This is a genomic window from Pseudomonas sp. GW821-FHT03C07 (genome assembly GCF_059420925.1).
Window position 1 is genome coordinate 259,552 of the sequence record NZ_JBWKUQ010000004.1, and the last position, 221,519, is coordinate 481,070.

The following is a 221,519-nucleotide window of genomic DNA, read 5'->3' on the forward strand; positions in this document are numbered from 1 at the left end:
GATCGATCAGACGATCCGATCCACCTTCAGCAACGCGGCGATCGATCAGACGATCAGAACCACCTTCAGCTACGCGGCGGTCGATCAGACGATCCGATCCACCTTCAGCAACGCGGCGGTCGATCAAACGATCAGAACCACCTTCAGCTACGCGGCGATCGATCAGACGATCAGAGCCACCTTCGGCTACGCGGTGATCGATCAGACGATCAGAGCCACCTTCGGCTACGCGGCGGTCGATCAAACGATCAGAACCACCTTCGGCAACGCGACGGTCGATCAGACGATCAGAGCCGCCTTCAGCCACTGCTTGTTGAGTGTGGGCGACCACGGGTTGAGCCGAGGAGGCGGCGAAAGCGTTGACTGCCAGTACCGAGAAAGCGAGGCCGAGAAAGAGTTGGCGTTTCATGGTGGTGTGCTCCGGGTGTTATGCGTTGGGTATGGAGCAAAGGTTACGCGCTTGGATTTTTAAGAGAACTTCATTGGGTCGATGGTGACCATCGACGGCAATGATGGAGTCCTGGCAGGGGAGGATGCCGCAATGCCTGTAGGAGCGAGCTTGCTCGCGATGGACTCAAGAGCACCGCGGTTACCTGCTAAACGCGTGTCATCGTTAACGACCATCGCGAGCAAGCTCGCTCCTACAGTGGCCAATGTTCGCTTTACTGAGCGGAATTGGACCATGCCGGGTGGATCGGGAGGTGGACGGCGAGGAGCATTGGCCTACAAGGCTGCAACTTCTGCATGGGCGATCAGCATCATCGCCGCCGACAAGGTATGCCCGTCGGTAATCTTGCCCGCGGCAATCATCGCCTTGAGCTGTGCCAGGCTGACGAACAGCACCTTGTCGACCTCGCCGTCGGTGCCTTCCACCGCTTCGCCGTCAATGTCCACCCGGCAGACAGCAACCGCGCTGGCGATCAGTGAGGTATTGCTGTGCAGCAGGCCCAGTTCCGTGATCTTCAGGGCCGGCCAGCCGGTCTCTTCCAGGAGCTCGCGAGCGGCGGCATCGCTGGCGGTCTCACCGCTGTCGATGGCACCACGGGGGAACTCGATCGATTGGGCACCGATGGCCCGGCGTTGCAGCACCGCCAGCATCAGGCGTCCATCCGGCAGGACGGGCACCGCGACCACGCCATTGATTACCTGGGCTTCCTTGATGATGAAATAACCCCGCTCCTTGACCACATCGAAGTAGGGCGTGTGCAGCAGGCATTGGGATTCAGTGTCGGGCTTCATGCGTGGCGTTACTCCAGAAAGCAGCGGTCGAACAGATAAAGTGCGTCAGGTTTGAGATTTTCCAGGGTGGCTTGCGGTCGGCCGCCGTCGCCTTGCTTCTTGCGCCCGGTTTCCCGCAGGTAGCCGGCTTCGGTCATCTTCATCAGGCGTTGCCGGGTGCTGGTCTTGAGCACCGGGCGCGCCAACACCCGGGAGAAGATCGCGGTGGCTTCCGGCGCACTGAACTCGGCGCCGAGAAACATCAGCGGCAGGCTGCTGTACAGCGATTTGGACAACAGTCGCTCCTGTGCCGCCGCCACCAGCGCGTTGTGATCGAAGGGCAGGCGCACCGAGGCGTCGGCGACGCTATCGAGGGCGAACCAGGCCTGTTGCTCATTCAGGGTTGGCTCTTCACTGACAATGGCCAGGTAGAAGGTCGAGGATGACCAGCAGCGTGGGTCGCGAAAGGCATCGCCCACGGTGCCCACCTGTTCGATCCAGGCCAGCGGCAGGTTGACCTTGTTGCTGGCACGCAGGCGTTCCACCGCGTCGTCCAGCGTCAGGTCGGCCACCGCGCCATTGACCACCACACCCGGCAAGGCCCAATGGCCCTGGAAGGGATCGGCTTCACGTTTGTGCAGCAGGATCTGCAGGGCCTGGCTGTCACGGCAGTAGAAAAGCACGCACAAGTCGACGGTGTGCAGGTAGTCGCTTTTCCTCGGCGCGCTGGGGGTACGGTCCGGCATATCAATTCCTGTGTGCGGCATAGACGCCGTAGTCTACCGGATCCATCCCGGGTGCCATCCAGTGGGCGGGCAATGTTTCGCCCTGCGCCAATCGCTCGCGCAGCAATGTACTGCGTACGCCGGCCTGTTCTTCCACGCAAAGTACCGAGAAACGCTCAAGCAATTGCGTGCCCAGATGAAAGTCCGGCAGCTGCGCGGCGACGTCATGCCCGACCACCAGGGCGATCTGCCGGGTGGGCAGACCAGTCATTTCGGCCAGGGCACAGAGCAGCTCATAACTGTAGACCGGGGTCTCGTTGTCCCGGGCCAGCTGCTGCTCGATCCGGCACACCGAAATCGTCGACGAGCAGGTCGGACGCACCTGTTCGACGATCGCTTGCAACCAGCCCAGGCGCTGTTCGTACTCGGCCATGCGCTTGCCATGGGGATGCCTGAAGGACGGCACCACCCACACCGAGCGTGCGTGACGGGACGCTTCGATCATCACCTGGGCATGACCGGCGTGAGGGGGATTGAAGGCGCCGCCGTAGATTGCGAGCTCGTACATGGATGGGTCTCCTTTGCTTTTAAAGTACTCGTCATGTACTTATGTATCAAGTGGATTTCTCATGATGTGTCTATATTTTATATGATTTGATTGCAGTGAATGAAATCATGCTTGCTTTGAAAGTACATGACGTGTACCTTTGTTTCATCGCAAAGGGAGAACCCGCCATGAACGCTCAAATGATCAAGACCGCCGCTTTCGATGTCGACGCCCAGAAGGGCTTTACGCCACTCTGTCCGGATGAGCTGCCGGTGGTGGGCGGCCATCTGATCGGTGCCGAGCTGAACTTCATGGCTTCGCTGGCCGATATCCGCGTCGGCAGCAAGGATGCCCACAGCCCCCAGGCTCCCTGGGTGGTGGAATCCCACGAGCAGATGCTCAAGCCCACGGGTCTTGAGCACGCCGACCTGACCTGGGTCAGCCACTGCGTACCCGGCACCGAAGGTTTCACGCTGCTCGATGAGCTGCCGGCGCCCCAGGACTACGACTATTTCGTCTGGAAGGGCGTGGAGCCGGCACTGCACCCTTACGGCGCCTGCTTCCACGACCTCCAGCACAAACTCTCCACGGGGGTGATCGAGTACCTGAATGCCCAGCACGTCCGGCAGGTGATCGTCGGTGGCCTGGCCCTGGATTTCTGCGTCAAGACCACCGCGCTGCAACTGGCGGGGGCGGGGTTCAAGGTCATCGTCTACCTGCCGGCTTGCCGCACCATCAGCGCCGCCGGCGCGCAGCAGGCGGTCCACGACCTGCAACAGGCGCGTATCGAAGTCGTCAACAGTCGCGAACAGCTGGCCCGCGCGGCGAGCCACAAGGAGTAAGTCATGGAAAGTGCATTCAACCGCGAAGGCGGCATCATCCAGGGACTGCTGGATACCGACTACTACACCTTCACCATGATGCAGGCGGTGCTGCACCAGTACCCCAACGTTGAGGTGGAGTATCAGTTCATCGTGCGGTCCCAGGAAAAACTCACGCACCTGATCCCCGAACTGCGCCTCGAGCTGGAAAAACTCGCCGGCCTGCAAATGCGCGAAGGCGAGCTGCGCTTCTTGTTCAACCGGCGTTTTCGCGAATACCTGACAGCGGATTTCGAGCAGTTCCTCGGACTGTTCCGGTTCAACCTGCGCTACCTCCAGGTCGGTGAAATCGACGGCCAGCTGAGCATCCGCGTTCGCGGGCCGATGTTGCACTGCATCATGTTCGAACAGCCGGTATTGGCCCTGGTCAGCGAGTTGCGCAACCGCGACAAATATCCCGACGTGGCGCTGGAAGACGTCAGCCGCAAGCTCTACCAGAAGTTCGAGTGGCTGGAGAAGCACCTCAGCCGCGATGAACTGGCCGACCTGCGGGTCTCGGACTTCTCAACCCGCCGGCGCCTGTCGTTCCGCGCCCAGCGTGAGGTGGTGGATATCATGCGGCGTGATTTTCCCGGGGTGTTCGTCGGCACCAGCAATGCGCACCTGGCCTACGAGTTCGATCTGCCGCTGATCGGCACCATGGCCCACCAATGGCTGATGGTCCACCAGCAACTTGGCCGCCTGCGCGAAAGCCAGAATGCGGCGCTGGAGAACTGGGTGCGCGAATACCGCGGGCGTCTCGGGATCGCCCTGACCGATTGCATCAGCACCGACTTTTTCCTCAAGGACTTCGACCTGTATTTCGCCAAGCTCTACGACGGCCTGCGCCAGGACTCGGGCGATCCGATTGTCTGGGCCGACAAGGTGCTGGCGCGTTATGCGCAGCTGGGAATCGATCCGATGACCAAGGACCTGATGTTTTCCGATGGCCTGAACTTCGAGACGTGCCTGCCGATCCTGCGGCATATCCGTGGCAAGGCGCGGTTCGGTTTCGGCATGGGCACCAGCCTGGCCTGCGATGTCGACGGGGTCGAACCGCTGAGTATCGTCATGAAGCTGGTGCGAGTCCATGGCGAACCGGTGGTGAAGTTTTCCGATGACCCGGTGAAGAACGTTTGTGAAGACCCGTCGTTCCTGCGCTATGCGGCGCAGGTGTTCAACGTGACTGAGTTCAACCAGAAGCTGGAGGTGTGAGATGGGAACCGAAAATCAGGATCGTATTGCCACAGCGCTTGGGGTGAACCGGCAACTGGCACCGGGCGATGAGACGGCGGAATTGGCTCGCCGCATCGATTTCATCAAGACGCTGTTGCAGCGCTCCGGTTGCCGGGCGTTGGTGCTCGGGATCAGCGGCGGCGTCGACTCATTGACGGCCGGTCGGCTGTGTCAGTTGGCGGTGCAGCAGTTGCGCGAGGAGGGGGGCACGGCGCGCTTTATCGCCATGCGCTTGCCGTACCGGACCCAGGCTGACGAAAGCGACGCTCAGGCGTCCCTGGCGTTTATCCGGCCGGACCAGATCAGCAGCGCGAATATCTCGGCTTGCGTGGACGGCTTGATGGGCAGCCTCGACGTCGAAGGTCTGGAGGCAACCCCGGCACAAGTGGATTTCGTCAAAGGCAATGTCAAGGCCCGGGCGCGGATGATGACCCAGTACGCGCTTGCCAACTTCGTCAACGGGCTGGTGGTCGGCACCGATCACGCGGCGGAGGCGCTGATGGGTTTTTTCACCAAGTTCGGCGACGGGGCCTGCGACCTGGCGCCCTTGTCCGGCTTGACCAAGGGCCAGGTACGGCGGCTGGCCTTGGCCCTGGGCGCGCCGGAGCCACTGGTGCACAAGGCGCCGACGGCGGATCTGGAAGAGCTGCTGCCGGGCAAGCCGGACGAGGTCGCCTATGGCTGCACCTATGCCGAGATCGACGCCTACCTGTTGGGGCAGCCGGTGTCGGCGCAGGTCAGCGCGATCGTCGAAGCCGCCTATGCCAGGACCGCGCACAAGCGGGCTTTGCCGTACTCGCCGGTGTGAAGCGGGATCAGCGCGGGGCGTCGAGGGTGTTGTTCAAGGCCACATACTGCAACAGCATGATGGTCTTGGCATCGACGATTTCCCCGCGGCGGACGGCTTGCAGGGCATCGTCCAGGGACAGCTCCAGTACTTCCAGATCCTCGCCCTCGGCTTCCAGGCCGCCACCGTGGCCGACCTTGCTGTCGCCGTCGTATTCGCCGAGGAAGAAATGCAGTTTCTCGGTCACCGAGCCGGGGCTCATGAAGGCTTCGAAGATCTTTTGCACGTTCTGCACGCGGTAGCCGGTTTCCTCCTCGGCTTCGGCGCGGATGCGGTCCTCGGGCGAGGCGTTTTCCAGCAAGCCGGCGGCGGCTTCCACCAGCATGCCGTCGTGGCCGTTGATGAACACCGGAAAGCGGAATTGGCGGGTCAGCACCACGCTGCGTTTTTCCCGATTGAACAGCAGGATGGTCGCGCCATTGCCGCGGTCGTAGGTCTCGCGGCTTTGCCGTTGCCAGGTACCGTCGCTGCGCAGGAAGTCGAAGGTGGTTTTCTTCAGCAGGTACCAGTCGTCCGAGAGGACGGTGCTGTCGATGATGCGAACCCGGTCTTTCGTTGCGGTCATGATCCACGCCCTGTGGTATGCAAAGCGCAGATCATACAAGGGCGCGTTGTCTTTGTCGGGATTCTGCGCTGCCTGTCAGGTCCTCTTCGCGGGCAAGCTCCGCTCCCACAGGTTTTGCAGTGCACACAGAACTTGTGGTTGCCGCGGATCTAATCACAGGTTTTTTGCAGTGCACACAGAACTTGTGGTTGCCGCGGATCTAATCACAGGTTTTGCAGCGCACACAGAACTTGTGGTTGCCGCGGATCTAATCACAGGTTTTGCAGTGCACACAGAACTTGTGGTTGCCGCGGATCTAATCACAGGTTTTGCAGCGCACACAGAACTTGTGGTTGCCCTGGATCTAATGTGGGAGCGGAGCTTGCCCGCGAAGAGGCCGTTGAGGTCGCTAGAGAGACTTGCAGACCTCAATCACCCGTTATGCCAGCGCCATCGGCCGCTTCTGGCGATTAGCGACCCTCAGGAAACTCAACAGTGCCACCAACGGCAAGGCACTGCCCAGCGCCATGATCGCCAGCCAGCCACCTTGCTCATACAGCACGCTGGCCAGGGCCGAGCCGCTGGCGCCGCCGATAAAGATGCTGGTCATGTACAAGGCATTCAGGCGACCGCGGCTGGCGGCGTCGAGGGCATAGACCGAGCGCTGCCCGAGGACCATGTTCATCTGCACCGCGAAGTCCAGCAACACACCGGTCACGGCCAGGCCGATCACGCTATAGGCCGGATGAATCAGCGCCGGGGCAAAGCTCAGCGTCGCCAGCAACATCGCCAGCCAGGACGCCCGGTGCGTATGCCCGGCATCCGCCAGTCGACCGGCCAGCGGAGCGGCGAGGGCACCCATCGCCCCGACCAGGGCGAACAAGGCGATCTCCGACTGCGACAGACCGTGGACCCGCGACAGCTCCAGCGGCACGGCGGTCCAGAACAGGCTGAAGGTGGCAAACATCAGGCCCTGGTACCAGGCGCGCTGGCGCAGTACCGGCTGGTCACGAAACAACTTCCCCAACGACCCGAGCAGTTGCCCGTAGGTAGCGCTGTGATTGGGCTGGCGCTTGGGCATGGTGGTAAGGATCACCAGCATGATGAACAGCATCAGCACGGCGGCGGCGATAAACACCGTGCGCCAGCCGAAGTGGTCGGCGACCACGCTGGACAGCGGCCGCGCCAGCAGGATGCCCAGCAGCAGGCCTCCCATGATCCCGCCGACCACGCGCCCACGTGATTCTTCAGGGGCCAGGTGCGCGGCCAGGGGGATGAGGATTTGCACCGATACCGAACTGAAACCGATCAGCAGCGACACCACCAGGAACACCCCGGGCTGCCGGGCCAGGCCGGCCGCCACCAGGCTGAGCACCGCGATCAGCGCGGTGCCGATCATCAGCTTGCGGTTTTCCAGCAGGTCACCCAGCGGCACCAGGAAGAACAGGCCCAGGGCGTAGCCGATCTGGGTCAGGGACACGATCAGGCTGGCGCTGTGGGCGGAAATACCGAGGTCCGGAGCGATCAGCTCGATGATTGGCTGAGCGTAGTAGATATTGGCCACGATGGCGCCGCAGCAGAAGGCGAACAACATCACCAGGGCGCGGGTCATCACGGGGGCAGCATGAGGGTGGGTTGGCATGGCTTCAAGGCTCTGGAACAGGTGAGGTAAGCGAGTCTAGACATTGAGCCGCGGCGGTGTAAGACGGCCGCGGGCATAGTCGATATCAGCCTGGTTGATTGTCCAAAGGCTCCTGTGGTGGCTGTTCGGCCGCCCCGAGAGTCGGCCGCTCGTGGCACGACGATCAGCCAGGTAATGAAGGTGATGCCGCGCGTGCTGATCGTCGAGGATGATCGACCGCGCCGGAACGGGTCATGACCGTCCATGGCGCGGGCTATCTGTTCACCGCCCTGACCTCAAGGGCGGCTTGAAGCAAAAGTGGGTGGATCAGAGATTGGTGGATTCGACCAGGCGCACCAGCCCGACCTCTTTGACCACCGCCTGGCTCAGCTCGTCGAAGCTGGCGAACAGCCGCGCTTGGTTGAATCCCCAACGCTCATGAACGATATAGAACTTGCCGGTATTCCTGTCGGTTCGAATGATCGTCGTGACCAGGGATCGATCCCGGGAGCGATTGATCAGCACGGGCCCTTGCGGGGCATTTTCTATAGTGAACATGCCCGCGCGACTGAGTTTCGGATGGGTGTCAAGCCTGGGCTGGCGCAGGTAGGTGACATTGCTGAGTTCGACCACTTGCCTCATGTTGGCTTGCTTGAGTACCCAGATCAGGTCGTCGATGCTTCTGTATTTGATTCCAGCGATATTGAGGTTCATGGGGCCCTCGATATGAAACACATCGTAGGAACGCCCTGCACCGTCGACAAGCTGGCTCCGTGTCACCGGCTGCTGCGCCGTGACCAACGAAAGGCCAGGGTTCTGGGGATCGACCGGCCGGTAGACGATGGTGTACTGCTCGCCGCTTTGTTCGATCAGGAAATCCCCTGGCCGGATCAGCAGCCCCCTGTGCGGCTTCGGTACATGTGGCAGGGCCTGGGGCGCCACGTTCACTTCCACTTTCGCATCGGCCCGCACGAGTTGAATATCCTGTGCATATTTGCCTTGGGTGAACTCTCCCGGGTCCCGCAGGACGCGCAGCGGCGAGGGGTGCCCACCGACATCGACGGTCCGCAGGTTGACGGCCTCCAACAGGTCGGCGAGGCCCGGCTCGCCAAGCACGGCGCTGGCATGTGAATCCTGGGTCAGGGCAATCCAGCGATGCGGGCCTTGTTGCAGTTGGTCTGCCTTGATGACTTGCCGGGCGTAGTATTTCAGGGCTCTGATCCGACTCGGGTTGTAGTGGCGCACGCCCTGGCGGTAGCTCGTGGCACAGTCGAGCGCCTGGACGCGAATGCCATTGCGTTGTGCGCTGCCAATCACCTCATACAATGAATGGGGGCCGTGCGGGTCGATGCCCTGAGCGATATCTTGCTCTGTCAGTACGTTCCTCAGACGCTGGGGCATGACACCGGTACGATGGAAGTCATTGAGGTGAACCTGATCGAAGTCCGTCAGGAGGTTTTCCATGTACAGGGTCTTGGCCTGGTGTTCCACGGCGAGCGAACGCATGTTGTCGATCAGGAACTTGCGACCGCCCTTGGCGTGGTAGGGCGCACCGAGGACGATACCGTTTCCGGTCTGGTAGCCACGTTCGATCAGTTGTGTCGCCAGCCCGGCGTCCAGCAGGTCGGGCGCCAGTGTTCTGGCCACGGGGGCCGGGTTTTCGGCGAAGAAATTTTGGCTGTCTTCAAGCAACCGTTGTGAGTGTGAGAACACTTTAGAGGCGGCCTGGCGCTCCAGTGCTGTAGCATTCGGGGTATACCAGTGGGGGTCAAGCCTTCTGCTGGTCGTGCGAATCAGCTCTTCGATCGCGCCCCGTTGGGCGGCGGGGATCTCATAGCGCGCGGTGCCGACCGGTTCGGGCGCGCCGCCCAGCCCGCGAATCCTGGGCAGGGGCCGCCAACCTTTGCCCTCGCGCACGAGCTCAATGTCTTCCGCCCAGTTGTTCTCCCTGAGTATGTAGCGCTTGCCGGCCCGGGAGCCGGTGCGGTACCACTTGCCTTCCAGTTTCACGTACTGCTCCATGCGCGGCGTGCGGTCGATGAACAGGCCGTCGCGCAGATAGTTCAGTTCCGGCGGTGTTTTGATTTCAAACTCACGCAGATCCGCGGCCATGGACCTGAGTGATGTCGCCGACGAAGGCTCGGCGCTCAGCAGCGGTTGCCGGCTGCCGTCGTGGCGCAGCCGGTAGGTTTTGATCAGGCGGGAAGTCTTCCCGCTGGGCAAGGGGCGGATCTGGCGCAACAGAGGCTTGAACGCCTGCAACGGCAAGATGCCCGCGGCGTCGAGGAGCGTCTGGAGCAGCGCGTCCGTGGCCTCTTGATAATGGCCATGGATAAGGGCCTGGTTGAAGTTGGCCAGGCCGTACAGACCACGCAACAGGTAGGCCGGCAGGCTGAGCGGCAAGGGGGCGATGCCGAGGATGAGCTCGATGGCGATGCGCAAACTCACGTTGATCCAGTACCAGACCGTTTCACTGTCCACCCGTTGGTTGCTGGCCCCGAAGTATTCCACGCTGGCGATCAGGTGCTTGACCCTGGCCTCGTACAGTGTGCTGAACAGGTCGCCTTCGATAGGAAAGTAACGTACCAGCGGGGCTTGGCGCGCGAACAACTGGGCCGGGTCCCACTGTTCGTTCCGGGCCGCTCGTGTGATGCAGTAGCTCTTCCAGTCTGGTTCGAGCAGCAACGCTTCGATGGCCGCTTTGTTCGCCAGCTCGCGCCAGGTTTTACCATCGGGGCCCTGCGGCGTGTAGAACAGCAGCGTGCCGGATGGATCGTCGGTGCTGATGACCAGCACCTCGTCGATACTCACACCGTTGCGTGCCTGCCCCGTGCCGCCGAGCATCAGGTAGTTGGCGTTTACCTTGTAACCGTCCAGCAGCGGACGACCGTGTACCGCCGAGTGCTTGAGCAGATGTTCGATGCGCCTGTAGCCTCGTTCCGGGGCGCTGTCCCTGGCGTCGAGAAAGTCCCCGCTCAGGCGTGCGACATAGGCATGCAGCTTCATCCGCGCCCGTTCGCCTTCGATCCAGGCCGTGCGCAGCGCCGCCTGGTCCGGGCCCAGCAATTTTTGCTTGAGCAGCGTCTGGTACTGGCCTGGTGCGTCCACGTCCTTGACGATAGCCCGCACGTCGGCGTCCGACAGGTGCAGCGCGGTCCCTGTCGGCGTGCTGATTTCGGCCTTGAAGTTGACTGTTTCGCCGAGGCGCACGCCCTTGATGTTCTCCAGCGCCAGGGCCGTCAACGACAGGCTGCGGCGGTGTTCCTTGGTGGTCGGCGGTTGGCTTTGCCAGGCCGGGCTCGGGTAGATGTTGGTTTGGGTGACATGCACCTCGATGCTGTCAGGGTCGAGCGGGACCTGGGGATAGCGCTGTTGCAGATGGGACTTGAGCAGACTGGTTGCGTAAGCCTTGAGGGCTGGCAGCTCACTGAGCGACGCGGGGATCGGATCGGTTTTCAGGGTGGGTCGCCACAAGGTGACGAGTCGGGTCTGTTCGTCCAGGCTGATATTCCTGATTCGGTTCAACAGGTCACTGAACATCAGGTCGCGATTGCGCCGACTGAGGACGGGGAGGATATCCAGCAGCCTGGCCAGGCTGACGGCACCGTCCAGTTGTCGGGCGAATTCGCCGACGTCGTTGTACAGGCCCGGAGCGCCTCTGGCGAAGCGCCAGGCATCGGCGAAGTCCTCTTTTTGCTTGGCGAACAAGCCGTCCACCAGCCGTTGGAAGGGATCGCCCGGTTCGAGCCGGTAGCTGAACGGTGCCGTGCGGTCGGGGGCGTTCGCGGGGTTCCAGGTGCGCTGCCGCTGCGGCAGCAGGTCGAGCAGCGATCCGCGCTCGACCTCGTCATCGAGGCGCTCGGTCAGATTCCTCTTCAGAGCCTGCAATGAAGCGAACGGCTCCAGGCCACGGCCGATCTGATAGAACAACACCGGTAGTTTGTAGGTGTCTTCATCGGGACTGCGGGTGATGACCAGGCAGCCTTCGAGGAACAGGTCGGACGGTTGCAGGGCGATCCGGTAGACGTGGATCGGTCCTTGCGCGGGGAATTTTTCCTGGCGCCGGGCATGAGTGGGGTGTTCCAGAACTCGCTCCAGATCCTCCCGATGGCTTTTATCCAGGCTCAGGTCCAGCTCGCGCAATTGCGCTTCCAGGCGGATCTGCGTGCGCAGGTTTTCCCGCAGCAGTGGTGCGGCGCTGGCCCAGAAACTCTCCAGTTGTTCGGTAAAGCGCGTGTCGAAGCCAAGGCCGGCATCCTCCAGGGTTTTGCTGAAGCGCCCGAGGTCCAGGCCGCTCAGTTGCTGTTCGTTATAGGCGGCGGTGGCGCTGGCGTAGAAGCCGCTGGTGGCCGGGTCGAACGTTTGGGTATTGCCGGCCAGATGCTTGGCAAAGACCTCCGTCAGCGTCTGCGACTGCCTGACACCGCGATAGCGCACCTGCTCTGCGCGTTCACCGCTGTCCGACAGGGGCCAGTAGCGGGTCTCCTCGTAAGTATTGAGGAAGATCGCATCGGGATTTTTCGAGGCGGCCTGGGGAAAGTCACGGGCCAGTTGCCGGCTCAAGAGCAGGCCGGCGAACCAATGGAAGTTGGGCTGCTGGCGCACCAGCAACAGCGTGCGTTCATTGGTGGCAGCCAGATCATCGAAGGCGTCCCGCTGGCTCTGGGCGAGTGGGTCGGGGGCGGCGAAGCTGGTGGGTGGATTCTGTTGGTAGCCGTTGCCATCGGAAAGACGTTGTGAGGGTTCCAAGGGTGAGAGTCCTAGCAAGGCGCCCAGGTGGGCGCGTGAAAGAGGAGGGTGTTGGCGTAGCAGGTGCTGGATGGCCTGGCGGTCCGTCAGGCCGAGGCGGTTGCGCAGGGTGCCGGGCAGGGTTGCGAGGACCGCGGGTAGATCGGCTTCTGGCTTCTGCTCCGGCCCTGCGGCGGCATGCAGGGTGAAGCTGCCGTTGCGGCGCAGGATGAGGTGGGTCTGTTCTGCGTGCTGCTCGCCGGCGCCAGCCAGCAACGGGCCGTCCGGCGCGTGGTCGCGCAGTTCCAGGCGCACGCCGCTCGATGGCCAGCCCGGCAAGGTGGCAAGGCTGTGCAGCAGCAGCCGGCAGGTATCGTCGTTGCGCTGCCGGCTCTCCAGGAACAGGCCCTCATAGGCCAGGCTGAGACGCTCCTCCTGCAGATACCAGTGGGCATCGCGCTCCTGGCCCTCGCTCGGTTCGCCCTCGGACAATGCCAGTGACTGCCGGTCATGCTCGCTCGAGTTGGCGAGCAGTTCTTCGGCCGCCGCCCGGGACAGCCGGGGGATTCGGCTACGCAGCAGATTCACCAGCGGATCGTGGGATTGCTGCCGGAAGGCATGGAGGTTATCGAACAGGTCCTCGCGGTGAGAGGACAGTACAAGAGCGGCCTTGTGCTTGAGCGCCGATAACTGGCTATCGAGGGTGGGGTACCGCCCGCCCAGCAGTGACGCGCTCTGTGTCGGATTCAGGTGTTGCAGGACGCTGTGCCACAGGTTGCCATCGAGCACCCGGGCCCGGTTGACACGCACCCTTGGCAGGCTGGGCGAGAGGTCAGGACCGTACTCGGCCGCCGCCGAATTATCGGGCGGATCGTACACGTGCAACACACTCGTCGCCGGCCAGAGCAGTTCCAGGCCGAGCAGTTGCAACTGCCAGGACAGGGTTGTCACCTCGGATACGGAAGGGGACTCAAGGCGCAGCGCGTCGATGAAGTCCTGTATCTCCTGCTCCAGGTCGAAGCGCAGGCGGGTGTCCAGCAGCAGCGCTGGCACCTGCCGGGATTCGCTGTAGAGGGCGCGCAAGGCGGGAGTGTCGATACCGCTGGCCAGACGAATGCGTCGGGCGGTCTCGGCGGGCAGGTCGCCGAGAAAATGCTCGATGGCGTGTTCCAGTGACACCGACGTGGCGGCGCTGGCGGGGGGATCGCTCGAGAAGATCGGGGGGCTCATGCTGGAGGTCCTTGTCGTGGCGTGAGGACCGTCATTCAACGCGCCAGCCGAAGACCGAGTGCGGTAATTAATGCTGTGGCAGCCGGGTATCGCACAACTGGGCGGGCGGCTCGATCCCAACCAGGCCACCCGCCAACGCCGGCTTCTACACGGACATGCCCATGGCTGGCGTACTGTCCGCCGGCGCAATCGGCCGGCTCAGCAGGCCGGTATGGCGATTGTGCAGGGCATGCACCTCTTGGGCGAGATTGTCCATGAAGGTCCGGCCACGGGGAGTGAACGCGTCGCAGGCTTCAAGCTCCGGCAGGGCCTTGAACAGACCGCGCAGGATACTCAGCATCCGCTCTTCGGCCCGTTGCATTTCCACGGCCGGGCGCTGACGCACGCGCTCAAGGTATTTGACCTGGGCGAGCGCGGCGAAGAACGCATGGACATAACCATGGAGATCGCGCGGCAGGCCGGACCCGGGCAGGTTGAACAGGCGTTCCTCGGCGCGTTGTTCATCGATGAGCGGGCAGACTTCGACCAGGCTGTACAGCAGTTGATGAGTGGTCTCATGGACCAGTGACTCTTCGATATCGAGGATCGAGTGGTCCTTGGCCGAGAGCAGGATGGCACCGGTGTAGCGCGCCGCCGAGCAGCTGCGGAAGGTGCCGTCGGGCAGGTAGCAGATCAGCTTGACCAGGTGCCGGAACTGCTCGTAGCAGGCCGGCCAGGTATTGGCGATACGCGACAAGGCGACGCTGACCACGTCGCGGAAGAAGTGGATGGAGTAACCGTTGCGCTCCAGGTGCTTGCGGGTGCTTTCGTCTTCAGGGAACTCATAGCTGGGCGGTGTCGCGGCGGCGATCAGCGGATCGACATTGAAGCGCCGGATCGGCGGATGGTTCGAGTACTGGTGATCGACCGCTGTCTGGGTGATGCGTTGCAGTACCGCCGGCAACCCCAGGAGCATGTCCTGCAGGGCGGTGCTGTCGTCCACCGGTTTGCTCAGTACCGCGTTGGCATGCTGAAACGCCAGGCTCATCCAGATCTGGAACACCGGGTCGTTGATGATCAGGCGCCGCTGGGCGACCGGCAGCAGGATCAGGTGCGTCGCACTGGAGAAAAACGGATTGAGCCTGGCGCTGCCCTCGAAACGCTGGAAGCATTCGGCATAGAGCGCGGCGAAGGTGCTGTAGCGCTGTTGGCTGAGCCGATCGAGTAAACGGTGAAAGCGGTCCGGAGTGGCATCGGGTAAAAATGTGTTGCACTGGAAAAGTTCGTCGAGCGGGGATTGCAGTCGGGTGGTCATGTCGGTGTCCTTGGGATATAACTTGATGAATAACGAGCGCGCAATAACCCGCCTTCAAGAAAAAGCGATGTTGGAATTTAAAGTGTTGGCAACATTCGGGCAGCGACAAGCGTCAGTGGCCGCTCGTTTGAAGTTTTATTCAATGGGGTGTAACAAACACTTCATGATCGTCATCCTGGCGATATATCTCGGAGGTTCCCGCCGGCTTAATCGGTTCGAACCTGTTGTGGGTCGAAGTTGGCGCGAGCCGTCAGAGGGCTATGCAGGGCTTTCGCGGCCAGCACCAACTGGGCCAGGTCCAGACTCTTGAGCGCCACCACCTCGTCGATCCGCAGGGTCATGTCCAGGTTCTTGCCAGCGTGGCTTGGATTCATCTGCAACTGTGCGGCAAATGATGGGTCCCTTATTGCTCGGTTCAGAATAGCGGCGAGACGTTGCTGATGGCAGGTATGGAAAGGGGGCATGGCGATCTCCAGATAACGGTTGAAGATTTTAATAACGCAGGGCGAAGCAGGCCAAGGGGCTGTTTTCAATGGGGTGGGTGCCCGAGTGAATATAGCAAGATGATTGCATTTTTCAATATGCAGTTATTGATTTTCTGAAGGTTTAAATAAGGCGGGTCGAGAGTGATATTAGTGATCGCTGTAGGAAAGGTTTGCAATAATTTATGAGTGAGATAGTTCTGTGGTTTTGTTCGTACATATAAGCAGTGTGTCTATTCTGCTGTTTGGGCCTGTTCATGCGTTTTCACAGGACTGTGTTGTGCAAGCCGTGTCTCGACTGGCGGCTCTTGTCAGGAAAATCCGACAGGAGTACAAATGTACTCCATGACGACTTTAACCCCCCGCCGTTCCGCCATCCTGACCTTTATCCGCGAGCGTATCGTGCGTAACGGCCAGCCCCCGAGCCTTGCCGAGATCGCCGAGGCCTTTGGTTTCGCCTCACGCAGCGTGGCGCGCAAGCACGTGGTGGCCTTGGCCGAGGGCGGTTTTATCGAGGTCAACGCCCATCAGGCGCGGGGCATTCGCCTGCTCGATCAAGCCCCGCGGGCCGAGTTGCTGGATATCCCGCTGTTGGGTCGGGTGGCGGCGGGCCGGCCGATCGATGTCGATGCCCAGGAGCATCGCCGCTTGTTGCTCGACCCGGCGCTGTTTTCCCGCGCCCCGGATTACCTGCTGCAGGTGCAGGGCGACTCGATGATCGGCGATGGCATTCTCGACGGTGACCTGGTGGCGGTACGCCGCACGGGCGAGGTGCGCAACGGTCAGATCGTCGTGGCCCGGCTGGAGGGTGAGGTCACCATCAAGCGCTTCGAACGTACGACCACGGGCATCCGCCTATTGCCGCGCAACCCGGCCTATGAGCCTATCGTTGTCGATCCCGAGCATCAGGAGTTGACCATCGAAGGTGTGTTCTGCGGCCTGGTGCGGCCGGCATGAGGGGCGCCGTCGTCGCCTTGGACTCGCTGCTTGACGAGCGCCGGGTGTGGAAAGGTCGCGCGGTCGCGCCGCTGGCCGAGTCGCAGTCCGATCGCCAGCCCAGCGGCCATGCGAGCCTCGACGCCGCCTTGCCCGGTGGTGGCTGGCCGCCGGCAGCGCTGACGGAAATCCTCATCGCCGGGGAGGGGGTCGGCGAGTTGCAACTGGTCTGGCCGACCCTGGCGCGGTTGTCGGCCCGGGGTGAGCGGATCGTCCTGGTGGCGCCGCCCCATGTGCCTTATCCCCAGGCGTGGTTGCGCGCGGGGGTGGACCTGCGGCAGTTGGCGGTGATCCAGGCGCCGCCGCGTGATGCCTTGTGGGCGGCCGAACAATGCCTGCGCTCCGGCAGTTGCGGCGCGGTCCTGTGCTGGCCGCAGCAGGCCGATGACCGGGCCTTGCGGCGCTTGCAGGTGGCGGCGGAAAGCGGCCAGACCCTGGCCTTCGCCTACCGCTCGTTGGCGGAGGCGATCAATCCGTCGCCGGCGGCCCTGCGGATTGCCGTCGAGGGTCGGCCCGCGCAGCTGCGAGTGCTCAAGTGCCGCGGCGGGTTGGCCCATTCGGCACCGATTGCCTTCAGCAGCGGGCATTGAGGCGGGTATGCGTTGGGTCTGTATTGTTTTTCCGCAATTGGCACTGGATGGGGTGCTGCGTCGAACCCCTGAACCTGAAGCACCGCTGGCGCTGCTGACGGGCTCGCCGCAACGTCGGATGGTGCAGGCGGTGAACGCTGCGGCCCGGGCCTTGGGCCTGCGTCCCGGGCAATCGCTGACCGCCGCCCATGCCTTGACCAAGGCCTTTGCCAGCGCCGAATACGATCCCGCCGAAATCGAGCAGTGGCAACAGTTTCTCGCCGCTTGGGCCTATCGCTTCAGCTCCCAGGTCAGCCTGCGTTATCCGCGGGCCTTGCTGTTCGAGATCGAATCCAGCCTGGGCCTGTTCGGACCCTGGGCGCAATTGGAAGCGCGCTTGCGCGAAGAACTGACCGGTCTGGGCTTTCGTCACCGGATCGTTGTCGCGCCCAATCCGGCGGCGGCGCGGGTCCTGGCCAATGCCTATGATGGCCTGGCCCTGGCGGACAACGGGGCCTTGCGCCAGGCCCTGGGGCAGATGCCGATCGACCGGGTCGGGTTGGAAAAAGACGCGGCCACGGCCTTGTCGCGCATGGGCCTGCGGACCCTGGAGCCAGTGCTGGCCTTGCCTCGGCATAGCCTGGCGCGGCGCTTCGAGGCGTCGTTGCTCAAGCACCTCGACAGCCTGCTCGGCGAGCGGCCGTTGGCCCTGGCGTTCTATCTGCCGCCGGATCGCTTCGCGGCGCGGATCGAGCTGAATTTCGACGTGACCTCGAATCAGGCCTTGCTGTTTCCCTTGCGGCGTCTGACCGGGGACTTGTCGGCGTTTCTCTGTGGGCGTGACAGCGGTGTGCAGCGTTTCGAGCTGATTCTGGAACATGCCGGGGTCGCGGAGACGCGGATCCAGGTCGGCCTGCTGAGTGCCGAGCGTGATCCGGCGATGCTTTTCGAACTGGCCCGTGGGCGACTGGAGCAGGTCCAGGTCGAGGCGGCGGTGCGCGGCTTTCGCCTGGAAGCCGAGGACCTGCCAGCCTTTGTCCCGCAGCACCGCGAATTGTTCGACGAACGTCCGCAACAGTCCTTGCCCTGGGAGCAATTGCGCGAACGCTTGCGTGCCCGGTTGGGGGATGACGCGGTGCAGGGCTTGCGCTTCCAGGCCGATCACCGCCCCGAATGCGCCTGGCAGCCGCTTCCGGCGAGCACACCCGAGCCGCTGGCCGCCGCCGGCCCGTTGCGTCCCGGTTGGCTGCTCAAGGCGCCGTTGCCACTGCCCGAACAGGCGGTGCGGGTCCTGCTGGGGCCGGAGCGGATCGAGTCGGGTTGGTGGGACGGCGCGGACGTGCGTCGCGACTATTACCTGGTCGAGATCCGCGCCGGCCGACAGGCCTGGGCTTATCGCACGGTGGGGGAAAGCGGTCCGTTGCTGCTGCAGGGCTGGTTCGCATGAGTGGCGAATACGCCGAGCTGCATTGCCTGTCGAACTTCAGTTTCCAGCGCGGGGCTTCCAGCGCCCAGGAATTGTTCGAGCGGGCCAGGGAACAGGGCTATCAAGCCCTGGCGATTACCGACGAGTGCACCCTGGCAGGGATTGTCCGGGCCTGGCAGGCCGCGCAGGAGAGTGGCCTGGCGCTGATCATCGGCAGTGAAATGCAGATCGAGAGTGGGCCCAGGTTGGTACTGCTGGTGGAAAACCTGGCGGGCTACCAGGCCCTTTGCCGATTGATCACCCAGGCCCGGCGTCGTGCGGAAAAAGGCTGTTATCAAGTGCTGCGGGCGGACTTCGAGCAGGCGCTGCCAGGGTTGCTGGCGTTGTGGCTACCTGAGCAGAACATTGCCGATGCCGATGGCCTCTGGTTGCGCGAGCGTTTTCCCGAGCGCCTGTGGCTGGCGGTGGAGCTGCATTGTGGCCAGGATGATGAGCGGCGTTTGGCGCGTTTGCTGGCCCTGGCCGCCGAACTGGCGATTCCCGCCGTGGCCTGCGGCGATGTGCATATGCATGTGCGGGCCCGGCGTGCCTTGCAAGACACCATGACCGCCATTCGCCTGCACACCCGGGTGGCCGATGCCGGGCAGCAGCTGCATGCCAATGGCGAGCGGCATCTGCGCAGCCTCGAGGCCTTGCGCGGGATTTATCCGGAGGCCTTGCTGGCCGAGACCCTGGTCATTGCCCGGCGCTGTACCTTCGACCTCGGCCAGTTGCGTTACCAGTATCCCCGTGAGCTGGTGCCGCAAGGGCAGACCCCGACGTCCTGGCTACGCCACCTGACGGAAGAGGGGATTCGTCGACGTTGGCCGGAAGGGATCAACATCCGGGTTCGGGACCTTATCGAAAAAGAACTGAAACTGATCGCCGAGCTGGACTACGACAGTTATTTCCTGACAGTGCAGGATATCGTTCGCTTCGCCCGCGAGCAGGGTATTCTCTGTCAGGGTCGCGGTTCGGCGGCGAATTCGGTGGTGTGTTATGCCCTGGGCGTCACCGAGCTGAACCCGGATCGCACCAACATGCTGTTCGAGCGCTTCCTCTCCCGCGAGCGCAACGAACCGCCCGATATCGATGTCGACTTCGAACACGATCGTCGCGAAGAGGTGCTGCAATACGTATTCCAGCGGTACGGCCGGAACCGGGCGGCGTTGACGGCGGTGGTCAGCACCTATCATGGCGCGGGGGCGGTGCGGGATGTGGCCAAGGCGTTGGGCCTGCCGCCGGATCAGATCAATGCCCTGGCCGACGCCTGTGGCCACTGGAGCGATGAGCCGCCGGCGCCGGAGCGCCTGCGCGAAAGCGGCTTCGATCCCGACAGCCCGGTGCTGCGCCGGGTGCTCGGCCTGACCCGGCAACTGATCGGTTTTCCCCGGCACCTGTCCCAGCATCCGGGCGGTTTCGTGATTTCCGAGCAGCCGCTGGACAGCCTGGTCCCGGTGGAGAACGCCGCCATGGCCGAGCGCACCATCATCCAGTGGGACAAGGACGACCTGGACAAGGTCGGCTTGCTCAAGGTCGATGTCCTGGCCCTGGGCATGCTCAGCGCGCTGCGCCGTTGTTTCGACCTGGTGCAGCACTATCGCGGCGGGCCGCGCTGGACCCTGGCGAGCCTGCCGCCGGACGATCAAGCGACTTACGCGATGATCGGCCGGGCCGACACCATTGGTGTGTTCCAGATTGAATCGCGGGCGCAGATGTCGATGCTGCCACGGCTCAAACCGAAGAATTTCTATGACCTGGTGATCGAAGTGGCGATTGTCCGGCCGGGGCCGATCCAGGGTGGCATGGTGCATCCGTATCTGCGCCGGAGGAACAAGGAGGAGCCCGAGACCTATCCGTCGGCGGAACTGGAAGCGGTCCTGAAACGCACCCTCGGAGTGCCGCTGTTTCAGGAGCAGGTCATGCAGATTGCGGTGGTGGCGGCGGACTACACCCCGGGCGAAGCCGATCAGTTGCGCCGCTCCATGGCTGCCTGGAAGCGCCATGGCGGGCTTGAGCCGCACCGCCTGCGGCTGGCCGAGGGCATGGCGAAAAACGGCTATGCGCCAGAGTTCGCCGCGCAGATCTTCGAGCAGATCAAGGGCTTCGGCAGTTATGGTTTTCCCGAATCCCATGCCGCCAGCTTTGCCTTGCTGACCTACGCCAGTTGCTGGTTGAAGTGCCATGAGCCGGCGGCGTTCGCCTGTGCGCTGATCAACAGCTGGCCGATGGGCTTCTACAGCCCGGACCAGATCCTCCAGGATGCTCGGCGTCATCACTTGCAGATCCGCCCGGTGGATGTGCGGGCCAGTGCTTGGGATTGCAGCCTGGAGCCGACCGATGAGCCGCAGCCGGCGCTGCGCCTGGGTTTGCGGATGATTCGTGGGTTGCATGAGGAGGATGCGCGGCGGATCGAAGCGGCACGCCGGGCCGGGGCCTTCGAGGATATCGCCGACCTCGGCGAGCGGGCCCGGCTGGATACCCGGGCCCAGGAGCTGCTGGCCGATGCCGGTGCCTTGCAGGGCCTGGCGGGTGACCGTTATCAGGCGCGTTGGGAAGTGGCCGGGGTCGAGGCACAGCTTGGGCTGTTCGCCGGGTTATCGAGGGCAGCCGAAGCTCCGGTGACCTTGCCACGCCCGAGTGTCGGCGAGGACCTGCAAGCGGACTACGCCAGCCTCGGCACGACCTTGGGGCCGCACCCGTTGGCGTTGTTGCGCGAGCAATTGAAGGCTTTACGCTGTCGCAGTTCGCGGGAGCTGCTGGAGGTCGAACACGGGCGGCCGGTGAGTATTGTCGGCTTGGTCACCGGGCGCCAGAGGCCGGGCACGGCCAGCGGGGTGACCTTTGTCACCCTTGAGGACGAGTTCGGCAACGTCAATGTGGTGGTCTGGCGCGACCTGGCCGAGCGGCAACGGCAGGTACTGGTGGGCGCGCAGTTGCTGAAAGTGGACGGACGCCTGGAAACCGAAGGCGACGTACGGCATGTGATTGCCGGACGCCTGAGCGACCTGGGCTCGATGTTGGCGGAGATCACCGTACGCAGTCGGGATTTTCGCTGAGGTCTGGATAATGGGGTGCCTGGGCCGGCCTCTTCGCGGGCAAGCTCCGCTCCCACAATGTCCGCGTCGGACCTGAATCTTGTGCCCGGCGCAAATCTAATGTGGGAGCGGAGCTTGTCGGGGCGCCGCATCGCCGCGAGGAGCCCCTCAAGGCCACCCGATATCTACGAACAAACCCAGTGCTCGAGGTCAATCCTTCGGCTTCACCGTCGCCACATCGGACGCCTTGACCCGCACCTCTTTGCCGGAAATATCCTGGCTACAGGCACGACCGCCGGCTGTGCCTATAATCAGCGCCCGGACGGGTGGAAGGTCGTGACCCGTTGCCGCATTCCCTACCGCTTGTTGGAAGCTTTCCATGACTGATCTTTCCGAGTTCACCATCACGCATAAATGGCCTGCACAACATCCAGACCGTCTCCAGCTCTATTCGTTGCCTACGCCCAACGGCGTCAAGGTCTCGATCCTGCTTGAAGAGCTGGGCCTGCCGTATGAAGCGCACCTGGTCAGTTTCTCTACCAACGATCAACTGACGCCGGAATTCATGGCGTTGAACCCCAACAACAAGATTCCAGCCATCATTGATCCCAATGGTCCCGACGGCCAGCCGCTGCCGTTGTTCGAGTCCGGGGCGATCCTGATCTACCTCGCCGAGAAGACCGGGCGCTTCATGTCCAAGGACCTGGCGCGGCGTTATGAAACCATCCAGTGGGTGATGTTCCAGATGGGCGGTATCGGGCCGATGTTCGGCCAGCTCGGCTTCTTCAATAAATTCGCCGGCAAGGACTACGAGGACAAGCGCCCGCGTGACCGTTACGTCGCCGAGAGCAAGCGTCTGCTGGGGGTATTGGACCAACGTCTGGAAAGCCGCCGCTGGATCATGGGCGACGACTACAGCATCGCCGATATCGCCACCTTCCCGTGGATCCGCAATCTGATCGGTTTCTACGAAGCTGGCGACCTGGTGGGGATCAAGGACTTCCCCCATGTGCTCCGCGCTCTGGAGCAGTTCGTGGCGCGCCCGGCGGTGATCAAGGGCCTGACCATTCCGGGTTGAACCCGAGTAGGTCGGGGGGCTGAGGGACACGGCGATGATGGGCGTTTGCCCCAGTACGAATCGCCGTGATCGAAGCCAAGGATAGTCGCAGGCGTGCTCAATCGTCCCGCGTCAGTACTTCCAGTAGTTCGATTTCAAAACTCAGGTCGGCGCCAGCGGCCACGCGCGAGCCCATGCCGCGCTCACCGTAGGCCAGGTGCGCAGGCACGAACAGCCGACGTTTGCCGCCGACCTTCATGCCCATCAGGCCGATATCCCAGCCCTTGATTACCCGTCCCGTGCCAATCACGCACTGGAACGGCTTGCCACGGCTGTAAGACGAGTCGAACTCGCTGCCATCCTCAAGGGTGCCACGGTAGTGCGTGGTGATCAGGGCGCCCTTGACCACGGTCTTGCCGTCGCCTTCCAGCAGGTCTGTCATCTGTAATTCAGTGTTGCTCATGACTTCTCCAGGGTTGGTACCCCATCTGACTATTCAGGCGGCAGGTATAGCAAAACCGACTCTCCGTAACCAGAGGCCGGGGTCATGGCCGGCCTCGCGGTTCATCAGTCGTTGATGAGCGAAGCCACAGCCCACTAAAAAACCATGGGCGCACGTTCCGTGTGGACTAAGATAGCCACTGGCCATTTATTCGTCGTGTGTCCATGTTCAAATCCCTTGGTTTTCAATGCTGACCTCATGGCTTGAGGCCGCTGTCGCAGTACCCGTGATCGCTTTGATCGGGGTGCTGCTTTGTCGTGAGCGCAGGGCTCGCCGGGAACTGGCCGAGTGCCGGGCGCTTTTGCACCAATTGAGCGAACGCCACCGGCGGGTCGAAGCCGCCGACGATGTCGAACGCTTCAAGCGCAGCCAGTACTTTGCCCGCATCGGCACCTGGGACTGGGATGTCGATACCGAGAAGCTCTACTGGTCGGAGGCCATCTACGGCATGTTCGGCTACAAGGTGGGCGAGGTGATCCCGTCCTACGAACTGTTCTGCGCCAGCGTGCACCCCGAAGACCGGGACCGGGTGCGGGCCGGGGAGGCGCGTTGCATTGCGACTGGCGAGAACCACGACGAGGAATACCGGGTGATCTGGCCGGACGGCAGCGTCCACTGGCTGCGCGAGACCGGCAATGTGGTGAAGAACGTTCATGACTCGGCGATCAAGATGATGGGAGTGGTGCGTGATATCACCGAGGAAAAGGCCTGGGCCAGCCAGTTGCATACCCTGGCCCACCACGACGCGCTGACCGGGCTGCCCAATCGACTGGTGCTGGAGGAACGTCTGTCCCGGGCGCTGGAGCGTGCCCGCCTGGAAACCACACGGGTGATCCTGGTGTTTCTCGACCTCAACGGCTTCAAGGACATCAATGATGCCCACGGGCATGCGGCCGGCGACCGGATCCTGGTCGCCACGGCAACCCGTCTGAAAAACCTGATGCGCAGCTCGGACACGGTGGCGCGCATCGGTGGTGATGAGTTCGTGTTGGTCCTCGAAGGGCTGACCCAGCAGAGCAATGGCTTGTTGGAGGAGGTGCATCTGCTGTGCAAGAAAATGCTCGTCGAGTTGTCGATGCCGATCAGTCTCGGTGATCAACTGGCGCAGATCGGTTGCAGCCTGGGTGTGGCGGTATTCCCGGACCATGCGCCGAGCATGGATACGCTGATCCATACCGCCGACCTGGCGATGTACGAAGCCAAGCGCAGCGGGAACAACCAATATCGCTTTGGCCGCCAGGCCGCCTTACAAGCCCATGCAGACTGAGATTCGCCCGCTGGCATCGGGGGCTACGGACCCTGTATGGCATAAACGCATGTAGGACATGCACGTCGTCCAGGCTGCGATTTCCTGTCTGAATAGAGTATTGTGGTTGCCTGCTAAAAAAATGTCATAAGCCTGAGCGATTCAGGCGGTTATCAGATGATTGAGGGTGCCATGGGTCAGGAAAGCATTAACTGGGACAAGCTGGGTTTCGATTACGTCAAGACCGACAAGCGCTACCTGTCGTACTACCGTAACGGTGAGTGGGACAACGGTGCGCTGACCGAAGACAACGTCCTGCATATCAGTGAAGGTTCGACCGCGCTGCACTACGGTCAACAGTGCTTCGAAGGCATGAAGGCCTACCGTTGCAAGGACGGTTCGATCAACCTGTTCCGTCCTGACCAGAACGCCGCGCGCATGCAGCGCAGTTGCTCGCGTCTGCTGATGCCGCACGTACCGACCGATGTGTTTATCGAAGCCTGCAAGCAGGTGGTCCGCGCCAACGAACGTTTCATTCCGCCTTACGGCACCGGCGGCGCGCTGTACCTGCGGCCGTTCGTGATCGGCGTGGGTGACAACATCGGCGTGCGTACCGCTCCCGAGTTTATCTTCTCGATCTTCTGCATCCCGGTCGGCGCTTACTTCAAGGGCGGCATGAAGCCGCACAACTTCGTGATCTCCAGCTATGACCGTGCGGCCCCGCAAGGCACCGGTGCGGCCAAGGTCGGTGGCAACTACGCCGCCAGCCTGATGCCGGGTGCCGAAGCCAAGAAGCGTGGCTTTGCCGATGCCATCTACCTGGACCCGCTGACCCACTCGAAGATCGAGGAAGTCGGTTCGGCCAACTTCTTCGGCATCACTCACAACAACGAATTCGTGACGCCGCAGTCGCCTTCGGTCTTGCCGGGTATCACCCGTCTGTCGCTGATCGAACTGGCCAAATCACGCCTGGGCCTGAAGGTCATCGAAGGCGATGTGCTGATCGACAAGATCGCCGACTTCAAGGAAGCCGGTGCCTGTGGAACTGCCGCGGTGATCACGCCGATTGGCGGCATCGAGTACAATGGCAAGCTGCACGTGTTCCACAGCGAGACCGAAGTCGGTCCGGTGACCCAGCGTCTGTACAACGAACTGACCGGCGTCCAGACCGGCGACGTTGAAGCACCAGCGGGTTGGATCGTCAAGGTCTGATCCGGGTGGTCTGAAGAGCCCGGCCTGAGCAATCAGGTCGGGCTTTTTTTATTGTCGGATGAATGACGCGCATTCAAGTCGGCTCATGCATCGAGTCGACTGATTCATGCGTTAAACTGATCAATCAGTTTCCGACGAGTAAGCCCGGTGGCCATCAACTTCGATTTGAACGACTTGCAGGCCTTCCGCGCGGTGGTCGAGCAGGGCAGTTTCCGCAAGGCGGCGCAGGCTATCAACCTCTCCCAACCGGCCTTGAGCCGGCGCGTGGAAAAGCTTGAGGACGCCCTGGGGGTCCGGTTGTTCGAGCGTACCACCCGGCGGGTCAGCCTGACCCAGGTGGGTCGGGCGTTCGCGCCGACCGTGGAGCGGCTGCTGGACGACCTCGACCTCGCGTTGCTGGGCATCACCGACGTGGCCTCGACCCGGCTGGGGCATGTCACGGTGGCGTGTGTGCCGTCGGCGGCCTATTACTTCATGCCGAAGGTGGTGGCCCACTATCACCGGCAATACCCGAAGATCAAGGTCAAGGTGCTCGACTCCAGCGCCAACGACGTACATGCCGCCGTGCTCAGTGGCGAAGCGGATTTCGGCCTGAGTTTCACCGGCAACCTGCAGGCGGAAATCGAATTCGAGTTGTTGGTCGAGGAGCGCTACGTTGTCGCCTGTCGCCGTGATCATCCGCTGGCCGGTCGGGCCAGCGTGACCTGGACCGAGTTGTACCAGCAGGACTACATCAGCCTCGACAAGACCTCGGGCAATCGCTTCCTGCTCGACCAGGCGCTGGTGGGCATCGAGGCGCAGAACCCCGGGGTCTGTGAAACCCGGCATGTCACCACCATGATCGGTCTGGTGGAGGCTGGATTGGGGATTGCGGCGGTGCCGACCATGGCGATGCCGGTGGCCGGCGAGCATCCGATTCTCACCAGTGTGCCGCTGATCGAACCGGAGGTAATGCGCAAGGTCGGCTTGCTCAAGCGCCGGGGGCGGGTGTTGACCCCGGCGGCGCGGGAGCTGGAGCGGCTGATTGTTGAAATGAAACTGCCGCACACCAGCGGATCCTGAGGGGGGCACGAAACCTGTAGGAGCCGGCTTGCTGGCAATAGCGGCCGTTCAGGCGCTGCAAGGTCTACTGGCCATCGCCAGCAAGCCGGCGCCTACAAGGGAACGTGTAATCAATGAGGAATGGAATCCAGTCCGGTGGCTTTCACGGTGGCCTGGGCTGCCGGGGAGGCGAGGTAATCCAGCAAGGCCTTGGCCTGTGCGGGATGTTCGGCCCCCACTGGAATCCCGGCGGCAAACCGCGTCACCGACTGCACCGATTCCGGGATCTTGCCGACATAGGTCACCCCTGGCACCGGCAGCAGTTCGCTGACCTGCTGGAAGCCCAGTTGATAGTCACCGGTCGCCACCACCGAGGCCACCGGGATCTTCGGCACCATGGTTGCCTTGGGCTTGAGTTGCGCTTCAATGCCCAGGCGCTTGAACAGTTGGTCCTGGATATACACGCCACTGGCACTGTCGGAGTAGGCCACGGACTTGGCCTTGAGCAAGGTGTCTTTCAACTCTTGCTCGGTACCGATGGGCGGTTGGGCGCTGCCGGCGCGAACCACCAGGCCGATCCGCGAATCCGCCAGCTCGACCCGTGAGCCGGGCAGGACCTTGCCCTGCTTGATCAACTCGTCGAGGGCGTAACCGACCATGATCAGTACATCGGCCTTTTCACCGCGCTCCAGCCGGTTGGGAATAGCCTCCGGCGCCTTGCCCATGGATGGACCGAGAATGGTGTCGAGGGTGTTGCCGCTATCAGCGGCGAATTTCGGGCCGAGCAGCTTGTAGGCGGCGGTGAAGCCGCCGGAGGTCATCACGCGGATTTCTTCGGCCTGGGTCGCCAGACTCGCCAAGGTCAGGCTGCCGAGCAGGGCGAGCTTGAAAAACAATGCTTTCATCGGGGTTCTCTCAAGGATCATCGGTTTGTGGTGCCTGATCCGCCGTCTTCGCGGGCAAGCTCCGCTCCCACAGTGTCCAAGTCGTACGCATGATCTGTGTATAACCGAGCACTAATGTGGGAGCAGAGCTTGTCGGGTCGCTGTATCGCCGCGAAGAGGCCTTTCAGGTCACCCTGAAAACACCGGGCTTACACCGCCGGCTGGAGCTGCATCCTGGCCTTGCGATAGAGAAACAGCGTCGCGCACAGGGCGCAGAACGCGGCGAAGCTCATCCAGTAACCCGGTGCGGCCTTGTCCCCGCTGTACTGGATCAGGAAGGTCGAGATCGCCGGAGTGAAACCGCCGAACACCGCCGTCGCCAGGCTGTAGGCCAGGGAGAAACCGGCCACCCGGACTTCCGCCGGCATGATCTCGGTGAGGGCCGCGACCATCGCGCCGTTGTACATCCCGTAGAGAAACGACAACCACAGCAGCACCAGCAGCATGCTGGTGAACGTCGGCGCCTGGACCAGCAGCGACAAGGCCGGATAAGCCGTGGCCAGGGTCAGACCGGACATGGTCAGCAGCACCGGACGGCGGCCGATACGGTCGGAGAGGGCGCCGCCCAGGGGCAGCCAGAAAAAGTTCGACACACCCACCAACAGGGTCACCAACAGGCTGTCAGCGGTGCTCAGGTGCAGCACGGTCTTGCCGAAGGTCGGCGCATACACAGTGATCAGGTAGAAGGCAGTAGTGGTCATCGCCACCATCAACATGCCGGCGACCACAATCACCCAGTTCTGCGCCAGGGTGTTGAACACCTCGCGCATGCCCGGACGGTGACGGCGCTTGGCGAATTCCTCGGTTTCCGCCAGGTTGCGGCGCAGCAGGAAGATAAACGGCACGATCATGCAGCCGACCAGAAACGGAATGCGCCAGCCCCAATCAGCGACAGTGCTGGCCGACATCCACTGGTTCAGTGCGTAGCCCAGGGCGGCGGCGATCACCACGGCCACTTGCTGGCTGCAGGACTGCCAGGCGGTGAAGAAGCCCTTGCGACCCGGCGTGGCGATTTCCGACAGATAGACTGAAACGCCGCCCAGTTCGGCACCGGCGGAGAAGCCCTGCAGCAGGCGGCCGATCAAGACCAGGGCCGGGGCCAGCAGGCCAATGCTTTCGTAACCAGGTACCAGCACGATCAGGATGGTGCCGCTGGCCATGATCGACAGGGTGACGATCAGGCCTTTGCGTCGACCGACGTCATCGATATAGGCACCGAGGATCACCGCACCCAGCGGACGCATCAGGAAGCCGGCGCCGAACACGGCAAAGGTCATCATCAGCGAGGCGAACTCACTGCTGGCGGGGAAGAAGGCGGCGGCGATGTAGGTGGCGTAGAAGCCGAACAGGAAGAAGTCGAACTGTTCGAGGAAGTTGCCCGAGGTAACGCGAAATACCGCGCCCGCCTTGGCACGGGCGGAACTGGCGGTCGGTGTTGTGGCGTGCATCGTGAAGGTCTCCGGCGTTTTTATGGCCTGCATCGCAGTGCAGATTTTATTGGCCGGGATACTGGCGCAGCGCTATAGATTTGATAAGTGCATTTTTAGAATGGATTGATGCGTCAAGCGGATCAATGTCTGGCGCGGAACTTGTGGGAGCCGGCTTGCTGGCGATGAGCTCCGTGAGCCTTGCATCGCCTGATCGACCGCCATCGCCGGCAAGCCAGCTACACAGATGGTGGCGTTTTCAAGATAACTGACTGACGCTCACAGCGTTACGGCATCCTGCTACGCAAAGCGCTTGACCATGAACTCGATAAAGCTGCTCAGCTTGGGCGTCATCTGTTTGTCCGGCAGGTAGACCAGGTGCAGCGGCCGATCCAGGGTCTCATGATCGGGCAGCAAGTGGACCAGGCGCCCGTCCTTCAGGGCGTCTTCCACCAACGTCTGCGGTAACAGGACGATACCGATTCCCTCCAGCGCCGCGTTCATCAACGCCGTGCCGTTGTTGGCCGACAGTTGCCCGTTTACCCGGATGCTTTCGCTGCTCACACCGTGGAACAACCAGTCGCGCTGCGGCGTGGCCCGCAGGAATACCAGGCAGTTATGTTGCAGCAGATCCTCTGGCACCCGCGGCGTGCCGTGGGCTTCCAGATAGGCCGGTGACGCGCAGGCGATGCGCCGGTTCTTGCTCAGCAGGCGTCCCACCAGTCCGCTGCTGGGCAACTCGCCGTAGCGAAACACCAGGTCGAAACCATCCTCCACCAGGTCCACCACCCGATCGTTGAACTTCAGTTCGATATCCACTTCCGGGTAGGTCTTGAGGTAAGCGGCGATCGCCGGGATCAGCCGGTCCGAGGCCAGGGTCGGCGAGGCACTGACCCGCAACCGGCCCCGCGGATGGGCGCGCTGTTCCCGGGCAATCAATTCGGCGTGTTCGATCTGCCCGAGGATCGCCAGGCACTGGGTGTGATAACCCTGGCCGATCTCGGTCAGGCTCTGGCGCCGGGTGGTGCGATGCAGCAGGCGCGTGCCCAGGTGTTTCTCCAGGCCCTGGACATGGTTGCCGACCATGGTCGAGGAAATCCCGATGGACTGCGCCGCGGCGCTGAAGCTGCCGTGTTCAACCACCTTGACGAAGACCTTCATGCTTGCCAGAACGTCCATTGCCAACCTTTTATTGGGAGTGATCCAAGAAGGCGCTAGTTTATCAAGTGAGGGTAGGGGATCACCATGCGCGTAGATACTGGCTGAGCCCGCGCTCGATGTCGTACAGCCGCGGTTCAGCAAGACGTCGTCAGCGATATTGGGCAAAACGCTATGATCCGCTCTGTACAGCGGGTTTCGGGGGGTGTGCAATCAGCGGGTCATCGGGAATTTTCAGGCCGGGTTTATCGCGTCAGGCCAGTGGCATGTTGGCGATTCTGATCTCCATCGCGCTGGCCTCACTGGACACCGCCATCGCCAACACCGCGTTGCCGGCGATCGCCACCAGCCTGCACACCACGCCGGCGGCCTCGGTGTGGATCATCAACGCCTACCAACTGTCGGCGGTGGCGACCATCCTGGCCTTCGCTTCCTTTGGTGGGACAGTCGGGCACCGCAAGGTCTACCTGTTCGGGTTGGTGCTGTTCACCGTGTCGTCGGCCCTGTGTGCGATGTCGACCACCCTGACCCAGCTGACCCTCGCCCGGGTCCTGCAAGGGGTTGGCGCCAGTGCGATCATGAGCGTCAACGGCGCGCTGATCTTCAGCCTGTTTCCGCCGGAGAAACTCGGCAAAGGGATGGGCCTCAATGCATTGGTGGTCGGCATGTCATTTGCCGCCGGACCGACGGTGGCCTCCTTGATCCTGTCGGTGGCCAACTGGCCCTGGCTGTTCGGCGTCAATATCCCCATCGGCCTGGTCGCCCTGGCCATGGCGGTGCCCTCGCTGCCCCATACGCCGCCCAACGGCCAGCGCTTTGCCTGGGGCACGGCGCTGCTGAGCATGGTGACGTTCGGCGCTCTCATCTATGCCCTGGGCGAGGGCGCGCAGTTTGCCGGCGCCTTGCCGATCTGTCTGGCGCTGCTGCTGTGCGTGATAGCGGGTACGCTGATGATCCGCCGCGAAACCGGTCATCCGGCCCCACTGTTCCCCACTGACTTGCTCAAGCGGCCGATGTTCGCGCTGTCCGTGCTGACCGCCATCTGCTCCTTCGCCACCCAGGGCCTGGCCTTCGTCTCGCTGCCGTTTTTCTTCGAGACGGTCCTGGGCCGCGACCCGGTGCAGACCGGCTACCTGATGACCCCCTGGTCGGTGGTGGTGGCCCTGATCGCGCCCTTTGCCGGACGCCTGTCGGATCGTTACCCACCGGGCTTGCTCGGCGGCATCGGCCTGGGGGTGTTGTCGCTGGGTATGTTGTCCCTGGCGATGCTGCCGGCGGACCCGAGCGCCCTGGCGATCTGTGTGCGCATGGTGATCTGTGGCCTGGGTTTCGGTTTCTTCCAGTCGCCGAACCAGAAGGCCCTGATGACCAGCGCCCCGCGTGAGCGCAGCAGCGGCGCCAGCGGGATGATCGCCACCGCGCGCTTGCTTGGCCAGTCCACGGGGGCCGCGCTGGTGGCCTTGAGTTTCGGCTTGTCGAGCCATTCCGGACCGATCCTGGCACTGTATATCGGTGCCGGTTTTGCCGCCGTGGCTTGCCTGGCGAGCTTTTCCCGGCTGGCGGCGCGCAACCCGGCTTGAGTCCTGAGTCCGGCGCGACCGCCCCGGTCGCGCCGGGTGTGGCTGCTGGTCGGGCGCCGGCCTTGCCCTCCTTCTATCCTCGAACACGCTTGCGATGAGTGCCATGATCGCCGCGAGTGTTGTACTGTGCGCGCGACAACGTGTGAGGGATTGTGGATGGCTGGCCGCTTGATCTATCTCATCGGGCCTTCGGGCTCGGGCAAAGACAGTTTGCTCGATGCCGCCCGCGAACCCCTGGCCGAGCGTGGCTGCCGGATTGCCCGGCGGGTCATCACCCGCTCGGCCGAGGCGGCCGGCGAGGCGGCGCAGTCGGTCAGTGCCGAGCAATTCGCGACGCTGCAGGCTCAGGGGGCCTTCGCCATGAGCTGGCAGGCCAACGGCCTGTGTTATGGCATTCCCCGTCGGATCGACGACTGGTTGGCTGCCGGAGAGGATGTGCTGGTCAACGGCTCACGGGCCTATCTGCCCCAGGCCCGCGCACGTTATCCGGATTTGCAAGTGATCCTGCTCTCCGTCGACCAGGCGGTCTTGCGTGAGCGGCTGCTGGCGCGGGGACGGGAGAGTGTCCCGCAGATCGAGGCGCGCCTGGCGCGCAATGCCGAGTTCACCGCCTCGTTGTTGGCGGCGGAGGATCCATCGCTAAGCCTGTTGGATAACTCCGGGGCCCTTCGGCAAAGCCTGGAAGCATTGTTCAAACTGATCGGAAAATAGCGATTTCTATAAGTAAGCCCCTGCTGTTTGGGCGCTTTATTGTTGCACTTTGCATTTTTGAATAAATGGCAAATTGAAGTAATAAATTGGCTTTTTTTTACCTCGTTTAGTTGAGCTCGGGACTGATACTTTAATGAAAAATTCCCCAGCTTTATAAACGCGAGAGGTAGGCCAATATGGGTGTGGAGCAGGAAGATTTTGCCGCCAGATTGAAAGAAATGTCGAAATACAGTTTCAATATAAACAGCCTGGTCCTCGACACGGCCCTGGCGGTGTCCGGGTTGATCCCGCACGGCCTGGGGACGGCCCTGACACCGCTGGTGGGCGTCTACAAGGTGGGCCAGGCGGCTTCGACCCTGGTGGATAATCCTTATTTCACGGTGCAGGGTGTTGAGCGGCCGTCGCCGAAGACCAAGCACCTGTTGCAGCATCGTAAAGTGCGCAATTACGTGCAGACCTGTGTCGGCACGGCGGCGTCGATCGGCAGCATGGCTTTGCCGGTCAATCCTTATGCGTTGCTGCGCGAGGGGAGTTCCGCCGGCGTTTCAGCCGTGCACTTGCATCGCTTTGCTGAAATGGCCAGGCACTGTCAGCAGAGTAAAACCTTATGCCAGTGGCTTGATGTGTTGAAACTGATGAAAACCCATAAGTTGTTCAACAAGGGCGTTGGCTTTGGTTTGGCCGCTGTTCCCGGCGGGGTATCGCTGGCTGTCAGCGTACCGGTCAAACTCTGCTTGCTGGTCAAGAATACCGGCGTGGCGGCCCAGGAGTCGGCACTGTGCAAGATCATCGCGATGGAATTGCACTGGCGCGCCTATCAGGAGCAGAGCCTGTTGAAAGGCAGTGGCAGCGGCCCGGCGACCGCCATCGTTCGTGAACTCATGACCCGACGTGGTGTGATGTACGGCTTTTCGCACAACTACCCGGCATTGATCCAGGAGCCGGCCGGCTGGAATGCCTTTGCCGCCAAGATTATGGACATCTAGGGGCCCACCGGCAGGTCGATCCGGAGCGCGTCCTGCACCAGCACTTCCCTGAAGGTCGCCACCAGCGGTCGCAAGTTGATCCGATGCCAGGCCGCCCACAAGGGAGTGGTATAGATCAGCCAGGGTAATTCCCGCAGCACCACGCCCTGGGGCGTGTTGTGCCGCAGGCTCTGCTGGATCATGGTCAGACCCAGTCCTGCCGCCACCAGCCCCAGTGCGGTCAGCGGTTCATTGGCCTGCAGTCGGACATTGGGGTTGAACCCGGCCCTGATACAGGCCTGGACGAAATCATCCTGTTTGCCGCTGCGCTGGGGGTGCTGCACGGCAATCCATTCCTGCTCCAGAAAGTCCGCTGGACTCAACTCGCCCAGTTGCGCCAATGGATGCCGCTCGGGCAGGGCCAGCAGCATGGGGTCGTTGAGCACGCGGGCGCTGTTCAGGTCCGGGTCATCCGCCGTGGGTGGTTCGCTGACCAGGGCGATGTCGAGGCTGCGCTGGCGCAAGCCTTCCAGCTGTTGCGCCGAATTCAGGCTGTAGAGCGCGATATGCACATCCGGCCGCTCCACGCGCAAGCTGCGCAGGGCCTGGGGCAACACCCCCGAGTGCATGGCGTTCTCGATATAGCCGATGCACAGGCCGCCTTCTTCACCACGCCCCAGCCGCCGGCCGAGGGACTCCAGCCGATTGGCATGGGTCAGGAACGCCCGGGTCTCGGCGAGAAAGGTCTGGCCGTCGGCGGTCAGGCGGATGCGTTGCAGGCTGCGTTCGAACAGGCTCAGGCCCAGGCGCTCCTCCAGCTGGGCGATCTGCCGGCTCAGGGGCGACTGGGAAATGTGCAGTCGCTCGGCGGCCCGCCCGACGTGCTCTTCTTCGGCGACCGCCACGAAATAGCGCAGTTGGCGTAAATCAATCATGTCAGACCTTCCGGGACTCAAGTCGTGCAAATTATGTCTTGGACGGTCAAAAGTCCGCAACCTAGTATTGATCCCGACAGCGAGATCCGCGTCACCCCGGAGCGGGTGGGCCGGACTCATCACGTGTATTCAAAGGATCATCACTATGAGCATCAGAGACAAACTGCCGGGCACCCTGGGTTTCGGCACCGCCCCCTTGGGCAACATGTTCCGCGCCATTCCCGAGGAGGAGGCCATGGCCACTGTCGATGCGGTCTGGGACCAGGGCGTGCGCTACTTCGACACGGCGCCGTTCTACGGTTCGGGGCTTGCGGAAATTCGCCTGGGTGCGGCCCTGGCCAAGCATCCACGGGACCAGTACGTGCTCAGCAGCAAGGTCGGCCGGTTGGTCCTGGATGAAGTGGAAGACGTCGCCGCCCGCGACCTGGGCGAAAAGGCCGGGGTCTTCGCGCATGGCCGTCCCAACAAGATGGTCAACGACTACTCCGCCGACGCCACCCTGCGTTCCATCGAGGGCAGCCTCGAGCGTTTGCAGACCGACCGCCTGGACATCGTCTGGGTGCACGACATTGCCCAGGATTTCTACGGTGATGAATGGCTGGAGTATTTCAACCAGGCGCGCACCGGGGCATTCCGCGTGCTCACCCGCCTGCGCGAGGAGGGCGTGATCAAGGCCTGGGGCCTTGGGGTGAACAAGGTCGAGCCGTGCGAACTGACCCTGCAACTGGACGCAGCGCAGCCCGACGGGTTCCTGCTGGCCGGGCGTTATACCCTGCTCGATCACGAGCGGGCCCTGCAACGGCTGATGCCGGAGGCGCTGGCCCGGCAAGTCGATATCGTTGTCGGTGGCCCCTACAGTTCCGGTGTGCTGGCTGGCGGGACCCATTTCGAATATCAACCGGCATCGTCACAAATCATGGCTAAAGTTGAACGGATAAAGACCCTCGCGCAACGCTTCGGGGTGAGCATCAAGGCGGCGGCCTTGCAGTTCTCCCTGGCCAACCCGGCCGTGGCGGCGGTGATCCCCGGCGCCAGCCGGCCAGGGCGGATCGCCGAGGACGTGGCGGCCTTGCAGGAGACGATTCCGCTGGCGTTCTGGCAGGCGTTGCGGGAAGAGGGGCTGGTGGCGGCTCATGCGCCGTTGCCGCTGGTCTGAAACCTCACGGGTGTCTATGCCGAGCCTGCCGGCCGCTGACGTTGCCGTCGTCAGTGGTCCAGCCGGCGGGATCGGTCGGGCTTTCCAACTTGTTCCTGGAGATTATTCATGGCTGCAACATCGGTAACCGTTGAAATCGCGGCGTCCCCCGAAGAGGTCTGGCAACTGATGGGCGGGTTCGATTCCCTGCCTGACTGGCTGCCGCTCGTGCCCCGCAGCAGTCTCAGCGAAGGTGGCCGTGTGCGCACCTTGCACACGGCGGACAATGTGCTCATCGTCGAACGCCTGGAAGCCTTCGACAACCGGGCTCGGCGCTACAGTTATTCGTTTATCCAGCAGCCATTCCCGGTGGCCGACTACCTGGCCACCCTGCAGGTTCGCGAAGGCAATGATCCGCACACCTCGATTGTCGAGTGGGCGGGGATCTTCACCCCGACGGGGGTCAGTGAAGAGGAAGCGGTGGATTTGTTCCATGGCATCTATGCCGAAGGCCTTGCGGCCTTGAAGGCCAATTTCCGCGGCTGAATCCAAGGCCCGGGCCCTGGATTCAGTCCACGGTCATCAGGTTGTTCCGGCAACTGAGGATCAAGCGCGCCCCGGCCTGCTCGCTGCTACCGATGTCGAGGCTGAAACCGTGCAGGTTGACGATGGCGGCGACAATCGACAGGCCGAGGCCGAAGCCACCGTGCTGGGCGCCTTCGTCGCAGCGATAGAAGCGCTGGAACACCGCTTCGCGCTCGGACGGCGGGATGCCGGGGCCGGAGTCGTGGACCTCGATGCGGGTACTGCCGGCATCAAAGGCCGCCCTCAAGACCACCTCACCGCCTGGCGGGGTGAACTTGATGGAATTGCTCAGCAGGTTGGCCAGGGCTTCGAACAGCAAGGCCCGGTCGCCAGTGATCGTCGGCAATGTCTCGGGCGTCTCCAGGCGCAGGCTGATCTCGGCCTCTTCAGCCAGTGGCAGGTAGAAATCATACAGCTCGTGCAGCAGCGGCAACGGGTCCAGTACCAGGAAGCCAGAGCGCCGCTGATGGTCTTCCAGTTCGGAGATACGCAATAAACCGCGAAAGCGCGCCATCAACGTATCGGTCTCGGCGATCACCCCATCCAGTTGCAAGGACTCGGGCGAGCCGTCGACGGTCTGTTGCTGGATCCGGTACAACTGGGCCCGCAAGCGGGTCAGCGGCGTGCGCAGGTCATGGGCGATGTTGTCGCAGACCCCCTTGACCTCGTGCATCAGCTTCTCGATCCGGTCGAGCATGGCGTTGACGATCGCCGCCAGCATGTCCAACTCGTCGCGACGGTTCGACAGCGGCAGGCGATGGCCCAGGTCGCCGGCGATGATCGACTCGGCGCTGGCCTGGATCGCCCGTATCCGCCGGATCGGCCGGCGCCGCAACAGGTGCCAGCCGGCCACGCCGGGCAGGATGGTCAGGGATACCGCCCAGAACAGGGCGTGGAGAATGATCCGGGTGACGCCGAACAGCGAGCCGTTGTCGCGCACCAGCAGCAGCCAGCGCCCGTCGTGGGTCTGGGTGGCCACCGCGTCGCAGCTGTCCTGGGGCAGGATCGGGTCGTCGGAGTCGATGCAGTTGGCCAACTCATGGATCCTGCCGTCCATCGGCAGGTCAGCCGGGATTTCCTGGATCGGCCCGCTCAGGTGCAGTTTCTGCTCGTTGAACAGGCCATAGGCATCCACGCCGCGCATGTCGAAGGTCATGCTGGTGGTCAGCGCTTCCATCAGCGGTTGGCCCTGGAAGCGCGAAAACAGGTGCTGGCGTTGCATCAACGAATGCCGGGCGAGGGTGCTCAGGTACCCGGAAACCTCGTAATACAGCACCCCCATCAGGCTGCAGCTCCAGGCCACGAACAGGAAACTGTAGAGTGCCAGCAGCCGGCTGGTGGAGGAGCGCCAGCCTTTAGAGGGGTTCGGCAATGACATAACCCGAGCCTCGCACGGTGCGGATCAGCGGCGCCAGGCCCGGGCCGTCGATCTTCTTGCGCAGGCGACCGATATGCACGTCGATCAGGTTGGTGCCGGGGTCGAAGTGATAACCCCAGACTTCTTCAAAAATCATCATCCGCGAGAGGATCTGCCCGGTGTTGCGCATCAGGAATTCCAGCAGCTTGTATTCAGTGGGCAGCAAGCTGAGCAACTGATCGGCCCGGGAGGCTTCGCGGGTCATCAGATTGAGCTCCAGGTCGGCCACCCGTAGCGAGGTTTCGAATTCCCGTGCCGGGCTCTTGCGCCGCAACAGCACTTCGACCCGCGCGGCCATTTCGTCGGAGGCGAAGGGCTTGGTCAGGTAATCGTCGCCGCCAGCGCGCAGACCACGTACGCGTTCGTCGACATCGGAGAGGGCGCTGATCATCAGGATCGGCGTGGCCACCCCGATGGTTCGCAGCGTGGTGACGATGGCCAGGCCATCGAGTTCCGGCAGCATGCGGTCCAGGGTAATCAGGTCGTAATCGCCACTCACGGCACGGACCAGGCCTTCACGGCCGTTGTCGACCCAGTCAACTTCAAGCCCGTGGCTGCTCAGTTCAGCCACGATTTCCTTGGCGGTTACAGCATCGTCTTCGATGGTCAGGATGCGGGTCATGGGTTGCCTCGACGGACCTTCAAAACAAGTGGGCAAGTGTGCCAAGAACCGCGTGAAAACATTCTGAAAAAATCTTCACGGGGCCTGGGCCGCTGTTCACAGGGCGCCTCGAGTCTCTAGAGAGGCTGGAAACATATAGCCACACCTTGGCTGAATAAAGGCTGTCAGTAAGTTTTCTGTAGGATATTGCGAACCGTCATGGGGATTTGTTATCTGTTACCTGTAGCCGCATTCGTTTGTCGTCTTGAACGAGCGCTTCTTTTGATCCGGAACCCAAGGGTTCCGGATGTCCGGTAGTTCCTGTACAGGTCTTTTTATGCACCGCCGCAATCTTCTGAAAGCTTCCATGGCCCTGGCGGCCTATACCGGCCTGTCGGCCAGCGGTCTGTTCGCGGCGCGGGCGCTTGCCGCCACCGCGGATGGCGATATCGAACACTTCGACTTCGAGACATTGCAGACCCACGCGAAAAAACTCGCCGCGAAGGACTATGCCAGCACCCGCCAGGTGTTGCCGCGGTCCCTGGCGGACATGACCCCACAGCAATTCAACGCCATTCAATACGATGCCCGGCACTCGCTGTGGAATGAGCTCAAGGGCCAGTTGGACATGCAGTTCTTCCATGTTGGCATGGGTTTCAAGCAACCGGTGCGCATGTACAGCGTCGACGCGCAGACGCGCCAGGCGCGCGAGGTGCATTTCCGTCCGGCGTTGTTCAACTACGCCCGCAGCGGCATCGACCCATCGCGGCTCAAGGGTGACCTGGGGTTCTCCGGCTTCAAGCTGTTCAAGGCCCCGGAAATCGACCAGCACGACATTGTCTCGTTCCTCGGCGCCAGTTACTTCCGCGCGGTGGACAAGACCGGGCAATACGGTCTGTCGGCGCGCGGGCTGGCGATCGATACTTATGCGAAAAAGCGCGAGGAGTTTCCCGACTTCACCCATTTCTGGTTTGAAACCCCGGACAAGGACAGCACCCGCTTCGTGGTCTATGCCTTGCTCGATTCGCCGAGTGCCACCGGGGCCTATCGTTTCGACATCGATTGCCAGGCCGAGCAGGTGGTGATGGCGGTCGATGCCCATATCAATGCGCGCACCGCCATCGAGCAGTTGGGCATCGCACCGATGACCAGCATGTTCAGTTGTGGCACCCATGAACGGCGGATGTGCGACACCCTTCACCCGCAGATCCACGACTCCGATCGCCTGGCCATGTGGCGCGGCAATGGCGAGTGGATCTGTCGGCCGCTGAACAACCCGGCGACCTTGCAGTTCAATGCCTTCGCCGACAAGGACCCCAAGGGGTTTGGCCTGGTACAGACCGACCATGAGTTCGCCAGCTACCAGGACACCGTGGACTGGTACAGCCGCCGTCCGAGCCTGTGGGTCGAGCCGACCACGGCCTGGGGCGAGGGCTCCGTCGATTTGCTGGAGATTCCCACCACGGGCGAGACCCTGGACAATATCGTCGCGTTCTGGACGCCCAAGGAGCCGGTGGCGGCGGGGGCCTCGCTGAACTACGGCTACAAGCTCTACTGGAGCGCCATGCCGCCGGTGGGTACGCCGTTGGCACGGGTGCACGCGACCCGTTCGGGCATGGGTGGGTTTGTCGAAGGCTGGGCGCCTGGCGAGCATTACCCCGAGGTCTGGGCCCGGCGCTTTACCGTGGATTTTACCGGCGGAGGATTGGCGCGTCTGTCCCTGGGCGCCGAGATCGAGCCGGTGGTGACGACGTCCCGTGGTCAGGTAAAGGATATCGATGTCCTCAAACTGGACGAAATCAACGGCTATCGGGTGACGTTCGACTGGTACCCGAGCGACGACCGGGTCGATCCGCTGGAGCTGCGCCTGTTTATTCGCACCCATGACCGGACCTTGAGCGAAACCTGGTTGTACCAGTACTTCCCGCCGGCTGCGGACAAGCGGCGCTATACCTGAGTCGCGTTCCCACTGCCAATACTGTCTCGCGCCTTCACGCGCAACCTGTAGGAGCCAGCTTGCTGGCGATGAGGCCAGCAAGTCATGCATCGCTCTTGCGGAAGCCATCGCCAGCAAGCTGGCTCCTACAGGTGCCGTGGTGTTTTCAATATCCCATTATTGAGATCCTGCGCAGCTGTCAGTTGGCGTCCGGCACCAGTACCGGGTCGGCCCGGTACAGCTCTGGCTCCATACGCTTGAGGTTTTCCACCTTCGGTAAATCATTGATGACGATATACGGCGCGTACGGGTGCAACGTCAGGTAGTTCTGGTGATAACCCTCGGCCGGATAGAAGACCTTGCCGTCCTCGATCCGGGTAACGATTGCCGAGGGAAACGCCTTGGCGGCATTCAACTGGGCGATATAGGCCTTGGCGATGGTTGCCTGTTCGGCGGTCACCGGGAAAATCGCCGAACGGTACTGCGTGCCGCTGTCCGGCCCCTGACGGTTAAGCTCCGTCGGGTTGTGGGCCACCGAGAAGAACACCTGCAACAGTTGCCCATAGCTGACCTTGTTCGGGTCATAAGTCACCTGCACCGACTCGGCGTGTCCGGTCGAACCTCCGCCCACCGATTCGTATTGGGCGGTATTCGCCGCGCCGCCGGTATAACCCGACACCGCGTTCTCGACCCCACGGACATGCTGGAACACCCCCTGGACGCCCCAGAAGCAGCCGCCGGCAAACACCGCCGTGGCCTTGCCGCTGGCGCCAGCCGCTTGATCCAGCGCGGGTGGGGCGATCTGCACTGCATCCTCGGCCGACCAGGCCAGGCGCTGGAACATCAACACCGACAGGCACAGGCTGGCGATCCCGGCGACGATCAGCCGCGGCGACTTGGTTTTTCGTTGCATCACAGGCGTGTTCATGGTGTTCATCCTCGTGGCGATCAACCGAAGGTAAAGGCGTAGGCTTGTACGCCGGGATCGAGAAATTCGATGGAGAAGGTGTGCTCGCTGACGTCCCCAGCCTGGCGGACCAGCTGGTACAGACGCTGCTCGGTCACCGTGCCTTCGCCGTTGGCGTCGGTATCGGTGCCATGGTTGGCGCCGGGCAGCGCACCGTCGATACGCACCTTGAAGCGCACCGGCTTGCCGTCCGCGCCCGGGCCGAGCACCAGGTGCAGGTCACGGGCGTGGAAGCGGTAGACCACCTGGCCCGGGGCCTGGTTGAGCGTCACCTGCTCGGCATGGGCGGTCCATTGGCCGTCCAGGCCCCACTGGTTCAAGGCCGGCTGTTTTGGCGCCGCATAGTTTTTCGATTGGTCCGCCACCTGGTCGCCCGGCGAGGCGAAGTTCTCGGCGCGGTCATAACCCAGGTAGGTTTCCGGCGATTTCACTTCGGCTTCGTCGGCGGCCTGCATCACGCCCTGGGCCTGGGTGCTGACCATGCCGCCGGAGACGTTCTGCTGCCCGGCCTCTTTCAGCAGTTGCTGGATCACCTGCTCGGAACCTTCATAGTCGCCTTCACCGAAGTGGTGGTAGCGCACGCGGCCCTGGGCATCGATAAAGTAATGCGCCGGCCAGTACTGGTTATTGAAGCCGCGCCAGATTGCATAGTTGTTGTCGATGGCCACCGGGTACTGGATGCCCAGTTTGCTCACGGCCTGACGGACGTTGTCGATATCACGTTCGAAGGCGAATTCCGGCGCATGCACGCCGATCACCACCAGCCCCTGGTCATGGTACTTCTGCGCCCAGGCGTTGACGTAGGGCAGGCTGCGCAGGCAGTTGATGCAGGAGTAGGTCCAGAAGTCGATCAGTACCACCTTGCCCTTGAGTTCGGCGGCGCTCAGCGGTGCCGAATTGAGCCACTGCACGGCGCCCGACAGATCCGGCAGGCTACCTTCCACCGGCAACGCCCGTTCCGCGCCACCGGTCTTGGCCGCCATCGCCATCATGCTGCCGCTCGCTTGGCCGGCCTCGCTGTTGACCGTCGCCATCATGGCGCCGCCCTGATCCGCGGCTTTCTTCGGCGTCAGGTTGTCGAGCAGCTTCTGTTCGAGGCCCGAGGTGGCGACCGTGGACACCCGGGTCAGGATACCGGTGTCCAGGCCCAGGGCGATGGCGACCACGCCGACCAGCATCGCCGCACCCAAACCGCGGCGCAGCCATTGGCCGGTGCCGAGGTTGCGCTTCATCGCGCTGAACAGCTTGCCACCGATCAGCAGCGCGCCGGCCAGGGAGGTCGCGGCACCGGCGGCGTAGGCCAGCAGCAACAGAGTGGTGCCAATGTTCGCGCCTTGCAGGGCGGCGCCGGTGAGGATCAGGCCGAGGATCGGTCCGGCGCAGGGCGCCCACAACAGGCCGGTGGCGATTCCGAGCACAAAGGATGAGCGCGCGCTGGGCGAGCCATCGTGGCTTTGCGCCGAGCGCGACAGCCGGTCACCGGCCGCTACCAGCGGCTGGGTCAGGCGCTCGGCGAGGTGCGGGAACAGCAGGGTAATGGCAAAAAACGCCATCAGCGCCATGGCCAGCCAACGGCCGTACTGGTTGGCCTGCACCACCCAGCCACCACCGACCGCCGCCAGGGTGGCGACCAGGGCGAAGGTCAGGGCCATGCCGCAGAGCAACGGCAGGCCGCTGCGCCGAAACGGCTCGCCCGAGCGGGCAAAGACGAACGGCAGTACCGGCAGAATGCAGGGGCTGAGGATGGTCAGAAGACCGCCGAGGTAGGCCAGGATAAGCAGGAACATGATGGAATCCTTGTTGAAACGCGGGGATCAGGCCGCGCCGGGGGTGAAGGTCATGGCGACACCGTTCATACAGTAGCGCAGGCCGGTGGGCGGCGGTCCGTCGGGGAACACATGGCCCAGGTGGCCGCCGCAACGGTGGCAATGCACTTCGGTTCGGGAGACTCCGAAGGAGGTGTCGCGGCGGGTCGCCACGGCGCTTTCCAGCGGTGCGGTGAAACTTGGCCAGCCGGTACGGCTGTCGTACTTGGCGGCCGATGAAAACAGCGCCAGGCTGCAGCCGGCACAGGCGAACACGCCGGCGCGGTGCTCTTCGTTGAGAGGGCTGGTGTAGGGGCGCTCGGTGCCTTCATGGCGCAGCACTTCGTATTGCTCGTCGCTGAGCATGGCTTTCCACTCGGCGTCGGTATGGCTGACTTCGAACGTTTCGCCGGTATCGGCCGAGCGGCTGCCGCTGCCGAAGGTGGCACCCACGGCGCGCCAGTCGAACAAACCGGCGGCGAGCAGGGTGGCGGCACTGGAAACAAGAAAGCGTCTTCTGGAGGACATGGCGTCGCGTCCACGGTGATTGAACAGGCTTTCATTGTTGAGCGGCGGGGGTCGCCAAATCCTCCCGTAAAGTTAACTTATTTGTGAACATTGCCCAGCAACGATCCGGCACAATGAACCAGGCGTCGTTTGCGCCGCTTACCCGCACGAAGGCCGACCATGGATTCACCCAAACGTATTCTGATCGTCGAAGATGACTTGCACCTGGCGGGCCTGTTGAGCCTGCACCTGCGGGACGAGGGGTATGACGTCACCCACTGCGCCGATGGCAACCTGGGCCTGGCGCAATTGAGCAAGGGCTCCTGGGATGCGCTGATCCTCGACCTGATGCTGCCGGGCGTCGATGGCCTGGAGATCTGCCGGCAGGCGCGGGCGATGGCGCGCTACACGCCGATCATCATCACCAGTGCCCGCTCCAGCGAGATGCACCGGGTGCTCGGGCTGGAACTGGGCGCTGACGATTACCTGGCCAAGCCGTTCTCGATGCTGGAACTGGCCGCGCGGGTCAAGGCCCTGCTGCGGCGGGTCGATGCTCTGGCCAAGAGCCTGAAAATCGAGGCGGGGACTCTGGAGCAGGGCGGCCTCAGCCTTGATCCGCTGACCCGTGAGGCCCAGGTCGACGGCAAGTCCCTGGACCTGACGCCACGGGAATTCGACCTGCTGCATTTCTTTATGAAAAACCCCGGCACCGTGTATTCGCGCATGGACCTGTTGAACCAGGTCTGGGGTTACCAGCACGACGGTTATGAACATACGGTCAACACCCATATCAATCGCCTGCGGGCCAAGATCGAAGTCGACCCGGCGCAACCCGAGCGGATTCTCACGGTCTGGGGGCGCGGCTATCGCTTCTCGCCGGTGAGTCGCCCGTCATGAACCTGACCCTTTCCCAGCGCCTGTCCCTGGCCTTTTCCATCCTGCTGCTGGCCTGTTGCGGGGCCTCGGTGTGGTTGCAGGTGCGGGCCAGCGACATGCATGAAAAGGAAGTGGTCCAGGGCCTGTCCCGGGACCTGGCCCAGAGCATTGCCCTGGATAACCGGCTGGTGGGCACCGAAGGCTTGACCATGGAGGGCGTGCGTGCGCTGTTCGGCCAGTTGATGAACGTCAACCCGAGCGTGGAAGTCTATCTGCTCTCACCCAGCGGCAAGATCACCGGCGATGCCGCGCCGCAAGGCCACCTGCACCGCGATCACGTCGATCTGGCGCCGATCCGTCGCCTGCTCGACGGCCAGCCGCTGCCGATCCTCGGTGACGACCCGCGCAGCGATGACGGGCGCAAGGTGTTCAGCGCCGCGGCCTTGCGCGGTGGCGGCAAGGAGCTGGGCTATCTGTACGTGGTCCTCCAGGGCGAAGAGCATGATCGCCTGGCGGCCCAGGTGTCGGCCAGTTCGGTGCTGCGCACCACCTTGTGGGCCATGAGCCTGGTGGCTCTGTTGGGGCTGATCGCCGGCCTGATCGCCTTCCGCCTGATCACCCGTCCGTTGCGTCGCTTGACCGAGACCATGCGCGATTTTGATACCGATGCTCCGCCAGCACAGTTGCCGGTGTTATCCCGGGCCGGGGCCGGGCGTCGCGATGAAATCGAGGTGCTGGAAGCCAGCTTTGCCCAGATGGCCACGCGCATCGGCGAACAGTGGCGCAGCCTGACCCAGCTCGACCAGGATCGTCGCGAGCTGGTGGCGAATATTTCCCATGACTTGCGCACGCCCCTGGCGTCGTTGCACGGTTACCTGGAAACCCTCTCCCTCAAGGACGCGGTGCTGGCGCCGGATGAGCGTCGACGTTACCTGGGGATCGCCCTGGCCCAGAGCAGCAAGGTCGGGCAACTGGCCCAGGCACTGTTCGAGCTGGCGCGCCTGGAGCATGGCGCAGTGCGCTTGCAGGTCGAGGATTTCTCCCTTAGCGACCTGATCCAGGACGTGTTCCAGAAGTTCGAACTGATGGCCGAGACCCGCCAATCGAAATTGCTCGCGGTGTTGCCGCGTGGGGCTTCGATGGTCAGTGCGGACCTGGGGATGATCGAGCGGGTCCTGACCAACCTGATCGACAATGCCCTGCGTCATACCCCCGAAGGCGGCACCATCGAGGTGGCGCTGGCCCATGGGCGTGGCAAAGTCCAGGTCACGGTCAGTGACACCGGCCCGGGGATTGCCCCGAGCTTGCTGGAAAACCTGTTTCGCCGGCCATTCAATCAGGACGGCGACCGGCGTTCCGGCGGCCTGGGATTGCTGATTGTGCGACGCATCCTGCAATTGCATGACAGTCAGATTCGCCTGTTGTCGATTCCCGGCAAAGGCGCGGTGTTCTCTTTCGAACTGACGGCGGTTGGCTGATCTCAGGCGCGCTGATCCGCGCTGAGCGCACGTGGCAGGATGATATTCAACTCTTCCCCGAGAAAGCTTTGCAGCGCCTGGACCGCGGCGGCCTGGACCGCCGGTACTCGGCGGACATAGAGGGCGAAATCGACGATCGGCGGTGGCGGCAGGCCATCGGCCGGACCCAGCATGCGCATGCTTTCGCTGCGGATATTGCCTTCCAGCAACACCGTGATGCCCAGGCCGGCCTCGACCGCCGACTGCACCGCCGGCAGGCTGGTGCTGCTGCAGACCACGCGCCAGGGGATGTTCGCCCGTTGAAGAATTTTCACCACCTGGCCATGCCACAGGCAGCCACCGCCAAAGGTCACCAGCGGCAGGCTGTGCTGGGTCAGGTCGGCGGGCAGGCTCAGGCCGCGGGCGCCGACCCAGAACAGCGACTGGGTCCAGCAGGCCTGGGGCTGGGCGCTGATGGCCGAGGCGTCGCCGATGATCACATCCAGGGTGCCGTCGGCCAACCGGGCGGACATGGCCGCGCTGCTATCGACGGCGATTTCCAGGGAAATATGCGGATAGGCCGCGGAAAAGCGGCGCAGCGCCCGGGGCAGGCTGCCCACGGCAATGTCCTCGAGCAAGCCCAGGCGTACCGTGCCGGCGATCTGGCTGGCGGACAAGGCGCGCCGGGCATCGGTCCCGGCACCGAGAATGCTGTGGGCGTAAGGCAGTAGCAGGTGACCGGCTTCGGTCAGGCGCAGACCCCGGGGCGAGCGATCGAACAGGCGACGTTCGAGGTCGTCTTCCAGTCGTCGCAACTGCATGCTCACCGCAGCCTGGGTGCGTGCCAGGCGCAGGGCGGCAGTGCCCACGGCACCGGTTTCGGCGACGGTGACGAAGGTTCGCAACAGACTGCTGTCGAGATCGCGCATTATCAATATTCGTGAAGTCGGGATAAGAAATATCAGCTTATTTGAAGTCCGCCTGGCTGGCTAGGATGGCCCGACATTCACAGGAGATTTCAGCATGCAGGAAAATGCCCCCGGCCTACCGCTCTCCGCCACCCACGGGGCGCCGCGTAGCGCGCTGTTGTGGGCGGCGCTGTTGTGCATGCTGTCGATGGTCAGCGTGCAGTTCGGCGCGGCGCTGTCGTCGCCGACCATGGACACTTATGGTTCGCTCAGTACCACTTGGCTGCGCTTGTGCTGGGCGGCGGCGGTACTCGCGCTGCTGGTGCGGCCGCGCCTGCATACGTTTTCGCTGTCACGTTGGCTGGCGGCCGGAAGTCTTGGCCTGGCAATGGCCGTGATGACCACCTGCTTTTTCGCGGCGATCCAGCGCATTCCATTGGGGCTGGCGATTGCCATCGAGTTTCTCGGCCCGTTGCTGGTGGCCAGCCTCGGCGTGCGTAGCGGGCGGGGGTTGATCTGGCCGCTGCTGGCGGTGACCGGGGTGTTGCTGTTGGCCCGCAACGAGGGCGGCTGGGTCGGTGAACCGCTGGGTTTGCTGCTGGCGTTCGGTTCGGCGGCGGGTTGGGCGGCTTATATTCTGATGATGAAAAAGGTCGGCCGGCTGTTCCAGGGTTTTGAGGGCCTGTCGGTGTCGCTGTTGGCCGCCGCGCTGATTGCCACGCCCCTGGGACTTTGGCAAAGCGGCGGCCATCCGCCGTTGTTGCAGATATTCAGTTGCGCGGGACTGGCCTTGTTCGTGCCGTTGCTGCCCTATGGCCTGGAAATGGTCGCCTTGCGGCGGATGCCGGCGTCTTCGTTCGGCATCCTGATGAGCGCCGAACCGGCGGTAGGCGCCCTGGCCGGTTACCTGGTGCTGGCCCAGCCGATGATCCCGATGCAGTTTGCCGGCACCGCGCTGGTGGTCAGTGCCAGCCTGGGCGTGCTGGCACTGCCCTGAGGAGCGCGGGCCTCGCCGGTTTACGAGAGCCCAAGGGGCTCGGGCGTTTCCGCGGCCACGGGCAGCAGCGGATAGTGCCGGTCGGTCGCTTGGGCCACTGCATAGCCATGTCGGGCGATCCGCTCGAAGACCTCGGGCTCGAGGCGATTCAGGGTGGTGGGAAAGTGCGCGGCAAAGGCCGCGTCGCTGCCTTTGACCGGGTCGATCAGAGTGCTGGCGATACTCAGGTAACCGCCACGTCCCGGGGCTCTCTTCAGGTATTCGACAAAGGTCCGGCCGCGTAGCGCCCGGGTCTGGTCGGACATGATGTCGGCCAGGCGCTTGAGCCGCCAGGGACTCAGCACCCCGGCTTGAAACCCCGGCTGCAACGGCGCGCCGGCGTCCGAGACGATGATCGGGTACTCGTAGCGTTTGGTCTGTCCGGTCGCCGCGTCGAAAAAGGGTTCCAGGCCGAGGTTGTCGTAGACGCCACCGTCATAGAGTCGCAGCTTCTTGAACGGCAGGCGTACCTCGACGGCACTGTTCAACGGGGCGTCCCACTCGCGCTGCAGCCACTTGAAGCGGCGGGTCTTGAGCGACAGCGGCCCGATACCGCCGGGGAACGCCGCGGAAACCGCCAGGGCCTGGGCCAGGGGGAAGCCGTCGGTGCTGGCATAGCCGATGGAGTAGTCGCCCATATTGCTGCGTTTGAAGCGAAAGCGTTTGCCATTTTCCGCCGTGGTGCCGTTGATCGACCAATCGGGTCTGGCGGCAATCTCCGGTAGCAGGGCGGTTACCCCCCAGTCCTTTTGCAGGGCCAGGGCCAGCAGGTTGGCCCGGGACAGCAGGAAGCGCCAATTCAACGGGTTGCGCAGTTGACGCAAGGCACTCCAGAGCAGGCTGCGTGAGCACAGCTTGGTTTGCAGGGCCGGGTAGATGCGCTGCAGGAAAGTCGCGGAGTCGGGCCATTGCCCATGATTTTCGTTGAGCATCAGGCCCACCAGCAGGCTGCCGCCAGACACCGTGGAAATCTGCGAGAGCCGTTCCAGGGCCTGTTGTTCGGCGAGGTATTTAAGCACGCCGAGGTGAAACGCCATGGCTCGAACGCCGCCGCCGGAGAGGGCAAGGGCATAGTCCGAACGCGGGCCAATCGAGACGGCAGGAGACTCCATGTTTCCTCTCTGGTGAGAATTGTCGTGCACAGGGGCATTTCGATGCGGGTGCTGTGTGCAGGCGCGGCATAGCCCTTATGCGCTTCTCTGGAGACGCGCATAAGGGCTCAGGTTTGCCACGTTAGCGTTGACGTCCATCGCGAGCAAGCTCGCTTTGGGAAGAGAGCGATTTAGGTTTTATCTGGGTGGGATTCGCAGCAACTGTGTGTCGCTGGCGTAGCATAACGATCGTGGTGCCGGACCCAATCCATGGTCCCGCTTTCATTGCGACCCTTGGGCATCAGGTCGAGGAAGTGATAGGTGCCCAGCAGCATGTCCAGGCCCCGGGCATAGGTGGAGTAAGTGTGGAAGATCTCTCCCTCGGCGTTGCGATAGAACACGCTGAGCCCCGGCAGTTCTTCTTCGGCACTCTCGAGCGGTTGGTAGTTGTACTCGGCCTTGCCGGCGAGTCGCTCTTCGGGCGAGGCACTGACATGAAAGTCCGCGTTGAAATCGCTACCGGCCGATGAGAACCAGGGGAAATGCCAGCCCATGCGCTGCTTGAACGCCTGGAACTGTGCCCACGGCGCGTGGGAAACCGCGACGAACGACACATCGTGGTGCGCCAGATGCAGGTTCGCGCCGTCGAAGTGGTCGGCGAGGAAGGAGCAGCCGGGACAGCCTTCCTGCCAGCCGTCGCCGAACATGAAGTGATAGACGATCAACTGACTGTTGTCGCCGAACAGGTCGGCCAGCTGCTTGTGCCCATGGGGTCCCTCGAAGCGGTAGTTCTTGTCGACCTTGACCCAGGGCAGGGCACGCCGCTCGGCGCTGAGCTGGTCGCGTTGATGGGTAAAGGCCTTTTCATGGACCAGGTGTTGTCGGCGCGCGGCCAGCCACTCTTCGCGCGAGACCACGGGATGCTGTTCAATCGCGTGTTCGTTCATGTCGATGACTCCTCCGGTTCAGGGCCGCCGGGCGGGTTTTCCGGGGCGCGAAAGATCTACTTCTATGCTTAGGCTTAGTCGAATGTGGGGCGGCGATATCGACCGCCGATCTTCTGCGTGTCGGCAAACGGACCAACGGCGATCAGGAAAAAAAGATTTCGTGGGTTGTCGATTCCGCGGGCGCCCGTTCGATTAGTCGACAGAGCCGCCAGCCGGCTTGTCGAATTTATCCACCACCATCAGGAGATACGACCATGCGATTTATGGTGATCGTCAAAGCCAGCCCGGAATCGGAAGCCGGCGAAATGCCCAGTCAGGAATTGCTGGCCGCCATGGGCGCCTACAATGAGGAACTGGCCAAGGCCGGGGTGATCCTCGCCGCCGAGGGGCTGCATCCGAGTGCCAAGGGTGCCCGCGTGCAGTTCAGTGGCAAACAGCGGACCGTGGTCGACGGGCCCTTTATGGAGACCAAGGAACTGATCGCCGGTTTCTGGATCTTCAAGGTGCAATCGCTGCAAGAAGCCATCGATTGGGTCAAACGTTGCCCGAACCCGATGGTCAGTGACTCTGAAATCGAAATCCGCCAGGTCTTCGAGGCCGAGGACTTTGGCGAATGTTTTACCCCCGAGTTGCGCGAACAGGAGGAACACCTGCGCGCGAAGATGTCCGGTCAATCCTGAAACCCTGCCAGAACGGAGTTTGATCATGAGCCTGAAAATCATTCCTTACCTGACCTTCAACGGCAACTGCAAGGAGGCCTTTGCCCTGTACAAACAGGTGCTCGGTGGCGAACTGTTTTCCCTGTCGTTCGCCGATGCGCCGCCAGAGGCCGGCGTGCCCAAGGATGCTCCCAATAAAGACAAGATCCTGCACACCTGCCTGACGGTGGGCAACTTCAGCCTGATGGCGTCCGATTGCCCGCCGAATCAGCCGTTCAGCAAGGCCCAGGGTATTTCGGTGTCGCTCAATGTCGACAGCGTGGACGAGGCCAAGCGACTGTTCGATGGTCTGAGCGGCGGCGGCAGCGTCTATATGAAGCCGGCCAAGACCTTCTGGGCCGAGTATTTCGCAATGTTCGAAGACCGCTTTGGCGTCGCCTGGATGGTCAATTGCGAGCGCGCGAAGTAAGCGTCTGGCGTGAGATCGATCGCGAGCAAGCTCGCTCCTGCAAGATGCGATACGGCCTGACCCATGCACTGTAGGAGCGAGCTTGCTCGCGATCAAATGGCATGAGCGACACCGCCCGTCCCGGAGTGAGACACTAGGTCCATTCGGTTCATGGGCGTGAAACAGTAATGACGATTTCAAACAGCGCCGCGCGGGAGCTTGGAACCTGCGTGGCTTTCGACTTCGACGGGACCATTACCACCACCGACAGCCTGCGGGATTTCGTGCGCTATTTGGTCGGCCACCGGCGCTTCCTGATCGGCGGCCTGCTGGTCTTGCCCTGGCTGGTGGGCATGTATACGGGCCTTTGCAAGCGGGCCGAGGCCAAGGCGCGGTTCCTGGCGCTCACCCTGCGCGGCAGGAGCCAGGTCGAGCTTGAAGAGGCAGCGGCGCGTTATGTCGCCGAGCGCCTGCCGACGCTGATCCGTCCGGAAATGCTCGAACGGATCGAGGAGCACAAGCGCCTGGGGCACCGTCTGGTGCTGGTCAGTGCATCGCCCACGCTCTATCTCGAGCACTGGGCCCCGGCCGCCGGTTTTGATGCGGTACTGGCCACCCAACTGGAGTTTCGCGACGGGCGTTTTACCGGGCGCCTGGCGTCGCCCAACTGCTGGGGGCCGGAAAAGGTCCGGCAGTTGCAGCAATGGTTGGGCGATACGGGTGGCAGGGTGTTGTTTGCCTATGGCGACAGTCGCGGCGACCAGGAGATGCTGGCATTTGCCGAGCACGGCTGGTTACGCGGACTGGGCGCCTTGCCGTCACTCGATGCCTGGCCTGATGGGTTGCACCACGGCTGATGGTCTGTCGCTGTCGAGCAGGCGGCGTTCTTGCAACACATTGATGAGGGCTACTCGAGAGGACGGATCCAACTGGTGTTCCCGTTCCTTGAGTTCCAGCAGGATGGGGTTGGACCAACTGCGATAGGCGCGCTCTGCAAGACGAACTGCGGTCATTTCTCTCTCCTTGTACAAAAGCCCGCTGAAATAGGCGGGCGACTCCATGAGCAGAAAATCCTAGTCGAGAAGTCACGGGGCCGCTACTGCTCCCGCCGTACGGTTGTCTGTTGACCTCGGTCAAGGTGTCGGTGGTGAACGGCTAGCGGGCGACCTGCCGGCCCAGCACATGGGCGTGGCCGAGGGCCGAGACCAGCACCTCGCTGCCGACCCTCGGCGCGTGCATGCCAGTGCTGCGCACCAGCAACGAACGCTTCTGGCCGTCGGCGGCCCGGGCCTTCAACTCCACCGTCAAGGTGCAGGTATTGCCACCGAAATCGCATTCGGTGACTACGGCCGGGCAGCCGTTGTCGTCCGCTTGTCCCGACACCCGGGTTGCAAGTTGCAACTGTTCGGGGCGCAACATGATTTGTGCCTGGCCGTGGCGGCCCTCGTCGTTGACCGCCAACCGGCCCAGCTCACACTGGGCCCAGCCGTTTTCGATCAGGGCGGGGAGGATCACCGCATCGCCGAGGAACAGCGCGGTGTCTTCATCGTCCGGACGCAGGTACAGGTCCATCGGCGGCCCGGCCTGCACCAGCCGACCCTTGCGCATCACCGCCAACTGATCGGCGAAGGACAGGGCTTCGGCCTGGTCATGGGTGACCAGGATGGTGGTTACCCCGGCCTCGGACAGCAACCGCGCGACCATCTTGCGCATCGACGCTCGCAGCCCGGTGTCGAGGGCGGAAAACGGTTCGTCCAGCAGCATCAACCGTGGGCGTTGCGCCAGAGCGCGGGCCAGTGCCACCCGCTGTTGCTGACCGCCGGAGAGTTCATGGGGCCAGCGTTTGCCCATCTGTGCTTCCAGGGCCACGCTGTCCATCAACTCGGCGACCCGCTGTGGCCGGGAGGCCTTGTCGACAATGCCGAAGGCGATGTTATCGGCCACCGTCATATGCGGAAACAGCGCGCCGTCCTGTGGCACATAGCCGATCAGGCGCTGGTGGGCCGGGACCTGGGTCTGGGCGTCCACCAGCGGTTGGCCGTCGAGGGTGATACGACCGGCATCGGGAAACTCGAAGCCGGCGATCATCCGCAGCAGGGTGGTCTTGCCCGAGCCGGAAGGACCGACGATGGCGGTGCGGCTACCCGTGGAGATCGACAGGTTGATGTCTTCCAGGGCCGCTTGCGAACCGAAGGACTTGTACAGCGCGTTGAGTTCAAGAGCGTTCATCGGCCAGCCGTGCGTTTGGATTGATGATAGAGAAGCCCGGTCAGCGGCAGTGACAGCAGGATCATGAGCAGCGCGTAGGGCGCCGCGCCGGCATAGTCGATTTCACTGGTCATGGCCCAGAAACCGGTGGCCAGGGTGCGCGTGCCGTTAGGCGCGAGCAGCAGAGTGGCGGTCAGTTCGTTGGTAATGGCCAGGAACACCAGCGCGGCCCCGGCGGCGGCCCCGGGCGCGGCGAGGCGCAGGGTGATCGACCAGAGGGCGCGGACCGGTGAGCGACCGAGGCTGCGGGCGATGTTTTCCAGCTCCACCGGCGCCTGGGCGATACCGGCGCGCAAGCTGACCAGGGCGCGAGGCATGAACATCAACAGGTAGGCCAGCAGCACGGTGATCGAGGTTTGGTAGATCGGCCGGGCGAAGTTGATGGTGACCGTGACCAGGGCCAGGGCGACGACAATGCCGGGCAGGGAACTGGTGATGTAGTTGCAGCTTTCCAACAGGCGATGCAGGCGTCCGGGCGAGCGGATCGACAACCAGGCCACGGGCACCGCCGCGCAGGTGGTCAGCAGGGCACCGGCGGCGCCCAGCAGCAACGTCTGTTCCAGGGCCGGGAGCAAGTCGTCCAGTTGCCAGACCTCGCGGCCACCGGCGATCAGCCAGTTGCCCAGGGTAACCAATGGCACGCCGAGGGCGAGCACGCTGCTGATGATCGGAATGCTCAGTGCCAGCAGCGTGGTGCTGCGGTTGAGGCGTACCGTGCGTTGCTGCCGCGCGCTGCCGGAACCGACCCGGGCATAACGGGCCTTGCCCCGGGCGGCCGACTCGACGGTCAACAGGGCCAGGCAGCACAGTGCCAGGATCCCGGCCAGGGTATGCGCCGCCGGGCCGCTGAAGGTCGACTTGAACTGGTCGAAGATCGCCGTGGTGAAGGTGTCGAAGCGGATCATCGCGTAGAGGCCGTATTCGGCCAGCAGGTGCAGGCCCACCAGCAGGGCGCCGCCACAGATCGCCAGGCGTAGTTGCGGCAGGACAATCCGGAAAAACACGGCCCAGGGCTTGAGGCCCAGGGACTCGCCGACATCCTCGATGGCCGGGTCAAGGCGGCGCAGGGTCGCGGCAATCGGCAGGTAGAGAAACGGGAAATAGGCGATCACCGACACCAGCACCCCGGCGAACAGCCCGTGGATCGGCGGTACCAGACTGACCCAGGCGTAGCTGTGGACGAACGCCGGCACCGCCAGCGGCGCGGTGGCCAGCAATGACCAGGCGCGGCGGCCGGGCAGGTCGGTGCGCTCGGTCAGCCAGGCCAGGGCCAATCCCAGCGCCACGCACAGGGGAATGGTGATGACCATCAGCAACAGGGTGTTGGCCAGCAGTTCGGCCACCCGTGGGCGCCAGACCAGCGCTTCAAGGCTGGCCCAGCCGGTTTGCCAGGCAGACAGGACCACGAAGGCGATTGGCAACAAGGCCAGCAGGGACACCAGCACGGACAGCCCGATGATCCAGGCATTGCCCTGGCGCCCGAAGAAGTTTCTGGATCGCTTGCGCGAAAGCGCCGCAGGCGCGTGAGCGACTGCGGCGGGGTCCAGGGGAGAAATGGACTCTGGGATCAATTACAGGATTCCGGCTTGGGTCATCAACTCCACCGCTTTCTTGCTGTCGAGTTTCGAGGCATCAACCTTGGGCGCGTCGAGGTCCTTGAGCGGCACCAGCTTGGCATTGGACTCGGCGCCCACGCCGACGGCGTATTCAAACGAGTTGCCGTTCTTGAGCACGGCCTGGCCGCCTTTGCCGGTGACCCATTTGAGGAAGGCCTGGGCTTCTTCCTGGTGTTTGCTGGACTTGAGCACGCCGCCGCCGGAGGTGCTGACAAAGGCGCCCGGGTCCTGGTGCTTGAAGTAGTGCAAGGAGGTGTTCTTGCTGTTTTCGCCAGTCTTGGCCTGGTCGCCGAAGCTGTAGTAGTGGTAGATCACGCCGCTTTCGACTTGCCCGGCATTGACCGCCTTGAGCACCGCGCTGTTGCCGCGATAGATCGAGGCATTGGTTTTCATAGCCTTGAGCCAGTCCAGGGTCGCGGCTTCGCCCTTGAGTTCCAGCACGGCGGCGACGATGGCCTGGAAATCGGCACCGGCCGGCGACACGGCCCAACGGCCTTTCCACTCAGGCGACGCGAGGTCGAGCAGGGACTTGGGCAGTTGCGCTTCGGTCAGTTTGCTCTTGTTGTAGACGAACACGGTGGAGCGGGCGGCGATGCCGACCCAGTTGCCGTGGGCCGGACGGTAGGCCGCACCGACCTGTTCCAGGGTGGTCGGTGCCACCGGGGCGAACAGCTTGGCATTGTCCACCAGGACCATGGCCGGGGAGTTCTCGGTCAGGAACACGTCCGCTGGCGACTTGTCGCCTTCCTGGACAATCTGGTTGCCCATCTCGGTGTCGTCGCCATTGCGCAGGGTCACCTTGATCCCGGTTTCCTTGGTGAAGCCATCGACCCAGGCCTTGGTCAGGCTTTCATGCTGGGCGTTGTAGACCACGATACCGTCGGCGCTCGGGGCGGCGTAGGCGTGGCCGGCGCTGAGCATGGCGGTGGCCAGCAAGGCGGTTTTCAGAAACGAAGGCAGACGGGAAATCATTGTGTGGGAAGCTCCTGCGGTCTTTTGGTAGTCAAGATGGCTGGCGATTTTCGGCGCATTTTCACCCGGTTCGCCGGTCCAGTTAAACAATGGGAATCATTCGCATGTTTGTCTGGGCGGCAATTTAGAGGGTGAAATGAGAAAAAAACGTCAAAACCAGCATGACTCTCAAACAAATCTTAATCAATGTCGTTCGTATTTTGACTAAGGTAACGCCGGAGATTGTGTCACGAATGCTTCGTCATCGGTGAGTCTTGTCGAGCCTGGTGTTTTGTTTGATGGGCACGGAGAAGCGAATCACCAGGCGGACAAAGAACGCCCCGCTAAAGATCACCGCCAGCAGGCGCAAGGTCTGCATCGCCAGGACCAGGCCGACATCCGAGTGGGTATCGACCGCAATGATCGCCATGGTGTCGAGCCCGCCGGGGCTGGTGGCCAGGTAGACCGAGAGGAAGTCCAGGCCCAGCAGCCGCGCCATGACCCAGGCCGAGGCCGCGCACAGGGCGATCAGGCTGACGGCGCCAAGGATCATCGCCGGCAGGCGCTTCCAGACGTACAACACGGTCGGGCGGTCGAAACGCAGGCCGACGTAGCAGCCGATGGCGCCGTAGGCGATCGCCAGCAGCCAGGCGGGCAGGGTGATATGCAGCAGTCCTGAGAGTTGCAAGCTGCCACCGAGCAGCAACGGTACCAGCAAAGCGCCGGCCGGTATCCGCATGCCGAGCACCACGCCAACCACCGCGGTGGCCAGGGTCAGCCCCAGGTTGAACAGGCTGAAGCCGTGCTGTGCCACGTCAGTGGCGTGCAGATCGCTGCCGTTGGCCGGGGCTTCGAGCAGATGGCTGACCAGTGCGCCGATCAGTACCACGCACACCACCCGTACATACTGCATGGTCGCCACGACCCGGGCGTCGGCGCCGAAATCATCGGCCATCGAGACCATGGCCGACGCCGCGCCCGGCGAGGTGCCCCAGGCCGCCGTGCTCGGATGGATGCCGCCGAAGCGCACCATCGCCAGGCCCACCAGGGTACTCAGGCACACGGTCAGGACCGTGGCGACCAGCATCAGGTGCCAGGACTCGCTCATCGCGGTCAGCACCGCCAGGGTCATCGAGTGCGCGGCCAGCAGACCGATGCAGCCCTGGCTCAGGCGGAAGGCTTCCTTGTGCAGGCGGATATGCGCGCCGCTGACCCCGAAGGCGATCGCCACCAGCATCGGGCCGATAAATTGTCCGGCGGGCAGTTCGAGGTACTTGAGCAACTGTCCGCTGCCTCCAGCCAGTAACAGCAGCGCCAGCCATTGGCGCAAGCGCGACCAGGTGGACAGGGAAAACCATGATGATGCCGACAAGAACACTCTCCAAAGCGCTGGGCGCTCCTGTTGCAGGGCGTTGAAAGCGGCGCAGTGGGCAAATTATTGATAGCCTGATTGATCAAGTCTAGTTTCTAATTGTGATGAAACGATAACTTTGGTTGATCAATATGGACCTGCGCGATCTCACCTATTTCGAAACCATCGCCGAGTTGGGCCATCTGGGCCGCGCGGCGCAGAAGCTCAACCGTAGCCAGCCGGCGTTGACCAAGAGTATTCAGCGCTTGGAGGAGTCGTTCGGCACCAAGCTGTTCGAACGCGAGGGCCGGCGGATCAAGCTGACCCCGGTCGGCGAGTTGTTGCAGCAGCGTGGTCGGCAGTTGCAGCAGAGCATTGCCGAGACCCACCGTGAAATCCGCGACTTCGCCAGCGGCGTGTTGGGCAATATCCGCCTGGGCTGTGCGGCGAGCATGGCCGAGTACCTGCTGCCGCAATTGACCACCGCCTTGCTGGAACGGGCGCCGGAGATCACCTTGAGCCTGGCGATCGGCCAGGACGATATGTTGCGCGAGTCCCTGCGTTCCGGGCGGTTGGACATGGTGATCTGCCCGCTGTTCGACGATGATCCGCAGCTGTTGTCGCATCCGTTGTTCGATGATGAGGCGGTGGTGGTTGCCAGCCGCAATCACCCGATCTTCGACGCGCCGATTCGCCTGAGCGAGCTGGGGCGCTTTCGCTGGGTGCTACCGGCCCCTGGGGTGTCGTCGCGGCGCTGGATCGACAATGTGTTTCTCGCCCATGACCTGCCGCTGCCCTCGGTGCAGATCGAGACCAATACGATTTCCCTGCTGCCACGTCTGATCGGCCAGACTCGCTTGCTGAGCTTCCTGGCGCGGGAAACCCTGGAGGATGTGAAGGGCGCGACGCATCTGCGGGAAGTGCGGCTCAAGGAAACCACCATGAAGCGTACCCTGGTGGTTTCCGTGCGGGCCGGCAGTTACTTGTCGCCGGCGGCCCAGACCATGCTTGACCTGCTCAAGCGTGATGGTCGGGTATTTTTCACTGCACGTTGAACCTGTAGGAGCCTGCTTGCTGGCGATGGCGATGTCACATTCACCGCCGCTATCGCCAGCAAGCAGGCTCCTACAGGTTTCGTGGGCGTTCTTGAGACCCCATTTCCTTAACTGATTGGCGTTGGCGACTAGTCCGATTGTCCCTTGTCCAGTCTGGTCCGAGGGGGTGTTCAGCCTCGACTGACAGAATCTGAAAATAACTTTATCGATATAAGCGGGAAATTTTAAATAAAGCAGGTGATATCCGCACTGTAGGCGGTCTGAAGTAGGACCAATCTGTAAACACTGAAGGGCATTTTGTAAACACTCTTCAGGGGCTTTATCGCCGTGAAAACCTCCTGCATGTTCCTTCGTACTGCAAACCAGTACGAAGGAACATGGGTTTGAAATGGAGCAATGATTTTTTCGAGAAAGGCGAAAAAAAAGACTGCCTCTTCTGTCGGCCCGGCCAGCCATGCTCCTGGTGCAAGGAGCCTGGCTGGCGGACAGAAAGCTGGGGCTGCTTTGGTGGTGTCGAACAGAGAGCCCCCGCCCCGGCACCTCCAGAGATCCCCCTTCAAAAGGAGTCCTGGCCCCAGTCAAAACCACCACAAGGCGTGATCTTTGCCAAGTCCTGTGACCCCGCAAACTGGCGTTGCACGGAGGCGGGCACAGTCACCGAGCCTGCCTTCCATTTTGGCAAGGTTATGGTGTCGAAAACCAAGGCGATTCCGGCGGGGGCCGCCGTGCTTGGCGCCACGCTGGGAGCCGATGCGGCGCTGGGTCGAATCGCCGGAGGCGGCATCGTCCAGCAGGGCTTCCGCTGGATGTTGCGCAGCGCCATGGTGGCCGGTGGCGGTGCCACGGTCTTTATCGCCGGCATGCTCCCCGCTCGCATGGGGGACGGCACCCTGTACAGCGACGACGAACTGCGGCAGATGGCGGCTGCGGCTTCCCGTGTGCGTTTCCAGTTTCGTCACGACACCGAAGGGGCGTTGCAGCTCTACGGTATTCACACCGGGGCTTCCGGGGATGACAGCGTCCGTATTGTCAAAGCCCAATGGCGGGCCGACGGCCGCACGCTGGAAGCCCATCTGGGCGACGGCATCACCCTGCTCTGGACGCCCAACGGTGGCCCGCTGCTCACCCCCGAACTGACTTTCCCGGAACACACGGATGAGCCGATGGGCAGCATCCTTGTGCATCCCATTGAGGAAGGGGTGGATTCGCAGATCGACGGTTATCCCGTTGCCGACGACGTTACCCTCGGCGACCGGATCATCACCTTCCCGCTCGATTCCGGGTTGAAGTCGATTTATGTGGTGTATTCGAAGCCGTTTGGAGGGGATCATTCTTATCACCTAGCGCCTGGGAGGCTGACGGCTTTTCCAGATGCAGTTAAAGTTAATTCGAAAAGTCGGGTCCAGGGTGGTGGAGCCAAACGAGCTCGTTGGAAGGACCGAAAAGGTCGGATTTATGAGTGGGACAGTCAGCATGGCGCCGTCGAAATGTATGACAAACAAGGTAAGCATTTAGGGGAGTTTGACCCTATTACTGGTGAGCAAACTAAACTAGCGAATCCTGGCCGAAAAGTAGAGAAATAGAGGTTTTTATGTATTTATGTATCACAGGTTTTTTGCCAAACAATGACGAAGATGACTCGCTCAAATTTGAGCTTTGCCTGGATCCGTCGTATAACGAGAAAATCGTGAGTCTGCTAGGCTATAAAAACCTCAATGCAATGGCTGAGGGGCTGTGGGATTTGAGTGATAACCAAGTGAGAGAAATATCAGCGCTGATTGGACAGGAACTTCCGACTGATTTGGAAATGCTCATTGGTGTGGAGGCTTAAGCGCGCACCGGGGGCCGGATAGGACGGATTTAACTATGAATTTTTGTATTGTCGGTTTTTTACCTGAAGACAATGATGATGAATTCATAAAATATGACCTTGATGTCGCACCCGAGTTTGAAAGTGAACTTCTTGAGTTGTTTGGGTGCGCTAGTCTCAATGAGATGGCCGTGGGGGAATGGTCACTGACTTCGGATCAGGTACAACAGATCGCCGCCGTTATAAAGCAAACGAGAACGCTAGAAAACTTGCAAATCGCTCAGCCCTTGCCCTCGGTACGCCCGCTACTGACTTCCGCGGGCACATCGGCGCCGGCCATGCGCTTGCGGAACAACCCGGTGCGGGCCAGCAGCAGGGTGGTCACCGGTACGGTGATCGACAGCAGGATCGGGATCAGCCAGGCATGGATCACCGGCTCCGATTTGAGCGCCGAAAAGTACAGGATCGAGGCCAGTGCCACGCACCAGGCACCAAGGGTCGAAGCCAGCGCCGGCGGGTGCATGCGCTGGAAGAAGTCCTTCATGCGCAACAAACCGATGGCGCCGCACAGGGCGAGCAGGCTGGCGGCCAGCAGCAGCAGGGCCACCGGAATTTCGATCCAGAGCGATACCGCGTTCATTCGATCACCTCGCCGCGCAGAAGGAATTTGGCCAGGGCAAACGAACCGACAAAGCCGAACAGGGCAATCAGCAGCGCCGCTTCGAAGTAGGTGTCACTGGCGTAGCGAATGCCCAGCACCAACATCATCAGCATGGCAATCAGGTAAAGGTAATCCAGGGCCAGGACCCGGTCCTGGGCCGACGGGCCCTTGAACAGCCGGACCACGGTCAGGACCAGGGCCACGCTGAAGATAAACAGGCTCAGCAGGATCGCATTGGCGAGCAGTGCGCTCATTCGAAGATCTCCATCAGAGGACGTTCGTAAGTTGCCTTGAAGTGCTGGATAAAAGCGCTTTCGTCATCCAGGTCGAAGACGTGCAGCAGCAGGACGCTGCGGTCCAGGGCCAGCTCCGACCAGACGGTGCCGGGAACCACCGTGCAGATCATCGACAGCACCGCCAGGCCGTTGGCATCGCGCAGGTCCAGGGGCACCTTGACGAAGGCCGAACGCGGTGCGCGGCGTCCAGCATTGAGCACGCCCCAGGCGACGGCGAGGTTGGACAGCACCACGTCCGCCCCGACCCGCAGCAACAGGCGCAGCATGACCCCGGGGCGACGGATACGGATCGGCCGCGGGCGCAACGGCGCCATCATCACCGGGGCGAAAACCGCGAGGGCCGCACCCAGCAGCAGGTTGCCCGGGCTGATCGACAGGTTCAGCACCAGCCACAGCAACCACAGCGCCAGGGACAGCCAGGGCGCGGGGAACAGGCGCTTCATGGCTGCACCTCCACGGCGGCACTCGGGTTCGGCACCGGACGGGTGGCCTGCACGGCGCTGATGTATTGCCCTGGATTGTCGAGGGACTCAGCCGCAGCCCGGGTGTAGCGCAGCAGCGGCTCGGCCTTGACCGTCAGCAGGATGCACAGGCCCAGCAAGGCGACGATGGGCAGGCACTCGAAACGCCGCAGTGCCGGTGACGGACGCTCCTGGGGTGTCCAGAAACGCGCGATACCCATCCGCGAGAAAGCCAGCAGCGAAGCGAGTCCGGACAGCACCAGCAAGGCCAGCAGGGCCCAGGCCGCCGGGGAGATCGGCGCATCGATGCCCAGCCCTAGCGGATTGAGCAGGGCGCTGAGCAAGCTCAGCTTGCCGATAAAGCCGGACAGCGGCGGCATGCCGATAATCAGCAGGGCGCAGGCGATAAAACTCAAACCGAGGAAGGCCATGGTCCAGGGGATGACCTGGCCGACCACGGCTTTCTGTTCATCGTCCAGGTTGGTGCCGGGCCGTGGGTGCAAAGACTCCAGCGAGCGTGGCAGCGGGTCGATGTCCTCGTCCAGCGGCAGTTCGTTGGCCGAGCGCGAGCGTTCGATCAGTTCGGCCAGGAGGAACAGCGCACTCAAGGCCAGGGTCGAGCTGACCAGGTAGAACAGCGCGCCGGCCGTGAGGTTCGGCTGGGCGAAACCGATGGCCGAAAGCAGGATGCCCGCCGACACCAGGATGCTCAGGCTGGCCATGCGCTCCAGGCGTTGGGCGGCGAGGATGGCCACGGCGGCGCAGGCGATGGTCGCCATGCCGCCGTAGATCAGCCAGTCGCCACCGAAATGCGCCGAGGCGCCGGCCTCGCCGGAGAACAGCAGGGTCCACAAGCGCAGCAGGGTATAGACCCCGACCTTGGTCATGATCGCGAACATCGCCGCCACCGGGGCGCTGGCCGAGGAGTAGGCGGGCACCAGCCAGAAGTTCAGCGGCCACATCCCGGCCTTGGCCAGGAAGGCCACGGCGAGAATCGCCGCGCCGGCATGCAGCAGGCCGCGATCGGCTTCCGGTACCAGCGGGATCTTCAGGGCCAGGTCGGCCATGTTCAGGGTCCCGGCAACGCCATAGATCAGCGCCGCGCCGATCAGGAACAGCGACGAGGCCAACAGGTTGATCGCGATGTAATGCAAGCCCGCCGACACCCGAGAGCGCCCCGAGCCGTGCAGGACCAGGCCGTAGGACGCCGCCAGCAACACCTCGAAGAACACGAACAGGTTGAACAGGTCGGCGGTCAGGAAGGCACCGTACAGGCCCATCAACTGGATCTGGAACAAGGCGTGGAAGCTGGCGCCGGCACGGTCCCAGCGGGCCATGGCGAACAGCAGCGCGCTGACGCCGATGATCCCGGTCAGGACCAGCATCAACGCCGAGAGACGGTCGACCACCAGCACGATGCCGAACGGCACCTGCCAGTTGCTTGGCAGGTAGACGCCGATGGAGCCGGTTTCGCCGGCCTGGGTGCCGATCAGCAAGAGCACCGAGATACCCAGGCCGATCAGGCTCGAGACCAGATTGAGTCGGGCCTTGAGCGGTCGGTGTTTCTCGCCGAGCATCAGCATCAGCGCTGCCGTGAGCAGCGGCAACAGGATCGGGGCGATGATCAGGTGTGACATCGGGTTCATTCCTTGGGCTCCCGACCATCGACATGGTCGGTGCCGGTCAGGCCGCGCGAGGCCAGCAGCACCACCAGGAACAGCGCGGTCATGGCGAAGCTGATGACAATGGCGGTGAGCACCAGGGCCTGGGGCAGCGGATCGGTGTAGTGGAGCAAGTCCTGGGGCACGCCGTCCTTGACCATCGGCTCCTTGCCGATAAACAGGCTGCCCATGCTGAAGATAAACAGGTTGACCCCGTAGGACAGCAGGCACAGGCCCATTACCACCTGAAAGGTCCGCGGGCGCAGCACCAACCAGACCCCGGAAGCAACGAGCACGCCGATGGCAATTGCAATGACTTCTTCCATCAGGCGGCTCCAGGCTTGGCTTGGGCGCCGAGTTGCTGGCTCGGCCGATGGGCGCGGACCGATTGGTGCGCCAGGGCGGTGAGGATTAGCAGGGTCGAACCGACCACCACCGCGTACACGCCGATATCGAAGAACAACGCGCTGGCGATATGGACGTCGCCCAGCAGCGGCAGATGCAGGTGCGCGGTGTGGGTGGTCAGGAATGGATAGCCGAAGGCCATCGCCGCAAGGCCGGTGACCGTGGCGAACAGCAGGCCGGTGCCCATCCAGCGTAACGGCCGCAGGCTCATCTGCGCCTCGACCCATTGGGTGCCGGCAACCATGTATTGCAGGATAAACGCCACCGACATCACCAGCCCGGCGACAAAACCACCGCCTGGTTGGTTGTGCCCGCGCATGAACAGGTACATCGAGACCACGAAGGCGATCGGCAGCAGCAGGCGCACCAGCACCGCCGGCACCATCATGAAACCGAGGGCGGTGTCGCTGGCGCTGCGCGGGTTGACCAGGTCGGTGACCACGTCCGGGGCCAGTTGGCGCTGCTGGTTAGGCAGCTCCAGGCTTTCCTTCGGTGGACGGAAACGCCGCAGCAGAGCGAACACCGTCAGGGCGGTGGCCACCAGCACGGTGATTTCACCGAGGGTATCGAAGCCGCGGAAGTCCACCAGCATCACGTTCACCACGTTGCTGCCACCGCCTTCGGGCAGGGCGCGGCTGAGGTAGAACGAGGAGATATCGTTGGGCGTCTGGCGGGTCAGCATGGCGTAGGACAACAGCGCCATGCCGCCGCCGACGGCGACCGACAGCAGCAGGTCGCGCAGGCGGCGAATCCGCGCCTTGCGCAGGCTGCTCGGCAAGGGCGAGACCTCTTCGATACGCCGCGGCAGCCAGCGCAGGCCCAGCAGGATCAGTACCGTGGTCACCACTTCCACCACCAACTGGGTCAGGGCCAGGTCCGGCGCGGAGAACCAGACAAAGGTGATGCAGGTCATCAGGCCGCAGACGCTGACCATGATCATGGCCGCCAGCCGGTGGTACTTGGCTTGCCAGGCGGCGCCCAGGGCGCAGGCGATGGCCAGCAGCCAGAGGATGACGAAGACGATGGAACCGGCGATCTTCGGCCGTTCGCCCCAGGACAGGCTGCTGTGCCACATCGGAATCAGGCCGCCGACCACCGCCGCCAGCACCAGCAGGAACAACTGGGTTTGCAGGCGCTGGGTGCTGACCCGGCGTTCGACGCGCCGGGCATAGCGCATGATCAGCACCAGGCTGCGTTCGAACAGGCGCTTGCCGTTGAGGCGACCGATCAGTGGCGGACGACTGAAACGGCCACGCTTGAGTTGTTTGCGTAACAACAGGTAGAGCAGCACGCCGCCGGACATGGCGATCAGGCTCATGATCATCGGCGCGTTGAGGCCGTGCCAGATCGCCAGGCTGTACTCGGGCAGGGTCCCGCCGACCACCGGCAGGGCCGCGGTGGCGAGGATCGAGCCGACCACCTGGGCCGGGAAGATCCCCACCAGCAGGCAGGTGAACACCAGCAGCTCCACCGGCGCGCGCATCCAGCGCGGTGGTTCATGGGGTGTGTGGGGCAGGTCGGTGGCCTTGGGGCCGAAGAACACATCGACGGTAAAGCGCAGCGAATAGGCGACGCTGAAGGTGCCGGCAAGGGTGGCGATGACCGGCAGGGCCATTTCGACCCAGGCGCTGGAATTGATGAACACCGTTTCGGCGAAGAACATTTCCTTGGACAGGAAGCCGTTGAGCAGCGGCACCCCGGCCATGGAGGCGCTGGCGACCATCGCCAGGGTCGCGGTGAACGGGATCAGCTTGATCAGGCCGCTGAGCTTGCGGATATCGCGGGTGCCGCTTTCGTGGTCGATGATGCCAGCGGCCATGAACAGCGAGGCCTTGAAGGTGGCGTGGTTGAGGATGTGGAACACCGCGGCCACGGCGGCCAGCGGGCTGTTCAGGCCCAGCAGCAGGGTGATCAGGCCCAGGTGGCTGATGGTGGAGTAGGCCAGCAGGCCCTTGAGGTCGTTCTGGAACATGGCGCAGTAGGCGCCGAGCAGCAGGGTCGCGGCGCCGGCGCCGCCGACGATCCAGAACCACTCATCGCTGCCGGAGAGCGACGGCCACAGTCGCGCCAGGAGAAACACCCCGGCCTTGACCATGGTCGCCGAGTGCAGGTAGGCCGAGACCGGGGTCGGCGCGGCCATGGCGTGGGGCAGCCAGAAGTGGAAGGGGAACTGTGCGCTCTTGCTCAGGGCGCCGATCAGGATCAGCGGCAGCAGGATCGGATACAGGGCGTGGGCGCGGATTTTATCGCCAGCCGCCAGCACGGTGTCCAGGTCATAGCCGCCGACCACATGGCCGAGAATCAAGACCCCCGCCAGCAGGCACAGGCCGCCGGCGCCGGTCACCGTCAGCGCCATATAGGCGCCACGGCGGGCGTCGCTGCGGTGATGCCAGTAGCCGATCAGCAGGAAGGAGAACAGGCTGGTCAGTTCCCAGAAGAACACGATCTGGATCAGGTTGCCGGACAGCACCAGGCCGAGCATGGCGCCCATAAAGGCCAGGAAAAACGCGAAGAAGCGCGGCACCGGGTCTTCCGGCGACATGTAGTAGCGGGCGTACAACGACACCAGGGTGCCGATGCCCAGCACCAGCATCGAGAACAGCCAGGCAAAGCCGTCCAGGCGCAGGACGAAGTTCAGGCCGAGGCTGGGCAACCACTCGATGGTCTGGTGAATCACGCCGCCATGGGCGATCTGCGGGTAGAGCAGTGCCATCTGCAGGGTGCCAACCAGGGCGATAACACCGGCGAGGATGGATTCGCTGTTGCGTGCGTTATGCGGCAGCACGGCCGCCAGGCAACTGCCGATAAAAGGCAAAAGCAGTAGAACTATCAAGGACATAGGCTTCTAATCTGCAGGAGTTTGCCAAAGATCATACGTGGCGCACCGGGGATCACCAACCCAGAACCTGTGGCAGAATCCTACAAGGTAGGTGGTAAATGGCTGATATGCCTGTTTGTAGGGGGCAGTGAGGGGATGTGTTGTTTGAGCGGACGCTTTCGCGGGCAAGCTCCGCTCCCACAGGTTTTGTGTCGTTCACAAAAATCGAGCGCACCCCCATCCTTTGTGGGCGCGGAGCTTGTCGGGACGCCGCATCGCCGCGAAGAACGATAGCGCGGTCTAAGGGTTGTTCGGATCCAGGCCTTCGGCTTCTGTGGTTTCTTCGATCGCCTCGGCCCGCTGCTTGCCCTTGGTCTTCAACTCGCTGACGATCACCGCCGCCACGATCAACGCCGCCCCCAACAACGCAATCCCCGGCAGGCGCTCACCCGCCACACGCCCGGCAATTCCCGCCCAGACCGGCTCTCCGGCATAGATCAAGGTGGCGCGGGTCGGCGACACACTCTTCTGCGCCCAGTTCATCGCCACCTGGATCGCCGCGCTGGCGGCGCCGAGGCCGACCGCGCTGGCCAGCAGCAGCCAGGAAAACTCCGGCAGTGCTTCCTGGGTCGGCACGATCATCAGAAATGCCAGGATCGACGCCGTGCCCAACTGCACCACGGTCACCCGCCGCACATCGACCTTGCCGGCATAGTTGCTGATCAGAATGATCTCGGCGGCAATCGCGATGGCGCTGATCACCGTGGCGATTTCCCCGGAGCTGAAATTCAGTTTCGCGCCGTTGGGCCCGGATAACAGCATCAAACCGGTAAAGGCCAGCATGATCCCGATACTCGGCATCAGCCCCGGACGCTTGCCCAGCACCAACCATTGCAGCAGCGGCACGAAGGGCACGTACAACGCGGTGATAAACGCCGACTGGCTGCTGGGAATACTTTGCAGACCCACGGTTTGCAGGCCGTAGCCGAGCATGATCGCGGTGCCGATAAAGAACCCCGCCTTCAGTTCGAAAGCGGTGATGCCGCGCAGGCTGCGGGCCGAGAACAGTGCGACGATGCTCGCCGCCGCGGCAAAGCGCAGGCCGACGAAGAACATCGGGCCGCTGACGGTCATGGCGTTCTGCACCAGCAGGAAGGTGCCGCCCCAGACCATGGTGATCAGGATCAGCACGCACTCGGCCTTGCTGAACCGCAGGGTCGAGGCAAACGAGGTGTTGGAGTTCGCCGCAGTCATGGCCTTGCACACTCTCCGGGTGAGACGCACAATGCGCCGAAGCTGGGCAGTATACTGCGCAAACCAACCAAGTGAGCAATATAGTGCACAAAGAAACTTCGCAACGGGCTTCGGTGCTGCAGCATGTCAGTTTGAACGTGCGTCGCCTGCGCCATGAGGCTCAGTTGAGTCAGACCGCGTTGTCGGAAAAGTCCGGGGTCAGCCGCCGTATGCTGGTGGCGATCGAGGCGGGGGAAAAGAATGTCAGCCTGACCACGTTGGACCGAGTGGCCGAGGCGTTGGGTGTGGCTTTCAGCGACCTGATTCAGGCACCGGATGTCCGCGACCCGAGTCGGATCAACGAGGTGGCCTGGGCCGGGGTGATTCCGGGGAGCAAGGCGGTGTTGCTGGCCAAGGCCATGGCGAACCGCGAAGTGGAGCTCTGGGAGTGGCGCCTGGAACCGGGCGAGCGGTACGACTCGGAGCCGGACTACGACGGCTGGAGCGAGCAGATCTACGTCTTCGAAGGTTGCCTGACGGTGATGCTTGGGGAACAGCCCCGACTGGTAGCCGCAGGGGAGTTCTTCATGTTTCCCAGCAACCAGCCCCATGGTTATCGCAACGATGGCGAAGTGGCGACGCGCTTTATCCGTAATGTGGTGTTGTAGGGGGAAGCTTGCTTGTGATGAGATCCGGAAGTCTTGCTTCGACTGGTCGGGCGCTATCGCCAGCAAGCCGGTTCCCACAGAAAATCGGTGTTCCAACACATGGGTATCGTCGTGCCCAGATCCCTTGTAGGAACCTGGCTTGCCAGCGAATAGGTCCTTGAGACCGCCAAAAGCTTCGCGGGTAAGCCCTGCTCCTACAGGTTCGCGGTGTTACCAGGTTTCCATTTCCATCTCTGGCGGGCATGGGAAAAGCCCCTTCCGAGTGTTGCCAGGGCAACAGTGTCTGGACAATTTGCTGTTTTATAGCTGTGATCTACTCTAGGTTTTTTAATTAACTATCTGAAAAATATAGTTTTTATTTTTAGGCACGACTCCTGCTATGTCCTTGTCATGCGTTTTGTATTTTCAAGGACTCGGGAGTCGGTCTATGACAACTGTCGCCAAACCTGCCTACACCGCCCATATCATTCGCTCGGATGAAGAGGCCATTGCCGCCGCCAGAACCCTCGCCGCGCATTTTGCCGTCGAAGCCGGTGTACGTGACCGCGAGCGGCGCCTGCCCGCCGCCGAACTCGACGAATTCGCCGCCAGTGGCCTGTGGGGTATCACCGTTCCCAAAGCCTACGGCGGTGCCGGGGTTTCCTATGTGACGGTGGCGCAAGTCATCAAGATCATTTCCGCCGCCGACTCGTCCCTCGGCCAGATCCCGCAGAACCATCTGGGTGTGCTGGATATCCTCTTGCAAACCGCCGGCGAGGAACAAAAGCAGCACTATTTCGCCAAGGTGCTGCAAGGCTATCGCTTCGGCAATGCGTTTTCCGAAGCCAAGAGCAAGAACGCCGGCACCTTCGACACCCGCATCCGTTTCGACGGCGACACGGCCCATATCGACGGTGAAAAGTTCTACTGCACCGGCGCCTTGTTCGCCCATCTCATCCCGGTGGTCGGCCTTGATGAGACCGGTAATGCGCAGATCGCTTTTGTCGAGCAGGGCGCCCCGGGCCTGACCATCGTCGACAACTGGGATGGCTTCGGCCAGCGCACCACCGCCAGCGGCAATGCCTTGTTCAACGATGTGAAGGTGCCGCGCAGCAGCGTGATTCCGGCCCACAAGGCCTTCGACCTGGCCACCGCCAACGGCCCGATCTCCCAGATTATCCAGGCAGCCGTCGACACCGGCATTGCCGTCGGCGCCCTTGAAGACGCCAAGCGTCATGCCCGTCAAGCGCGGCCGTGGATCGACAGTCAGCAGGAATATGGCTGGCAGGATCCCTTCACCCAGGCGGCTATCGGCGATCTGGAATGGCGGGTGCATGGCACCGAAGCGATCCTGGAAAAAGCCGGTCTGGCGGTTGACCACGCTCTGGCGCAACCCAGCGAAGACAGCGTCGCCCTGGCCTCCGTGGTGGTGGCCGAGGCCAAGGTGCTGTCCGCCGAAATCGCGCTGCTGGTCAGCAGCAAGCTCTTCGAACTGGCCGGTACCCGTTCGGTGCTGGCCAGGCACAACCTCGATCGCCATTGGCGCAACGCCCGCACCCACACCCTGCATGACCCGGCGCGCTGGAAATATCACCTGATCGGCAACTACCTGCTCAACGGCATCAAGCCGGCCCGGCATGCCTGGAACTAGGAGCCCACGATGAACGCATTGACTCATCCCGCCAGCCACCAGCCCGCCCTGGCACGAGTGGCAAGCGACCTGCACAAGGCCCACCAATCCCTGCAACGGACCCTTGGCGTCGTACGCGCCCATGCCCAACTGGTCGCCGATCACCAGGTCATCGGCAAGTTCGGCGACCTGCAGATTCGCATCGACGTGGCGGCGGCGCTGCTGGAGCGTGCTGAACGTATTGCCGTCGGCACCCAGGACGAGGTCGAAAAGACCATCGCGGTCGCCGAAGCCAGTATCGCCATTGCTGAAGCCCTGGCCCAGGTCGGCCAGGTCGAACTGGAGCTGACCGGCCAACGCCCCAAGTGGCCGCCCAGCCATGATCCGCTTGAGGATCCGCTGCATCTCAAATACCGATTGATCGGTGACTTGCGCCTCAACGGCGTGGTTCCGCCGAGTGCCAGGAGTGCTGTCGATGTCCCGTGAAATCCGCCTCAATGCCTTCGACATGAACTGCGTCGGCCACCAGTCGCCCGGGCTGTGGGCCCATCCACGGGACCGTTCCTGGCAGTACAAGGACCTGGAGTACTGGACCGACCTGGCGAAGACTCTTGAGCGGGGCAAGTTCGACGGCCTGTTTATCGCCGATGTGTTGGGGATCTATGACGTCTACAACGGCAATGGCGACGCGGCCATTCGCCAGGCGGCCCAGGTGCCGGTGAACGATCCGTTGCAGTTGATCCCGCCCATGGCGCTGGTGACCGAGCACCTGGGCTTCGGCCTCACGGCTTCGCTGTCCTTCGAGCACCCGTATCCCTTTGCCCGGCGTCTTTCGACCCTGGACCACCTGACCAAGGGCCGCGCCGGTTGGAACATCGTCACTTCGTACCTGGAAAGCGGTGCGAAGAATCTTGGCCAACGCGCCCAAACCGAACATGACGCCCGTTACGACTATGCCGAGGAGTATCTGGAGGTCTGCTACAAACTCTGGGAAGGCAGCTGGGAAGACGGCGCGATCCTGCGTGACCGGGCGCGCAAGGTGTTCAGCGACCCGAGCAAGATTCACCAGATCCAGCATGTTGGCAAGCACTTCCAGGTGCCGGGCATCCACCTGTGTGAACCGTCGCCGCAACGCACGCCGGTTCTGTATCAGGCCGGTGCGTCCAGCCGTGGCAAGCAGTTCGCCGCCGAGCATGCCGAGTGCGTGTTTGTTGCCGTGCCGTCCAAGGTGTTGCTGAAAAAGGTCGTGGCCGATATCCGCCGGCGCGCGGCGGAGGCAGGTCGGGACCCGCGAAGCATCCTGATCTTCAACCTCCAGACCGTGATCCTCGGCGAGACCGACGCCAAGGCCAAGGCCAAGTTCGAGGAATACAAATCCTACGTCAGCTACGAGGGCGCCATGGCGCTGATCTCGGGCTGGACCGGGATCGACTTCAGCCAGTTCAAACCCGATGAGCCGTTGCAGCATGTGCACACCAACGCCATCCAGTCGGCGGTGGAGACCTTTTCCACGGCGGATCCGAACCGGATCTGGACACCCAATGAGCTGGCTGACTGGGTCGGGATCGGTGGGTTTGGACCGTTGTTTGTCGGCAGCCCGGAAACCGTGGCGGATCTGTTGCAGGAGTGGGTCGAGGAGACTGATGTCGACGGTTTCAACCTGGCCTATGCGCTGACCCACGAGACCTTTGTCGACGCGGTGGAGCTGTTGGTGCCGGAGCTGCAGAAGCGCGGCGTGTACAAGACCGAATACGCCCCGGGGACCTTGCGCGAGAAGCTGTTCGGCGCGGGGCCGAAGCTGGCGGATATCCATCCGGGGGCGGGGTATCGGGATCTGGTGGGGTTGCGGGAGAAGAGCCTGCGTTCGGCCTGATACCGAGTGGGGCAGGGGCTCATGTGGCGATCTTCGGGCCCCTTCGCGGGCAAGCTCCGCTCCCACAAGGTTCGAGTTGCCCCGGCCAGTGCGCACGACACAAAACCTGTGGGAAAGGTTTGAGTTGCCCTGGCCAAAGCGCACGACACAAAACCTGTGGGAAAGGTTTGAGTTGCCCCGGCCAGTGTGCACGACACAAAACCTGTGGGAAATGTTTGAGTTGCCCTGGCCAGTGCGCACGACACAAAACCTGTGGGAAAGGTTTGAGTTGCCCAGGCCAAAGCGCACAACACAAAACCTGTGGGAGCGGAGCTTGCCCGCGAAGAGGCCCTCCAGAGCGCCAGTGCTGCCACAGACAAACCTGTATTTCAAAGCCGCCAGCGGACCACCGCACGCCAAACGACTGAACGAGGTTCCGCCATGAGCGTGCATGAACTGAAACGACCGCCCGTCATCCATCCACCGCATCCTGAAACGGTTTCGATCTTTACCGGTGCCCTTGAGCAACTGCGCCACTGGGCCCAGGTCAGCCCGTTGCAGGGTGCCTTGCGCCACAAACGCCACGGGCAATGGCACCGCTGGCGCTGGATCGATGCCTTGCGCGAGGTCGAGCGCCTGGCCGACAGCCTGCGCCAACAGGGTTTCACGGCCGACTCGCGGCTGGTCGTCAGCGGCGCCCTGGAACCGAACCTGCTACTGCTGGCGCTGGCTGCCCACTCCATTGGCGGTCAGGTGCTGAGCCTGGCCCCGGAGCTGAGCGCCGAAGCCCTCGGCCAAGCCTTCTGGCGCCTGCAACCGAGCCACGGGTTTATCGACAGTCGCCAGCAACTGCTCGACTGGCTCGGCGCAGCTGATTCAGGTGTCGCCCCGGCAGTGTTGATCGCCAATCAGTTGCCGGGCCGCCTGCCAGGTTCGCCCAGGCAGACCGTGCTGGCTTTCGCCGCCCTCAGTGGCGACCGCCAGGAGCCACGCCCGCTGGTGCTGTGGCGCGCAGCGAACACCCAGGCGCAGTTGTGGAGCGAAGAGGACAGCCATTGGCAGGGCGGCTTGGGCGTGGTGCTGGAGCAATGGCTGAACACCGGCCACGGCCTGGCCTTCCCGGAGAGTCGCGACAGCGCCAGTCGTGATCGACGCGAAGTCGCGCCGTCCGGCCTGCTGCTGTCAGCGGAGCGCCTGCACGTGCTGGCGGACGAAATCGAACAACGCCTGGCCCCTCCGAGCAGCTGGCGGCGGCGCTTGTGCGAGTGGGCGTTGGCCCATCCCGATCGACTCGTGGCCCGCCTGCTCAAGCAGCGTGTGCGGCGCCTGTTGGGTTTCCAGCGCCTGCAATACATCTGGCAACCGGCAACCCCATCGAAAGTGCCGGCAGCCTTCAATCAATGGCGGGTCGATGGCCCAGGACGGAAAAGCGCATGAGTATGTCCGAACCGATTCTGCAAGTGCGTGACGTGTCGCTGTCGTTCAAGGGCGTGAAGGCCATCAATGAACTGTCGTTCGAAGTGCGGCGTGGTGAGATCTGCGCCCTGATCGGGCCCAACGGCGCGGGCAAGAGTTCCTTGCTCAACCTGTTGAACGGGGTCTACCGCTTCGACAGCGGCGAGATCGTCTTCGAACAGCAGCGCTTTCGTCGCATCGATCCTCTGGACGCGGCCCGCCGGGGCATTGGCCGGACCTTCCAGAACAATGCGCTGTTCAAGAAGATGAGCGTGATCGACAACCTCCTCACCGGGCTGTCACGGCATATGCGCAGCCATTTTCTCGAACAGGCCCTGGGCCTGCCCCGGGCGCGTCGGGAAACCGAGGCCTTTCGCCTCAAGGCCCAACATATTCTCCAGTTGCTTGAATTGCAGGCCCTGCGCGATGTGCCGGTGGGCACCTTGTCCTATGGTCGGCAAAAACGTGTGGAACTGGGCCGGGCCCTGATCGCCGGCCCCACGTTGTTGCTGCTGGACGAGCCCATGGCCGGCATGAACGCCGAAGAAAAGCAGGAGATGGCGCGGTTTATCGCCGACGTCAATCGCGACCTTGGCACCACCGTGGTGCTGATCGAGCATGACATGGGGGTGGTGATGGGCTTGTCCGATCATGTGGTAGTGCTCGATTACGGGCGCAAGGTCGGCGATGGCACGCCGGTCGAAGTGCAGGGCAATCCCGAAGTGATCGCGGCCTACCTGGGAGCGCTGCACTGATGGCGTTTTTTCTCGAAACCCTGATCGGCGGGTTGCTCGCCGGTACCCTGTATTCGCTGGTCGCCATCGGCTTTGTGCTGATCTACAAGGCCAGCGGTGTGTTCAATTTTGCCCAGGGCTCGATGCTGCTGTTCGCTGCGCTGACCTTTGTCAGCTTGCACGATCAGGGCGTGCCGTTTGCCCTGGCGCTGCTGCTGGCGGTGGGGGTGATGGTAATCGGTGCGCTGCTGATCGAGCGCCTGGTGCTGCGGCCGCTGGTCAACCGCTCGCAGATCACCCTGTTCATGGCGACCCTGGGCCTGTCGTTCATTATCGAAGGTCTGGCGCAAGGGCTGATGGGCTCCCAGGTCCGTGCCCTGGACCTGGGCATCGACGACGTGCCGCTGTTTGTCCACGGGGTGATGCTCAGCCAGTTCGACCTGATTGCCGCCGCTGCCGCGGTGGTCCTGGTGGTGGTCCTGGCGTTGCTGTTCAACAAGACCCGGATCGGCGTGTCGCTGCGGGCGGTGGCCGACGACACCACGGCGGCCTTGTCCATTGGCATCAACCTCAATCGCATCTGGCAGATCGTCTGGGCGGTGGCCGGCTGTGTCGGCCTGGTGGCGGGCCTGCTCTGGGGGGCGCGCCAGGGGGTGCAGTTTTCCCTGTCGCTGGTGGTGCTCAAGGCCTTGCCGGTGCTGATCATCGGCGGGTTCACCTCGATTGGCGGGGCGATTGTCGGCGGGCTGATCGTCGGCGCTTGCGAGAACCTCGCCGAAGTCTATATCGGGCCGCTGATCGGCGGCGGCATCACGCCCTGGTTCGCCTATGTCCTGGCGCTGGCCTTCCTGTATATCCGCCCGGCTGGCCTGTTCGGCGAGCGGGCCATCGAGCGAGTCTGAAGCATGTCTGTTCCCGTGATGAGTGAAACGGCGCCCTGGGTGCTGGTTGAACGGCGCTTGCCGTGGTCGTTGCTCGGCTTGTTGGTGCTGGCGTTCGGTGTCGTGCCGCTGGTGGGCAACGATTATTGGCTGAGTGCGATCCTGATTCCTTTTCTGGTGCTGTCCCTGGCGGGACTGGGGCTTAACCTGCTGACCGGCTATACCGGGCAGACCTCGGTCGGCGCGGCGGGCTTCATGGCGGTGGGGGCCTTTGCCACCTACGGCTTTCTACTGCGCCTGCCGGAACTGGGTTTGCCCCTGGCGCTGCTCGGCGGCGGCATCATCAGTGGCCTGGTGGGCTGGCTGTTCGGCCTGCCCAGTTCGCGGATCAAGGGCTTCTACCTGATGGTCACCACCCTGGCCGCGCAGTTTTTCCTTGAGTGGTTGTTCGTCAAGTTTCCCTGGTTCTACAACTACGGCTCCTCCGGGACCATTTCCGCCCCGAGCCTGTCGCTGCTCGGGCATGACCTGAACACTCCGCTGGGCCGCTACCTGCTGACCCTGGTCACGGTGCTGCTGCTGACCTGGGTGGCGCGCAACCTGGTGAACAGCCAGACCGGGCGCAACTGGATGGCGATCCGCGACATGGACACCGCCGCGGCGGTGATCGGCATTCCGGTGGCGCGCTACAAGCGCCTGGCGTTTGCCATCAGCTCGTTCTACCTGGGCATCGCCGGGGCGCTGTGGGCATTTGCCTATCTGGGCACGGCGAGCGCCGGTAGCTTCGATATCAATCGTTCGTTCCAGATCCTCTTCATCATCATTATTGGCGGCATGGGCAGCATCGCCGGCAACTTCGTCGGCGCGGCCTTTATCTGCCTGCTGCCAATCCTGCTCAGTCACCTCGGCCAGGCCTTGCTCGGCGGGGCGGTGGATGCCGGGCAGTTGCAGAACCTGCAGAAAATCATCTTTGGCGTGCTGATCATCCTGTTCCTGATCAAGGAGCCGGAAGGGCTGATCCGCCTGCTGAGCAATACCCGCGAACGGCTCCGGCATTGGCCGTTGCGCTTCTGACTTCCCGACTTCCCATCCCTGGAGAATCTTTCCACCATGCGTGCACTTTTCAAACGTTCACTGACCGCTGCCGCCCTGGCCCTGACAGTTCTCGGCGCGACGGCACCGATGGTCCAGGCGTCGCCCGACCAGCAGTTCTTTCCCCTGGCCACCTACCGGGTCGGCGCCTATGCCTCCAGCGGCGTGCAGGTCTGGGCCGGGATGATCGACTACCTCAACTACATCAACGACGTGGAGGGTGGGATCAACGGCGTCAAGCTGGTCTGGCAAGAGTGTGAAACCGAATGGACGGCCGAGAAGGGCATCGAGTGCTATGAGCGCTTCAAGAACGGCCTGGATGGCGCGCCGGTGGCGGTCTATCAGCCTAACGGCGCACCAGCGGCCTACGCCCTGAGCGAGCGCGCGGAAGTCGACAAGATCCCGTTGATCACCCTCGGTTACGGGCGCACCGAAGCCACCGACGGCAAGATCTTTCCGTATAACTTCCCGGTGATGCTGACCTTCTACAGCGAAGCTTCGACCCTGGTGAACTACATCGCCCAGCGCGAAGGCGGGTTCGACAAACTCAAGGGCAAGAAGATCGCCACCGTTTACCACGACTCAGCCTATGGTCGTGAAACCCTCGGGCCGCTGAAACTGCTGGCGGAAAAATACGGCTTCGAGAATATCCAGATCCCTGTGGCCGATCCGGGCAACGAACAGTCGGCGCAATGGCGGCAGATTCGCCAGCTCAACCCGGACTGGGTGTTCCTGCGTACCTGGGGTGTGTCGACGCCGGTGGCGGTCAAGACCGCCGCGCGTTTTGGCTTCCCGGTGGAGCATATCGTCGGCGATATCTGGGCCAGTTCCAGCGAGGACGTGTTGCCGGCTGGCGCGGCGGCCAAGGGGTATCTGGCACTCACGCCGTACCCGGCGGGTGCTGACTTCGAGATCCACAAGCGCCTCAAGCAGTACGTCCTCGACAAGGGCAAGAGCGACCTCAAGGACTTGAGCAACTTCGGCAGCGTCTACTACAACTCCGGGCTGGTGAATGCGGCGATTGCGGTGGAAGCGATTCGCACCGGGCAGGCCAAGTTCGGCAAGCGCCCGCTGCATGGCGAAGAAGGTCGCTGGGGCCTGGAGCACCTGGATATCGACGACGCGCGGCTCAAGGCCATGGGCTTCTACGGCCTGATGCAGAACCTGAAACTGTCCTGCAGCGATCATGAGGGCGGTGGTTCGGCGCGGGTCCAGCAATGGGACGGCAGTCACTGGAGTTTGGTCAGCGACTGGATCGCGGCGGATCGTGTGTTGTTGCGGCCGTTGATCGACGAAAAGTCGGCAGCCTTCGCCGCAGAAAAACATCTGACCCCGCGCACCTGCGCGGCAGGCGAGTAAGCCATGAGCCAGCCCGTGCTTGAAGCCAGTGGTGCGCCGCTGTTGCAGGTCTCGGATATCGAGGTGATCTATGACCGGACGATCCTGGCGGTGTCCGGGGTTTCCCTGAGCGTGCCCAAGGGCGGTATCGTCGCCTTGCTCGGGGCCAACGGTGCCGGCAAAAGCACCACCCTCAAGGCGATCTCCGGGCTGGTGCGGGCCGAACGGGCGCAGGTCACTCGGGGCCGCATCCACTTCCAGGGGCGTGACAGCCTGGCGGTCGAGCCGAGCCAGCGCGTGCGCGACGGCCTGGTGCATGTGCTGGAGGGGCGGCATGTATTCGGACAACTGACGGTGGAGGACAACCTGCGCAGCGGCGGGTTTGTCCGTGGCCTGAGCCGGCGGCAGATGCGGGACGATCTGGAGCGGTTGTATGCCTGGTTCCCGCGCCTGAAAACCAAGCGCAAGACCCAGGCCGGGCTGACTTCCGGGGGCGAGCAGCAGATGGTCGCCATTGGCCGGGCCTTGATGACACGACCGACTTTAGTCTTGCTTGACGAGCCCTCCATGGGCCTGGCGCCTATTATCGTCCAGGAAATCTACGAGATCGTCGCTCAGCTCAATCGTGAGCAGCAGGTCAGCTTCCTGATTGCCGAGCAAAACATTAATGTAGCGTTGAAATACGCGACCCAGGCCCATGTGCTCGACACCGGCCGGGTGGTGCTCAGCGGTACGGCGGATGAATTGCTGGCCCGGGGTGACCTGCACGACTTCTACCTGGGCAAGCACTGACAAGAGCGTGAAAAATGAGTGAAACCCTGAGCGGACAGGCGACAGACGCCATCCCGGCGGCCGATGTGTTGATCGTCGGCGGGGGGCTGAGCGGTGCGATGCTGGCGGTGCAGTTGCTACGCCTGCCAGGCCAGCGGCGGATCCTGATTGTCGAACCGCGTGCCGAGTTGGGACGGGGTGAGGCCTACAGCGCCACGGAGCTGGGGCATACGTTGAATGGCAACGCGGCGCGGATGAGTGTCGACCCGGACAATGCTGATGACCTGACGCAGTGGTTGCAGGCTTATATTGCTGAGGGTGGTTGGCCTGAGTCGGACCAGCAGCATGTGCCGGTCAGCGAGCTGTTCATGCCCCGGGGGATCTTTGGTCTTTATGTCCAGCAGCGTCTGGCCGAAGCCCGCGATCAGGGCGCGAGCTGGGGATCGACGGCCGAGCACGTGCGGGGCGAAGTGGTCGATCTGCAAAGCGACAGTGACGGTGTGCAGCTGACGTTGGCTGATGGCCGGCAATTGCAAGGTGCCCGCGCGGTGTTGGCGACCGGCATGTTCCCGGCGGCGCGTACCCGGCAGAAACAATCCAGCGGCTTGAATGCGGCGGCGGTGGATCCTTGGGATGTAGCGGCCATGTCGCGGCTTGATCCGCAAGGGACGGTGCTGATCATCGGTTCCGGGCTGACCATGGTTGATGCCGTGGTTTCACTGGAACAGGCGGGGCATCGTGGGCCGATCCGGGTTATTTCCCGGCATGGGCTGTTGCCTCATGTGCGGCGCCAGCCGCCGACCTGGGTGGATTTCCTGGCGGCGGATCACAGTCTTCGTAGCCCTCGGCAGTTGCTGCGTGAGGTGCGTCGCCAATGTACTTTCGCGTTGGAGACCGGGATCGACTGGCAGGCGCCGCTGGATACGGTGCGGGCGCATATCGGTCGGCTCTGGAACCAGGCCAGCGATGTGCAGCGTCGGCAGTTTGTCAGGCATGTGCGGCCGTGGTGGGAGAGCCATCATCACCGTTCGCCGCCCTTGAGTGCCGAGTTGGTGGAGCGTTTGTACAAGGAAGGGCGGCTGACCATCGAGGCGGCGTCGCTCAAGGGGCTGGATGAGCCACGGGATGGGCAGGTGAGTATTTCCATCCGTCCACGGGGCGAGTCGGTGTTGCGTACGATCACGGGCGTGGCCTTGATCAACTCCACGGGCATTGAGTATGACTGGCGCCGGGTGGATCGCCCCTTGCCCCAGCAGTTGCTGGCGCGACGACTGATCCGGCCGGGGCCGCTGGCGCTGGGGATTGCAGCTGATACTGGCGGTGCGGTGGTGGATGCCGAGGGTGATATCTCCATGCGCTTGTTCGCCATGGGCCCGCCGTTGCGCGGCATGTGGTGGGAGAGCACGGCGGTGACCGATGTGGCCAGCCAGGCGAAGGCATTGGCGGCGCGTCTGGCACAGCCGACGGTGACGCAGAAAGACCGAGACTGACCTAAAAATTATTAGAATTCAGGGGGTTGCCAGTGTCATTCAACTAGGACATAATGCGCGCCATCAGCTCGGACGGCAACGTCGCGAACGCTGAAGAATCAAGGAGTTGCGGCAAGCCAGTCTTGCAAGGGCGCTCGATTCGACCTGAGGCCGAGTAGCAAAATGGTTATGCAGTGGATTGCAAATCCATCTACGCCGGTTCGATTCCGACCTCGGCCTCCACTTTTCAAAAGCCCCGTAGATTCGTCTACGGGGCTTTTTTTTGCATGGAAAGTAGCGTTTCAGTCGCTTTCCAGCCATTTCCGTCTTTTCTCTCATAGGCTGAATTAAAGGATGACGTATAGGGGGGTATTCACAATAGTTGGTAAAGCCGTTCACGCTAGCGTTTGATTGAAAGTCAGAGCAGACTTATTTTCAGAACCTGAATGGCGGCCTTAGCCGTTTGCCAGCGTCGACAATCAGCTTGAAATCAGCATAAGTATTTATCCGCTCAACGCCTTACAACGTTGTATCGCCTTATTGAGCAATCTATGTCATATCTCCCTATGGAAGAGGGCTTATGCAGGCCGACAAGACTGAATCACTTCTTCATATAGCCCGCAGTATCGTTGCCAAAGTGCCGTATTGCATGGCAATTACCGCTACCGAAGCGGGCGATGCGAATGCTCGTATCGTTGAACCCTATTCATTGAGCGAACACTGGTCTGTGCGTTTCCTGACGGGGCGGCAGTGCCGCAAGGTGCAGGAAATACAACGCGCTGGGCGAATAACCCTGTCTTACCAATGTGATGAAGATCATGCATACGTGACACTGCTTGGATCCGCAAAAGTGCTGGATCACGATCCGGCACTCAAGAGCACGTTGTGGCGGAAGAATTCAGACTTGTGGTTCCCTGGCGGACCCTTTGACCCAGACGTGGTGGTGATCGAATTGCGGGTCGAACAGATTGAATTGTGGTGTCTGAAACTCGGCGTGGCACCACCTCCGCTCGGCCTGCAAGCTGCAATCCTGAAGCGCGATGGCGCCGAATGGATTACGTGGGTGGGCTGAGCACAAATACCGTTCCCCAAGGTGTACGCAATCCCTCGTAAATCCGCCTCCTGCTCGATCTAAAAAACTGTTCTAAAGAATGCCCGCCAGGCGGGAAAAAGCATCAAACGCCGAACCCGCGCCAGTCCGGCCCAGGCCTCACACCAGAATCAAGCCGCGCGGCAGGGCGCGGATGCCACCGCCAGCCAATGCGTAAAAATAAACTTTTTGGAACCTGAGGGATCAACAGTACAAGGGGAGACTTAAATCGGGATGCCACCGTTATATGGCATAGCTCTCAGTGGTGGCATCCCTGCATGGGTTCTGTACGAGCCCAGGAGTCGTCATCATGAAAACCTTGCGCTTACTGGCGGTATCGGCAACCGTCATGGCTGCGTTGACCGGCCTGTCTGCCACGGCAAGTCAGGCGGTCAGTAACGAGCCGATAGACCCCTCCGCAGTGCAGTTGGAACAACAACAGCAAAACGGAATCCCCTACCTGTCAGGCGGCATCGGTCTCGATGAAACGAGGGCCATTCAGCAGACCAAGGGATACAACCTGCATATGACCTTCTCCACCGGTCCGGGCAATGAATATGTGCCGGATATCAACGTGACAATCCAGAACATGCAAGGGCATGCGCTGCTGAGGCTGAATGAGGTTGGCCCTATCGTTTACGCTAACTTGTCACCCGGAAAGTATGTCATCGTCGCTACTCGTAATGGGCAGGAACAACGAAGCACCGTTGAGCTTAGAGGCGGAGCTGTTCGTGATCTGAATCTCCACTGGAGCGATGCGACATAATCGCTGATGCCCAGGAGGTCATTGGTACTTCTTCAAGCGCTATAGCTCCCAAAAAGCCCAGCCCGAGGCAGCAATGCTGCCCCGGGCTGGGCTTTGTTGGTTTTGGGATTCGACTGGCTTAGCGAATACTCGTTTTCGGCCCAAAGACTCCGGACAGGAGCGCGCACGTCCGCCCAGATATGCCTGCTCAGGAAGTCCTGCTACTGACTTGCGCCCACGCCCTAGGTGTGCGGTCCCGGAATGAGGTGGTGCGGCTGAATCCAGATGCTTCAGCAGGTGCTCGACGCGAATCCCGGCGGTGTCGCCGATGTCGTGGATCACCTGGCGCCAGGCCTCTGGGCTTTCGTCGTTGCGCCGGGAGACGACAACGGCCTGGACTTTCTGTACTCCGGGTGGGTCGCATCAGCTAGGGAAGGTCTTTTTTGTGGACGTGCTCTGAAATATCTTTGAATGTATCGCTATCGGTTGCGGCAAGGAGCGTCTGACCACCCTTTAGTGTGGCCATGAATGTCACCTCGGTGCTGTGACCCGCTAGTAGATAGCCGGCGATGGCTCCCACCGGACCAAGCAGCATGGCGCCAGCTATTCCAAGGCCTATGGCGCTCTTTATGTTTTTAGTGGGGCCAGTGTCTTCGACTGACAGATCTATAAATTCGGAGACGAGGAACCTTTTCCCCATGCGTGGCTCAAGGGGCGTTTTCAGTGTGATGGTGCCGAGGCAATACTCCCCATCGCACTGAGGGAAGTCACCTGCAAGCACTATGATCTTTGCCATGTGGAATTGTCCTTGGGCGATCATCTTCTTGGGTAGTCATTGCGCGCGCTCAGGATTAGAACGTCAACGATTTGATGATGAGTGGTGGCGCTGTCGAGCATTGATCCGAAAGCTGGCTTGATGTGCACCGCGGCCCTCCAGTCGCGATTAAGTCGCTTTCATCCTGGCCAGCCCCTGCTTGATGTGCCCTGCGTTTTCTCCAGTTACCGCCAGAGCGCTTCGGACGTTGGCACCAGGCTCTCCCGCACCCAGGGTTTCGACCACCGGCGTCAGTTCCATGATTGCGGCCTCCAGGCCGAGTTGGTTTTCGTACATACGCTCAAGGACATCGGGTAGAGAGTGTTCGAGCTGGGGCATGGCTTCGATTCCATTGGGGGGAATGAAAAAGCGTAGCCGGAGGGAAGGGCAGAAACGAAAAGCCCGGCGCTGGGCCGGGCTGAACCATGAAGACGTCCTTCCATAACGCATCCTCTTGCTCGGTTGTTAAGGATGCACCATGGCTCTCCGAGACTGAACACCTAGTGATCAGCAGGTATCTCATATTGAACGAGGATTGAATTGGCCAGCTCGTCGTCACTGGCCTTGAGGCCAGGGTGATCATGCCGAATCTGATCCAGTACTGACTCTAGATAGGCACCGCGAATCGCTCCGCCACTGGCGACGAAGGTGGAGGCGTCATCGCGGACGGGCGTCATGATTTTGTGGTCCTTGAACGTAGAGTAAAGCGACGCGGAAATCCCTGCTGAGGTAGCAACATCGCGCACATCTATATCGGGTCTGTGAGCCATGGCTGAACCAAAGGGCAGACAAAGCATCAGCAACGGAATGAGGAATATGCGGCGCATGGCGTGTCCTCCAAAAGCAAGAAGCCGAAATGGCCTACCATATATTTTTTGACGTTTGGTGCTCGCTAGGAGTTCCCTGTCGAGTGGCGTCTTTCAGTCGCTGCGGATAACTTCGATGCTGCCAGGCGCATCGCGGAGGGCTCGGGGTCAGTCCCTATGGATCCGGCAGCCAGTTCGGATCAGTTCCTATTTCTTCCTGGCATTAGCCTCTGCGGCAAGGCATTCAAGGGCGAACTGCTCTGGGTACGTCATCTGAATGGGGGTGGTTTCTCCCTTGACGGTCCTTTCGCCATCAAGGATGTATCGAATGCGCTTGTCAGTCACGCCGATGCGTTTTGCGATCCAGGAGGGTGTTTGTCCGATGCGCGAAATCAGCTTGTCGGCATATTCGGTGGAAGGGTTGTAGAGCTCTGCGTTAGGTGTCATGTGACGTCCGGATAGAAATGGGTCTGCGATGCGTTGGTGAGTGTAGGACACGGTGCACCAATTATTGGATGGTGTCGCGGCCTCAATAGGGAAGTGAAAGTAAGTCGGCCCCCATTTTCCGCATTTTTTGGGCCATGGTAAGGTGATGGCCATTTTCAACACCGTCCCCCTGTGAGCACCTGGTTTCGATGATCTTCGGTCCTGATCCGTCCGTCATTCTGTTGATTTTCCTGTTGGTATTGCTCGCGGCGATGAGCGGTATCGGGTTGCTGTGGGTCCTGGTTGCCTTGCTGTTCGCGCCGACACGCCGTCATCTGCGGCGCAATCCTCGGCGCTATGCGTGCTTGATCGCGGTGGCCCTGGTGTTTGTCGGGCTGGGTGGCGTGATGTGGCAGGACTTCCAGCGTATCGATGATGAGGAGCAGGCCCGGCAACAGGCGCTGAACCCTCGACTGCAGGCTGATCTGCACCTGGGCGAGCTGCATTTTCCAGCGGGCAGCCAGGCCCATCTCGGTACCTTGGAACCCCAGAATTGGGACGGAAAGCCCCAGGCATACGGTCTTGAAAGCTTGAAGTCCATTGAGCTGCCCGCATCCCTCGAGGTCCTGGGGTTGCCGGTGGTGGCGTTTGATTTTGCGCCGGACTATGACAGCTCCCGTGTTCACCTGGAGCATGACCACTTCGTGCAAGGCTGGCACTGTGTCGCTGGCAGTTGGGCGACCTTCAAGCGAGAAACGGCGGACACGTACCGGCCAAGTCGCTGGCATTTCTCCGGGTGTGACCTGGTCCCTGGCGTGAGTATTGCCGGTGTGAGCTGGCCGGTGGGCACGGTGCTGCATGGCGCCGGTTCGGGCTGGATGCTGAGGGCCGAGGACGCGGACAACCTGGATATTGCCCTCGATGGACTTCAATTGGCCGCGTTGCGCATGACCCTGGATCCACAGCTTCGGCCTGAGCGTTGGGAGGGGCAGTTGGCGCAGTCAGCCACGCTGGGGGACTGGCGTTACCCGACGGGTACGCGAGTACGGGGAGATGCGCGTGGCGCCCGGCTGTTCAGTCCTTCCGGTGAGCAGGACGCGGTCAATCTGCGCACGGGTGAAAAGGTCGCCCAAGGCCGCTCCATCTTCCAGCGGCGCGGCACTGAGGCCTCGGTGACCATCAAGGCCAACAGTGAGGTCGGGGTGATCGACTGGTTGCTGATTACCCCGCAATGACCCTGCCGGGCAGTGGGATCAGCTGGATGGTTTTGAAAAGACGTTTACCAGGCTTCCATCCGGATCACGGAGCAGCAGGGAGGTATTGCCCCATGGCATTATCGTTATTGGCATCACAATTTCCGCGCCACTTACCCGAAGTAACACAGCCTCGACATCATCCACTTGGAACTCAAGGATTGCCGAGCGATTGCTGGCTGCAACAGCCATTCCATTATTATGAAGGCGGATCAGACGTTCATCGCTTATCGCCAAGACTACTCCGTCGAAGTGAATTTCGGCGAACCCATCAGCCAGATGCCTGGGCTCAAGGCTCGACAGACCTTGATAGAACTGGACGAGTTGTTCAAATTGATGGGTTACGAGGCGAACAGACGAGAATTTCATTGTTTAACCTGCCAGAAATGAGAGGCCTCACTCTACGTCGGGCTTCTGTCAGTTTCTGACAGTAGCGTTTTGCCAAAATCCAGAAAAAGGAGCAAGCCACCTCACGTGTTTCTTCGCTGAACTCATAGTAACGAGAGGTACCCACTATGTTGTTGCCGTCACGGTCGATAACGATAACGATAACTGCGCTCTGCGAGGTGATGGCTTCGTTAAACCATTCGCGAAAGACCGGTTCCTGGTAGCGCTTGCATCATTTTCTCCTGAGGTTCGGATGGCTTGATCCTCACGTTTCTTTCTACCCCGGCGCAGATCAATGTTCAATTGGCACGGGAAATAACCTTCCAAAAAAACTCATATTTCCCACACGCTTCCGGCATGGGAGAATATTGCGTGCGCCAAGCGTCAGGGCTACTGTTCAAGTGTCGCTGCAAATTCAGCGATACGGGTTTTGCAGCCCGGAACTACAGAGGCGTACAGCGCCGCGAAAGCGGTATTTTTTTGCGCTCGCGTTATGGCGAGCTGTGCGCAGGAGGCTTCGGCCTGCCGGTCCTCTGTTCCGGTCTGCAAACCTGTGTACAGCTTGCCACCTTTCGTTTTGCAGCGTGGGGTGACGAGTTCCTTTTCTTAACAGAGGAGCTTTACCGTGACCAAGAAAATCACCCCCGATCCGCCGACAGTTCGCAAATCCCTCAGTACCGCTGACAGGGCGATATACCTGCGTAAACTCTCTGATACCCCATCCAACGAACCCGAGTCGGTTCCGGCCAACACCCCTCGTTTGCTCGATACCCTCGCCTTCACCTGCTCCAAACCCGTCACTCCCGAAGCCCCCTACAAACCAGCGCTGTTTGCCATCCAACCTGGCATCAATGCCCAGGACGCCCTGACCTACGTTTCCAATCTGCTCGAAACGGCGGAACTCAATGGCGACGAAATCAGCCTGCACACCAATCCCGTCGAACGGGCGTTGTTCTGGGGCATGCTGCATTCCGTGGAAGTGGCGCGGGCGGTGGTGGATGCCCTGCTTGAGGGAGCGTCCGCGTCTGATCCGCTATCGTCAGCCGTGGACAGTCATATAGGCTGTAGCTGAGTTCTGATCAGTAGGCGGGACGGCTAGGAAAGAGGGGCGGGCTCAAAGAACACGACCGAAAATATCCGCCCCTTTGCCACACATGCCGTGTTGTGGCCCAGTTGCAGTCTGCTAAATACAACGGAAGTTACCCATTTCTTTTTTTAGGAGCATGCCATGAGCAGCACGCAAGCCAATGGTTCTTTTGACGTTAAGCTGAACCCTGAACCCCTCAGCGATATTGCCGCGGGGACAGGTCTAGGACGCATGTCCATCAACAAGGAATTTCACGGCGATCTGGTGGCTACCAGCCAAGGTGAAATGCTTTCTTTCCGTAGCAGTGTGCAGGGCTCTGCAGGCTACGTGGCGATGGAAACAGTCATTGGCACGCTTCATGGTCGTCAGGGCAGCTTTGTATTGCAGCACAGCTCCACCATGACCCGCGGCGTACCTGAGCAGTCCATTCATGTTGTGCCTGATTCCGGTACTGGGGATCTTGCAGGGCTGGTCGGTCGCCTGGTGATCAGCATCGTTGACGGTCAGCATTCGTACCAGTTTGACTACTCACTGTCCTGAGATCAGCAGGGAGAGGCGAGGGTGGTCGTGCCTCTCCCTCATTCTTCACGGATAGCTGACCGCCTGCACCCAGTTTGCCCCCTTGCCAGAAGGCGCGCTGGCATTGCGCGTGAGCGTGCCGTGCAGCGGATCGATGGCGTACACACCCACTTCAGCGCTTTTCTCTCCGGTAACCAGCAACCATTTCCCCGATGGGTCGACGGTGATTCCCCGTGGCTGCTGTTCGACCTTGATGTTCTGCAGGAAGCTCAGCTTGCCGCTTTTGCCGTCTACCGAAAAGGCACTGACCGTGCTGCCGGTGCGTTCCGAGGTGTAGAGGAAGCGCCCGTTAGGGGTGAGCTTGATGTCGGCGGCCCAGATCAGGTTGCTGGCCAGCGGCGGCGGGGTCGGTTGGCCAGGCTTGATCATCGGCCGCGCGACGCCGCGGACCAGCCCTGAGTCGGCGGGAATTGCATTGACTTCAGAGATCGCGCTCAGGCGTCCGCCCTTCGGGTCGATGGCAAAGGTGGTCACGGTGCCCGCCATTTCGCTGAGCAGGTAGAGGAAGCGGTTGTCAGAAGAAATCACCGGGTGGCGCGGGCCACTGCCCTTGGGCATATCGATATGGCCCAGTGGCGTGAGCTTGCCGCTGGCGGCGTCGAATTTGAACTCCAGGTACTGATCGGAACCCAGGTTGGCGGCGTACACGAAGCGGTTGGTCTTATCGACAATGATCGAGTGAGCGTTCGGGCCGGTCTTGATGACTTGTCGTACATCATCGGTCACGACACCCTTGGCATCGATCGCATTGACACTGATCAGATCCTCGCCGTAAGACGCACCGAACAGGTAGTGACCGGCCTTGTCCGTGGAGATGTAGGCCAGGCTGTCGGCAACGTTGGCGTTCTTCAGGTGATTGAGGGCACCGTTGGCGGGGTTGATGCTGTAGGTCGCCACCGAATAGGGTTTGGCCCGGATGGAGGCGTATAGCTTGCTGTGGTCGGGGCTCAGCGCCAGGGGCATGACGCCCGCTCCGGCCTCGGTGGTGGTCAGAGGCTGCAATTGCCCCTTTGCCGACAGCTCATAACTGCTGAGCGTGCCGTCGTTGGCATTGGAAACGTAGACATAGGTGTTGGCCCAGGTCAGTGGCGCGCTCGCCAACAGTGCGGCGCTGAGGAAGCCTTGCAGGGTTTTGGCTCGGTTCATTGAGGCGACTCTTTATTGTTGTTTTCATTGTCTGTTGTCGTACAACGAGGCTCGATTGTCAGGCGACGGTTCTTGCCTTGTCAATCCCGAAGTTGACAGGGGCAAGCAACATGCTTTCTGGGCAGACAGCAAAAAGCCCGCATGTGCGGGCTTCTTGGGATGGGGCCGGATCCTTCGGCTGGGATCTATTATGTCGACCGTTTATGATGGAATAATTACACGCTGATATCAATTTGATGCATATCTCCCGGAAATCCAATGACTTGGCCAGGCGGGAGGGTTCTTGAGGGGGGGGGGGCTTGGTTCGAGGTATGCCAGGTCAGAGGTGCTACCTGGCAATGCTTTGAAAATCAGATGGTTGCGAAATGTGTGTGGCGTGGGGAATTGGCGTCAGCAAACTTGCTTCGCCGGATGGGGATGTATATATTCGTCCCCTTGTCGCGCAGGCGCCAGGTTGGCTGGCAGGTTTTGAAGCCCTCTGGCTCGCAAAATAAGCCACTGCGTAGACCGCTTCACCGCGCTACCGCCCGAATGGCGAAACTGGTAGACGCATGGGACTTAAAATCCCCCGTTCGTAAGGACGTGCCGGTTCGATTCCGGCTTCGGGCACCATTTTCGATTCTCAAGGATTCTCAATCCTTCTCAGAAAGCCCCGCAGGCATTGGTCTGACGGGGCTTTCTTGTTCTTGTCTCTTCTCATCTATTCTCACCCCTTCTCAAAATTTTTAGTACATTGGCCAGCACATCTGAATTCGACTGCCCAAGGTGATGTACTAAATGCCACTAACTGACACGGCCGTCAGGCAAGCAAAGCCCAAAGACAAGGACTACAGCCTCAGCGATAGCGCCGGGCTGGCATTGTTCGTAGCCGCCAAAGGCTCGAAAGCGTGGCACTTCCGTTTCTCATGGCACGGACAGCAGCCTCGCATATCCCTGGGCACCTACCCCGAAATCACCCTGAAAGAAGCACGCGAGCGCCGCGACCAGGCGAGAGCTCTCATCGCCAAAGGTATCGATCCACGATCCCAGCGCCGCGAGGAAAAGCGCGAAGCCGTTACCGGCGCGGTGAAGACCTTTGAAGTTGTGGCCAACGAATGGTTCGCCTTCCGCGCACCTCGCATGACCGCAGCCAAAAAAGGCGGCGTCTCCCAATCGCGTCTCTACCTGGACAAGGACTTGATCCCGGCCTTGGGAAAAATCCCTGTGGCTGACGTGAAGCGCTCCGATGCGCTGTCGGCGATGCGTCGGATCGAGGCCCGCGGCGCCTTGAACGTGGCCCGCAAATGCCGATCCTGGCTCAACGAGATATTCCGTTTCGCCATTGCCTCCGGGTACATGGATACAAACCCGGCGTCTGACCTGGATATCGTTGCGGTCAAAGAACCTCCAGAAAAGCACAACCCGATGCTGCGCCAGGACGAACTCAAGGAGTTTTTGGTCGCCTTGCGGGATTTCAATGGCGCCGCCTACACGAAGAGCGCGATCCGCATCCTGTTGTTGACCGGTGTCCGCACTGGCGAGCTGCGCAACGCGAGCTGGAGTCAGTTCGATCTGGATAATGCCCTCTGGACCATTCCGGCCGAGGGCGTCAAGCAGTTGCAGAAGGTTATCAGGGCAAAGGGAGGGGATAAGGTGCCGCCGTATCTGGTGCCACTGTCGCGGCAGGCGGTCGAAGAGGTTCGCCACGTCCATGATTTGACCGGCCGTTACAAGCTACTGATCCCGGGCCGGATAGACCCAAGCAAGCCGATCAGCGACGGCACGGTCAACATGGCGTTAAAGCGCATGGGGTATGAAGGCCGGCTGACCGGGCACGGTATCCGCGCAACGATCTCAACGGCCTTGAACGAGATGGATTACAACGAGGACTGGATCGAAGCTCAGCTTTCGCATGCCAGTTCTGGGAAGGTGCGGAAAACGTACAACCATGCGGAGTACGTCGAGCAGCGGAGGAAGATGATGCAGGAGTGGGCTGACTATCTGGATAAGCTTGAGGCTGGACAGGCCTAAGGCGTGCGGGCGGCAGCTCGGCCGGCGGCCCATTGCTCGACTTCGGCGCGGACCCAGGCCACCGCCTGGGCGCCCAGCTTCACCTGTTTAGGGAAATCACCGCTGACGGCCATGCGGTAAATGGTGCTGGTACTGAGCCCGGTCAACCGTTTGACCTCTGCGATCCGGATGTATTCGATGGTGGTTTTGTGTTCGTCATCGCGTGCTGCGTTCATGGGAGTACCTCGCCAGGCCCTCGCAGGCCAGTGTGTTGGATTGGGGTTGTGTGTGCTGGTGATGCGATCAGTCGACGCCATTGTCTAGGCCGTCGTATTCGCCGATGCCGCGGGGAATGGTGATACTCGGCGCGGCCGGAGCATGGTCTGGGCGCACTGTCTTATCCATGCGCGAATCCCAGTGAAATTCATCAAGGATCGCCAAATCGGCGTGCATGCCGGTGATGCCCGAGTTGACTCCGACCGCTGCCGGCTTGAGTGCTTGCTGCGTCTCATCGGCCAGCTCTGGAGCAGTGGTGCCGAGCAATGATGACCACCGAAGTAACAATCCCTCCAGCAGTTCCATACGCTGCCCGGCCTCAAGGCTCAGCAGGGCGAAGTCATCGTCGGCCTTGTCCAGGCGCTCGTCCCGCTGGGTTAAATCCTGCTGCAATTGGTCACGCTCTTTGATTGCCAGGGCATGCTTGCCGCGCCAGTGCAGCACGGCGTTCAGTTCTTCGGCGGCTGTTTCGGCGGCTGTCACTGGTGGAATGCCGGTCATGCGAGCCTCGATCGCTGCCCAGGTCGGTTCGTACTCGGGCCAATCGCTTTCGATGACCAGGCATTCACGGTTTGGCAAATGGGCTTGAAGAGCGAAAACAGGGTCAACCAGATAGCTCCGATAGCTCACAGGAACTTTCGCCAAATCCTTGAGTTTGATAACGATGTAGCGGTTTTCACGCCTGAATGGAACCTGAGCGTTACAGGTGCAGGGGAGGCGCACCTGGTTGCAGTTGCACATGTTCATGATTTCTCCTGTGCGCGCCGCTCGGCCGCCTGGGCCTGGCGCTGCTTGCTGCATTTGTCGTGGTTGCCATGGGCGCGGGACTTGTTGCACTGGTCGCACATGACGTTGAGGTCGAGCGGCTTCATCGGGCGCCCGCGAACGGTGGTCTTGCGGCGGAGGGCGGTCATAGGGGAGCACCTGCCGAGTCGTGAAACACGTCCATTTGTGAGGCACCGTCGAGCCAGGCGGCTGATATCCGGCGTTCAGCCATGGCGGCATATTTCGGATTCAGCTCACACAGGACTGACTGGCGCCCCTCCTGCATCGCCACCACCGCCGTGGTACCGGCACCCCCGAACGGATCGAGCACTAGACCGCCGCGGGGGCTGCCGGCCAGGATGCAGGGGCGGATCAGGTCGGGCGGGAATGTGGCGAAGTGGGCGCCCTTGAAGCTGTGTGTCGGTACCGTCCAGACGCTGCGCTTGTTGCGCTCGGTCGGCATGATCGCCAGGGCCGAGTTCGTCGACTCGTTATCCTTGAGCCGGCCGCGAGCCGCGCCGTCCCTGTGGTAGCTGCCGTGACCCCCTTCCCCCTTGCTGGTGTCCCATCCCTTTGGTACAGACACCCGGCCCCTTGCCCGTTCTTCGCTGTCGGTACCGTGACCCCAGCCGACGCCGTTCGACTTCCTGGCCACCGCTTTCATGTTTCCGTTACTTTTGGCGCCGCCATTGGCGCGATCACTGCCGATCTGAGCAAGAACATCTTGCGAGAGCCGGTTGTGGGTGTTCGGCGAGCATGGTTCGAGGATCGCCGTCTGATCGAAGTAGTATTTCGGCGATTTACTCAGCAGGAAGATGTACTCGTGGGCCTTGGTGCAACGGTCGCGGACGCTTTCGGGCATGGGGTTGGGCTTGTGCCAGATGATGTCCTGCCTGAGGTACCAACCGTCATCCTGCAGGGCGAACGCCAGACGCCAGGGCATACCCATCATGTCCTTTACCTTTATCCCATCCGAAAGTGGCGCGCGATCTGGCGACACGGAAGCTCTGTCACGCCGAAACGACAGATTCCCAGTTGAGCGAGCTGCGTAGCTGTCGCCCATGTTCACCCAGGCGGTACCATCGTCACGCAACACGCGGCGGACCTCTCGGAACACCTCAACCAGGCGCCCGATGAACTCCGCCGGCGTTTCCTCCAGGCCGATCTGGCCGTCGACGCCGTAATCCCGCAGGCCGTAATAGGGGGGCTGGTAACGCAGGTATGCGCAGATTGGTCGGGCAGTGTGCGCATCATGGCAATGCTGTCGCCGACCAGTATCCGGTGCGGTCTGTTCATCCCGTCGGCCCTCTATAGATGTGCTGGAGCATGAACAGCACGGCGAATATCGGGATCATGATCGACCCGCCTGTGCCAGCTCGAACTGTTCCAGGTTCAGTGCCACCGCGTTGTCGGGCATGCCAGGCAGGAAGTTGGCGGGGATATCGCCGGCGCTGAACAGATTGTTTGTGGTCCAAAGCTTGCCGGTGGTGATCTGGTACAGGTACCAGCGCGAACCGCCAAACCCCAGCCATGAACTGTTGCCGCCCGGCTGGTCCCCGCTGTCGCCGAAGACCCGACCTTTCATTACCAGCATTCGGCCGGCGCGGGCCTGGGCGTTGTAGGTGGTGCGCTTCTCGTGCCAGAAGTCGCAGTGATGGCACAGACCGTTGGCCTTGAGCCTTGACGCGGTGGGCTCCAGGTAGTGGGCGCGCTCAGGTTTGCCGCAGTGCGTGCAGAAGTGGACATAGCCGCCAGCAGCGACCTCTCGAACCATGTTGTGTAGGTTCAACAGGTAGTTCGCCATGTCATTGAAAGCACTCACCCGTGCATTGCGGTTATCCATGCAGACGATTTTCGCAAACTGATCTTTCCCCCAGGCCGTGACCTTGCTGCAATTGCTATTGATGCGGGACTGCTCTTCGTATTCTGGCGTTCCATATGCAGGCACCTTCATGGCCGTTCCTCCAGCAGTTCGATCACGTCCTTGATGCCCTTGGCGTGGCTGGTCGGCCTGCTGATCGCCGCCCGGATGAGGGCCTGGATCAGCTTCGAGATGTGGGCCGGTTCGGTGAGCGTGTCACCGGCGTGCTCGACCATATCGGTGGCGAACTTCCGGCCCTCCAGGTACATGACCCGGTTGATCGGGCCGCTGGTGTCGATCTCGTTGATATCGAGCTGCACCAGGACATCGGCGAAGGTCTGAACGACCCGGGGTTTCGGTTGGGGAGCGGGCAAAGCGCTGCCCAGGGCGCCGGCAAGCGCCCGTTGTGCGATTGAGTTCATGGGGATCCCTCTGATTTATCGTTTCAGGTAGGTCTTGGTCAGCGTCGCATTGACGCTGTTGCCGCGCAGCAGGACGACGCGGGCCAACTTCTCCCGGTCCTTTTCACTGTGACTGGCCTGACCGAGCAGGCCGAAATAGCTGTTGGCCGTCTGGCGCAGATCTTCGGCCGGCGCCGCGGCGGTTCGCTTCAACGCCTGCGCCAGCGATCTCTTGCGAGTGGTTCGCCGCCAGGGCTTGATGACGTGCCCGACGAAGTCGATGCCGCGGTCAACGGGTTGCAAGATCGTTTTCGACGGGTTCAGCCGGGCGCCCAGGCCGGGCAGGAACGCTTCGACCTTGGCTAGCCACTCGTTCAGTTGCTGCGGCGACTCGTGCAGAAAAATGAAGTCGTCGACGTAGCGGATATAGTGCGTGGCCTTCAGCGTGTGCTTGGCGAACTGGTCCAGGGCATCCAGGTAGATGTTCGCGAAGAACTGCGACGACAGGTTGCCGATGGGCAGCCCGAGGTGGACCGGCTGTGCGGTCAACCTCTTGTGCTGCGGCACCCGGGCGAACAGATGCGCCGGGCTCCGGATCTCGAAGTTCTCCCGCGGATCGTGCATCAGCACCTGATTGGCAAGGGCCAGCCACCAGGGCTCGCTGATCCGCGCGGCCAGCTGCTGGCGAAGCACGCGCTTGTCGATCGACACGAAGAAGTTGGCCAGGTCCAGCTTCAGATAGAAGACCGGCTTCGACCAGTTCTCGGTCGCGCTACGGATCTTTGCCTCAAGCCTGGTAGCGGCGTACAGAGTGCCGCGCCCGGGGATGCAGGCGCAGGTGTCCGCTATGAAGCTGCGCTCGATCCGTGGCCCGATGTGGTTGTAGAGCAAGTGGTGCACGATGCGGTCGCGGAAATCGGCGGCCCAGACCTCTCTGGCCTTGGGCCTCGTGACCACGAAGCAAATAGAACGGCCTGGGCGGTATTGGCCGATGACCAGGTCGTTGTACAGCTCGAGGAGGTTTATCTCCATGTCCATTTCGAACTTCCTGGCGCTTGCGGTGTTCCGCTTGCGCCGTCGGCAGTCGTAATAGGCCTGGACCAGGTCCTCGAACTGGAAGGGTGCAACACTCGAATCTGCGGACAGGGCGCACGCTGCGCTCGTTGTTCTTGTTGTCGTTGTTCTGGTTGCCATCGCTGAAATCCATGTAGTAGGCGTTGTGGGCTGAGAACTGCGACCTGCCGTGCTATCTACATCACCCCGCCGAAGGAAGACAGATCAGCGGGGAAACTGCGCCGGACCTGCGCGGACGCTTTAGACCGTAGGTATCCGTTGGTGCGCATGGCGGTGGCCAGAAGGCCAGCGGCACGACCAGATTCAGCGCACAGAAATGAGAGCCTTGACCCTCAAGTAACGGGCGCGGTTGCGGTGCTTCTTTTCCAGGCATTGGCCTGTTTGCCGACTGAAGCGGTGAGCTTCATCACCTTGGCATGCTGCGGAACGCTGATGAACTGCATGCTCACCATCGTCCGCAATAGCTGGTTGATGATATGAATGCTTTCCAGCAGCGCATTCAAGGGTGGGCGCTTGTCGCGGGCCATGTTCGCTCGACTGATCATCACCAGAACTTCCAGGCACTCGTCCCGAATTTTTGCGCCTACCAATTGCTTCATGTCGCGCGGAATGTTCCGTACCAGGTGAAGCGCTACGCCGAGAAGTTCTTCTGCTGATTTGTGGATATCCAAATCCGTGTGCATGGCCATGCGAAGTCCCTTAAAGCGAGTCGCTGCCGCGACTTAAATGAATGATTGGATTACTGAATGAGCTCTCTGCGGACAGGGCGCACGCTGCGCTCGACGTCCTTGTAGCCGTAGTACTGGCTGCCATCGCTGAAACCCATGCAGTAGGCGTTGTGGGCTGAGAACTGCGTGCTTGAGACGTACCAGCCATCGGTGTCAAAGGCCTCATCACCGCCTTCCTGGAAGGCTGCAAGATGCGTTTGCGCAGGGAAGTCCGGGGTGTATGGGTAGCCCACCGGAACGCTCGATGGATTGTCACCGTCCCGCCAGGAGCAGTAGTTCTCTTCAGCCGTCGGCTTGAAGTTGCGATACTGCAGCTCTTCCACATCGCGCGCCGGGATGCCCCAGTCGGCATGGTCGCCGATCACGAGGGCCAGCGCTTTCTGTGCCAATTCGCTGCCTTGCGCAGCATAGGCTTCGGTGTTCGCGCGGCTGTCGGTGTAGCTCTTCGCGCCAGCTACGTCTTTGCCGTAGCAGCCAATGGCACCTTTCAGTTCGAAGGCCTTCGGCGCTTGAATGTTGCGGTACAGCTTTCCATCTTCCTGGGTGATGCCGATGAAGAAGCCGCCGCCGTAGGGCTGGCCGATCTGGAGAGCATTTTGGGAGGTGACTGCTGGTGCGTTCATGGGTGATTCCTGTTTTGAGGGCAACAAAAAAGGCGCCGTAGCACCCTGAGTTATTGCTGGCCTGCGGCCAGATGATTGAAGGAATGAGGATTAAATAAATTTCCTGCGGACAGGGCGCACGCTGCGCTCGTAGCTCTTGCTGCCGAGGTTCTGGCCGCCATCGCTGAAAACCATGTAGTAGGCGCTGTGGGCTGAGAACTGCGCGCTCGACGCATACCAGACGTCCTGATTGAACTTCTCGGGAATGTTCAGCCACGCCACGTACAGTTCGGCCGGCGCGGGCCAGTGGAAGTCGGCATGTCCGTCGGCGGTGTACGCGGCGCAGGCTACAGCTGCAGGGTGATCACCCTCAGACAGCAGAATTGCTGTGTTCGCTGCCCCGTCACGCTTATCGGTGGCCTTGGACTGCTCACCATGGCGACCCCACACAAAACGCCCGATGTCCTTTTCAGGAACGATCAGGTAGTGCGCAGCGACGAAGCCATGGGCAGCGACGAAGCCACCGTTGAGGCCGCCTTCACCTGGCCAGTATTGGCCGAAGGCTGGCACGCCGACCGGATCGACCGGCTGAACATTCGCCGCTGGCGGGAGGACCTGGGCGAACACGCTGGCCATGGCCAGCTTTGCCAGGGAGGACGACGGCATCTTGATGGTTGCGTCGCCGTGTTTCAGGGTGATCATTTCGGGTTTCATGGAATACCTCGGTTATTGGTTGGGTATGCGCCTGATTAGGGATGGATGGTCAGCTGGCTTTCTGCAATTGTGCTGCGCCAGCGGCCACACCACCTTCGATCCAGACCACCTGGAACTCCTTGTGGGGGATGGCGGTCGGCGCGACCTTGAGCGATCCGCAGGTGATGACCTGCATCCCGGCCCGGGCCTGGTTGAGGATCAGCCCGAAGAACTGTTCGCGGGTGACGGCTAGCAGCACGTCGAATCGATCGAGCAGCACCAGGTTGAGTCCGGACTTTTCGGCGATGACCAGGGCAATCAGCGCATCACAGCGCCACTGCTCCGACTCCGACAGCAGCGTGTACAAGCGGCCGTCGGCGGTGATCGTCATGTCGGTGCCGATCTGGACTGCTGGCCAACCGGCCACGGCCGACAGCTTTTTCAGGCTGCTGTTGATCGGTGCCAGCGCGCCGGCCAGGATCTCGCCAGGGATGCCGTCGGGGGCCAGGGCTTTCTCGATCAGCGTCCACTCCTTGACGTCCTGGTGATGACCGGCGGCCTTGGCGTTGGTCTTCTCGGCGCCGGCGACCAGGTCCTGCCGATCTTTCAGGGCATTGACCTTGGCGCGCAGTTGGTCGGACTTCAGACGCTGGCCGGTCAGCGCATCCTCGACCTGCTTGATTTTCGCGTCACTGACTACCTCGGGCGCGGTCTTCTGCAGTTCGGCCAGTTCGGTCGCGGCGTTCTGTGCGGTTGTGAGGGCGGCCTGGTCGTTGGCCTGGGTGCGCTTGTACAGGTTCACTGCCTCGCGCGCCTTCGTCACTTCAAGTGCCAGATCGGTGACGTTCTTGGTATCGGCCACCAGGCCCTGGTGCAGCTCCAGCGTGTTGCCAACGATCTTCAGCTTGGTCCCGCAGCTCGGGCAGTCGCAGCCGGCGGCATTGCTCTGGGCGGCGTCCAGCTCACTTTTCAGAGCCTGGAACTTCTCTTCCCACTCGCCAAGGTCCTTGGTGGTGGCCTCCAGCTTGTTCTGGGCGCGCTCCAGCAGGCCAGCAGCCTCGGTCAGCTTCTCCAGTTTCCCGGCATGGCCGGCGGCCGCGCGGCGTTTTTCTTCAAGGGTGCCCAGGAACTTGACGCCCTTTTCGATCTCGGCGGCAACCGATCCATGTTCGGCGATGGCGGCATCGATCTCGGCGGTGGTGACGGCCGGTCCCTCGGGGATCTGGACGGCCCATTCCTCTGCCAGGTTGCTCCCGTAGACGTCGCCGGTGACGGCCTTCCAGGCACCCCGGCTTTCGGCGGTGTAGGTCTTGGCCTGCTCCTGGGCAGCCGCGAAACCGCTCAAAAGCAGCGGCTTGATCTTGTTGACCTTGGCCATGTTCAGGCCGCGCTTTTCCAGCAGCGGCATGATTGCGTCGGGTTTGGCGCTGGAGCCGGTGAGGGCGAAGAGCAGCTTGCGCCGCTCCTTGCCGTCGAGCCTGGCGAAGGCCTCGGCGTTGAGCACGAACGGCAGGTATTCGCTGCCGGCGACGTCGGTACGTTCGCCCTTGCCGGCGGGCAGGGAGAAGCTGCTGGCCGCACCGTCGTGGCCGATGATGATCTGAGCTTTCTTCTCGCCCTCGGTGATCAGCAGCTTGTAATCGCCTTTTTTATCGACGCGGGCCGCGCCGCCCAGGGCCAGGTTGATGGCCTCTTTCAGGCTGGACTTGCCGGCGCCGTTGAGGCCGCAAACCATGGTGATGGGCGTGGCCAGGGCCAGGTCGGCGTGCCGCAGGCCCTGGAAGTTTTCAACGTAGATGCTGGTGATTTGCATGCGGGCTACTCCACATTTACAACGTCATCCAGCTTGCCGGTGACGGTGTAGGTGTTGTCGATGGACTGATCAGCCTCGGTTTCGACGGTGATCACGTTGTTTTCGACCAGACGCAGCAGGAGGCTGGTGGCGCTGTCGCTGTCGATGGCCAGGCGGCGTTGCAGCCATGCAACATCCACGGTGGTTGCGTGCAGCACCACGATCTGGGCGGCGTCCTCGTAGCTGAAGTCGCCGAACTCCTTGCTTTCTGGGTTGAACTCGGCGTCGACGATATCGTCGGGCAGCCCTGCATTGACCAGAGCATCGAGGTCTTCCTGCGTGCCGAGGGTGGAGCGTTCAACAGCCAGTCCGTTCTTGTCGAACAGGCTTCCGGTGATGTCGCTGACGTGGAGCGGCAGGCCGGCCTGGTCGCGGTCGGGCCGGATGCTGTCCAGGGCTTCCGCGTAGTCATTTGGTGCCAGCACCAGCAAGCACAGCTTGCCAGCGACATCGATAAGGCCGTGACGGTTCGGATCTTGAGCATCAATGGTCGCGGTGACCGTGATGCTCTTGGCCTTGAACTTGGCGTCCGCAACAGTCAGGGGAATGGTGTCGACGCTACGAGACGAGATAATCGACACTGCACCAAATACCGACTCGGTGACCTTTTCAGTAACGCGGTCGATGCACTCCTGCTGCTGACCCTCGTTCATTTTCTTCCAGGGGGCTGAGCAGTTCTGCCACTCGAACATGGCCGCTTCCACCAGATCGCGCACCAGCAGCTCGTGAGCCATCATTGATGGCGAGTAACCATGCATCTTGGCGCGGTCGATAATGTCTTTGTGTTCCATTTTCATGGGGGTTCCTCATGCTTTCGCGATGCGTTCGAGCTTCGACTGCTGGGCCGGGCTCAGGTTGGTGTGCGCGCCGAAGCGCTTGAAGTTGGCCCGCAGGCTCTCGGTGAATTCCAGCTCCCAGGCACCATCGGCGTGCAGCTCGGCCGACACCAGCAACGCCTGGAACTCTTCAACCGAGTCGTAAACCTCAAGGATTGACTGGGCTGTCATGGCGGTTACTCGAAGTTGAGGCCGCCGGTTTCGGCTGGGGCTGCATCATCTGCGGGGGTTTCCGTAGCGTTTTCAGCCTGATCCGTTGCGGATTCGGCGGCTTTTGATGCGGTTTCGGCCTGGTTTGTAACGATTTCGCCGGTTTGAACGTCGACCGTCTCGTCGTCATCAACAACCGATGGCGGCTCGGGCTCCCTGCTGCGCAGGTCGTTGACGTCGACCGTGTAGTTGCCGGCGCCGTCCGGGGTTGCATCAATGAAGTCCTCGACCTCTTCGCGGGATTGCAAGCCCATCAGTAGCTCGGGGGCATATAGCCGACCCAACAGGCTTGCAGCCCGGTAACGCAGCATGATTTCCGGCATGGTCAGCCACTTGCTGCCGTTCTTGGTCAGCCAGCCTTCATCAATGGCCATCTGAATCGATACCGTTGGACCGTCGAGGCGGTCGCCGGTGGCCTTCTCTACAACCCAGGCCCGGCAGTTCTGGTGCTGAACTTTGGCGGTTTTCTTAACCTGTACCGGTTTGTTGTTGATCCAGGTCTTGACCTCGTACTCGACGGTTTCGACGTCTCCGGGCTCGCTCATTTCGAAGCGCAGCGGACTGAAGCGGCCGCAGCTGTTGATTGCGGCAATGATGAACTGACTGGACCAGCTCGGGCGCCCCTCGATGACGTAAAGGTTCTGCATCACCATGAGCGGGTCGGCGCCCATGCGCTGCGCCATGTTCAGGGCCACGATGCAGTTCGGCAGGCCGGCCCCGTTTGGCGTGTAGCCGGTTACCTTTCCGCCTTGTTTCACCTCGGTGAATGCGCGGTACTGGACCGGCACCAGGGTCGAGCCGGCCAGGGCCTTTGCCACGCGCTGGATCTGATCGAAACCGGCGCCCGTCAGCAGCGACATGGGCGCATCGTTCTTCGGCGAGGCGACGGCGTTGGTCTTCATTTCCGCTAGGGTGGTTGGCTGGCTCATTTCCTCACCTTCCGCGATTCGTTGTATTCAGCTTCAGTGGCGATCGATACCAGGCGGCGGTCTTCGATCTGTTTTTTGGGGTCTTCGTGGAGCTTCACCTGAGCTTCGTAGAAGCGCTCCCGGTCCCACACGCGGTGGTGATTGATGACGGTGTCGTGTTTGCCGGTGGGGTCCACCAGGCGGACATGCAGGTCTTGCGCTTTCATGGGCAATTACTCGTGATAGGGGCAGGATGACCAGCGCGGGCAGTAGCGGGCGCTGCACAGAAAGCTCTGCGGGTTAGGGGGGAATAGGCCGGTGCGGAACATTTCGGCGCCGATCTGGATCAGGCCGGGGAACTCGTCGGTGCCGACCATCATCTGGCGAGCGTTGCGGATCTCGCCGATTCCGGTTTCGGGCTTGCCGCCCGTTTTCAAGCCGATGATGTGGGCCGGTGCGGTGCAGGGCTCGCCGGTGGTGTGCTCTTCCAGGATCTCGTAGGTGCCGATCTGCGCTGCGTGCCCCTTGGTCTTCGCGACACCGTCGACGACAGCGGCCCGGCCGGACTTCACGTCGGCGATGCCCTTGCCGCTGCCGGTCTTGCAGATCCTGGCGCGGTCGAGCTGGCCCGTGAGCCGAACGATCACACCACCACCGCAGTCGATTTCCAGCGGCGTGGCCGTGCGCTCGACGGCGACGAACTCATATCGCGGGCTGATCTCGTTGCAATAGGCGGTGTGCAGCTTCAGCCCGGTGGCCTCGGCCTGGGCCAGGGTGATGTCCGACCCGCGCCAGTCCACGTCGTATTCTGGGTGGCGCAGCGTGTGCACGAACATTTCGGCGGTGTCGTAGGCCGACAGGTTGCTGCCGTTGATGCGGGCCGAGTCGAACGCCGCGGTACCGGCGTGAATGGCAGTGCCCAGGTGGGAGCGTGGGCTGCTGGGAGAGCGGTGCCCCAGCAACTGAACCCACTCCCACTTGAACGCGCAGTCGAAGAGCGAGCCCCAGGACGAGGCACGGACCGTGATCGTGCTCATGGTGCGCCCCCAGCTTTCGCAATGGCCTCGTAGAGCTCTTTCCAGCATCGGCGCTGTTCGGCGTTCTGCGGGGTTGAGCTAGCGATGAGCCGATAAATTGCCTTGTAAAGGTCCGGCGCGGCGGCGATCAGGTGGGCATTGGCGATGCAGGAGTCCGAAGGTTTATCGTCGTGCTTATCGTCTTCCATCTGCCAAACAACGGTGGCCAGCGCGAAACACCGAACGCCTATCGCGTCGATATCCACCGAGAGTCCGCAGCCGTGGATTTGGGGCGCTGACACCGTCCAGGGCCCTGGCGTGTGCTGGATCATAATGATTTACCTATTGAGTGATCAGGCCGCCGATTGCGGGGCCCAGCAGGATGATGAGGATGAAGACCAGGCCGGTGATGGCGGATGCAATGCGGATGGCGCGGCGCCGGGAGCGCTGGCGGGTGGTCATGGGCCTGCCTTAAGCAACTGGCGACCGACCATGACGATGCTGCGCTTGATCTTGCCTGCAGCGACTCGCAGTGCAGCCTTCTGATCCAGTAACGAAGCCAGTTCCAACTGTTCAGCCGTCGCCGGTTCGTCGTCTTCATCGCGGTTGCCGCGCACGTGATCGATGGCATACATCCAACCGCGCCAGCGATCCCCGTCCTCCAGGAACTCCGTGCGAATTTCGTCCAGGCTTACGCCTTTGTCGGGTCGCTGCCAGTCCGTCAGCACGTTGATTGCCTTGGTCAACACCGAAATGTCGATCCGGTTTTGGGCATACTCGGCCGCAAGGCGCGCAGCGCGGATCTCGTAAGCGTTTGTCATGACACCCTCGCAATCAGCATGCCGCGACGGACTTCGATGCGAAGCTGGCGGGGCAGGTCGGTGACCAGAAAAAAGCCCTGACGCTGCAGGGCTTCGACGAGTTGTTTTTGCGTGCGGCAGAGAATGGTCATGACGCGCTCCTGTACTGGCGTTCGAAGTTCGCCATGCGGCTGGCCGCGCTCTTCTGGCGCAGCACGCGGCGCCGATCCGACACCGCATCAACCAGGCGCTGCATCAGCTCGATCGATTCCTCGGTGCTGATGTGGCCCTGGCCGACGTTGGCCTGGATCATGCCCTCGCAAAAGTCGCTGTCAGGCAGCACCGAATGGGCAACCAGACCGATCTGGTGCTCGATCATTTCGATGGCACGCTCGTGGCACCGGCTCATGCTGCCCACCGTGCCCGACGCGTTGCCGCGTCGATCTCGACCCAGAGCGCGACCTCTATCTGTCTTCCGTACTTCATCGACACCAGGGGGAGAGCCAAGTGATCGACGCCTATGCGCACGCCGTCTTTGTCGTAGGTGACGCCGGACAGCACCTTGAACTCCAGTTCGCGGGTGCCCATGGCACCCCAGTCGCTGTTCCAACTGCCAGGGCAGGGCGGATCGTTTTCAAGCCGGGTCACCTCGACCTCGAGGACAAACCCTTCAACAATCACTTCGTGGTACATGGTCGCCTCCAAGGTGACGGGGTGGGTCAACAAAACTCGGCTGCGACCTCACGGCACGGCCAGCTGCCGGAGGGCGCCGTGGGAAGTCGCATGCGGGTTGTGTCGTGAGGAAAGGGAGCAGGCGCCGAGCGCTACCTCGGGTGCATCTGGCTTGGCCGCGATATCTCGCGGCCCCGGGAATCGCCTGCAAAAGCAATAAATGAATCAGCAAATTAATCTGCGGACAGGGCGCACGCTGCGCACGTTGTTCTTGTTGCCGTAGCTCTGGAGGCCATCGCTGAAATCCATGAAGTAGGCGTAGCGGGCTGAGAACTGCGTTGACGACCAGAGCCAGCCCCACGACTGATCACCCAGGTTCATCCAGGCCTCGTTCAGCTCGGCGATGGCCGGCAGGTAGAAGTCTGCGTGGCCTTCGGCCTGATGCATCGCGGCGGCCTTCGCGGCTGGATAATCGCCACCGCTTTCCAGCAGTGCTTTGGTATTGGCCTGCCCATCGATCAGGCTCTTGGCCGGAGATTCTTCGTCGTACGGGCCCCATTCGAAACGCCCAACCTCGGCGCCGATGATCAGGTGGTAGGCCTCCTTGCTGTTGCGTGCCGGAATGACGCCTGCGTAGATGCCGCCTTGGCCCGGCCAGATCGCGCCGATTTCAGGGATCGTGATTTGTGTTGCTGTGCTTGCTTGCATGGATTATTCCTCGTCGAGGTGTTCGGTTGTTTTCCCGCTGCCACCGATGCGGTGGCAGAAGTGAAAATGTCCGTGTTGCAAGCCTCCGTTACCGGCCACGGTGGGCTGGGCTGCCTTTCGGCTATCTCCACCACGCGCATCGCCCGATTCATATCTCTGGCCAGGTCACACATTTCGTGTCCGGTGCTGTTCCTGGCTGGCTTGCGTGGTTTCGCGTACTCGCATGTGGGAGCGCGGCCAGTTCCAGAGCTGGCATGGGCGGCGGTTTAGCTTCTTCCGACCAGGTGAGGGCCTGGTACGTCGCGGTGGTCACGTCAGGTTGTGTAAAGAGCGGTGGCTTTCGCCGTGGCCCGCGTATGCAAGCGGACTTGCATTTATAAAAGCATGCTTGTATTTGATATGCAAGTGTCCTTGTGTTTTTTTCTTTGGGCGAAAAAAATCCCGCTCGGTGGCGGGATATAGAAATGGGGGAGAAGTGGGCTTGATCAGAGCTTTCTTGCGTTCCAGGCAAGTAGCACGCGAGCGTGGATTATAAGAGTCTCCAGTTCGGCGCCCTTGATGTCATAGGGCGGGAATGCCTCGTTGTCCGAAATCATGCGGATCATCTTCGGCAGGCGCTGTAGCCGCTTGATGTACAGCATTCCATCAAGTGTAAAGACGTACACGCCGTCAACCACCACCGCATTGATGCCCTGGTCGACTATCAGCGGGTCACCACTCGAAAACGTCGCCCCCATGCTCTCGCCGAATCCGGTGATAACAGAAAGGTTGTCTGCGTGGGTGTAGGTAATGCCCTGCTCCCGGAGATACTCGGTGCGCACAGTGATGTTGCGGACCGTCTCGATATATTCCTTCGGCAAGACCTGACCAGGCCCCATTGATCCAACCACATCGTATTGGGGGATATCGATCTCGTCTTCCTTTCGATGGCGTCCGAAGTCACCCGTCACAACGTTTTCCATGCCGCGCCGCCTTGGTGGTTCGCCGTTACCCTCCAGCAGCCAATCGACAGTTGTGTCGAGACCGTGGGCCAGAGCCAGCAGGTTGTCGTTCTTGATATTTCCGGTATCACCAGCAAACCACTGGCGCACAGCCTCATAGCTGACTCCGCTGGTGTTGGATATCAGCCGTTTTACGCCTCGAACGCCGGTTTCAGGCTTCCGCGTAAGGACGAGCTTTGTCATTCGGTCGGTGATGTTCATGTGCCAAATCTACAAGTTGGCTTGGCAAGCATGCTTGCTTATTAAATACAAGCATGCTTGAATTTGACGTACGAGCATTGGAGGTGCCCATGAAACGTCAAAAAGCCATTGATCATTTCGGCTCCATCCCCGCCCTCGCCAAAGCCCTCAAGATCACTTATGAGGCTGTCCGGCAGTGGGGGGAGGAGGTCCCAGAGTTGCGTCAGTACCAGTTGGAGAAGATCACCAACGGGGAACTGAAAGCCGGCGACGACAAATCGCAGTCGGCGGCCTGACCATGTCCACATCCCCATTAAGTCAAGAAGGTGATGAAAGCTCACGGGAGACGGAAACCCTGATCTTGCAGCGGGTTTTGTCCGTGGGTCAGAAAGAGATTGCTCGTGCAACCGGGTTGAGCGAGTCAACCGTTTCGCGCTGGAACGAGGGAGAGTACGCAAGATGGGCCAAGGTGCTTTCGTTCCTGGGCCTGCGCGTAGTTCCCCAGTCCGCCATGCTCGTGACACCTGCCTACCTGCACTCGCTGGAAACTCTGGCCGAGATCGGGCTGAAGGCCGAGAAGAAGCGGCCAGGACCGCTGGGGTGGGACTGATCATGGATTGGTTCCGGATGTATGGCGAGTTCGCCACCGACCCCAAAGTGCAGATGCTCAGTGAGGCCATGCAGCGCCGCCTGGTGATGCTCTTCTGCCTCGAATGTAGTAACGGTATTGAAACGTTTCATGTAACGGAACGCGAAACATCCATAGCGTTTGCACTACGTGTTTCAGAAGAAATTCTTGCCGAAACCAAGGCCGTTTTTTTGGCCAAGGGATTCATAAATGACGACTGGACTCTGGCGAATTGGGAGAAGCGCCAATACGTCTCTGACTCAAGCACAGCAAGGGTTAGAGCCCATCGCGAGAAGAAGAAAAAAGAGGCCGAGGAACGTGAAACACGCATGAAACGTTCCAGTAACGCCCCAGAACAGAACAGAACAGATACAGAACAGAATAAGAACCCCCTTAATCCCCCTGCTGCTGAAAACGGCAAGCCGGATGCTGACCCGCAGTCGCCAGTCGATCCAAAACCCAAGCGCAAATCCCGCTTGCCGGAACCCTTCAACGTCACCGGCGATATGCGCAAGTGGGCGCTTGACCGCGCCCCAGCTGTGCACCTGATCAACGAAACCGAGAAGTTCGTGAACTACTGGCGTGGCAACGGCAGCACCAAGGCCGACTGGATCGCCACTTGGCGTAACTGGCTGCTCAAGGCCCAGGAAGACGCCAACCGCCGTGTTACTTCACCGCAACGCAACAGCAACCCCCCATTGGACATGGCCAGCACTGACTGGGCACTGGAGCCGATCCTATGAAAAGAGTTTCGGAAATCACCAAGGGCCTCAACCCGCAGCACGCATTGGGTCAAATACCAATGCCCGCGCCGATCAAGGTTGACCAGCAAACTGCCGAATACGTGAACACCGTGTTCGACAAGCTCCAGGGTATTTACCCGGCATGGCGGCAGGCGTGGACCGACGACGCAGCCCTGAAAAACGCCAAGCGCGAGTGGATCGCCGGATTCATCCAGGGGGGAATCAACTCTGAAGCGCAACTGGCCTACGGATTCCAGCACGCCCGCCAGGACAAGAGCCCATTCCTGCCGAAAGTCGGCCAGTTCGTTGCCTGGTGCAAGCCAACCCCAGAAAGCATGGGTTTGCCCTGTGAGGCCCAAGCCTGGGATGAAGCACGCGCAGGCAAGTACACCCACCCAGCCGTGCGCATTGCAGCCGAAGCCACCAGCACGTTCGACCTGCACTCGGGATCGAGCAACGACAAGGCCCTGCGCCAGCGCTTCGAGCGCAACTACGCCATCGTCATGCGCCGCGCCCAGACCGGCCAGCCGCTGGAAGGGCGCATTGCCAAGGGCATCGGCAACGACAGCATGCGCCCCCGTGAGCAGGTCCAGCTCGAGCACTCACGCCAGGAGGCCGAAGCCCTCGTGCTCGCCCAGGGCATCCCAAGCAACCCCACGGCAGCCCGGTACCAGCTGCTCGACATGCTGAAAATCCGGAGAGGTAACCATGTCTAAGCCAACTGTATCTGTGCGCACATACCTCATCAGCTACGTGATTACGCCCCCCTATGGGGTGGGTCGGTTCTTCCACGATCGTGATACGGATACGGCCCCTAGCCGCGAAAACATCGAAAGCATGGAGGAAAAGCTTTCTGAAGATCACTGCGCCAAGGTTCTGATAACTGGCGTTTCGCGTATCGAAGCGGGCGAGGCAAGACCATGACTGACCTCAAGCCAGTTTCGTTCATCGTGCCAGGCGAAGCCGTGGGGAAGGGCAGGCCACGGGTCACCACCATCGGCGGCCACGCCCGCATGTTCACGCCGAAGAAGACCGCGAACTACGAGACCCTGATCTCCATGGCAGCCCACGAAGCCATGGCCGGGCGCGAACTGATCGCCGGCCCAGTGCTGATCGAGCTGCGCATCATCGTCAGCATCGCGCAGTCCTGGTCGAAGAAGAAAACCGCCGCCGCGCTCGCCGGCCTGGTCATGCCGACCAAGAAACCGGACATCGACAACGTGCTCAAGGCCATCTGCGACGGCATCAACGGCGTCGTGTTCCGCGATGACGTGCAAGTCGTGGATGTATTCACCCGCAAGCGCTTCGGCGAAACCCCGGGTGTTTCCGTTCGCGTGGTGCCGCTGATGGGGGAGAGCTCATGAACCATCAATTCAAGCCGGGCGACCTGGCGCTGACGCTGGTCGATGACGAGGAAATTCCCGCGTACAGCGTTGTCACGATCGATTCGCGGGTTCTCAAGGGGGGACCAGTGTTTTAGGGATGACCAGCCATCTAGAGCTGATACGAATGGTTGGTTTGTAGCTCATCCCGGAGCCCCCGAATTCGCTCTGTACGCAGACGGTGAGCTGATGCCACTGCGCGGCGACTTCGCACCATAACGCCAGAAGACCATGGAGCTGACCTCATGAACCGCTACCTGATCATCACCGCAGCCGCTGTCGGCACCATCCTGCTGATCGCGGCGAACCTGTTCCTGCGCTGCGGGCCAGCGCTCTGCAACTGAAACACCGTGCTACGCAAAACTACGCAATACCGATTTTGATTTTGGGAGGGGATATGAAACTTATCAGCGCGAGACAGGCCTGGCGGGACTCGCTGCACGAGGGGCGCGACTCGGTCCTGGCAGCGGCAGCGGCCCGGGCGGAACTCGGCAAGACCGGCCGCGTGGTCGGCGAGACGATACCCTCAATGCTCGACAGCAACGGCCGGTGCGCGCACATGCTCGCCGCGGGCCTGGTGCAGTCCGCGATTGCCACGCTGCCCAAGCCCTTGCAGCACTTCGGGCACGCCCTGTACTCGCCCGTGGCCACCGGCCAGGACATAAACATCGCCCACGGCCTGGTCTGGTTCACCACTGAGCTGCCCGAGTGCAGTCCGCGGCGCCGTGAAATCGCCTACTGGCTGGCCCTGGCCGCGATCAAGTCCCACCAGGCGTTCGTGTTCGGGCGCGAGGGCTGGGGCAGCACCAGGGTCTGCGAGTTCGTGCTTGACTGGTACGGCGCCAAGATGGACGCCAGCCACTGGGCCCGTGACTGGGCCAACCTCTGGGACGCGATCTGCAAGGCCATCGACAAGCTCGATGCGAAGGCGCTGAAGCCCGTGGCTGCCGTCATCGTTCGCATGAACGAGCGCAAAGAGCCCGGCTGGTGCCGCTGGGACCGCCACGACCGAGAGGCAGCGGCCGACGCCCGGGCAACCAACTACGTCGAGCGGCGCGATCCGGCCCGTGCCGCACTGCGCAAGCGTCTCGATGCCATGGGTGTGACGCAGCTTCGGCGGTGGTTCAAGCGCATGAGCGTCTACGCCCAGGCATACCGCGATGAGTGGGGTGCAGACATGGTCGAAAGCCCGGTGCGCCACCTGCTGTACAGCGATCGAGTGGCGGAGTACTGGAACCAGCGACAGCGCGTCGGGGACGTGAACAGGCGCGTGGCGTAACATCCGAAGGCATGAACGGGAGGGTTTGGCATGAGTGATCGTGAATTGCTGGAGCTGGCGGCCAAAGCAACCGGAATGCCTCCTCCAGTAGACCAGCATGGTGTGTGGTCTGCATGGATAGGAACTCCTGAAAACGGCCATTGGTGGGATCCGATTACTGATGACGGCGATGCGCATAGGCTTGCCGTAAAGCTTGGGCTGTACATCTGCAATGAGCAGGCGCTCGCAGGCTGCGTCACCGTTTCCTGGGGATGCGATGCCGGCGGCAATCATCTTGGCTCTGTCGAAGAACTGGCGCCAGCTGGCGGCGATGACTACGCGGCTTCTCGCCGCGCCATCGTCCGCGCCGCCGCCGAGATCGGCAAAAACATGACCGCTTGACCATTTGGCGAGTGTTCTGATACCTTTTTCGCAAGTTGCAAAGTTACGTCCGCCTCCCAGAAACCCGCCAAGTGCGGGTTTTTTGTTGCCAAAAATTTGCGTGGTAGAGCAGTGGTCAGCTCGCCGGGCCCATAACCCGGAGGTCGGTGGTTCGAATCCATCTCGCGCAACCAATTCAAAACCACTCCTCACGGTGGTGACCCTTGGCCGCTCTCACTGGCGGTCTTTTTTATTCTCGACTCCCGCCCGGGAGGACGTCCGGATGATGAAGAAAATGCCCGAAAAAGATCCGTCGTTCTGGGTGTTGGTGTTTGCCGCATTCAGGGATAACGCCCTGGCGATGAGCCTGACGGCCGCATTGGTGTGGTTGCGCATCCAGTACGACGGAAAGGAAACGCGGCGCGGGCGACAGCTCATCGAGGCAGTGCTCGGCGCGTTCCTGGTCATGGTCGTCGGCTTGACGGTCAAGGAATTCGGTTTGTCCCCGGGCTGGTCGTTCTTCGCGTCCGGCTTCGTCGGGATCCTCGGTGTTGACCAAGTGCGCACGCTCGGCCGGCGCTGGTCCGAACGAAAGGCGGAGACGCTATGAAACTGATCGACGATGTTGGCACCTGCCATCGCCTGTGGTCTGTACGCCTTGCGCTGGTCACCGCGACCCTCAACGCCGGCGCCGTGGGCTGGACCCTGTTTCAAGGAACGATCAACCCGATCCTGTACGCGGCAATCAACATGGGCCTCGGCATCGGCGTTGCCGTCGCGCGAGTCCTTGCGCAGTCCTCGCCACCTGGCGGTGATCAGCAATGAACCCCTTCAAATCCATCCTCGCATGGATTGCGAAACCCTTCCGAAACGAGGAACCCCAGATGAATATCACCGCTCTTGCGTCCGTACTGATCGTCGGCGCCACCATGCAGCTGGTTGCAAGCGAAGCCGCCATTTTCGAATCCAGCGACACCGCCATTGCCACCGTCGACGCGGCCGGCGTGGTAACTGCTGTCGCCACGGGTTCCGTCGCGATCACCGCGACCTCGCCGAACGACGCCAACAACACCAGCCAGGTCAGCCTCTCGATCACTGCGGCGCCTGAAGCTGCCACGCTTGCTCCGGTAGCAGTTGTTCAGCCTGCTGCTGCCCCAGCGCCCGCCCGCGATGTCATCCAGGTGCTGGAAGGCATCCTCACTGCCCTGGGCCATGAACTGCCGGTGTTCTGGGCTGAGGCGGCCGCGCTGGCCAAGAAGGTCGTCTGAACGTGAGGTAACCCCATGGCGCTGACAGCCAAGCAGCAGCGCTTCGTTGTCGAGTACCTGCTCGATCTGAACGCCTCACAGGCGGCCATCCGGGCCGGATACAGCGCCAAGGGCGTCAACTCTCTGGCCTGGCAGCTCATGCAGCGGCCGGAAATCGAGCAGGCCATCCAGGCCGCCAAGGCTGATCGCAATCAACGCACCCAGGTGAACGCGGACTATGTCCTGCAGCGCCTGACCGAAATCGATCAAATGGACTTTGTCGACATCCTCGAAGACGACATGTCGTTCAAACCGGTCAGCAAGTGGCCCAAGGTCTGGCGCCAGTACCTGTCGGGCATCGACATGGCCGAACTCTTCGAGGGCTCCGGCAAAGACCGGGAAATGGTCGGCATCCTCAAGAAAATCAAGTGGCCGGACAAGGTGAAAAACCTTGAGCTGCTGGGCAAGCACGTCAGCGTGAATGCCTTCCGCGACCAGATCGGCATCAGTGACCCACACGGCGGCCCGATTAAAACCGCCACTGTCGACTTTGGGAATCTGACCGATGAGCAGCTTGAGCAGCTTGAGCATATCGCCGCAGCTGCTCGACCTGGAGTCGATCCGGAATGAGCGTGCCCGACGTGGGCTAATGCACTTCACGTTGCGCACCAAGCCTGATTTCGTTGAGGGCTGGTTCAACAGGGTGATGGCCCAGGCCCTTCAGCAGTTCTACTTCGACGTTGAGCAGGGCCTGCAGCCGCGGCTGATGATCTTCGCGCCGCCTCGCAGCGGGAAGTCGGAGTTGTTCAGCCGTCGGTTTCCATCGTGGGCCCTGGGCAAGAACCCCGACCTGCAAATGATCGCCTGTTCGTACGCTTCGGACCTGGCGAACCGCATGAACCGGGATGTTCAGCGGATCATCGATGAAGATGTCTACCACGGGATTTTCCCCGGGACCTGTCTGAACGGCCGGCGCGTCGTGAACGCCACCGGCACCGCCCTGCGCAACAGCGAGATATTCGAGGTCGTCGGGCGTCGTGGCGCTTATCGCAGCGCTGGTGTCGGCGCGGGCATTACTGGCATGGGCGCCGACATCGGGATCATCGATGACCCGGTAAAGGACGCCAAGGAAGCCAACAGCGAAACGGTGCGCCAGGCCATATGGGACTGGTACACCACCACCTTCTACACCCGGTTGTCGCCGAACAGCGGCATCTTGCTGGGCATGACCCGCTGGCACGAGGACGACCTCGCAGGCCGGCTCCTCCAGCAGATGGCGAATGGCGAGGGCGACAACTGGAAGATCGTCAGCTTTGCGGCAATCGCCGAAGAGGACGAAGAGTTCAGAAAGGCCGGCGAGGCTCTACACCCTGAGCGCTACCCGCTGGAGCGCCTGGCCAAGATCAAGAAGGCCATCGGCTCGCACGCCTGGGATGCGCTCTACCAGCAGCGCCCGAACACCAAAGGCGGCGGCCTGATCCATTCGGCCTGGTTCCTGCGCTACCGCATGTTGCCCCGTATCCAGTATCGGGTGATCTACGCGGATACTGCGCAGAAGACCAAGGAGCGGAACGACTACACGGTATTCCAGTGCTGGGGACTCGGCGAGGACCGCCGTATCTACCTGATTGATCAATTGCGCGGCAAGTGGGAAGCCCCAGACCTGCGCAAGCGTGCCACCGAGTTCTGGAACAAGCACGCGGACCAGCAAGACATCGGCTACCTGCGCTCTTTCATGGTCGAAGACAAGGCCAGCGGCACCGGCCTTATCCAGGACCTGCGCAGCCTGGGCGGCATCCCCATTTCTGGCATCGAGCGCAACAAAGACAAATTGACCCGCGTCATGGACGTGCTGGCCTACATCGAGTCCGGCAACGTCTGCATCCCTGAAAACGCCCCGTTCACATCCGATTTCATCACTGAGTGCGAGTCGTTCACCGCGGACGACAGCCACCTGCACGACGACCAGATAGACCCTATGTGTGACGCAATCAACGACATGCTTGGCAGCCAAAGCAGCCTTGCCGTGTGGGGAAGACTATGAGCAAGCGGCACCAACTCAACGCCAGGGCCGCGAAGGTCAACCAGCAAACCGACGCCGCACGCAAATCGTTCATGACCGGCGACAGCTTCCAGAACTTCACCGCCCGGGTCGGCCTTGGCACCCAGAACCAGCACAGCGACAGCGGCTATGGTTTCAGCTTCGTCAGCCGTAACCGAATCCAGATGGAAGCGGTATATCGGTCTAGCTGGTTGGCAGGCCGTGCGGTGGACTGCCGGGCCAAGGACATGACACGGGAAGGTATCGAGTTCAACTCGGTCATGCCGCCCGAGGAAAAGGACAAACTCGCGCGCGCCTTCGAGCGCCTGCAGATCTGGAAGGGCCTGGGAGACAACGAGAAATGGTCGCGCCTCTATGGCGGCTCCATCGCCGTGATGCTGATCGATGGCCAGAAGCCTGAAACGCAGCTGCGCCTCGATACGATCGGTCCCGGCCAGTTCAAGGGCCTGCTGGTGCTCGACCGCTGGCTCGTACAGCCATCGCTGGAGAACCTGGTCACCGAATACGGTCCGGACATGGGCAAGCCCAAGTTCTATACCGTGGTGGCCGACGCCCAGGCGCTGGTCAACCAGAAAATCCATTACTCCCGCGTGATCCGCCGCGAGGGCGTTGAGTTGCCGTACTGGCAGCGGATCGCCGAAAACGGCTGGGGCCAGTCGGTTCTCGAGCGCCTATGGGATCGTCTGGTTGCGTTCGACAGTGTTACGTCGGGTACCGCGCAGCTGGTCTACAAGGCTCATTTGAGAACCTACTCGGTCACAGGGCTGCGCGACTTGATTGCGTTGGGTGGGCGATCGCTTGAGGCACTACTCAAGAACATCGACATGATCCGCCAGTTCCAGAGCAACGAGGGCTTGACCCTCATGGACGCCCAGGACAAGTTCGAAACGCATCAATACAGCTTCTCGGGGCTGTCTGACGTGATCGATAAGTTCGGCGAACAGGTCTGTGGCGCTGTGGAGACTCCGGACATCATTCTGTTCGGGCAGTCGCCTGGGGGCATGGGCGATGGCGACGAGTCCGTGCGTATCTACTACGACAGCGTCAAGAGCGACCAGGACACGTACTTGCGCCCTGGCGTAACGACCTTGTGCGACGTCATGAGCCGTTCGGAGCTGGGCAAGCCTCTCCCCGAGGGGTTCGCCTTCGATTTCGTGCCGCTTTGGCAGCTTAGCGACACCGAGAAGGCAGAGATTGCCGCGAAAGACACAACCTCGATCGCGACAGCATTCGAAGCGGAAATTATCGACCGTCCGACCGCGCTGAAAGAGCTTCGCCAGTCCAGCAACACCACCGGGCTCTGGAGCAACATCACTGACGATGAAATCAAGGCGGCTGAAGATGAACCGCCACCGGTCCCCGGTGAAAAGGATCTGATCGATGCGCCTGAAAACCCGGGACAAGAAGCGAAACCGGAATCCGGTAAGGACGAGTAGAGCCGAACGGCAATACCAGTCCTCTCTGTCGCAGGTAGCGCGCCAGGTCGGAAGCATCATCAATGGCTTTCCGCCTGGCGATCCAGCGGCCGAACCAACGATCAACCAGATGCTGCAACGCTATTCCGATCTGCTTGGCGATTGGGCCGTATCGACGGCAAGCAAGATGCTCGTCGAGGTCAACCAGCAGGACCGCAAGGCCTGGGCGGTGATGACCGAGAACATGTCGAAGGCTTTGCGCGACGAGATCCGCAATGCGCCCACCGGCCAGGTCATGCAGGGATTGCTCGCCGAACAGGTGACGCTGATCAAGAGCATCCCGCTTGACGCAGCCAAGCGCGTGCACGAGCTGACGCTGCAAGGCATCGAGGATGGCACCCGGGCCAGCGAGATCGCCAAGGAGATACAGCGCTCGGGCGAAGTGTCCGAGAGTAAGGCCAAGGTGATTGCCCGAACCGAGGTTTCTCGCACGTCCTCGGCGTTGACCGAGTCTCGCGCCAGGTCGGTTGGCAGCGAAGGCTACATCTGGCGGACATCGGGCGATTCCGACGTTCGCCACTCCCACGCTGAAATGAACGGCAAGTTCGTCCGCTGGGACTCGCCGCCCACCCTCGACAAGATGACCGGCCATGCCGGGTGCTTCCCGAACTGCCGCTGCTGGGCAGATCCCGTTATCCCCGAGTAACCCAACCATGAAAGTGAGAACCCAGGATGAAGCCGGGCGATGGTTCGCGCCTGAGCGCCTGAGCGCCCGGCAGAGCATGACCCCCGAGGGCTTCCTGCTGTGCGAGGCGGTGCCCATCGCACGCACCGGCACGCTCGTTTACGACGAGAGCGAACTGGTCAACGAGGACGGACCAATTATCGAAGGTGGCCAGGATGGCCTGGTGACCATCGAGCGCAACCCCGATCAGGTGTTCCGCCCAGAAACCATCGCCAGCTTCGAAGGCAAGCCGGTAACAATGAGTCACCCCGATGACTTTGTGACGCCCGCCAACTGGCGCGAACTGTCGATGGGTATCACCCAGAACGTTCGCCAGGGCGACGGTGTTGAAAGCGATTTGATGCTGGCCGACCTGCTGATCACCGATTCCGTTGCCATCGAAGAGGTGCGCAGCGGTCTGCGGCAAGTGTCCTGCGGATACGACGCCGAATACGAACAACTGGCGGTCGGTCGCGGCCGCCAGACAAACATCGTGGGTAACCACGTTGCCCTGGTAGAACGCGGCCGCTGTGGCCCGCGGTGCGCAATTGGAGATTCCGAAGTGGCCAAGACGACTGATGCAAAACCGCAACGCACCTGGCGCGATCGGGTGATGACCGCCTTTCGTGCGAAGGACGAGGCCGCCCTTGAGGAGGCCTTGGAAGGGGCCAAGACCGGTGATGAACTGGAAGAAGAGGAAAACGGCAGGCTGGCGAAAACCGGTGATTCCAAGACCCTCGACGCCATCCTAAAAACCATGAAAGCCCTGGACAAGCGCATGGGCGACATGGAGGGCGAGGTGAAGAAACTCACCGAGGACGAAGACGAGGACCTGGACAGAGTGCCAACCGACGATGACGTCCTCAGCGCTGAGCAAGCAGCCCATGTTCCTGATGCTTCCGGGAAGGTCTACACCGGTGACGCGGCCGTCCTGACTGATCTTCGTTCTCGCGCCGAGATCCTGGCGCCAGGCATGTCCGTTCCTACCCGTGATTCGAAGGTGAAAACCTCCGACCACGTCTGCGCCTGCCAGCGCGCGGCATTGGCCAGGGCCATGCAGACCGAGGACGGCAAGGCCGCCGTCAGCACCTTCCTTTTCGGCCGCCAGATCAGCGCATTGACTGCTGACCAGGTGGCTTCCGCGTTCATGGGCGCCTCCGAACTGATCCGTGCGCGCAACAACGCCGGCGGCTCGCGCACCAAGGTCGCCACGAGCGATTTCGGCCGCCCCGGTGACGTCGCGGCCATCAACGCGGCCAACAAAGCATTTTGGAACGGCACCCGCCGCTAACTGAGGATTTACCCATGGGTAACGCAATTTTGTATCGCATGCCTTCGGGCATCCCGGGCGACGTGAGCCGCCCATCCCAGTCGACCATCGAGGGGGTTTTCCTCGACCCTTCGAACCCGTTTAGTGCCTATGGCCTGTTCGGCAAGGTCGTTGCGGGCAAGTTCATCCCTGTCGGCGCCGGCGACACTGCCGCCGTCGTCACTGGCCTGTATGTGCGTCCGTACCCAACCACTGGTGGCGCTGCATCCGATCCGCTTGGCACCTCGACGCCGCCTCAGGGTTCTGGCGTTGGTAACCGCATGCGCCGTGGCTACATGACCGTGAAGCTCAATGCCGGCACCGCCGCCCTGGACAGCCAGGTTTACGTCCGCGTGGCAACCCCGGGTAGCGGAAAGCCGGTTGGTGGCATTGAAGCCGCTGCCGATTCGACCAACACCATCGCCATTACCGGCGCGACGTTCATGTCTGCGGCTGACGCCTCCGGCAACGTCGAAATCGCCTACAACATCTGACGGAGATAGCTCGATGAGCCAATTGATCTTGCCGCGCGCTATCAAACGCGTCTACACCCGTGACGGTCTGATGACCTTCGACGCCCAGACCATCGACTCCTCCGGTGTGTTCCTGATTGGCGAGCTCGAACGTCTGGACCAAAACCTCCATATGCCGCTGGCGTCCGTGACCTGGTCGCGCGACATCGAGCTGCGCGAAGACGTCAGCATTGCTGATGAACTGTCGTCCTTCACCAACTCCACCTTCGCTGCCGCCGGCGGTGCCAGCCCGAACGGTAAGAGCTGGATCGGCAAGGACACCAACGCCATCGCAGGTATCGCGCTGGATATCGGCAAGACCGCAACGCCTCTGAATCTGTGGGGCATGCAATTGGGCTGGACCATCCCCGAGCTGGAATCTGCGCAAAAGCTTGGCCGCCCCGTCGATCAGCAGAAGTTCAAGGGCATGCAGCTCAAGTACCAGATGGACGTGGACGAGCAGGTCTATATCGGTGATACCGCCCTGGGACTGACTGGCCTGGTCAACGGCTCCACTGTCACGAACGTCAGCAACGCTGTGACTGGCGGGTGGGCAACTGCGACCCCGGCCCAGATCCTGGCCGACGTCAACGAGATCCTGAACAGCGCGTGGGCTGCCACCGGCTATGCGATCTGCCCTCGTGAACTGCGCCTCGATCCCGTCCGCTTCAGCCTTCTGGTAAGCCAGATTGTTTCTAGCGCCGGTAATATCTCGCTGCTCGAGTTCCTGAAGGTCAACAGCCTGTCCAACTCGATCAATGGCGTTCCGCTGAACATCCAGCCGCTGAAATGGCTCGTTGGTCGCGGCGCTTCCGGCACCAACCGCATGATGGCGTACACCAACGACGTCGACCGCGTTCGCTTCCCGCTGGTGCCGTTGCAGCGCACCCCGCTGGAATACCGCGACATCCGCCAACTGACCACCTACTTCGGTCGTTTGGGCGGTGTGGAATTCGTCTACCCCGAAACCATCGCCTACCGCGACGGCCTCTGACAGGAGAGCACTATGAAATTTCTCAATGTGCTCCAGGGCTTCAGGCTCAACCTGGCCGAGGGTATTCGCGAGTTCGAGGCCGGACTGCAAGAGGTCGAGGACGATATCGCGGACCATTGGTACGTGAAGGCCAACACCGAGACGGTGACGGCCAAGCAGGCCAAGGCCATTCAGGCCGCGTCCGGGGCCCAGGCCTCGGATGCTCCGGCAGATACTTCAGCTCCGACGGACGCAACTCCCCCCGCCAACACCGAGACGGTGACGGATGCCGCCGGGGTGTGATCATGGACGCCACCCAGTTTCGTCAGGACTTCCCGGAGTTCGCTGACACAACCAAATACCCGGATTCAGCCGTGAACCTATGGCTGAACCTGGGTGCGAAGCTGTTGCCGGAGGATCGCTGGTGCGATCTTCTGAACCTTGGACTTGAACTGTTCGCAGCCCACAACCTGGCCATCGCCGCGGGCAACCAGCTAGCAGCCTCGGTCGGCGGTGCGCCCGGTCAGGTCAAGGGGCCGACCACCTCCAAGTCAGTCGACAAGGTCAGCGTCGGCTATGACTCTGGCGCCGTTGCGCTCACTGATGGCGGTTTTTACAACCTAACCACCTACGGCATCCAGTTGCTGCAACTGGCCCGCATGGTCGGCATGGGGGGGATTCAGCTGTGAGCATGAAGATCACCACGGACAACGTCGCGCGGGTCCTGGCGTCCATTCAGGAGCTGGCGGGCAAGCAAGTGCTGGTAGGCATCCCCGCATCGAAAGCCGAGCGCAAGGAAGGCGACGAGGAACCCATCAACAACGCGCAACTGGGCTACATCCACGAATATGGCTCGCCAAAAGCCAATATCCCGGCTAGGCCATTCCTGAATCCCGGGATCGCAAAAGCCCAGGAAAGCATCAACAACCACCTGCAGAAGGCAGCCAAAGCGGCAATGGATGGCGATTCGGAGAAGGTTGAAGTTGAGCTGAATGCAACCGGGCTGATTGCCCAAGCCGGAGCCAGGAATGAGATCACCAATGGTGACCTTGCTCCGTTGGCGGAAAGCACCCTGGCGGCCAGGCGCAGGCGCGGCAGGACCGGCACCAAGCCACTGATCGATACTGGTCAGCTGCGCAACTCGATCACCTACGTCATCCGCGAGAAGGACTGAAGCCATGGCACTACTCGACGTGTCGGAAGTCCTGCTTGATCCCGATTTCATGGATACGGGGCTCGCATGCCAGCGCCAGGTCCTAGTGGTCGGCGACAACGGCAGGACGACCTCGACCCAAACGAACATCGCCTTTGCCGGCGTTGTCACCAGTGACAAGGGTGACATCCTGGAGCGCTTGGCGGGTGCCGAGCGCAAAAAGGGCTCGATCACCATCCACACCATTTTCCAGTTGACAACCGGCGATGGGGATACCGCCGCCGATATCGTCACCTGGCGCGGCAAGACCTACACCGTCTCCAACGTCAATGACTACGCCCACTTCGGGCGCGGTTTCATCTGCGCGACCTGCGACCTTCTACCTCTGGCGGGATAAACCATGGGCAACACCTCGGCAACCGGTGGCTACCTCGCACCGGCGGGGTCGCCTGCGCCGGCAGAAGACACAGATCTCGAAGATATCCTGCAGGCCATGGTGGTCGGCATCACCGGACTACCTGGGCCGATGGTGCGGCCGCGCTGGCAACCAAAGCCACCAAGGCAACCAGAGCCCACCGTCAACTGGTGTGCTGTGGGCGCTGGCGAAATAAAGACAATCTCCAATCCGGCCATTGATCACGACGGATCTGACGATGGTCACGACCAGTACCAGATGCACGAAGAGTTTGAGGTGCTGTGCGCGTTCTATGGCCCGCAGGCCCAGGCCTACGCCGCGATTCTGCGCGACGGCATCTTCATCCCCCAGAACAGGGAGGTGGTGAAGGCCCAGGGCATGGGCCTCATCAGCGCATCCGAGATTCGCCCAGTGCCCGAGCTGGTCAACCAGCAGTGGGTCCGCCGCTACGACTTCTTCATTCGGATGCGGCGCCAAGTGGTCCGCGTCTACCCAGTTCTCAACATCCTGTCCGCCGATCCTCAGATCGTCGGCTGATTCCACCCGGAGAAAGTAATGCAGACTCTTGCCATTTCGGACGTCGTAACCGTCCAGATCGTCATGTCTCCGAAAGCGGCAGCCACGCGCAATTTCGGCGCTCTGCTGGTCCTCGGTTCGTCGCCAGTGATCGATATCGCTGAACGGATTCGCCAGTATTCTGGAACTGACGGCCTGCTGAGCGACTTCGGCAGCACCGCCCAGGAATACATTGCGGCCAACCTGTTCTTTGACCAGTTGCCGCAACCATCGATCATTTATGCAGGCCGCTGGGCAAAGACCGCAACCTCCGGGCTGCTGGAAGGCGGCGTCCTTTCGCTGGCCCAGCAGGCCATGTCGAATTTCACCTCAGTCACCACCGGCGGGATGAAAATCACCATCGACGGCACGCTCAAGACCTTGAGCGCCATCGACCTGTCGGGCACCACCAACCTGAACGGCGTGGCATCGGTTATTTCAACCGCGCTGGGTGCCGCTGGGAACTGCGTCTGGGATGCGACCAATAGCCAGTTCGTCATCACTAGCTCGACCACCGGTTCAAGCTCGACGGTCAGCTATGCCAGTGCCCCGACCTCGGGCGTCGATCTGAGCGTGCTGCTGAGCCTGCAAACTGGTGTTGCGTCTGCGCCAGTCGGCGGCGTGCCAGCCGAGTCCCTGCTCAACGCAGTGACGACTCTGGCTGGCATGTCGAACGACTGGTATGGCCTGCTGGTGGCTGATCCTTCGGTGTCCACCTCTGACGCGCAGGCGGTATCCGCCTATATCGAAGCGGCCAGCCAAAGCCGGATCGTCGGTTACACCACGCAGAGCCCGCTAGCCCTCGATCCAACCAGCACCACGGACCTTGCCTACCTGCTGAAAGCCGCCAACTTTAAGCGCACTTTCACACAGTTCTCCAGCTCAACCCCGTATGCCGCAGCCTCTGTATTCGGGCGGGCGTTCACGGTCAATTTCCAGGGGAACAACACAACCATCACCCTGAAATTCAAGCAAGAGCCTGGTATCACTGCCGAAAGTCTGACGGAGACGCAGGCTAACGCTCTGAAAGCGAAGAACTGCAACGTATTCGTCAACTACAACAACGACACGGCGATCATCCAGGAAGGGGTGATGTGCAACGGGTACTTCTTCGATGAGGTGCACGGTCTGGACTGGCTGCAAAACGACCTGCAAACCGCAGTCTGGAACCTGATGTACACCAGTCCAACCAAGATCCCGCAGACCAACGCAGGCATCAATCAGTTCGTCACTAAGCTTGAATCGCGCCTGGACCAGGCGGTTTCGAATGGTCTTCTCGCACCAGGCCAGTGGGGTGGCCCGGCGTTCGGCGCCATTGCCACGGGTCAGTTCCTGACCAAGGGTTATTACGTGTATGCCGCACCGGTCGAGAGCCAGTCACAGGCTGACCGAGAAGCCCGTAAAGCTCCCGTAATTCAGATCGCCGTCAAGTTGGCCGGCGCCGTCCACTTCGTCGACGTCATTGTCAACGTCAACCGCTGATCGGAGCTGATCACCTATGGCTACTTATAGCTTTCTCGACGTCAACGCCACCCTGGTCGGCGCCGGCGCAGTAATCGATCTGGGCGCTGGGGCCGGAAACGCGAAGGAAGGCATCACGATTTCCCGGGCCGATGATAAAAACATCATGATCACGGGGGCCGATGGCGAGGGCATGCACTCGCTGCGTGCCGCAAAATCCGGCACCTTCACCTTCCGCTACCTCCAGACATCCCCCGTAAATGCCAAGCTGATGGCGCTGTATGACGCTCAGTCGCTCAGTTCCTCGCTCTGGGGGCAGAACCTCATCACCATCACCAACAGCGCGAGCGGTGACTCGACCGGTGGCCGCTTCTGCGCCTTCAAGAAGGTTCCGGACCTGACCTACAAGGAAGAGGGTGGCACCTACGATTGGGTCTTTGACGTCATCAAGATCGATACTCTGCTGGGGACTTATTGAAAATGAGCGAATTCCAACTGGGTGAAGACACCTACCGGATCGGCAAGCTGGATGCATTCAAGCAGTTCCACTTGTCCCGCAAGATCGCTCCGATCATCCCTACGCTGATCCCGGTGTTCCTGAAACTCCAGGCTTCGGCCAAGGCGGAGAAGGCTATGGCGAAATCTGCTGGCGAGGCCGTGGCGTCCGGCGAAAATCAATCCAAGCTACTGACCCCGCTCAGCGATGACCTGGGCTCAATGGCCGAGGTTATGCAGCCGTTCGCGGATGGTATCGCCAACATGCCCGACGAGGCGGCCGAGTTCATCCTGGCCACCTGCCTGGGGGCCGTAAGCCGCAAACAGGGCAACTCCTGGTCCCCGGTCTGGAGCACCAGCCACAACGTCTGCATGTTCGACGACCTGGACCTGGGCGTCATGATGAAGTTGTCCATCCGCGTCATCACCGAGTCGCTGGGCCCTTTCTTACAAGGGATGCTTACCGGCCGGAGCACTCCCACCACGGCTTGACGGTCGACTTGGTGTCAATGCCGAACGGGGAGGACTGGATGCTGATCCCCGTGCATGAGGGCATGTGTCGTTATGAGTCCCTGATTGACGGGACCCTCGACCTTTCCGACGTCGCCAAAATGAATGATTCGCTGCTGGTCCGCGCCGAGAACAAGGCCAGGATCCGCAGAGCTCAGGAGGAATAAATGGCAGATCAAGACGTCATCAAGGAGTTCTTGGTCGCCCTGGGCTTCAAGGTCGATAAGAAGGGAACCAAGGAGTTTACCGACGGCATCGACAACGCCACGAAGAGCGTCGTTAACCTTGTGAAGGTGATCGCCGGTGCTTCGCTGACAGTCGCCGCCGGCGTTTCGGCGTTCGCGTCGAACCTGGAGGGCCTGTACTTCGCGTCCCAGCGCGTGGGAGCGTCTGCGGAAAGCCTAAAGTCCGCCGAGTATGCTGCTCGAGATCTGGGCGCCTCGGCCGATGAGGCCCGCGGCTCGATCGAGGGCATGGCCAGGTTCTTGCGCGACAACCCTGGCGGTGAGGACTTCCTGAAGGGGATAGGGGTTCAAACCCGGGACGCCAACGGCCACCTCCTCGACACTGCCGATTTGTTGGTCAAGGTCGGCCAGAAGCTCAAGGCCATGCCGTGGTACCAGGCAACCCAGTACGCTGGCGTGCTCGGCATCGATGAGAAGACCCTGCGCGCGATCCAGGATGATAAGTTCGGGCAGAAGCTCGAGCAGAACCGCAAAAAGCTCAAGGACAGCGGCCTGGACCAGGCTACCAAGGACGCCCACGCGTTCATGGAGGTGCTGCGTGGGATCGGCCTGCAGTTCGAGACGTTCTCGATTCAGGTTGAAGCTGCACTGATGCACAAGTTGGGGCCGGATTTCCAACGGTTCTCCACCTGGTTCGAGCAGAACGGCCCGATGATTGCGACTCGGATCGCTGATATCACCCTAAAGCTGCTCGACCTGGCCGAGAAATCAGGCCCGTACCTCCAGAAGATTTGGGACTTCTTCGTCAAGCTGGACGAGGCCACCGATGGCTGGAGCACAAAGATCATCGCGTTGTTGTGGGTGCTGAACGCCCTGGGCGCGCTGTCGTTGATCAGCGGAATAACAAGGCTTGCCGGCGCTTTCATCAGCCTTAGCAGCGCCATTGCTGGAACGAGTGCCGCCGCCGCTGGCGCTGGGGCTATCGGAACGCTTGCAACAGGTCTGGGGGCCGCACTGTATTCACCGTCCTTGAACGATGGTGAGGATGAGATCGTTCAGCGCAGAAGGGATGCAGAGGACGCGGCTGCGGGAGAGGTTCGCGGCGGAAACAATATGGCCAAGGGGGTCATGGGGTTTTTCCAGGGCCTTGGCTGGACAAAAGAGCAGTCGGCCGGGATTGCCGCAAACCTCTCCCAGGAAAGCGGCTTTAACCCCAGCGCAGTCGGTGACGGCGGGGATGCTTACGGCGTCGCGCAATGGCACAAGGACCGGCAAAAGCAGTTTGAGCAATGGGCCGGGTTCGATATTCACAAGGCAAAGCTGGAGGACCAGCTCCGGTTTGTTCACTACGAGTTGACCGAGGGGGCGGAGCAGAAGGCCGGTAACCTGCTGAAAGCAACGCAGAACGCCCAGGATGCCGGTGCCGTTGTGTCGCGCTATTACGAGCGCCCCGGAACGACGGACGAGGCCAGGAACAGGGAGGCTCAATCCCGCGGAGAAATGGCCGCCCAGCTCAACCAGACCACCACCATCAACGTTTACGGGGCAACCGATCCGGCCGCCACGGCAAAAGCTGTTGGCGGTGCCCAGGGCCAGGTCAACCGCGAAGCAACCCGCAACCTGAACACGGCGGTGCAATGACATGCCCAACTTTGCAGGCTTTATCACCATCGACCCGAAACGATCGATCGGCAGCATCGTGGCGCATGTCACCCTTGAGGAGGTCGGCACCGACGAGCTGCAGATTACCGAACACCCGGTACAGTTGGGCGCCAATATCACCGACCACGCCTTCAAGAAACAGCCGGACCTGGTCATCAGGTGCGGCTGGAGTAACGCCAGCCTGGGCGGCGTACTCAGCGGCGTGCAAGGATTAGTGTCGGCCCTGACCGGTGGGGATGCCTTCGGCTCAGACTATGTGTCGGGGATCTACAACCAACTGCTGGCGCTCCAGGCCTCACGGATTCCTTTCGACGTCTCCACTGGCAAGCGCCTCTACACCAATATGCTGATGCGCAGCCTGAGCCAGACCACGGACGAGAAAAGCGAATACACACTGATGGTGACGGCCACCTTCAAGCAGATCCTCATCGTCCAGACCCAGGCCACCACGCTGCCACCCAAGGAAAACCAGGCCCAGCCCCAGGACACGGCTGAAACTGTCGATGCTGGCAGCAAACAGGTGACGGTCGGGGTTCGGGCCCCTGGCGGCTGGCAGCCACCCAACGGATAAGCCCATGGCCAACTTCGAAATCCCGCTCACGCCAGTCCCGCAGACCTTCACCGTTTCACTATCAGGCACCGACTACCGGATGACCGTGCAATGGCGCAATGCCGACGGCGCTGGCTGGATCCTTGATATCGCCGACGCCAGCAATAACCAGATCATCCAAGGCATTCCACTAGTGACCGGCGTCAACCTGCTGGAGCAATACGCCTACCTGGGCTTCACCGGTGTGCTGTGGGTGCAGACCACCGCAGATCCGGATGCGGTGCCGACCTTCGATAACCTCGGGATCGGCTCCCACCTGTATTGGTACACGGCCTAATTCGGAATGACCGGTTCGGCGTAGCAACGGCAATGGCCGTCATGGGCGCGGCAGCCGTAGCCAGGATGTCCATGATGATGCGGATGATCCCAGCGAAATTTTCTGCCGTGGTTCGTCGAGCACACGATGCAGACGCTTCCATCGTCACAAGAGCGCCAAATGTAATGGGTGCTCCCAATCGATAGGGCTCTCTCCTTTGTCTCTAGGAATGATGCAATGGCGTTTTCCTTGAGCTTTTCCAGATAGTCAGGATCGCTTAAACGAGCTCTTTTCCTGGCCACCACCACCAAACTTGGCTGCTTAGGAGCCTTCACCGCTTCGATTCGCGGCTTTTTCAGTTTCGCAATCAATGAGGTGCAGGCAACAAATAGCAAAATCAGCACGCCGATTATGACGATTTGGGTTCTATCCATTTTCGAAAACATCCATAGGCCAGAGGTCAAGTGAATGAGCGTACCCCAGTACCTGCGCCAAATCAGCCTCAAGGTCGGCGATGCTGACGATGCTATCGATCTTTCCGAGATGCGCATTCGTTTCGCTGTGCGCCGTGGAGACTTCAGGACGCCAAACTCTGCCGATATCCGGGTGTACAACCTGAATGACGACACGGTCCAGCGAATCCAGAAAGAGTTCGAACGCGTCGTGCTCCAGGCTGGATATGCCGGGAGCTATGGCACGATCTTCGACGGCACGATCAAGCAGGTTCGGCGTGGGCGCGAAAGCCAGACCGATACCTACATCGATATCACTGCCGCTGATGGCGACAGCGCCTATAACTTCGCCGTGATGAATGTGACGCTGGCTGCCGGATCAACCGCTCAGGATCATCTGGAGCAGGCGCTGGGGTCGATGGCCTCTCGCGGGGTAACCCTGGGGTATGCACCACAGTTGTCGGCCAGCAAGCTGGCTCGTGGGAAGGTCTTCTATGGGATGGCGCGAGACTTTCTCGATACCCTGGGTAAAACGCAGGACGTGAGCTGGAGTATTCAGGACAGTAAGCTGACGCTTATTCCTAACAACGCCTATTTGCCTGGTGAAGCGGTTGTTATTTCTGCCGCAACCGGAATGATCGGGCTACCCGAGCAGACGCAAAACGGTATTACCGTTCGCACGCTATTGAACCCGGGAATTCGAATAGGAAAACAGCTGAAGATTGATAATGCGAGTATCCAGCTATATCGCTATGGGCTTAGCGTTAATTCTGGGACAAGCAATGCATTTGTCTCTCAGCAAGCAAATGTAGCGGATGACGGTTTTTATAAGGCGATTGTTGTCGATTTCTACGGCGACACTCGCGGGAGCGAGTGGTATACCGACACGATATGCCTGGCGATCGACTCAACTATTCCACTCGGTCTTCTACCTCAGACTGGGGGCGTCGGCCCTGTTGGCCCCGTCAAGCCATATGGCTAGGGGCACATCTCCATAGCCTGAGCAAAGGCAGTTCCCTGGTTTGGGGATTTGGTTACGGTAGCCGTTCCGTCTCCGGACAATGAGGCCGTCACATAGGCGTTCGGCGGCATAGTTGCCTGACTCCCGTCTTCCCGGACTACCACATAGAAATTTCCGGCAAGCCTGCCCCAGCAGCCATCCATAGCAACTGCAGGATGCTTTCTGCTGGGCTCATTCGATGCCCGGATATTCACTTGATAAGCCCTCATGTCCCTGGCGTGCGCCAGTGGCAACTTGCACGCGCGATCAGCGTAAAGAACTTCCATCGGTGCCGAGATTGGGAACTTGTCCCCGACGCACTGATGCCCTTTTGCCTGCTGAACAAAAACTGTCTCTGCATTCGCCAGGGTCGGGATCAGCAGCGCCCCAATCAACATCAATCTTTTCATGGTGGTTCCTCATGGATGTTCGCGAGCGGATGACCGACCCCCTTGTTGGGTTGACGGTAGCCCTTGGTGCCTGGCAGTCGAAGATTCACACCGCCATCCCGGGGATAATTCAGTCCTTCAATACCGACAACCCCGATTCTATGACCTGCACAGTGCAGCCGGCAATCAACGGCCAGGTGCGGGACGAGACGGGCGCTGTGACGATAGTTGAATTGCCGCTGTTGGTGGACTGCCCGGTGCAGTTTCCGCGCGGTGGTGGGGTCACGCTGACCTTTCCGGTAGGCCATGGCGATGAGTGCCTGGTTGTGTTCTCTTCCCGCTGCATCGACGCCTGGTGGCAATCGGGTGGCGTGCAAGTCCAGCCAGAGCTGCGCATGCACGACATGTCGGACGGGTTTGCCCTGCTGGGCTTCAGCTCGCTGCCACGGGTGATCCATGGCATCAGCACCACGTCGGCCCAGCTGCGCACCGACGATGGCCTGGCGTTCGTTGAGGTCAATGCGGCCACGCATGCGATCAACATCACCACCACCGCACCCGTCAGCGTGACATCCACCGCCTCGGCAAATGTGACCGCGCCAATCATCAATCTTGGCGCGGCCGGCCAGACGCTGCTCAGGTTCGTAACGTCGGCCTTCCAGGCGCTGTTCAACAGCCACACGCACGCATCCGGCGGGGCCGGGGTCCCGAATCAGCAGATGGCGGACAGCCACATGACCACTACGGTAAAGGGCGGCTGACATGCGCTATCGAAAACTCGACGCCAACGGCGACTACTCCTTCGGCCACCAGCAGGCCGACTTCCTGATCGACATCCCCGAGGCAGTGGCCCAGGCCGTGGACACGCGCCTGGCGCTGGATGCCGGCGAGTGGTTCCTCGACAAGACCGAGGGCATGCCCTGGCTGCCTGATGTGCTGGGGGAACGCACCGTAGCGACCCGCGACTCTGCCGTGCAAAAGCGAATCCTCGGCACCCAGGGGATGGTGCAGATCGACAGCTACGACAGCAGCGTCGACCCCGACACACGAAAGTTCACCGCGATAGCCGAGGTCACCACCGCCTACGGGACGACGACCATTACCGGGACGCCATAAATGACCTCACCAACCGCCGCGACTATCACGCCGACCGGGATCACCGCGCCGACGTATGCCCAGGTCCTTGCTTACCTGCAGTCCCAGTATCGATCAATCTACGGCGCCGATATCTACCTTGAGCCGGACTCTCAGGACGGCCAAGCCCTGGCCGTGTGGGCCCTGGCGATCAGTGACGCGAACGCGGCAACGATTGGCGCTTATCTGTCCTTCTCGCCCAGCACGGCCCAGAAAGCAGCACTGTCGAGCAACGTTAAGATCAACGGGATCGCCCGGGCCGTACCAAGCAACTCTCAGTCCGATGTGATCTGCATCGGGCAGGCCGGCACAGTCATCACCAACGGAATTGTGCAGGACCAGGCCGGTAACAACTGGACGCTGCCCGCCACGGTCACTATCCCGCCGGCAGGGACGATCACCGTTACAGCGACGTGCGCAACGGCAGGAGCAATTTCGGCTACGGCTGGGCAAATCAATAAGATCATCACGGCCACCCGGGGATGGCAGAGCGTCAGCAACCCAAGCGATGCTACGCCAGGCGCTCCGGTTGAGACTGACCCAGCGTTGCGGGCCCGCCAGGCGACGTCGACGGCACTCCCATCGCGAACGGTTCTTGAGGGAACCATCGGAGCGGTAGCTGTGGTGACCGGGGTGACCCGTTACGTCGCATATGACAACGACACCAAAGTCACGGACGCGAATGGTATTCCCGGAAACCATCTGGCGATGGTGGTCGAGGGCGGTGACGCTACGGCCATCGCTACGGCCATCGCCTCGAAGAAGGGGCCCGGTGGCGGGACATACGGCACGACCTCTATCACCGTACTGAACGTCTATGGCATGCCGATTACGATCAGCTATTTCCGGCCGACGTATGACGCAATAACCGTCGCGATTTCGCTGAAGGCCCTCACCGGGTACACATCGACCATCGGCGCTGCAGTTCAGCAGGCCGTTTCCGACTATGTGAACCAGGTGGCCATCGGCGGGGGAGGAGGCGGAGCAGTTGAATGGGACGACGCCATTGCGGCAGCCAAGGGCGTGTCGGGTAGTGCGACATTTAAGATCATGGCCTTTACGCTTACGGGCCCCGGTGGCGCTGGAGCCCCCGACGTTCCGCTGGCCTTCAACCATGCTGCCTCCTGCACGCCTGCGAGCGTCGTCCTGACGGTGACCTAACCATGGCAGACATCACGGATTACACCGGGAAGATCACCAGCCGGCACGCCGACAAACCCAAGTTCATGGCCATGGTCCAGGTCGTGGCGCAATGCTTCCTTGATGCCAACCTGGCCACGGCAGCGCTGCCGGCCGTCTTTGACTTGGACAATGCGGTAGACGCCCAGCTCGACAACGTCGGGGCGTGGGTCGGGATCTCACGGAACGTCGATACGCCGCTGACGAATGTCTATTTCGCCTTGGACACGGCGGGGCTCGGGTTTGATCAGGGGGCGTGGCAGGGGCCGTTTGACCCGTCAACCGGTATCACGACGCTCGACAATGACACTTACCGGACGCTGATCCGCGCAAAGATCGGCGCGAACCAGTGGGACGGCACCCTTGGGCAGTCAAAGGCGATCCTCGATCTGGTGTTCAGCAGCGACACACTGGTGTTCATCCAAGACAACCAGGACATGACGATCACCATCGGCTTAGTCGGCAAGCAGCCCACGGCGTTAGAGCTGGCGCTGCTCACCGGCGGCCACATTCCGATCAAGCCGCAAAGCGTCGGTATCAACTACTACATCGTCCCTTCGGCAGACGCTCCGCTCTTCGGGTTCGACGTAACCAATCAATATGTCGCCGGCTTCGATCAGGGAGCCTGGGGCACCGTTTATTCATAAATCGGGGTTTATATGCCAACGAATGACTTTTTGCCGTTCGGCACCGCCGTGGGCGCCAATGTGATGACCCAGACGGATTACCTGGCTCTAACGGCACGTCAGAATGGGTTTTCATCGGGTACCGCTGCATCACCACAGCTCAACAAGGCATGGCGCCAGGCCTCAATCATTGCGTCGACTCTGGCTCAGTTCATCGTCGATCAGTCTGGGCAGAACGCCACCGATGACGGGACGACCGCCACACTCGAAGCGAATCTGCTGATCGCCATTCGTGCCGCCGGCCGGCAAACCACGGTGCTGACCGACACGGGCACCGCCAACACCTACGCAGCGGCTAATACCCCGCCGCTTGCCGCGCTGCCGACGACGTCTGGCTACTCGCAGCGAGTCAACATCGCGAACGCGAACACAGGGGCATCTACTTACGCACCTGACGGCCTGGCGGCGAAACCGGTTTACGGTCTTGCGCTCCAGCCACTTCAAGGTGGAGAAATGCCGGCTGGTATTGCTGTGCTGATGTACCTGGTGCAGTCAGGGGTGAATGGTGGCAACGGCGCGTGGGTTCTCATCGAATCCCTGGGCGGTGCCTCTCAGATATTGGGGGCTACCAAAAGCCTGCACGCCACCAACGCCGGCCAGATCCAGACCCAGGCCCTGACCGCGTTCACGACCGCCGGAACCGCACCCGCGTTCACGCTGACCCCGGTGCCGGCCATCACCGCCTATGCCGTGAATCAACGCTTTCAGGTGACGTTTAATGCCGCGGGCACTACTCCGACGCTGAACATATCCGGTCTGGGTGTGAAGAACCTCAAGCAATACACATCATCGGGCAGTAAGATTGCGGCGATTATCGCAAGCGGCCAAACCTCAGACGTTGTATATGACGGCACCGATCTCGTCATACTTGATCAGCTACCTAACTCTACCGGTACAACGCAGGCACAGTTCGATAACTCAACAAATCTTGCAACTACAGCTTTCGTTGAGGGTGTCGGGTTTCAGTTCAGTGGCCTTATCTCACTGACCGGGAATACAACACTTACCGCAGCGGCCCATGCGGGAGCTATGATTCTCGGGAATAGCGCCAGCTCATTTAACGCTACTCTGCCGCTCAGTAGCACGATGCCAGCAAAAACTGTGATTAAGCTCTGGAATTTCGGGGCCGGCACCATGACTGTAGTGTGTGCAGGGTCCGACGCAATTGTCGCCCCAGTTACTGCGACTACTTTTGCACTGCCGTTTGGCTCCTGGGTCACTCTTGCCTCAACCGGAGCTGGGAACTGGTATGCGGTAGATCAGTCAGGAATCGGTATCGGGCAGACCTGGACCAACGTAACAGCTAGTCGCGCAGTATCCACAACATACACCAACACTACCAGTCGTCCTATATGCATAGCAATCACTGCGGCCAACACTGGCAGTTCTGGTGGTTTTGGTATTACAGCTACAGTTGCCGGGACTACGCACATCTCAATTCCTGCTCAAACTACAGGCGCTAGCAACATGAATGCCTATATGAACGTAATCATTCCTCCTGGGGCGACGTACAGTGTTGCGATTAACAACGCGACAATTTCTTTCTGGAACGAACTCCGATAATGGGAGCGATAATGAAATACTATATTGATCGACAAACAAACGAAGTGTTTGCCTATGAGGCAGATGGCTCGCAAGATTATTACATTAGGGCCGATCTAGTGTTGCTAAGCGATGATGAGTTAGTTGCCATCCGCTCCGCACAAGAGGCAGCCTCCGCTCCGACACCTGAGCAAATACTGTCCTCCGCCAATGCGCAGCGTGATTCGCTGTTGGCCGATGCCGGTTTACGTATTGCCCCCTTGCAGGATGCTGTTGATCTTGGTACCGCGACTGCTGACGACACGGCAAGCCTGAAACTCTGGAAACAGTACAGAGTTTCAGTTAGCCGAGTTTCGGCGCAGCCTGGATTCCCCACAACAATCGAATGGCCAGTAACTCCAACCCAAGGTGGTGCGTGATGATCTGCTATGGAAATGTTGACACAGTACAAGTTTGCACGGTACCGGACGACCAGCCGTTAACCGACCTGGCGCCAGGCTGGATTTTAATGCTTGAGCAGTGGCCCACAACTCGGCCCGATCGATTCGGGGACTGGTTTGCTCGATCAACTGGGACATGGGAGTGGGTGAAGCAACCAGACCCACCGTTCAACGTCGTGTATCACGAAGGTGTCTTGAAAAATGCGGACACCATGGTCGAGATCGCGATCGAGACGCTGCCCGGCAACGTCGCTGCGCGCCTCACTGCCCTGGAAAACCCGCCACCTCCCACCCCAGCCCCATGACCATTGCCAATACGCCGCCTTCGGGCGGCTTTTTTGTGCGCGGAGAAAACATGAAGACATCACCCAACGGCATCGCAGTACTGAAATATTTCGAGAGTTGCTCGCTGACAGCCTATCCAGATCCGGCCACTGGCGGCGCGCCGTGGACGATCGGCTGGGGTCATACCGGCCCCGAGGTCGTCCAGGGGCTCGTATGGACACAGGACCAGGCTGACGCGCAACTCGTCATTGACCTGGTGTCGCGCGAGCAGACTATCTCCGACGCGGTAAACGCGCAGATCACTCAGGGTCAGTTCGATGCCTTGGTATCGTTTTTGTACAACGTCGGCCCAGGCAGGGCTGGCGTTAAGGACGGCTTGCTGGTGCTGAAGAACGGCAACCCATCCAGCCTGCTGCGCCTGACCAACGCCGGGGATGTTGCCGGCGCCGATGCGCAGTTCAAGTACTGGAACAAGGGCAATGGGATCCCCATGCGCGGCCTGACCCGGCGCCGCGCCGCCGAGGCCGCTCTGTATACCGGTAGCTGCGGCGCTGACGCAATCGCGGCGGGAGTGGTGGCAGCATGAACGAACAAGTCGCGAAATTACTGGGTTTCCTGGCGCTCGCCCTGGTGCTGATCGGCGTGGGAGCAGCGGCGGCATGGGAGTGGCAGGCCAACAGCTACGGCAAGCAGCTCGCAGACAAGGATTCAGCCTACCAGGCCGATCTCACCAGGATCTCCGCCGCCGGCGCTGCTCAGGCGCGCCAGGCTGTGGAAAAACAACAGGCCGCCGAGCAAGCCGCGGCCGCCAACGACGCCAAAGCTACGCAGGAAAAATCCGATGACCTCTCTGAAAATGATTTGCTACGCAGGCTCTACAGCAGTTCGCAGGCCAGCAATGACCAGCTTCGTGCTGATGTCGCTACTGCTCAGCACAGGCTGCGCATCGCAGGCACCTGCTCAAGTGGTTCCAGTGGTGGCGACGTGTCCAAAACCACCATCACCGCCGGCGTGGGCGATGCAGGCACCGTCGAACTCGCTCCAACTGCTGGACGGACTGTTTTCGATATCCGCGCCGGAATCATCGCCGACCAAGCAGCCTTGAAGTCGCTGCAGCTGTACGTGAAGAACGTGTGTCAGTAGGGAAGGGTTGTAAAATTCTTCGTGCTGGCCGATAGCCCAGCAGCGCCGGAATAGTACAGCAGGTAGTACACTGAATTTTCTTATTGCTGGTTTTCGTCAATAAACACTGGCAATTTTGGCCTGAATTAGATTCCGGCTTCGGGCACCATCTTGCATTCCATAGAGCGCTTACAGGTTCTCTGGAACTCCCAAAAAACCTGCCTTCTGGCGGGTTTTTTCGTTTTGGCGTTCCGTTGGGCTCTAGTCAGTTCTGCTGGAACCCAGTCGTTTTAAGAGGGAAATTAGGGGTACAGTAATCCGTTCGATGTACCCCTATGTCGCACGCCACTGCTCCGCTAGAGAGCTCTGTCGAAGCGGAACGAAGCACCATAAGCCGAATCAGGCAAGTGACTGCCGCCATCCTCCCTGAGCCTGGACCTGAAGGTCCCACTGGGTGGCTGGGTTCTGTAAAGGCCACGCTTGTGCAATTCGGGAATGATCAACTCCACGAAATCCTCGAGTGAGCCGGGACTGATCAGCGGATTGATCATGTAGCCGCTGGTACCGCAGAGGCGTGCATGCTCCTCGATCCGCTCAGCAACTTGTCGCGGGGTGCCGACCAGGATCAGGTCGCTGCCGCGGGTGACCTTGGCAAAACGCTGTTTTACGTCGCCTGCGGTCAAGGGTTTGCCACTGCCATCGGGGTGCATGACGTAGGACGTCAACCCTTCGGTATGCGTCGACAACGCATCACTGTCGGCATAGCGGCTGATATCGATGCCGGTGTCGCCCGCGTAACTGACCAGTTGCGCCTGAAGATGGTAGTTGCTTTGCAAAACGTCATACTTGCGCTTGGCTTCAATCTCGGTTTTGGCGGTGACAATCCGCAGCACGGTCAGGGACTTCACATCCTCGCGCTGACGGCCGCGCGCCTGAGCCTTGGCCCAAATGTCCTCCAGGCCCTGACGAATCTCATGGGGGTTGGATTTGGCGATGAAAATCAGCTCGGCATGTTTGGCCGCGAATTCACGACCACGACCCGACCAGCCGGCCTGGATCAACAGCGGTGTGCGTTGTGGCGACGGTGAGGTCAGATGCGGGCCGGCCACGCGATAGTGCTCGCCAGCGTGATTGATCGGCCGTACCCGGTCACCCCGGGCATACACCTGACGAACCTTGTCAGCCACCACGGCGTCGTTGGCCCAACTGCCTTCCCAGAGTTTGTACGCCACATCGAGAAACTCTTCGGCGCGTTCATAGCGGTCATCGTGTTTGATCATCTGTTCCAGGCCGAAATTACGGGCGGCGCTGGACAGGTAGGAGGTCACGATGTTCCAGCCCACGCGGCCATTGGTCAGGTGATCCAAGGTGCTGAAGCGCCGGGCATGGGTGAAGGGGTGTTCGTAGCTGGTGGTGACCGTCACACCGAAGGCCAGATGCTCGGTGACCGCCGCCAGGGCGGGAATGATCATCAGCGGATCGTTGGCCGGCGCTTCCACAGCCCACTTCATCGCGGCGTCGGCATTGCCGCCAAAGACATCGTAGAAACCCAGCACATCGCCGAAGAACAGCATGTCGAGGTTGGCCTGGTCGGCAATGCGCGCCAGGTTGGTCCAGTAGCCCAGGGAGTTGATGGCCAGGCGCTCGTCGGCCGGGTGGGTCCAGAGGCTTGGCGCACCGCCGCAGCCGACACTGGCTTGTTCGTAGAGGGCAAACAATAGAGGTTTTTGATCGGACATCTTCGTTCCTGAAAAAGTCGTTGAAGGGGCGGGCTCAGCGCTGGTTCTTGAACCCTTTGCCGTAATACCGCTCAAGGCGTACCTGTATCAGCTCCAGGCCGATGGAGAGCAGCCAATAGATGACGGCGGCGGTGGTGAGCATTTCGATATAGCGATAGGAAGAGCGGCCATACGACTGCGCCAGGAACATCACTTCCCAGACACCCATGACCGAAATCAGTGAGGAGTCCTTGAGCATGGAAATGAACTGGCTGGTGGTCGGCGGAATGATTGTGCGCATCGCTTGCGGTAGGACGACGTGCACAAAGGTCGCAGTGGGGCGCAAGCCCAGGGCGGCTGCGGCCTCTCGCTGACCGGGTGCCACGGCCATGATGCCCGCGCGAAAGATCTCGCTGAGGTAGGCGCCGTAGTTCAGCGAGAGGGCAATGATGCCCGCGCTGATTGCCCCGGGCACCAGACCCAGTTGTGGCAGGCCCAGGTAGATCAGCAGTATCTGGATCAGCAGGGGTGTCCCGCGGAAAAACGAGGCGTAGAAACTGGCCACACCGAAGGCTACCGCGCTGGATGACAAGCGTGCCAACGCCGTCACGAAGCCCAGCAGTAGCGATAGCCAGATCGAACAGAAGCACAGGAACAACGTCAGTGCGGCCCCCTGCAGAAAGCCGTTCGGTCCCAGGCGCAGGCCGACCAGGTTCGGCCATTTATCCAGAATGATCGAGAACTTCAGATCGAAACTCATGAAAAACAGCACGCACAACCCAAGCATGATCGCCCAGGTCAGATACAGCCGGGCCCGGAAACTCAATAGAGGGTGCCAGCGACGCGGCTTGCTGTCGGTTGCCGAAGTCACGGCTGTCGGGTTTGGCTCAAAGGCTGTCATTGGCTGATATCGGCGCCGATCCACTTCTGCGAGATCTTGCTGAGTGTCCCGTCGGCTTTAAGCTGGGCAACAATCTGCGTGACCTTGGCATTCCATTGCGCATCGCCTTTTTCCACGGCCACGACGTTGGGCTCCGCATACAAGGTGTCGCCGGCAATTTTAAAGCGAGGGTCCTGGGCAATCCGTTCGCGGGCAGTGATGAGGTTGGTGACCATGGCGTCAAGGCGCACGCCGGTCCCCAGTGCAAGGTCCTGGAAGGCCACTGTTTCATTGTCGTAGGGCGCCACCTGGACCTGATCGAATGGATACTTCAGGGGTTTGTCCTCGGCCCCCTCGATCACCAGATCCTTGTTCAAATAGGCCTCGTAGGTGGAGGCGCTGATGACGCCGACTTTCTTGCCTGAGAGGTCCTTGCCTGAGGCGATGCCATTGTTCTTGGCGTTCACCACAATGACCGCTGGCGACTGGTAATACTCCACCGGGAAATCAAACACTTCGGCGCGGGCCTTGCTCGGGGTCATCGAGCAGACGCAGATGTCATAGCGTCCGCTCCAGTGGCCTGCCGCGATCACATCCCAGGAGGGTGTTTCCAGATGCAGCTTCACCCCAAGGCGCTGTGCCACGGCCTTGGCGACATCGACGTCAAAACCATCCAGTTGGTTTTGATCGTTCAGGAAGGAGAAGGGCGGGTAGCTTTCCATCAACACACCGACGAGTTCGCCTTTTTTTGTCACTCGATCGAGGGTGGAACCGGCGAGTGCTACGGAGCAGGTCGCAAGCAGAGCGAGACCCAGTGGTAGAAGGACTGTTTTTTTCAAAGGCGAGTACTCCGGCAGTTATTTAAAAAGACGTTTATAGATTTAAACGTACTATTAAATAAATTAAAACTGCACAAATGGAATAACAGGCTTGTGTCGGGCTATATCGTGAAATCGAATGGTGGCTGCGTCACGTTTCGGTCAGAAGTGTGAGGCCGGACAAGTTGAATCAGCTGCGCCATGCCCGTTACCTGAAAGACCTTGAAGGGCTGAAGGTGTGAATGGACGGGCATCGCAAACTCCTCGCGCCGCAGTTCATCGCCGTGCTCATGCAATAGCCAGCAGATTAGGGACGAGGCGAACTGGGGGTCAATCCTATCGGGTTATGCGCCGGGATCGCAGATTGATCAGGCCCGGGCGGCGCAGACGATAATTTCCACCAACAGCCGCGGATCCGCCAGTTTCGCCTCGCCACAGGCGCGCGCTGGGGCGTGGCCTGCCGGTACCCAGGCATCCCACACGGCGTTCATCGCTTCGAAGTCGGCCATGTCGGCCAGCCAAATGGTTGTCTGCAGTAGCTGTTCCCTGCTCGAGCCGGCTTCCTCCAGCAGGGCATCTACCCGCGCCAGCGCCACGCGGGTCTGCTCGGCGACAGTGTGCAGGGGGTCGCCGACTTGTCCGGCCAGGTACAGGGTGTTGCCGTGGATAACGATCTGGCTCATGCGTGGGTTGGTGTGTTTGCGTTCGATTGTTCGCATCAATTGATCTCCTGTGAAAGGGTGTGGCTCAGAAACGTTGCACGGAAAAACTGTCCAGCCATTGGGGCGTCTTGCCGGCGATGCAGTCGGCGACCAATTGACCGGTCGCACCGGCCAGGGTCAGACCCAGGTGCTGATGGCCGAAGGCGTAAATCAGCCGGGGTTCGTTCGGTGATGGGCCAATGACCGGTAACGAATCGGGCAAGGACGGCCGGAAGCCGAGCCATTTGCGCGCGACCGGTTGGCTCAGGCCCAGGACTTGGCGCACGTGGCGTTCCAGATAGTCAAAACGCCTTGGGTTGGCCGGGTCTTCGATCGAGCCGAGCTCCACCGTGCCCGCTACCCTCAGCCGTCCGGCCATTGGGGTCATATAGAACGCACTTTCCACCGGGCAGCAGGGACGGTTGAGCAAGGTGTCTTGCAGGTCAAATTCGATGTGATAACCGCGCTCGGTATCCAGCGGAATGTGATCGCCGACCTGGCGTGCCAGCGCCGCGGACCAGGCGCCGCCACACAGCACCACCCGGTCGGCGCGATAAGACTGGCCTTCGGCGCTGAGCAGATGCAGGCCATCGCTGTGCCTTTGCAGGCCAGTAATCGTTGCCTGGTGCAACGCTCCTTCCGCCACCAGCGGTGCCGCCAGCGCTTCGATGAAGGCGCGCGGGTCATCCATATGGGACGACTCGGGAAACAGAATGCCGGCCACCGATTTACCCGCCAGCGCCGGTTCCAGTTGTTCGACCTCTGTGGCGTTCAGTACCTGCTGTGCGATACCCAGGGAGCGACGTAACTCGATGGCGGCCTGAGCGCCGGCAAAACCTTGCGCGGTGCCGTAGGCATAGAGGCAGCCGTTGTGACGCAGGTGCTGATCGGCCTCGGGGCAGTCAGCCAGCAACGGCGCATAACCACTGTAGGTGTGTTGCAGTATTTTGCTCAGGGCCAGGGTGTTGGCTTCACAGCGCGAGGCCCGACATTCATTGAGAAACCGCAACAGCCAGGGCATCAACCGGGGCAGGCGGGCCCAGTTGATGACGAAGGGTGAGTCCGGCGAAAACAGCAGCGACGGAATGGCCTTCAGCAACGCTGGCTGGGCAATGGGCATCACGCCGTAGGGCGCAAGGGTGCCGGCATTGCCGTAAGACGCCCCGCAGGCAACCGCGTCGCGTTCCAGCAACAATACCTGGTAACCCTGGCGGCGTAGCCAGAGTGCGGTCGCAACCCCGACAACCCCCGCACCGATAACGGCAATTTCGCAACGAACTGGCTGTGTCATATCCTCAGATCCGGTTGTGCATGTAGAGATGACCCTGGCGCGCCAGTTGGCTGATAACCCCCAGGGCTTTGACCAGATGCTCGCGCGACAGGGCGGCGGAGATATTGATGCGCACGGCTTGCGGCGACAGTTCCGGACGCAGGGTGAAGGCCCCGCCGGCCAGCAGCACCACGCCGCGGTCCTGGCACAGGCGGGCGAAACGCGAGCCGGTCCAGGGTTCCGGCAGCACCAGCCAGGCATGGGTACCGGTGGCGCTGTGCTGGAATTCCAGGCCTTCAAGATGAGTGGCCAGCAGTGCTTGGCGGATCCGCAATTCTTCGCGTTGTTCCGAGACCAGGTGTTCGGCGTGGCCATCCTCGATCAACTGAGTCGCGATCAGTGCCGTCAGTGGCGAGGTGCTCCAGCAATCGATGCGTTGCATGGCGGCAATGTCTTGCACCAGCGGTTGGGGTGCCATGACAAACCCCATGCGTAACCCGGGGGCGATGCATTTGGACAGGGCTGAAATATAAATCGTCCGCTCCGGCATCAGTGAGGCGAATGAGGGCGGCGATTGATCCAGCAGAGGCCGATAGACATCGTCCTCGATCACCAGCAGGTTGGTTTCGCGAATCACTGCGGCCAGTGCCTCGCGGCGCTCGGCATCAAGGGTAATGGCGGTCGGGTTATGGATCGACGGCACCAGAAACAGCAGCCGTGGTTGATGTTCGGCGCAGGCCAGGCGCAAGGCTTCGGGTGACATGCCGCGGGCGTCGGCGTCGACCCCGACCAGAATCAGGCCCAAGGAACGGCACAGGGCGTTGATGCCTTGATAGGTCACGCTGTCAGCCAGCACGGTGTCACCGCTGTTGGTCAGGCTGCGCAAGGTATTGGCGATGCCATGTTGGGCCCCCTCGACGATCAGCATCTGCCCGGCTTCGGCGTGTACGCCGGTGTGGCGCAACCACTGCGCCGCGGCTTCACGGGCCCAGAGCGGGCCTTCGGACGGGTGATAGTCCTTCATGTCGGTAAAGCGCGGGTCGCTGGAGAGACGCGGCAGTAACTGCGCCAGCACCCGGTTGAAACCATCGGTGGCCGGCCGGTTGACGCTGAGGTCCACGGTGCCCGGGTCGTTGCTCGGTGCCGACTGGAACTGCGCGGCCGGATGCCGTGGCAGGGCAACTTGTGTGCCGCGCCCCGGTCGGCTTTCGACCAGGCCTTTCTGCTGCAGCACGGCCATGGCCTTGGTCACCGTGGTGATGTTCACCCCCAGTGCGCTGGCGAACTCGCGATGCGGCGGCAGGCGCTCGCCCGGCTTGAGCTTGCCGTTGCCGATCGCTTCAGCCAGTGAGTCGGCCAGTTGGGCGTAAAGGGTTTCCGCTTTGTCACGCTGCAAGGCAGCGCTTGCCTTGAGTTCGTCCAGCAGTTGTTCGAATTGACTCATGGTGCTTTATCCCTGCTTGTCATGCTTGCTGCAAGACAATAAGCAAATTTGTATTGCTTTTTATCTGATACAAGTCCTGTTGACAAGCGAAAAAACCGTGATTAGTGTGTGAGTTGTAATGCTTGTCATGCATCACAATAAAAAAGATGGCTGTCATCCCAGCTCTGCGGGGTATGCACATGGCAATCGACACGTTCTAACCGGACTCGTCCCGGCAGCCACCGGCTGTTCAGCTCGTTCGTGGGCGGCACAGAGTATGCCGGAGGCCGGGGCGCGGCGCGACTGAGTCGCGAAATGTGGCGGTTGGCACGGCTGCCCTATGCTGTGGTGAGAGTGATCGCGGGTGTTTTGGGTGATGAGACCCAGGATGATCGAGCCATGGACGGCGCCTGAGTTGTACGGCTTGTAATGGTCCAGAACAATCATTAACCAATAGGTGATCTATGTCCGACTTCAAATTCGACACCCAGGGGCTCTCTCGGCGTGGGCTGCTCAAAGCCACTGGCTATGGTTCGCTGGCGGCGTTGGTGGGCACTGCGATGGGCCCGATGTCCTTCGCCTTCGCCGCCGGCAAACCGATCAAGACCGTGCGCCCTGGCTACCTGACGGCGGCCTGCCTCGGTGATATGCCCTTGGGCGCGTTGCGCGAAGGTGTTCCGGTCGGCACCGACCTGGAGTTGCTGAAGATCATTGCCGATCGCCTGGAACTCAAGCTCGACGTACTGACCATGGGCTTCCCGGCGGTGGTCGAAGCCGTCAGGTCGGGACGTGCCGACTGGTTCGGCGGCAACTTCGCCTGGAACCCGATGCGCTCGAAGATCCTGCTATTGACCGACCCGGTGTTCTACACCGGTGCCTACGTGATCATGCGTGACAGCGAGCCGTTCGAGACGTCCATCACGGTGAACGATGTCAAAGGTCGCACCATCGGTGCCATTACTGGCTATTTCACCATCCCGGACATGAAGAAAATCGACGGTGTGAAAGAGGTCAAGCTCTACGACAACACCGACTCCTGCCTGCGTGACGTGCGGGCCGGGCGCCTGGATTTTGCCGTGCTGGATGCTCCGACCATCGACTATATGATCCTTCAGGACCCCAGCCTCAAGCTCAAACAGATCCCCATGTCCTACGATGAAAAATTCCCCAGCCTGACCGCCAAGTTCGAGGCGATCTGGGGCGTTCATCCGCAGAACCAGGATTTGTTCGATGGCGTGAACCAGGGCCTGCGCTGGCTCAAGAGTACCGATCAGATCCAGCCGATCCTCGCCAAGTACGGGATCAAGAACCCGGACTACCTCGCGCCTCCGGCCAAGGATCCGCGCATCGGTGTGGATCGGGACGAAAAGGGCAACCTCATCGGGCCGTTCGAACACCCGCCGCGGGATTTCAGCCAGTCCTTCGCCTGAATCGACGTCGCGATCACGCTTGGCCTCATCCACTCACGGACATTGCACATGGCTGAATCAACCCCACTGGTGCGGATCGAGGGACTCTACAAGTCCTTCGGTAGCCTGGACGTTCTCAAAGGTATCGACCTCGATGTACAGCAGGGTCAGAAGATCTCGCTGATCGGACCCAGCGGGTCGGGCAAGACCACCTTGCTGCGCTGCGTCAACTACCTCGAAGAGCCGACCAAAGGTGATATTTACATCGATAACGAACTGATCGGCCAGCGGCTGGTGGGCACACGGAAAGTGCCCATGAGTGATAAGGAGCTGGCGCGGATGCGCACCGAGATCGGTATGGTGTTCCAGCGCTTCAACCTGTTTCCGCACCTCTCGGTACTGGAAAACATCATCCTCGGCCCGCTCAAGGTGCAACAGCGCAGTCGCGCGGAAGCGGTGGAACTGGCCGAAGACCTGCTGAACAAGGTGGGCATGTTCGCCAAGCGTGACGTCTACCCGGAACAGCTCTCGGGTGGGCAACAGCAGCGCATCGCTATCGCCCGGGCGCTGGCGATGCGCCCCAAGCTGATGCTGTTCGACGAGGCGACTTCGGCGCTGGACCCGGAACTGGTGGGTGAAGTGCTGACCGTCATGCGCAAGCTGGCGGAGGAGGGCATGACGATGATTATCGTGACTCACGAAATGCATTTCGCCGAAAGTGTCTCCGATCAGGTGATCTTCATGGCCGACGGTAACATTGTCGAGCAGGGGCCGCCCCGACAGATCTTTCGTGAGAGCCAGGTCGAACGCACCCGTTCCTTTATCCGTGCCGTGCAGGAGCACTGATCGATGTTCGATTCGACTGCACTGCACAAAGCCATCGAGATGCTGCCGTACTTTTTGAATGTGCTGGGCATCGGCGCGCTGACCACTGTTGGCTTGACTACCGCTGCGTTCGTCGTGGCGACGTTGCTGGGGTTTTGCCTGGCGTTGATGCGGCTCTCGCGCAGCCGTGTGTTGAGTTTGATTGCGAGCGTGTATCTGGAGGTGTTTCGCAACATACCGATCCTGACCCAGCTGTTCATCCTCTACTTCGGGCTGACGTATATCGGCATCACGCTGCCGGCGATCGGTGCGGCAATCATCGGCTTTGGTCTGAACGGTGCGGCGATCCTGTCGGAAGTGTTCCGTTCAAGCATCCGCACGATCGACCGCGGGCAAAGCGAGGCGGCGTTTTCCATCGGTATGACCCGCTCCCTGGCGATGCGCATCATCGTGTTGCCCCAGGCGTTCAAGGTGGCCATTCCGGGGATGGCCAACTTCGCCATCGGCCTGCTCAAGGACACGTCCCTGGCATCGGCGGCGGCGGTGCCGGAGCTGACGTTCAAGGCACGGATGCTGGTCAGTGAAACCTACCAGACCAATCAGATCTACTTTCTGCTGGCGATCATCTACCTGGTGTTGAGCCTGGTGCTTTCCCACTGGGCGGCGCGGACCGAACGGCGACTCAAAGTCGTGAAGGAGAATTGATATGGGTTATGGCGAGTTGTGGGAAGCAACCCATGTCGAGTTATTGGCTGCGGCCTGGGCCACGCTGCAGTTGGCGTTCGGCGCGCTGGTCATTGGTTTGATCGTCGGGCTGCTGGTGGCGCTGGCGCGACTCTCGGGCAATCGGCCATTGCGCCGTGCGGCGCTGATCTACATCGAGGTGTTTCGCGGCACCCCGGCGCTGGTGCAACTGTTCATCGTCTACTTCAGCCTGACCGAAGTCGGCGTTCAATTCAGCTCTTTCCAGGCGGCCATGATCGGCCTGGGGCTGAATGCGGCGGCTTATCTGTCGGAGATTTACCGTTCGGGTCTGGAGGCGGTGCCCAAGGGGCAGGTGGAAGCGGCGAAGGCGATTGGTATGCCTCATCTCAAGGTGTTGCGCTGGGTCGTGTTGCCCCAGGCCATTCGTATCGTGCTGGCGCCCATCGGCAACGTGGCGATCTCGTTGTTGAAGGACACGTCCGTGGCATCGCTGATCGCGGCGCCGGATTTGATGCTGCGGGCTCAGGACTTGAGTAGCGTGTACTTCATGCCGCTGGAGATCTACATCCTCGTGGGGGCGATTTATTTTGCGCTGTGTTATCCGCTCTCGCTGGGGGTGCGCTTACTGGAGCGCAAGACCCGGCATTGAACCCATGGCTCGTCCGGGTTTTACCCGCACGAGCAGCGCTGGATGCGCCCCGCGCAATCGTCAATTTGACGCAAACGGTAGTCGTTCCGCGAACCAGGCCAGCGCTTGCATCTTGAACGCCTCGGCAGGTGGCGTTAAAGGGTAGCGCTGATCATAGGCCAGGACGATGCGCTGGGCCGGTAGCTCTTCGCGTATGGGGCGACAGACCAGGGGCTGACCATCGTAGCTACGGTCGCCATAGGGGCGGGTATAGGTCAGCGCCACACCGAACCCGTTGGCCACCAGGCTGCGTTGAAATTCGAAGCTGTGGGTCCGTTGTACGCTTGCGGGGGCGAGACCGTGGAAGCTGAATAGATCCAGCACGTGCTGCCAGCTATGGATCTGATCCGTCACCACCAGGTTGCATTCGCTCAGTGCCGCCAGACTGACACGAGGCTCGTTCGCCAGCGGGTGATCGGCCGGCAGCAGGGCATGGGCGGTCAACTGGCACAGCTCCACGCATTCCATGTTGGCCGGCAACCCGAGGTCGTACGTCAGCGCCAACTCCAGGGCGCCTTCGGCAAGGCGCTTGCCCAGATATTCGAAGCCGCCTTCGCGCATATCGACGGTGACCCGGGGATAGTCGCGCTGGAGGTGTCTCAGGATCTGCGGCAGGCAGTACGGAGCCAGGTCCGCGTAACAACCCAGCACCAGTTCCCCGGCAAAGTCACTGCTATCGCTCCCGATATCCGAAAAGCTCCGCGCTTCGGCCAGGACGCGTTTTGCCTGGGTCATCACCGTGCGCCCAAACGGGGTAAGGGACACGCCGAGACCGCGCTGGCGAACAAACAGGGGCTGGCCGAAAAGGACCTCCAGTTCGGTAATGGCCGTGGAGATCGAGGGCTGGGAAACGTGCAACTCTTCGGCAGCCTGAGTGAGATTGTTGTGCTTGGCCGCGGCGAGCGCGTAACGGAGTTGCCGTAGGGTGAACTTCATAAGTTTTTCTTTGGTGATACATCAATACTTATTATTTTATCATTGTTGTGTGTCGTGAAATATTTGTCCAGCGCCCACATTTATTTCCTCCTTCAAGGAGTTTCAGGTCATGGCACACAGCGCATTCACCCTTGGCGAAACAGATATCGAGGCGTTCCAGCGCGATGGAGCGATTTGTCTACGCGGTATTTTCACTGATTGGATCGAGACGATTGCCGCCGGTATTGAGCGCAACCTGACGGAGCCAGGCGTTTATGCCAGCCGCTACGTGGAGAAGGATGACAAGCCGGGCGGTTTTTTTGATGACTATTGCAACTGGCAGCGGATTCCAGAGTTTCGTGCAACGGTGGAACAGTCACCTGCCGCCGCCGTTGCCGCGGCCGTCATGCGTTCGCGTTCGGCGCAGTTCTTCCATGATCATGTGCTGGTCAAGGAACCGGGGGCGCAGAAAGCCACGCCCTGGCATCAAGACATCCCCTATTACTTTGTCGAAGGACAGCAGAGCGTCAGTTTCTGGATCCCCGTGGACCCGGTACGCGAGTCGACACTGCGTCTGCTTGCCGGCTCACACCGTTGGGAGAAAGGGATAAAACCCGTCCACTGGGCCGATCAAAGCGATTTTTACCGGGATGCGGACGGATACCGCGATGCGCCCGATCCAGATAAGGAAGAGGGCCTGCAGGTCCTCGAGTGGGAGATGCAGCCCGGCGATGCGGTGTTGTTCGATTTTCGCACCGTGCATGGCGCCAGGGGCAATGCCTCGGCGCAGCGCCGACGGGTGCTGTCGCTGCGCTGGTTGGGCGACGATATACGTTACTTCGAGCGTCCAGGACGGACCTCTCCACCGTATCCAGGGCATGCGATGCAGACCGGTCAGAGACTGCGCGAAGATTGGTTCCCGACGATACATCAAGGAGTTTGAGCTTCACCTTGATGACAGCCGTTCGCCACTGAGGTGGCGAACACTTGCACTGCCATAACCTTGTTCACTGTGTTGGAGCGTGCGCTTGTGAAAATCAAAAAAAACCTTACCGCCACACTGATTTCCCTCGGCCTGTTGGCCGGTAGTGCTGCGAGCCAGGCCGCCAGTTGGTGCGAGTCGGGTAAACCGGTGAAATTCGCCGGGCTCAATTGGGAGAGCGGCATGTTGCTCACCGAGGTGCTGCAGATCGTGCTCAAGGACGGTTATGGCTGTGCAATCGACACCTTGCCGGGTAACTCCATCACCATGGAAAACGCCCTGAGCAGCAACGATATTCAAGTCCTGGCCGAAGAATGGGTCGGTCGCAGCGACGTCTGGAACAAAGCGGCGAAAAGCGGCAAGGTCCTGGGTGTCGGCGCCCCGATCGTTGGCGCCACCGAAGGTTGGTACGTGCCGCGTTATGTGGTCGAAGGCGATGCCAAGCGCAACCTCAAGTCCAAGGCCCCCGAGCTGAAGAACATCGCCGATCTGAGCCGCTACGCCGGACTGTTCAAGGATCCGGAGGAGCCGAGCAAGGGCCGTTTCTATAACTGCCCGGCCGGCTGGACCTGCGAGCTGGAAAATAGCGAGATGCTGAAAAGTTACGGGCTCGAAGCGAGCTACACGAATTTCCGTCCGGGTACCGGCCCGGCACTGGATGCCGCCGTACTGTCGAGCTACAAGCGTGGCGAGCCGATCCTCTTCTACTACTGGTCGCCGACGCCGTTGATGGGGCAAGTCGATCTGGTCAAGCTGGAAGAGAAGCCGGGTATCGACAAAAAGATCAGTATCCAGGTGGGGCTTTCCAAGGCTTTCCATGAGCAGGCGCCAGAACTGGTCGCGGTGCTGGAGAAGGTCAATCTGCCGATCGACCTGCTGAACCAGAACCTGGCCCGGATGACCAAGGAGCATATCGACTCTCCCAAACTGGCGAGGATCTTCTTCAAGGAGCACCCTGAGGTCTGGCAGGCCTGGGTCAGCGCTGACGCTGCGAAGAAAATCAACGCGGCTCTGTAGGTCGACGACCTCCCGGCTATCCGAGAGGCTGGCCGGGAAGTTCGCTGGCGCCGGCGTAAACGGCCTGCGCGACGATCATGCAGCGTTAAAAACTGGCTGATCGCCGCTCGGCTCGTTTTCGCTCGGACCCTACAACCACTTGATCGAGGGTTCCAATGTTTCCCGAGCGTTTCACATTTTCCATCGCCGACTGGGTCAACAGTTGGGTCGATGCACTGGTGACCCATTACGGTGATGTGTTCCGCCAGATCTCCGACACCCTGCTATGGGCCATCGTCAATCTGGAAGGCCTGCTGCGTCTGGCGCCCTGGTGGCTGATGCTGGCTATTGTCGGCGGTATCGCCTGGCACGCCACTCGCAAGTGGGTGACCACCCTGGTGATCGTCGGCCTGTTGTTCCTGGTCGGCGCGGTCGGCCTGTGGGACAAGCTGATGCAGACCCTGGCGCTGATGCTGGTGGCGACCCTGATCTCGGTGCTGATCGGGATTCCGCTGGGCATTCTTTCGGCGCGCAGCAATCGCCTGCGTTCGGTGCTGATGCCGCTGCTGGACATCATGCAGACCATGCCCAGCTTCGTGTACCTGATTCCGGTGCTGATGCTGTTCGGCCTGGGCAAGGTCCCGGCGATCTTCGCCACGGTGATCTACGCGGCGCCGCCGTTGATCCGTCTGACCGACCTGGGCATTCGCCAGGTCGACGGCGAGGTGATGGAAGCGATCAACGCCTTTGGCGCCAACCGCTGGCAGCAACTGTTCGGCGTGCAACTGCCGCTGGCCCTGCCGAGCATCATGGCCGGGATCAACCAGACCACCATGATGGCGCTGTCGATGGTGGTGGTTGCCTCGATGATCGGTGCCCGTGGCTTGGGCGAAGACGTGCTGGTTGGGATTCAAACCCTCAACGTCGGACGCGGCCTGGAAGCCGGCCTGGCGATCGTGATTCTCGCGGTGGTGATCGACCGCATCACCCAGGCCTATGGTCGGTCACGGCATGAGGTGAGCAAATGAGCATGACACCGATGAACAAGATCGAAGTCAAGAACGTCTTCAAGATCTATGGTGCCCGCACTGAAGATGCACTGAACCTGATTCGCCAGGGCAAGACCAAGGATCAGGTCCTGGCCGAAACCAGCTGCGTGATCGGGGTCAACGACCTGTCACTGAGCGTTGGTACCGGCGAGATCTTCGTGATCATGGGGCTGTCGGGGTCCGGCAAGTCGACCCTGGTGCGGCATTTCAACCGCCTGATCGACCCGACCAGCGGCGCGATCCTGGTGGATGGCGTGGACATCCTCCAGTACGACATGGAGGCGTTGCGCGAGTTTCGTCGGCACAAGATCAGCATGGTGTTCCAGAGCTTTGGCCTGTTGCCCCACAAGAGCGTGCAGGAAAACGTCGCCTACGCTCTCAAGGTCCGTGGCGAAAGCAAGGAAGTCTGCGCCGAGCGCGCCTTGCACTGGATCAATACCGTGGGCCTGAAGGGTTACGAGGACAAGTACCCACACCAGCTGTCGGGCGGTATGCGCCAGCGTGTGGGGTTGGCCCGGGCCTTGGCGGCGGACACCGACATCATCCTGATGGATGAAGCCTTCAGCGCCCTTGATCCGCTGATCCGCGCCGAGATGCAGGATCAGTTGCTGGAGCTGCAGAAGACGCTGCACAAGACCATCGTGTTTATCACCCATGACCTGGATGAAGCGGTACGGATCGGCAATCGCATCGCGATTCTCAAGGATGGCAAGTTGATCCAGGTCGGCACGCCGAAGGAGATTTTGCATGCGCCGGCGGATGAGTATGTGGATCGGTTTGTCCAGCGGCGCGTGGTCACTTTGTAAGGGGCTGGCCAGGCGCAGCGGAATCGGCGTTGCGCCACGGGTTTATTTCACCGCGTAGAACTTGCGCACGTAGCCGGTGCTTTTCCAGGCGCATGACGCGCCTTGTGGTACGAGCACCGTGTCACCGGTGTTGACCGTCAGGCGTGTACCTTCGGGTCCCAGCAGGATGACGCTGCCTTCAATCAGGTGCATCAGCTCATTGAGTTTGTGCGCTCGACCCTGGCGTTCGTAAGGTGTCGAGTCCCAGACGCCGACGCGCAGGTCGCTGCTGGCGTCTTCGAAGGCATTAGCTGACCGACACTGCGGGGTGGGCCCGATCAGTATGTGCGGTTCCGGGGCGGCCGAGGGGGAGAGCAGCGCTTGCGGGTCCAGCGCTGTCAGTCCTGGTGTCGGTTCGGCCGTGGGGTCGATGACGGCACAGAATGCCCAGCGAGTATCGGGCTGTGCCAGGAGCCGGAGTGTTGTACCGCGTCCGATCACGGCGCTCGCGCCGATACCCAGTTTCAGCGTCTGGCCTTGGGATTGCAGCACGACGTTGCCGGCGTGGACCACGATCATTTCAGTGTGCGGGAACACATCGATATCGAGTGCCTGGCCAGTGCTCACAATCCCCGCGCAGATACCGTCGGTCCCGGTATAGGCAACCTGACGATGTTCCCCGAATGGATCGGCGGCGCTCAAGCGGGTCGCATTGAAAGACGTGGTGACACGGCTGCCGTCGGCGCGAGCCAAGAGCAGAACAGTAGCTTGAGACATGTGGGTGACGCTCCCTGGGAATGGGCCTTTGAGGGGATTGGATGGCACTTCTTCTTCGTGCGCGGTGCTCAACCAATGGCTTGGGTGACCAGTGCGAACTGTCGGAAGCCATCGGCTGCTTGCGGCGGTGTGCCCCGCGCCATTTGTGCCACGGTGTCGACCTGCTTGAGACCGGCCGATACCAGCCACTCGCTCAAGCCACTGTCCGCTGGAATGTCGATGCGTACGAATGCGTCCGGCACTTGGGCCAGTAACGCGGCGATCAGGTGTTTGGCTTGTTCGGGATTTTCTGCGACTACCGGGCCGATGCAACGACCACGACCAAATGGGCGTAGCAGGGCGAAAGCGTGCAACTGGCCGTCGCGCTCGATACCCACTGAATGCTCGACCACATCCTGTAGGTCCATGAGTACGGTTTTGCGCTCCAGCCCGCTGGCTGCGTTGGCCAGAGCCAGTTGACGAGTCCGGTCGGCCTCGTGCAGCGGGCGACACACTTCACCATCGGCCAACGGCTCGGGGGCGGGCGCATGGGCTTGACCTTGATGCTGCTGAATCCGGCCGAACTCGATAAAGCCCTGACTTGTGTAAAGCGGCGCGCCGGCCAAGGTGGCGTTCAGCATCGGGGTGCGTGACTGACAGGCGTTGAGCATCCGCTCCATCAACTGACGACCGATACCCTGGCCCTGGTAGTCGTCGCTGACGATCACCAGGCCGATGGTGGCGAACTCGCCTTGCGGACAGGCGAATGCCGTGCCGATCAGACGCTCGCCATCCAGGACCACGAAGCCGTCGCTGACGCGTTGCAACATGGCCCAGTCATCCAGGCGATGGGGCCACTTCAGTTGCACGGACAAGGCATGGGCCGAGGGCAGATCGGCAGCCGTCATCGGCCGATAGACATAAGCAGTTGGTTGCGGGGCGGACATGGCGAGTCTCCGTTAAGCCGTGTGCACGAGCGCCCGGAATCACGGCGCGAGGGTGCCTGTATCCCATCTGCGTGAAGGCCTGACAAGGGGGGCTGGAACATTCGGCAGATTGCGAACGCCCAAGGCTCACAGACCACACTTACTACTTAATTGCCGCGCAAGGTCGGCAGCAAATGCTTGCGCTTTTTTTCTACGATGCAGGCCTGGGTTTACAACTCGCCGTCCATTTTGTGGAGTGCTCCGTGGATTGCCGGCTAATCGGCTCGCCTCAAAAACGCTCAAATGCACCCTTGAACGGGCGCTTCCCCAGGGAGGCGCCCGTTTTCGTTCGGCTCGGCGCAGGTTCTGCGGTGGTTCAGTGCGCATTGAAGCTTCATAGGGCTATAAAGGTCCATAAGCGCGCATAAATACGGGGTTTGCCCAAGGCTGGAGCGGCCCGCAAAGTCTGCTGAGGGGAGGCGCTAAAACGGTGGTTTGTATCGAGCAGAGGTCACTTTTAACGCCATCTGCTGATTTCACGGTGTTGTAATGACGGTGTGCTGCAGCGTTGCACCACGGCTCCTGAAACGGAGCGAATGCTTGTCACGCCATGACCTCAACGAACTTCAGGACCGCACTCAATGAGCTTTCTTCGTCCCAAATTCATTACGTTCGACTGCTACGGTACGCTGACCAATTTCCACATGGGAACGATGACTCGCGAGCTGTTCGCCGATCGTGTCGTGCCCGAGCAGATGGATCAGTTCGTCAAGGACTTCTCCGCCTATCGTCTGGACCAGGTCATGGGTGACTGGATGCCGTATGACGAAATCCTCAAGACCGCCCTGGCGCGGACCTGCAAGCGTTGGGGCATCGAATACCGGGACGAAGGTCAGCTGTATTACGACGCGGTGCCGACCTGGGGTCCGCACCCGGATGTACCGGCCGGCCTGTCGAAAATCGCCGATAAAATCCCCCTGGTGATTTTCTCCAACGCCAGCGACAGCCAGATCATGTCCAACGTCGACAAGCTCGGCGCACCGTTTCATAAAGTCTTTACCGCCGAACAGGCACAGGCCTACAAGCCGCGTCTGGCGGCGTTCGAGTACATGCTCGACCACCTCAACTGCGGCCCGGAGGACATCTTGCATGTGTCGTCGAGCTTCCGCTACGACCTGATGCCGGCCCACGACATGAAGATCAGGAACAAGGCCTTCGTCGCCCGTGGCCACGAAGTGCCGGCCAATGCCTTCTACGGCTACCAGCAGATCAGCGACATCGGTGGGCTGGCCGCGCTGGTCGGTCTCTGAGTCGTAACGGCATTCTTTTTGGCACAGGCGGTTTTGGCATAGGCGGATCAGACATGGGCAGTGAATCCTACTGGCTCGACACCGCACCGGCGTTTACCGGTGCACAGCTCGGCGCGTTGCCCGGGCAGGTCGACGTGGCCATTATCGGTGGCGGTTTCACCGGCCTGGCGGCGGCTCGGGCGCTGGCCTTGCAGGGCGCCAGTGTGGTGGTGCTGGAAGCCGCTCGGGTGATCGGTGAAGCCTCGGGTCGCAACGGTGGTCAGTGCAATACCGGCGTGGCCCAGGATTACGCGAGCCTGAGCGCCAGTCTCGGGGCCGACCGGGCGCGGGCCTATTACAAAGCCTACGAGAGTGCCGTGCAAAGCGTGGTTGCGCTGGTGGAGCAGGAGCAGATTGCCTGCGACCTCAAGCGTAACGGCAAGCTCAAGTTGGCCGCCAAGCCGATGCATTACGAGGGCCTGGCACGGACCTGTGAGCTGATTCGTCGGGAAGTCGATGCCGATGTCGAGCTGCTGTCTGCCGAGCAGATTCGCGCTGAAGTCGACTCGGCCCAGTTCCACGGTGGCTTGCTGCAGCGCAACGGCGTGCAGATGCATGTCGGGCGCTTTGGTGTCGGTCTGGCCGAGGCCGCCGTACGCCATGGTGCGTTGGTCTATCAGGACACGCCGGTGACGGATTGGAACGCCCGGGCCGGCGGCTATCAGGTCAACACCGCCAAGGGCTCGCTGCACGCCGGGCAAGTGCTGCTGGCGACTGGCGCCTGTCAGCACGGCGGGTTGGGCTGGTATCGGCGGCGGATCGTGCCGGTGGGCAGTTTCGTGATCGCCACCGAGGTCCTGCCCCAGGCCCTGATCGAGCAGTTGCTGCCCGGTCGGCGAGCGTATGTGACCAGTCGCATGATCGGTAACTACTTCCGCCTGACCCCGGACAACCGCCTGCTGTTTGGCGGCCGTGCGCGGTTTGCGATGTCCGACAGTGTCTCCGATGCCAAGAGCGGCAAGGTGTTGCGAGCCGCGATGGTGCAGATGTTCCCGTCGTTGGCCAACGTCAAGATCGACTACTGCTGGGGCGGGTTGGTCGATATGACGTCCGACCGGCTGCCGCGTGCCGGCCAGCATGGCGGGGTTTATCACTCCATGGGCTACAGCGGCCATGGGGTGCAGATGTCGGTGCACATGGGCCAGGTCATGGCCGAGGTGATGGCCGGCAAGGTCGAGGCCAATCCCTGGCGCGAACTCGACTGGCCGGCGATTCCCGGGCATTTCGGCAAACCCTGGTTCCTGCCGCTGGTAGGTGCTTATTACCGGCTCCAGGACTATTTGCATTGAGTTGAAGTTGTGGCGTCACCGTCGTTTGCGTTTCAAGACGCTCCGGACAACCGCGAGCATGAGCCTTCTCATTATCGACAGGTACAGCTTAAATGACTGACAAAAAGATCGACTCCAACCTCATCTCCGGCCAGGAAAGCCTGAGGGTATTCGAAGGCCTCAATCGCGGCATGTCGCGCCGCAGTGCCTTGCAGATGCTCGGTGTGGCCGGGGTGGCCGCCGTCGGCACCGGCAGCCTGTTCAGCGCCGCCGGCAAGCTGTTTGCCGATGACGCCGCGAGCCCCGGCAAAGGTAAGCCGGGCGGTCGGATTCGCGTCGCCGGTATGTCCAGTTCCACCGCCGATACCCTGGACCCGGCCAAGGGGGCGCTGTCCACCGACTACGCGCGCCACTATATGTTCTACAACGGCCTGACCCGTTTCGACAGCCATCTGGTGCCGCAACTGGAGCTGGCAGAACGCATCGACAACGTCGATGCCACGCTGTGGACCATCACCCTGCGCAAGGACGTGACCTTCCATAACGGCAAAACCCTGAGTGCCGCCGACGTGGTGTTCTCGCTGTCGCGGCACAAGGATCCGTTGACCGGCTCCAAGGTCATGCCGCTGATGGAACAGTTCGCCGAGATCAAGGCCACCGGGGCCAATGAAGTACAGATCCGTCTGAGCGCGCCCAACGCCGAGCTGCCGTCGATCCTGGCGGTGTCGCACCTGCTGATCGTTCCGGAGGGCACCACCGACTTCAATCAAGGCATTGGTACCGGGCCGTTCAAGGTCAAGGAGTTCAAACCGGGCGTACGTTCGGTGGCGGCGCGCAATACCGGCTACTGGAAACCGGGCCTGCCTTACCTGGACGAGATCGAGTTCATCGCCATTGCCGACGAGCCGTCGCGGGTCAACGCGCTGCTGTCGGGTGACGTGCACATGATCAACGAGGTCAACCCGCGATCCACCACGCGAATCAAGGCCAGCGCCACCCACCGTGTCGTGGATGCGCCGTCGGGCAACTACACTGACTTGATCATCCGCCAGGACCAGATGCCCGGCAAAAGCGCGGAATTCACCCAGGCGATGAAGTACCTGATGGACCGCGAGCAGATCAAATCCGCCGTGTTCCGTGGCTTTGCAGTGGTCGGTAACGACCATCCGATTGCCCCCGGTTCGCGCTACTACAACGCTGACCTGCCGCAGACCGTCTACGACCCGGAAAAAGCCAAGTTTCTGTTGAAGAAGGCCGGCATGGACAGCATCAGCATGCCGCTGGTGGCCTCGCCGGCGGCGACCGGTTCGGTGGACATCGCCGTACTGTTGCAGCAATCGGCGAAACAGGCCGGACTCAAGCTCGACGTCAACCGTCTGCCGAGTGATGGCTACTGGTCCAACCACTGGATGAAACACCCGTTGAGCTTCGGCAACATCAACCCGCGGCCGAACGCTGACGTGATGTTTTCGCAGTTCTTCCAGTCGAGCGCGCCGTGGAACGAATCCGCCTGGAAGAACGAGCAGTTCGACCAGTTGCTGATGCTCGCCCGCGCTGAAACCGACGATGCCAAGCGCAGCAAGATGTACGCCGACATGCAGACCCTGGCGCACGACCACTGCGGTATCGGCATTCCGGTGTTCATCAGCAACATCGATGCCGTCGACCAGCGTGTCAAAGGCTATGGCAGTAACCCGTTGGGCGGTTTCATGGGCTACATGTTCGCCGAGCAGGTTTGGCTGGACGCTTGATGGGCTGCCCCGGGGTTTTGCCCGCGTTGCATTGCAGGAGGAGAGGGCGATGAATAGCAACACACTGTGGCTGATCGGCCGGCGTCTGGGCGCCGCGATCGTGACCTTGTTGATCGTCTCCATGGTGGTGTTCGCCATCACGGCGGTACTGCCGGGAGACGCGGCGCAACAGGCGCTGGGGCAGTTTGCCACGCCGGAACAGGTGGCGGCCTTGCGCCTGAAACTGGGGCTGGATCAGCCGGGTGTGTTGCGTTACCTGCACTGGTTGATAAGCCTGCTCAGCGGCGACATGGGGCAGTCCGTTTCCAACGCCATGCCGGTCAGCGACTTGATGGCCGGGCGGGTTCCCAACACCTTGATGCTGGCGGCCGCCACGGCGCTGGTGTCCGTGCCGGTGGCCCTGGTTCTGGGCATCGGTTCGGCCATGGGCCGGGGCGGCCGCATCGACAGCGCCCTCAGCTTTGTCACCCTGGCGATGGTGGCCGTGCCGGAGTTTCTGGTGGCGACCCTGGCGGTGCTGATTTTCGCGGTGAACCTGGGCTGGCTGTCGGCACTGTCCTATGCCAGTGACATCACCTCACCCCTGCAATTCCTGCGCACTTACGCCTTGCCGGTGATGACGCTGTGCTGCGTGATCGTCGCGCAAATGGCACGCATGACCCGAGCCGCGGTGATCGATCAACTGGATAGTCCTTATGTGGAAATGGCCCGGCTCAAAGGCGTGAGTCCGATGCGCATTGTGCTGTGGCATGCCTTGCCCAATGCCATCGGGCCGATTGCCAATGCCATCGCCCTGAGCCTGTCCTATCTGTTGGGCGGGGTGGTGATTGTCGAGACGATTTTCAACTACCCCGGCATCGCCAGCCTGATGGTCGATGCCGTGACCAACCGTGACATGGCGCTGGTCCAGGCCTGCACCATGCTGTTTTGTACGGCGTACCTGGGGTTGGTGCTGATTGCCGATCTGTGCGCGATTCTGTCCAATCCGAGGCTGAGAAACCAATGAACAATTTCATTGTTAAATCGACGCCGGGTACCCCCGACCTGTCGGCTGGCAAGGTGTCTCATGGTCCGGCCTGGCTGGGTTTGATTGGCGCCGCGATGTGCGTTATCTGGTTGCTGGTGGCGATTTTCGGCCCGTGGCTGGCGCCGCACCCGGTGGGTGAAGTGGTCTCCGATAATGTCTTTGACAGCATCAGCGCTGTTTACCCGTTCGGCACCGACTACCTGGGCCGCGACATGCTCAGCCGTGTTCTGGTCGGCGCGCGTTTCACTGTCGGCCTGGCGTTGATTGCCGCGGTATTGGCCAGTGGCCTGGGCACCGGTTGCGCGTTGCTGTCGGTGGTGTCGCCCAAGTGGCTGGACGAAGTGATCAGTCGCTTGATGGACGCCTTTATCTCGATCCCGAGCAAGATGCTGGCGCTGATCATGGTGTCGGCGTTCGGCTCCTCGGTCACGTTGCTGATCTGCACCGCGGTGCTGAGTTTCTGTCCCGGCGCCTTCCGCATCGCCCGCAGCATGGCGGTGAACATTGAAGCGTTGGAGTACGTGCAGGTCGCCCGTACCCGTGGCGAGCGTCGACTGTACATCGCTTGCGTGGAAATCCTGCCGAACATGCTCAACCCGGTGCTGACCGACCTGGGGCTGCGTTTCGGTTACATCGTGTTGTTGCTCAGTGGCATGAGCTTCCTGGGGCTGGGTGTGCAACCGCCGGATGCAGACCTCGGATCCCTGGTGCGGGAAAACATCGGCGGCCTCAACCAGGGCGCGCCGGCCATCGTGATTCCGGCCCTGGCCATCGGCACCCTGACCATTGGCGTGAATCTGTTTATCGACAGACTGTCGTCCCGACGTAGTCGCCGTACGGGAGGTCATTGAAATGAGTGAATTGATTCGAGTCGAAGACCTGCGCGTAGTCGCCTGTGGCGAGCGCGGCGAGGTGGAAATCGTCAAGGGCGTGAGCTTCTCCCTGGAAAAAGGCGAAGTGTTGGCGTTGATCGGTGAGTCCGGCTCCGGCAAGACCACCATCGCCCTGGCGCTGCTCGGGTATGCCCGGCGCGGCTGCCGGTTGTCGGGCGGTGTGGTGCAGGTCGGCGAGCACGACATGCTGGCGTTGAGCGAGCGCGAACTGCAAGGTCTGCGTGGCAATCGAGTGTCGTATATCGCGCAAAGCGCGGCAGCGGCGTTCAACCCGGCGAAGAAGCTGATCGAGCAAGTGGTGGAGGGCGCCTTGATTCATGGCCTTGGCGGCCGGGCCGTGCTGGAGGCCAAGGCTATCGAGTTGTTTCGCGACCTGGCGCTGCCGGACCCGGAGCACATCGGCCAGCGCTACCCGCACCAGGTGTCAGGCGGGCAATTGCAACGGGTGATGGCGGCCATGGCGTTGATCAGCGATCCGTTGCTGGTGGTGCTCGACGAGCCGACCACCGCCCTCGACGTGACCACCCAGATCGACGTGCTGCGCGCCTTCAAACGCGTGGTCCGCGAGCGTGGGGCAACAGCGGTCTACGTCTCCCACGACCTCGCCGTGGTGGCGCAGATGGCCGACCAGATTGTGGTGCTCAACGGCGGCCAGGTCTTCGAGCAGAGCGCTACCGCGCCGCTGCTCAAGGGCCCGGCCCATGAGTACACCCGCAGCCTGCTGGCGGCGGCGCGGCCGGATGCGACAATCCGTCCGCCCAGCGGTATCGCCGAAGACCAGCCGCTGTTGACCATCAAAGGCTTGACGGCCGGCTACGGCAACAACAACACGCAAGGCATGCCATTGATCCGTGTGCTGGAAGACATCGACCTGACGGTGCGCAGAGGGCAGGCCATCGGTGTGATCGGCGAGTCGGGTTCCGGCAAGTCGACCCTGGCGCGGGTGGTGGCCGGGTTGCTGACTCCCGCGTTGGGGAGGCTGACGTTTGATGGTCAGCCTCTGGGCGGGAGTCTGTGCGAACGCAGCCCAGAGCAGTTCCGGCGCATTCAAATGGTCTTCCAGAACGCCGACACGGCACTCAACCCGATGCACAGCGTCAGCACCATTCTGAGTCGTCCGCTGAAAATGTATTTCGGTCTCAAGGGGGCCGCATTGCGCGAGCGTATCGGCGAACTGCTGGACCTGGTACGCCTGCCGCGAACCATGGCCGAACGGCGTCCCGATGAACTGTCCGGCGGGCAAAAGCAACGGATCAACCTGGCCCGGGCGCTGGCGGCCAAGCCGGACCTGATTTTGTGCGACGAGGTGACCTCGGCACTCGACACGGTGGTCGGCGCGGCGATTCTCGAACTGCTGCGCGACCTGCGTCAGGAGCTGGGGGTTTCGTATCTGTTCATCAGCCACGATATTTCCACCGTGCGGGCGCTGTGCGACGACATCGTGGTGATGTACAGCGGTCACAAGGTCCAGGCTGGCAGCCGACAGTCATTTGCCCAGGCACCGTTCCATCCGTACACCGATCTGTTGATCCATTCGGTGCCGGAACTGCGACAGGGCTGGCTGGAGAACTGCGGCACCACCTGCGGCAAACTGCCGCCCATTGGCGCGAAGGCCAACGTGCCGGAACTGTGCACGTTCCTCAATCGCTGCCCGGTACGGGTCGACGGCCTGTGCAATCACACAGCGCCGAATCGTCGGATCATCGACGGCGGTAGTGAAATCCTTTGCCATCACGACAGCGCCGAGTTGCTCAAGACTCAGCTGGATTTGAACATCATGACTCAGGGAGCCTATGCATGAAGGGGCGTTTTGTAAGGTTGGCCGAGCAGGGCCGGGCGACCGTCAAACTGAAGGTGGACGGCACACCCATCGAGGCTATGCGCGGCGACACGCTGATGGTCGCATTGCTGACCCAGGGCACTGCGCTGCGTCAGTCGGAGTTCGATCCGGGGTGTCGCGCCGGATTCTGCCTGATGGGCGCTTGTCAGGATTGTTGGGTCTGGACCCGCAGTGGCGAACGCCTGCGTGCTTGTTCCAACGAAGTCCGCGAAGGGCTGGATATTGTCACCACCCAACCGGAGGCAATATGGCCACTGCACGGATAGTCATCGTCGGCGCCGGGCCGGCCGGTATTCGCTGTGCCGAAACGCTGTTGGCCGCCGGTTTCAAGCCGACCCTGATCGATGAAAATCGCCGCGATGGTGGGCAGATCTACCGGCGTCAGCCGGAAGGCTTTACCCGCGATTACGCCACGCTGTATGGCAGCGAAGCCAGCAAGGCCCGGGACCTGCACCAAAGCTTCGAGCGCTTGCGCGAGCGCATCGACTACCGTCCGGAGACCTTGGTGTGGAACCTCACGCCGGGGCAACTGCACTGCGTCAGCCAGGGCCACCACTCGATGGTGGAGTACGACGCGCTGATCCTGTGCACCGGAGCCACTGACCGTTTGATGCCGATTGAAGGCTGGCAGTTGGCGGGTACTTACAGCCTTGGCGGGGCGCAGATCGCGCTCAAGGCCCAGGCCGTTTCCATCGGCCACCGCGTCGTGTTCTTGGGCAGCGGTCCGTTGCTCTATCTGGTCGCCAGCCAATACCTTAAAGCCGGTGCGAATGTGGCGGCGGTGCTCGACACCTCACCGCTGCGCCAACGTCTGCTGGCCTTGCCGAAGCTTCTGGCGCGCCCGGGTTTGTTGTTCAGCGGCATGAAACTGTTGGCTCAGTTGTATCGGGCGAAGATTGCGCTGCACCTGGGGGTTCAACCGTTGCAAGTGCTGGGTGACGCCGCCAGCGGTGTCAGTGGTGTGCGGGTGCGTACGGGCAAAGGCGAGACCTTGTCAGTAGATTGCGATGCGCTGGCCCTGGGTTATCACCTGCGACCGGAGACCCAACTGGCGGATCTGGCCGGGTGCCAACTGCGGTTCGACGAGGCATCCAGCCAATGGTGGCTGGCCGTCGATGAAGCGGGCCGAACCTCGGTTGGCGGGATCTATGCGGCCGGTGATGGTTCGAAAATTCGTGGCGCGGATGCCGCCGAACATGCCGGCCGCCTGGTGGCCATGGCGCTGCTGGAGGATCTGCAGCAGCCGGTGGATGCCGGGTTGCGCGACGAACAACGTCAGGCCCTGGCGCTGATGGATCGGTTTCGTTTGGGCTTGGCCCAGGCGTTTCCCTGGCCGGCGGCGCAAGCCGAGGCCTTGCCGGACACCGCGATTGTCTGCCGTTGTGAAATGATCAGCGCCGGCCAGTTGCGGGCCGTGGTCCGCGACAAAGGTGCTTGTGAGGTCAACCGGGCCAAGGCGTTCAGCCGGGTTGGCATGGGCCGTTGCCAAGGGCGTTACTGCTCCCAGGCTGGGGCCGAAGTGATTGCCGCGGCCGCTGGCGTCAGTGTGCAACAGGTCGGTCGGCAACGCAGTCAAGCCCCGGTCAAGCCCTTGCCGATGATGATTATCGAGGAACGTTCATGAAACCGCAAAAAAGCGATGTCCTGATTATCGGCGGCGGCATCATGGGCTCGACGTCGGCGTTTTTCCTGCGCCAGCGTGGGCACTCGGTCACCCTGTTGGAGCGTGACCAGATCGGTCAGTATGCCAGCGGCGTGAACTTCGGCAACGTGCGGCGCCAGGGGCGTTACCTTGGGCAACTGGCATTGGCCAACCGTTCCTGGGCGTTGTGGAAACGCCTGCCGGAGCTGATCGACGACGATCTGGAATTCATCGCCAGCGGCCACCTGCGCGTGTGTTACCGCGAGGATGAGATCGCCGAGCTTGAGGCCTATGCCGCGGCCCCGGAGGCCGCGCAACTGGACTTGAAGATCTACCGCGGCGCCGACCTGCGCCAGCGTTTCCCGTTCCTTGGGCCGGATGTGAAGGGCGGCTCCTACGCCCCCCACGACGGACATGCCAACCCGCGCCTGGCGGCGCCGGCCTTTGCCCGGGCGGCCCGGCGCCTCGGCGCGCGGATCGAAGAGCGCACCGAGGTCGCCGAGGTGCAGAAAGTCCAGGATGAATTCCATGTCACAACCGCCGATGGCCAACGGTTCGTCGCCCAGCAACTGCTGATCACCGCAGGCGCCTGGGCCGCCAAGCTGTCCGAACAGTTCGGCGAAGCGGTGCCGCTGGAAGCCAATGGTCCGCAGATGTCGGTGACCGAGCCGGTGCCCTACGCCCTGCCGACGGTGATCGGTGTGTACACCAAGATTCCCGAAGAAGTGATTTACTTCCGGCAGATCCCCCGCGGCAACATCATCATCGGCGGCGGCAGTCGTTGCAAACCGGACATGCTCAACCGGCGGGCCTACTTCAAGCCGGAAAGCCTGCTTATCCAGATGCGGCAGATGCGCCGCCTGCTGCCGGGGGCCGAGAAGCTGAACATCATCCGGGTCTGGAGCGGCATCGAGAGCTATACGCCGGACTCTCTGCCGGTCATCGGTCCGAGCGGCGCCGTCGACGGGTTGTTCTATGCCTTCGGCTTCTGTGGTCACGGTTTCCAGCTCGGGCCGGGCGTCGGCGATGTGATGGCCGAACTGATCAGCACCGGCAGCACCAGCACTTCGATTGAGCCGTTCTCCATCCGCCGGTTCGCCCTTTCAGCCGAGCAACGGAGCAAGGCCTCATGAAACCCCGTGTATTGGATATTCTCAAACGCCTGATGGCCTTCGACACCGTGTCTTCGGAGTCGAACATGGTCTTGATCGAGTATGTCCGCGACTTGTTGCTGAGCAAGGGCATCGAGTCGCTGATCGTCAAGGATGCAAGCGGCCGCAAGGCCAACCTGTTCGCCAGCACCGGCCCTCGGGAGCTACCGGGGATTCTGCTGTCCGGGCACACCGACGTGGTGCCTGCGGTGGGGCAGGCCTGGACCTTCCCGGCGTTTCAGGCGACGCTGCGGGACGGGCGGATTTATGGTCGTGGCAGTTGCGACATGAAGGGCTTTGTCGCCCTGGCCATCGACGCGATGCTCGACGCGGCCGATCATGAGTTGAATCGACCCTTGCAACTGGCACTGTCCCATGATGAAGAGATCGGTTGCGTCGGCGTGCGACGCTTGCTGGACGTGTTGCACCTGGCGCCGGTGCGGCCTTTCCTGTGTCTGATCGGTGAGCCGACCAATATGCAGTTCGTGCTCGGACACAAGGGCAAGGGCTCGTATCGTGCCTACTGTCGGGGCCAGGAGGCGCATTCGTCGCTGGCGCCGCGTTCGGTTAATGCCATTCACGTGGCGTGCGATTTCATCGCGGCGCTGCGCCAGAGCCAGCAGTTGCTGCAAGAGCAGGGAGCCCGGGATACGGACTACGATGTACCTTACAGCACCGTGCATGTCGGGCAGATCGTCGGCGGCAAGGCGCTGAATATCGTGCCGAACCTCTGTACCCTCGATTTCGAAGTGCGCAACCTGCCCGCCGACGATCTGGATCAGTTCCTGGAGCAGATGCGCGAGCGGGCGCAAGTGATCGTGCGTGAAGCCAAACGCCTGTCGAGCGTTGCCGACATTGAAATCGAAACCCTTAACGCCTATCCCGGTCTTGACACTCACCCGAGCGTCGAAGCGGTGCGTTTTTTGAAGAATTTTGCCGCGCCGGACACCGGTACCACCAAGGTTTCCTTTGGCACCGAAGGCGGGTTGTTCAAGCAACGTCTGGATGTCCCGGTGGTGGTGTGCGGGCCGGGCTCGATCGAACAGGCGCACAAGCCGGACGAATTTATCGAGATCAGCCAGATGGAGGCCGGGGAGCGGTTTCTGGAGGGGCTGCTGGGCTCTTTGAAAAGTGGTCTGCCAGGTAAACACCAAACCCTGTAGGAGCGAGCTTGCTCGCGATAGCGTACTGCCGGTCGATATTGATGTTGCCTGACACACCGCCATCGCGAGCAAGCTTGCTCCTACAGGGGGTAGATCACAAATCTGCCGTTCTGCTACCAATTTCAGCATCCGACACTGCCCTCAAGACGCTTTCAGCATCCTCGTCCGTGGCACCTCCCTAGACTGGAGTGTGTCTCGGATCAGGACCTCGACCATGCTCAAGAATCGTTTGAAAGACCCCAGCCTTTTGGCAGAACTGGCCTACGTTGATGGGCAGTGGATCGGCGCCGACAACGCCGCGACCCTGGACGTCAGCGACCCGGCCAGTGGCCAGTTGCTCGCCCGCGTACCGGCGATGCAAGGCCCGGAAACCCGTCGCGCCATCGAAGCGGCCGAACGCGCCTGGCCGGCGTGGCGCGCCCGCCCGGCGGCCGAGCGAGCGGCGCTGCTGGAGCGCTGGTATCAGGCCATGCTCGACAACCTCGACGACCTGGCGCTGATCATGACCTGCGAGCAGGGCAAACCGTTGAACGAAGCCAAGGGCGAAATTCGCTACGGCGCCGGTTTCGTCAAATGGTTCGCCGAGGAAGCCCGGCGGGTTTATGGTGAAACCATGCCGGCTCCCAGCGGCGATCGTCGGCTGCTGACCCTCAAGCAACCCGTGGGCGTGTGCGCCGCGATCACCCCATGGAACTTTCCCAACGCGATGATCACCCGCAAATGCGCCCCCGCGCTGGCAGCGGGTTGCCCGATCATCGTCAAACCCTCGGACCTGACACCCCTGTCAGCCCTGGCCCTGGCGGTGCTGGCCGAGCGGGTCGGGATTCCGCCCGGGGTGTTCAATGTGCTGACCGGGATGCCCGCGGGGATCGGCGAAGAGCTGACCGCCAACCCGAGCGTACGGAAGATCTCCTTCACCGGCTCCACCGCCGTCGGCCGGCTGCTGATGCGCCAGAGTGCCGAACACATCAAGCGCTTGAGCCTGGAACTGGGCGGCAACGCGCCGTTCATTGTGTTCGACGACGCCGACCTGGAGCAGGCGGTGAGCGGCATCATGCTCAGCAAGTTTCGCAACGCCGGCCAGACCTGCGTCTGCGCCAATCGCATTCTGGTGCAGGACGGCATTTACGAGCGTTTTGCCCAGCGGCTGGTGGAGGAGGTGGGCAAGCTCAAGGTTGGTAACGGCCTGGATGCCGATGTCACGATCGGCCCGCTGATCAATGCCGCCGCCGTCAGCAAAGTCGCTCGACATATCGATGATGCCTTGAGCCAGGGCGCGCGTTTGCTCTGCGGCGAGATTCCCGCGGGTGACAGTCAGTTTGTCCAGCCGACGGTGCTCGGCGAAGCCCACGCGGGCATGCTGCTGGCCAACGAAGAAACCTTCGGTCCGGTGGCGCCGCTGATGCGTTTTACCTTTGAGGCCGAAGCGCTCGCGCTGGCCAATGCCACGCCTTACGGTCTGGGCGCCTATTATTTTACCCAGGACCTGCGTCGCTCCTGGCGTTTCGGCGAGGCGCTGGAGTTCGGCATGGTCGGTCTCAACACCGGGATCATTTCCATGGAAGTCGCCCCGTTTGGCGGCATCAAACAGTCGGGCCTGGGCCGTGAAGGCAGCAAGTACGGCCTGGACGAATACCTGGAAGTCAAAGCCTTCCACATCGGTGGGCTGTAACCCGCCCGACAATGGCACAGACATTTTGCGAGGCAGGATTGATGAGCAAGGCATTCAGAATCGCCGCGATTGCCGGCGATGGCATCGGCAAGGAAGTCCTGCCGGAAGGGCTGCGGGTACTGGAGCAGGCCGCGAAGAAATGGCAGCTGGACTTGAGCATCGAAGTGCTCGACTGGGCCCACTGCGATTACTACCTGGAACACGGGCAGATGATGCCCGACGACTGGTTCGAACAACTCAAGGGCTTTGACGCGATCTATTTCGGTGCCGTGGGTTGGCCGGACAAGGTGCCGGACCATATTTCCCTGTGGGGGTCGCTGCTCAAGTTCCGTCGGGACTTCGACCAGTACGTGAACATCCGCCCGGTGCGCCTGTTTCCAGGTGTGCCGTGCCCCCTGGCCGGGCGCAAGCCGGGGGACATCGACTTCGTGGTGATCCGCGAGAACACCGAGGGCGAGTACTCCTCGATCGGCGGCAAGATGTTCGAGGGCACCGAGCATGAGTTCGTGTTGCAGGAGTCGGTGTTCACCCGGCGTGGTGTGGACCGGATTCTCAAGTTCGCCTTCGACCTGGCCCAGAGCCGGCCGCGCAAACGCCTGACGGCGGCGACCAAGTCCAACGGCATTTCCATCAGCATGCCCTATTGGGACGAGAGGACCGCCTTGATGGCCAAGCAGTACCCGGACGTCAGCTGGGACAAACAGCACATCGACATTCTGTGCGCACGCTTCGTGCTGCAACCGGACCGTTTTGATGTGGTAGTGGCGTCGAACCTGTTCGGCGACATTCTTTCCGATCTCGGCCCGGCCTGCGCCGGTACCATCGGCATCGCGCCGTCGGCCAACCTTGATCCCGAGCGACGCTTTCCGTCGCTGTTCGAACCGGTGCATGGCTCGGCGCCGGACATCTACGGGCAGAACATCGCCAACCCGATTGCGATGATCTGGTCCGGGGCGTTGATGCTGGATTTCCTGGGTAACGGCGATGAGCATTATCGCGCGGCACATGACGGTATTCTCAAGGCCATCGAGCGGGTTATCGCCGAGGGTCCGATGACCCCCGACCTGGGAGGGCAGGGCTCGACCCAGGATGTCGGTATGGCCATCGTCGCCGCGCTTTGAGCCGAGGTCACCAGAGGGCGGCTGCGAGGAGCCGCCCGATTGGCTCGATCAAGCGTTCTATGTCCGCGAAGGGCGATCTGGTGCTGTGCCAAAGCCGATGATGGCTTTGGTTTCCAGGTACTCTTCAAAGCCGTAGACACCGTATTCACGACCATTACCCGATCGCTTATACCCGCCGAACGGAGCCAATGGATTCCAGGCGGGGTAGTTCAGATGCACTTGTCCCGCGCGAATACGAGAGGCCACCGCACGTGCAAGATCAAGGTCCTGGGCCTGAACATGGGCGCCCAGCCCATATACCGTGTCGTTTGCGATAGCGACCGCCTCATCGACCGTCTCATAGGCAATGATGCACAACACGGGACCAAAAATTTCCTCTTGGGCGATTCGCATTGCACTGTCCACCTCGGAGAAAACAGTCGGTCGGGTGTAAAAACCCTTTGCAAAGCCCGGCACACGCCCTGGGCCACCGCAAACGAGTTTCGCACCTTCATCAAGGCCCACCTTGATCATGCTTTGCACGCGATTGAACTGGGCCTCGTTGGCAATGGGCCCCAATACCGTTTCTTCCGATTGTGGGTCACCGACGATGATTGCATTGGCGGTTGCCGCAGCCAGGGCTTCGACCTCGGCCAGCCGGTCCCTTGGAACGATCATTCTTGTCGGCGCGCTACAGGATTGTCCGACGTTGCGAAACGCGGACATCACGCCCAGCGGCACGGCTTTACCGAAGTCGGCGTCGGGAAGCAGAAGATTCGGGGACTTGCCTCCCAGCTCCTGTGTGACACGTTTCACCGTGTCGGCCGCCGCCTGTGCAACCAGGGCGCCGGCGCGATTTGAACCGGTAATTGAAATCATATCGATATCGGGATGCGCCGCCATGGCTGCGCCGACCTCCGGACCACTGCCGTTGACCAGGTTGAAGACACCCGGTGGCAGGCCCGCGTCATGGACCAGTTGTGCAAAAAGAAGGGCGCTCAGCGGCGAAAGCTCACTGGGTTTCAAAACCACGGTGCACCCGGCGGCAATAGCCGGGGCGACTTTCGCGGTGATTTGATAAAGCGGCCAGTTCCACGGAGTGATCAGCGCGCAGACGCCGATGGGTTCGCGTTCAATCGCGGTGCCGCCCTCAACCGTCTGGAAACGATAGCTGGACAGCAGATCGCGCGCGACCCGAACGTGTTCGGCCGCGAGCGGCACTTGCATTGCCCGAGCGAAACCAATCGCTGCACCCATTTCGAGAGACAGTGCCTGCGCGAACAGCTCTTTTCGCTCAAGGATGAGATCGTAGATCTTTCCAAGGACAAGCCCGCGCGACTCTGCCGAGGACCTGGACCAACCGGCAAATGCCGCGCGCGCTGCGGCTACTGCCCGATCAACATCCTCGGCCGAGCCGCGCGCGACCTCGGCGACAATCTCTTCACTTGCCGGATTGACCACCGGCAAACTGGCCGGGCTTGCGGGGGAAGACCAACAGCCGTTGATATAAAACTTGTGAGTTGTTTGCGGATCAACGCTGAAGCTATTCGAAGATTGTGTTGTCATCCAACGGGCTCCCTGGGGCGGTAATAGGCGCTGCGAATAGCAGGGCGGGGAGGTACTGTCATCTGATTAAGTTAACAAAACGTCCCAGACGGAATATGCCGTTATTCAAGTCGGCAAGGGATAATCTGCCGTATCTACCATTCGCGGTGAGGTCATTTCAGATGTACGCAGAGGGCGTTGTGGTACACCATTCAATAACCCTGGCTGCGATCGATCTCACCGACCATCGGTTCTCCACGCTGGTGTCGCCGAATATTCTCCAGCAATACCCCGAACGCACTTTCCGGCTGGGTCATGGCCGCGATGTGCGGGGTCAGCAGAATCTTTGGATGGTGCCAGAACGGATGATCCACGGGGGCCGGCTCTTGCTGCAGCACGTCGATGACCGCGCCGCTGAGTTGTCCGCTGTCCAGGGCCGCCAGCAGATCGCTTTCCACCAGATGCCCGCCGCGGCCCATGTTGATCAGCGCCGCGCCCTGAGGCAGTTGCCGGAATAGGTTGCCGTCGAGAATGCCCCGGGTCTGTTCGGTCAGCGGTAGCACGCACAATAAAATATCGCACTGGCTCAGGAACGCTGGCAGTTGCTCGTTGCCGGCGTAGCACTCCACGCCAGGCACCTGATGGACATTGCGGGCCCACCCCGACAACGCAAACCCCAGGGGCTGCAAGGTCGCCAGAATCTGCCGGGCCTGAGTCCCGAGCCCCATGATACCGATCCGACGCTTGCTCGCCGGTTGCAGCAAGTGCGCCTGCCAGCGGCGAGCCGTTTGCTGCTGGCGATAATGGAGCATGTCTCGATGCAGGCTCAGCACGGCAAAACTGGCGTACTCGCACATGCCACGGGTGATGCCCGGATCCAGCAGGCGCACCAGCGGCAAACTGATCGGCAAGCGACCGAGGTCCAGTTGATCGACCCCGGCGGACAGGGCGAACAGCACTTTAAGATTGGGCAGCAAAGCCTCGAGATCGTCGGGCGCCTGCCAGGCGGCCAGGTACTCGATGTCCGCGGGGTCGCCGATGTCCGGCCAGGCGCGCCATTCGATATCCGGGGCGTGTTCGGCAAACAGCGCTTTCCACTGTTCGCCGCGTACGGGGTCAGCTTTATACAGCAGGGCCATGGGCATTTCCTGAACGGCTGAAGGGGCTCTCCATCATCGCGTAGTGCCAGCGCAGGATCTGTCGAAAGCACCGGGTTAAACAGCTTGCACGATGTTCTATTGGCGATGCTCCGGCAGATTCGACGTGCTGAAGGAATCTGCCGTTTGGCAGGGTGAAAACAGTTGATCCGAATTTCTCAGGGCGCAAGTTCGGCGTAGATCGTTTCGCGCAAGGCTTAACCTGAACACCATCGCAACCACCCCCCGGTTGCCGGACTCACGATGGGAACTGCCATGAATAGCCAAGTCGACCCAACCCCTCATTTGCTCCGTCAGCGCGATCAATTCGTGCCACGTGGCCTGGTTACCGCTCACCCGTTGGTGATCGATCGCGCCCAGGGTGCCGAACTGTGGGACGTGGACGGCAAGCGCTACCTGGACTTCGTCGGCGGTATTGGCGTGCTCAATATCGGTCACAATCACCCCAAGGTGGTCGCTGCCGTGCAGGCCCAATTGCAAAAAGTCTCCCACGCCTGTTTCCAGGTGGTTGCCTACAAGCCCTATCTCGACTTGGCCCAACGCCTGTGCGAAATGATTGGTGGCCAGGAAGCGTATAAAGCGGCGTTCTTCACCTCGGGCGCCGAAGCCGTGGAAAACGCGATCAAGATCGCCCGTGCCCACACCAACCGTTCGGCCGTTATCGCCTTTCGCGGCGGCTTCCACGGTCGCACCTTGCTCGGTACTACCCTGACCGGCATGAGCCAGCCTTACAAGCAGAACTTCGGACCGTTCGCGCCGGAGGTGTTCCATACCCCGTACCCGAATGCCTATCGCGGCATCAGTAGCGATATGGCGCTCAAGGCGCTCGACGAGTTGTTGGCCACTCAGGTGGCAGCGGAGCGGGTCGCCGCCATCATCATCGAGCCCGTACAGGGTGACGGCGGGTTCCTTTCGGCACCGGTGGAGTTTCTTCAGGCACTGCGTGCCCTGACTGAAAAGCACGGCATCGTGTTGATCCTCGATGAAATCCAGACCGGTTTCGGCCGTACCGGCAAGTGGTTCGGTTTCCAGCATGCCGGGATCCAGCCGGATCTGGTGACGGTCGCCAAGAGCCTGGCGGGTGGCTTGCCGCTATCGGGTGTGGTCGGTAAGGCGGCGATCATGGACGCGCCGTTGCCAGGCGGCCTGGGTGGCACCTACGGCGGTAATGCGTTGTCCTGCGCTGCGGCACTGGCGGTGATCGACGCCTATGAGCAGGAGCACTTGCTGGCCCGCGGCGAAGCACTGGGCGAGCGTTTGCGCCAGGGACTGCTAAGTTTGCAGGCGCGTCACGCGCAAATCGGCGACGTGCGCGGCAGCGGCTTCATGTTGGCGCTCGAGCTGATCAAGGATGACGAGGCTCGTACTCCGGACGCCGAGTTGAACCAGCGGTTGATCGATGAGGCCCGCAATGGCGGTTTGCTGGTGATCAAATGTGGTGTCTACCGTAACGTTCTACGTTTCCTCGCGCCGTTGGTGACCACTGAAGCACAGGTCGACGAAGCGTTGCGGATTCTCGACGGCGCATTGGCACGCGTCTTGAACTGAGCTGGTGCCCGCTCGGGGCGGTGCCGCCAGGCATCGGCCGTGAGCGTTTATGGAGCATGGATAGATGAAATGCATCATCGGAGGCTTTGCACACCATGGGACTGACTGAATATCGGGCGCTGCTCATTGATTGCGACGAGGTCCTGGTCGATCGCGATTCGGGAGTCTGGGCGGCATTGCAACCGTTGCTCGACAGCCGGGGCGGTCACTCCGACAAGGAACAGGTGTTGGCTGAGTACGCCGAGGTCGTGCGTGCGCTTTATCCTCGGTTCGGTGAACTGGGCTTTAGTGGCTTGCTGTGTTTCGCCCATCGCCAGCTGGCCGAACGCTGGGGGCTGAAAGCCAGTTGGGAGGAGGGTATGAGTTTTGCCCGTTCGGCTGCCAGCTGGTCGCTGTTCGAGGACGCGCCGGGGGCGATGTTGTACCTGCGCAAATTCTATCGCTTGCTGGTGCGGGGCGACCGCGATACAGAAGACCGAGGGCTGCTCTGTGAGCGGCTGGGGATCACGCCCGATGATTTCATTTCATTGGCCTGCGATCCTTTGCTCGATCCAGAATGGTTGAAGACCCACGAGCTTGAGGTCCGGCACATCCTGCAAGTGACCCGGCCGGCGGCCGGCCGTCCGGCGACCCGCGACGTGTGCCTGATCTGTCGCGGCCAGGTAAAACACCCCTCGCCCTGCGCCGCGGATTACTGCATCAACAGCATGGCGGATCTGGTAGCGCAGCATCAGCTGTCTTTACGGCGCTGATTTTGCTAGAAGATTGTCTTACAAATGGCAGTCAAGAGGTAGGCAATGGAAGGTTTAGTGAAACTGGACCGGATCGACATCAGCATTTTGGTTGAACTGCAAAAAGATGGGCGCATGACCAACGTGAGCCTGGCCGATGCCGTGGGGTTGTCGGCCAGCCCCTGCCTGCAACGGGTCAAACGGCTGGAGTCGGCCGGGTACATTTCCAGCTACAAGGCACACCTGAACCTGGCGAAGATCACCGATTCGGTCACGGTCTTCACCGAAGTCACCCTGAGCGACCACAAGCGCGAGGATTTCGCCAAGTTCGAGTCCAATATCCGCTTGGTGGACGAAGTGCTCGAGTGCCATTTGATCAGCGGTGGTTATGATTACCTGGTGCGCTTCATGACCCGCAGTATCCAGCATTACCAGGAGGTGATAGAGAGCCTGTTGGACAAGAACATCGGGATCTCCAAATACTTCAGTTACATCGTCATCAAGTCTCCCGTGCTCAAGGACGGTGTGCCGCTGCGCAAATTGCTGCGTCATTGAGCTGAATTTGCGCACACCTTCACGGCCCATGGCGGCTGTTTCAGTGGAACTTCCTTGTCCAATGCCGTCTACATTGCAGTGGGGGATGTTCCCCTTTCTGGGAAAACAGATATGTTCAAATCTCGCTCGTTCATGGCGGTACTGACTTGTTTCGCCCTGGTAGCCGGCTCTGCTACCGCTTTGGCTGATCCGGGTAACGGCAACGGCCAGGGAAACGGCAAGGGTTTTTCGCAAGACTTCCAGGACCAGGACAATCAAGACGGTCATGGTCATGGTCATGGCCATGGCAAAGGCAAAAAATCCGCTGGCGGTGAGTGGGCTCACGGTCCGAGCGTTGATCGCGGCGGTGTCCTCGGCGTTATTGGCGGATACCGCGATTACTGGCGTCCTGGGCCAGCACTGCCGCCGGGTATCCAGAAAAAACTGGCTCGCGGAAAACCTCTGCCGCCTGGCATCGCGAAAAAACTGGACGGTCGACTGTTAGGGCAGCTTCCTTACTATGAAGGCTATGAGTGGCAGCAGGCGGGGACAGACTTGATTCTGGTGTCGATCGCCAGCGGGATCATCTACGAAGTGCTTAGTGGCGCTTTGAATTAGTCTGCTTTTGCATGGGGCCATGCTGGCACTGCGCTGCCTTGCAGGATTGGCTAAAGAGAGGGCTTCTCATCCACGTTATAAGAACGCATAGGGGCTTCCGTTTGTCGCTGGGTTTTGAACGACGTGTAACCAAGTGTGTCTGAATTAACGCAAAGACCCACTTTTATGGAAGCCATTATGCGTATTAAAAAGAAAACCCTGTTTGCCGCCCTGTCTTGCGCCATGATGCTGGCGGCCGCGCCGTTGTTGCCAGCCGAGCTGTCCATCATGGCGTCTGCCTATGCCAAGGAGGGTGGTGGTGGTGGTGCCGGCGGTAATGGTAATGGCAACGGCGGGCATGGCGGAGAGAGCGGTGGTCACTCGGCCGGTGCCAAGAGCGATGGCCGCGGGCAAGGCCTGGCTGAAGGCCAGGAAACCGATCATGACGGCAAGGCTGTTCGTGATCATGGTGTGAGTGGCACGCATCTTGGCCGCGCCCACAAAACCGATCATGACGGCAAGGCTGTTCGTGATCATGGTGTGAGTGGCACGCACCTTGGCCGCGCCCACAAAACCGATCGTGGTCACGGAGTCGCAACGTCGAGTGTCGCCCACTCCAAGACAACGCGGGGGCTGTCGAAGGCCACGGCGATCTCGGACACTACGCCGGGAGATCACAACGACAAAGGCTTGAGCCAGGCCGCTAGCTCAACCAGCAAATAAAGGTGCTTGGATTACAGCAGGGGCTCGTCAGGAATGAGCACCACCAGATCCGTGGCGCCCACGTCGATACCCGCTTGTGAAAGCAGGGTGGTGACTTGGCCGCGGTGATGGGTCTGGTGGTTGAAGAAATGCATGATCAGGCTGTAAAAGTTCCTGTCAGCCGCTACCCCCTGCATGCTGGTGTAATGCAGGGGATGATCCAGGTCCGACTCGGTCACTGACTGCGCCCATTCAATAATGATTTGGTCGAGCCAGATTCGATGCGCCGCAAGCGCCTGAAAGCTGGAGAACAGCAACGAGTCAAGGCGCTCGGGCGTGGGCAATTGTCGAATCGGCTCCAGGACCAGGTACTGCGCCGGGTGTTGGGCGAATCGCTGCAGCCAAACCGTGTCCCCGGCCGTCAGGTGGTTCAACGTCCCGAGAATCGAGCCGAAAAAGGCTTTTCTGTCGGCGCCGAGTTCCTCTTCGGGCAAGCCCCTGGCCGACTCATAGACCTTGGCGTTCATCCACTGGTTATAGCTCGCCATCAGGCAGATAGGGTTGGTACGACTCACCGTGCGCATCCTTTGATCATTTGACAAGCGGCCCACACTTATCAGCAGGGCCAGTCTAATACGATCCCCTTCTTGAAGCCCACCCAGAATGGCATATGCTGTCAGCATCCAGCCGTGCTGACCGTGGCCAACGGCTCCGATACACGCCCAGAGCGAATCACTGCACTATGCTCGACATGGAAGAGAGAAGGCAGGCGAATCAGCTGAGAGAGGTCGTCCATTTTGCACCACACCGAAGCTGGACGTTTAAAGCTGTTGCATGCCCTGGAGGTGCTCGACACCGCGGCGGAGCCGGTTTTTGATCGCCTCACGCGGTTGCTGGCCACTACGCTTGAGGTGCCGATTGCGCTGATCTCGCTGGTCGACAGCGACCGTCAGTGGTTCAAGTCCCGGGTCGGTATGGACGTCAGGCAGACCCCCCGGGATATCTCCTTCTGCACCATTGCCATAGAGCAAGAGCGGACGATGGTGGTCCTCGACGCGCTGAGTGATCCACGCTTTTCGTCCAGTTCGCTGGTGACCAGCCATCCGCGTATCCGTTTCTACGCGGGAACGCCGATCCGCTCCATCGAGGGTTATGCGCTGGGTACGCTCTGTGCGATGGATTGCAAGGCCCGGACGTTCAACGATGAGTCGCGTCAGATCCTCGAGGATTTTGCCGGTTTGGTCAGCCGGGAATTCCAGATGCGCGAGGCCGCGCTGCTGTCCCGCTCGCATATCACCCGCTCCGCGGCGGCCTTCGCGGCCAGCGAGGCACGCCTGAAAACCGCCTTTGCCCTGGCGCCCACGGGCATCGCGGCGGTCGCGGGCAATGGGCGTTTTCTCAGTCTCAACAGTGCGTTCTGCTCCATCGTCGGCTACGAAGCCGACGAACTCATGAACCTGAGTTTCCAGGACATCACTCACCCTGACGACCTGGACAGTGACTTGAAGCTGTTGCGCCAGCTGACCTGCGGCGAAATCGATCGTTACCAGTTGGAGAAAAGGTACCGGCACAAGGACGGCACCTCTGTCTGGGTCGACCTGCATGTGGCCAAGCTGTTGTCGGTGAACGGTGACCTGGAGTACTACATCGCGACGGTCCAGAACATCCAGCGACGCAAGGAAACCGAGGCGTCCCTGCAGGCGTTGCGGCACAGCCTGGAACAGCGCGTCGAGGAACGTACCGCGGAACTGCTGCGGGCCAATGAAATGCTCTCTCATACGATGCTCCAGCGGCTGCACGCCGATCGTGAGCTCAGGCAGCGCGAGGCGGAGCTGTCGGCGGTGTTGGAGCACGCCAGCGATGCCTACGTGAGTATCGATGAGTCGGGGGCGATACGGGCCTGGAACCGCATGGCCGAAACGACCTTCGGTTGGTCCCGTGACGAAGCACTGGGCCAGTCATTGGAGAAGCTGGTTATCCCCACGGCCATGCACGAGGCTCGTCTGACCGCGTGGCGGCAGTATCTCCTCACCGGCGATGATGAGGCGCTGCGCCAGCGCCTGGAGATATCGGCGCTACGGCGTGACGGTATGGTGTTTCCCGTCGAGGTGCGGATCAGCCCTGTCGAAATCGATGGGCAGCGCTTTTTCAGTGTTTTCCTGCATGACATCAGTGAACGCAAGGCCATGGCCGAACGCCGTGAGAAAGAGGCCTTGACCGATACCCTGACCGGCTTGCCAAACCGCCGCTCCTTGCTCGAATACCTGCCCAATGCGATGGCCAGGGCACGCAGAACCGCCGTGCCCCTGGGGGTGCTGTTTCTTGACCTGGATGGCTTCAAGGCGGTGAACGATACCTTCGGCCATGAAATCGGCGACCGGTTGCTGCAGGTCGTGGCCGAGAAACTGAAGACCTGCCTGCGCGAGACGGATGCGGTGTTTCGGTTGGCGGGCGATGAATTTACCGCCGTGGTCGAGGGCCAGTTCGGTGGCACCCAGGACGCGGAGCAATTGGCCTGCAAACTGATTCAATTGATCAATGAGCCGGTGCTGATCGGTGCGGCCAGCGTGCAGGTGGGGGTGAGCATCGGGATTGCGGTGTTCCGGCGCGATGATCCGAGAACCGCGACGCAGTTGTTGCGCGAGGCCGATAGCCGAATGTACGAAGCGAAGCAGGCGGGCAAGGGCCGCTTTGCCTCGCAGCAGCGCTGAAACGCGCTGCCGTGAGGCGTGTCGCGGGGAAGGGCCGTCCCCCCAGTTGAAGCGAGGCCCTTGCCTAGCCCTGTACCCCGAATTCCGCCAGGGCATCGAGCAGCGCATCCCGGAAATAGTCGAGTGACGCCCGGTCGAAGAGGATATGGAAGGTCGCCAACTCGGCCGCCGGAGGATTGATCACGATCACGTTGATCCGCGCCGCCGAGGTCTGCGCCACGGCCCCCGGTCCGAAGGCCTGTGGGCGCAGGTCGACCCCGCAGATTTTTGCCATCACCTCGGGTATCCGCTCGCCACTGAGTTGCAGCCAGGCATGGCTGTCCTGGCGTGGCAGCAGGTAGTTGGCGTGATGGTCGAGTTCCCAGCGGGCTTCCTCATCGGCAATACGCTGGCCTTGGTCCCCGGGACTGCCCAACAGCAGGTACTCGCTGGCCGAGAGGCTGACAACCTGGCTGCCATCCTCCTGGGTGACGCAGCGGTTGGGCCGGTCCGGCAGGCTGAAGCCGCGCGCCTGTAGAAACTGGGCACTGTCGCGACCGCGAAAGCCGACCCGCGGCAAGTCGGTCAGGTCGCTCAGCGTATGGCTGGGCAAGGTGGTCACGATGCGCTCGTGTGCGGCGAAAATGGACATGAGTCAAAGCCCCTGGCGCAGGTTTTCGGGATCGAAGAAAGGCAGTTTCACCACCGTGGCCATGACCACGATCGCGCCTTCGACGCGGATCGGAAGCTGTTGCCCCGGCTCGCTCTGGTGGACCCCGGCATAGGCCAGGCCGATGATCCGGCCAAGGCTTGCGGAGTACTCGCAGGAGGTGACGTTGCCGCTGATGTCCGCGCCGTCGAGGACCAGGTGGCCTTCCAACGGTTGCGGGCTGCCCTTGGGCAGGGTGAAACCCACCAGCTTGCGCTTGAGCGGCTGGGCTTCGAGGATATCCAGCGAGCGCCGACCGACGAAGAACGGCTTGCTGCGGCTGACTGCCCAGCCCATGTCGATCTCCGCCGGGTGGGTCATGCCGTCGGTGTCCTGGCTGATGATCACGTGGCCTTTTTCCAGGCGCAGCAAACGCTGGGTCTCGACGCCGAAGGGGCGAATGTCGTGGGCCTGGCCGGCGCTGACCAGGGCATCCCATAGCGCGAGGCCATGGCGCGCCGGCACGTGGATTTCATAGCCCAGTTCGCCGACGAAACCGACCCGCAGCAACCGTGCCTTGATCCCCGCGACCGTGCCCTGGCGCACCGCCAGGTAGGGGAAACCGTCGGCGCTCAGGTCAAGGTCCGGGCAGAGCTGCTCCAGGACCTTGCGTGAGTCGGGCCCGGCCACGTTGACCGCACAGAGGGCCGCGGTGACATTGGCGATATCCACGTCCAGGCGCCACTGGGCATTCCACTTGAGCATCTGTTGGTAGATCCGGTCGACGCCGCTGGTGGTGGCGGTGACGTAGAAGTGCTGTTCGGCGAAACGCGCGCAGACGCCGTCGTCGATCACCGCACCCTGTTCGTTGGTCATCAGCGCATAACGCGAGCGGCCCACCGGTTGCTTGAGAAAAGTGAAGGTGTACATCCGGTTCAGCAACTCGGCGGCATCCGGTCCACGGATATCCAGGCCACCGAGGGTCGAGACGTCGATCAGGCCGACCTTGCTGCGCACGTGCCGGGCTTCCTCCTGCATGCAGCGCTCGCGGTCTTCGGCCTTGCCGTAGAACGCGGGGCGTTGCCAGATGCCGGCCGGCATCATTTTCGCGCCGGCCTCCAGGTGACGGCGGTGCATTGGCGTCTGCCGGTAAGGATCGAAGGCGCGGCCGGCGACATGGGCCAGCTTCTCCGCAACGAACGGCGGGCGGGCGGTGGTTACCCCGGTTTCGCTGATATTGCGTTGGGTCGAGGCGGCGACCAGGCGGGCGGTCGGCAAGGCCGAATGGCGGCCCTGGGACGGCCCCATGCCCACGGTCGAATAACGTTTGACCAGTTGCACATCGCGGTAGCCGATTTTGGTCGCGTTGAGGATATCGCGCACCTGCAGGTCCTCGTCGAAGTCGACGAAGTCCTTGCCATTGGGGTGCGGGAAAATCGGCCAGTCGAAATTCACCGGGGTTTCCCGCTGATAGGTGGCCCGCTCGGCGCCGACGCCCAACCCCAGGGCCCTGGCCGCTTCGAGCCCGGCGTTGGCACCGTCGGCCAGGACGTTGTCGAGGCCATGGCGACCATTGGCGGAACCGGCGACACCGAGGTTGGCCGGTAGGCCGCTGAGGTTGAATTCGGCCTTCTGGTCGTCGTAGGCCAGTTTGCCACCGGCCTGGCAGAGCAGCTGGTAAACCGGCATATAGCCGGCGGACATGCACAGCAGGTCGCAGTCCAGGCGCAGGCCGCTGTCGCTGACCAGGCCCTGGCCGGTGATGCTGCGCACCTCGACGCCGTTGATGTGGCGCAGGCCCTTTTCATGCAGCGCTTCATAGACCGTGCTGCCGGTCAGGTGGGGGATTTTGCGTTGTTCCAGGGCGCGGCACAGGGCTGGGTCGGCGTCGTTGCGCAGGTCTACCAGAGCCGCCAACTCGACGCCCTGGTCGTGCAGGTCAAGGGCGGTGTAGTAGCCGTCATCGTTGCCGGTCAACACCACCGCGCGCTGGCCCGGTTTCACCGCGTACAGCTTCATCAGACGTTGCGCGGCGCTGCACAGCATCACGCCGGGCAGGTCGTTGTTACGGAAAATCACCGGCTGGTCGAAGGCACCGCTGCACACCAGGCACTGGCGGGCGCGGACCTTGTACATGCGCTTGCCCTGGATCACCGGCAGGTAGTTGTCGGTGAACCAGGCGTTGCAGGTGGCTTCGCTCAGCACGCGGATATTGGCGTGGCCAAGCACTGCGGCCAGCAGTTCCCGGCGCAGGTGTTCGGCACGCTTGCCGGCGATATCGAAACGCGCATAGGCGAGGGCGCCGCCCAGCACCGGCTGTTGTTCGATCAACAGCACCTGGGCTCCGCAGTTGGCGGCGCTCAGTGCCGCTTGCAGCCCGGCGGGACCGGCGCCAATCACCGCCAGGTCGGTGAACAGGTAGGCCTTGTCGTAGTACTCGGGCTGGAACGTCAGGTCGAGCACGCCGAGGCCGGCCTTCTTGCGAATGATCGGCTCCCAGACTTTCCACATACCCTTGGGCTTGTAGAAAGAGCGGTAATAGAAGCCCACCGGCATGAACCTGGAGAACTTGCCGAGGTAGGCATCGCGGTCGTTGTCCAGGGAGCCATTGAAGTTCTGGCCCTGGACTTCAAGGCCGGCTTCCAGGGGATGGGCGTCGGCCAGTACATTGGGTTCGCGGGGCAATTGCACCAGGCTGTTGGCGTCCTGGCCGGCCATGGTCAACGGGCCACGGGGGCGGTGGTACTTGAAGGAGCGCGAGAGCAGGAAGCGGCCATTGGCGAGCAGGGCGCTGGCGATGCTGTCGCCCTTCAAACCCTGGTAGGCCTTGCCGTCAAAGCTGAAGTCCAGCGGCTGGTCGCGGTCGATCAGCAGCCCCATGGGGGCGGGCAAGCGGTTGGAACTATTCATCCGGCGATCTCCCGGGACTGAGGGGGGCAGAAGTCGAGCCGTGAACTGAACAGTTCCCTGGCGTCGAAGGTGCGGATGATCTCGTCGCTGACGGTGTGGCGCTCGGCCAGGAACCAGTAGCTGGAAGGTGTGTGCATCCACCACTCGCGGACCACTCCGGCGCGGTTGTCGCTGTTGAAGACATAGTCCGCCCACTCGGCATCGCTGCAGCTGCCCGGGTCCGGCATCGGCTTGAACTCGCCGCCGTAGGTGAACTCACTGATATTGCGCGGCCCGTTGAGCGGGCAATCGAGGATTTTCATTGTCAGCGCTCCGTTAGTGGCTGGCCGCCGTGGCGCCCATTTCGTTGACTTGCTGGAAGGTACTGAAGCGCTCGAGGCCGAACGGCTTGATCAACTCGGGCACCCGGCCGCCGCTGGCCACCAGCTCGGCCATGGTCTTGCCGCAGATCGGCGTGGCCTTGAAGCCCCAGGTGCCCCAGCCGGCATCCAGGTAATAATTCTCCACCGGCGACAGGCCCATGATCGGGCTGTAGTCCGGGGTCATGTCGGTAATCCCGGCCCATTGGCGCATCAGCTTGGCGTTGGCCAGGAACGGGAACATCTCGATGGCATGGGCCAGCAGGCTTTCCTTCAGGTCCAGGGTCGAGCGGCTGTTGAACAGCGGGTAGGGGTCGGAACCGCCACCGAACACCACTTCGCCGCGACTGGTCTGCTGCACGTAGCAATGCAGCGCCGAGGAACTCACCAGTGGGTCGAGGAATGGCTTGAACGGCTGGGTCACCATGGCCTGCAAGGGAAAGGTCTGGATCGGCGAACGGATCCCGGCCTTGGCCATCAGCAGCGAGCTGTGCCCGGCGATGGCCTGGACCACGCAGCCGCACTGCACGGTGCCGCGATTGGTTTTTACCGCGCGGATCCGACCGTTCTCGATCACCAGGTCCTGGACCTCGGTGAGCTGATGGATTTCCACCCCGCGCTTGGCCGCCTGCTTGGCGTAGCCCCAGGCCACGGCGTCATGGCGCGCGGTGGCGCCGTCGATATGCCAGAGCCCGGCGATCACCGGCAGGTGGCCGGGGTCGAGATTGAGACTGGGCACCAGTTCGCGAATCTGCTGGCGGTCGATCATTTCCGTGCGGCCGCCGAAGTGCTTGTTGACCTCGGCGCGTTGGCGGAACGAGCGCACCGTCGCATCGGTGTGGGCCAGGGTCAGTTGGCCGCGCTCCGAATACATGATGTTGAAGTCGAATTCGTTGGAGAGGCTCTGGAACAGCTTTACCGACTCGGCATAGAAGCGCACGCCCTCGCTGGTCAGGTAGTTGGAGCGGATCACCGCGGTATTGCGCGCGGTATTGCCGCCGCCCAGGTAGGCCTTCTCCAGCACGGCGATATTGCTGATGCCGTGGTAGCGCGACAGGTAGTAGGCGGTGGCCAGGCCATGGCCGCCGGCACCGATGATTACCACGTCATAGGACGGTTTGAGATCCCGCGGTGGCGGCAGATCGACGTCCACCGGGTATTCGGCGCTCAGTCCGTATTTCAATAGATTGAATGGCATACGGCCTCCGATTGGCTGCGTTGCGCCTGCTGTTGCTGGCGGGCGGCGATCACGGTGTTTTTCATCAGGAAGGCGATGGTCATCGGGCCGACGCCCCCAGGGACTGGGGTAATCGCCGAGACCAGGGGCAGGGCGCTGGCGAAATCGACATCGCCGACCAGGCGGCTGCCGTTCTCGGTTTCAATCCGATTGATCCCCACATCAATCACCACCGCCCCCGATTTCAGCCAGCTGGCGTCGATCAATCCGGCGCGGCCGACGGCGGCAATCACGATATCGGCCTGGCGACACAGCGCCTGGGCATCGCGACTGCGCGAGTGGAGCATGGTGACCGAGCAGTCGGCCTTGAGCAGCAGGGCCGCCATGGGTTTGCCGACGATATTCGAGCGGCCGACCACCACCGCATGCTTGCCGCGCAGCTCGCCGCAGGTTTCTTCCAGCAGGTGCAGGCAACCGCTGGGGGTACACGGGGCGAGTACATCGCGGCCCTGGCTCAGGCCGCCGACGTTTTCACTGTGAAAACCATCCACGTCCTTGCGCGGGTCGATGGCTTCCAGGGCGCGCAGTTCATCGATCGGCGCCGGCAGCGGGAGTTGCAGGAGGATGCCGTTGATCGAGGGATCGTCGTTCAGGCTCTTGATCAGGTTCAGCAGTTGTTCGGTGCTGGTGTCGCTGGGCAGGCGATGCTCCTGGGAGCGAATGCCGACCTCGTCGGCGCGCAGGATCTTGTTGCGCACATAGACCTGGCTGGCCGGGTCGCTGCCCACCAGGATCACCGCCAACGCCGGTCGGACCGCCTGTTCCAGCAACTCGCCGACCTCGCGGCGTACCTGTTCCAGGACCCGCGCCGAAGCGGCCTTGCCATCTATCAGTCTGGGGCTGTTCACCGGAAGATCACCGTTCTGTCCTGGTTGAGGAAAACCCGGTGTTCCAGGTGGTACTTGACCGCCTTGGACAGGGCCACGGTTTCGGTATCGCGACCGGTCGCCACCAGGTCATCGGGGCGATACACGTGGTCGACCCGTTGCACTTCCTGCTCGATGATCGGCCCTTCGTCCAGGTCGCTGGTAACGTAGTGGGCGGTGGCACCGATCAGTTTCACCCCGCGCTGGTAGGCCTGGTGATAGGGCTTGGCACCCTTGAAGCCGGGCAGGAACGAATGGTGGATATTGATCGCCCGGCCCGAGAGCTGCCGGCACAGGTCGTCGGAGAGGATCTGCATGTAGCGCGCCAGGACCACCAGCTCGGTCTGGGTGTCGTCGATGATCGTCATCAGTTCGGCTTCCTGGCGGGCCTTGCTGTCCTGGGTTACCGGCAGGTAGATGAAGCGGATGCCTTCGCGTTCGGCCATCGGCCGCAGGTCCAGGTGATTGGAGACGATGGCGGTGATGGTCATGTCCATCTCGCCCTTGTGGTAGCGGTAGAGCAGGTCGGTGAGGCAATGGTCGAACTTGCTGACCATCAGCAGCACGCGCATCGGCTGGCGCGTATCGTGCAGCTCCCAGGCCATGTCGAAGGCCTTGGCCACGTCGGCGAAGCCGGCCTTGAGCGGCTCGATGGCGGCGGCCAGGCCGTCGTTGAAGCGGAACACCGCGCGCATGAAAAACTGGCCGCTGAACTCGTCGTCGAATTGCGCCATCTCCCCGATGTAGCAACCGTTGTCCGCCAGGTAAGTGGTGACGGCGGCGACGATCCCGGACACCGCCGGACAGCTTATCTTGATGATGAAATGGTTTTTGTCGTGTTGCATGACGCGTCCTCGGGAGGGTGGCGGCAGCTCATCGCAGGGCGATAAAAAACAACGTTGAAGCGAGCTTCATTTTTGAAGCGTTTTTTCTTATGGGGAATAAAATATTCCCAATAGCGGCTTTATAGGGGAAATGCGCAGGGGACGTCCAGAGGTTTCTGAAAGTTTTTTAACTGGCAGGAAATAGCGCAGGATACGACGCCGTTTCAGGCGATCGTGCGCGGGGGAAGTCAAGAGAGGGCGGTTTTGGAGCCGCAACGGGCCCTTGTAGGAGCTGGCTTGCCAGCGATGGCGGCCGATCAGACGATGCAAGGCTTACTGGCCCCATCGCCGGCAAGCCAGCTCCTACAGGTTTTGCGCAGGACGATATTGATGTGGCGCAACCCGGCTTTGTGGAAGGCTTACTGGCCTCATCGCCGGCAAGCCAGCTCCTACAGGTTTTGCGCAGGACGATATTGATGTGGCGCAACCCGGCTTTGTGGGAGCCGGCTTGCCGGCGATAGCACCCGCACAGGCACCCGCAAGGCTCAAGGACCTCAGGGGTTTATTCGTTGCCGTTGCCGTAGTTCATGATCGACAGCAGGCGGATCGGCACCTGCACCAATTGCTCGGGACCGTGGGGCACTTCGCCTTCGAAGGTCAGGCTGTCGCCGGCTTCCATGCGGTACAGCTGATTACCGTGGCGGTAGATCAGCTCGCCTTCGAGCAGGTGGAGGAATTCGGTGCCGGGATGGGAGAAGGTCGGAAACTCCTCGCTGGCGTCATCCATGCTGACCATATACGCCTCGAAGCTCTTCTTCGGCCCACGGGTATGGTTGAGCAGATGATAGGTGTGGCCTTTCTCCGTGCCCCGGCGCACCACCTCCATGCCCTGGTCGGCCTTGACCAGCAGGGCACTGCCACCTTGCTGGTCGTACTGGCTGAACAGCTTGGACATCGGCAGCCCGAGCACGTCGCACAGGCGGCTCAGGGTATCGAGGCTGGTGGACACCTGGGCGTTTTCGATCTTGCTCAACATACCCTGGCTGATGCCGGCGATCTTCGCCACATCGGACAGTTTCAGGTCCTGCGCCAGGCGCTGGCGCTTGATCTGCATGCCCAGGTACTGCTCCAGCTTGAGACGCGGTTCGAGCTCGTTCGGCATATTCATCGGGACCTGCACGCTTTCTGTTCAATAATATTAGTTTCGCACTAGGAAAGTGCAAGGCAGCCACCTGCGTGGCTCGCCAATGGGGTGTATTCCCACAAGGAAAACAATTTTCCCATATATACAGCGCAAATGCGCGGTTACTGATGCCGCACCTCGGCATGACTGAACTTGGCAAGGGCTTTGCATTCCTGAAGGGAAATTAACTTTCTTCTGCGGAATAAAGAAGGTTGAGAGCGTCAACTCCATCCCTAGCACTTTGCCTTTTCACGAGGAGTGAAGACCCCATGTTGCCAGCAGAAACCCAGCGCCTCATCGACAAGCACGGGATCAAGTACGTGCTTGCGCAGTTTGTCGATATCCATGGCGCGGCGAAAACCAAATCGGTGCCCGTGTGCGGGCTCAAGACGGTGGCGGAAGAAGGGGCCGGATTTGCCGGTTTCGCCATCTGCGGCATGGGCATGGAGCCCCACGGCCCGGACTTCATGGCCCGCGGCGATCTGTCGACGCTGACGCCGGTGCCCTGGCAACCGGGGTACGGTCGCGTGGTCTGTGTCGGGCATGTCGACGGCCAACCGCATCCCTATGACAGCCGCTACGTCCTGCAACAACAAGTCCAGCGCCTGCAGGACAAGGGCTGGACCCTCAACACCGGCCTGGAACCGGAGTTCAGCCTGTTTCGCCGTGATGCAGGGGGCAAGCTGCAAGCGGTCGACGCCAGCGATAACCTCGACAAACCCTGCTACGACTACAAGGGCCTGTCACGTTCGCGGGTGTTTCTCGAGCAGCTGACCGAAGCGCTGCAGGCAGTGGACTTCGAGGTCTATCAGATCGACCACGAAGACGCCAACGGCCAGTTCGAGATCAACTACACCTACAGCGATGCCCTGACCTCGGCCGACCGCTTCACCTTTTTTCGCATGGCCGCCGGGGAGATCGCCAACGACCTGGGCATGATCTGCTCGTTTATGCCCAAGCCCGATCCGAAGCGCGCCGGCAACGGCATGCACTTTCACCTGTCGATCGCCAGCGCCGAAAACAAGAACCTGTTCCATGACGCCAGCGACCCGAGCGGCATGGGCCTGTCGAAACTGGCCTATCACTTCGCCGCCGGCCTGCTCGCCCATGGCCCGGCGCTGTGCGCCTTCGCCGCGCCAACGGTCAACTCCTACAAGCGTCTGGTGGTGGGCAACTCGCTGTCCGGCGCGACCTGGGCCCCAGCCTTTATCGCCTTCGGCGCCAACAACCGCTCGGCGATGGTCCGCGTGCCCTACGGGCGCCTCGAATTCCGCCTGCCGGATGCCGGCTGCAACCCCTATCTGGTCAGCGCCGCGATCATCGCCGCGGGCCTGGACGGCATCGACCGGCAACTGGAGGTCGAGCATGTCTGCAACGAAAACCTCTACAGCCTGAGCCTGGAGCAGATTGCCGCGCGGGGCATCAAGACCTTGCCGCAATCGCTCAAGGAGGCCACCGACGCCCTGGAAGCCGACCCGTTGTTCGCCGAGGTCATGGGCCCGCAAATCGTTGGCGAGTTCATCAAGCTCAAGCGCATGGAGTGGGTGGAATACAGCCGCCATGTCTCCGACTGGGAAATCCAGCGCTACACCGAATTTTTCTGACTGTGTGTTTTGACAACCATTCGGGCACCCGCTACGGCGCCGGGTGTTCACTGCCTCCGAAGGAGACTTGATATGTGTGGGATCGTAGGGCTTTACCTGAAAAATCCGCAGCTGGAAGCCCGGCTCGGCGAGTTGTTCGAGCCGATGTTGCTGGCCATGACCGACCGTGGCCCGGATAGCGCCGGCTTTGCCATCTACGGCGATGAAGTGGCCGACGGCTGGCTCAAGCTGACCTTGCAGGCGACCGGCGAGGGCTTCGACTGGCAGCCGCTGATGGCCGCGCTGGAAGGGCGCCTGGGTTGTTCCCTGGACTGGTTTCAGAATGCCAGTGCCGTGGTGCTGAAAATCCACGCCGGCGAAGCCCCGGTGCGCGCCCTGCTCAATGAACTGGCGCCGTCGGTGCGGATCATGAGTGCCGGGCAGAGCATCGAAATCCTCAAGGGCATGGGCCTGCCGCTGGAGATTTCCCAGCGCTTCGGCCTGGCCAGCATGAAAGGCAGCCATATCATCGGCCACACCCGGATGGCCACCGAAAGCGCGGTGACCATGGAGGGCAGCCACCCGTTCTCCACGGGCGCCGACCTGTGCCTGGTGCACAACGGCTCGCTGTCCAATCACTTCCGCCTGCGCCAGGAACTCAAGCGCGAAGGCATTCACTTCGAGACCGACAACGACACTGAAGTGGCCGCCGGTTACCTGACCTGGCGCCTGCAACAGGGCGATTCGCTGAAACAGGCGCTGGACCATTCGCTGCGCGACCTGGACGGCTTCTTCACCTTCGCCATCGGCACCCGCAACGGCTTCGCGGTGATCCGTGACCCGGTGGCCTGCAAGCCGGCGATCATCGCCGAAACCGCCGACTACGTGGCCATGGCCTCGGAATACCAGGCGCTGTCGAGCCTGCCGGGTATCGAACAGGCCAAGGTCTGGGAGCCGGCGCCGGCCACCCTGTACCTCTGGGAACGCGAATCAGCTTAAGGAGTACCGTCATGAAAACCATCGATCTTTCCACGGCCTCGGTGCGCGACCTCAACCAGGCGCTGCATGACCAGGTCCATCAGGTAGAAGACCGCGAATGGGTAGTAACCCATTCCAACGGCAAGCACAACCTCGCGGTGGGTGTGAACCAGGCCGTGTCCATCGATATCCAGGGCCATGCCGGTTACTACTGCGCCGGCATGAACCAGAAGGCGAGCATCACCGTGCATGGCAATGCCGGCGTCGGGGTTGCCGAGAACATGATGTCCGGCATGGTCCGGATCAAGGGCAGCGCCTCCCAGGCGGCGGGTGCCACCGCCCATGGCGGCTTGCTGGTGATCGAGGGCGATGCCGGGGCCCGCTGCGGGATCTCGATGAAGGGCATCGACATTGTGGTCGGCGGCAGTATCGGCCATATGAGCTGCTTCATGGGCCAAGCCGGGCGCCTGGTGGTGTGCGGCGATGCCGGTGATGCCCTGGGCGATTCGCTCTACGAAACCCGCATCTACGTCAAAGGTAGCGTGCAGTCGCTGGGTTCGGACTGCGTCGAGAAAGAGATGCGCGCCGAGCACCTGGAGGAGCTGCAGGAACTGCTCAATCGCGCCGGTTTCGATGAGTCGCCCGCAAGCTTCAAACGCTATGGCTCGGCCCGTCAGCTGTACAACTTCAAAGTCGATAACGCGTCCGCGTACTGATCCACGCGAGGAGAACTGCCATGAGCGACCCTGTTAACCCAAAAGCCCCTCCGGTGCTGCGTGAGTCCGCCACCTTCGACCGCCTGACCATCCAGGAAATCCAGCGTGCCGCCGAAACCGGCATCTATGACATCCGGGGTGGCGGCACCAAGCGCAAGCTGCCGCACTTCGATGACTTGCTGCTGCTCGGTGCCAGCGTGTCGCGCTACCCGCTGGAAGGCTATCGGGAGAAATGCGGGACCGACGTGATTCTCGGCAACCGCTTCGCCAAGAAGCCGATCCACCTGAAGATTCCGGTGACCATCGCCGGCATGAGCTTCGGCGCGCTGTCGGCCAATGCCAAGGAGGCCCTTGGCCGTGGCGCGACCATTGCCGGTACCAGCACCACCACCGGCGACGGCGGCATGACCCCGGAAGAACGCGGGCAATCGCAGCACCTGGTCTATCAATACCTGCCGTCGCGTTATGGCATGAACCCGGACGACCTGCGCAAGGCTGACGCCATCGAGATCGTCCTTGGCCAGGGCGCCAAGCCGGGTGGTGGTGGCATGCTGCTGGGGATGAAAGTCACCGAGCGTGTGGCCGGCATGCGCACGCTGCCGATCGGCGTCGACCAGCGCAGTGCCTGCCGGCACCCGGACTGGACCGGCCCGGACGACCTGGCGATCAAGATTGCCGAGCTGCGCGAAATCACCGATTGGGAAAAACCGATTTACGTGAAGATCGGCGCCAGCCGGCCGTATTACGACGTCAAGCTGGCGGTCAAGGCCGGCGCCGATGTGATCGTCCTCGACGGTATGCAGGGCGGCACGGCGGCGACCCAGGAAGTGTTTATCGAACACGTGGGGATTCCCATCCTGCCGGCGATTCCCCAGGCGGTCCAGGCGTTGCAGGAGATGGGCATGCATCGCAAGGTGCAGTTGATCGTCTCGGGCGGGATTCGCAACGGTGCCGATGTGGCCAAGGCCATGGCGCTGGGCGCCGATGCGGTGGCGATCGGCACGGCGGCGTTGATTGCCCTGGGCGACAACCACCCGCGGCTGGATGAGGAGTTGAAGAAGATCGGCTCGGCGGCCGGCTTCTACGACGACTGGCAGAACGGCCGCGACCCGGCGGGGATCACCACCCAGGACCCGGAGCTGTCCAAACGCCTTGATCCGGTGGAGGGCGGGCGGCGCCTGGCCAACTACCTGCGGGTGTTGGTGCTGGAGGCCCAGACCATGGCGCGGGCCTGTGGCAAGTCGCACCTGCATAACCTCGATCCGGAGGACCTGGTGGCCTTGACCGTGGAATCGGCGGCCATGGCCCGGGTGCCGTTGGCCGGTACCTCGTGGATTCCGGGTTCGGGGTACTGAGTTGTTCCGACAGGGCGACTCGAACACGCCGGGATTGTCCTGTTGGGATCTTGAACACGCCGCAAAAACCTGTAGGAACCCGCTTGCTGGCGATGAGGCCAGTCAGCCTTGCATCGCCTGAAAGGCCGCTATCGCCAGCAAGCTGGCGCCTACAAGGACCACGTTCGGCCAGACGCCCGCGGATAGGGCGGTGTGTGTTCGTTCAACATTCGAAGAGGCCTCAAGGCCCGCCCACTCTCACATTGCTCGCTGCCAGACACTTTCCATTCCCTTTGCAGGAGCTTCAACAATGGTCAATCGTCTACCTGGCAAGTCCCTGTTACTGCTGCTCGCCCTCGGTGTCTTGGCACCCGTGGCGCAAGCAGCCGACGCCCCGACCCTCAATACCGGCAGCACTGCCTGGATGATCACCGCGGCGGTGCTGGTGCTGTTCATGTGCCTGCCGGGCCTGGCGCTGTTCTACGGCGGCCTGGTCCGGGCGAAAAACATGCTCTCGCTGTTCACCCAATGCTTCGGCGTGGCCGGTCTGGTCGGCGTGTTGTGGGTGATCTATGGCTACAGCATGGTGGTCGACACCAGCGGCATGGTCGACGGCCAGGTGACCTTCAACAGTTTCGTCGGCGGCCTGAGCCGGGCCTTTCTGGCCGGGATGAAGCCCGACAGTCTGGTGGGCGATATTCCGGAAGGGGTGTTCGTGACCTTCCAGATGACCTTCGCCATCATCACTCCGGCGCTGATTGCCGGGGCCTTCGCCGAACGCATGAAGTTCTCGGCGGCGCTGTTGTTCATGGCGGTTTGGTTCACCCTGGTCTACGCGCCGGTCGCGCATATGGTCTGGGGCGGTTCCGGAGCCTTGATGCACAACTGGGGCGTGCTCGACTTTGCCGGCGGCACCGCGGTGCATATCAACGCCGGCGTCGCCGCCCTGGCCGCGTGCCTGATCCTCGGCAAGCGCAAGGGTTACCAGAACGAGCCGATGCCGGCACACAACCTGAGCTTGACCATGGCCGGCGCGGCGATGCTCTGGGTTGGCTGGTTCGGTTTCAATATCGGCTCCGGCGGCGGTCTCAACGGGCTCTCGGGGATCGTTATGCTCAATACCCAGCTGGGCGCCTGCGCCGGCATTCTCGGCTGGATGTTCACCGAGTGGTTCAAGGTTGGTAAACCCAGTGCGCTGGGTCTGGCCAGCGGTGCCTTGGCCGGGTTGGTTGGGATCACCCCGGCCTGTGCTTATGTCGGCGTCGGTGGTGCCCTGGCCATTGGTCTGCTGTGCGGGGTGTTCTGCTATTTGAGCGTGACCGTGTTGAAAAGGCGCTTCGGTTATGACGACAGCCTCGATGTGTTCGGCCTGCATGGTATCGGCGGGATGATTGGCGCGGTGTTGACCGGGGTGTTCTGCGTACCGTCGATGGGCGGCCTGGTGGAAGGCGTGACCCTCGGCGGGCAGGTCCTGGCGCAGATCAAGGGCGTGGCGCTGACCACGGTCTACTGCTTTGTCGTCAGCTGGGTGATTCTCAAGGTGATCAAGGCGTTGATCGGCTTGCGTGCCGATGAGTCGGTGGAGGAGATGGGGCTGGACCTGGCCGAGCACAATGAGCGGGCTTACAACCATTGAGCCTGGATCCGCTGTGCCGGTCGATGGCTGGCTGCCCGTGAAACGGTGTAACGGCTGACATCGCATCGCCAGCAAGCCGGCTCCTACAGGGGATCAGTGTCGACTACCGATTTGCGTACGACACAAATCCTGTGGGAGCCGGCTTGCCAGCGATGGCGTCTGCGAGGACAGCACAACAGCAAGCGCTTACCGGGATCGCTGCAACTGCGTGGCGATCACGGTGTTTTTCAAAAGATAGGCAATGGTCATCGGCCCGACTCCGCCCGGCACCGGGGTGATGGCGCTGGCCACCATCCGGGCGCTGGCATAGTCGACATCCCCCACCAGGCGGGTGCCGGTCTCGGTTTCAATCCGATTGATCCCCACGTCGATCACCACCGCCCCCGGCTTGAGCCAACTGGCATCGATCAACTGCGGGCGCCCCACGGCGGCGACCACGATATCCGCCAACCGGCACAAGGCCGGCGCATCGACGCTGCGCGAGTGCACCACGCTGACCGAGCAATCGGCCTGCAGCAGCAGGGTCGCCATGGGTTTGCCGACGATATTCGAACGGCCGATAACCACCGCGTGCTTGCCGCGCAGATCGCCGCAGGTTTCCTGCAACAGGCGCATGCAGCCACTGGGTGTGCAGGGCGTCAGCACCTCGGCGCCGTGGACCAGGCCGCCGACGTTTTCCCGATGAAAACCGTCGACATCCTTGAGCGGGTCGATGGCCTGGATCACCGCATGCTCCTCGATATGCGCCGGCAACGGCAGTTGCACCAGGATGCCGTTCACCGTCGGATCGGCGTTCAGCCCGGCAATCAGTTGCAGCAGCTCGGCCTGGCCGGTGCTTGCCGGCAGGCGATGTTCCAGCGAACGGATGCCGACTTCTTCGGCGCGCAGCAATTTATTGCGCACATAGACCTGGCTGGCCGGGTCTTCGCCCACCAGGACCACGGCCAGCGCGGGGTAAATGGCTTGCCGGGCCAGGTCGGCGATCTCGTCGCGGACTTCATTGAGCACCTGGGCGGCGATGGCCTTGCCGTCGATGTCGCGGGCCGGTGCAAGGGAAGAATTCATCGAATGCGTCACCATGGTCTGGGTAGAGAAAAAAATGGAGCCAGGCGCCTTTGCCCCAATGGGGCGCTTGAAGACACCGCCAAACCTGTAGGAGCCAGCTTGCTGGCGATGAGGCCAGTGAGCCTTGCATCGACTGATCGGCCGCTATCGCCAGCAAGCTGGCTCCTACAGGGATCGAGATCATCCTGTCCTGGCCGGTAGCGCCGGCCAGGACAGGTTTGTCCTTCAGGCCGCTCAGGCCGCCAGGCGGTGGCAGAAATATACCACCAGCACGCCGGCGACCAGTGTGACATAAGGCAGCACACCCGCGCGCTTGAGTCCGGCGTCGGCCTGGATATGCAGGTCGGTCAGCATCGCTTCCGGGAAACGGCCCTTGTCCTGCCAGTAATGGCGCACGACAAACACCGGAATGATCAGCAGCGCCAGCAACAGGCCGGTGAACAGCGTACCGGCACCCCAGATATCCGCGCCCATCCCCATGCACGCCAGGTTGACGAAGCTCAACACCGCGCCGGCCGCCAGCAGCAGGGTCGGCGCCTTGTACGGACGGGCCCAGTCCGGGCGGTCCAGGCGGTGAATCCAACCGGCGTTGAGGTTGAGGAAGTTGAAGATGATGTAACTGACATTGGACGCCGCGAGGACGAACACATAGTCGGACATCAGCAACAGCAGCATATTGAACGTCAAGTCGGTCCACATCGCCGCCGTCGGCGCGCCGTGTTCGTTGGTCCGCCCCAGGTACTTGGGCAGCCAGCCGTCCACCGAGGCCTGGTACAAGGTGCGCGAGGAGCCGGACATCGACGTCATGATCGCCAGCAGGGTGGCGAGTATCAGCATGATCAGCACGACATTGGCCACCAGCTTGCCGCCGCCGATGCTGTCGGCCATGACCTGGCCGACGCCCATGCCGCTGTAGATCGCTGGCGACAACAGGCCGCTGTAGACGGCCGGGGTGACCACCGCGCCGCTGGCATCGAGCACCGCCGGGGTCACCAGTTGGCCGAGCCCAAGGCTGCCCTGGAAGGCCAGCGGCACCAGGGTGAAGACCAGGATGCAGAGCAGCCCGGCGTAGAAGATCGCCTTGAAGGTGTCGCGTTTGGGATCCTTGAATTCCCGGGTGTAGCACACGGCGGTCTCGAAGCCGTAGGTCGACCAGGCGGCCATGAACAGCCCGCCGGCCATCAACGACCAGCCGGACATGTCCCAGGGCCCGTCGATCACTTGCCCGGCGGCGTCATGAGCCAGCGGGAACAGTGGCAGGAAGTTGATCCGCGCCGCGTCACCGGTCAGCAGCGGCACCAGGCCCACCAGCAACAGCGGAATCAGCGAGGTCGCGCCCAGCACCAGGGTCAGCCGTGCCGAACGCAGGATGCCGCCGTGCTGCACGGCGAACACCCCCAGCAGGATCAGCAGGCCGATGCCGAAGGTGGCGTTGATACGCAGTGACAGGCCGCTTTTGACCCAGCCCAGGTCGAGCAGGGTGAACTGCCAGGTATTGATCAGCGCATCCGCCGGAAACAGCGCGGTGAGGATATAGCCGGCCGCCAGTCCCGAACCGATCGCCAGCACCGGCGACCAGGCCAGCCAGTTGCACCACACCGACACCGGAGCGATCAGCTTGCTGTAGCGAACCCAGGCGATGGCCCCGTAGACCGAGGCACCACCGGATTTGTGCGGGAACAGCCCGGCGATTTCGGCATAGGTGAAGGCCTGGATAAAGCCGAACAGGATCGACACGATCCAGACGATCCAGGCCGGTTTGCCCACGGTGGCGGCAATTGCGCCAATGGAGAACAGCACCAGCGCGGGCACGCCGCTGGCGACCCAGAAGGCCCCGCGCCAATCGATCTTGCGGTGCAGGCTGCCGACCGCGGCGGGGGCTGGCGGTACGGTCTCGAACGTCGTCGCTTCCATCTTGGTATTCCCATGTCTGAGTGGAGGGGCGTTGGGCAGTCAAAGTCAGTTGGCGTACTTGCTCGTTATGCCGATCAACTGCGCACCCGGCTTTTGTCCGGGTCATAGAAGATCGCCGGTGTGACCGTGGCGCTGATGCGCTTCTGCAGGCCATCGACCTTGCCGACCTCAAGCTCCGTGCCGATCTCGGCACAGGCCACATCCATGCGACAGAGGGCGATATTGCTGCCCAGCAGGGGCGAGCGGCAGGCGCTGGTGATCACGCCGACCTGGGCCCGGCCGCGATAGACCGCATCGCCGTGGTGGGCGCCTTCGTTGCCGCTCAGTTGCAGGCCCACCAATTTGTGGCGGGGCTGGGCACTGCGCCGCAACAGCGCATCGCGACCGATGAAATCGTCGGTCTTGCTCTTGAGCGGCACGCTGAAACCGATCCCGGCTTCGAAGGGATCGGTCTGGTCGCTGAATTCGTAGCCGGCGAAGATCAGCCCGGCTTCGATGCGCAGCATGTCCAGGGCTTCCAGGCCCAGGGGGACGATGCCCAGCGGTTGGCCCAGTTGCCAGATCCGGTCCCAGACCTGTTCGGCGTCCTGCGGCTGGCACCAGACTTCATAGCCCAGCTCGCCGGTGTAGCCGGTGCGGGAAATCATCAGCGGGCAACCGTCGTAGCCGTCCAGGCGGCCGACCAGGAAGCGGAACCAGCCGAGGCTTTCCAGGCTTGGCTGGGTCGCTGGAGTCCAGATTATCTGTTTAAGCAGTTCACGGCTCAGCGGGCCCTGGACCGAGAGGTTGTGGATCTGCTCGCTGGCCGACTTGACCCAGACTTTCATGCCCAGCTTCGCCGCTTGTTCCCGCAGCCAGACGCCGGCATAGTCCTCCCCGCAGATCCAGCGGAAATTGTCCGGGCCCAGGCGCAGCAGGGTGCCGTCGTCGAGCATGCCGCCGTGTTCATGGCACATCGCTGAATACACCACCTGGCCGACCGCCAGACGCCGCACGTCGCGGGTCAGGCAGTACTGCAGGAGGGCTTCGGCGTCCGGGCCGAGGATCTCGAACTTGCGCAGGGCCGTCAGGTCCATCAGCGCCACGCGCTCGCGGCAGCCGAGGTATTCGTCGATGGCACCGAAACCGTCGTAGCGCAGCGCCAGCCACCAGTTGCGGTAGTCGGTGAAGCTGCCGGTGAGGGCGCGGGTGCGGCTGTGAAAGCCCGATTCGCGGGTGAGGATCGGGTCGGCGTCGGCCGTGCTTCGAGTGCTCATGGCGATGGAAAAACGCTCCTGTTCGCGGTAGACGCGGATATGGATATCGGTCGGATTCCAGCCATTGGCCGGGTCGATGTCGTCGGGGCACGAGGAGCTGCCGCAAACCAGGTCGGTCATGGCCTTGAGCAGCACATAGTCGCCGGGACGCGACCAGGGTTCGTCGAGGGTCATCTGCTGGTGGGCGTCGATCGCGGTGTTGAAGAAGAAGTTGATCGCCGGCCAGCCACTGCGCGCCTGTACGCCATGGGGGGCGAGGGCGCGGCTGAGGTTGTCGCTGCAGTTGTCGTGCCCGAAATAGCCCTGGCTCTCGTAATAGCGGGCGGCGCAGGCCAGGGCGAAGGCGTCGTGGCGACCGACGGTGTCGCGCACCACTTCGAGCATGGGCTGCATCTGCCGGTCGAAGAACTTCGAGAACAGCCCTGGCGCCGGGTAGGCGCTGCCGTTCAGGGTGCGGGTGACGGTCTGGTCGAGGTCCAGTTCCAGACCGCGATCCAGCGCCCGTCGGTCGAAGGCGACAAAGTCCGAGCACTGCCGGCCGGCGACATCCAGCACCTGGATGTATTGGCCTTTGCTGACGCTGTAGCCCTGGGCGCTGCCGGCGCGCACGGTGAACTCGTCCACCAGTTCGCCCAATGGCTCGGGCAGTTCGGGCAGCCACAGCGGCGATGGGTTGGCCCGCTCGACCATCAGCCGCAGCTCGCTGGGCCGGTATTGCCGGTCGACGGCGTGGGGACCGGCGGGGGCGGCGACCAGCACCAGCAGCGGGTCACTGGCGACAAAGCGGCGGCTGTGGCCGGCGGCGCTGTCGTCGCCCCAGAGCGAGGCGGCGCGCGGCAGTGAGCGTGGATCGATGCCGCGCTTGTGCAGGGCCTGGAGAATACGCCGGCTGTGCAGGGTCGCTTCGGCCAGTCGCGCGGCAATAAACTCGCCGCCTGGCGTCGCGGCCAGCGCCCATTGCGCCAGGGCGCTGTGGCCGCTGGCGGTCAGGGCCAGCAACTCGCAGGGTTGCAGGCCTTCGACGTCGATCACTTGCAGGGTGTCGCCGGGCGCCAGGGCCACCAGGCTGACGCCGCCGCCGGCCACCCGGTAACGCTCTTGCGTCGCGGTCCGGGCAAACAGCCCGGGCTCCCGGGGCTGCGAAACACGTGGTGCGTGCATGCTGCGACTCCCGTGTCAGCCAACCGACTGGATCGAGGTGGACGGTTCGCCGAGGTAGGCGGCCATGGAATCGTCCAGCGCGTGCAGCCAGGGCGTGTGATGGGGCGGCGACTGGGTGCCGGTCATCAGCGAACGGTAGGACTTGTCGCGATAACCCATGATGTTTTCGGCCTTGTCGTGCTTCCAGTGCAGGAAGGTGTCGTTGACCGCGGCAATGTCGAAATCGGGGTAGTCGGTGGCGTCCACCAGTTGCTGGATATAGGCGCCCTGGTATTCGAACATCTGCTGGTTGGTTTCCAGGGTCTGCTCGCGTTCGTGCCATTGGCGGCTGTCGGCGACCATCTCGGCCCGGGACGGCAGGGCGATGCGTCCGAGGATGACGTCGCGGGCGTACCAGGCCTGGGCGTCGAACATGTTGAAGGAGTACCACTGGTCCTGCATGCCGAGGTAGATCATCCGGGGGTTGGGTTCCCAGAACACGCCCTTGTACAGGTTCATCGGCCACAGGCGATTGTCGGTCTTGAGGCAGAGTTCGTCCTGCAGGAACGGGAAGTGATGCTGGTAACCGGTGCAGAGGATCACCGCGTCGATGTGTTTGCTGCTGCCGTCGGCAAAATAGGCGCGGTTGTGTTCCAGGCGTTGCAGCAGTGGTTTTTCCTCCCAGTTGGCCGGCCATTGGTAGCCCATCGGCGCGCTGCGGTAGCAACTGGTGATGCTGCGGGCGCCGTATTTGTAGCACTGCGAGCCGATGTCCTCGGCCGAGTAGCTGCTGCCGACGATCAGCAGGTCCTTGCCCTTGAATTCCAGCGCCTCGCGAAAGTCATGGGCGTGCAGGATGCGTCCGGCGAACTGCTCGAAGCCCTCGAAGTGCGGCACCTTGGGCGTGGAAAAATGACCGCAGGCGTTGATCACGTAGTCGAAGGTCTCGCTGGTCTGCACGTCCAGGTTGTAGTCATGGGCCTGGACCGTGAAGCGACCACTGGCGGCGTCGAAGTTGACCTGGCGCACCACGTTGTTGAAGCGGATATACGGGCGCACTCCAGCTTTTTCCACGCGGCCCTTGATGTAGTCCCAGAGCACTTCCCGTGGCGGGTAGGAGCCGATGGGACGGCCGAAATGTTCTTCGAAGGTGTAGTCGGCGAACTCCAGGCATTCCTTCGGGCCGTTCGACCACAGGTAGCGGTACATGCTGCCGTGCACCGGCTCGCCGTGCTCGTCGAGGCCGGTGCGCCAGGTGTAGTTCCACATGCCGCCCCAGTCGCTCTGCTTCTCGTAGCAGACCAGTTCGGGGATCTCGGCGCCCTGGTCGCGGGCCGACTGGAAGGCTCGAAGTTGCGCCATGCCGCAAGGGCCGGCGCCGATGATTGCCACGCGTAAAGTCATGATCGTGCCTCGTAATGATGGAGTCGGCGCTCAGCGAAAAATCACTGTCTTGTCCTGGTTGATGAAGACCCGGTGTTCCAGGTGGTATTTCAGCGCCTTGGACAGCGCGACGGTTTCGGTGTCGCGGCCGATGGCGACCAGCGAGTCGGGCCGGTGGGTGTGGTCGACGCGCTGGATTTCCTGTTCGATGATCGGCCCCTCGTCGAGGTCGCTGGTGACGTAGTGGGCGGTGGCGCCGATCAGCTTCACGCCACGCTCGTAGGCCTGGTGATAGGGCTTGGCGCCCTTGAACCCCGGCAGGAACGAGTGGTGGATATTGATCGCGCGGCCCGACAGCTTGCGGCACAGGTCGTCGGAGAGGATCTGCATGTAGCGGGCGAGCACCACCAGGTCGGTACGGGTTTCCTCGACGATGCGCAGCAGTTCGGCTTCCTGCCCGGCCTTGCTGTCCTGGGTCACCGGCAGGTAGATGAAGCGGATACCCTCGCGCTCGGCCATCGGCCGCAGCTCCAGGTGGTTGGAGACGATGGCGGTGATGGTCATGTCCATCTCGCCCTTGCGGTGGCGATAGAGCAGGTCGGTCAGGCAATGGTCGAACTTGCTGACCATCAGCAGCACCCGCGTCGGCTCGGCGCCGCTGAACAACTCCCACTGCATGTCGAAGCCGCCGGCCAGACCGCCGAGGCCTTCGCGTAGTGCGCCGATGTCGGCGCTCGAACCTTTGTTGAAGCGGAACACCGCACGCATGAAGAAACGCCCGGTGAACTCGTCGTCGAACTGCGCCAGCTCGCTGATGTAACAGTTTTGCCCGGCCAGGCAGGAGGTGACCGCCGCGACGATGCCGGAGGTGGCCGGGCAGGTGATCTTGAGAATGTAGTGTGGCTCTGGATGGTCCATGGAAACTCCTGGGGTGGCTCAGCCCTTGGCGGTGCGTTTGGTTTTCTGCGGATCGTCGAAGGGCAGGGCGTGGCTGACGGCGCCGGTTTCCAGGCTGCCGCGCACCCGCAGGGCGATACCTGGCACGGCGCAGGCGAGGTTCATGCGGGCGATTGCCATGGAGCGTTTGCTCAAGCGTGAATACATGCCGCAGGTGACCACGCCGACTTGCTTATCGCCTTGCCAGAGGGTGTCGCCGGCCTCGGCGGCGCGTACGCCGTCGAGCAGCAGGCCAGTGATTTTGAAGCGCTCGTGGCCCTGCAAGCGGCGGTGTTCCTCGGCGCCGCGAAAGTCGCGTTTTTCCGGCGAGACGGTGAACTCCAGGCCCATTTCCCAGAGCGTGTCGCCGGGCTTCTCATTGGCGAAGGGGTACATCTGCGAATTGTCGTAGGGGAAGAACATCAGCGAGCTCTCTACCCGCAACCAGTCCAGGGCGGTAAAGGCGCAGGGGATGATGCCCAGGCCGGCGCCCTGTTCGAGGATCTGGTCCCAGAGCAAGGGCGCATCGGCGGCCTTGCAGAAGATCTCGTAGCCGCGCTCGCCGGTGTAGCCGGTGCGCGAGATCATCACCGGGCGCTCGAACAGCCGGGTCTGCAGGTGGTGGAAGTAGGGCAACTGGCGAATGCCGGGCACGTGCTCGGCAAGAAAGTCCACCGCCAGCGGGCCTTGCAGCGACAGGTCGTGCAGGTCATCGTCGAACAGCACCGCGACCTGCCGGCCCTGGGCCGAACGCACCAGCATTTCATGGCCGCTGCCGGCGCCATGCACCACCATGAAGGCGTTGGGCCCGGTGCGGTAGACGATGCAGTCGTCGACGAACTTGCCGTCCTCGTCGAGCATCGAGGCGTACACCGATTTGCCCGGATACAGCTTGCTGATATCGCGGGTGGTCGCCCATTGCAGCAGGCTCTCGGCGTGGGGGCCGACGTAGTGGACTTTTTTCAGCCCGGAGACGTCCATCAGGCCGGCCCGGGTGCGGATCGCCTCGTGGTGATCGGCCAGGTCGCTGGCGTAGGTCCAGGCGGTGCCCATGCCGTTCCAGTCTTCCAGGTTCGAGCCGAGTGCGCGGTGACGCTCGGCGAGTGCGGAAATGCGCCATGAATGAGCCATATGCGGGTCCTTGTCGGTCAAAGGTGGGTAAGGGATCAAAGCGATCAGGCGTCGGGGTCGAAGCGGCTCAGCCACTTGACCAAGGTCTCTCGGTAGCGGGTCATGCCCTTGTAGTCGGCGATCGGCTCGGGCAGGTCGCGCAGCACGCGGTGCAGGCGGCAGCCCCAGCCGGGCTGGCTGACCAGTTCGTCAAGGCTGATCAGGTAGGTGCGGATGCTGAACATCAGGCCGTTGCTGCGTGGCAGGCGCGCCATCAGTTGCAGTTCGACCCGCAGGTGCACCAGGCGACCGGCGTTTTCGGCCGTCACGCTGCCACGGTCGGCGCCCCATTCGTGGAAGGTTTCCGGCGAGGAGTCCAGGCGCGGGTTGATCGTCAGTGTCCAGTTCAGACGCCGCACCGGTTGGCCTACCGGGACATTGAGCAGGTACTTCAGGGCCCGCTCGAAGATGCCCATCTGGTGGGCCATGGGCACCGGCGAATGCCATTGCTTGAAGCTCATCCCGGCATCGAAGGCCAGCGACCAGTCCGCCGGGCTGGTGACCATGCCGGCATCCATGAACAGGTCGCCGTCGCGCTGGTCGAGCAAGGCGAAGTCGCCCTGGACCTGACGGGTGATGTACTCCAGCGGCTCGCACGGCAGGGTCGTGGCATCGCCGAAGGTGAAGCGCTGGTCGATCGCCAGGGCCTTGTTGCGCCAGTGCCAGTGTGGGCCGTCGCGGTCGAGCTCGAAGCCCTGCGGATAAGCGGCGGCGAGCTTCTCCATCAGCATTTCCAAGGCGTCCCAGGCGGCTTCCTGCATGTGCGGCAGTACCAGGTAACGGCGTGGGTCCTGGTCGAGGACCCGGGCGCGTTCGGCTATCTCCGAGCGGTAGTGCTCGTCGATATCGAACCAGTGTTCGTAGATCGAGCCGGGGTCCTTCGAATTTGCCGGTTCGATGTTCACCGAATACAGGTAGCTGTCCTCGCTGAAGGGGAACGGAAAGCGCCGGATGGCCTCGGGGCTGTTGCGAAAGCTGAAGGGCTCTCGATAGGTCTGCAGTGGGCTGAATTGAACGGACATGGTCGACTCCTAGAGGTCTAGCAAAACCCGCGGGCCACAGCCGCGCGAGACACAGGGCATGAGGAACTCAGCCTGCTCGGCGTGGCTCAGGAAGTTGTCGCGGTGTTCGATCTCGCCGTGCAGATGGCGGGTCATGCACTGGCCGCAGACCCCGCCGCGACACAGGCTGGGCGGCGCGATGCCGGCGCTCTCCAGGGCTTCGAGCAGGCTTTGCTCGGCGCTGACCTGAAGCTTGAGTCCGCTGCGGGCCAGTTCCAGCTCGAAGGGCTGCCCGGGCTGTGCGGCGTTGAAGGCTTCCCAATGCACGCGGCTGGCGGGCCAGCCCAGGTGGCTCGCGGTTTCCCGTACGGCATCGAGCAGGCGCTGCGGGCCGCAGGTGTAGACATGGCTGCCCAGGGGCCGGTCGCGCAGGATCGTCGCCAGGTCGCAAGGCGTACCCGCCGGATAACGCTGCAGGCGCGGGCCCAGGCGTTCGCGCAACTCGTCGAGATAGGCATCGGTCAGGCCCGGTCGGTAGAGGTAGTGCAGTTCGACCTTTGCCTGGCGCCGTTGCAGGGCATCGAGATAGGCCATGAACGGAGTGATGCCGATACCGCCGGCAATCAGAATGTGCAACTGCGCGCTGGAGTGCGGGGCAAACAGATTGGCCGGTGGTGAGAGGGTCAGGCGGTCACCGACTTCGACCTGCTGGTGCAGGTAGCGTGAGCCCCCCCGCGATGCTTCTTGCAGACGCACGGCGATACGGTACTGGCGGTTGTCGGCCGGGTCGCTGGTCAGCGAGTAGGCATTGCGCAGGGTTCGCTCGCCCAACGGCAGATGAACCTGTACGTGACTGCCCGAAGAGAAGCCCGGCAAGCGGCCGCTGCAAGGCACCAGGGTGAACTCACGGACCAGCGGCGTGAGTAGGCGCGCCGCGCTGACCCGGACTTGCAACGGTGCGCTCATGAGCCGGCTCCGGCGTAGGGGCGGTCGGCGTCGTCGCAGACCCCGAGGTAGGCACCCAGGCGTTTGGAAAAGTGCGCGCGGACTCCCAGTTGCACCTGGCAACCGATGCAGTTGAAGCGGTCCGCCGCGCTGGCGGTCTGGGTCAGCCCGCAGTGCACGCAATAGACCCGGCGGCTGCCAGGGGCCGAGAGGGTCATATCGATTTCGTCATCGTGCAGCCCGGCGCCGCGGGCCTGGTCATGGACCTGCCAGATGAAGGCTTCGTCGCCGAGGATGTACAGGTGGTAACCGACGGTGGCATCGGCCAGCAGGCCGGTGAGGCGCGAGGGAAAGTCCCGGCTCTGGGCATTCAACAGCAACGGCTGGTCGAGCCCTTCGACAAAGGCTGTGCCGAACGTCGCCGATTGCCTGACGACGAGGTGTCGGCGAGCCGCCTCGCGGGGCCGGGGTTCCCGGTAGACGGGGAGGCTGTGAAGCCGGTCGGGGGCGGCGCTGGGTCTATCCATCATGGTGGCGTTCCTGGCTGACTTGTTTCTTGCTGGGGAAGATAGTTTCCCAGAAGGAAATTCCACTCAATCCGAAAGAAGCAGTACCTCTTTGGAGATAGCTCGTCGTTATTGGCCTGCGGGGCATGGAAGTTGCTCGCTTGCAACCAGGGTTGAGCCAGCGGACGGGGAGTCATCGACAGTGCGAACACGACCACAGTGGTGGGCCCGCTGGTTTCAGCGCGTGAGCCCCGGGCAAGTCCGCCAGGTGCGCGGGCTGCTGGCCGAGTTGCCGCTGTGCCTGATGCACGCTGACGGTGCCTGGCCACGTCTGCTGGACCGTTTCGAAGCACTGTTGCCCGGTCACCGGTTGAATCTGATGCTCGGTGACGAGGACCTGGGCCCGTCCCGCAAGCAATTGACTCGCCTGTGCCAGGGCGAGGCGAACTGTCCCTGGCGCGGTGGTGCCGTCAGCGAGTTGCCGCAACCGTGCATGGCGTGTCGCCGGCATGGCACGTATCGCCTGCTCTGTGCCTTGCCGGAGGCGGGCACGGCGCAGCGCGGCCTGTTGTTGCTCGATGCCCCGGGCCCGCTCGGCCGGACCTTGCGCCAACTGCTGGAGGAGACGGCGCGGGCGGTCGGGGTCACGGTGCAGCTGCTACGGCACAAGCGCGAGCAGCAGCGCAAGCACGCCACCTCTCAGTACGGCGCGCTGGCCCGGGAGCTCCATGACTCGGTGGCCCAGCAACTGGGCTACCTGTCGTTCCAGGCGCGCCTGCTGCAATCGCGCCTGGGCGAGCCGGTGCAGGTGGACGCCGCGCTGGGTGAGCTGCGCAGCGGCCTCAGCCAGTTGCAGCGCCAGGTCCGCGAATTGATCACCAGCGCCCGGCTGACCATGGACGGGCGTTCGCTGCGCCAGGCCCTGGCGGACTCGGTGGCGGAGTTTTCCCGGCGTTGCATCATTGTTTTCGAACTGGACAACCGCCTGGCCGACGATGCCTTGAACCCGGAAACCGAATTGCAGATCTTGCAGATCATCCGCGAGGCCCTGGCCAACGCGGTGCGCCATTCCCATGCGCGGCACGTGCGCATCGAACTGCGCCAGAGCCAGGAGGGCGAAGTCTCGGTCGCGGTGGAAGATGACGGCATCGGACTGAGCCAGGCCTGTGGCGCAGACAATCATTTCGGCCTGGAGATCATTCGTGAACGGGCCAGCAGCATCGGCGCGCGACTGTCCATCGAACCGATCCGGCCCCATGGTGTGCGCGTGCACCTGGGCCTTTCCCGCCACCCAGACCACCCCGAGGGGAGTTTCAATGGACTGCACGACCTTGTTACTGATCGATGACCATCCGCTGTTCCGCAAGGGGCTGGCGCAGTTGTTCGCCGCCAGTGACGATTTCGAGGTGGTGGGCCAGGCGGCCAGCGGTCGTGAAGGTATCAACCTGGCGCTGAGCCTGGCACCGCAGCAGGTCCTGCTGGATTTGCACATGCCCGGCCTCAGCGGTTTGCAGGTGCTCGACGAGTTGCGCCAGCTGCGCCTCGGCTGTCAGATCGTGGTGCTGACGGCATCGATGGACCGTGGCGAACTGTTGGCCGCACTGCGCCTGGGCGCCAATGGTTATGTGCTCAAGGAGACCGAGCCCGATGCGCTGCTGGCCTATATGCGCAACTGCAACAAGGGCGCGATTGTCCTCGACGACAGCCTGGTTTCGCTGTTGGCTGGGCAGGGCGAATCCGCCCCGGCACCCCCGCGGGTGGAGCCCGGCGGCCTGACTGAGCGCGAAGGCCAGACACTGGCGTTGATCGCCGCCGGCATGAGCAACAAGCAGATCGCCCGCGAGCTGGGGATCAGCGACGGTACGGTGAAAATCTACGTGAAGAATCTCCTGCAGAAGTTGAACCAGCACTCGCGCCTGGAACTCGCGGCCTGGGTGCACAACGCCGGTAGCCGGCGACCAGAGGAGCGTCATTAGCCATGGATAAGCGCGGATCATTGCTCGAATCGCTGTTGAACGAGCCGGCGGAGGCGGCGCTGGACCGCTTCCCGGTGGCACTGCTGGAACTTGGCGACGATGCGCGGATCGCCCGCTGCAATAGCGCCTGGGTTGCCTTGATGAACACCCCGGACGCCCAGCAGCCGCTGGTCGACTACGTGCATCAGGAGGACCGGCCGTTATGGCGCCAGGCGCTCCAGGCATTGCGCCGACGCCCCGAGACGGCCTTTAACCAGCGCCTGCGTTTCGTCCACCCTTCGGGTGAGCTGCGCTGGTTCGAGGTCAATCTCAAGCGCGGCGCCGACGGTTTTTACCTGGCGGTCGGCGATGTCACCGCGCACAAACGCCGGGAAATTGCCCTGCAGGCCAGCCAGCGCAGCACCCTGAGCCTGCTGGACAGCATGCCCGGGCTGATTTATCGCGGGCGTAATAATCGCGACTGGACCATGGAGTTCGTCAGCGCCGGCTGCCTGCAACTGACCGGTTATCCGGCGCAGCGCCTGGTGGACAACCATGACTTCACCTACAACAGCCTGATTCATCCGCAGGATGCCGATTACGTCTGGCGCGAGGTGCAATACGCCTTGTCGCGGCAGGAGGCGTTCGAGCTCAACTATCGGATCCGCTGCGCCGACCATTCGATCAAGGCGGTGTGGGAGAAGGGCGTCGGGATCTACTCGGACAATCGCGAGGTGCTGGGGATCGAGGGGGCGATTTTCGAACGCAAGGCGCCATGATCCCGAGCCTGCAACGAAACCTGTAGGCGCGAGCGTGCTGGCGATGGTCGTCAACGCTAACGCGGGCTACCTGACACCCATTGCAGCGTCACCTTCACCGCGCGCAATCGAGCCTCGACCGCCTGTTCCTACCGTTGCGGTCGAGACCAGGACTCAGCGAAACGCCGGCACAACCTGTTGGATAAACAGCTCCAGAGACTTTTTCTTCTCGCTGTGGGGCAGACTGTTGTCGCACCAGAAGCTGAACTCGTCGACCCCCAGTTCCTGGTAATAACGGATCCGCGCAATGACTTCCTGCGGTGTGCCGATCATGGTGTTCTTGCGGATATTCTCCAGGGCGAACTCAGGCCGCTCGGCGAACTTCTCTTCCGGACTCGGCGCCAGGAAGCCATTGACCGGCACCTGCTTGTTGCCGAACCAGGCGTCGAAGGTCCGATAGAATTTCGAGATCGCGCTGGCCCCGACCTTCCAACCGTCAGGGTCGTCAACCGCATGCACGTGGGTGTGGCGCAGCACCATCAGTTGCGGGCGCGGGACCTCGGGGTTGTTGTCCAACGCGGCCTGGAACTTGTTCTTCAGGTCCAGCACTTCCTCGTCGCCCTTCATCAGCGGCGTGACCATCACATTGCAGCCATTGGCCACGGCGAAGTTGTGCGAGTCCGGGTCGCGGGCGGCGATCCACATCGGCGGGTTGGGCTTTTGGATCGGCTTGGGCACGCTGGTGGAGGTGGGAAATTTCCAGATCTCGCCATCATGGGCATAGTCGCCCTGCCACAGAGCGCGCACCACGGGAACCATTTCCCGTAGCGCCTGGCCGCCGGAGGAGGCCGGCATGCCGCCGGCCATGCGGTCGAACTCCACCTGGTAGGCGCCACGGGCCAGGCCGACTTCCATCCGGCCATTGCTGATCACGTCCAGCAGGGCGCATTCCCCGGCGACCCGCAACGGGTGCCAGAACGGCGCGATGATGGTGCCGGCGCCGAGGTGAATGGTGCTGGTTTTAGCCGCGAGATACGCCAGCAGCGGCATCGGGCTCGGGGAAATGGTGTATTCCATGGCGTGGTGCTCGCCAATCCAGACGGTGCTGAAGCCGCCGGCCTCGGCCAGCAGGGTCAGTTCGCTCAGGTCTTCGAACAGCTGGCGATGACTGACACTTTCGTCCCAACGCTCCATATGGATGAAGAGGGAAAACTTCATGACGCTTACCTCGGATTTGTTGTTGGCCGGCAGGTCTGACTGCTGAATTGTTGGTATACCATAATACTGTTTATTGCCGTGAAGCAAGGACCGTTTGCCGGTCGGCGTCAGGGCTCAGGCGAGAACGGGCAGGGCGCCCATCTTGCCGTGGCAGTAGATCATCGGGCCGGCGTCCTGGCGCGGCACAATCAGATTCTTCACCGCACCGACCATGATCGCGTGGTCACCGCCTTCATACTCGCGCCACAATTCGCACTCGATGATGGCGCTGGCGTTGGGCAATAGTGGGTTGCCCAGTTCGCTCAAGGTCCACGGGATGCCCTGGGCCTTGTCCTTGCCTTTGCGGGCGAAGGCGTAGGCCTCGTTCTGCTGCCCGCCGGACAGCACATGAATGGCGAAACGCTTGTTCCTGATCAGCACCGGATAGGAGTCGGAACTGTAGTTGGGGCAGAACAGCACCAGGGCCGGCTCCATGGACAGGGAACTGAAGGCGCTGGCGGTGAGGCCTACCACTTGGCCATCGTCATCCAGGGTGGTGATTACGGTAACCCCGGACGGGAACGAGCCCATGACTTGTTTGTAGATGGCGGCATCGATCATTGCACGGTCCTCGGATGGCTGAAGCGGATTTATAGATTTTCAGGTATTATGGTATACCGTAATACCATCTGTGCAAGGCTTTTTTGCGGGCATCGGCGGTATGCCGAATTCGTCATCGAGCCGGGCTAAAGCGATCAAGCCGCGAGTCCGCGAATAGGCCAGTCTGGAGCGTCTGTTCGAGGAGTTGACGATGATCCGACTGTCCCTGGCTGAAGCTCGCGAGCTGGCCGAATCGATCTTGCTGCATAACGGTTTCAACCTCGCTCACGCCCGCGCGGTCACCGACACGGTGCTTGCCGGCGAGCGCGATGGCTGTGCCTCCCATGGCCTGTACCGGGTGCTGGGCTGTGTGAATTCCCTCAGGGCCGGCAAGGTAGTCGCCGATGCCCTGCCGCGGGTCATCGACCAGGCGCCTTCGATCGTGCGTGTCGATGCGGCAGGTGGTTTTTCCCAATTGGCGTTCCAGGCGGGCCTGCCGTTGCTGCGGGAGAAAGCCCGGGCCAACGGGATCGCCGCGTTGGCGATCAATCGCTGTGTGCATTTCTCCGCGCTGTGGGTCGAGATCGAGCAACTGACCGCGGCCGGCCTCGTGGCCCTGGCCTGCACGCCCAGCCATGCCTGGGTCGCGCCGGCGGGCGGGAGCCAGCCGGTGTTCGGCACCAATCCCATTGCCTTCGGCTGGCCGCGCCCGGGCCACGATCCCTTTGTCTTCGACTTCGCCACCAGCGCGACGGCGCGTGGCGAGATCGAGTTGCACCGCCGTGCCGGCAAGGCGATCCCCGAAGGCTGGGGCGTGGATGCCCAGGGACAGCCGAGTACCGATGCGAATGTGGTGCTCGATAGCGGCGCGATGTTGACGTTCGGCGGGCACAAGGGCTCGGCGTTGGCGGCCATGGTGGAACTGATCGCCGGGCCTTTGATCGGTGACCTGACCAGTGCCGAGTCGCTGGCCCATGACGCCGGTAGCAAGTCGTCGCCGTACCATGGCGAACTGATCATCGCGTTCGATCCGCAGCGTTTTCTCGGTGCGGCCAGCGAGCAACACCTGGCCCGTGCCGAAACCCTGTTCGACAATATCCAGGGGCAGGGCGCCCGCTTGCCGTCGCAACGGCGGTATGCGGCGCGAGCGCGTAGCCTGGTGGAGGGGGTACGGATCCCCGAGGCGCTGTACAACGATCTGAAAGCGCTGCTGGGCTGAGTGAAGGAGGGCGCCATCGGTCCAGCCGATGGCGCTGTTTTTTACAGTGGTGCGCGCAGGCTGGTGCCGTCCACCAGGCGATTGATACCCAGCGGGTTGGCATTTTGCAGTGCTTCGGGGAGTAAGGCGTCCGGGCAGTTCTGGTAGCACACCGGGCGCAGAAAGCGCTCGATGGCCAGGCTGCCAACCGACGTGCCCCGGGCATCGGAAGTGGCCGGATACGGCCCGCCGTGGACCATGGCATCGCCGACTTCGACCCCGGTCGGATAGCCGTTGAACAGCACCCGGCCGACCTTTTGTTCCAGCAGTGGCAGCAGCTCCGCGTGGTTTTGCAGATCGCCGGCTTCGGCAATCAGCGTGGCCGTGAGTTGACCGTGCAAGCTCCGTAGCGCTTGTTGCAGCTCGGCCTGGTCGGCCACTTCAACAAGGACGGTGGTGGGGCCGAAGACTTCTTCCTGTAACAGCGGATCGCCGTTGAGCAGCAGGCGGACATCGGCCTTGAACAGTTGCGGCTGTGCCTGGTGCCCTAGCTGAGCCTTGCCGGCCAGATGGCTGATGCCGGAATGATCGAGCAGGGCCTGCACGCCATTGCCGTAGCTGCGCAGCGTGCCGGCGTTGAGCATGGTTTGCGCCGCTTGTTCGTTCATCAAGGCACTGAGCAGAGCGGTGAACGCGGTGAACCTTGGCGAAGCGATACCGAGCACCAGGCCCGGATGGGTACAGAACTGACCGCAACCCTGCACCACCGAAGCCACCAGCTCACGGGCGATTTTCTCGCCGCGCACTTGCAAGGCTTCGGGCAACACCAGCACCGGATTGATGCTGCTCATTTCGGCGAACACCGGAATCGGCTGTGGCCGCGCGGCGGCCATATCGCAGAGCGCGCGGCCGCCCGCCAGCGAACCGGTGAAACCGACGGCCTGGATCGCCGGGTGCTTGACCAGGGCTTCACCGACACCGGCGCCGTAGATCATGTTGAACACGCCTTTGGGCATGTCGGTTTGCTCGGCGGCGCGGATGATTGCATCAGCCACCCGTTCGGCGGTCGCCATATGCCCACTGTGGGCTTTGAACACCACTGGGCAACCGGCGGCCAGGGCGGCCGCGGTATCGCCGCCGGCGGTGGAGAAGGCCAGCGGGAAATTGCTCGCGCCGAACACCGCGACCGGGCCGACGCCGATCCGGTACTGGCGCAGATCGACCCTGGGCAGCGGCTGGCGCTCGGGTAGCGCGCGGTCGATGCGCGCGCCATAGAAATCACCGCGGCGCAGCACTTGCGCGAACAGGCGCAGCTGGCCGCTGGTGCGCGCGCGTTCGCCCTGGATACGGCCGGTGGGCAGGGCGGTCTCCCGGGTGACCTGGGCGATGAAGTCATCATCCAGGGCATCCAGTTGCGCGGCGATGGCCTCGAGAAACTCCGCGCGTCGGTTGGCCGACAGCGCACGGAACGCCGGGTAGGCAGACGCGGCAGCCTGGGCGGCGGCGTCTACTTCCCCAGTGGTGGCCTGGGTGAAAACGAAGGGCAGGGGCTCACCGCTGCTGGCGTCATGGCTGCGCAGGGTGATAGTGCCGGCGGCGCTGCGCGCACCGCCGATGTAGTTGTGGCCGATGATCTCGGACATGGAACACTCCTGTCGGAAAAAACTCAGAGACCGACGTCCGGCAAGTGCGGACGATTGGCCAGGGCCTTGGCCATGATCCGCTCGACGAACAGTCGATCGGCTTCCGGCAGGGCCAGGCGTGGTGGACGGGTCAGAGCGCTGCCGCGACCGGCAATGGCTTCGCACAACTTGATGCACTGCACCAGGTCGGCACGGGCGTCGAGGTGCAGGATCGGCATCAGCCATTCGTAGATCGGCATGGCTTCGGCGAAGCGCCCGGCCTTGGCCAGGCGGAAGATGGTTTCGCCCTCGACCGGGAACACGTTGGACATGCCCGAGACCCAGCCTTCGGCGCCCACCGCAATGCTTTCCAGCACCACATCGTCGAGGCCGGCGAACAGCACAAAACGGTCGCCGACTTCATTGCGCACGTCGATGAAACGCCGGGTGTCGCCGGAGGAGTCCTTGAAGCACACCACGTTGTCGCAGTCGGCCAGGGAAATCAGGATGTCCGGGGTCACGTCGTTTTTGTAGATCGGCGGGTTGTTGTAGACCATCAGCGGCACGTCGGCGTTCTTCGCCACGTAGCGGTAGTGCTCGGCGGTCTCGAACGGCTTGGAGCCGTAGACCAGCGCCGGCATCAGCATCACGCCGTCGACCCCGGCCTTACGCACGGCGTTGGCCACCTTGGCCGCCTGCACGCTGGTGAACTCGGCGACGCCGCAGATCACCGGCACACGTCCGCGCGAGGCATCCACCGCGACTTCGGTCACGGCGATCTTTTCTTCGGCGCTCAGCGAGGTGTTTTCCCCCACCGAACCGCAGACCACCAGGCCGGAGACGCCATCACGGATCACGTTGGAAATCACCTGGTGGGTTTTTTCCAGGTTGATGGAGAAATCGTCGTTGAATTGAGTGGTGACCGCCGGGAAGACGCCGCTCCAGTTGATGCGTTTGCTCATGATGCACTCCAGTGGTTTAACGTATTTCGTATACGATATTTTAAGTGAAAAGATTAGACCAGTGTTTTTTCGCTGGGCACCGTCATGGCGCCGTCGGTTTGTCTCAATCAGCCGTCTGGCGGTGGCGGTGGCGTTGGCGCTCAGGCACCGGGCCAGGTGTCCGACAACCGGTAGCCTTGTGGCCAGGGGTCGCTCGGGTCGAGCAGCAATTGATGGGTGCCGGTGATCCAGGCCCGCCCGGACAGGCACGGATAGATCGCCGGACGTCCGGCCACTTCGGTGAGGGAGTCGATGCGGCAATGGAATTCCGAGCCGATGATCGAGCGCCCGATAAAGCGTTCGCCGACCTGTAGCAGGCCCTTGGCCTGCAACACCGCCATGCGCGCCGAACAACCGGTGCCACAGGGCGAGCGGTCGATCTTGCCGGGGCGGATCACCACGGCGTTGGCGCCACTGGCGACGCCGTTCTCGTAGACCAGCGGGGCGGCGATCTGGCAGAAGGAGATATGCGACCAGTCCGGGTTCAGCGGGTGGACGAAGCCCAGTTGCTCGTTGGCGGCGCGGGTGATCTTCAGGCCGATCGCGACCAGGTCCCTGGCTTCGTCGGGCCGAATGGCAAACCCCAGTTGTTGGGCATCGACAATGGCGAAGCTGTCGCCGCCATAGGCGGTGTCGACCTGGATCGAGCCCAGGCCCTCGACTTCGATCCAGGCGTCGAGGCGGTCGGCGAACGACGGCACGTTCTTGATTTCCACCCGCTGGACCTTGCCGTCCTTGCATTCGGCTACCGCTTCGATCAATCCACCTGGCGCCTCAAGCACCAATCGGGTCTGTGGTTCTGTCATGGGCAGGATGCCGCTGTCGAGCAGCACGGTGGCCACGCACAGCGAGTTGGACCCGGACATCGGCGGGGTATCGGCCGGCTCCATGATAATCCAGGCCATCTGCGCCCGCGGGTCCTTGGCCGGCACCAGCAGGTTGACGTGGCGGAACACCCCGCCGCGCGGCTCGTTGAGGACGAAGTTGCGCAGGGTTTGATCCTCGGCGATCCAGCGCGACTGCTCCCACACGCTGGCCCCGGGTGGCGGGGCGACGCCGCCGACAATCACATCGCCGACTTCACCTTCGGCGTGGCAGCTGACCACATGAACGATTTTCGAAGAACGCATTGCATACTCCTTGTGTGACTGGCCGCGGACCTTGTAGGAGCCAGCTTGCTGGCGATGGTCGTCAACGATAACGCGGGGCATCAGACTGATCGCGCCGTGGCGACGTTCATCGCCAGCAAGCTGGCTCCTACAGGAGCACGTTTCATTTAGGGATCATGTTTATTTCACGGACTTGAGGAACGCCGCCGTTTCCGGCTGCACGGGATTGCCGATGACCTGGTCGGGCGCGCCGATCTCGTGCACCAGGCCGTTGCGAAAGAACGCCACGCGGTCCGAGACATCCCGGGCGAAGCGGATTTCATGGGTCACCAGGACCATGGTCATGCCGTCTTCGGCGAGCATGCGCATGGTGTCCAGCACCTCGCCCACCAGTTGCGGGTCGAGGGCCGAGGTGGCCTCGTCGAACAGCATATAGTCCGGCGACATGGCCAAAGCGCGGGCAATCGCCATGCGCTGTTGCTGGCCGCCGGAGAGCTTGCCGGGGAAGGTCTTGAGCTTGTCGCCCAGGCCCACGTGGGTCAGTTGCCGGACCGCCAGTTCCTCGGCGTCCTGCTTGCTTTTGCCGAGGACCTTGCGCGGCGCCAGCATCACGTTCTCCAGCACGGTCAGGTGCGGGAAGGCGTTCCACTGCTGGAACACGATGCCGATCCTCTGGCGCAGGCGATTGAGGTCGGTGCCTTTGTCGTGGACCTCGATGCCGTCGACACGCACGCTGCCCTTGTGAATCGATTCCAGGCCGTTGATGCACATCAGCAGGGTCGACTTGCCCGAGCCGGAGCCGCCGATAATCGACACCACCTCGCCCTTGTTCACCGTCAGGCTGACGCCCTTGACCACTTCCAGGTCGCCGAAGGATTTGTGTACGTTGTCGATCTCAATCATTTTCTTGCCACCTTCTTTCCAGACGAGCGCCGAGGCGAGCGACCACCAGGCTCATGACGTAGTAGATAAGGCCCGCGATGCACAGCACCAGCAGCGGTTCCTGGATGCGCGTAACGATGGTTTGCGAGGCGCGCAGCAGTTCGACGATGCCGATCCACATCACCAGCGCGGTGTCTTTCATCACCCCGAGTACCAGGTTCAGCCAGCCGGGGAAGGCCACTCGCGAGGCCATCGGCAGGACGATCCAGCGCAGGTCCTGGTAAAAGCTCAGGCCCAGCGAGCGACTGGCCCGGCGCAGGGTCAGCGGCACCGACAGCACGCCACCGCGGACGATCTCGGTGAAGTACGCGGCGGTGTAGACCCCGAGCACGATGCAGCCGACGCTGAAGGCGCTGATGTTCAGGCCGACGATGCTTTTCAGCGAATTGAACAACACGAACTGGATCAGCAACGGCACGCTGCGAAACGCATCGAGCACCCAGGCCAGGGGCAGGCTGGCGCGTGGCAACAACGCCCGCAACAAGCCGAACAGCAGCCCGGCGACAGAGCCGAGGAGGATCGCCCAGAATGTCAGTTGCAGGGTGATCCAGGCGCCGTTGAGCAGGAACAGCAGGTCGTTCCAGGAAAAACTGGTGGAAAACATGTCACCTCCTCAGTAGCGGAACAGTCGCCAGGCCATCAGCCGGGCTGCCGCGACGATCGCCTTGGCAATCAGGTAATACAGCACCGCTGCAATGGCGAAGAACTCGAAGGTACGGAAGGTCTTGACGTTGTACTCCTGGGTCACGCCGGTAAGGTCATTGTTCAGTCCGACCACCACCCCCAGCGAGGTCATCAATACCGCCCAGACCATCTGATTGCTCAGCGGATAGAAGACGATGCGCAACAGTTGCGGGACGATGATCATCCGGTAGGCCTGGAAGGCGCTCATGCCCAGGGAGCGCGCCGCGCGTACTTGCGTGTCGGGCACCGCCTTGAGGCCGCCGCGAAAGTTTTCCGCGAGATAACCGGCGTTGTTGAAGGTGATCCCGGCCAGCAGCGCGAACCATGAGCTGACATGCAGGTCCAGCGAACCGAGGCCGAAGTAGAGGATGTAGATCTGGAACAGCGAAGGCGTGTTGCGGGCAATCGACACCCAGCCGTTACCGATACCGCGTAGCAGCGGATTTCTGGTTTCGCGCATCACGGTCAGGGCCAGGGCGATCAGCACCCCGAAGATCATCGACAAGGCGGCGGTCTCGAAGGTGACCAGGGCGCCGCCGAGCATGTCCGGCAGGGCGCGCAGGGCCGCGCGCCATTGGAAGGTGTAATCAAACATGCGCGAGATTCTCCAGCGAGGCGGCAGGCGCCAACCAGGCCGGCAAACGCCCGCTGGCATTGGCGCTGCAGGCGGCGTCGACACATTCGGCGAGGCTGGCGAAGTGCACCTTGCGGCCCACCAGCCCGGGGGCGTAATGGGCGTATTTGCCCGAGTTGGTCATCAAGGTGGTGGCGGCCGGCGGGATCACCGGTTCGCCGAGCATGCACCAGCAGGTGTCGGTCACCAGGGTGGCGCCGAAGGCTTCGATCACGGCGATATGCCCGGCGGCGCGCGCCTGTTCCAGGACCGCGCGGCCGCAGGTGATGGCGAGGACCACATCGGGGTGCTTGTGCCGACCCCGGCAGAGACGGGCCAGATGGGCAAATTCGCTGAGAGAAAAATGCGGGTTGCCCAGCGACACCACCTCCACTCGCGGATCACCAGCACTGTTGAGTTCACGCCAACTGAGCAGCAGGTCCGCCAGGCGGATTTTTTCCACCGGTAGCGCGACATCCGCGTCCAGCACCTGGGCCGGGTCGAGGGCCTCCGGGGTCACCCCGGCGATATGAAACAGCGGCGCCGCGGAGGTGGTGGCGAAGGCCGCACCGAAGGCTTTCAGGTCGTCCAGGCTCGGCTGGCGCTGTTCCAGCCCGAGCACCAGGGGAATCCGGCTGCCGGCCAGGGCACCGATGTGATACCCGAGCAGCGGGTAGAACGAATCGTCCAGTTCACCCAGGGCGGGCAGCTCGATTTGCAGCCGGGCCTTGCGCTGGGCGTCCAGATGGCAGCCGATCAACGGCGCGCGCCCGGTCAGGGCAATGCAGATATCCAGGTAATCGGGGTACTTCAGGGTGCGGGCGCCGAGCACGCTGTTGGCGTAGACCACGGCGTTGGATTCGGCCCAGACGATCTGTTCGCCGGCCTTCGGCGCGCTGTCGAGCAAGTACGGCGCGCAGGTGAAACTGAGCTGCGCGCCCATCGCCATATAGGCATCGCCCAGGGCACTGGCGGGCACGCCGAGGGCGGGGTCGACACCCAACTCGCGCCAGCGGCGCTGGTCCACGGAAATGGAATTGAGGGTGGTCGGGACGCGGACGCGCGCGCCCCATTGCACCAGTTGTTCGGCAAAGCGCAGGCTCGCAGGTCCCGTATAGATGCAGCCATCGATATGCGCCTGGGTCACGTCCAGCAAGGCGGGGGCGCCTTGCAGCTCGGCCATTTGCAGGATGATTTGCATGGCCACCTGGGCGGCCTTGCCATACTGGCCGTCGAGCAGGGCCAGGTCGTGTTCGCCGAGTTCGACGCTGCGGGTCGCAGGTCGGGCCTGCACCGGCAGGGCCGGTGCCTGCCAGTGATCGGCGGGTGGTGCGTCGAAGAGTTTCAGGCTGGCGCCTTCGACCCTGGCAAAGGCCTTGCCGCGCAAGGCGGCAAAGGCCTCCTGGCCGATGCACAGCACCGGCAGGGAACGCTCGAAAATCACCTGGGCCACCAGCACGCCGAGGGTCAGGATTTCATCCGGTTCGGCCAGCACCAGCGCCGCCGGCGCATGACCGTTGCTGATCAACTCCATCATGACGCTGCTGCCGGTACAGGAGCCGCGCCCGCTGGGTAGCGCCAGCACGCGGCCGGCCAGGTGTTCGCCGCTGAGGGGGTGATGGCGGTCGATCACCTCGCCACTGAACGGATCGACTCCGCCCCAGAAACTCAGGCCGACATCGGCGAACAGCAAGGGACCTTGGGCGGTCCCCTCGACCAGGCTGCGTCCTGGCAGGGAAGTGGGCGTGCTGGGCATTCAGGTTTCCTCAGTAGTAGACGTGGGGCACGGTCAGGTCGGTCGGGGGAATCTCGGTCCCGACCCATTTGACGAACAGCTCCTTGTAACGTCCGGTACGCACCTGTTGGTTGATGAACAGGTTGAGGTAGTTGATCAGACCGTACTCGTTGCGCTTGGCCCCCAGCGAGACGTAGTCGATCACGTAGGGCGCGTTGCCGGCGACCTTGAGGTTCTTGTATTTGCCTGATTTAAGCGTAGCGGCTGCCACGGTGTTGGTGACGACGGTGGCGTCGATATGACCCTGGGCGACGGCCAGGATGGTGTCGTTCTGCGATTGATAGGCGCGGAAGCTGCCGGTGCCCCAGCTCTTCTGGTCTTTTTCCAGGGCGAGGGCTTCAAAGGTGCCGCTGGTGTTGCCGACCGGCTTGCCCTTGAGGTCTTCGTACTTGGTGACACCGGTGTCGCTGCGGGTCAGGACCACCATCTGGAAGGCGAAGTAGGGCAGGGACAGGCCAACGGTCTTGGCCCGTTCGAGGGTGTCGGAGGTGGAGGCGACGATCACGTCGGCACGACCCGAGACCAGTGCCGGAATCCGGTCCGGAAACGGCGTCTCGACGATCTCCGCATCGACCCCGAGGACTTTTGCCAGGTCGTTGCAGTAGTCGACGTCAAAGCCCACCGGCTTGTTGCTCTCATCGCGTGAGCCCATCGGCGGGAAGTCCAGGGTCACGGCGCAACGCAGCTTGCCCGAGCCAATGATGTCGTCGAGCTTGTCGGCCTGGGCCGTGGCAATAAAGGATGAACTGAGAACCACACTGAGCGCTGCGGCAAAAACGGGATTTTTCATGGAGACCTCGTTATCGGTGAGTGGTGTTGGTTGCCGTATTAGGAATTTCGTATACGATATTATGTTAGCAATGAATGTGCCTGTTTCAATGTCAGGACATGAATTCTTCGTGGGTCCTCGGGTTAGAGGGGTTGCCGGGGGGCGAGGGCTCAGGCGTTCGCTGATAAGGGGTGAGAGGGTGTTACAGAAGGGAGCATGTTTTCGCGGCAACGCCCTTTAAAGGAACACCGCCTTCAGCCAGCGCCGACTCGATCATTGACTCGGTCATTGTGGGAGCGGAGCTTGCCCGCGAAGAGGCCCTTGAGGCCGCCAAAAGCTTCGCGGGCAAGCTCCGCTCCCACAGTGACACCACATAACAGTGTTGTGGGTTTCAAGGGGATGGGAGGCTCAGCGACGGCTGTCGCGATACTGGCTGGGGGCGAGGCTGGTCAGGGCGCGGAACTGTCGGCTGAAAGCGCTGTGGTCGGTGTAACCGCAGCGCAGGGCGATTTCGGTGATCGGCAAATCGGTGTCGAGTAACAGCCGCGAGGATTCTTCCAGGCGTGCCTTGTGAATCATTTGCCGCGGGGTGAGCTGGAACACCCGCTTGCAATGGCGTTCCAGTTGCGCGACGGAAAACCCGGCAATCGCCGTCAACTCGGCAAGGCTGATGGGCCGGGCGAAGTGGCTGCGGATATGGGCATCCACCGCGGCGAGTTTGGGGAACGCCGGATGACTGGACTGCGGCAGTTGCAAATCGCGGGAGATGCCGGCGAGGCCGACGATACGCCCTTGCAGGTCGTGCAGCGCGAGTTTGTGGGTCAGGCACCAGATCGGCTGGTTGCCGTAATAGAGGTGCAGTTCGAGTTGGTCGGCCAGCTCGCGGCCGCTCGACAATACCCGGCGGTCCTGCGCGGTGTAGAGCGGGCCGAAGCGTTCCGGGAAGACCATGTCGGCGGTGCGCCCGAGCAGCTCGGCACTTGCCTTGAAGCCACAGCGCCGCGCCAGGGTCTGGTTGACGAAAGCGTAGCGGGCCTCGCAGTCCTTGATGAAAAACACCACGTCCGGCAGGCTATCGAGCAGCGGCGCCAGCGGCTGCAAACTGCTCAGCAGGGTCGGCAGGTCGCAGGGTTTGAAGTGGCTGAGCGAGGCGTACATGGCGTTGGCAGTCTGGGGGCGATCTTGCCGATCATAGAGGCTCGGCGCCGGGCCCGGAAGCCCCGGGCCGGCATTCAGGCCGGCGGCGAGACGTCCAGGCACAGCAAGGTCTCGATCCGCGCCGGGCTGAAGGGCGGGCGCGGTACCGAGGGTTGCCAACCGAACAGCTGCTGCACGGCGGCGCCACAGATCCGGCCCTGGCAGGCGCCCATCCCGCAGCGGCTGGCCAGTTTGGCTTCGCGCCAGTCGCTGTGCGTTACCAGTGCGGAGTAAGGCACATCCTCGCAGCGACACACCAGGGTGTCGGCCTGGGCCAGCGACTTGAGTTGTGGCTTGAGGCGGAAGGCATGGTTCAAGACCTTGGCAAAACCCTGCCAGCGTGCCCGCAGCGGCCATAACGCCTGGGCCTGCGGACGCTCACCAACCGCCGCGTGCCCGGCAATCGCGCCTTCGACCAAGGCCAGTTCACTGCCGCCAAAACCGCTGCATTCGCCTGCCGCATAGTGATCGACGCGGCTGCCGGCTTGCCAGGTATCGACCGCCAGTGCCTGGCCATCGAGTGCGTAGCCCAGCGCCTGGCCGAGCTGCGTGTTGGGGATCAGGCCGAAGCCGCAGGCCAGGCGATCGCAGGCCAGCTCGACGATTTTACCCTGCTGTTGCAGGCGTACGCCTTCCAGTCGGTCGCTGCCCAGGGCGGCGAGTACATGGCTGCCGGTTCGATAATGAGGGTCGAACAGGCTGAACGACTGCAGCAGTTTGTCCGGCCAGCGCGGCAACTGCGCGGCAAAGCCGGCGATGGCGCTGGTGCTTGCCTGCTCAGCGATACGCAGCACCCGGGCGCCGTTGTGCTTGGCCGTCGCGGCGCTGGCCAGCAGCAAGGGGCCGCTGCCGGCAATCACCAGACGCTCCTCTCGCACCGGCAGACCGCCCTTGATCAGCGCCTGGAGTCCGCCGACGCCGGTCACGCCGGGCAAGGTCCAGCCCGGGAAGGGCAGCAGCAACTCACGGGCGCCGGTACACAAGATCAGTTTGTCGTAACGGATGATCCAACCGCGCTCATCATCCTCGAGCAGCAGCTGTTTCGGCCCGACACAGGCGATCACCCGGGTGCTGGCATGGCGCTGGATATTGCCGCAACGCTCCAGTTGCTCACGCAGACGACGGGCCTGGTTCGGTAGCTTGGCCTGGGGCCCGTCGCGCCAGATCTGTCCGCCCGGCAGAGGGTTGTCGTCGAGGATCACGATACGCGCGGCGCTTGGCGCGGCGGCGAGTGCGGCGGCCATGCCGGCGGGGCCGGCACCGATGATCAGCAGATCGGCGTAGTCGCTCATGGGTGGGTCTCCACCTGCATGCCGTCACGGCACAGCGTTTGGCAGGCGAGGCGCCGGCGGCCGTCGATGTTCACCCGGCATTCCTGGCAAATGCCCATGCCGCACAACGGTGCGCGGCGTTGGCCACTGACTGCGGTTCGCGTGCAGCCGTCACCGGCCAGGGCCAGTGCTGCGGCGACGCTGGTGCCTTCGGCAACTTTCAGGGCACGGCCGTCCAGCATCAATTCAGGCATAAACAGGCTCCCCGAGAAAACGTTGTGGCAAATAAGGTTGTGCGGCCAGCGCGGGTGTTTCGTCGAACAGTTGCGCCACCAGCAGGTCGGCGGTGCCGGGTGCCGTGGTGACCCCCAGGCCTTCGTGACCGACGGCGAGCCACAAGCCTTGCCGTTGCGGGTGCTGGCCCACCAGCGGCAAGCCGTCGGGGCTGGCGGCGCGAAAGCCGGTCCAGGCGCGGATGCCATTGAGTTGCGCCAGCCCGGGCATGTATTCGGTGGCACGTCTGAGCATCCTGGCGAGCATCCAGCCTTCGACCTGCGGGTCAGTGGTGCCGAATTGCCGCGAGGCGCCGATAAACAGCTGCCCGGTCGGGCGTGGCTGGATATTGCAGGCAACCGAAGGGCCACTGGCGTTGTGGGCGCTGGTGACATAACCCAGTTCCACCAGGGTATGGGTGACTTTGCCGGGGTAGCGGTCGGTGATCAGCAAGTGGCCTTTTTTCGCCACGATCGGCAATTCCGGGCACAGCTCGCTGGCCTGCACGCCGTTGGCCAGAATCACGGCATCGGCGCTCAGCCAGTGACCGTCATCGAGGCGCACGCGGTTGCCCTCGACTTCACTGACCCGTGCCCGGCGTTGACTAATATTCACGGTATCGAGCATCCAGCGGGCGGTTGCCGGGGCATAGAGAATACCGTCGCCATTGATCAGCAACCCGCCCTCCAGGCCTTCGCGCAATTCGGGTTCGCGCTGGCGCAAGGCGCTGCTGCCGATCAACTCGCAGGCCACACCCCGGGCCTGCAGGTTCAGGTATTTGCTTTGGGCGACGGCCATTTCTTCGGCATTGGCCGCCAGCCACAAGGTACCGTTGCTGCGGTAGGCGCAGCCGTCGGGTAGCTCCGCTGCCGTTTCGCGCCAGCGTTGCAGGGAGTATTGACTCAGTGCCAGCTCGGCAGGGTTGTCGTCGAGCACCAGCAGATGGCCCATGCCCGCCGCCGTCGCCCCGGGCAGGCCGGCATCCAGCACCAGGACCTGCAAGCCGCGTCGGGCCAGCGCCTGGGCACAGGCGGCGCCGACGATGCCGGCGCCGATCACGATCACATCGGCCACCCGGCCCACGTTCACGGGCGAATGCCCCAGGCGAACGGGTCGTCCTGTTCGATGATCAGGCTGGTTTCGGCGCTGATAAAGGCGCGGCCACGAATGGTTGGCACAATGCGTTCGCCCTGTCGTTCGTAGGAGCCCTCGAACTCACTGCCGATAACGCTGGCCTGACGCCAGATCTGCCCCGGCTGCAATTTGTCGTCGGCCGCCAGGCACGCCAGCTTGGCACTGGTGCCCGTGCCGCAAGGGGAGCGGTCGTAGGCCTTGCCGGGACAGAGGACGAAGTTGCGGCTGTCGGCGCGCGGGTCATCGGCGAACAGCTCGATATGATCGATCAGCCCGCCATCTTCACCACGAATACCCTGGGCCTCGAGGGCTTGCTGGACGGCGAAGGTATAGGCGGTCAGTGCCTCGAGATTGTCGCCGGCAATGTCCAGACCATGCTCGGCGATCAGGAAAAACCAGTTGCCGCCCCAGGCGACATCGCCAATAACCTGGCCGATGCCCGGTACCTCCAGCGCCAGGGCTTTTTGGTAACGATAGGCGGGGACATTACGCACGCTCACCGAATGGTCTTCGTGCAACGTCGCCTGCACCGTGCCCACTGGCGTCTCGATGCTGTGGGTGCCGGGGCCGATCTTGCCCAGGTGCGCCAGCGAGGCCACCAGGCCGATGGTGCCGTGGCCGCACATGCCGAGGTAACCGCTGTTGTTGAAGAAAATCACCCCGGCACAGGCATTCGGGTCCACCGGTTCACAGAGCAGCGCGCCGACCAGCACATCGCTGCCACGGGGTTCGAGCACGCAGGCCGCGCGCCACGGGTCATGTTCTTCGGCCAGGCGCTGGCGCCGCTCGGCCATGCTGCCGTTGCCCAGGTCAGGAAAACCGGCGATCACCAGGCGGGTGGGTTCGCCGCCGGTGTGGGAGTCGATCACGCTGATGCGTTTCATGGGAGGGCCACGTCCGTTCAGATAAGTGAAGGGAAGAGTGGCCTGTGGAGGGGGGTGTCGGCTTGAGGGATTTAGCCGGTGCCGATGACGAAATTGGCACAGTGCATTGCGCTGCTCAGTGGCTGTGGGGCAAGTGTTCGAACAGGGTCTTGCAGACGCCGGCGATATGCGCGTCGAGCAGTTTCACCGCGAGGTCCACATTGCCGGCGCGACAGGCCGCGAGAATTTCCCGGTGTTCGTGGTCGGCGCGCTCCTTGCCGGCGGAAAGGCTCATCTGCATGCGCAGGTAGCGTTCCAGCTTGTCGTTGACCGAGCGGATCAGGCCCACCAGAAATGGGCGTTGCGCCGGTTCGTAGAGGCAGGCGTGCAGTTCCCAGTTGAGCTCGGCCCAGCGGCCCACGTCATCTTCGCCGATAAATTCCTGGCAGATGCGTTCGGCGCGGGCGAAGGTTTCCTCGGTCATGTTCGGAATCGCCAGGCGCAGCACCTTGTCTTCCAGCAGCATGCGCACTTCGAACATCTGCGCCAGTTCCGCATCGGACACCCGGGTGACCATTGCCCCGCGATTGCGTTGGAACATCACCAGGCCTTCGGCCTCCAGGCGCTTGAGGGCTTCGCGCACCGGAATCTTGCTGACGTTGAACTGGCGGGCGATATCGTCCTGGCGAATCGGTTCGTCCTCGGCGAAATGCCCGGCGACGATAGCGTCGCGCAGATGCCGGGTGATGATTTCCGAGGTCGACGGTGAATTGCCGAGATCGGGGGCGTTGAGTTTTGGTAGGGCCACGGTTCTGATCGTTCGAGATGATTTGTGCAGATGGTATACGAAATCTTATGGCTGCTGGGGAGGGAGTGCGTCATGGACTTTTGAATGGGTGAAATTTTGATAAAGCCAGGTTCGGGACAAACTCGGGTTATTAAAAATAACTGACCCATTCATGGCCATGACTCCGTGACACATTCCCGAAAGAAGAGAAAACAACATGCTGATTGAACAATGCATCTAGCCATCAAGGCGTAGTGCTCGCCGAGCGCAACGCATAAGCGCGGGGCGCAGGTACCTTTATCAGGAGACCCTTTCAATGATGATGCTTCGTTCCTGGAGGCTTTGGGGCAAATGGAGGCTCAGGTAGTCGATCAGGCTGCGAACCGAGGGCAACATCCCCTTCGGCTTGGGGTAGAGCAGATGGATGATTCGTGTCGCGCCGGTCCAGGAGGGGGTGACGACTTCCAAGGCCTTTGCGCGAACCGAGGCGGCGGCAATGGGCTCCGGCAACAAAGCCACGCCCAACCCATTGACAGCGGCTTCCAACTGCATGCGCAGATCATCGCAGATGAGGCGGGGCTGATGGCTGAGCAGTAGCTCCTCATCGGATGAGCTGTGCAGGAGCCAGCGACCGACGCCATCCTGGATGTCACCAGGGCGTGAAATCGTTTCGATTGTTGACAGGGCCTTGATAGTGGCAGGCCGCCCCACCCGATCAAGAAAGCGCGGGCTCGCCACCAGGATCTGCCTGGTAACCTCCAATTCCTTGGCGACCAACCCAGCCGTTTGTTCAATCCGGGAGCGTGATCGCAAGGCCACGTCGAAACGCTCTTCAAAGAGGTCGACTGCTCGATCTACCGCATTCAATTCAAGCCGCACCCTCGGATATTTGTCCATGTAACCCGGTAGCAGGGGGGCCAGATAACTTTGCGCCATGACCTGGGGGCAGCTCAACCGTACCAAGCCGACGGGTTCACGTTGCAGATGCTCCACGCTTTCATAGGCGGTGTGCGCCCCTTCGACAACGGGTTGGCTGAGCGTAAAAAAATGCTGACCCGCTTCGGTCAGTGAAACCTGGCGGGTGGTGCGATGCAACAGTCTCGCTCCCATTCGCTTTTCCAGATGCGCGACATGACGACTGAGCAAGGTTTTTTCAATGCCCGTTGCCCGTGACGCTGCCGAGAACCCTCCATGTTTGACCACCAGTACAAAATAATAAAGGTCATTAAGGTCTTTCATGCAGTTGACGCTCTCCTGCGGGGGGCCAACAACCGTCAACGGAACCTGGCGCTGTACTGATTGGGGATTGAGGCGGGTGGAAGGGTTTCGAAGGCTATCCATGGTTCTTCAGGACCTGATGTGGCTATCATTGATCAAACTGAATACGGGATAAACTGGCGATAATTGAAATGACTGATCCACTGATGGAGTAATCGGTATGGAGTTTCTGAACGACATGGCGTTGTTCGTCGAGGTCGTCAAAGCCCGCAGCTTCCGCAGAGCTGCGGAAGCGATGGAAATGCCGAATTCGACCTTGTCACGACGCATCAGCGTGCTTGAGAAGGCCATTGGTTTGAGGTTGTTGCATCGCACCACGCGCAAGATCGAGTTGACCGAGGCGGGGCAGTTGTACTTTGACCGGTGCAAGCGAATCGTTGAGGAGGCGAGGCTGGCGCACGAGCAACTGGGTGAAATGCTCGCGCATCCAAGCGGCCTTTTGCGTGCGTCGCTACCGGTGGATTTCGCCAATATTTACCTGGCGCCGCTCATCGCCGAGTTTGCCCGACGGTATCCTGGTATCAACTTTGAGTTCGACCTCACACCACGCCAGGTTGACCTGATGAGCGAACCCGTCGATGTGGTGATCCGCATGGGGGAGCCGGTTGATTCGAATCTGATTGCCCGCAAGCTGGCGAGTCTCTCCCGTCGTCTATATGCCTCGCCTCGCTATCTGGAGCTCAATGGCGCGCCCAGTGCCCCGTCCGAGTTGCTCAACCACGAATGCCTGCGACTGAAAAAAGCTGGCAAGTGGCAGCTCTCCCAATCAGGTGAAGTGATTGAGATCGAGGTGGGGGGACGGTTTCAGCTCAATAGCGTCGGAATGCTCCGGCGTTTGGCGACCCTGGATCTGGGTATCGCCGTGCTGCCCGAAGGCATTGCCGCTGAGGACCTGCGCAACGGCGCGTTGCAAGCTGTGCTACCCCAATGGCAGCTTAATCCGATCCCGGTGTATGCCTTGACTGAAACCCGCCTTTTGCCGGCAAAGACTCAACGTTTCATTGAGTTTCTGCGCGAGCAACTTGAGCCGACTTGACTGTCTTGCTCCAGCACATCGTCGAGTATATGTCGCCAGACCCGTCCAGGTGCTGCTCCAGCGTGTCTTCAATTCTGGCATAGCGCCCAATAGCCGATGGCTTGTCATCCCCTTCCGAACCTATCGCCTTGATTGGTGCATGAGCACAACAGTCCTTGGTGATTTTCTCGTCTAGTCAGTGCCGGACCTCTCATTTATGTTTTGGTGATTAGATAAATCAGACGAGCCTTATGGTGCTGCAAAACAAATACTTCAGAACGCTGACCGGCTTGGTTCCGTGCACGGCGTACCAACGCAGCCCATACGCCGTACCGATCATCGCGCGTTGAACGCCATCACTCGCTCCAGAGGCTGCCTTCATGTCTGTTGTTATCGTCCAGCTTAATCGCGCCAACCAGGGCGTCCATTTCCGGGGTTACGGTCTGCGTACCAAGGCAGAGTTGATCTCACCCTTCATCGGGGTCGACCACTACTGGATGAGCGCACCGACCTTTGCGCCCCATCAGCATGCTGGTATTTCGGCGGTGTCCTATCTGCTGCCCGATTCCGAGACGGGTATGGC

The 221,519-nt window shown here is 61.9% G+C and carries 229 protein-coding genes, 3 tRNA genes and 5 pseudogenes; 125 read left to right on the forward strand and 112 right to left on the reverse strand.

From position 1 onward, the window contains the following. The 4 genes from AC07VG_RS10475 to AC07VG_RS10490 all read right to left on the reverse strand — a co-directional run. On the reverse strand, positions 1-409 hold a 409-nt coding region (locus AC07VG_RS10475), incomplete at its 3' end, for a phage infection protein (RefSeq protein ID WP_495021121.1). A gap of 314 nt (positions 410-723) precedes the next feature. Next, entirely contained in the window at positions 724-1,239 is a 516-nt protein-coding gene (locus tag AC07VG_RS10480) for an NUDIX hydrolase (protein ID WP_495002315.1), read from the reverse strand. Between the two features lie 8 nt (positions 1,240-1,247). Then, positions 1,248-1,964 (reverse strand): NUDIX hydrolase, encoded by a 717-nt coding sequence (locus AC07VG_RS10485; RefSeq protein ID WP_495002314.1) that lies wholly within the window; start codon positions 1,962-1,964, stop codon positions 1,248-1,250. Position 1,965: 1 nt separating this feature from the next. Beyond that, positions 1,966-2,511, reverse strand: a complete 546-nt coding sequence (locus tag AC07VG_RS10490) for an adenylyltransferase/cytidyltransferase family protein (RefSeq protein WP_495002313.1) — start codon at positions 2,509-2,511, stop codon at positions 1,966-1,968. Positions 2,512-2,678: 167 nt separating this feature from the next. Between AC07VG_RS10490 and AC07VG_RS10495 the strand changes: the two genes are divergently transcribed. The 3 genes from AC07VG_RS10495 to nadE are packed head-to-tail and all read left to right on the forward strand — an operon-like array spanning position 2,679 to position 5,394. Continuing rightward, a complete protein-coding gene (locus AC07VG_RS10495) occupies positions 2,679-3,332 on the forward strand; it encodes an isochorismatase family protein (RefSeq protein ID WP_495002312.1) in 654 nt (217 codons plus the stop codon). 3 nt (positions 3,333-3,335) lie between these two features. Next, a complete protein-coding gene (gene pncB, locus AC07VG_RS10500; RefSeq protein WP_495020997.1) occupies positions 3,336-4,565 on the forward strand; it encodes a nicotinate phosphoribosyltransferase in 1,230 nt (409 codons plus the stop codon). A 1-nt stretch (position 4,566) separates the two neighbouring features. Then, positions 4,567-5,394 carry an NAD(+) synthase gene (gene nadE, locus AC07VG_RS10505; RefSeq protein WP_495002310.1) on the forward strand — a complete coding sequence of 276 codons (828 nt, stop codon included), beginning with the start codon at positions 4,567-4,569 and terminating at the stop codon, positions 5,392-5,394. Positions 5,395-5,401: 7 nt separating this feature from the next. Here nadE and AC07VG_RS10510 read toward each other — a convergent pair whose 3' ends face one another. From AC07VG_RS10510 to AC07VG_RS10530, 5 genes are all read right to left on the reverse strand, one after another. Continuing rightward, the gene (locus tag AC07VG_RS10510; RefSeq protein WP_495002309.1) at positions 5,402-5,998 is read right to left on the reverse strand and encodes an NUDIX domain-containing protein; all 597 of its coding nucleotides are present in this window, start codon (positions 5,996-5,998) and stop codon (positions 5,402-5,404) included. Positions 5,999-6,416: 418 nt separating this feature from the next. Beyond that, positions 6,417-7,619: an MFS transporter gene (locus AC07VG_RS10515; protein WP_495002308.1), complete on the reverse strand. Its 1,203-nt coding sequence runs from the start codon at positions 7,617-7,619 to the stop codon at positions 6,417-6,419. A 306-nt stretch (positions 7,620-7,925) separates the two neighbouring features. After that, on the reverse strand, positions 7,926-13,556 hold the full coding sequence (locus AC07VG_RS10520; protein WP_495020998.1) for a dermonecrotic toxin domain-containing protein: 5,631 nt from the start codon (positions 13,554-13,556) through the stop codon (positions 7,926-7,928). A gap of 145 nt (positions 13,557-13,701) precedes the next feature. Next, positions 13,702-14,850, reverse strand: coding sequence for an aKG-HExxH-type peptide beta-hydroxylase (locus AC07VG_RS10525; protein WP_495020999.1), 1,149 nt, complete (start codon positions 14,848-14,850; stop codon positions 13,702-13,704). 206 nt (positions 14,851-15,056) lie between these two features. Further along, positions 15,057-15,314, reverse strand: coding sequence for an Os1348 family NHLP clan protein (locus AC07VG_RS10530; RefSeq protein WP_495002305.1), 258 nt, complete (start codon positions 15,312-15,314; stop codon positions 15,057-15,059). Between the two features lie 354 nt (positions 15,315-15,668). Between AC07VG_RS10530 and lexA the strand changes: the two genes are divergently transcribed. From lexA to AC07VG_RS10550, 4 genes are read left to right on the forward strand one after another with little or no spacing between them, the layout of a single operon-like run. Continuing rightward, positions 15,669-16,289 carry a transcriptional repressor LexA gene (lexA, locus tag AC07VG_RS10535; protein ID WP_495021000.1) on the forward strand — a complete coding sequence of 207 codons (621 nt, stop codon included), beginning with the start codon at positions 15,669-15,671 and terminating at the stop codon, positions 16,287-16,289. Beyond that, on the forward strand, positions 16,286-16,918 hold the full coding sequence (gene imuA / locus AC07VG_RS10540; protein WP_495021001.1) for a translesion DNA synthesis-associated protein ImuA: 633 nt from the start codon (positions 16,286-16,288) through the stop codon (positions 16,916-16,918). Before lexA ends, imuA begins: the two co-directional genes overlap by 4 nt. Positions 16,919-16,925: 7 nt before the next feature. Further along, complete coding sequence (locus AC07VG_RS10545; protein WP_495021002.1) at positions 16,926-18,344, forward strand: Y-family DNA polymerase; 1,419 nt, start codon at positions 16,926-16,928, stop codon at positions 18,342-18,344. Beyond that, a complete protein-coding gene (locus AC07VG_RS10550; protein WP_495021003.1) occupies positions 18,341-21,421 on the forward strand; it encodes an error-prone DNA polymerase in 3,081 nt (1,026 codons plus the stop codon). The genes AC07VG_RS10545 and AC07VG_RS10550 overlap by 4 nt, the downstream gene beginning before the upstream one ends. A 189-nt stretch (positions 21,422-21,610) precedes the next feature. Here AC07VG_RS10550 and AC07VG_RS10555 read toward each other — a convergent pair whose 3' ends face one another. Then, positions 21,611-21,781 carry a hypothetical protein gene (locus tag AC07VG_RS10555; protein WP_495021004.1) on the reverse strand — a complete coding sequence of 57 codons (171 nt, stop codon included), beginning with the start codon at positions 21,779-21,781 and terminating at the stop codon, positions 21,611-21,613. On the opposite strand from AC07VG_RS10555, the gene AC07VG_RS10560 reads away from it, so the two are divergent. Further along, positions 21,780-22,478, forward strand: coding sequence for a glutathione S-transferase N-terminal domain-containing protein (locus tag AC07VG_RS10560; protein ID WP_495002299.1), 699 nt, complete (start codon positions 21,780-21,782; stop codon positions 22,476-22,478). The genes AC07VG_RS10555 and AC07VG_RS10560 overlap by 2 nt on opposite strands. 97 nt (positions 22,479-22,575) lie before the next feature. Here AC07VG_RS10560 and AC07VG_RS10565 read toward each other — a convergent pair whose 3' ends face one another. After that, on the reverse strand, positions 22,576-22,920 hold the full coding sequence (locus AC07VG_RS10565) for an FKBP-type peptidyl-prolyl cis-trans isomerase (RefSeq protein ID WP_495002298.1): 345 nt from the start codon (positions 22,918-22,920) through the stop codon (positions 22,576-22,578). 226 nt (positions 22,921-23,146) lie between these two features. Here AC07VG_RS10565 and AC07VG_RS10570 point away from each other — a divergent pair, with 226 nt between their 5' ends. The 3 genes from AC07VG_RS10570 to AC07VG_RS10580 all read left to right on the forward strand — a co-directional run bounded on the left by AC07VG_RS10570 (position 23,147) and on the right by AC07VG_RS10580 (position 26,479). Further along, positions 23,147-24,226: a diguanylate cyclase domain-containing protein gene (locus AC07VG_RS10570; RefSeq protein ID WP_495002297.1), complete on the forward strand. Its 1,080-nt coding sequence runs from the start codon at positions 23,147-23,149 to the stop codon at positions 24,224-24,226. 171 nt (positions 24,227-24,397) lie between these two features. Continuing rightward, the gene (locus AC07VG_RS10575; RefSeq protein WP_495002376.1) at positions 24,398-25,417 is read left to right on the forward strand and encodes a branched-chain amino acid aminotransferase; all 1,020 of its coding nucleotides are present in this window, start codon (positions 24,398-24,400) and stop codon (positions 25,415-25,417) included. A 147-nt stretch (positions 25,418-25,564) separates the two neighbouring features. Then, on the forward strand, positions 25,565-26,479 hold the full coding sequence (locus AC07VG_RS10580) for a LysR family transcriptional regulator (RefSeq protein ID WP_495021005.1): 915 nt from the start codon (positions 25,565-25,567) through the stop codon (positions 26,477-26,479). 110 nt (positions 26,480-26,589) lie between these two features. On the opposite strand, the gene AC07VG_RS10585 is transcribed toward AC07VG_RS10580, so the two are convergent. From AC07VG_RS10585 to AC07VG_RS10595, 3 genes are all read right to left on the reverse strand, one after another. Further along, positions 26,590-27,363: a substrate-binding domain-containing protein gene (locus AC07VG_RS10585; protein WP_495021006.1), complete on the reverse strand. Its 774-nt coding sequence runs from the start codon at positions 27,361-27,363 to the stop codon at positions 26,590-26,592. A 188-nt stretch (positions 27,364-27,551) separates the two neighbouring features. Then, positions 27,552-28,850 (reverse strand): MFS transporter, encoded by a 1,299-nt coding sequence (locus tag AC07VG_RS10590; RefSeq protein WP_495021007.1) that lies wholly within the window; start codon positions 28,848-28,850, stop codon positions 27,552-27,554. Between the two features lie 279 nt (positions 28,851-29,129). Continuing rightward, positions 29,130-30,008, reverse strand: a complete 879-nt coding sequence (locus tag AC07VG_RS10595) for a LysR family transcriptional regulator (RefSeq protein ID WP_495002293.1) — start codon at positions 30,006-30,008, stop codon at positions 29,130-29,132. Positions 30,009-30,253: 245 nt separating this feature from the next. Between AC07VG_RS10595 and AC07VG_RS10600 the strand changes: the two genes are divergently transcribed. The 3 genes from AC07VG_RS10600 (at position 30,254) to AC07VG_RS10610 (ending at position 33,264) form a co-directional block, all read left to right on the forward strand. Next, on the forward strand, positions 30,254-31,567 hold the full coding sequence (locus AC07VG_RS10600) for an MFS transporter (protein ID WP_495002292.1): 1,314 nt from the start codon (positions 30,254-30,256) through the stop codon (positions 31,565-31,567). A gap of 156 nt (positions 31,568-31,723) precedes the next feature. After that, complete coding sequence (phnN, locus tag AC07VG_RS10605) at positions 31,724-32,278, forward strand: phosphonate metabolism protein/1,5-bisphosphokinase (PRPP-forming) PhnN (RefSeq protein ID WP_495002291.1); 555 nt, start codon at positions 31,724-31,726, stop codon at positions 32,276-32,278. 218 nt (positions 32,279-32,496) lie between these two features. Continuing rightward, a complete protein-coding gene (locus tag AC07VG_RS10610) occupies positions 32,497-33,264 on the forward strand; it encodes a hypothetical protein (RefSeq protein WP_495002290.1) in 768 nt (255 codons plus the stop codon). On the opposite strand, the gene AC07VG_RS10615 is transcribed toward AC07VG_RS10610, so the two are convergent. Further along, positions 33,261-34,178: a LysR substrate-binding domain-containing protein gene (locus AC07VG_RS10615; protein WP_495002289.1), complete on the reverse strand. Its 918-nt coding sequence runs from the start codon at positions 34,176-34,178 to the stop codon at positions 33,261-33,263. The genes AC07VG_RS10610 and AC07VG_RS10615 overlap by 4 nt on opposite strands. Before the next feature lie 145 nt (positions 34,179-34,323). On the opposite strand from AC07VG_RS10615, the gene AC07VG_RS10620 reads away from it, so the two are divergent. After that, positions 34,324-35,334: an aldo/keto reductase gene (locus AC07VG_RS10620; protein WP_495021008.1), complete on the forward strand. Its 1,011-nt coding sequence runs from the start codon at positions 34,324-34,326 to the stop codon at positions 35,332-35,334. A 108-nt stretch (positions 35,335-35,442) separates the two neighbouring features. Continuing rightward, complete coding sequence (locus AC07VG_RS10625) at positions 35,443-35,859, forward strand: SRPBCC family protein (protein ID WP_495002287.1); 417 nt, start codon at positions 35,443-35,445, stop codon at positions 35,857-35,859. 22 nt (positions 35,860-35,881) lie between these two features. On the opposite strand, the gene AC07VG_RS10630 is transcribed toward AC07VG_RS10625, so the two are convergent. Then, positions 35,882-37,276, reverse strand: a complete 1,395-nt coding sequence (locus tag AC07VG_RS10630; protein ID WP_495021009.1) for a sensor histidine kinase — start codon at positions 37,274-37,276, stop codon at positions 35,882-35,884. After that, positions 37,254-37,937, reverse strand: coding sequence for a response regulator transcription factor (locus tag AC07VG_RS10635; RefSeq protein ID WP_248806525.1), 684 nt, complete (start codon positions 37,935-37,937; stop codon positions 37,254-37,256). Before AC07VG_RS10635 ends, AC07VG_RS10630 begins: the two co-directional genes overlap by 23 nt. Positions 37,938-38,253: 316 nt before the next feature. On the opposite strand from AC07VG_RS10635, the gene AC07VG_RS10640 reads away from it, so the two are divergent. Beyond that, positions 38,254-39,873, forward strand: a complete 1,620-nt coding sequence (locus AC07VG_RS10640; protein ID WP_495002285.1) for a glucan biosynthesis protein D — start codon at positions 38,254-38,256, stop codon at positions 39,871-39,873. A gap of 178 nt (positions 39,874-40,051) precedes the next feature. Here AC07VG_RS10640 and msrA read toward each other — a convergent pair whose 3' ends face one another. From msrA to msrB, 3 genes are read right to left on the reverse strand one after another with little or no spacing between them, the layout of a single operon-like run. Next, complete coding sequence (msrA, locus tag AC07VG_RS10645) at positions 40,052-40,780, reverse strand: peptide-methionine (S)-S-oxide reductase MsrA (protein WP_495021010.1); 729 nt, start codon at positions 40,778-40,780, stop codon at positions 40,052-40,054. A 20-nt stretch (positions 40,781-40,800) separates the two neighbouring features. Then, positions 40,801-42,606, reverse strand: coding sequence for a cytochrome c biogenesis protein DipZ (locus tag AC07VG_RS10650; RefSeq protein ID WP_495002283.1), 1,806 nt, complete (start codon positions 42,604-42,606; stop codon positions 40,801-40,803). Positions 42,607-42,633: 27 nt separating this feature from the next. Then, positions 42,634-43,152, reverse strand: a complete 519-nt coding sequence (gene msrB / locus AC07VG_RS10655) for a peptide-methionine (R)-S-oxide reductase MsrB (protein WP_495002282.1) — start codon at positions 43,150-43,152, stop codon at positions 42,634-42,636. A gap of 159 nt (positions 43,153-43,311) precedes the next feature. Here msrB and AC07VG_RS10660 point away from each other — a divergent pair, with 159 nt between their 5' ends. After that, complete coding sequence (locus AC07VG_RS10660; protein WP_495002281.1) at positions 43,312-44,028, forward strand: response regulator transcription factor; 717 nt, start codon at positions 43,312-43,314, stop codon at positions 44,026-44,028. Continuing rightward, entirely contained in the window at positions 44,025-45,485 is a 1,461-nt protein-coding gene (locus AC07VG_RS10665; protein ID WP_495002280.1) for a sensor histidine kinase, read from the forward strand. The genes AC07VG_RS10660 and AC07VG_RS10665 overlap by 4 nt, the downstream gene beginning before the upstream one ends. A 2-nt stretch (positions 45,486-45,487) precedes the next feature. Here the strand turns inward: AC07VG_RS10665 and AC07VG_RS10670 are convergent, their stop codons facing one another. After that, positions 45,488-46,393, reverse strand: coding sequence for a LysR substrate-binding domain-containing protein (locus AC07VG_RS10670; RefSeq protein ID WP_495021011.1), 906 nt, complete (start codon positions 46,391-46,393; stop codon positions 45,488-45,490). A gap of 94 nt (positions 46,394-46,487) precedes the next feature. Between AC07VG_RS10670 and AC07VG_RS10675 the strand changes: the two genes are divergently transcribed. Next, positions 46,488-47,369 carry an EamA family transporter gene (locus AC07VG_RS10675; RefSeq protein ID WP_495002278.1) on the forward strand — a complete coding sequence of 294 codons (882 nt, stop codon included), beginning with the start codon at positions 46,488-46,490 and terminating at the stop codon, positions 47,367-47,369. A gap of 20 nt (positions 47,370-47,389) precedes the next feature. Here the strand turns inward: AC07VG_RS10675 and AC07VG_RS10680 are convergent, their stop codons facing one another. Together AC07VG_RS10680 and AC07VG_RS10685 are read right to left on the reverse strand one after the other, a co-directional pair. Further along, complete coding sequence (locus tag AC07VG_RS10680; RefSeq protein WP_495021012.1) at positions 47,390-48,520, reverse strand: patatin-like phospholipase family protein; 1,131 nt, start codon at positions 48,518-48,520, stop codon at positions 47,390-47,392. Between the two features lie 170 nt (positions 48,521-48,690). Beyond that, entirely contained in the window at positions 48,691-49,446 is a 756-nt protein-coding gene (locus AC07VG_RS10685) for a DUF899 domain-containing protein (RefSeq protein WP_495002276.1), read from the reverse strand. Positions 49,447-49,700: 254 nt separating this feature from the next. On the opposite strand from AC07VG_RS10685, the gene AC07VG_RS10690 reads away from it, so the two are divergent. The 3 genes from AC07VG_RS10690 to AC07VG_RS10700 all read left to right on the forward strand — a co-directional run bounded on the left by AC07VG_RS10690 (position 49,701) and on the right by AC07VG_RS10700 (position 51,410). Further along, positions 49,701-50,126, forward strand: coding sequence for a YciI family protein (locus AC07VG_RS10690; protein WP_495002275.1), 426 nt, complete (start codon positions 49,701-49,703; stop codon positions 50,124-50,126). Between the two features lie 31 nt (positions 50,127-50,157). Further along, positions 50,158-50,574, forward strand: coding sequence for a VOC family protein (locus AC07VG_RS10695; RefSeq protein WP_495021122.1), 417 nt, complete (start codon positions 50,158-50,160; stop codon positions 50,572-50,574). A gap of 167 nt (positions 50,575-50,741) precedes the next feature. After that, a complete protein-coding gene (locus AC07VG_RS10700; protein ID WP_495002274.1) occupies positions 50,742-51,410 on the forward strand; it encodes an HAD family hydrolase in 669 nt (222 codons plus the stop codon). Here the strand turns inward: AC07VG_RS10700 and AC07VG_RS10705 are convergent. From AC07VG_RS10705 to AC07VG_RS10725, 5 genes are all read right to left on the reverse strand, one after another. Continuing rightward, positions 51,372-51,566, reverse strand: coding sequence for a hypothetical protein (locus AC07VG_RS10705; protein WP_495002273.1), 195 nt, complete (start codon positions 51,564-51,566; stop codon positions 51,372-51,374). The genes AC07VG_RS10700 and AC07VG_RS10705 overlap by 39 nt on opposite strands. 142 nt (positions 51,567-51,708) lie before the next feature. Further along, positions 51,709-52,782, reverse strand: coding sequence for an ABC transporter ATP-binding protein (locus AC07VG_RS10710; RefSeq protein WP_495002272.1), 1,074 nt, complete (start codon positions 52,780-52,782; stop codon positions 51,709-51,711). After that, positions 52,779-54,377 carry an ABC transporter permease gene (locus AC07VG_RS10715; RefSeq protein ID WP_495002374.1) on the reverse strand — a complete coding sequence of 533 codons (1,599 nt, stop codon included), beginning with the start codon at positions 54,375-54,377 and terminating at the stop codon, positions 52,779-52,781. Before AC07VG_RS10715 ends, AC07VG_RS10710 begins: the two co-directional genes overlap by 4 nt. 15 nt (positions 54,378-54,392) lie before the next feature. After that, positions 54,393-55,409: an iron ABC transporter substrate-binding protein gene (locus AC07VG_RS10720; RefSeq protein WP_495002271.1), complete on the reverse strand. Its 1,017-nt coding sequence runs from the start codon at positions 55,407-55,409 to the stop codon at positions 54,393-54,395. 241 nt (positions 55,410-55,650) lie between these two features. After that, the gene (locus AC07VG_RS10725; RefSeq protein ID WP_495002270.1) at positions 55,651-56,760 is read right to left on the reverse strand and encodes an AbrB family transcriptional regulator; all 1,110 of its coding nucleotides are present in this window, start codon (positions 56,758-56,760) and stop codon (positions 55,651-55,653) included. A gap of 131 nt (positions 56,761-56,891) precedes the next feature. On the opposite strand from AC07VG_RS10725, the gene AC07VG_RS10730 reads away from it, so the two are divergent. The 4 genes and pseudogenes from AC07VG_RS10730 to AC07VG_RS10745 form a co-directional block, all read left to right on the forward strand. Then, complete coding sequence (locus AC07VG_RS10730) at positions 56,892-57,794, forward strand: LysR family transcriptional regulator (RefSeq protein WP_495002269.1); 903 nt, start codon at positions 56,892-56,894, stop codon at positions 57,792-57,794. 383 nt (positions 57,795-58,177) lie between these two features. Next, complete coding sequence (locus tag AC07VG_RS10735) at positions 58,178-59,377, forward strand: colicin E3/pyocin S6 family cytotoxin (RefSeq protein WP_495021013.1); 1,200 nt, start codon at positions 58,178-58,180, stop codon at positions 59,375-59,377. 8 nt (positions 59,378-59,385) lie between these two features. Further along, on the forward strand, positions 59,386-59,625 hold the full coding sequence (locus tag AC07VG_RS10740) for a pyocin S6 family toxin immunity protein (RefSeq protein ID WP_495021014.1): 240 nt from the start codon (positions 59,386-59,388) through the stop codon (positions 59,623-59,625). 35 nt (positions 59,626-59,660) lie between these two features. Beyond that, a pseudogene (locus AC07VG_RS10745) lies at positions 59,661-59,846 on the forward strand (pyocin S6 family toxin immunity protein); the annotation flags it as partial. 38 nt (positions 59,847-59,884) lie between these two features. Here AC07VG_RS10745 and AC07VG_RS10750 read toward each other — a convergent pair. From AC07VG_RS10750 to AC07VG_RS10780, 7 genes and pseudogenes are all read right to left on the reverse strand, one after another. Beyond that, positions 59,885-60,244 (reverse strand): Na+/H+ antiporter subunit G, encoded by a 360-nt coding sequence (locus AC07VG_RS10750; protein ID WP_495002265.1) that lies wholly within the window; start codon positions 60,242-60,244, stop codon positions 59,885-59,887. Continuing rightward, positions 60,241-60,519, reverse strand: a complete 279-nt coding sequence (locus AC07VG_RS10755) for a K+/H+ antiporter subunit F (RefSeq protein ID WP_100943305.1) — start codon at positions 60,517-60,519, stop codon at positions 60,241-60,243. Before AC07VG_RS10755 ends, AC07VG_RS10750 begins: the two co-directional genes overlap by 4 nt. Continuing rightward, complete coding sequence (locus tag AC07VG_RS10760; protein ID WP_495002264.1) at positions 60,516-61,004, reverse strand: Na+/H+ antiporter subunit E; 489 nt, start codon at positions 61,002-61,004, stop codon at positions 60,516-60,518. The genes AC07VG_RS10755 and AC07VG_RS10760 overlap by 4 nt, the downstream gene beginning before the upstream one ends. After that, positions 61,001-62,668 (reverse strand): monovalent cation/H+ antiporter subunit D, encoded by a 1,668-nt coding sequence (locus AC07VG_RS10765; protein WP_495021015.1) that lies wholly within the window; start codon positions 62,666-62,668, stop codon positions 61,001-61,003. The genes AC07VG_RS10760 and AC07VG_RS10765 overlap by 4 nt, the downstream gene beginning before the upstream one ends. After that, positions 62,665-63,009 carry a Na+/H+ antiporter subunit C gene (locus AC07VG_RS10770; protein ID WP_495002262.1) on the reverse strand — a complete coding sequence of 115 codons (345 nt, stop codon included), beginning with the start codon at positions 63,007-63,009 and terminating at the stop codon, positions 62,665-62,667. The genes AC07VG_RS10765 and AC07VG_RS10770 overlap by 4 nt, the downstream gene beginning before the upstream one ends. Next, on the reverse strand, positions 63,009-65,927 hold the full coding sequence (locus tag AC07VG_RS10775) for a monovalent cation/H+ antiporter subunit A (protein WP_495021016.1): 2,919 nt from the start codon (positions 65,925-65,927) through the stop codon (positions 63,009-63,011). The genes AC07VG_RS10770 and AC07VG_RS10775 overlap by 1 nt, the downstream gene beginning before the upstream one ends. Positions 65,928-66,206: 279 nt before the next feature. Next, positions 66,207-67,285: pseudogene (locus AC07VG_RS10780) on the reverse strand (DMT family transporter). Here AC07VG_RS10780 and AC07VG_RS10785 point away from each other — a divergent pair. The 14 genes from AC07VG_RS10785 to AC07VG_RS10850 all read left to right on the forward strand — a co-directional run bounded on the left by AC07VG_RS10785 (position 67,244) and on the right by AC07VG_RS10850 (position 80,864). Further along, positions 67,244-67,807 (forward strand): helix-turn-helix domain-containing protein, encoded by a 564-nt coding sequence (locus tag AC07VG_RS10785; protein ID WP_495002260.1) that lies wholly within the window; start codon positions 67,244-67,246, stop codon positions 67,805-67,807. The pseudogene AC07VG_RS10780 and the gene AC07VG_RS10785 sit on opposite strands and share 42 nt — an antisense overlap. A 427-nt stretch (positions 67,808-68,234) precedes the next feature. Then, positions 68,235-69,437 (forward strand): SfnB family sulfur acquisition oxidoreductase, encoded by a 1,203-nt coding sequence (locus AC07VG_RS10790; RefSeq protein ID WP_495021017.1) that lies wholly within the window; start codon positions 68,235-68,237, stop codon positions 69,435-69,437. 9 nt (positions 69,438-69,446) lie between these two features. Then, the gene (locus AC07VG_RS10795) at positions 69,447-69,902 is read left to right on the forward strand and encodes a hypothetical protein (protein ID WP_495002258.1); all 456 of its coding nucleotides are present in this window, start codon (positions 69,447-69,449) and stop codon (positions 69,900-69,902) included. Beyond that, complete coding sequence (locus tag AC07VG_RS10800; RefSeq protein WP_495002257.1) at positions 69,892-71,289, forward strand: LLM class flavin-dependent oxidoreductase; 1,398 nt, start codon at positions 69,892-69,894, stop codon at positions 71,287-71,289. Before AC07VG_RS10795 ends, AC07VG_RS10800 begins: the two co-directional genes overlap by 11 nt. A gap of 420 nt (positions 71,290-71,709) precedes the next feature. Then, complete coding sequence (locus AC07VG_RS10805; RefSeq protein WP_495021018.1) at positions 71,710-72,705, forward strand: AMP-binding protein; 996 nt, start codon at positions 71,710-71,712, stop codon at positions 72,703-72,705. A 2-nt stretch (positions 72,706-72,707) separates the two neighbouring features. After that, entirely contained in the window at positions 72,708-73,478 is a 771-nt protein-coding gene (locus AC07VG_RS10810; RefSeq protein WP_495021123.1) for an ABC transporter ATP-binding protein, read from the forward strand. Continuing rightward, positions 73,478-74,359 (forward strand): branched-chain amino acid ABC transporter permease, encoded by an 882-nt coding sequence (locus AC07VG_RS10815; RefSeq protein ID WP_248798196.1) that lies wholly within the window; start codon positions 73,478-73,480, stop codon positions 74,357-74,359. Before AC07VG_RS10810 ends, AC07VG_RS10815 begins: the two co-directional genes overlap by 1 nt. Positions 74,360-74,362: 3 nt before the next feature. Continuing rightward, complete coding sequence (locus AC07VG_RS10820; protein WP_495002253.1) at positions 74,363-75,412, forward strand: branched-chain amino acid ABC transporter permease; 1,050 nt, start codon at positions 74,363-74,365, stop codon at positions 75,410-75,412. A gap of 36 nt (positions 75,413-75,448) precedes the next feature. Beyond that, positions 75,449-76,789, forward strand: a complete 1,341-nt coding sequence (locus AC07VG_RS10825; RefSeq protein ID WP_495002252.1) for an ABC transporter substrate-binding protein — start codon at positions 75,449-75,451, stop codon at positions 76,787-76,789. 3 nt (positions 76,790-76,792) lie between these two features. Further along, positions 76,793-77,560 carry an ABC transporter ATP-binding protein gene (locus AC07VG_RS10830; RefSeq protein ID WP_495021019.1) on the forward strand — a complete coding sequence of 256 codons (768 nt, stop codon included), beginning with the start codon at positions 76,793-76,795 and terminating at the stop codon, positions 77,558-77,560. A 14-nt stretch (positions 77,561-77,574) separates the two neighbouring features. Continuing rightward, on the forward strand, positions 77,575-79,029 hold the full coding sequence (locus AC07VG_RS10835; RefSeq protein ID WP_495021020.1) for an FAD/NAD(P)-binding protein: 1,455 nt from the start codon (positions 77,575-77,577) through the stop codon (positions 79,027-79,029). Between the two features lie 148 nt (positions 79,030-79,177). Beyond that, positions 79,178-79,251 (forward strand) — tRNA-Cys (locus AC07VG_RS10840). Positions 79,252-79,588: 337 nt separating this feature from the next. Further along, entirely contained in the window at positions 79,589-80,080 is a 492-nt protein-coding gene (locus AC07VG_RS10845; RefSeq protein ID WP_495021021.1) for a pyridoxamine 5'-phosphate oxidase family protein, read from the forward strand. A gap of 328 nt (positions 80,081-80,408) precedes the next feature. Beyond that, entirely contained in the window at positions 80,409-80,864 is a 456-nt protein-coding gene (locus tag AC07VG_RS10850; RefSeq protein ID WP_495002248.1) for a carboxypeptidase regulatory-like domain-containing protein, read from the forward strand. A 39-nt stretch (positions 80,865-80,903) separates the two neighbouring features. Here AC07VG_RS10850 and AC07VG_RS10855 read toward each other — a convergent pair. The 5 genes and pseudogenes from AC07VG_RS10855 to AC07VG_RS10875 form a co-directional block, all read right to left on the reverse strand. Further along, positions 80,904-81,245: pseudogene (locus tag AC07VG_RS10855) on the reverse strand (hypothetical protein); the annotation flags it as partial. Between the two features lie 25 nt (positions 81,246-81,270). Continuing rightward, the gene (locus AC07VG_RS10860; protein ID WP_495002247.1) at positions 81,271-81,639 is read right to left on the reverse strand and encodes a hypothetical protein; all 369 of its coding nucleotides are present in this window, start codon (positions 81,637-81,639) and stop codon (positions 81,271-81,273) included. 147 nt (positions 81,640-81,786) lie between these two features. Continuing rightward, complete coding sequence (locus AC07VG_RS10865) at positions 81,787-81,996, reverse strand: hypothetical protein (RefSeq protein ID WP_495002246.1); 210 nt, start codon at positions 81,994-81,996, stop codon at positions 81,787-81,789. A 161-nt stretch (positions 81,997-82,157) separates the two neighbouring features. Beyond that, on the reverse strand, positions 82,158-82,484 hold the full coding sequence (locus AC07VG_RS10870) for a DUF2388 domain-containing protein (RefSeq protein ID WP_495002245.1): 327 nt from the start codon (positions 82,482-82,484) through the stop codon (positions 82,158-82,160). Between the two features lie 186 nt (positions 82,485-82,670). Beyond that, positions 82,671-82,910 carry a hypothetical protein gene (locus AC07VG_RS10875; RefSeq protein ID WP_495002373.1) on the reverse strand — a complete coding sequence of 80 codons (240 nt, stop codon included), beginning with the start codon at positions 82,908-82,910 and terminating at the stop codon, positions 82,671-82,673. 188 nt (positions 82,911-83,098) lie between these two features. Between AC07VG_RS10875 and AC07VG_RS10880 the strand changes: the two genes are divergently transcribed. Next, positions 83,099-84,124 (forward strand): hypothetical protein, encoded by a 1,026-nt coding sequence (locus AC07VG_RS10880; protein WP_495021022.1) that lies wholly within the window; start codon positions 83,099-83,101, stop codon positions 84,122-84,124. An 18-nt stretch (positions 84,125-84,142) separates the two neighbouring features. Here the strand turns inward: AC07VG_RS10880 and AC07VG_RS10885 are convergent, their stop codons facing one another. Continuing rightward, positions 84,143-84,511 carry a VOC family protein gene (locus tag AC07VG_RS10885; protein WP_495002243.1) on the reverse strand — a complete coding sequence of 123 codons (369 nt, stop codon included), beginning with the start codon at positions 84,509-84,511 and terminating at the stop codon, positions 84,143-84,145. A gap of 276 nt (positions 84,512-84,787) precedes the next feature. On the opposite strand from AC07VG_RS10885, the gene AC07VG_RS10890 reads away from it, so the two are divergent. From AC07VG_RS10890 to AC07VG_RS10900, 3 genes are all read left to right on the forward strand, one after another. After that, positions 84,788-85,213, forward strand: a complete 426-nt coding sequence (locus AC07VG_RS10890) for a hypothetical protein (protein ID WP_495021023.1) — start codon at positions 84,788-84,790, stop codon at positions 85,211-85,213. Further along, positions 85,155-85,601 carry a hypothetical protein gene (locus AC07VG_RS10895; protein WP_495021024.1) on the forward strand — a complete coding sequence of 149 codons (447 nt, stop codon included), beginning with the start codon at positions 85,155-85,157 and terminating at the stop codon, positions 85,599-85,601. Before AC07VG_RS10890 ends, AC07VG_RS10895 begins: the two co-directional genes overlap by 59 nt. Positions 85,602-85,757: 156 nt before the next feature. Next, positions 85,758-86,156, forward strand: coding sequence for a DUF3224 domain-containing protein (locus tag AC07VG_RS10900; protein WP_495002241.1), 399 nt, complete (start codon positions 85,758-85,760; stop codon positions 86,154-86,156). A 45-nt stretch (positions 86,157-86,201) separates the two neighbouring features. Here AC07VG_RS10900 and AC07VG_RS10905 read toward each other — a convergent pair whose 3' ends face one another. After that, the gene (locus AC07VG_RS10905) at positions 86,202-87,341 is read right to left on the reverse strand and encodes a lactonase family protein (protein ID WP_495021025.1); all 1,140 of its coding nucleotides are present in this window, start codon (positions 87,339-87,341) and stop codon (positions 86,202-86,204) included. Positions 87,342-87,866: 525 nt separating this feature from the next. On the opposite strand from AC07VG_RS10905, the gene AC07VG_RS10910 reads away from it, so the two are divergent. Continuing rightward, positions 87,867-87,953: transfer RNA gene (locus AC07VG_RS10910), tRNA-Leu, on the forward strand. 165 nt (positions 87,954-88,118) lie between these two features. Beyond that, positions 88,119-89,351: a tyrosine-type recombinase/integrase gene (locus tag AC07VG_RS10915; protein WP_495021026.1), complete on the forward strand. Its 1,233-nt coding sequence runs from the start codon at positions 88,119-88,121 to the stop codon at positions 89,349-89,351. Here the strand turns inward: AC07VG_RS10915 and AC07VG_RS10920 are convergent. The 23 genes and pseudogenes from AC07VG_RS10920 to AC07VG_RS11030 form a co-directional block, all read right to left on the reverse strand. Next, positions 89,348-89,566 (reverse strand): helix-turn-helix transcriptional regulator, encoded by a 219-nt coding sequence (locus tag AC07VG_RS10920; protein ID WP_495021027.1) that lies wholly within the window; start codon positions 89,564-89,566, stop codon positions 89,348-89,350. The two genes, AC07VG_RS10915 and AC07VG_RS10920, sit on opposite strands and share 4 nt — an antisense overlap. A 67-nt stretch (positions 89,567-89,633) precedes the next feature. Beyond that, entirely contained in the window at positions 89,634-90,353 is a 720-nt protein-coding gene (locus AC07VG_RS10925; RefSeq protein ID WP_495021028.1) for a hypothetical protein, read from the reverse strand. Beyond that, on the reverse strand, positions 90,350-90,520 hold the full coding sequence (locus AC07VG_RS10930) for a hypothetical protein (RefSeq protein WP_495021029.1): 171 nt from the start codon (positions 90,518-90,520) through the stop codon (positions 90,350-90,352). The genes AC07VG_RS10925 and AC07VG_RS10930 overlap by 4 nt, the downstream gene beginning before the upstream one ends. Then, positions 90,517-91,667: pseudogene (locus AC07VG_RS10935) on the reverse strand (DNA-methyltransferase). The gene AC07VG_RS10930 and the pseudogene AC07VG_RS10935 overlap by 4 nt, the downstream one beginning before the upstream one ends. A 55-nt stretch (positions 91,668-91,722) precedes the next feature. Beyond that, positions 91,723-92,325, reverse strand: a complete 603-nt coding sequence (locus tag AC07VG_RS10940; protein WP_495021030.1) for a hypothetical protein — start codon at positions 92,323-92,325, stop codon at positions 91,723-91,725. Further along, positions 92,322-92,654: a hypothetical protein gene (locus AC07VG_RS10945; RefSeq protein ID WP_495021031.1), complete on the reverse strand. Its 333-nt coding sequence runs from the start codon at positions 92,652-92,654 to the stop codon at positions 92,322-92,324. Before AC07VG_RS10945 ends, AC07VG_RS10940 begins: the two co-directional genes overlap by 4 nt. A gap of 15 nt (positions 92,655-92,669) precedes the next feature. After that, positions 92,670-93,827, reverse strand: coding sequence for an RNA-directed DNA polymerase (locus AC07VG_RS10950; protein WP_495021032.1), 1,158 nt, complete (start codon positions 93,825-93,827; stop codon positions 92,670-92,672). Between the two features lie 212 nt (positions 93,828-94,039). Next, the gene (locus AC07VG_RS10955) at positions 94,040-94,396 is read right to left on the reverse strand and encodes a four helix bundle protein (RefSeq protein ID WP_495021033.1); all 357 of its coding nucleotides are present in this window, start codon (positions 94,394-94,396) and stop codon (positions 94,040-94,042) included. A 50-nt stretch (positions 94,397-94,446) separates the two neighbouring features. After that, positions 94,447-95,058, reverse strand: a complete 612-nt coding sequence (locus tag AC07VG_RS10960) for an Lcl C-terminal domain-containing protein (protein ID WP_495021034.1) — start codon at positions 95,056-95,058, stop codon at positions 94,447-94,449. A gap of 90 nt (positions 95,059-95,148) precedes the next feature. After that, a complete protein-coding gene (locus tag AC07VG_RS10965) occupies positions 95,149-95,751 on the reverse strand; it encodes a DUF1566 domain-containing protein (protein ID WP_495021035.1) in 603 nt (200 codons plus the stop codon). Between the two features lie 49 nt (positions 95,752-95,800). Next, positions 95,801-97,543: an AAA family ATPase gene (locus tag AC07VG_RS10970; RefSeq protein ID WP_495021036.1), complete on the reverse strand. Its 1,743-nt coding sequence runs from the start codon at positions 97,541-97,543 to the stop codon at positions 95,801-95,803. Between the two features lie 5 nt (positions 97,544-97,548). Further along, positions 97,549-98,373, reverse strand: a complete 825-nt coding sequence (locus tag AC07VG_RS10975) for a hypothetical protein (protein ID WP_495021037.1) — start codon at positions 98,371-98,373, stop codon at positions 97,549-97,551. A 15-nt stretch (positions 98,374-98,388) separates the two neighbouring features. Further along, a complete protein-coding gene (locus AC07VG_RS10980; RefSeq protein ID WP_495021038.1) occupies positions 98,389-98,589 on the reverse strand; it encodes a hypothetical protein in 201 nt (66 codons plus the stop codon). A gap of 5 nt (positions 98,590-98,594) precedes the next feature. Further along, the gene (locus AC07VG_RS10985) at positions 98,595-99,557 is read right to left on the reverse strand and encodes a hypothetical protein (RefSeq protein WP_495021039.1); all 963 of its coding nucleotides are present in this window, start codon (positions 99,555-99,557) and stop codon (positions 98,595-98,597) included. Next, the gene (locus AC07VG_RS10990) at positions 99,554-99,763 is read right to left on the reverse strand and encodes a hypothetical protein (protein WP_495021040.1); all 210 of its coding nucleotides are present in this window, start codon (positions 99,761-99,763) and stop codon (positions 99,554-99,556) included. The genes AC07VG_RS10985 and AC07VG_RS10990 overlap by 4 nt, the downstream gene beginning before the upstream one ends. A 6-nt stretch (positions 99,764-99,769) precedes the next feature. Beyond that, positions 99,770-100,573, reverse strand: a complete 804-nt coding sequence (locus AC07VG_RS10995; protein ID WP_495021041.1) for a PD-(D/E)XK nuclease family protein — start codon at positions 100,571-100,573, stop codon at positions 99,770-99,772. Further along, the gene (locus tag AC07VG_RS11000; RefSeq protein WP_495021042.1) at positions 100,570-100,884 is read right to left on the reverse strand and encodes an XkdD/Y8K6 family phage-associated protein; all 315 of its coding nucleotides are present in this window, start codon (positions 100,882-100,884) and stop codon (positions 100,570-100,572) included. Before AC07VG_RS11000 ends, AC07VG_RS10995 begins: the two co-directional genes overlap by 4 nt. Before the next feature lie 126 nt (positions 100,885-101,010). Continuing rightward, positions 101,011-101,373: a hypothetical protein gene (locus tag AC07VG_RS11005; RefSeq protein WP_495021043.1), complete on the reverse strand. Its 363-nt coding sequence runs from the start codon at positions 101,371-101,373 to the stop codon at positions 101,011-101,013. Continuing rightward, entirely contained in the window at positions 101,370-101,504 is a 135-nt protein-coding gene (locus AC07VG_RS11010; protein WP_495021044.1) for a hypothetical protein, read from the reverse strand. Before AC07VG_RS11010 ends, AC07VG_RS11005 begins: the two co-directional genes overlap by 4 nt. Then, on the reverse strand, positions 101,501-101,761 hold the full coding sequence (locus AC07VG_RS11015; protein WP_495021045.1) for a hypothetical protein: 261 nt from the start codon (positions 101,759-101,761) through the stop codon (positions 101,501-101,503). The genes AC07VG_RS11010 and AC07VG_RS11015 overlap by 4 nt, the downstream gene beginning before the upstream one ends. Further along, positions 101,758-102,045, reverse strand: coding sequence for a hypothetical protein (locus AC07VG_RS11020; protein WP_495021046.1), 288 nt, complete (start codon positions 102,043-102,045; stop codon positions 101,758-101,760). Before AC07VG_RS11020 ends, AC07VG_RS11015 begins: the two co-directional genes overlap by 4 nt. Before the next feature lie 204 nt (positions 102,046-102,249). Next, on the reverse strand, positions 102,250-102,732 hold the full coding sequence (locus tag AC07VG_RS11025) for an Lcl C-terminal domain-containing protein (RefSeq protein WP_495021047.1): 483 nt from the start codon (positions 102,730-102,732) through the stop codon (positions 102,250-102,252). Between the two features lie 485 nt (positions 102,733-103,217). After that, on the reverse strand, positions 103,218-103,934 hold the full coding sequence (locus tag AC07VG_RS11030) for a S24 family peptidase (RefSeq protein ID WP_495021048.1): 717 nt from the start codon (positions 103,932-103,934) through the stop codon (positions 103,218-103,220). 89 nt (positions 103,935-104,023) lie between these two features. Between AC07VG_RS11030 and AC07VG_RS11035 the strand changes: the two genes are divergently transcribed. The 31 genes from AC07VG_RS11035 to AC07VG_RS11185 all read left to right on the forward strand — a co-directional run bounded on the left by AC07VG_RS11035 (position 104,024) and on the right by AC07VG_RS11185 (position 123,870). After that, entirely contained in the window at positions 104,024-104,209 is a 186-nt protein-coding gene (locus AC07VG_RS11035) for a Cro/CI family transcriptional regulator (protein ID WP_495021049.1), read from the forward strand. A 2-nt stretch (positions 104,210-104,211) separates the two neighbouring features. After that, a complete protein-coding gene (locus AC07VG_RS11040) occupies positions 104,212-104,523 on the forward strand; it encodes a transposase family protein (RefSeq protein WP_495021050.1) in 312 nt (103 codons plus the stop codon). Then, positions 104,514-105,284 (forward strand): hypothetical protein, encoded by a 771-nt coding sequence (locus AC07VG_RS11045; protein ID WP_495021051.1) that lies wholly within the window; start codon positions 104,514-104,516, stop codon positions 105,282-105,284. The genes AC07VG_RS11040 and AC07VG_RS11045 overlap by 10 nt, the downstream gene beginning before the upstream one ends. After that, positions 105,281-106,000 carry a replication protein P gene (locus tag AC07VG_RS11050; protein WP_495021052.1) on the forward strand — a complete coding sequence of 240 codons (720 nt, stop codon included), beginning with the start codon at positions 105,281-105,283 and terminating at the stop codon, positions 105,998-106,000. The genes AC07VG_RS11045 and AC07VG_RS11050 overlap by 4 nt, the downstream gene beginning before the upstream one ends. Further along, positions 105,993-106,208, forward strand: a complete 216-nt coding sequence (locus AC07VG_RS11055) for a hypothetical protein (protein WP_495021053.1) — start codon at positions 105,993-105,995, stop codon at positions 106,206-106,208. The genes AC07VG_RS11050 and AC07VG_RS11055 overlap by 8 nt, the downstream gene beginning before the upstream one ends. Then, entirely contained in the window at positions 106,205-106,648 is a 444-nt protein-coding gene (locus AC07VG_RS11060) for a RusA family crossover junction endodeoxyribonuclease (protein ID WP_495021054.1), read from the forward strand. Before AC07VG_RS11055 ends, AC07VG_RS11060 begins: the two co-directional genes overlap by 4 nt. A gap of 415 nt (positions 106,649-107,063) precedes the next feature. After that, positions 107,064-107,945, forward strand: a complete 882-nt coding sequence (locus AC07VG_RS11065) for a hypothetical protein (protein ID WP_495021055.1) — start codon at positions 107,064-107,066, stop codon at positions 107,943-107,945. A gap of 30 nt (positions 107,946-107,975) precedes the next feature. Then, positions 107,976-108,326 (forward strand): hypothetical protein, encoded by a 351-nt coding sequence (locus tag AC07VG_RS11070; protein WP_495021056.1) that lies wholly within the window; start codon positions 107,976-107,978, stop codon positions 108,324-108,326. A gap of 97 nt (positions 108,327-108,423) precedes the next feature. Then, positions 108,424-108,499 (forward strand) — tRNA-Met (locus tag AC07VG_RS11075). A gap of 89 nt (positions 108,500-108,588) precedes the next feature. After that, complete coding sequence (locus AC07VG_RS11080; RefSeq protein ID WP_495021057.1) at positions 108,589-108,915, forward strand: phage holin, lambda family; 327 nt, start codon at positions 108,589-108,591, stop codon at positions 108,913-108,915. Next, positions 108,912-109,130: a DUF7940 domain-containing protein gene (locus AC07VG_RS11085; protein ID WP_495021058.1), complete on the forward strand. Its 219-nt coding sequence runs from the start codon at positions 108,912-108,914 to the stop codon at positions 109,128-109,130. Before AC07VG_RS11080 ends, AC07VG_RS11085 begins: the two co-directional genes overlap by 4 nt. Next, positions 109,127-109,573, forward strand: coding sequence for an Ig-like domain-containing protein (locus tag AC07VG_RS11090; RefSeq protein ID WP_495021059.1), 447 nt, complete (start codon positions 109,127-109,129; stop codon positions 109,571-109,573). Before AC07VG_RS11085 ends, AC07VG_RS11090 begins: the two co-directional genes overlap by 4 nt. Positions 109,574-109,588: 15 nt before the next feature. Then, positions 109,589-110,182, forward strand: coding sequence for a terminase small subunit (locus AC07VG_RS11095; protein ID WP_495021060.1), 594 nt, complete (start codon positions 109,589-109,591; stop codon positions 110,180-110,182). After that, entirely contained in the window at positions 110,118-111,596 is a 1,479-nt protein-coding gene (gene terL / locus AC07VG_RS11100) for a phage terminase large subunit (RefSeq protein WP_495021061.1), read from the forward strand. Before AC07VG_RS11095 ends, terL begins: the two co-directional genes overlap by 65 nt. Then, entirely contained in the window at positions 111,593-113,050 is a 1,458-nt protein-coding gene (locus AC07VG_RS11105; protein ID WP_495021062.1) for a DUF1073 domain-containing protein, read from the forward strand. The genes terL and AC07VG_RS11105 overlap by 4 nt, the downstream gene beginning before the upstream one ends. After that, entirely contained in the window at positions 112,995-113,735 is a 741-nt protein-coding gene (locus AC07VG_RS11110; RefSeq protein WP_495021063.1) for a phage head morphogenesis protein, read from the forward strand. Before AC07VG_RS11105 ends, AC07VG_RS11110 begins: the two co-directional genes overlap by 56 nt. 7 nt (positions 113,736-113,742) lie before the next feature. Beyond that, on the forward strand, positions 113,743-115,044 hold the full coding sequence (locus tag AC07VG_RS11115; RefSeq protein WP_495021064.1) for a DUF2213 domain-containing protein: 1,302 nt from the start codon (positions 113,743-113,745) through the stop codon (positions 115,042-115,044). Positions 115,045-115,058: 14 nt separating this feature from the next. Beyond that, positions 115,059-115,556, forward strand: coding sequence for a structural cement protein Gp24 (locus AC07VG_RS11120; protein WP_495021065.1), 498 nt, complete (start codon positions 115,059-115,061; stop codon positions 115,554-115,556). 13 nt (positions 115,557-115,569) lie between these two features. Next, positions 115,570-116,568: a DUF2184 domain-containing protein gene (locus tag AC07VG_RS11125; protein WP_495021066.1), complete on the forward strand. Its 999-nt coding sequence runs from the start codon at positions 115,570-115,572 to the stop codon at positions 116,566-116,568. A gap of 12 nt (positions 116,569-116,580) precedes the next feature. After that, positions 116,581-116,850, forward strand: a complete 270-nt coding sequence (locus AC07VG_RS11130; protein ID WP_495021067.1) for an STY1053 family phage-associated protein — start codon at positions 116,581-116,583, stop codon at positions 116,848-116,850. 2 nt (positions 116,851-116,852) lie between these two features. Then, positions 116,853-117,236, forward strand: coding sequence for a DUF4054 domain-containing protein (locus AC07VG_RS11135; protein ID WP_495021068.1), 384 nt, complete (start codon positions 116,853-116,855; stop codon positions 117,234-117,236). 2 nt (positions 117,237-117,238) lie between these two features. Then, complete coding sequence (locus AC07VG_RS11140) at positions 117,239-117,721, forward strand: hypothetical protein (protein WP_495021069.1); 483 nt, start codon at positions 117,239-117,241, stop codon at positions 117,719-117,721. Between the two features lie 4 nt (positions 117,722-117,725). Beyond that, a complete protein-coding gene (locus AC07VG_RS11145; RefSeq protein ID WP_495021070.1) occupies positions 117,726-118,097 on the forward strand; it encodes a hypothetical protein in 372 nt (123 codons plus the stop codon). 3 nt (positions 118,098-118,100) lie between these two features. After that, entirely contained in the window at positions 118,101-118,652 is a 552-nt protein-coding gene (locus AC07VG_RS11150; protein WP_495021071.1) for a phage neck terminator protein, read from the forward strand. An 18-nt stretch (positions 118,653-118,670) separates the two neighbouring features. Continuing rightward, on the forward strand, positions 118,671-120,152 hold the full coding sequence (locus AC07VG_RS11155) for a DUF3383 domain-containing protein (RefSeq protein WP_495021072.1): 1,482 nt from the start codon (positions 118,671-118,673) through the stop codon (positions 120,150-120,152). A 16-nt stretch (positions 120,153-120,168) separates the two neighbouring features. Continuing rightward, positions 120,169-120,609 (forward strand): tail tube family protein, encoded by a 441-nt coding sequence (locus AC07VG_RS11160; protein ID WP_495021073.1) that lies wholly within the window; start codon positions 120,169-120,171, stop codon positions 120,607-120,609. A gap of 2 nt (positions 120,610-120,611) precedes the next feature. Next, the gene (locus tag AC07VG_RS11165) at positions 120,612-121,118 is read left to right on the forward strand and encodes a phage tail assembly chaperone (protein WP_495021074.1); all 507 of its coding nucleotides are present in this window, start codon (positions 120,612-120,614) and stop codon (positions 121,116-121,118) included. 38 nt (positions 121,119-121,156) lie between these two features. Next, positions 121,157-121,303 carry a DUF6889 family protein gene (locus AC07VG_RS11170; protein ID WP_495021075.1) on the forward strand — a complete coding sequence of 49 codons (147 nt, stop codon included), beginning with the start codon at positions 121,157-121,159 and terminating at the stop codon, positions 121,301-121,303. Next, positions 121,304-122,962 (forward strand): phage tail tip lysozyme, encoded by a 1,659-nt coding sequence (locus AC07VG_RS11175; protein WP_495021076.1) that lies wholly within the window; start codon positions 121,304-121,306, stop codon positions 122,960-122,962. Position 122,963: 1 nt separating this feature from the next. Beyond that, entirely contained in the window at positions 122,964-123,554 is a 591-nt protein-coding gene (locus AC07VG_RS11180; protein WP_495021077.1) for a phage baseplate protein, read from the forward strand. Between the two features lie 4 nt (positions 123,555-123,558). Beyond that, positions 123,559-123,870, forward strand: a complete 312-nt coding sequence (locus tag AC07VG_RS11185; RefSeq protein WP_495021078.1) for a phage baseplate plug family protein — start codon at positions 123,559-123,561, stop codon at positions 123,868-123,870. Here AC07VG_RS11185 and AC07VG_RS11190 read toward each other — a convergent pair. Beyond that, positions 123,867-124,283, reverse strand: coding sequence for a hypothetical protein (locus AC07VG_RS11190; protein WP_495021079.1), 417 nt, complete (start codon positions 124,281-124,283; stop codon positions 123,867-123,869). The genes AC07VG_RS11185 and AC07VG_RS11190 overlap by 4 nt on opposite strands. Before the next feature lie 34 nt (positions 124,284-124,317). On the opposite strand from AC07VG_RS11190, the gene AC07VG_RS11195 reads away from it, so the two are divergent. Further along, positions 124,318-125,283, forward strand: coding sequence for a phage protein (locus AC07VG_RS11195; protein ID WP_495021080.1), 966 nt, complete (start codon positions 124,318-124,320; stop codon positions 125,281-125,283). On the opposite strand, the gene AC07VG_RS11200 is transcribed toward AC07VG_RS11195, so the two are convergent. Further along, on the reverse strand, positions 125,280-125,711 hold the full coding sequence (locus tag AC07VG_RS11200) for a hypothetical protein (RefSeq protein WP_495021081.1): 432 nt from the start codon (positions 125,709-125,711) through the stop codon (positions 125,280-125,282). The genes AC07VG_RS11195 and AC07VG_RS11200 overlap by 4 nt on opposite strands. A gap of 11 nt (positions 125,712-125,722) precedes the next feature. Here AC07VG_RS11200 and AC07VG_RS11205 point away from each other — a divergent pair, with 11 nt between their 5' ends. From AC07VG_RS11205 to AC07VG_RS11240, 8 genes are all read left to right on the forward strand, one after another. Next, positions 125,723-126,451, forward strand: a complete 729-nt coding sequence (locus AC07VG_RS11205; protein WP_495021082.1) for a Gp138 family membrane-puncturing spike protein — start codon at positions 125,723-125,725, stop codon at positions 126,449-126,451. 1 nt (position 126,452) lies between these two features. After that, positions 126,453-126,806: a contractile injection system sheath initiator gene (locus AC07VG_RS11210; protein WP_495021083.1), complete on the forward strand. Its 354-nt coding sequence runs from the start codon at positions 126,453-126,455 to the stop codon at positions 126,804-126,806. Further along, complete coding sequence (locus tag AC07VG_RS11215; RefSeq protein WP_495021084.1) at positions 126,807-127,985, forward strand: baseplate J/gp47 family protein; 1,179 nt, start codon at positions 126,807-126,809, stop codon at positions 127,983-127,985. It begins immediately after the preceding gene. Positions 127,986-127,987: 2 nt separating this feature from the next. Next, positions 127,988-128,650 carry a DUF2612 domain-containing protein gene (locus AC07VG_RS11220; protein ID WP_495021085.1) on the forward strand — a complete coding sequence of 221 codons (663 nt, stop codon included), beginning with the start codon at positions 127,988-127,990 and terminating at the stop codon, positions 128,648-128,650. Between the two features lie 12 nt (positions 128,651-128,662). Next, positions 128,663-130,252, forward strand: a complete 1,590-nt coding sequence (locus tag AC07VG_RS11225) for a hypothetical protein (protein ID WP_495021086.1) — start codon at positions 128,663-128,665, stop codon at positions 130,250-130,252. A gap of 11 nt (positions 130,253-130,263) precedes the next feature. Continuing rightward, a complete protein-coding gene (locus AC07VG_RS11230) occupies positions 130,264-130,650 on the forward strand; it encodes a tail fiber assembly protein (protein WP_495021087.1) in 387 nt (128 codons plus the stop codon). A 322-nt stretch (positions 130,651-130,972) separates the two neighbouring features. Beyond that, a complete protein-coding gene (locus AC07VG_RS11235) occupies positions 130,973-131,542 on the forward strand; it encodes a lysozyme (protein WP_495021088.1) in 570 nt (189 codons plus the stop codon). Further along, complete coding sequence (locus AC07VG_RS11240) at positions 131,539-132,099, forward strand: lysis system i-spanin subunit Rz (RefSeq protein ID WP_495021089.1); 561 nt, start codon at positions 131,539-131,541, stop codon at positions 132,097-132,099. Before AC07VG_RS11235 ends, AC07VG_RS11240 begins: the two co-directional genes overlap by 4 nt. Positions 132,100-132,434: 335 nt before the next feature. Here the strand turns inward: AC07VG_RS11240 and AC07VG_RS11245 are convergent, their stop codons facing one another. Genes AC07VG_RS11245 through AC07VG_RS11255 form a run of 3 tightly spaced genes read right to left on the reverse strand, consistent with a single transcriptional unit; the run spans position 132,435 to position 135,515 of the window. Continuing rightward, positions 132,435-133,817 carry an LLM class flavin-dependent oxidoreductase gene (locus tag AC07VG_RS11245; RefSeq protein ID WP_495001612.1) on the reverse strand — a complete coding sequence of 461 codons (1,383 nt, stop codon included), beginning with the start codon at positions 133,815-133,817 and terminating at the stop codon, positions 132,435-132,437. A gap of 34 nt (positions 133,818-133,851) precedes the next feature. Beyond that, positions 133,852-134,697 (reverse strand): amino acid ABC transporter permease, encoded by an 846-nt coding sequence (locus AC07VG_RS11250; protein ID WP_495021090.1) that lies wholly within the window; start codon positions 134,695-134,697, stop codon positions 133,852-133,854. Then, positions 134,694-135,515, reverse strand: a complete 822-nt coding sequence (locus tag AC07VG_RS11255; RefSeq protein WP_495001614.1) for a transporter substrate-binding domain-containing protein — start codon at positions 135,513-135,515, stop codon at positions 134,694-134,696. Before AC07VG_RS11255 ends, AC07VG_RS11250 begins: the two co-directional genes overlap by 4 nt. 113 nt (positions 135,516-135,628) lie before the next feature. On the opposite strand from AC07VG_RS11255, the gene AC07VG_RS11260 reads away from it, so the two are divergent. Continuing rightward, complete coding sequence (locus AC07VG_RS11260) at positions 135,629-135,736, forward strand: hypothetical protein (protein ID WP_495001784.1); 108 nt, start codon at positions 135,629-135,631, stop codon at positions 135,734-135,736. Between the two features lie 126 nt (positions 135,737-135,862). Here the strand turns inward: AC07VG_RS11260 and AC07VG_RS11265 are convergent, their stop codons facing one another. The 3 genes from AC07VG_RS11265 to AC07VG_RS11275 are packed head-to-tail and all read right to left on the reverse strand — an operon-like array spanning position 135,863 to position 138,909. Then, positions 135,863-136,213 (reverse strand): RidA family protein, encoded by a 351-nt coding sequence (locus AC07VG_RS11265; protein WP_495001615.1) that lies wholly within the window; start codon positions 136,211-136,213, stop codon positions 135,863-135,865. 28 nt (positions 136,214-136,241) lie between these two features. After that, positions 136,242-137,486, reverse strand: a complete 1,245-nt coding sequence (locus AC07VG_RS11270) for an NAD(P)/FAD-dependent oxidoreductase (RefSeq protein WP_495001616.1) — start codon at positions 137,484-137,486, stop codon at positions 136,242-136,244. Between the two features lie 4 nt (positions 137,487-137,490). Next, entirely contained in the window at positions 137,491-138,909 is a 1,419-nt protein-coding gene (locus tag AC07VG_RS11275; protein WP_495001617.1) for an aminotransferase-like domain-containing protein, read from the reverse strand. A 443-nt stretch (positions 138,910-139,352) separates the two neighbouring features. Between AC07VG_RS11275 and AC07VG_RS11280 the strand changes: the two genes are divergently transcribed. The 4 genes from AC07VG_RS11280 to AC07VG_RS11295 are packed head-to-tail and all read left to right on the forward strand — an operon-like array spanning position 139,353 to position 142,476. Further along, positions 139,353-140,318: an ABC transporter substrate-binding protein gene (locus AC07VG_RS11280; protein WP_495021091.1), complete on the forward strand. Its 966-nt coding sequence runs from the start codon at positions 139,353-139,355 to the stop codon at positions 140,316-140,318. A gap of 48 nt (positions 140,319-140,366) precedes the next feature. Further along, positions 140,367-141,143, forward strand: coding sequence for an amino acid ABC transporter ATP-binding protein (locus tag AC07VG_RS11285; RefSeq protein WP_495001619.1), 777 nt, complete (start codon positions 140,367-140,369; stop codon positions 141,141-141,143). 3 nt (positions 141,144-141,146) lie between these two features. After that, on the forward strand, positions 141,147-141,827 hold the full coding sequence (locus AC07VG_RS11290) for an amino acid ABC transporter permease (protein WP_495001620.1): 681 nt from the start codon (positions 141,147-141,149) through the stop codon (positions 141,825-141,827). Position 141,828: 1 nt separating this feature from the next. Continuing rightward, positions 141,829-142,476, forward strand: a complete 648-nt coding sequence (locus tag AC07VG_RS11295) for an amino acid ABC transporter permease (RefSeq protein ID WP_495001621.1) — start codon at positions 141,829-141,831, stop codon at positions 142,474-142,476. A 60-nt stretch (positions 142,477-142,536) separates the two neighbouring features. Here the strand turns inward: AC07VG_RS11295 and AC07VG_RS11300 are convergent, their stop codons facing one another. Further along, positions 142,537-143,451 (reverse strand): LysR family transcriptional regulator, encoded by a 915-nt coding sequence (locus tag AC07VG_RS11300; RefSeq protein ID WP_495001622.1) that lies wholly within the window; start codon positions 143,449-143,451, stop codon positions 142,537-142,539. A gap of 109 nt (positions 143,452-143,560) precedes the next feature. On the opposite strand from AC07VG_RS11300, the gene AC07VG_RS11305 reads away from it, so the two are divergent. From AC07VG_RS11305 to AC07VG_RS11320, 4 genes are all read left to right on the forward strand, one after another. Then, positions 143,561-144,373, forward strand: coding sequence for a phytanoyl-CoA dioxygenase family protein (locus tag AC07VG_RS11305; protein WP_495001623.1), 813 nt, complete (start codon positions 143,561-143,563; stop codon positions 144,371-144,373). 87 nt (positions 144,374-144,460) lie between these two features. Continuing rightward, entirely contained in the window at positions 144,461-145,429 is a 969-nt protein-coding gene (locus AC07VG_RS11310; protein ID WP_495001624.1) for an ABC transporter substrate-binding protein, read from the forward strand. Between the two features lie 155 nt (positions 145,430-145,584). Beyond that, the gene (locus AC07VG_RS11315) at positions 145,585-146,436 is read left to right on the forward strand and encodes an ABC transporter permease (RefSeq protein WP_495001625.1); all 852 of its coding nucleotides are present in this window, start codon (positions 145,585-145,587) and stop codon (positions 146,434-146,436) included. Continuing rightward, a complete protein-coding gene (locus tag AC07VG_RS11320; RefSeq protein WP_495001626.1) occupies positions 146,433-147,263 on the forward strand; it encodes a quaternary amine ABC transporter ATP-binding protein in 831 nt (276 codons plus the stop codon). The genes AC07VG_RS11315 and AC07VG_RS11320 overlap by 4 nt, the downstream gene beginning before the upstream one ends. Positions 147,264-147,305: 42 nt before the next feature. Here the strand turns inward: AC07VG_RS11320 and AC07VG_RS11325 are convergent, their stop codons facing one another. Both AC07VG_RS11325 and AC07VG_RS11330 read right to left on the reverse strand, forming a co-directional pair. Then, entirely contained in the window at positions 147,306-148,019 is a 714-nt protein-coding gene (locus AC07VG_RS11325) for a cupin domain-containing protein (RefSeq protein ID WP_495021092.1), read from the reverse strand. A gap of 68 nt (positions 148,020-148,087) precedes the next feature. Next, a complete protein-coding gene (locus AC07VG_RS11330) occupies positions 148,088-148,945 on the reverse strand; it encodes a GNAT family N-acetyltransferase (protein ID WP_495021093.1) in 858 nt (285 codons plus the stop codon). A 620-nt stretch (positions 148,946-149,565) separates the two neighbouring features. On the opposite strand from AC07VG_RS11330, the gene AC07VG_RS11335 reads away from it, so the two are divergent. The 12 genes from AC07VG_RS11335 (at position 149,566) to AC07VG_RS11390 (ending at position 163,801) form a co-directional block, all read left to right on the forward strand. Further along, positions 149,566-150,234, forward strand: coding sequence for a haloacid dehalogenase type II (locus tag AC07VG_RS11335; RefSeq protein WP_495001629.1), 669 nt, complete (start codon positions 149,566-149,568; stop codon positions 150,232-150,234). A 53-nt stretch (positions 150,235-150,287) separates the two neighbouring features. Continuing rightward, the gene (locus AC07VG_RS11340) at positions 150,288-151,562 is read left to right on the forward strand and encodes an NAD(P)/FAD-dependent oxidoreductase (RefSeq protein ID WP_495021094.1); all 1,275 of its coding nucleotides are present in this window, start codon (positions 150,288-150,290) and stop codon (positions 151,560-151,562) included. 92 nt (positions 151,563-151,654) lie between these two features. Beyond that, a complete protein-coding gene (locus AC07VG_RS11345) occupies positions 151,655-153,292 on the forward strand; it encodes an ABC transporter substrate-binding protein (RefSeq protein ID WP_495001631.1) in 1,638 nt (545 codons plus the stop codon). A 49-nt stretch (positions 153,293-153,341) separates the two neighbouring features. Continuing rightward, positions 153,342-154,298 carry an ABC transporter permease gene (locus AC07VG_RS11350; protein WP_495001632.1) on the forward strand — a complete coding sequence of 319 codons (957 nt, stop codon included), beginning with the start codon at positions 153,342-153,344 and terminating at the stop codon, positions 154,296-154,298. After that, positions 154,295-155,170, forward strand: a complete 876-nt coding sequence (locus AC07VG_RS11355; protein ID WP_495001633.1) for an ABC transporter permease — start codon at positions 154,295-154,297, stop codon at positions 155,168-155,170. The genes AC07VG_RS11350 and AC07VG_RS11355 overlap by 4 nt, the downstream gene beginning before the upstream one ends. A gap of 1 nt (position 155,171) precedes the next feature. Beyond that, positions 155,172-157,013: an ABC transporter ATP-binding protein gene (locus tag AC07VG_RS11360; RefSeq protein ID WP_495021095.1), complete on the forward strand. Its 1,842-nt coding sequence runs from the start codon at positions 155,172-155,174 to the stop codon at positions 157,011-157,013. Then, entirely contained in the window at positions 157,010-157,318 is a 309-nt protein-coding gene (locus AC07VG_RS11365; RefSeq protein ID WP_495001635.1) for a (2Fe-2S)-binding protein, read from the forward strand. The genes AC07VG_RS11360 and AC07VG_RS11365 overlap by 4 nt, the downstream gene beginning before the upstream one ends. Continuing rightward, entirely contained in the window at positions 157,300-158,676 is a 1,377-nt protein-coding gene (locus tag AC07VG_RS11370; protein WP_495021096.1) for an FAD/NAD(P)-dependent oxidoreductase, read from the forward strand. Before AC07VG_RS11365 ends, AC07VG_RS11370 begins: the two co-directional genes overlap by 19 nt. Beyond that, positions 158,673-159,827: an NAD(P)/FAD-dependent oxidoreductase gene (locus AC07VG_RS11375; protein ID WP_495001637.1), complete on the forward strand. Its 1,155-nt coding sequence runs from the start codon at positions 158,673-158,675 to the stop codon at positions 159,825-159,827. Before AC07VG_RS11370 ends, AC07VG_RS11375 begins: the two co-directional genes overlap by 4 nt. Then, positions 159,824-161,008 (forward strand): acetylornithine deacetylase, encoded by a 1,185-nt coding sequence (argE, locus tag AC07VG_RS11380; RefSeq protein WP_495021097.1) that lies wholly within the window; start codon positions 159,824-159,826, stop codon positions 161,006-161,008. The genes AC07VG_RS11375 and argE overlap by 4 nt, the downstream gene beginning before the upstream one ends. Before the next feature lie 214 nt (positions 161,009-161,222). Then, on the forward strand, positions 161,223-162,680 hold the full coding sequence (locus AC07VG_RS11385) for an NAD-dependent succinate-semialdehyde dehydrogenase (protein ID WP_495001639.1): 1,458 nt from the start codon (positions 161,223-161,225) through the stop codon (positions 162,678-162,680). A 41-nt stretch (positions 162,681-162,721) separates the two neighbouring features. Continuing rightward, positions 162,722-163,801 carry a tartrate dehydrogenase gene (locus AC07VG_RS11390; RefSeq protein WP_495001640.1) on the forward strand — a complete coding sequence of 360 codons (1,080 nt, stop codon included), beginning with the start codon at positions 162,722-162,724 and terminating at the stop codon, positions 163,799-163,801. Between the two features lie 57 nt (positions 163,802-163,858). On the opposite strand, the gene AC07VG_RS11395 is transcribed toward AC07VG_RS11390, so the two are convergent. Together AC07VG_RS11395 and AC07VG_RS11400 are read right to left on the reverse strand one after the other, a co-directional pair. After that, positions 163,859-165,346, reverse strand: a complete 1,488-nt coding sequence (locus AC07VG_RS11395; RefSeq protein WP_495001641.1) for an aldehyde dehydrogenase family protein — start codon at positions 165,344-165,346, stop codon at positions 163,859-163,861. Between the two features lie 191 nt (positions 165,347-165,537). Continuing rightward, positions 165,538-166,464 carry a 2-hydroxyacid dehydrogenase gene (locus AC07VG_RS11400; RefSeq protein ID WP_495001642.1) on the reverse strand — a complete coding sequence of 309 codons (927 nt, stop codon included), beginning with the start codon at positions 166,462-166,464 and terminating at the stop codon, positions 165,538-165,540. Positions 166,465-166,737: 273 nt separating this feature from the next. Between AC07VG_RS11400 and gabT the strand changes: the two genes are divergently transcribed. The 5 genes from gabT to AC07VG_RS11425 all read left to right on the forward strand — a co-directional run bounded on the left by gabT (position 166,738) and on the right by AC07VG_RS11425 (position 170,615). After that, positions 166,738-168,030 carry a 4-aminobutyrate--2-oxoglutarate transaminase gene (gabT, locus tag AC07VG_RS11405; protein ID WP_495001643.1) on the forward strand — a complete coding sequence of 431 codons (1,293 nt, stop codon included), beginning with the start codon at positions 166,738-166,740 and terminating at the stop codon, positions 168,028-168,030. A 95-nt stretch (positions 168,031-168,125) separates the two neighbouring features. Beyond that, complete coding sequence (locus tag AC07VG_RS11410) at positions 168,126-168,782, forward strand: HAD family hydrolase (protein ID WP_495001644.1); 657 nt, start codon at positions 168,126-168,128, stop codon at positions 168,780-168,782. A gap of 45 nt (positions 168,783-168,827) precedes the next feature. Further along, entirely contained in the window at positions 168,828-169,316 is a 489-nt protein-coding gene (locus AC07VG_RS11415) for an Lrp/AsnC family transcriptional regulator (RefSeq protein WP_100943735.1), read from the forward strand. 111 nt (positions 169,317-169,427) lie between these two features. Continuing rightward, on the forward strand, positions 169,428-169,913 hold the full coding sequence (locus AC07VG_RS11420; protein WP_495021124.1) for an anti-virulence regulator CigR family protein: 486 nt from the start codon (positions 169,428-169,430) through the stop codon (positions 169,911-169,913). A gap of 177 nt (positions 169,914-170,090) precedes the next feature. Continuing rightward, a complete protein-coding gene (locus AC07VG_RS11425) occupies positions 170,091-170,615 on the forward strand; it encodes a hypothetical protein (protein WP_495021125.1) in 525 nt (174 codons plus the stop codon). An 11-nt stretch (positions 170,616-170,626) separates the two neighbouring features. Here the strand turns inward: AC07VG_RS11425 and AC07VG_RS11430 are convergent, their stop codons facing one another. Further along, entirely contained in the window at positions 170,627-171,169 is a 543-nt protein-coding gene (locus tag AC07VG_RS11430) for a DinB family protein (RefSeq protein ID WP_495021098.1), read from the reverse strand. A 222-nt stretch (positions 171,170-171,391) separates the two neighbouring features. On the opposite strand from AC07VG_RS11430, the gene AC07VG_RS11435 reads away from it, so the two are divergent. Continuing rightward, positions 171,392-173,305: a sensor domain-containing diguanylate cyclase gene (locus AC07VG_RS11435; protein ID WP_495021099.1), complete on the forward strand. Its 1,914-nt coding sequence runs from the start codon at positions 171,392-171,394 to the stop codon at positions 173,303-173,305. 64 nt (positions 173,306-173,369) lie between these two features. Here the strand turns inward: AC07VG_RS11435 and AC07VG_RS11440 are convergent, their stop codons facing one another. The 7 genes from AC07VG_RS11440 to AC07VG_RS11470 all read right to left on the reverse strand — a co-directional run bounded on the left by AC07VG_RS11440 (position 173,370) and on the right by AC07VG_RS11470 (position 181,297). Next, a complete protein-coding gene (locus tag AC07VG_RS11440; RefSeq protein ID WP_495021100.1) occupies positions 173,370-173,936 on the reverse strand; it encodes a sarcosine oxidase subunit gamma in 567 nt (188 codons plus the stop codon). Between the two features lie 3 nt (positions 173,937-173,939). After that, positions 173,940-176,843 carry a 2Fe-2S iron-sulfur cluster-binding protein gene (locus AC07VG_RS11445; RefSeq protein WP_495021101.1) on the reverse strand — a complete coding sequence of 968 codons (2,904 nt, stop codon included), beginning with the start codon at positions 176,841-176,843 and terminating at the stop codon, positions 173,940-173,942. Beyond that, positions 176,840-177,145: a sarcosine oxidase subunit delta gene (locus AC07VG_RS11450; RefSeq protein ID WP_495021102.1), complete on the reverse strand. Its 306-nt coding sequence runs from the start codon at positions 177,143-177,145 to the stop codon at positions 176,840-176,842. Before AC07VG_RS11450 ends, AC07VG_RS11445 begins: the two co-directional genes overlap by 4 nt. Before the next feature lie 13 nt (positions 177,146-177,158). Continuing rightward, positions 177,159-178,400 carry an FAD-dependent oxidoreductase gene (locus AC07VG_RS11455; protein ID WP_495021103.1) on the reverse strand — a complete coding sequence of 414 codons (1,242 nt, stop codon included), beginning with the start codon at positions 178,398-178,400 and terminating at the stop codon, positions 177,159-177,161. Continuing rightward, positions 178,382-179,287: a bifunctional methylenetetrahydrofolate dehydrogenase/methenyltetrahydrofolate cyclohydrolase FolD gene (gene folD, locus AC07VG_RS11460; RefSeq protein WP_495001651.1), complete on the reverse strand. Its 906-nt coding sequence runs from the start codon at positions 179,285-179,287 to the stop codon at positions 178,382-178,384. Before folD (AC07VG_RS11460) ends, AC07VG_RS11455 begins: the two co-directional genes overlap by 19 nt. After that, entirely contained in the window at positions 179,284-180,150 is an 867-nt protein-coding gene (gene purU / locus AC07VG_RS11465; protein ID WP_495001652.1) for a formyltetrahydrofolate deformylase, read from the reverse strand. The genes folD (AC07VG_RS11460) and purU (AC07VG_RS11465) overlap by 4 nt, the downstream gene beginning before the upstream one ends. A gap of 541 nt (positions 180,151-180,691) precedes the next feature. Next, on the reverse strand, positions 180,692-181,297 hold the full coding sequence (locus AC07VG_RS11470; protein WP_103495377.1) for a helix-turn-helix domain-containing protein: 606 nt from the start codon (positions 181,295-181,297) through the stop codon (positions 180,692-180,694). Positions 181,298-181,581: 284 nt separating this feature from the next. Between AC07VG_RS11470 and glnT the strand changes: the two genes are divergently transcribed. The 5 genes from glnT (at position 181,582) to AC07VG_RS11495 (ending at position 187,559) form a co-directional block, all read left to right on the forward strand. After that, positions 181,582-182,916 (forward strand): type III glutamate--ammonia ligase, encoded by a 1,335-nt coding sequence (gene glnT / locus AC07VG_RS11475; protein WP_495001653.1) that lies wholly within the window; start codon positions 181,582-181,584, stop codon positions 182,914-182,916. Between the two features lie 72 nt (positions 182,917-182,988). Continuing rightward, positions 182,989-183,894, forward strand: coding sequence for a class II glutamine amidotransferase (locus AC07VG_RS11480; protein WP_495001654.1), 906 nt, complete (start codon positions 182,989-182,991; stop codon positions 183,892-183,894). 11 nt (positions 183,895-183,905) lie between these two features. Further along, entirely contained in the window at positions 183,906-184,589 is a 684-nt protein-coding gene (locus AC07VG_RS11485; RefSeq protein ID WP_218223220.1) for a GltB/FmdC/FwdC-like GXGXG domain-containing protein, read from the forward strand. A 20-nt stretch (positions 184,590-184,609) separates the two neighbouring features. Beyond that, on the forward strand, positions 184,610-185,944 hold the full coding sequence (locus AC07VG_RS11490; RefSeq protein WP_495001656.1) for an FMN-binding glutamate synthase family protein: 1,335 nt from the start codon (positions 184,610-184,612) through the stop codon (positions 185,942-185,944). A gap of 289 nt (positions 185,945-186,233) precedes the next feature. After that, complete coding sequence (locus AC07VG_RS11495; protein ID WP_495001657.1) at positions 186,234-187,559, forward strand: ammonium transporter; 1,326 nt, start codon at positions 186,234-186,236, stop codon at positions 187,557-187,559. A gap of 186 nt (positions 187,560-187,745) precedes the next feature. Here the strand turns inward: AC07VG_RS11495 and folD (AC07VG_RS11500) are convergent, their stop codons facing one another. From folD (AC07VG_RS11500) to AC07VG_RS11540, 9 genes are all read right to left on the reverse strand, one after another. Beyond that, positions 187,746-188,624: a bifunctional methylenetetrahydrofolate dehydrogenase/methenyltetrahydrofolate cyclohydrolase FolD gene (gene folD / locus AC07VG_RS11500; RefSeq protein ID WP_495001658.1), complete on the reverse strand. Its 879-nt coding sequence runs from the start codon at positions 188,622-188,624 to the stop codon at positions 187,746-187,748. 234 nt (positions 188,625-188,858) lie between these two features. Beyond that, positions 188,859-190,538 carry an APC family permease gene (locus tag AC07VG_RS11505; RefSeq protein ID WP_495001659.1) on the reverse strand — a complete coding sequence of 560 codons (1,680 nt, stop codon included), beginning with the start codon at positions 190,536-190,538 and terminating at the stop codon, positions 188,859-188,861. 74 nt (positions 190,539-190,612) lie between these two features. Next, positions 190,613-192,955, reverse strand: a complete 2,343-nt coding sequence (locus tag AC07VG_RS11510; RefSeq protein ID WP_495021104.1) for a trimethylamine N-oxide demethylase — start codon at positions 192,953-192,955, stop codon at positions 190,613-190,615. A 15-nt stretch (positions 192,956-192,970) separates the two neighbouring features. Then, on the reverse strand, positions 192,971-194,338 hold the full coding sequence (locus tag AC07VG_RS11515; RefSeq protein WP_495021105.1) for a trimethylamine monooxygenase: 1,368 nt from the start codon (positions 194,336-194,338) through the stop codon (positions 192,971-192,973). A gap of 30 nt (positions 194,339-194,368) precedes the next feature. Then, complete coding sequence (gene purU, locus AC07VG_RS11520; RefSeq protein WP_495001662.1) at positions 194,369-195,235, reverse strand: formyltetrahydrofolate deformylase; 867 nt, start codon at positions 195,233-195,235, stop codon at positions 194,369-194,371. Between the two features lie 18 nt (positions 195,236-195,253). Then, a complete protein-coding gene (locus AC07VG_RS11525; protein ID WP_495001663.1) occupies positions 195,254-196,384 on the reverse strand; it encodes an aminomethyl transferase family protein in 1,131 nt (376 codons plus the stop codon). Positions 196,385-196,428: 44 nt separating this feature from the next. Beyond that, on the reverse strand, positions 196,429-197,445 hold the full coding sequence (locus AC07VG_RS11530; RefSeq protein WP_495021106.1) for a heme-dependent oxidative N-demethylase family protein: 1,017 nt from the start codon (positions 197,443-197,445) through the stop codon (positions 196,429-196,431). Positions 197,446-197,454: 9 nt separating this feature from the next. After that, positions 197,455-198,390, reverse strand: coding sequence for a PDR/VanB family oxidoreductase (locus AC07VG_RS11535; protein ID WP_495021107.1), 936 nt, complete (start codon positions 198,388-198,390; stop codon positions 197,455-197,457). After that, entirely contained in the window at positions 198,387-198,899 is a 513-nt protein-coding gene (locus AC07VG_RS11540) for a dimethylamine monooxygenase subunit DmmA family protein (protein ID WP_495001666.1), read from the reverse strand. Before AC07VG_RS11540 ends, AC07VG_RS11535 begins: the two co-directional genes overlap by 4 nt. A gap of 220 nt (positions 198,900-199,119) precedes the next feature. On the opposite strand from AC07VG_RS11540, the gene AC07VG_RS11545 reads away from it, so the two are divergent. The 3 genes from AC07VG_RS11545 to AC07VG_RS11555 are packed head-to-tail and all read left to right on the forward strand — an operon-like array spanning position 199,120 to position 201,609. Further along, positions 199,120-200,223, forward strand: coding sequence for an ATP-binding protein (locus AC07VG_RS11545; protein ID WP_495001667.1), 1,104 nt, complete (start codon positions 199,120-199,122; stop codon positions 200,221-200,223). Next, positions 200,192-200,851: a response regulator gene (locus tag AC07VG_RS11550; protein ID WP_495001668.1), complete on the forward strand. Its 660-nt coding sequence runs from the start codon at positions 200,192-200,194 to the stop codon at positions 200,849-200,851. The genes AC07VG_RS11545 and AC07VG_RS11550 overlap by 32 nt, the downstream gene beginning before the upstream one ends. 2 nt (positions 200,852-200,853) lie before the next feature. Continuing rightward, positions 200,854-201,609 carry a PAS domain-containing protein gene (locus AC07VG_RS11555; protein ID WP_495001669.1) on the forward strand — a complete coding sequence of 252 codons (756 nt, stop codon included), beginning with the start codon at positions 200,854-200,856 and terminating at the stop codon, positions 201,607-201,609. Positions 201,610-201,762: 153 nt separating this feature from the next. Here the strand turns inward: AC07VG_RS11555 and AC07VG_RS11560 are convergent, their stop codons facing one another. Continuing rightward, positions 201,763-202,806 (reverse strand): LLM class flavin-dependent oxidoreductase, encoded by a 1,044-nt coding sequence (locus tag AC07VG_RS11560; RefSeq protein WP_495001670.1) that lies wholly within the window; start codon positions 202,804-202,806, stop codon positions 201,763-201,765. 114 nt (positions 202,807-202,920) lie between these two features. Further along, positions 202,921-203,406, reverse strand: a complete 486-nt coding sequence (locus AC07VG_RS11565) for a flavin reductase family protein (RefSeq protein WP_495001671.1) — start codon at positions 203,404-203,406, stop codon at positions 202,921-202,923. Between the two features lie 190 nt (positions 203,407-203,596). Between AC07VG_RS11565 and AC07VG_RS11570 the strand changes: the two genes are divergently transcribed. After that, positions 203,597-204,604 (forward strand): Ldh family oxidoreductase, encoded by a 1,008-nt coding sequence (locus AC07VG_RS11570; protein WP_495021108.1) that lies wholly within the window; start codon positions 203,597-203,599, stop codon positions 204,602-204,604. A gap of 41 nt (positions 204,605-204,645) precedes the next feature. Here the strand turns inward: AC07VG_RS11570 and AC07VG_RS11575 are convergent, their stop codons facing one another. The 15 genes from AC07VG_RS11575 to AC07VG_RS11645 all read right to left on the reverse strand — a co-directional run bounded on the left by AC07VG_RS11575 (position 204,646) and on the right by AC07VG_RS11645 (position 219,882). Next, positions 204,646-206,226, reverse strand: a complete 1,581-nt coding sequence (locus tag AC07VG_RS11575; protein ID WP_495021109.1) for an aldehyde dehydrogenase (NADP(+)) — start codon at positions 206,224-206,226, stop codon at positions 204,646-204,648. A gap of 23 nt (positions 206,227-206,249) precedes the next feature. Then, positions 206,250-207,167 carry a dihydrodipicolinate synthase family protein gene (locus AC07VG_RS11580; RefSeq protein WP_495021110.1) on the reverse strand — a complete coding sequence of 306 codons (918 nt, stop codon included), beginning with the start codon at positions 207,165-207,167 and terminating at the stop codon, positions 206,250-206,252. A gap of 140 nt (positions 207,168-207,307) precedes the next feature. Then, a complete protein-coding gene (locus tag AC07VG_RS11585) occupies positions 207,308-208,336 on the reverse strand; it encodes a trans-3-hydroxy-L-proline dehydratase (protein ID WP_495001675.1) in 1,029 nt (342 codons plus the stop codon). Between the two features lie 159 nt (positions 208,337-208,495). After that, complete coding sequence (locus tag AC07VG_RS11590) at positions 208,496-209,218, reverse strand: amino acid ABC transporter ATP-binding protein (RefSeq protein ID WP_495001676.1); 723 nt, start codon at positions 209,216-209,218, stop codon at positions 208,496-208,498. After that, positions 209,211-209,861, reverse strand: a complete 651-nt coding sequence (locus AC07VG_RS11595; RefSeq protein WP_495001677.1) for an amino acid ABC transporter permease — start codon at positions 209,859-209,861, stop codon at positions 209,211-209,213. Before AC07VG_RS11595 ends, AC07VG_RS11590 begins: the two co-directional genes overlap by 8 nt. Positions 209,862-209,870: 9 nt before the next feature. Continuing rightward, a complete protein-coding gene (locus AC07VG_RS11600; RefSeq protein ID WP_495001678.1) occupies positions 209,871-210,536 on the reverse strand; it encodes an amino acid ABC transporter permease in 666 nt (221 codons plus the stop codon). Continuing rightward, positions 210,529-212,310 (reverse strand): cis-3-hydroxy-L-proline dehydratase, encoded by a 1,782-nt coding sequence (gene lhpI, locus AC07VG_RS11605; protein ID WP_495021111.1) that lies wholly within the window; start codon positions 212,308-212,310, stop codon positions 210,529-210,531. Before lhpI ends, AC07VG_RS11600 begins: the two co-directional genes overlap by 8 nt. Before the next feature lie 10 nt (positions 212,311-212,320). Beyond that, on the reverse strand, positions 212,321-213,139 hold the full coding sequence (locus AC07VG_RS11610; protein ID WP_495001680.1) for an ABC transporter substrate-binding protein: 819 nt from the start codon (positions 213,137-213,139) through the stop codon (positions 212,321-212,323). 387 nt (positions 213,140-213,526) lie between these two features. Beyond that, positions 213,527-214,276 (reverse strand): AraC family transcriptional regulator, encoded by a 750-nt coding sequence (locus AC07VG_RS11615; protein ID WP_495001681.1) that lies wholly within the window; start codon positions 214,274-214,276, stop codon positions 213,527-213,529. Between the two features lie 74 nt (positions 214,277-214,350). Next, complete coding sequence (locus AC07VG_RS11620; RefSeq protein ID WP_495021112.1) at positions 214,351-215,607, reverse strand: FAD-dependent oxidoreductase; 1,257 nt, start codon at positions 215,605-215,607, stop codon at positions 214,351-214,353. Beyond that, complete coding sequence (locus AC07VG_RS11625) at positions 215,604-215,840, reverse strand: 2Fe-2S iron-sulfur cluster-binding protein (RefSeq protein WP_495001683.1); 237 nt, start codon at positions 215,838-215,840, stop codon at positions 215,604-215,606. The genes AC07VG_RS11620 and AC07VG_RS11625 overlap by 4 nt, the downstream gene beginning before the upstream one ends. Continuing rightward, positions 215,833-216,948 (reverse strand): NAD(P)/FAD-dependent oxidoreductase, encoded by a 1,116-nt coding sequence (locus AC07VG_RS11630; RefSeq protein WP_495021113.1) that lies wholly within the window; start codon positions 216,946-216,948, stop codon positions 215,833-215,835. The genes AC07VG_RS11625 and AC07VG_RS11630 overlap by 8 nt, the downstream gene beginning before the upstream one ends. Beyond that, positions 216,945-217,877 carry a 4-hydroxyproline epimerase gene (locus AC07VG_RS11635; protein WP_495001685.1) on the reverse strand — a complete coding sequence of 311 codons (933 nt, stop codon included), beginning with the start codon at positions 217,875-217,877 and terminating at the stop codon, positions 216,945-216,947. Before AC07VG_RS11635 ends, AC07VG_RS11630 begins: the two co-directional genes overlap by 4 nt. 115 nt (positions 217,878-217,992) lie before the next feature. After that, a complete protein-coding gene (locus AC07VG_RS11640) occupies positions 217,993-218,664 on the reverse strand; it encodes a GntR family transcriptional regulator (protein WP_495001686.1) in 672 nt (223 codons plus the stop codon). 279 nt (positions 218,665-218,943) lie between these two features. Further along, on the reverse strand, positions 218,944-219,882 hold the full coding sequence (locus tag AC07VG_RS11645) for a LysR family transcriptional regulator (RefSeq protein ID WP_495021114.1): 939 nt from the start codon (positions 219,880-219,882) through the stop codon (positions 218,944-218,946). Between the two features lie 199 nt (positions 219,883-220,081). Between AC07VG_RS11645 and AC07VG_RS11650 the strand changes: the two genes are divergently transcribed. Further along, complete coding sequence (locus AC07VG_RS11650) at positions 220,082-220,957, forward strand: LysR family transcriptional regulator (RefSeq protein ID WP_495021115.1); 876 nt, start codon at positions 220,082-220,084, stop codon at positions 220,955-220,957. 359 nt (positions 220,958-221,316) lie between these two features. Continuing rightward, positions 221,317-221,519: pseudogene (locus AC07VG_RS11655) on the forward strand (pirin family protein); the annotation flags it as partial.

Bases quoted from the DNA above. Each gene is read 5' to 3' on its own strand.
- AC07VG_RS11370 (WP_495021096.1), top strand. From the start codon at position 157,300: ATGGCCACTGCACGGATAGTCATCGTCGGCGCCGGGCCGGCCGGTATT.
- argE (WP_495021097.1), top strand. From the start codon at position 159,824: ATGAAACCCCGTGTATTGGATATTCTCAAACGCCTGATGGCCTTCGAC.
- lexA (WP_495021000.1), top strand. From the start codon at position 15,669: ATGTACTCCATGACGACTTTAACCCCCCGCCGTTCCGCCATCCTGACC.
- AC07VG_RS11590 (WP_495001676.1), bottom strand. From the start codon at position 209,218: ATGATTGAGATCGACAACGTACACAAATCCTTCGGCGACCTGGAAGTG.
- AC07VG_RS11295 (WP_495001621.1), top strand. From the start codon at position 141,829: ATGGGTTATGGCGAGTTGTGGGAAGCAACCCATGTCGAGTTATTGGCT.
- AC07VG_RS11015 (WP_495021045.1), bottom strand. From the start codon at position 101,761: ATGAGCCGGTGCCACGAGCGTGCCATCGAAATGATCGAGCACCAGATC.
- AC07VG_RS11215 (WP_495021084.1), top strand. From the start codon at position 126,807: ATGACCTCACCAACCGCCGCGACTATCACGCCGACCGGGATCACCGCG.
- AC07VG_RS11105 (WP_495021062.1), top strand. From the start codon at position 111,593: ATGAGCAAGCGGCACCAACTCAACGCCAGGGCCGCGAAGGTCAACCAG.
- AC07VG_RS10900 (WP_495002241.1), top strand. From the start codon at position 85,758: ATGAGCAGCACGCAAGCCAATGGTTCTTTTGACGTTAAGCTGAACCCT.
- AC07VG_RS11225 (WP_495021086.1), top strand. From the start codon at position 128,663: ATGCCAACGAATGACTTTTTGCCGTTCGGCACCGCCGTGGGCGCCAAT.
- AC07VG_RS11555 (WP_495001669.1), top strand. From the start codon at position 200,854: ATGGATAAGCGCGGATCATTGCTCGAATCGCTGTTGAACGAGCCGGCG.
- AC07VG_RS11620 (WP_495021112.1), bottom strand. From the start codon at position 215,607: ATGAGCGACTACGCCGATCTGCTGATCATCGGTGCCGGCCCCGCCGGC.
- AC07VG_RS11170 (WP_495021075.1), top strand. From the start codon at position 121,157: ATGCTGATCCCCGTGCATGAGGGCATGTGTCGTTATGAGTCCCTGATT.
- AC07VG_RS11050 (WP_495021052.1), top strand. From the start codon at position 105,281: ATGAAAAGAGTTTCGGAAATCACCAAGGGCCTCAACCCGCAGCACGCA.
- AC07VG_RS10620 (WP_495021008.1), top strand. From the start codon at position 34,324: ATGAGCATCAGAGACAAACTGCCGGGCACCCTGGGTTTCGGCACCGCC.
- AC07VG_RS10565 (WP_495002298.1), bottom strand. From the start codon at position 22,920: ATGAGCAACACTGAATTACAGATGACAGACCTGCTGGAAGGCGACGGC.
- AC07VG_RS11415 (WP_100943735.1), top strand. From the start codon at position 168,828: ATGGAAGGTTTAGTGAAACTGGACCGGATCGACATCAGCATTTTGGTT.
- msrA (WP_495021010.1), bottom strand. From the start codon at position 40,780: ATGAACACGCCTGTGATGCAACGAAAAACCAAGTCGCCGCGGCTGATC.
- AC07VG_RS11485 (WP_218223220.1), top strand. From the start codon at position 183,906: ATGAAAACCATCGATCTTTCCACGGCCTCGGTGCGCGACCTCAACCAG.
- AC07VG_RS10990 (WP_495021040.1), bottom strand. From the start codon at position 99,763: ATGAAAGCGCAAGACCTGCATGTCCGCCTGGTGGACCCCACCGGCAAA.
- AC07VG_RS10635 (WP_248806525.1), bottom strand. From the start codon at position 37,937: ATGACCCGCATCCTGACCATCGAAGACGATGCTGTAACCGCCAAGGAA.
- AC07VG_RS10710 (WP_495002272.1), bottom strand. From the start codon at position 52,782: ATGAACGCTCTTGAACTCAACGCGCTGTACAAGTCCTTCGGTTCGCAA.
- AC07VG_RS11515 (WP_495021105.1), bottom strand. From the start codon at position 194,338: ATGACTTTACGCGTGGCAATCATCGGCGCCGGCCCTTGCGGCATGGCG.
- AC07VG_RS11565 (WP_495001671.1), bottom strand. From the start codon at position 203,406: ATGATCGATGCCGCCATCTACAAACAAGTCATGGGCTCGTTCCCGTCC.
- purU (WP_495001652.1), bottom strand. From the start codon at position 180,150: ATGCAACACGACAAAAACCATTTCATCATCAAGATAAGCTGTCCGGCG.
- imuA (WP_495021001.1), top strand. From the start codon at position 16,286: ATGAGGGGCGCCGTCGTCGCCTTGGACTCGCTGCTTGACGAGCGCCGG.
- AC07VG_RS11220 (WP_495021085.1), top strand. From the start codon at position 127,988: ATGGCAGACATCACGGATTACACCGGGAAGATCACCAGCCGGCACGCC.
- AC07VG_RS11510 (WP_495021104.1), bottom strand. From the start codon at position 192,955: ATGCACGCACCACGTGTTTCGCAGCCCCGGGAGCCCGGGCTGTTTGCC.
- AC07VG_RS10525 (WP_495020999.1), bottom strand. From the start codon at position 14,850: ATGACCACCCGACTGCAATCCCCGCTCGACGAACTTTTCCAGTGCAAC.
- AC07VG_RS10775 (WP_495021016.1), bottom strand. From the start codon at position 65,927: ATGTCCTTGATAGTTCTACTGCTTTTGCCTTTTATCGGCAGTTGCCTG.
- AC07VG_RS11575 (WP_495021109.1), bottom strand. From the start codon at position 206,226: ATGTCCGAGATCATCGGCCACAACTACATCGGCGGTGCGCGCAGCGCC.
- AC07VG_RS11595 (WP_495001677.1), bottom strand. From the start codon at position 209,861: ATGTTTTCCACCAGTTTTTCCTGGAACGACCTGCTGTTCCTGCTCAAC.
- AC07VG_RS10810 (WP_495021123.1), top strand. From the start codon at position 72,708: ATGTCCGAACCGATTCTGCAAGTGCGTGACGTGTCGCTGTCGTTCAAG.
- AC07VG_RS10660 (WP_495002281.1), top strand. From the start codon at position 43,312: ATGGATTCACCCAAACGTATTCTGATCGTCGAAGATGACTTGCACCTG.
- AC07VG_RS11645 (WP_495021114.1), bottom strand. From the start codon at position 219,882: ATGAAAGACCTTAATGACCTTTATTATTTTGTACTGGTGGTCAAACAT.
- AC07VG_RS11020 (WP_495021046.1), bottom strand. From the start codon at position 102,045: ATGTACCACGAAGTGATTGTTGAAGGGTTTGTCCTCGAGGTCGAGGTG.
- AC07VG_RS10835 (WP_495021020.1), top strand. From the start codon at position 77,575: ATGAGTGAAACCCTGAGCGGACAGGCGACAGACGCCATCCCGGCGGCC.
- AC07VG_RS10885 (WP_495002243.1), bottom strand. From the start codon at position 84,511: ATGAAATTCTCGTCTGTTCGCCTCGTAACCCATCAATTTGAACAACTC.
- AC07VG_RS11175 (WP_495021076.1), top strand. From the start codon at position 121,304: ATGGCAGATCAAGACGTCATCAAGGAGTTCTTGGTCGCCCTGGGCTTC.
- AC07VG_RS11410 (WP_495001644.1), top strand. From the start codon at position 168,126: ATGGGACTGACTGAATATCGGGCGCTGCTCATTGATTGCGACGAGGTC.
- terL (WP_495021061.1), top strand. From the start codon at position 110,118: ATGAGCAGCTTGAGCAGCTTGAGCATATCGCCGCAGCTGCTCGACCTG.
- AC07VG_RS10670 (WP_495021011.1), bottom strand. From the start codon at position 46,393: ATGCGCGATCTCGACAGCAGTCTGTTGCGAACCTTCGTCACCGTCGCC.
- phnN (WP_495002291.1), top strand. From the start codon at position 31,724: ATGGCTGGCCGCTTGATCTATCTCATCGGGCCTTCGGGCTCGGGCAAA.
- AC07VG_RS10805 (WP_495021018.1), top strand. From the start codon at position 71,710: ATGAGCGTGCATGAACTGAAACGACCGCCCGTCATCCATCCACCGCAT.
- AC07VG_RS11060 (WP_495021054.1), top strand. From the start codon at position 106,205: ATGACTGACCTCAAGCCAGTTTCGTTCATCGTGCCAGGCGAAGCCGTG.
- AC07VG_RS11505 (WP_495001659.1), bottom strand. From the start codon at position 190,538: ATGGAAGCGACGACGTTCGAGACCGTACCGCCAGCCCCCGCCGCGGTC.
- AC07VG_RS10480 (WP_495002315.1), bottom strand. From the start codon at position 1,239: ATGAAGCCCGACACTGAATCCCAATGCCTGCTGCACACGCCCTACTTC.
- AC07VG_RS11130 (WP_495021067.1), top strand. From the start codon at position 116,581: ATGAAATTTCTCAATGTGCTCCAGGGCTTCAGGCTCAACCTGGCCGAG.
- AC07VG_RS11325 (WP_495021092.1), bottom strand. From the start codon at position 148,019: ATGTCTCAAGCTACTGTTCTGCTCTTGGCTCGCGCCGACGGCAGCCGT.
- AC07VG_RS10585 (WP_495021006.1), bottom strand. From the start codon at position 27,363: ATGAAAGCATTGTTTTTCAAGCTCGCCCTGCTCGGCAGCCTGACCTTG.
- AC07VG_RS11425 (WP_495021125.1), top strand. From the start codon at position 170,091: ATGCGTATTAAAAAGAAAACCCTGTTTGCCGCCCTGTCTTGCGCCATG.
- AC07VG_RS11150 (WP_495021071.1), top strand. From the start codon at position 118,101: ATGGGCAACACCTCGGCAACCGGTGGCTACCTCGCACCGGCGGGGTCG.
- AC07VG_RS11065 (WP_495021055.1), top strand. From the start codon at position 107,064: ATGAAACTTATCAGCGCGAGACAGGCCTGGCGGGACTCGCTGCACGAG.
- AC07VG_RS11440 (WP_495021100.1), bottom strand. From the start codon at position 173,936: ATGTCCATTTTCGCCGCACACGAGCGCATCGTGACCACCTTGCCCAGC.
- AC07VG_RS11335 (WP_495001629.1), top strand. From the start codon at position 149,566: ATGAGCTTTCTTCGTCCCAAATTCATTACGTTCGACTGCTACGGTACG.
- AC07VG_RS11390 (WP_495001640.1), top strand. From the start codon at position 162,722: ATGAGCAAGGCATTCAGAATCGCCGCGATTGCCGGCGATGGCATCGGC.
- AC07VG_RS10560 (WP_495002299.1), top strand. From the start codon at position 21,780: ATGACTGATCTTTCCGAGTTCACCATCACGCATAAATGGCCTGCACAA.
- AC07VG_RS10920 (WP_495021027.1), bottom strand. From the start codon at position 89,566: ATGAACGCAGCACGCGATGACGAACACAAAACCACCATCGAATACATC.
- AC07VG_RS11445 (WP_495021101.1), bottom strand. From the start codon at position 176,843: ATGAATAGTTCCAACCGCTTGCCCGCCCCCATGGGGCTGCTGATCGAC.
- AC07VG_RS11355 (WP_495001633.1), top strand. From the start codon at position 154,295: ATGAACAATTTCATTGTTAAATCGACGCCGGGTACCCCCGACCTGTCG.
- AC07VG_RS10600 (WP_495002292.1), top strand. From the start codon at position 30,254: ATGTTGGCGATTCTGATCTCCATCGCGCTGGCCTCACTGGACACCGCC.
- AC07VG_RS10730 (WP_495002269.1), top strand. From the start codon at position 56,892: ATGGACCTGCGCGATCTCACCTATTTCGAAACCATCGCCGAGTTGGGC.
- AC07VG_RS10925 (WP_495021028.1), bottom strand. From the start codon at position 90,353: ATGAACATGTGCAACTGCAACCAGGTGCGCCTCCCCTGCACCTGTAAC.
- AC07VG_RS10875 (WP_495002373.1), bottom strand. From the start codon at position 82,910: ATGACACCTAACGCAGAGCTCTACAACCCTTCCACCGAATATGCCGAC.
- AC07VG_RS10495 (WP_495002312.1), top strand. From the start codon at position 2,679: ATGAACGCTCAAATGATCAAGACCGCCGCTTTCGATGTCGACGCCCAG.
- AC07VG_RS11375 (WP_495001637.1), top strand. From the start codon at position 158,673: ATGAAACCGCAAAAAAGCGATGTCCTGATTATCGGCGGCGGCATCATG.
- AC07VG_RS11110 (WP_495021063.1), top strand. From the start codon at position 112,995: ATGCGCCTGAAAACCCGGGACAAGAAGCGAAACCGGAATCCGGTAAGG.
- AC07VG_RS11285 (WP_495001619.1), top strand. From the start codon at position 140,367: ATGGCTGAATCAACCCCACTGGTGCGGATCGAGGGACTCTACAAGTCC.
- AC07VG_RS11160 (WP_495021073.1), top strand. From the start codon at position 120,169: ATGGCTACTTATAGCTTTCTCGACGTCAACGCCACCCTGGTCGGCGCC.
- AC07VG_RS11320 (WP_495001626.1), top strand. From the start codon at position 146,433: ATGAGCATGACACCGATGAACAAGATCGAAGTCAAGAACGTCTTCAAG.
- AC07VG_RS10685 (WP_495002276.1), bottom strand. From the start codon at position 49,446: ATGAACGAACACGCGATTGAACAGCATCCCGTGGTCTCGCGCGAAGAG.
- AC07VG_RS11070 (WP_495021056.1), top strand. From the start codon at position 107,976: ATGAGTGATCGTGAATTGCTGGAGCTGGCGGCCAAAGCAACCGGAATG.
- AC07VG_RS10545 (WP_495021002.1), top strand. From the start codon at position 16,926: ATGCGTTGGGTCTGTATTGTTTTTCCGCAATTGGCACTGGATGGGGTG.
- AC07VG_RS11280 (WP_495021091.1), top strand. From the start codon at position 139,353: ATGTCCGACTTCAAATTCGACACCCAGGGGCTCTCTCGGCGTGGGCTG.
- AC07VG_RS10830 (WP_495021019.1), top strand. From the start codon at position 76,793: ATGAGCCAGCCCGTGCTTGAAGCCAGTGGTGCGCCGCTGTTGCAGGTC.
- AC07VG_RS11125 (WP_495021066.1), top strand. From the start codon at position 115,570: ATGAGCCAATTGATCTTGCCGCGCGCTATCAAACGCGTCTACACCCGT.
- AC07VG_RS11625 (WP_495001683.1), bottom strand. From the start codon at position 215,840: ATGCCTGAATTGATGCTGGACGGCCGTGCCCTGAAAGTTGCCGAAGGC.
- AC07VG_RS10515 (WP_495002308.1), bottom strand. From the start codon at position 7,619: ATGCCAACCCACCCTCATGCTGCCCCCGTGATGACCCGCGCCCTGGTG.
- AC07VG_RS10595 (WP_495002293.1), bottom strand. From the start codon at position 30,008: ATGGACGTTCTGGCAAGCATGAAGGTCTTCGTCAAGGTGGTTGAACAC.
- AC07VG_RS11165 (WP_495021074.1), top strand. From the start codon at position 120,612: ATGAGCGAATTCCAACTGGGTGAAGACACCTACCGGATCGGCAAGCTG.
- AC07VG_RS11180 (WP_495021077.1), top strand. From the start codon at position 122,964: ATGCCCAACTTTGCAGGCTTTATCACCATCGACCCGAAACGATCGATC.
- AC07VG_RS10520 (WP_495020998.1), bottom strand. From the start codon at position 13,556: ATGAGCCCCCCGATCTTCTCGAGCGATCCCCCCGCCAGCGCCGCCACG.
- AC07VG_RS10615 (WP_495002289.1), bottom strand. From the start codon at position 34,178: ATGATTGATTTACGCCAACTGCGCTATTTCGTGGCGGTCGCCGAAGAA.
- AC07VG_RS11365 (WP_495001635.1), top strand. From the start codon at position 157,010: ATGAAGGGGCGTTTTGTAAGGTTGGCCGAGCAGGGCCGGGCGACCGTC.
- AC07VG_RS11210 (WP_495021083.1), top strand. From the start codon at position 126,453: ATGCGCTATCGAAAACTCGACGCCAACGGCGACTACTCCTTCGGCCAC.
- AC07VG_RS11200 (WP_495021081.1), bottom strand. From the start codon at position 125,711: ATGAAAAGATTGATGTTGATTGGGGCGCTGCTGATCCCGACCCTGGCG.
- AC07VG_RS11350 (WP_495001632.1), top strand. From the start codon at position 153,342: ATGAATAGCAACACACTGTGGCTGATCGGCCGGCGTCTGGGCGCCGCG.
- AC07VG_RS10945 (WP_495021031.1), bottom strand. From the start codon at position 92,654: ATGAACTCAATCGCACAACGGGCGCTTGCCGGCGCCCTGGGCAGCGCT.
- AC07VG_RS10575 (WP_495002376.1), top strand. From the start codon at position 24,398: ATGGGTCAGGAAAGCATTAACTGGGACAAGCTGGGTTTCGATTACGTC.
- AC07VG_RS11145 (WP_495021070.1), top strand. From the start codon at position 117,726: ATGGCACTACTCGACGTGTCGGAAGTCCTGCTTGATCCCGATTTCATG.
- nadE (WP_495002310.1), top strand. From the start codon at position 4,567: ATGGGAACCGAAAATCAGGATCGTATTGCCACAGCGCTTGGGGTGAAC.
- AC07VG_RS11550 (WP_495001668.1), top strand. From the start codon at position 200,192: ATGGACTGCACGACCTTGTTACTGATCGATGACCATCCGCTGTTCCGC.
- AC07VG_RS10760 (WP_495002264.1), bottom strand. From the start codon at position 61,004: ATGAAGCGCCTGTTCCCCGCGCCCTGGCTGTCCCTGGCGCTGTGGTTG.
- AC07VG_RS11035 (WP_495021049.1), top strand. From the start codon at position 104,024: ATGAAACGTCAAAAAGCCATTGATCATTTCGGCTCCATCCCCGCCCTC.
- glnT (WP_495001653.1), top strand. From the start codon at position 181,582: ATGTTGCCAGCAGAAACCCAGCGCCTCATCGACAAGCACGGGATCAAG.
- AC07VG_RS11525 (WP_495001663.1), bottom strand. From the start codon at position 196,384: ATGGCTCATTCATGGCGCATTTCCGCACTCGCCGAGCGTCACCGCGCA.
- AC07VG_RS11495 (WP_495001657.1), top strand. From the start codon at position 186,234: ATGGTCAATCGTCTACCTGGCAAGTCCCTGTTACTGCTGCTCGCCCTC.
- AC07VG_RS11315 (WP_495001625.1), top strand. From the start codon at position 145,585: ATGTTTCCCGAGCGTTTCACATTTTCCATCGCCGACTGGGTCAACAGT.
- AC07VG_RS10665 (WP_495002280.1), top strand. From the start codon at position 44,025: ATGAACCTGACCCTTTCCCAGCGCCTGTCCCTGGCCTTTTCCATCCTG.
- AC07VG_RS11600 (WP_495001678.1), bottom strand. From the start codon at position 210,536: ATGTTTGATTACACCTTCCAATGGCGCGCGGCCCTGCGCGCCCTGCCG.
- AC07VG_RS11240 (WP_495021089.1), top strand. From the start codon at position 131,539: ATGAACGAACAAGTCGCGAAATTACTGGGTTTCCTGGCGCTCGCCCTG.
- AC07VG_RS11580 (WP_495021110.1), bottom strand. From the start codon at position 207,167: ATGAGCAAACGCATCAACTGGAGCGGCGTCTTCCCGGCGGTCACCACT.
- AC07VG_RS10790 (WP_495021017.1), top strand. From the start codon at position 68,235: ATGACAACTGTCGCCAAACCTGCCTACACCGCCCATATCATTCGCTCG.
- AC07VG_RS10770 (WP_495002262.1), bottom strand. From the start codon at position 63,009: ATGGAAGAAGTCATTGCAATTGCCATCGGCGTGCTCGTTGCTTCCGGG.
- AC07VG_RS11290 (WP_495001620.1), top strand. From the start codon at position 141,147: ATGTTCGATTCGACTGCACTGCACAAAGCCATCGAGATGCTGCCGTAC.
- AC07VG_RS10905 (WP_495021025.1), bottom strand. From the start codon at position 87,341: ATGAACCGAGCCAAAACCCTGCAAGGCTTCCTCAGCGCCGCACTGTTG.
- AC07VG_RS11005 (WP_495021043.1), bottom strand. From the start codon at position 101,373: ATGACAAACGCTTACGAGATCCGCGCTGCGCGCCTTGCGGCCGAGTAT.
- AC07VG_RS11115 (WP_495021064.1), top strand. From the start codon at position 113,743: ATGAAAGTGAGAACCCAGGATGAAGCCGGGCGATGGTTCGCGCCTGAG.
- AC07VG_RS10570 (WP_495002297.1), top strand. From the start codon at position 23,147: ATGCTGACCTCATGGCTTGAGGCCGCTGTCGCAGTACCCGTGATCGCT.
- AC07VG_RS10555 (WP_495021004.1), bottom strand. From the start codon at position 21,781: ATGGAAAGCTTCCAACAAGCGGTAGGGAATGCGGCAACGGGTCACGAC.
- AC07VG_RS11275 (WP_495001617.1), bottom strand. From the start codon at position 138,909: ATGAGTCAATTCGAACAACTGCTGGACGAACTCAAGGCAAGCGCTGCC.
- AC07VG_RS11190 (WP_495021079.1), bottom strand. From the start codon at position 124,283: ATGGATAGAACCCAAATCGTCATAATCGGCGTGCTGATTTTGCTATTT.
- AC07VG_RS10880 (WP_495021022.1), top strand. From the start codon at position 83,099: ATGATCTTCGGTCCTGATCCGTCCGTCATTCTGTTGATTTTCCTGTTG.
- AC07VG_RS11155 (WP_495021072.1), top strand. From the start codon at position 118,671: ATGCAGACTCTTGCCATTTCGGACGTCGTAACCGTCCAGATCGTCATG.
- AC07VG_RS10820 (WP_495002253.1), top strand. From the start codon at position 74,363: ATGTCTGTTCCCGTGATGAGTGAAACGGCGCCCTGGGTGCTGGTTGAA.
- AC07VG_RS10950 (WP_495021032.1), bottom strand. From the start codon at position 93,827: ATGGCAACCAGAACAACGACAACAAGAACAACGAGCGCAGCGTGCGCC.
- AC07VG_RS11585 (WP_495001675.1), bottom strand. From the start codon at position 208,336: ATGCGTTCTTCGAAAATCGTTCATGTGGTCAGCTGCCACGCCGAAGGT.
- AC07VG_RS11245 (WP_495001612.1), bottom strand. From the start codon at position 133,817: ATGTCCGATCAAAAACCTCTATTGTTTGCCCTCTACGAACAAGCCAGT.
- AC07VG_RS11040 (WP_495021050.1), top strand. From the start codon at position 104,212: ATGTCCACATCCCCATTAAGTCAAGAAGGTGATGAAAGCTCACGGGAG.
- AC07VG_RS11090 (WP_495021059.1), top strand. From the start codon at position 109,127: ATGAACCCCTTCAAATCCATCCTCGCATGGATTGCGAAACCCTTCCGA.
- AC07VG_RS10975 (WP_495021037.1), bottom strand. From the start codon at position 98,373: ATGGAACACAAAGACATTATCGACCGCGCCAAGATGCATGGTTACTCG.
- AC07VG_RS10845 (WP_495021021.1), top strand. From the start codon at position 79,589: ATGCAGGCCGACAAGACTGAATCACTTCTTCATATAGCCCGCAGTATC.
- AC07VG_RS11385 (WP_495001639.1), top strand. From the start codon at position 161,223: ATGCTCAAGAATCGTTTGAAAGACCCCAGCCTTTTGGCAGAACTGGCC.
- pncB (WP_495020997.1), top strand. From the start codon at position 3,336: ATGGAAAGTGCATTCAACCGCGAAGGCGGCATCATCCAGGGACTGCTG.
- AC07VG_RS10750 (WP_495002265.1), bottom strand. From the start codon at position 60,244: ATGAACGCGGTATCGCTCTGGATCGAAATTCCGGTGGCCCTGCTGCTG.
- AC07VG_RS11360 (WP_495021095.1), top strand. From the start codon at position 155,172: ATGAGTGAATTGATTCGAGTCGAAGACCTGCGCGTAGTCGCCTGTGGC.
- AC07VG_RS10850 (WP_495002248.1), top strand. From the start codon at position 80,409: ATGAAAACCTTGCGCTTACTGGCGGTATCGGCAACCGTCATGGCTGCG.
- AC07VG_RS11395 (WP_495001641.1), bottom strand. From the start codon at position 165,346: ATGACAACACAATCTTCGAATAGCTTCAGCGTTGATCCGCAAACAACT.
- AC07VG_RS10960 (WP_495021034.1), bottom strand. From the start codon at position 95,058: ATGAACGCACCAGCAGTCACCTCCCAAAATGCTCTCCAGATCGGCCAG.
- AC07VG_RS10550 (WP_495021003.1), top strand. From the start codon at position 18,341: ATGAGTGGCGAATACGCCGAGCTGCATTGCCTGTCGAACTTCAGTTTC.
- AC07VG_RS11120 (WP_495021065.1), top strand. From the start codon at position 115,059: ATGGGTAACGCAATTTTGTATCGCATGCCTTCGGGCATCCCGGGCGAC.
- AC07VG_RS11140 (WP_495021069.1), top strand. From the start codon at position 117,239: ATGAAGATCACCACGGACAACGTCGCGCGGGTCCTGGCGTCCATTCAG.
- purU (WP_495001662.1), bottom strand. From the start codon at position 195,235: ATGGACCATCCAGAGCCACACTACATTCTCAAGATCACCTGCCCGGCC.
- AC07VG_RS10675 (WP_495002278.1), top strand. From the start codon at position 46,488: ATGCAGGAAAATGCCCCCGGCCTACCGCTCTCCGCCACCCACGGGGCG.
- AC07VG_RS11535 (WP_495021107.1), bottom strand. From the start codon at position 198,390: ATGAGCGCACCGTTGCAAGTCCGGGTCAGCGCGGCGCGCCTACTCACG.
- AC07VG_RS11470 (WP_103495377.1), bottom strand. From the start codon at position 181,297: ATGAATATGCCGAACGAGCTCGAACCGCGTCTCAAGCTGGAGCAGTAC.
- AC07VG_RS11135 (WP_495021068.1), top strand. From the start codon at position 116,853: ATGGACGCCACCCAGTTTCGTCAGGACTTCCCGGAGTTCGCTGACACA.
- AC07VG_RS11205 (WP_495021082.1), top strand. From the start codon at position 125,723: ATGGATGTTCGCGAGCGGATGACCGACCCCCTTGTTGGGTTGACGGTA.
- AC07VG_RS10640 (WP_495002285.1), top strand. From the start codon at position 38,254: ATGCACCGCCGCAATCTTCTGAAAGCTTCCATGGCCCTGGCGGCCTAT.
- AC07VG_RS11340 (WP_495021094.1), top strand. From the start codon at position 150,288: ATGGGCAGTGAATCCTACTGGCTCGACACCGCACCGGCGTTTACCGGT.
- AC07VG_RS11615 (WP_495001681.1), bottom strand. From the start codon at position 214,276: ATGTACGCCTCGCTCAGCCACTTCAAACCCTGCGACCTGCCGACCCTG.
- AC07VG_RS11000 (WP_495021042.1), bottom strand. From the start codon at position 100,884: ATGATCCAGCACACGCCAGGGCCCTGGACGGTGTCAGCGCCCCAAATC.
- AC07VG_RS11230 (WP_495021087.1), top strand. From the start codon at position 130,264: ATGAAATACTATATTGATCGACAAACAAACGAAGTGTTTGCCTATGAG.
- AC07VG_RS10865 (WP_495002246.1), bottom strand. From the start codon at position 81,996: ATGCCCCAGCTCGAACACTCTCTACCCGATGTCCTTGAGCGTATGTAC.
- AC07VG_RS10625 (WP_495002287.1), top strand. From the start codon at position 35,443: ATGGCTGCAACATCGGTAACCGTTGAAATCGCGGCGTCCCCCGAAGAG.
- AC07VG_RS11270 (WP_495001616.1), bottom strand. From the start codon at position 137,486: ATGACACAGCCAGTTCGTTGCGAAATTGCCGTTATCGGTGCGGGGGTT.
- AC07VG_RS10915 (WP_495021026.1), top strand. From the start codon at position 88,119: ATGCCACTAACTGACACGGCCGTCAGGCAAGCAAAGCCCAAAGACAAG.
- AC07VG_RS10630 (WP_495021009.1), bottom strand. From the start codon at position 37,276: ATGTCATTGCCGAACCCCTCTAAAGGCTGGCGCTCCTCCACCAGCCGG.
- AC07VG_RS11080 (WP_495021057.1), top strand. From the start codon at position 108,589: ATGATGAAGAAAATGCCCGAAAAAGATCCGTCGTTCTGGGTGTTGGTG.
- AC07VG_RS11250 (WP_495021090.1), bottom strand. From the start codon at position 134,697: ATGACAGCCTTTGAGCCAAACCCGACAGCCGTGACTTCGGCAACCGAC.
- AC07VG_RS10650 (WP_495002283.1), bottom strand. From the start codon at position 42,606: ATGTTCCTGCTTATCCTGGCCTACCTCGGCGGTCTTCTGACCATCCTC.
- AC07VG_RS11490 (WP_495001656.1), top strand. From the start codon at position 184,610: ATGAGCGACCCTGTTAACCCAAAAGCCCCTCCGGTGCTGCGTGAGTCC.
- gabT (WP_495001643.1), top strand. From the start codon at position 166,738: ATGAATAGCCAAGTCGACCCAACCCCTCATTTGCTCCGTCAGCGCGAT.
- AC07VG_RS11455 (WP_495021103.1), bottom strand. From the start codon at position 178,400: ATGCCATTCAATCTATTGAAATACGGACTGAGCGCCGAATACCCGGTG.
- AC07VG_RS10765 (WP_495021015.1), bottom strand. From the start codon at position 62,668: ATGAACCCGATGTCACACCTGATCATCGCCCCGATCCTGTTGCCGCTG.
- AC07VG_RS10490 (WP_495002313.1), bottom strand. From the start codon at position 2,511: ATGTACGAGCTCGCAATCTACGGCGGCGCCTTCAATCCCCCTCACGCC.
- lhpI (WP_495021111.1), bottom strand. From the start codon at position 212,310: ATGCCCAGCACGCCCACTTCCCTGCCAGGACGCAGCCTGGTCGAGGGG.
- AC07VG_RS11055 (WP_495021053.1), top strand. From the start codon at position 105,993: ATGTCTAAGCCAACTGTATCTGTGCGCACATACCTCATCAGCTACGTG.
- AC07VG_RS10870 (WP_495002245.1), bottom strand. From the start codon at position 82,484: ATGCGCCGCATATTCCTCATTCCGTTGCTGATGCTTTGTCTGCCCTTT.
- AC07VG_RS10530 (WP_495002305.1), bottom strand. From the start codon at position 15,314: ATGCCCCCTTTCCATACCTGCCATCAGCAACGTCTCGCCGCTATTCTG.
- AC07VG_RS11025 (WP_495021047.1), bottom strand. From the start codon at position 102,732: ATGCAAGCAAGCACAGCAACACAAATCACGATCCCTGAAATCGGCGCG.
- AC07VG_RS10740 (WP_495021014.1), top strand. From the start codon at position 59,386: ATGTATTTATGTATCACAGGTTTTTTGCCAAACAATGACGAAGATGAC.
- AC07VG_RS10510 (WP_495002309.1), bottom strand. From the start codon at position 5,998: ATGACCGCAACGAAAGACCGGGTTCGCATCATCGACAGCACCGTCCTC.
- AC07VG_RS11195 (WP_495021080.1), top strand. From the start codon at position 124,318: ATGAGCGTACCCCAGTACCTGCGCCAAATCAGCCTCAAGGTCGGCGAT.
- AC07VG_RS10690 (WP_495002275.1), top strand. From the start codon at position 49,701: ATGCGATTTATGGTGATCGTCAAAGCCAGCCCGGAATCGGAAGCCGGC.
- AC07VG_RS10980 (WP_495021038.1), bottom strand. From the start codon at position 98,589: ATGACAGCCCAGTCAATCCTTGAGGTTTACGACTCGGTTGAAGAGTTC.
- AC07VG_RS10795 (WP_495002258.1), top strand. From the start codon at position 69,447: ATGAACGCATTGACTCATCCCGCCAGCCACCAGCCCGCCCTGGCACGA.
- AC07VG_RS10930 (WP_495021029.1), bottom strand. From the start codon at position 90,520: ATGACCGCCCTCCGCCGCAAGACCACCGTTCGCGGGCGCCCGATGAAG.
- AC07VG_RS10590 (WP_495021007.1), bottom strand. From the start codon at position 28,850: ATGCACGCCACAACACCGACCGCCAGTTCCGCCCGTGCCAAGGCGGGC.
- AC07VG_RS11530 (WP_495021106.1), bottom strand. From the start codon at position 197,445: ATGTCCGTTCAATTCAGCCCACTGCAGACCTATCGAGAGCCCTTCAGC.
- AC07VG_RS10800 (WP_495002257.1), top strand. From the start codon at position 69,892: ATGTCCCGTGAAATCCGCCTCAATGCCTTCGACATGAACTGCGTCGGC.
- AC07VG_RS11610 (WP_495001680.1), bottom strand. From the start codon at position 213,139: ATGAAAAATCCCGTTTTTGCCGCAGCGCTCAGTGTGGTTCTCAGTTCA.
- AC07VG_RS11540 (WP_495001666.1), bottom strand. From the start codon at position 198,899: ATGATGGATAGACCCAGCGCCGCCCCCGACCGGCTTCACAGCCTCCCC.
- AC07VG_RS10940 (WP_495021030.1), bottom strand. From the start codon at position 92,325: ATGAAGGTGCCTGCATATGGAACGCCAGAATACGAAGAGCAGTCCCGC.
- AC07VG_RS10610 (WP_495002290.1), top strand. From the start codon at position 32,497: ATGTCGAAATACAGTTTCAATATAAACAGCCTGGTCCTCGACACGGCC.
- AC07VG_RS10985 (WP_495021039.1), bottom strand. From the start codon at position 99,557: ATGAGCCAGCCAACCACCCTAGCGGAAATGAAGACCAACGCCGTCGCC.
- AC07VG_RS11265 (WP_495001615.1), bottom strand. From the start codon at position 136,213: ATGCGAACAATCGAACGCAAACACACCAACCCACGCATGAGCCAGATC.
- AC07VG_RS10680 (WP_495021012.1), bottom strand. From the start codon at position 48,520: ATGGAGTCTCCTGCCGTCTCGATTGGCCCGCGTTCGGACTATGCCCTT.
- AC07VG_RS10705 (WP_495002273.1), bottom strand. From the start codon at position 51,566: ATGACCGCAGTTCGTCTTGCAGAGCGCGCCTATCGCAGTTGGTCCAAC.
- AC07VG_RS10955 (WP_495021033.1), bottom strand. From the start codon at position 94,396: ATGGCCATGCACACGGATTTGGATATCCACAAATCAGCAGAAGAACTT.
- AC07VG_RS10860 (WP_495002247.1), bottom strand. From the start codon at position 81,639: ATGGCAAAGATCATAGTGCTTGCAGGTGACTTCCCTCAGTGCGATGGG.
- AC07VG_RS11095 (WP_495021060.1), top strand. From the start codon at position 109,589: ATGGCGCTGACAGCCAAGCAGCAGCGCTTCGTTGTCGAGTACCTGCTC.
- AC07VG_RS11420 (WP_495021124.1), top strand. From the start codon at position 169,428: ATGTTCAAATCTCGCTCGTTCATGGCGGTACTGACTTGTTTCGCCCTG.
- AC07VG_RS11235 (WP_495021088.1), top strand. From the start codon at position 130,973: ATGACCATTGCCAATACGCCGCCTTCGGGCGGCTTTTTTGTGCGCGGA.
- AC07VG_RS11560 (WP_495001670.1), bottom strand. From the start codon at position 202,806: ATGAAGTTTTCCCTCTTCATCCATATGGAGCGTTGGGACGAAAGTGTC.
- AC07VG_RS11330 (WP_495021093.1), bottom strand. From the start codon at position 148,945: ATGTCCGCCCCGCAACCAACTGCTTATGTCTATCGGCCGATGACGGCT.
- AC07VG_RS10965 (WP_495021035.1), bottom strand. From the start codon at position 95,751: ATGAAACCCGAAATGATCACCCTGAAACACGGCGACGCAACCATCAAG.
- AC07VG_RS11635 (WP_495001685.1), bottom strand. From the start codon at position 217,877: ATGAAACGCATCAGCGTGATCGACTCCCACACCGGCGGCGAACCCACC.
- AC07VG_RS11450 (WP_495021102.1), bottom strand. From the start codon at position 177,145: ATGAAAATCCTCGATTGCCCGCTCAACGGGCCGCGCAATATCAGTGAG.
- AC07VG_RS11085 (WP_495021058.1), top strand. From the start codon at position 108,912: ATGAAACTGATCGACGATGTTGGCACCTGCCATCGCCTGTGGTCTGTA.
- AC07VG_RS11185 (WP_495021078.1), top strand. From the start codon at position 123,559: ATGGCCAACTTCGAAATCCCGCTCACGCCAGTCCCGCAGACCTTCACC.
- AC07VG_RS11010 (WP_495021044.1), bottom strand. From the start codon at position 101,504: ATGACCATTCTCTGCCGCACGCAAAAACAACTCGTCGAAGCCCTGCAG.
- AC07VG_RS11030 (WP_495021048.1), bottom strand. From the start codon at position 103,934: ATGAACATCACCGACCGAATGACAAAGCTCGTCCTTACGCGGAAGCCT.
- AC07VG_RS10700 (WP_495002274.1), top strand. From the start codon at position 50,742: ATGACGATTTCAAACAGCGCCGCGCGGGAGCTTGGAACCTGCGTGGCT.
- AC07VG_RS10970 (WP_495021036.1), bottom strand. From the start codon at position 97,543: ATGCAAATCACCAGCATCTACGTTGAAAACTTCCAGGGCCTGCGGCAC.
- AC07VG_RS11300 (WP_495001622.1), bottom strand. From the start codon at position 143,451: ATGAAGTTCACCCTACGGCAACTCCGTTACGCGCTCGCCGCGGCCAAG.
- msrB (WP_495002282.1), bottom strand. From the start codon at position 43,152: ATGTCCTCCAGAAGACGCTTTCTTGTTTCCAGTGCCGCCACCCTGCTC.
- AC07VG_RS11305 (WP_495001623.1), top strand. From the start codon at position 143,561: ATGGCACACAGCGCATTCACCCTTGGCGAAACAGATATCGAGGCGTTC.
- AC07VG_RS10485 (WP_495002314.1), bottom strand. From the start codon at position 1,964: ATGCCGGACCGTACCCCCAGCGCGCCGAGGAAAAGCGACTACCTGCAC.
- AC07VG_RS10825 (WP_495002252.1), top strand. From the start codon at position 75,449: ATGCGTGCACTTTTCAAACGTTCACTGACCGCTGCCGCCCTGGCCCTG.
- AC07VG_RS11345 (WP_495001631.1), top strand. From the start codon at position 151,655: ATGACTGACAAAAAGATCGACTCCAACCTCATCTCCGGCCAGGAAAGC.
- AC07VG_RS11480 (WP_495001654.1), top strand. From the start codon at position 182,989: ATGTGTGGGATCGTAGGGCTTTACCTGAAAAATCCGCAGCTGGAAGCC.
- AC07VG_RS11400 (WP_495001642.1), bottom strand. From the start codon at position 166,464: ATGGCCCTGCTGTATAAAGCTGACCCCGTACGCGGCGAACAGTGGAAA.
- AC07VG_RS10995 (WP_495021041.1), bottom strand. From the start codon at position 100,573: ATGAGCACGATCACGGTCCGTGCCTCGTCCTGGGGCTCGCTCTTCGAC.
- AC07VG_RS11570 (WP_495021108.1), top strand. From the start codon at position 203,597: ATGATCCGACTGTCCCTGGCTGAAGCTCGCGAGCTGGCCGAATCGATC.
- AC07VG_RS10815 (WP_248798196.1), top strand. From the start codon at position 73,478: ATGGCGTTTTTTCTCGAAACCCTGATCGGCGGGTTGCTCGCCGGTACC.
- AC07VG_RS10720 (WP_495002271.1), bottom strand. From the start codon at position 55,409: ATGATTTCCCGTCTGCCTTCGTTTCTGAAAACCGCCTTGCTGGCCACC.
- AC07VG_RS10755 (WP_100943305.1), bottom strand. From the start codon at position 60,519: ATGAGCGCACTGCTCGCCAATGCGATCCTGCTGAGCCTGTTTATCTTC.
- folD (WP_495001658.1), bottom strand. From the start codon at position 188,624: ATGAATTCTTCCCTTGCACCGGCCCGCGACATCGACGGCAAGGCCATC.
- AC07VG_RS11650 (WP_495021115.1), top strand. From the start codon at position 220,082: ATGGAGTTTCTGAACGACATGGCGTTGTTCGTCGAGGTCGTCAAAGCC.